Raw genomic sequence first — 227,985 nt, 5'->3', positions numbered from 1 at the left:
CTCGCCGTACTCATGATCGTCCTCTCGGCAGGCCAGGGCCCTGGAATTATTCGCCCCCCGATTCGGTCACTATAGAAGCCTGCGATCGCGCCGGTTCACACGGGCGCCGACTTACCGAGGATTGAGTCTTGACTGACCAGCTGCGACTGATGGCCGTGCACGCGCACCCCGACGACGAGTCGAGCAAGGGCGCGGCCACCATGGCGAAGTACGTGTCCGAGGGGGTGGACGTGCTGGTGGTGACCTGCACGGGCGGGGAGCGCGGCTCCATCCTCAATCCCAAGCTTCAGGGCGACAAGTACATCGAGGAGCACATCCACGAGGTACGCAAGAAGGAGATGGACGAGGCCCGGGAGATCCTGGGCGTCAAGCAGGAGTGGCTCGGCTTCGTCGACTCCGGCCTGCCCGAGGGCGACCCGCTGCCGCCGCTGCCCGAGGGCTGCTTCGCCCTGGAGGACGTCGACAAGGCGGCCGGCGAGCTGGTGAAGCAGATCCGCTCCTTCCGTCCCCAGGTGATCACCACCTATGACGAGAACGGCGGTTACCCGCACCCCGACCACATCATGACCCACAAGATCTCGATGGTGGCCTTCGAGGGCGCGGACGACACCGAGAAGTACCCCGAGGACGAGTTCGGGCCCGCGTACCGGCCGCAGAAGCTGTACTACAACCAGGGCTTCAACCGCCCCCGCACCGAGGCGCTGCACCGGGCGATGCTCGACCGCGGCCTGGAGTCCCCCTACGGGGAGTGGCTCAAGCGCTGGGACGAGTTCGGTCAGAAGGAGCGCACGCTCACCACGCACATCCCGTGCGCCGACTACTTCGAGATCCGTGACAAGGCGCTGATCGCACACGCCACGCAGATCGACCCCGACGGCGGGTGGTTCCGGGTGCCGATGGAGATCCAGAAGGAGGTCTGGCCGACCGAGGAGTACGAGCTCGCGAAGGCTCTCGTCGATACCTCCATCCCCGAGGACGACCTCTTTGCGGGCATCCGCGACAATGCCTGACATGAGCGCAAGCGTGAGCCTGGCAATGACGCACCTCGTCCCCCTCGCCAAGGAGGTCGACGAGAACAAGGTCACCCCCGGCGTCCTCGGCTTCATCGTCTTCGCGGCGATGGCACTGGCGGTGTGGGCCCTGATGAAGTCGATGAACAAGCACATGGGCAAGGTCGACTTCCAGGAGGCACCGGACGGCGAGGAGTCCCCCTCCTCGTCCCCCGCCTCCGGCACCACGGGGAAGGCCTCCCCGGCGAAGGGCTGAGCGGACCACCGAGGCAGGGGTGGGGCACGTCCCCGGGCATGCTCTCCGGCACACCCCACCCCGTGCCCGGCACACCCCACTCGGCGCCCGCCCGGGCACACCCCCCCGGCGCCGCCCGCGCCTGCGGCCTGCGCGCGGCTGCCGCCCGCGCGCCTACCCCTGGTCCACCGCCACCCCCATCACCTCCCGCTCGTGCCGGCCCGGTACCAGCCCCAGGCGCCAGGCCTGCCAGCCCGCCTCCGGCCGTACGCCCCGCTCCAGCAGCACGGCGTACGCCTCGATGCACTCGGAGAGCTTGGTGTCCCGCAGGGGGTGCGTGGAGCGGCTCAGCTGGGCCAGTTCCTCCTGGGCGACGGCCGTGCCGGCCTCCACCCCGCCCGGCGCGGCGTACGGCAGGAGGGTGCAGCGCAGGAAGCGGGCCCAGTCCTCGCCGCGGCGGTCGCCGTAGGAGGAGAACAGTCCCGCCGCCTCGTCGCACAGGGCCAGGGCCTGCTGGGGGCGGGCGTTGCCCGCCTCGACGATCGCCAGTTCCAGGCAGGTCCACGCCTCGCCGTGCGCGACACCGATGCGCTGGAAGTCGGCCCGGGCGTCGACGAGGAGCTGCCGGGCGAAACCGGAGTTGCGCAGCGAGCCGGTCTGGGCCGCCCGCTGGTCCCTCGTGACCCGGGCCGAGTGGTGGCGGGCGCAGGCCAGGCCGTAGACGTCGCGCATGCGGGAGAAGAGGGAGCGGGACCGTTCCAGTTCGCGGACGGACGTGTCCAGGTCACCGGTCTCCTCCAGGGCGAGACCCAGGTAGTACACGCTCCAGGCCTCGCCGCGGGCGTCCTCGTTGCCGCGGTGCCGGGCGGCCGCCGCGCGCAGCCCCTCCACCGCCGGGGACGGATCACCGGCGATCATGCGGGCGCGGGCCAGCTGGGTCAGGGCCCAGGCCTCGCCGCGGGCGTCGCGGGTACGGCCGTAGAGCTCGAGGGCGCGGCGCAGGTCGGTCTCCGCGGCGGGGACGTCGCCGCGGCGCAGGTTCAGCTGGCCGAGCTGGAAGTGGGCCCAGGCCTCGCCGTGCACGGAACCACCCTCGCGGTGCAGCACGAGGGACCGATTCAGCAGGTCCAGGGCCTCGCCGAGACGGGCCCGGTCCCGCTCCACCGCCGCCAGCGCGTGCATCGTCCAGGCGCGGTCCGTCGCCAGCTCGGGCGCGGACTGCAGATCCATCGCCTCCCGCAGTTTCGCCGCCGCCTCCGTGAGATGGCCCTGGTGGTGCAGGGTGATGCCCAGCGAACACAGGGCACGGGCCGCGCCCGCGTCGTGATGGGCCCGGAGGTAGAGGTCGACCACCGAGCTCAGCGTCGTGCGGGCCTTGTCCAGCTCGCCCAGCTGGCGGGCCGCGATGCCGGTACGCCACTGCACGGACCGCACCAGCAGGTCCTCACCGGCCGACTGGGCCAGCTCGCTGATCTCACCGAGGCGGTAGAGGTCACCGCGCAGCAGGCAGTAGTCGCACAGCGCACCCAGCAGACTCAGCACGGCCGTCTCGTGCACACCCTCCGCCTGGCGCAGGGTCGCGGTGATGAAACTCGACTCGTCGTCCAGCCAGCGCAGCGCCTCGTCCAGGGACGTGAAGCCGTGCGGGGTGAAACGGTCCGAGCGGGTCGACATGTTGCCGTCGACCAGCCGCAGCACCGAGTCGGCGAGCTCGGCGTAGCTGACGATCAGCCGTTCCTGGGCCGCCGTCAGCTCCGTCTGGTCCTCCTCGTCCAGCAGCCGGGCCTGGGCGAAGGCGCGGACCAGGTCGTGCAGGCGGTAGCGGTCGCCGCGGACCCGGTCGACCAGACCCGCGTCGGCGAGCGCCGCGAGATGCCGGGCCGCCTCCCCGCGGTCGGTGGCCAGGAGCGCGGCGGCCGCGGCCGCGCCCAGCGAGGCCCGCCCGGCCAGCGCGAGGCGCCGCAGCAGCCGGCGGGTGCCCTCGGGCTGGTCGGTGTAGCGCAGCCACAGCGCGCGCTCGACGGGCTCCACGGGGCCGTACGCCTCCAGGGCCGTCGCCAGTCCGCGAGGTGAGCGCGGGCCCAGCGCGGAGCCGGCGACGCGCAGGGCCAGGGGCAGGCCGCCGCACAGCTCCCGTATGCGGTCGGCGGATTCGGCGTCGTACGGCCCTGACGCGTCCTGTGCGGCCGCGCTCAGCAGTTCCTCCGCGCCCGCCGCCTCCAGGGGCCCCACCGGGAGCCGGTGCACCCACGCGGACAGCTCGGCGGGCAGTTCCAGCGGGACCCGGGAGGTGACCAGGACCAGACTGTCGGAGCGTTCCGGGACGAGCACGCGCACCTGTTCCGGGTCGGAGGCGTCGTCCAGGATCACCGTGACCGGCAGTCCTGCGAGATGCTGGTAGTAGAGGTCGGCGAGACGTTTGACCTGCTGGTCGGGTGAGGAGCGCTCACGGAAGAGGAGCTGTTCACGGGGGGCGCCGAGCCGGTTCAGCAGGTGCAGCAGGGCGTCCCGGGTGGGCAGCGGGGCCCCCTCCGCGCCGTCGCCGCGCAGATCGACGACGCACGCGCCGCGGAACTGGTCCCGCAGGTCGTGCGCGGCCCGCACCGCGAGGGTGCTGCGGCCGCTGCCGGGCGGGCCGTGCAGGACGACGACCGTGGGCCTGGTCCGCGTGCTCGCCCGGGCCGCCTGTACCCACTGCCGGATCTGCGCCAGCTCCGCCCGCCGTCCCGCGAACGGGCCGACGGGCGCCGGAAGTTGGCCGAACGACTGGTCCAGCACGGTCCGCCCGCGCGCCGCCGCGCTCTTGTCCGCGCCCTTCAACTGCGGGCCCGGCGCCTTCTTCGGCCGAGGCCCGGTCGTCGCGCTCAGCACCCGTTGCTCGTCGAGGAACGGGCGGATCCCCCGTACCTCCAGCGCCGTCAGCCACTGCAGCCGCAACTGCTCGGCGCCGCCGGGCTGTCCGGCCTCACCGGCGTGGTGATGCGCGGCCGGCAGATGCGATCCCGCCACCTTCACCACGGTGGCCGCGGCCCCGACCACGCCGACGGTGACGCCGGCCCCGAGGGCCGTGCCGGGGCCGGTGCCGAGCGCGAGATCGGCGACGGCGGTCGTCACGGCGGCAACACCCGCCACCAGCAACGGAGTCCGCCCCCCGGCCTCACGCGCATACCGCTGCGCGAAGCTGACCCGCCCGGCCTCCCGCGCGTCCAGGGCCCGAGCATAGGCCTCGTACTCCTCGGCGGCCGTCTGCGCCATCGCGTCCAGCGCCCCACGCGCCCGCGTCATCAGCACCTGCCGGTCGGTCCGCCCGCCGGACCGCCGCACCTCCTCCTCCACGGCCCGCGCCAACAACCGCTCGGCTTCCGCTCTATGGCTGTCCCGCATGTTCCGTCCCCCTCGAGCGGTCTCAGCTTTCGTCGGTCAAGTGTGCGGCGGGCGGCTCCGGGGCGCGAGGGGGCGTACGGGCACCGATCGGCCTGGAGCGGCACGGTGCTTCGCGGGGCGGGAATCCCCCTCGGGGGGGGGCCGGTCGGCCGCCGGGGCCCGGTGCGCGGGCCGCAAAGGGACGGCGGACCCGGCGCGCGGGTCACCGCGACGTCCGAGGTCGCCGTCCGGGCGACGTCTGCCTCGTGACGAGCGGGGTACTGCGGCAGGATGGACTCCATGGCGAACCGACTGGCCCATGAGACATCCCCCTACCTCCTCCAGCACGCCGACAACCCCGTCGACTGGTGGCCCTGGTCGGAAGAGGCCTTCGAGGAGGCGCGCCGCAGGGGCGTGCCGGTGCTGCTCAGCGTGGGGTACAGCAGCTGTCACTGGTGCCATGTCATGGCTCGGGAGTCCTTCGAGGACCGGGCCACCGCCGACGATCTCAACGCGCACTTCGTGAGCGTCAAGGTCGACCGCGAAGAACGTCCCGACGTGGACGCCGTGTACATGGAGGCCGTGCAGGCCGCCACCGGGCAGGGGGGCTGGCCCATGACCGTGTTCCTGACGCCCGACGCCGAGCCCTTCTACTTCGGTACGTACTTCCCGCCCGCCCCCCGCCATGGCATGCCCTCCTTCCGGCAGGTGCTGGAGGGGGTCCGGCAGGCCTGGGCCGACCGGCGGGAGGAGGTCGCCGAGGTCGCCGGGAAGATCGTGCGGGACCTGGCGGAGCGGGAGATCTCCTTCGGGGACGGCCGGGCGCCGGGGGAGCAGGAGTTGTCGCAGGCGCTGCTCGGGCTGACGCGGGAGTACGACCCGCAGCGGGGCGGGTTCGGCGGGGCGCCGAAGTTCCCGCCGTCGATGGTGGTCGAGTTCCTGCTGCGGCATCACGCGCGGACCGGGGCCGAGGGTGCCCTGCAGATGGCCCAGGACACCTGCGAGCGGATGGCGCGGGGCGGGATCTACGACCAGCTCGGCGGCGGCTTCGCCCGGTACTCCGTCGACCGGGACTGGACGGTGCCGCACTTCGAGAAGATGCTGTACGACAACGCCCTGTTGTGCCGGGTGTACGCCCATCTCTGGCGCGCCACCGGCTCCGAGCTCGCCCGGCGTGTCGCTCTGGAGACCGCCGACTTCATGGTGCGGGAACTGCGGACCGCTGAGGGCGGGTTCGCCTCCGCGCTCGACGCCGACAGCGACGACGGGACCGGGAAGCACGTCGAGGGCGCGTACTACGTGTGGACGCCCGAGCAGCTGACCGAGGCGCTGGGCGAGGAGGACGCCCGGCTCGCGGCCCACTACTTCGGGGTGACCGAGGAGGGCACCTTCGAGGAGGGCGCCTCCGTCCTCCAGCTGCCGCAGCAGGACAGCGTCTTCGACGCCGAGAAGATCGCCGGCATCAGGCGGCGGCTCCTCGACGCCCGCGCCCGGCGTCCCGCACCCGGCCGGGACGACAAGGTCGTCGCCGCCTGGAACGGGCTGGCCGTCGCCGCGCTCGCCGAGACCGGTGCCTATTTCGACCGCCCCGATCTGGTGGAGGCGGCCGTCGGCGCCGCCGATCTCCTCGTACGCCTGCATCTCGACGAGCAGGCCCGGCTCTCCCGCACCAGCAGGGACGGGCGGGCCGGGGCCAACGCCGGGGTGCTGGAGGACTACGCCGACGTGGCCGAGGGGTTCCTCGCGCTGGCCTCGGTCACGGGGGAGGGGGTGTGGCTGGAGTTCGCCGGTTTCCTGCTGGACCACGTTCTCGCGCGGTTCGCCGACCCGGGGTCCGGGGTGCTGTACGACACGGCCGCCGATGCCGAGCGGCTGATCCGCAGGCCGCAGGACCCGACCGACAACGCCGTTCCCTCCGGGTGGACGGCCGCCGCCGGCGCACTGCTCGGGTACGCCGCCCACACCGGCTCAGAGCCGCACCGCGCCGCCGCCGAGAAGGCCCTCGGTGTCGTCAAGGCTCTGGGGCCGCGGGTGCCCCGTTTCATCGGCTGGGGGCTCGCCGTCGCCGAGGCGCTGCTCGACGGGCCGCGTGAAGTCGCCGTCGTGGCGGCGGGGTTCGACGAGCCCGCCGCGAGGACCTTGCTGCGTACGGCGCTGCTCGGCACCGCGCCCGGAGCGGTCGTCGCCTTCGGCACCGCCGGGAGCGACGAGTTCCCGTTGCTCGCCGGCCGTCCGCTGAGCGGCGGGGAACCGACGGCATACGTCTGCCGTAACTTCACCTGCGACGCGCCGACGACCGATTCTGAACGGCTTCGGATCGCGCTGGGCGGCTGAAACGCACTTTCCGATCCGCGGCGGGAAGGATCTCAGGCGCCGCTGAGGATCATCGCGCCCAGCGTGAGCTGAGCACCCCACTGCACCAGCACGGCGCCGAGCCTCGCGTACGTCCAGCGGGCTCGGGGCCACACCAGTGCGGCCACACCGGCCAGCACGGACAGCCAGAACACGCCGTACAGGACGGTGCCGGGGACCGACGAGCACTGTTCGCCGTAGGTCAGGCAGCGGCTGCCGCGCTCGGTGGCCAGCACGGCCAGCCAGGCGAGGGCGACGGTCGGCAGGAGGGAGAGGAGTCCGGCCACGGCCCAGCCGGTGAGGTAGCGGTCCTTCTGCCGGGGTGTGAGGGTGACCTGCTGCGGCGCGGTGGTGTTCATGGCTCCATCCCACCGCGCGGCGGGGCTCCGGGTGATGCGCCGTCGTACTCAGTTTCCCTGCGCACGCATGCTCAGGGCGTCCTCGACGATGGCCTCCAGCTGTTCGTGGTGCGCGCCCTTCCAGTACGCGCGGCCGCAGGACTCGCACCGGGCGAAGACGTCGTACGAGCGGTGGGTGCCGTGCTCCAGCTGGTCGGCGACCTCGTCCTTGGTGGCCGCGTGCAGCAGGCCGTTGCAGGCGGTGCAGCGGCTCCAGGGGCGCAGGTCGGGGCGGAATCGGTCGAGGATGTCCCGGAGCTGGTCCTCGGGGCGGGTGCTGTAGACGAAGGCGCCGGCCCACAGTTCGCGGCGGCGCAGCAGGCCCCGGTCGCGGCTGAGCATGACCCGCTGCTCGGCGGCCGAACGGGCGGCCAGGGCCGGATCGCCGATGTCCGTCGACTCGTAGGCCGTGTCCACGCCGAGCAGGCGCAGCCGGCGGGCGAGGGTGCCGAGGTGGACGTCGAGGAGGAAGCGCAGGGGAGCGCCGGGGACCTGCTGGGGGCGGGCGACCGGGCGGACGGCCACCGACTCGCCGTTGGAGGGGATGTGGGAGACCGGGGCCTCGTGGCCGTCCACGAGGAGGGCGCCGACCTCCGTCAGCGGGACGCCGAGGGATTCGACGACATGGCCGAGGGTGGAGACGCCGTCGACGGCGAGGGGGTGGGTCCCGGTACGCCGGGCGTGCGGGACGAACACCGCCAGCTCGGGGGCGACTTCGACGAGGATCTCGGGTGCGTTCACCTGGTCAGGATGGCATGGCGGAGGGGGCCGGGCTCAGGGGTTTTTGCTGGGCAGTCCGTGCTCCAGGACGTCGAGCGTGCGATCGAGGAGGGTCGCGAAGTCGTCCCGGTGGCCGTGCTCGGCCCAGTAGATGGACGCCTGCATCAGTCCGCCCATGAGCGACATCGTGTACACCCGGACCTCCAGGCTCTCGGGGTCCAGACCGGTGCGCTCGCCGATCACCTCACCGAACATACGGCCGGTGACCGACATGCTCTCCATCATCCGCGAGCGCACCGCGGGGACCTGGACCATCACACGGGTGCGCAGCCGCGCCACCTCCGGGTCGTCCTCGATGCCCGGGCGGACCGCCTTCAGCATCACGTGGCGGACGCTGTCGGGCCACGGCTCGTCGGCCGGCCGGGCCCGTAGTTCCGCCACGAGGACCGGGTCCCACTCGTCGGTGAGGACGATGTCCTCCTTGGTCGGGAAGTACCGGAAGACGGTCGACGGCGACACTTCGGCGCGCTCGGCGATCTGGTCGATCGTCGTGGCGTCGTACCCCTGTTCCCCGATCAGCGCGTAGGTCGCGGTGCGGATCGCCTCGCGGGTCTTGATCTTCTTGCGCTCACGCAGACCCAGCTGGGGGCGGTCGGCGGGGGAGGCGGGGCGTGCGGCCGTCATGTGGTTCATTGTCGGGCATCCGCCGCGGCCGGGGCCATGTCGGAGCCGGTGCTCCGGGTGCGGCGCGCCGTCGGCGTTCCCGGCAGGAAGGCCGCCGCGAGCAGCGCCGGCGGCGGGGCGGCGACCGCGCGGACCAGCAGGACCAGGGTCATGCCGTGCACGTGGGCGGCGTTCGCGGAGGCGGCGAGTGCGCCGAGCCCGCCCGGTCGGCGATCAGACGGGGGGCGGCCACCGAGTCCCCGGCGGTGCCGGCGGCCCCGGCGGGCGGGCCGGTGACGTCGAGACGGTCGCGGAAGGTGCTCGCGCGCAGCCTGCCGAGCAGGGCGCGATGCCGATGGCGCCGCCGACCTGACGCAGGGGCATCAGCAGGCCGGAGCCGCTGCCCGCCCGGTCGGCGGGGAGGGTGATGAGCGCCCCGGTCATGGACGGGACGAGAGCGACTCCGGAGCCCAGGCCTGCCACGGCGAGCCACGGCGCGGTGAAGCCGGAGCCGGCCGTCGTCCGGGTGCCGGGCAGGGCGGCGAGGGAGACGATCACGAGGCCGGCGGCGACCGTGGCCCGCCCACCGAAGCGGAGGGAGGCGGTCGGGGCGAGCCGGGCGGCGCCCGACGGACCGAGCACCAGCGGCAGCAGCCGAACACCGGTGCCGAGGGTGTCGTCGCCGAGGACGGCCCGGAGGTGGGGCGGCAGCACGAACAGCAGGCCGGACAGCACGAACATCGCCGGCGTCGCGGCGCCCGCGTCGAACAGGAAACCGCGGTGGGCGACGGCCCGCCCCGGAAGTGTTCGTGACGGCAGCCGTGAAAGGAAGGTGACTGTCAAAATCCAGGGGCTGTCAATCGCCGGCCTTCCGAGGGCGCGAAAAAGGCCACGGCTGGAGAGCCGTGGCCGGGAGAAGGGGCGGAAGACCGACACTACGCGTGCTGGTACGCCACCAGCGAGATGCCGACGTAGTGGACGACGAACGCGGCGAGCGTGAGGAGGTGGAAGACCTCGTGGAAGCCGAACCAGCGCGGTGAGGGGTTCGGCCGCTTGATGCCGTAGATCACGCCGCCCGCGCTGTAGAGGATCCCGCCGACGATCACCAGGACCAGCACCGCGATGCCGCCGGTGCGCATGAAGTCCGGGAGGAAGAAGACGGCCGCCCAGCCCATCGCGATGTAGCAGGGGGTGTAGAGCCAGCGCGGGGCGCCGACCCAGAAGACCCGGAAGGCGATGCCCGCGAGCGCCGCGCCCCAGATGCCCCACAGCAGCCACCGGCCCTTGGAGTCCGGCAGGAGCAGCAGGGTCAGCGGGGTGTAGGTGCCCGCGATGATCAGGAAGATGTTGGCGTGGTCGAGGCGGCGCAGGATGCCGTCCATGCGCGCGTTCCAGTCGCCGCGGTGGTAGAGCGCGCTCACGCCGAACAGCAGGCAGGCGGTGAGTGCGTAGATGCCGCAGGCGATGCGGCCCCGGGGGGAGTCCGCGAGGGCGGTCAGCACCAGGCCGGCGATGAGCGCGGCCGGGAACATGCCGAGGTGCAGCCAGCCGCGGAGCTTGGGCTTGACGGGGTGGGGCAGGGAGAGCGCGACGGGGCCTCGGCCGGCGGCCGGCGTGTCCGTGGGCGCGTCGGGGACGGGCGTAGTCATGGCCTGCATGGTACCTACGGAACCGTAAGTTACGGATCAGTCCCGCTGCTTCCGGGGGTCGGCAGTGGCCATCGTCTCACGGCGGTGCACGGGTACCCGCTTCGGGTTCATCTCAAAAGATCTTCTGCTGAACACCAAGTGGACGCAAAGAAGCGCGGTTATGCGTGGCGATCCTCACTCTGCTCACCTGTGACGCCGTCTGGACAGATGGGCGCGGGCGTCGGATGATCAGATGAGTGCGGTCGGCACCGGATGAGCGCCAAGGGCGAACCCGTGATGCAGCATCCGGGCCGCAGCCCCCACGGGGCCTCCAACAAAAAACCCCTCATTTAGGAGCGATCGTGGCGCGCGACATCGCGGCTCCCACCGTCCCCACCAACCATCAGGAACTGATCTCGTGGGTCAACGAGATCGCCGAACTGACGCAGCCGGACAGTGTGGTCTGGTGTGACGGGTCCGAGGCCGAGTACGAGCGACTGTGCGGGGAGCTCGTCGAGAAGGGCACCTTCAAGCGCCTCGACCCGATCAAGCGCCCCAACTCCTACTACGCCGCTTCCGACCCGACCGATGTCGCCCGGGTCGAGGACCGGACCTTCATCTGCTCCGAGAAGGAGGAGGACGCCGGCCCCACCAACCACTGGAAGGCCCCCGCCGAGATGCGGGAGATCTTCGCCGGTGAGAAGGGCGTCTTCCGCGGCTCGATGCGCGGCCGCACCATGTACGTCGTCCCGTTCTGCATGGGCCCGCTCGGCTCGGACCTCTCCGCGATCGGCGTCGAGATCACCGACTCCGCCTACGTCGCGGTCTCCATGCGCACCATGACGCGCATGGGCCGGCCGGTCCTGGACGAGCTGGGCTCCGACGGGTTCTTCGTCAAGGCCGTCCACACCCTCGGCGCCCCCCTGGAGGAGGGCCAGGCCGACGTCCCGTGGCCGTGCAACTCCACCAAGTACATCTCGCACTTCCCCGAGAGCCGCGAGATCTGGTCCTACGGCTCCGGCTACGGCGGCAACGCCCTGCTCGGCAAGAAGTGCTACGCCCTGCGCATCGCCTCCGTCATGGCCCGCGACGAGGGCTGGCTGGCCGAGCACATGCTGATCCTCAAGCTCACCCCGCCGCAGGGCGAGTCCAAGTACGTCGCCGCCGCCTTCCCCTCCGCCTGCGGCAAGACCAACCTCGCGATGCTGGAACCCACCGTCTCCGGCTGGACGGTGGAGACGATCGGCGACGACATCGCCTGGATGCGCTTCGGCGAGGACGGCCGGCTCTACGCCATCAACCCCGAGGCCGGTTTCTTCGGCGTCGCGCCCGGCACCGGTGAGCACACCAACGCCAACGCGATGAAGACCCTGTGGGGCAACTCGGTCTTCACCAACGTCGCCCTCACCGACGACAACGACATCTGGTGGGAGGGCATGACGGAGGAGACCCCGGCCCACCTCACCGACTGGAAGGGCAACGACTGGACGCCGGCCTCCGGGACCCCGGCGGCCCACCCCAACGCCCGCTTCACCGTCCCGGCCTCGCAGTGCCCGATCATCGCGCCCGAGTGGGAGGACCCGAGGGGTGTGCCGATCTCGGCGATCCTCTTCGGCGGCCGGCGCGCCAGCGCGGTCCCGCTGGTGACGGAGTCCTTCGACTGGAACCACGGCGTGTTCCTCGGCGCCAACGTGGCCAGCGAGAAGACCGCCGCCGCCGAGGGCAAGGTCGGCGAGCTGCGCCGCGACCCCTTCGCCATGCTGCCGTTCTGCGGCTACAACATGGGCGACTACATGGGCCACTGGATCGACGTCGCCAAGGGCAAGGACCGGACGAAGCTGCCGAGGATCTACTACGTCAACTGGTTCCGCAAGAACGACGAGGGCAAGTTCGTCTGGCCCGGCTTCGGTGAGAACAGCCGCGTCCTGAAGTGGATCGTGGAGCGCCTGGACGGCAAGGCCGAGGGTGTCGAGACCCCGATCGGCATCCTGCCGACGAAGGAGGCCCTCGACACGGCCGGTCTGGAACTGGCCGACTCCGACCTGGAGTTCCTGCTCACGGTCGACAAGGAGGTCTGGCGCGAGGAGGCCGCCCTGGTCCCCGAGCACCTCAACACCTTCGGCGACCACACCCCGAAGGAGCTGTGGGACGAGTACCGCGCACTGGTGCAGCGCCTGGGCTGAGCCCGCCGGGTCCGAAGGACCCTCCCCGGACGCCGCGGCCGGCTGCCGACCCTGACCAGCGACATCGTCACGGCCGGCCGCGGTGACAGCACCAACCGCACCACAGACCGGCGAGGTTTCGCACAACGGCGTGCGGAATCATGGGCCTGTCGTCACGTCCTGTCCGCCCCGACAGGAGGTGACGACAGGCCTTCGCCCGTTCTCGGGCCGCCCCCGCGGAACACCCACATCCGCAGCAGTGTGAAGCGCAGGACCGTCGCCGCGCCGTTGGCCACGATCAGCGCCCCGATCTCCACGTGCGCCGAGTCCGACAGCGTCCGGTGCGCCAGCGCCAGGGCGCCGCTGCTGAGCGCGAGCCCGGCGGCGAAGGCCACCAGCCCCTGCAGCTGATGCCGGGCGGCCCCCTCCGTGCCGCGCACCCCGAAGGTGAACCGGCGGTTGGCGGCGGTGTTCGCCACCGCGGTGACCAGCAGGGCGACCAGGTTGGCGAGCTGCGCGTCGAGGAGCGGCCGGAGCGCCGCGAACAGACCCAGATGGGCGACGGTGGACAGCACGCCGATGACGGCGAAGACCGGCAGTTGCCGGGTGACCCCGGGGGAGCGGGGTGCGTGTGTCTGGGCGCGCTGAGCCATTCCAGCATTGTACGGTAAGTGAGCAAATATGACCGTAGGTGAGCAAATCGGGCACACTGTCGTGCCCGTCCGCTCCGGATGGGCTGGGATCACCGCATGATCGAGTCGTCGGTTGAGCTGTCGGTCGTGATTCCGATGTTCAACGAGGAAGAGGCCCTGCCCGCTCTGGCGGAGCGGCTGCGGCCGGTGCTGGACGGAACCGGGGAGACGTACGAGGTCGTCGCCGTGGACGACGGTTCCACCGACGGGACGGTCGGTCAACTCGAACACCTGCGGGCCGGCTGGCCACAGCTGCGGGTGGTGCGGCTGCGCCGCAACAGCGGGCACCAGGCCGCGCTGACCGCCGGGCTGCACCACGCCCGAGGTCACTACGCGGCGAGCCTCGACGCCGACCTCCAGGACCCGCCGGAGAAGATCCCCGAGATGCTCGCCCTGGCCCGCTCCCGGCACCTGGACGTCGTCTACGGCGTACGCGCCAACCGCTCCAGCGACACCGGCTTCAAACGCCGTACCGCCGCCGCCTACTACTGGCTGATGCGCCGTCTGGTCGGCAACCATGTCTCCGCCCAGGCCGGCGACTTCCGGCTGCTGTCGCGCAACGCCCTCGACGCCCTGAGGGCACTGCCCGACCAGCCGCAGGTGTACCGGCTCCTCATGCCGTGGTTCGGCTTCCCCAGCGGCGAGGTCGCCTACCGCCGCGACCCGCGCGTCGCCGGTCGCACCAAGTACCCCCTGCGCAAGATGGTCCTGCTGGCGGTCGACAGCGTGATCGGCTTCTCCGTCGCCCCGCTGCGGCTGGCGATCTGGCTCGGTGTGCTCGCCTTCTGCGTCTGCCTCGGCATGCTCACGTACACCCTGTCCGCGTACGCCGCGGGCGACACCACCCGCGGCTGGACCTCCCTGATCATCGCGGTGCTCTTCGTCGGCTCCGTCCAGCTCATCTGCCTGGGCGTGGTCGGTGAGTACATCGGCCGTATCTACACCGCGGCGCAGCGGCGTCCCACCTACTACGTCGCCGACGACACCGGCGCGTCCGCCCCGGCGAGCGCCCTCAGGTCCGGGCCGGCGCGGCCGCGGTCGGGCTGACCGCCGGCCGGCCGGCTTCGGCCGGCGCCTGCGGGCCCCGGGACAGCTCGCGGACGGTCGTCCGGAGCACGGCCACCAACGCCAGCAGCATCAGCGCGCTGTGCGCGGGCATCGACAGATACGGGGCCAGCTCCGCGGAGTTGCACTTCAGATAGCTGCCGAACGAGGCGAGCTGCACCAGCACCGGCACGTACCAGAGCCGCCGGGGCAGGACGAACGCGGCCACCACGCTGAGCACGTCCGCGACGTAGAAGTACCGCTCGTGCATCGAGGGCAGCAGGAACGGCACCACGATCGCGGAACAGGCGGCCAGCAGCACGACGTGGGTGTCCGTGAGCCCCGGAGCCCCGGGGGCGGCGTCCGGCGCGCCGGACCGGCCGCGGCGCAGGGACCACACCGCCAGTCCGGTCAGGAGGGACACGAGCACGCCCGCGGCCAGCACCCCCGCGGTGCGCACCGGGCCGGTGTCACCGGGCACCGACACGAACTCGTAGACGGACGGCGCCTGGAGGGACAGGAGCTGGTAGGTGTCCGTCTGCCGGGCGTAGACCGTCAGCAGCCGCCAGGGGTCGGCGCCGAGCAGCAGGGCCGGGACGTCGAGGGCGAGGTACGCGCCCGGGACCGCGAGCAGGCTCCGCCACGGCACCCGCCCCACCAGGACCAGGACGAGCAGGAAGGGGAAGAGGAAGACGGCCTGGAACTTGAACGCCAGGGCGATCCCGAAGAACGCGCACGCCCACCACGGCCGGCGGCCCAGCACATGATGGACGCCGCCGACCAGGAAGGCCGCGTAGACGGCGTCGCACTGGCCCCACCATCCGCTGTTGGTGACGACGGTGGGCAGGAACAGCACCACGGCCGCCGCGCCGAAGCCGGCCCGGGACGGGACGGGACGCAGCCGGGTCACGATCCGGAAGGTGTAGTACGCGAGCGCCAGGTCGAACAGGACCGAGAGCCACTTGATGCCGGCCAGCGCCGGCAGCGGCAGGTAGGTGAGCGCGGCCAGCAGGTACAGGTAGGGGACGTTGTAGTCCGAGAAGCCCGGGTCGGCGAGGGCGCGGAACCCGCCGTGGGCCGACAGATGCCGGTACCAGGGCTCGAGGAAGATGACGTAGTCGCCCGATGTGCCGGGCGTCAGGAAGATGCGGGCCGAGAGGGCCGCCGCCACCGTGGTGTACACGGTCAGCGCCCGCACCGTCGGATCGGTCGTCGTCATCCGGCACTCCCTGCGGGGCTCGGTTCGGGTGCGGGGCGCAGGGCGTCCCGGAAGGACTCCGGCACCTGGGAAAGGAGCGCGGGATCGGCCGCGACGGCACTGCGGAACTCGTCCGCCGCTTCCTCGTCGCGATGCTTGCGCGCCCAGAGGTCCCCGAGGTGCAGATGTGCCGTGGCCGCCCGCGGATCGGCTCCGACGGCGCGTTCCAGGAGTCCCATGGCGCGGTCGGGGTCGCTCGACTTCAGCAGCAGTGCCTCGTTGAAGAGGGCCGCCTGGAACGACGGATCGATCTTCAGGGTCTTCTCGTAGGCGGCGCGGGCGTCGGCGGTCCGGCCGTCCTCGTGCGCGATGACGCCCAGGTTGTACCAGGCGACCGCGTTGTCCGGGTCCAGCGCGAGGACCTTGCGGTAGAGACGCGAAGCCCCTTGGGGATCCGCGCTCTGCTGCAGCGTGAGTCCTGTCCGCAGCAGGGTGTCGGCCGTCGGGGGCCGTTTCACCGGGGGCCGTGCCGCCGGTTCCGGGAACGCCGCCGAACAGACGACCACCGACCACGCCATCACTCCGGTGGCGGCGGCAGCCGCACCGGAGAGCACCACCAACAATCGCCCGCGTTTCACGCCATGACGTTACGAGGCCGTTCTCACGCCGCGGACGAGCGGCGGGCGGGGAGGGGCGCGGTCCACCCGAATGCAGGCAGCAGGACCTGGTGCCCGGCGGACAGAAAGGTGGCGCCCGGTCCGCGCGTCGCTGCGGGTGCACGCGGACCGGGGCCGTAGAGGGACCCCGAAGGGGGTCAGCCGGCGGTGCTCAGCTCCTGCTGCTCCGCCAGCGCGGCGGCGTGCGCGTCCATGCGCTGCGCCGCCAGGATCGCCGCCGCCGTGTCCGCGCGGGACGCGGCGACGACCAGGGCCCGTCCCGCGAGGGAGTGCGCCCGCTGGTGCAGGGCGGCGACCCGGGACTCGTGGCCGGCGGAGGCCGCCGCCCGGGCCGGTGCCCGTCCTTCCCGCAGCCGGGCCACCTGCTGTGCGAGCCGTGCGGCCGCGGTGTCGAGGTCGTCGGACGGCGCCGGCCCGCGCAGCTCGTCGGTGACGGCGAGCAGGGCGGCGAGGTGACCGGCGAGCTGGATGTCCAGCTCCTCCTCGCGGCTGCGGTGGGGGAAGTCGGAGGTGCCGGCCATCGTGGTGTGGACGGACCCCTTGCGTGCGGAAGGGGTGCGGATCGGCTCGTACATGAGGATGGCCTCCTGTGCTCTGACAGGAAGCCATCCTAGCTTGGATTTCGTCTAAAGTTGAGCCGTTCACAGAACAGGACGACTGCTCCACGCACCGTGAGGGGCGGGGTCAGGGCTGGCCGTAGCCGTCCAGGAAGCGCGCGATCCGGCCCATGGCGTCCCGCAGATCCGTCGCCGTCGGCAGGGTGACCACCCGGAAGTGGTCCGGCTCCGGCCAGTTGAAGCCGGTGCCCTGGACGACCATGATCTTCTCCTGGCGCAGCAGGTCCAGGACCATCTGCCGGTCGTCCTTGATCTTGAAGACGGTCGGGTCGAGGCGCGGGAAGAGATACAGCGCCCCCTTCGGCCGGACGCAGGTCACCCCCGGGATCCGCGTCAGCAGCTCGTACGCCGTGTCCATCTGCTCCTTCAGCCGTCCGCCCGGCAGCACCAGGTCGTCGATGGACTGCCGCCCGCTGAGCGCGGCCACCACTCCGTGCTGGCCCGGCATGTTCGCGCACAGCCGCATGTTCGCCAGGATCGTCAGACCCTCGATGTAGGAGTCGGCGTGGGCGCGCGGCCCGGAGATCGACATCCAGCCGACCCGATAGCCGGCGACGCGGTAGGCCTTCGACATCCCGTTGAAGGTGAGCGTCAGCAGGTCCGGGGCCACAGCGGCGGTGGGGGTGTGCGTGGCACCGTCGTACAGGATCTTGTCGTAGATCTCGTCGGAGCAGACGAGCAGGTTGTGCCGCCGCGCGATGTCGGTCAGTCCGCGGACCATCGCCTCTTCGTACACCGCCCCCGTCGGGTTGTTGGGGTTGATGATGACGATCGCCTTGGTGCGGTCGGTGACCTTGCGCTCGACGTCCGCGAGGTCGGGCATCCAGTCCGACTGCTCGTCGCAGCGGTAGTGGACGGCCGTGCCGCCGGACAGGGACACGGCGGCCGTCCACAGCGGATAGTCGGGCGACGGTACGAGCACCTCGTCGCCGTCGTCCAGGAGCCCCTGCATCGCCATCACGATCAGCTCGGAGACGCCGTTGCCGATGAAGACGTGCTCGACGTCCGTCTCGATGCCGAGGGTCTGGTTGTGCATGACGACCGCGCGGCGCGCCGCGAGCAGGCCCTTGGCGTCGCCGTAGCCGTGCGCCGTGGAGACGTTGCGGAGGACGTCCTCCAGGATCTCCGGCGGGGCCTCGAAGCCGAAGGCGGCCGGGTTGCCGGTGTTCAGCTTGAGGATGCGGTGCCCTGCCGCTTCCAGGCGCATCGCCTCCTCGAGAACCGGGCCCCGGATCTCGTAACAGACGTTGGCGAGCTTGGTCGACTGGATCACCTGCATGTCTGGGAGCTTACGGCCCGGTAACGCTCCGCGGGGGGTGTTTTCCACCACGCGAGACGGGTGTTTTGGTCGGTTATCGCCGGTAGCTGTCCCCTGAGGGGCGCCCGTCCCTACAATGCGCGCCCATGTCCAGGCCAGGCGAGCACGAAAACGGGACGAACGGAGTGAATTCCATGAAGGGCGACGCGCCCGAGGTTCAGCCGGTCGTGTACCAGCCGTACGCCGAGACCGATGTGCCCTCCTATGAGCAGTACACCGACCCGGCGGCCGCGCACGGCTGGCAGAACGCGTACGACGAGACGCAGCAGCTGCCCCGGATCGGCCCCGACGGGGACGTCGGCCTGGCCGGCGGCCGCGCGGACCGCCGTCGTGCCGCCCGCCGTGGGGACGGCCGGCGCCGGGTGATGATCGCCGCGGGTGCGGTGGGGGCCGCTTCCCTGGCCGCCGTGATCGCCGGCTTCTCGCTCTCCGGGTCCGCGTCGAGCGGATCGGGCGGCGAGAAGGGCGGCACCCGGTCGGATCTGCCCAGCGTCACGGACCTGGTGTCCTCGGGCGGGTCGGCCGTGCCCGGAACGGCCGGCTCCTCCGGTTCGCCGACCGGCGCCGCGTCGCCCGGCGCGAGTGCCTCGGCGGACGCCTCCGCCGACCCGGAGGTGAGCGGCGAGCCCTCGACGGCCCCCTCCTCCGCCGCCGTCGCCCCCTCGGCCACCGCCACGTCCTCCACCTCGGACGACTCCGCCCCGGCCGACACCGCCCCGGGCAACTCCAACGGCAAGGGCCGCGGGCGGGGGCACTGACACCGCGGCAGGCGTCACCCTCGCCACGGGTCCCGGGCCCGCCGGTGAACGGCCGCCGCTGGAGGGTCCCACCTGGAGACGGACCGGATCGCGCCAACTCCCGGCCGGAATCAACTGCTTGCCCCTCCGTGCATCCGTACCAAGAATGCACATGACAAAAAAGTGGCGGCCGGAAGATCTCCGGTCGCCTCGTCGTCAGAGGGGACCCCCACATGAGAAAGCCTCTCGTTGCCGCCGTCTTCGCCCTGGCCGTCGTCGGGGCCGGTGCGGCACCCGCGGTCGCGGCGCCCGACACGAAGGACGCGGCCGCGCCCACGCTGCAGGCCGTCAACCTCGCCGGGACCGTGGCGCTCAGCAACTGTTCCGGATCGGTCATCCGCTTCCCGAACTCCCTGGACACCGACCCCGCACTGGTGCTCAGCAACGGCCACTGCCTGACCTCCGGCTTCCTGGACCCGGGCGAGGTCCTCACCAACCAGACCTCCACCCGGTCCTTCGGGCTGCTCAACTCCTCCGGCACCCGCGTCGCGACCCTGCGCGCCAGCAAGCTCGCCTACGCGACGATGACCGACACGGACGTGTCGATCTACCAGCTCACCAGCACGTACGCGACGATCAAGAACTCGTACGGGATCTCCGCGCTGACCGTGCAGGACACCCACCCGACCGCCGGTACCGCCATCACCGTGGCGTCCGGCTACTGGAAGAGGCTCTACAGCTGCAACATCGACGGGTTCGTGTACCGGCTGAAGGAGGGCGACTGGACCTGGAAGGACTCGGTCCGCTACACCTCCGCCTGCCAGACCATCGGCGGCACCTCCGGCTCGCCGGTGATCGACCAGTCCACCGGCAAGGTCGTCGCCGTCAACAACACCGGCAACGAGGACGGCGCAACCTGCACGGTGAACAACCCCTGCGAGGTCGACGCGAGCGGCAACGTCACCGTCCGCCAGGGCATCAACTACGCCCAGGAGATCTACCAGATCCCGGCCTGCTTCACGACCGGCAACCAGCTCAACCTGAGCGCGAGCGCGTGCACCCTGCCCAAGCCGTAGGGCGCAGGCCGTAGGGCGCGCGGGCGTTCCGTCACACGGGACTGCGACGGACCGCCCGGCCCGCCAGCACATCCGTCCGCCGGCCGTCCTCGATGACGAAACGGCCGTCGACGAGGACGTACGGGATGCCCGTGGGAAGCGTGCGGGGGGCGTCGTACGTCGCACCGGCCGCCACCGTCCGCGGATCGAACAGGACCAGGTCGGCGCGGTGACCCTCGCGGACCAGGCCCCGGTCGGGCAGGCGCAGCCGGGCCGCCGGACGGCCGGTCAGATGCGCCACGCACTCCTCCAGGGACAGGATCCCCAGCTCCCTCACGTACCGGCCGAGATAGTGCGGGAACGTGCCGTACGCCCGCGGGTGCGGCCTGGCGCCCTGCAGGACGCCGTCCGAGCCGCCCGTGTGGACGCGGTGGCGCATGATGGCCCGCACGTTCTCCTCGTGGCCCACGTGCTGCAGGATCGTCGGGCCGAGGGCGTCCTCGAGCAGCAGCCGGCGGGCCGTCGCCCAGGGTGCCTCGCCGCGCAGCGACGCCGACTGCCGGACCGTACGGCCGACGAAGTCCCCGAGGGCCGGGTTCGTCACGCCCGAGATCTCGACCGTGTCCCAGTCCACCGGCACCCCGTGGCAGCCGTCCGCGCCGGTCACCTCCAGGTCGTGGCGGATGCGTTCGGCGGTCCCGTCGTGCGCGAGGCGGCGCAGGACCTCCCGGGGGCCGCCCTCGCCCGCCCAGCTCGGCAGCAGGGCCGCGAGCGTGGTGCAGCCGGGCGTGTAGGGGTAGGTGTCGAGCGTGATGTCGGCGCCCGCGTCGAGCGCCTCGTCCAGGAGGGCGAGCAGTTCGGGCGCCCTGCCCTCGTTCACACCGAAGTTCATCGTGGCGTGGGCCAGGTGGAGGGGGCAGTCCGCCTTCCGGGCCAGCTCCACCATCTCGGCGTACGCCTCCAGCGCGCCCGCCCCGTAGGAGCGGTGGTGCGGGCAGTAGTAGCCGCCGTAGCGGGCCACCACCCGGCACAGCCCGGTCAGTTCGGCGTCCTCGGCGTACATGCCGGGCGTGTACGTCAGGCCCGACGACAGGCCGACCGCCCCCTGTTCCAGGCCCTCCGCCACCAACTGCCGCATCCGGGCCGTCTCCTGGGGCGTGGCCGGGCGGTCCTCCCAGCCCACGGCCAGGGCGCGGACCGTGCCCTGCGGGACGAGGTAGGCGGCGTTCACCGCGATGCCCCGGTCCAGGCGGTCCAGGTACTCGCCCACCGACCGCCAGTCGAAGTCGATGTCGTCGCCGGGGCCGTTCCAGCCGGCGACGGCCTGGCGGACCGCCGCCAGGGTGCGGTCGTCGACCGGGGCGTACGACAGTCCGTCCTGGCCCAGGACCTCGAGCGTCACTCCCTGCGCGGCCTTCGCGCTGTGGTCCGGGTCGCGCAGCAGGGCGAGGTCGCTGTGCGCGTGCATGTCGATGAAGCCGGGGGAGAGGACCAGCCCCTCCGCGTCCAGCTCCCGCACGGCCCGGGGGCGCTGGCAGCCCGCCGCGGCGGCCTCCTTGACGATCGACACGATCCGTCCGCCGTCGATCACCACGTCCGCGCGGTAGGAGTCCGCGCCGGTGCCGTCGACGACGTCCGCGTCCCTGATGACGAGGTCTTCCATGCCGGCCCTCCGCTCAGAAGAACGTACGGATGTACTCGACGACCGTGCCGTCCGCCTCCGCGACCGGGATCAGCGGCCACTTGTCGAAGGACGTGCACGGGTGGGACAGACCCAGGCCGACCCAGTCGCCCACCCGGACGTCCGCCCCGTCGGTGGTGCGCAGCCAGGCGTGCTGGTCGGACAGGGCGGTGACCGAGACGCCGGTGGCCGGGCGCTCCGTGCCGTCGCGGCGCACCACCTGGGCGAACGGCAGGTCCAGGTCGTGGGCGGCGTCCCGCTTGCCGGCGTTCACGAACGCCTGGGAGGGGGAGGGGCGCGAGACGACCTGGGTCCACAGACGGAAGGCCGGCTCCAGGGCGCCTTCCTCCGGCACCCGGTTGAACGGGGTCAGCCGGCGGTAGTGGCCGTCGTCGTGCGAGACGTACGCGCCCGAGCGCAGCAGCTTCAGGACGGGGGAGGACAGGCCGGGGATCTCGGCGAAGACCTCGGCGACCGCGTCGAACCAGGCGCTGCCGCCCGCGCTGACGACGATCTCCTCCACGCCGACGAAGCGCCCCGCCTTGTCGAAGTCGACGGCGAGCGCCACCAGCCGGCGCAGCCAGGCCCGCACCCGCTCCCGGTCCGCCCGCGGGACCTCGCCCTCGTACCCCGCGACCCCCACCAGCCGCAGGGTCGTGGTGGCGGCCACCGCGTCCGCGACGGCCGCGCACTCCGCCTCCGTGCGGACACCGGTACGGGCGCCCTCGCCGGCGGCCAGCTCGACGACCACGTCCAGCGGGCGGGCCGCCCCGGTCAGGGCCGCGTCCATCAGCTTGACCCCGCGCACGGAGTCGACGTAGCAGACGAGCCGGAAGTCCGGATCGGCCGACAACTGGCCGGAGAACCAGCGCAGGGCCGCCGCGTCCACGACCTCGTTCGCGAGGAACACCCGCCGGACGCCGTACGCCCGCGCCACCCGGACCTGGTGCGGGACGGCCAGGGTGATGCCCCAGGCGCCGTAGTCGATCTGCCGCTGGAAGAGCTGGGGCGCCATGGTCGTCTTGCCGTGCGGGGCGAACGCGAGGCCGTGGCGGGTCGCGTACGTCTCCATCAGGCGCAGGTTGTGCTCCAGGCGCTCGGCGGAGAGGGCCAGGACCGGGGTCGCGAAGCCGTCGGCGAAGAGGTTGCGGCGCTGGGCGGTCAGCTCGGCGACGGTGAGGCCGTCGGCGTCCGGCGGGAGGCCCTTGAAGCGGTGGTCGACGCGTTCCTCGGCGAGTCGGGCGAGCGCCTCGGTGCTCATGGAACCTCCCTGATCAGGATGGTTGCAGTATGTGCAACATCCATTGCGTATGTCGCTTGTCGCTGTCTAACATCTCGCCCGACGCGGGGTCAACGGACCCGCCTCCCCCTTCCCCGACACCGGGAGCCACGACGATCGTGACCGAGACCGGAGCCCGTCACGACCCCGACGGCGTGGACGTCGTCGCGCTCGGCGAGTCCATGGTCACCTTCCTTCCCTCCCGTCCCGGCCGCCTCGCCGACGTTCCCTCCTTCGACCGGGCCATCGGCGGGGCGGAGTCCAACGTGGCGTGCGTGCTGGCGGCGGCCGGGCACACGGTGCGCTGGGTCAGCCGGGTGGGCGCGGACGGGTTCGGCGACCACCTCGTCGAGACCATCGGCTCCTACGGGGTGGACGTGGCGTCCGTACGGCGGGACCCGGAGCGCCCGACCGGCGTCTACTTCCGCACCGCCGGCGACCGGGCCACCGCCGCCCACGAGGTGGCGTACTACCGCGCCGGCTCGGCGGCCTCCGCGATGGCCGTGGGGAACGTGGACCTGGCGGCGGTGCGGGCGGGGCGGGTGCTGCATCTGTCGGGCATCACGGCCGCCCTGTCCGGGGACTGCCTCGGGCTGCTGCGCGCACTCACGGCCCCCCGGCCCGGCCGCCCGCTCGTCTCCTTCGACGTCAACCACCGGCCCGGGCTGTGGACGGACGGCGACGGCCCGCGGGTCCTGCGGGACCTCGCGCGCGGCGCCGACCTCGTCTTCGTCGGCGCGGACGAGGCCGAGGAGGTGTGGGGCCTGAAGGGCGCCGGCGCCGTCCGCACCGCGTTCCCCGGCCCCGGGGTGCTCGTCGTCAAACAGGGGGAGCGCGGGGCGACCGTCTTCGGCAGGGGGAGGGCCCTCCACGTCCCCGCCCCGCACGTCGACGTCGTCGCCGCCGTCGGCGCGGGCGACGCCTTCGCCGCCGGGTTCCTCTCCGCCACCCTGCGCGGGCTGCCCGCCCGCGACCGGCTGCGGCACGGGCACCTCATGGCCGCCGCCGCCCTGACCGTCCCCGGAGACCTCGCCGTGCCCCCGTCCCGGGACCACGCCGACCGTCTGGCCGCGCTCGACGACCGGACGTGGGGGACACTTCGACTCGGCCCCGGCTGGACCCGAGCCGCAGCGGCCCCCGAGGAGGTACGCACCCCATGAGCCAGACCGTCGACCGCGCCCTGAGCATCCTGCCGCTGCTCGCCGAGGGCCCCGCCGACCTCGGACAGGTCGCCGGCCGCCTCGGCGTCCACAAGTCGACGGCCCTCAGGCTGCTGCGCACCCTCCACGAACACGGCCTCGTCTACCGCCAGTCCGACCAGCGCTACCGGCTCGGGGCCCGCCTCTTCGCCCTCGCCCAGGAGGCCATGGAGAACCTCGACGTCCGCGAGATCGCCCACCCCCACCTCGTACGGCTGAACGAAGAGTGCGGGCACACCGTGCACCTCGCCGTGTACGAGGAGGGCGAGGTCCTCTACATCGACAAGGTGGAGAGCCGTTACCCGGTGCGGATGTACTCGCGGATCGGCAGGCCGGTGGCCATCACGGTCGCCGCCGTCGCCAAGCTGCTCCTGGCCGACCTGCCCGAGGCCGAGCGGCGCGCGGTCGCCGAGAAGCTCGACTACCCCCCCTACACGGCCCGCTCCACCCCCGACGCCGCCGCTTTCCTGCGGGAGTTGGCGAAGGTGCGCGAGCAGGGCTGGGCCACCGACCTCGGCGGCCACGAGGAGTCCGTCAACTGCGTCGCCGCACCGATCCGCGGTGCCGACGGCCGGGTGGTCGCCGCGATGTCGGTCTCCGCGCCGAACGTCGTCGTCACCGCCGACGAACTCCTCGCCCTCCGCCCGCTGGTGCGCCGTACGGCGGACGCGATCAGCGGCGAGTACTCCGGCAGGACACCGATCAAGGAAGCGACCTGATGACCGAGAAGACCGCGCTCACCCCGAAGACCCACACCGCCCCGCCCGCGGCGTTCTCGCACGGGGTGAAGAAGGGGAACATCCTCCAGGTCGCCGGCCAGGTCGGCTTCCTCCCCGCCGAGGAGGGCAGGCCGCCCACGCTCGCCGGCCCCACCCTGCGCGAGCAGACCCTGCAGACCCTCGCCAACGTCGAGGCGATCCTCAAGGAGGGCGGCGCGAGCTGGGACGACGTGATGATGATCCGGGTCTGTCTGACGGACGTGGACCACTTCGCCGAGATGAACGCGATCTACGACGCGTACTTCGAGGAGCAGGCCCTCACCGCCCCGCCCGCCGCCCGTACGACGGTCTACGTCGGCCTCCCCGCCGGACTGCTCATCGAGATCGACGCGCTGGCCGTGCTCGGCTGACGCGCCGGCACCCCGTCGGCGAGCGGGACACCCCGGTTCGTGTAGGTCTCTGGTAACGAAGTAGGGGCTGGCTGTGTCCGGCACAGGATCTTCGACCATACTGCCCGCTGTGGAGCAGCGCATAGGTTCGAGCAGCCAGCCCCTGGAGGGCGCCGGATTCGACCCGGCATTCATCCCCGGGCTCACGTCGCCCGTGACCGCGGAGCCTGAGGAGACGAAGGCGGCCGCGGACGCCGACGGCGTCGACGACAGCGATGACAGCGACGACGTCCAGGACGCGGTCGTCGGGGCCGGGGCGGCGGAGACTCCCGCCGAGGAGGAGCCGGACGAGCCCTCCGACGGCCCCGTCTTCGAGGCCTCCGACCGCCGGGCGCGGATCATCGCCGACGCCAGGGGTGTCCGGCTCCGCCTCGACGAGGAGGAGTGCGAGTTCCGCTGGGACGAGATCGGCGCGATCGAGACGGAGGCGCCGCGCTTCGGCAAGCGGTTCACCGTCACGGTGCACACCCCTGACCGCCGCTGGTACCCGATAGAGGTCGAGGCGACGGCCAGGGCGCGCTTCAAGGAGTGGGAGTCGGCGCTGGACGAGGTCCTCGACGCCTACTTCGAAGAGGGCGACGAGGAGGCCGAGGCCGGCCAGGCGCGCGAGGCGTGACCTTCGGCGCCTTCGCCGCGGGGCGCACCTAACCGCAGTACTGGGCCGCCTTGCCGATGGACCGGTACATGCAGTCGGCGTTCTCCAGCAGTTGCAGCACCGCGTCCCGGTTCCGGGAGGTCTCCCGCTCGATCACCTCGTCGGGCGGGTAGAACCCACCCCCGGAACTGGACGCCGGATACATCTCGAAGGTGTACGAGAAGATCTTGTGCACGCCCCAGAGATAGTCGTCGATCGACCCGTCCGTGATGTACAGGTCGCTGGACTGCTCCGCGGTGTAGCCGTTGCTCGCGGCCATCTTCTGCCCGACCGCCTTGAACGCGGCGTTGTCGTCGGCCGTCATGCCGGTCGCCGTGTCGGAGTAGGTGTACCCGAACGGCCACAGCACCAGCTCGCTGTAGGTGTGGAAGTCGATCCCGGCGGTGATCTGCTGCTTGCCGCCCACCACCCGGCTGCGGACGAAGTCGGAGACCACCTTCACCTCGGGCGCCGACTCGGCCGCCGTACCCCGGTACGTCTCGGAGGACGTGGAGCCCGAGGAACCGCCGCAGCAGCCCCACTTGTAGTTCCAGTTCCGGTTGAGGTCCGTGCCGACGTACGAGGAACCGGAGTTGGGCTGCCGGTTCTTGCGCCACGAGCGGTAGGAACCGGTGGCGATGTCGTACTCGCCGCCGTCCGGGTTGAGGTCGGGGACGATCCAGATCTCGCGCCCGTCGACCATGCCGGTGACCCGGGGGTCGGAGCCGTAGCCCGCCCCCAGCTCGCGCAGCAGATACAGGGCCATCTCGACGGTGAGGTGCTCGCGGGCGTGCTGGTGGTGGGTGAACAGCACCTCCGGCTCGGCCTCGTCGGTGCCCACGTTGTCGCTGATCTTGACGGCGACGATGTCCCGGCCGCCGTAGGACTTGCCGATGACCCGCTTGCTCATGATGTTCGGGTGGGCGGCGATGCGCTGGTCGATCTCCGCCGTCATCTCGGCGTAGTTGTGGTACCTGGAGTCGGCCGACGGGAAGTCGAAGAGCCGCACCTCGCTCTCGGCGAGGCGATCGGGCGCGGAGCCCACGAGGGTGACCTCGTAGCCCTGGGCGCGCAGCTTCTTGATCTGGTCCGCCCGGCCGGAGACGACCACGGTCTCCTCGTCGGCCTCGTCGACGCTCACCCCGGCCTGGGCGATCGCGGTGCGGGTGAGGGGGGTGCTGTGGTCGACGTGGATCTCGTACTGGCGGATGTCGTCGGACGAGCGGGCCGCTTTCGGGGCGCTGTCGGCCGAGGCGTCGGTGGCCGTCGCCGAGAGGGGTGCCGCCGCGAGGGCCAGCAGGGCGGCGAGGGCGGCGGTCCGTCTGCCGCCGCGGGCGCTGGTGGTCGCCGGTGCCTGAGCCGCGGATGCGAAGTCGCATGACTCTCCTTTGTGGGGAGTGGTGTGGGGGGTCGTGCTGTGCGCTTGCTGTGTGCGGCAGTGCGAGTGCCGCTCATGGTCCGGCGTTGGCATGGTCAGGTCAAGAGAGCTTTTGGGAGTCACTGGCCTGAATCATGCGGAAAGCGGCGTCCGATCGGCGGCGCAGTGTACGGACGGGCGTGTCGCGGCACGCGATCCCCGGTGAAGTGCACCCGCGGGAGTGAGGGTGACGTGCGGACACGCGTGTCCGGGGGAAGCCTGGGGGTCCGCACGCACGCTCCCCCGGAGGACTGGCCGATGACGGGTGGACCAGCGCCGCGCCGGGACGGTCACCCGCCCCTGGGGACGACCGGCCTCGCCGCCCGGCTGGGCGAACCGGCCGGACTCCGCGAGCTCTCGGCCAGGAGGAGGCCGGTCACCCCGACGGGCCCCGGCAGTGGGGGCAGGACCCGCCCGGCCGCCCGGATCACGGCCCGGGCCGAACACGCCCTCCCCGGCGGCGTCCGCTCCGTCCGCCTCTCCGGTCCGCGCGACCCGGCATCCGAACGCCCGCACCCTCTCGTTGCGTCCGACCGACCCATGGGGGACCCATGACCGCTCAGCCCTCGCCCTCCCACCCGCACGCCGGCTCCCGCTCCCCCTCCCGCTCCCCGGGAACGTTCGACCACCGCATGACCGTCTTCAGCACCGACGAGGCCTTCGTCGCCGACGCCCTCGCCTTCCTCGCCGAGGGCCTCGCCGCCCCCGACGAGCCCCCGCCCACGGCGATCCTCGCGCCCGACAGGCTGGACCTGCTGCGTGACGCCCTCGGAGCGCAGGCCAGGCACGTCGCTCTCGTCCCGCACACCGACTGGTACACGGGCTCCGCCGCCAACGCCGTGGCCCGGGCCGCCGGTCACCTCGCCGGACACGCCGGGCCGGGAGGCCGTGCGCACCTCCTCATGGAACCGGTGTGGAACGGCCGGGCCGGCCGCTCCCCGCGCGAGAGCGCCGAGTGGATCCGCTACGAGGCCCTCGCCAACCTCCTCTTCGCCTCCGCGGCCACCACCGCGATGTGCGTCTACGACACCCGGACCGCGGGCTCCGTCCTCGTCGAGGCGGCCCGCCGCGCCCACCCCGGCACGGGTGTGTACGAGGACCCGCTGCGGATCGCCGCCGAGCTGGACGCCGTACCGCTGCCGCCGGTCCCGTCCGGCGCGCAGTGGCTGGCCGAACCCGCGCCGGAGGCCGTCCGCGCCTGGGCGGCCGGGTGCGGGCTGGGCGCCGCCGACGCGGAGGTGTTCGCCACGGCCGTCACGGAGGCGGCCACGCTCGGCCGGGTCACCGGCGTCCTGCTGTGGGGCGAGGCGCCCGGGTGCGTCTGCGAACTCTCCCTGGCGGAGCGCGTCGACGACCCCCTCGTCGGCTTCGTCCCGCCCGCGGCCGCCGAACCGGCACCCGGGCAGGGGCTCTGGTACGCCCGCCAGGTGTGCGCGTACGTCGACGTGCGGGACGCGTCCGGCGGGGGCACGGCCTTACGTCTGCAGTACGCGTGAGCCCGTCCGGGCGGCCGGCGCGGGCACGGCGGCACTCCGGACCCGGACCTTCCCGGCGGACCCCGCGCCGTCGGATCGGGTGGAGATCGCGCACGCCCTCTTGCCCACCCGGCCCCTTTGGGCTTTCTTGACCGTCATGGCGGACACCACGGGAAACCCCACGGACACCGAGGCACCATCCGGCATCGACAAGAACTCCCCCCGCACGAGCAGTTGGAAGCACATCGGCCCCGGCATCGTCGTGGCCGCGACCGGGGTGGGCGCCGGCGACCTGGTCGCGACCCTCATCGCCGGCAGCAACTTCGGCTACACCCTCCTCTGGGCGGCGATCGTCGGCTGCCTCGTCAAGATCTCCCTCGCCGAGGCGGCCGGCCGCTGGCACCTGTCCACCGGCCGCACCCTGTTCGACGGCTGGGCGAGCCTCGGCCGCTGGACGACGTACTTCTTCGCCGTCTACGCGGTTGTCTGGGGCTTCGTCTACGGCGCGGCCGCGATGTCGTCGAGCGCGCTGCCGCTGCAGGCGCTGTTCCCGGACGTGATGGACCTCGAGTGGTGGGGCATCGCGTGCGGGCTCGTCGGTCTGGTCTTCGTCTGGTTCAACAAGTACGCGGTCTTCGAGAAGGTCATGACGGTGCTGGTCGGCGTCATGTTCGTGGTGACGGTGTACCTGGCGGTCCGGGTGACCCCGAACCTCCCGGACGCGCTGGCCGGCCTGCTTCCCGTCCTGCCCGACGAGAAGGACTCCGTGCTCAACACCCTGGGCCTGATCGGCGGCGTCGGCGGCACCATCACCCTCGCCGCGTACGGCTACTGGGTCAACGCCAAGGGCTGGACCGACACGGGCTGGATGAAGGTGATGCGGCTCGACAACCGCGTCGCGTACGCCACGACCGGCATCTTCGTGGTCGCGATGCTCTTCGTCGGCGCGGAACTGCTGCACTCCGCGAACGTCGCGATCGCGACCGGCGACAAGGGGCTCGTCCAGCTGAGCGACATCCTGGCGGCCGAGTACGGCGGGGCGACGGCCAAGTTCTTCCTGATCGGCTTCTTCGCCACGTCCTTCACGTCGCTGATCGGCGTCTGGCACGGCGTCAGCCTGATGTTCGCCGACTTCGTGGCGCGCTACCGTACCCGCTCCGAGGCGCGGGGCGCGGAGGTCGCCTCCGGCGAGCGCGAGCGCTCCTGGCCGTTCCGGGCGTACCTGCTGTGGCTGACCTTCCCGCCGATCGTCCTGCTCTTCCAGGGCCAGCCCTTCCGCCTGGTCATCCTGTACGGCGTTCTGGGCGCGGCCTTCCTGCCGTTCCTGGCCGGCACGCTGCTGTGGCTGCTCAACTCGTCCCGCACGCCGAGTCAGTGGCGCAACGGGCTGCTGAGCAACGGCATGCTGGCGCTGGCCGGGCTGCTGTTCCTGGTGCTGTGCGTGAAGCAGATCTGGGACCAGCCGTGGTCGGAGTTCTTCTGAGCCGAGTTAGTTGACTTTCGCAAACTTGAGTTTGGCAAGCACCTCTCCTGGGCTACTGCTCCCCGAGGAGAGGTGCTGTCCCGTGGCCGTGACCGTGCTGGACGACAAGACCGCGCTCGTGCTCATCGACCTCCAGGCGGGCACGCTCGCCGCCCCCACCAAGCCGTACGCGGCCGCCGACGTGGTGGCCCGGTCCGCCGAGCTCGCCGAGGCCTTCCGCACCGCCGGCGCCCCCGTCGTCCTGGTCCGCATGGCCACCTCGCCCGACGGCGCGGACGCGGTGCCCGGCCGCAGCGAGGCGGCCCGGGCGGCGGGCGGACGCTCCCGCCCGTACGACCTGGGCCCGATCGCCGAACCGCTGACCGGACACGACGGGGACAGCCACGTGACCAAGCGGAACTGGGGCGCCTTCCTCGGCACCGACCTGGACGTCCAGCTGCGCCGGCGGGGCGTCACCCAGATCGTCCTCGGCGGGATCGCCACCGGCCTCGGCGTCGAGTCGACCGCCCGCGCCGCCCACGAGCACGGCTACCACGTCACGTTCGCGGTCGACGCGATGACCGACATCAACGAGGACGCCCACCGGCACAGCGTGTCGTACCTCTTCCCGCTGATCGGCGAGCCGGGCACCACGGAGGAGATCCTGGCGCTGCTCAAGGGGTAGCCCCGCTCAAGGGGTGGTCGTGTCGCTCAGCCACTCCGGGCTGAGGGCGATCTTCCGCAGCTGCGAGAGGGTCAGGGCGGGCGCCTCGCGGGTCGCGGCCTTGTTCTGGTCGCCGGTGTTGAAGGCGCTGACGACGACCCGCAGACCGTTCTCGCGCAGCGTGTCGGCGGTCCACCTCACGACCCCCGCACCGCCCTTCTCGCCGGGCTCCTGGCGCACCGCGACCCGTGTGCCGTCGGCGAGCGTCTCGGCGTCGGAGCCGTAGCTGCCCGCGACGTCGGACATGCCGGGCTGCACATTGATCTGGACGAGGCTCCGGCCCTTGCCGTCGTCGACGACGAAGTAGCCGTACTCGGTCTCCTGGCTGCCGCTGGAGACCACCGAGACCCCCTCGGGCAGCAGCAGCTTGAGCTTGCGCAGGATCGCCGTGCCGGACATCTCGCCCGGACGGGCCGGGGCACTCGTGGCGGGGGTGGGCGCCTTCTCCTCGGGCAGGGCGTCGATGATCTTCCGCCACTGCGCGGCCGAGGCCAGCGTCTTCAGCTGCCGCGGGCTCAGCGGCGGGTCGGTCCGGGTGACCGGCTCGCCCTTCTCCGCCGGGGAGTTCCACTCGATGACGCTGACGTGGTGTCCGTCCGGGGTGACCAGGTCGGCGCCCCACGCCTTGGTCTCGACGCGGTGGTCGGGATACTCGTAGCCCTGGTAGACCGTGATCGCGGAGCCGTCGGACAGACCCTCGGTCGTGCAGCTGTCGAAGCCCGACTGCGAGCTCTCCGGGCAGGGCATCACCTCGGCGGAGGGATCGATGTCCGTCCCGCTCGACGCGACCCGCTCCAGGCCCAGGGAGATGGACCCCTCGCCCTTGCCGTCGTCGAACACGCCCACCGCGAGCGGCGGCAGGTCCTCGTCCGTGCCGCGCGCCTGCGTCTTCGTGAACTTCCCCTGGGGGAGGAGCTTCTGGAGCGTGCGGACGACGTCGTCGCCGGAGTAGGTCTTCGCCGGCTCGGGGCTGGCGGTGCGGCTCGCGGCCACGGAGGTCGGCTGCGGGGCGGGCGCGCCGTCCCGCGGCACGAGCAGGGCCCCGCCCACGCCCACGAGGGCGAGGCCCGCCGCGCTCCCCACGATCGCGGTCCGGCGCTGCAACTGCAGCCGCCGGCCGCGCCGCGCACCGGCGGCGGCGAGCTCGGTGCGGGGGGAGTCGAAGGCGCCGCCCACCTGGTGCAGGGCGGCGGAGAGCCGGTCCTCGAAGGGATCCGTCTGCTGGTCTGCGGGCATGGGGAACCACCGTTTCCACGGGCTGGGAATGATGTCGGGGGAGTGGAGGGGAAAAGGAAGGGGTGGGTCGGGGTGACGCCGTTCAGGGACGGACGTACTCGCCGATGTCCTCGCCGAGCAGCTCCCGCAGCCGCCCCAGCGCTCTCGAGCACCGGGTCCGTACGGCCGCGGGGCTGGCGTTCATGGCCCCGGCCGTCTCCTCGATGGACCGGTCCTCCCAGTACCGCAGCACCACGACGGCCCGGTCCTTGGCGGGCAGCCGACCGAGGGCCTGGAGCAGGGTCAGCCGCAACGGGGTGTCGGTGCGGCTCCCGTCGGGCACGTCGGGGAACGACTCCACGGCCCGTTCACGGCTGCTGCGGCGCCGCTGGTGGGCGAGGAAGGTGCGGGTCAGGACGGTCTGCGCGTACCCCGCCGGGTTGTCCACCCGGGACATCCGGCCCCAGCGGACGTACAGCCTGCCGAGGGTCTCCTGCACCAGATCCTCGGCGAGGTGCGTGTCCCCCGCGGTGAGCAGACACGCGGAGCGGTACAGATGCCCGGTGCGTGCCGCCGCGAACTCGGCGTACTCGTCCGCGCGGACCTTCCTCATGCGAGTCCCCCTGTTCGGTTGCCGTGCCGTCCTCGCCGTCCTCACCTCATTGATGCGGTGGGGTGGGGGAAATGTTTCAGGGGGACCGGAAAGCAGGATCACAGGGGGTGCCGGGTAGGTTGCCCGGGTGACAGACCAGCCGCCGCCGCCCCCGGCCGTCCCGCCGGGCTTCGGCCCGCCGCCGCCCCCGTACGCGCCGGGACCGCCCCAACCTCCGCCGGGTCCCGCCCCGTACGCGCCGGGACCACCGCAACCCTCCCCGGGTCCGGCCCCGTACGCGCCGGGACCCCCGCAACCCTCCCCGGGGCAGCCCCCGTACGCGTCCGGCCCGCCCCAACCCGCCGCGTCCGGACCGGAGTTCCTCGCCGTCGACAAACACAACTCGGTCGTCGTCGACGTGTCCGGCGTCGCCTTCGAGATGTACGACATCACGGTGGAGTTCCCCTGGCCGGAGATCCTCAGCGTCCACTACAAGGCGAGCCCCAACGGCAAGGCGCTGATGGTCGCCGTGGTCCATCTCGACGGCAGGGTCTACGAATGCGTCGTGAACGCCAGGCCCCGGGACGTGCTGCAGGGGTGGTTCGCGCAACTGGCCTGGGTGCTGGGCTACTACCGGCCGATGGGATGACGACGCGGCCGGGCCCTCGGGGAAGGGGCCGGCTGCGACGGGGGGCGAAAAGACGGGTCAGCGGGCGGCGACCTCGAAGGCGGCCGCGCGGGGCACGAACGTCGTGCCGCCGTCCTTCGCCGTCGCCAGGGCGGAGACGTACCAGGTGCCCTCGGCCAGGTCGGCGGCCTCCGACTGCGTGACCCGCAGGGTGTAGGTGCAGCGGGACGTCCCGCCCGAGGTGCTCTCGCACGTGGCGCCGTCCACGTGCCGCATCTCCGCCTCGGTCGGGTCCAGCTCCGAACTCGCGGGCCAGGCGACGACCTTGAGGCTCTTCACGCCGGAGTCGTCGCTGACGTCCGCGGTGAAGGTGAGCGAGCCGGCGCCGGCGTCCGAGGGCGCGGCATAGCGCGCCGAGCCGTTCCGCACGGACGGTTCTGTGGCGTCGGAGGCCATCGCGAGACCGCCGGCGGCCACCCCGCCGAGGACGAGGGCGCCGGCGAGGGACGAGAGGAGAACGCGCTTGGACATGGGAGATCCCCCTGGGTCGGTGTGAGAGCGGAGGCGGTGGTCGGCCGCTTCCCCGATGTGATCGAGCCTAGGTCCGGGGCCCCGGCGAAGTCCTCGCGCTGCGGGACGAACGACGGCTCTGACCGCGGGTGGAGGATCTGCACCCCAGGTAAGAGAACGGGATCCGACTCCAGCGGGAGTCGGCCCGCTCACCCGCGGCCATAGCCTTGGCCGGTCATGAGGCGAACCGACGACCGGCTGCTCCCGGTCCTGCTGATCTGCTTCCAGGCCGCGGTGTGGCCCGGGGCCCCGCTGCTGCGGGGGTCCCTGCCGCCCGCGACCGCCCTGCTCGTGGCGGTTCTGGTCGCCGGCCCGGTGACGGCCGCGCTCGCGCTCCGCCGCACCCGTCCGGTCACCACCCTCGTCCTGGTCGCCGCGGCCTGCGCGCTCGGGGCCGGACCGCTGCCCACCGGGGCGATGGCGGTCCTCGGCACCGCGGGCGTCGCCCTGGCGCTGTACACCGTGGCGACCGAACGCGACACCTTCACCGCCCTGCTGTGCGTGGGGGCGCTCGCCCTCTGGCAGTCGCTGCAGGGCCTCAGCCTGCACGGACTCAGCGACCGCGACGGACTCGACCTCGTCCTCACCGCCCTGCTGTACGCCGCCGCGTGCGGTGCCGGTCTCCTGGTACGGCGGAGCCGGCACGCCCGCCGGGCGGCCGAACACCGCTTGCGCCGGGCCGAGGCCGAGCGCCACCGCCTCCCGGCCGTCGAACGACGGCGTATGGAAAGGGAGTTGCACGACGTCAGCGCCCACCACCTGACGGCTGTGGTGGTCACCGTGGGCGCGGCGCTCGGGCTGCGCGAGCGGCGCCCCGAACTGGCCGCCGAAGCACTGGAGTTCGCGGCCGAGACCGGTCGCGAGGTCACCCGTGCGCTCGGCTCGGTGCGGGCGCCTGCCCCCTCGCGGGAGGACCTGCCCTCGCCGCGGGAGCGGCTGCTCGACCTGGTCGCCGGATTCCGCCGCCTCGGCCCGCGCGTGGAGTGCGAGATCGACCCCCTGCCCGACGGCGTGGTCGCGGACGCGGCGTACGGCATCGTGCGCGAGGCGCTGACCAACGTGGCACGGCACGCCCCCGGCGCGGACACCACGGTGCGGCTGCGGTACGCGGACACCCGCACGGACGTGGTGGTCACCAGCGCGGCACCGCCGGCCGGGGCGCCGGCGCACGGCGCGGGCCTCGGCGGTGGCCGCGGCCAGGGTTTCCTGCGGTCCCGGGCACGGGAGGCGGGCGGCACCCTGACCAGCGGCCCCACGGCCGACGGCGGCTGGGAGGTGCGCGCGACCCTGCCGGGCAGGACCGCCGCCCCGGTGGAGCGCACCGTGCCCCGGGGCTACCGCCCGGCGCAGGTGGTCGCCGCCGTCGGCCTGGTCCTGCAGCCGCTGCTCCCGGCGCTGGTCATCCGGTCGCAGAGCACGCCGGCCGGGTCGCAGGTGTCCGCGGGCGTGCTCTTCGCACTGCTGGCGGCGGCCCAGGCGGTCGCGCTGCTGTGGCTGCGCCGGGCACCCCGCGCCGCCCTCGGCGCGCTGTTCGCGCCGGCCGCGCTCTGGCCGGTGGCGATGGCCGCGGGCGAGTACGCCGGTCCGGTCGTCCTGCCGCCCGCGCTGAGCATGCTCGCCACCTGCGCGGCGCTCGCCGCGCACACGTCCCGGCGTACGGCCGCCGGTGCCTCCCCGGCCGGGGAGGCACCGGCGGGGGCGCGGGCGATGGCCGCCGGCGCGATGGCGGGGCACGCCGGGACGGTGGCCGTCGGCGCGGTGGCGGTGGCGGTGCACGCGGGAGCGGCGACGGCCGCCGTCCTGGACCGGGGCACCGCGGTCCCCGGCTGGGCGGTCGCCGGGTGCGCCACGGCCGGGGCGGCCCTGGCGGCCGGCGCGGCCTGGTGGGGCGGGGTCCTGCGCGGGCGGCGCGAGGGGGCCGCCCGGGGCTCACGGGACGAACGGCTCGCCGCCTGGACCGAGGAGGCCGTCCGGGACGCGTGGGCCGAGCGCCGCCGGATCGCCGCCGGACTGGAGACCACCGTCCTGGCGCGGACCGCCGGCATGGTCGCTGAGGCGGAGGCGGGCCGGCTCGACGGGACCGCCGAACGCGCCCGCGAGGCGCTGGCCGCCATGCGGGCCCTGCTCGACGCGGTCCGGGAGAACGAGACGGGACCCGCCTTGCGCCCGCAGCCCACCCTCCAGGCCCTCGACCTGCTCGCCGCGCAGTGCCGGGCCACCGGCCGCGAGGTGGCGATACGGCTGACCGAGCGGGTGCCCGAGCGGCTGCCCACGGCGGTGGACCTGGCCGCCTACCATGCCGCCGAGACCGTGCTCGCGGCCGGCGGCGAGGAGCCCGCGGTGCTCGAACTCGACGCCGACGGCGATACGTTGACGCTGACCGCCACCGGGGTGCCGCCCGGCGCCCGTTGCGCCGTACGGGAACGGCTGGCGGCGCGGGTCGCGGCGCTCGGCGGCACCCTGACCACCGGTGCACCGGGCCCGGTCGGTCTCCGGCTGCCACTCGCACCGGGTCCGGAGCAGGGTGACGAGGAGAGGGAACGATGAGTCTCAAGGTGCTGGTCGTCGACGACCAGGGCATCGTACGGGCGGGATTCGCCGCCGTGATCGACGCCGAGGAGGACCTGACGGTCGTCGGCGAGGCCGGCGACGGCGCGGCGGCGGTGCGGCTGGCCGAGGAACTGTCCCCCGACGTGGTCGTCATGGACGTACGGATGCCCGTGCTGGACGGCATCGCCGCCACCCGCATCATCACGGGACGGGAGAACGCGCCCCGGGTGCTCGTCCTGACCACCTTCGACCTCGACGCGTACGTGTTCGACGCCCTGCGTGCCGGTGCCTCCGGCTTCCTCCTCAAGGACGTCCGTCCGGCCGAACTCCTCCAGGGCATCCGGGTGGTGGCGGCGGGCGAGAGCGTGCTGGCCCCGTCGGCGACGCGCCGTCTCATCGGCCACTACGCGGCCGGGACGCACGGCGGTACGCCGGCCGGGAACGCCTCCCGCGCACTGGACAGCCTGACCGGCAGCCAGCGCAACGTCCTCGTCCTGGTGGCGTCCGGTCTCAACAACGCCGAGATCGCCGAGCGGTTGGGCATCACGGTCGGCACCGTCAAGTCCCATGTGAACGCCCTGCTGCGCAAACTGGGTCTGCGCGACCGCGTCCAGGCCACGATCCTCGCGTACGACCTGGGCCTCGCCCGCCCGAACCGGCCCGGCACCCCCCTCTGACCCCCCGACCCAGGAGCCACCCCGTGACGGGTACCGCCCTTTCCCACCGCCTGCGCCACGCCCTCACCGACGTCTTCGCCCTCGTCTACCTCGCGCTCTGCGCGGTGCTGCTGACGTGGGCCCTCGTGGTCACGGCCATGGACGACTCGGGCGAGTCCATGGCGGCGGTGATCCCCTTCCTCGCCACGGCCCCCGCCAGCCTGGTCCTGCTCTTCCTCCCCGACCACCTCACGATGTCCCTGCTCGCCATCGCCTTCGGGGCCCTGGTCAACGCCACGGTCATCGGCTGGTGCGCGCGGGCGCTGCGAGGACGCCGCTGACGACCCGGGAAAGGAATTCCCACCGGAATCCGGCGGTGGACGGAGAACGCGAAACCCCTTCCGTCCCCCACCGGCCGGCCGATTTCCCGGCGGACTACTCGTAGAGGTAGTCCACCTTGGTGGGGCCGCCACCGTTCTGCTCGATGCCCCACATGTAGGTCTGGTTCGACTTGATGTCCAGGTTGAAGCCGTCGCACCCGGCGTCGCCGCCGTCGTCCGCCGACGCCAGCAGGTACCAGTCGTTGACCTGGTTGGCGAGCCAGATCCAGACCTTGCCCGTGACCCCGTGCCCGTTGGCGTACGTGTCACAGACCACGAACGAGTCCGGGTCGGCGTCGTCGTGCTTGATGTACCCGACTCTGTGCCCGTTCTGGTAGATGCTCAGCGAGGCGTCCGCGGCCTGGGCACTGGTGGACACACTGAAAATGAACGCACTCGCCACACCGACCGTGGCAACTCGGGAAAACCACTTCTTCAGCATCGACCCAGCTCCTCCACTCGATTCATTCCGGTGAAAGGAGCGTAGGCGGATTTGCCGGTAGTTCACCAATCAATCTTCCTGATGGAATTCGGGTTCGCCGCTTATGGGGGTGCGGGAACCGAATTCCGGGCCGACTGAAAGGCAATGGAATTCACGTTTCGCGAACCGGCGGTCCGGACGGGGTGTCCGGACCGCCGGAGGTTCACGGCAGGGTGTGGACGTGGGGGCCCACCGCGGTGGACCAGGTGTTGCCCGCCGCCGCGTCCCAGTTCGTGGACCAGGTCATCGCGCCGCGCAGGTCGGGATAGGTCCTGGAGGGCTTGAAGGAGCCGCAGGACGTGCCCCTGGTCAGGCAGTCCAGGGCGTTGTTGACCACCGTCGGGGACACGTATCCGCTGCCCGCGCCCCTGGTGGAGGCCGGCAGGCCCAGGCCCACCTGGGACGGGGCCAGACCGCCCTCCAGCTGGATGCACGCCAGTGCCGTCAGGAAGTCCACCGAGCCCTGGCTGTACACCTTGCCGTCGCAGCCCAGCATCGAACCGCTGTTGTAGTACTGCATGTTGACGACCGTGAGGATGTCCTTCACGTTCAGCGCGGTCCGGAAGTAGGAGTTGGACGTCGACTGCATGTCGATGGTCTGCGGGGCCATCGTCAGGATCAGGCCCGTGCCGGCCTTCGACGACAGCGACCGCAGCGCCTGGGTCATGTACGTCGCGTCGAGGCCGTTCTCCAGGTCGATGTCGACGCCGTCGAAGCCGTACGTCTGCATCAGCGAGTGGACCGAGTTCGCGAAGTTCGCCGCGGACGTCGCGTCGCTCACCGACACCGTGCCGTTCTGGCCGCCGACCGAGACGATCACCTTCTTCCCGGCCGCCTGCTTCGCCCTGATGTCGGCCTTGAACTGGTCGACCGTGTAGCCGCCCAGGCCGGCCGAGTCGAGGTTGAAGGTCACCGCGCCCGGTGTCGTCGTCGCGTCGGCGAAGGCCACCGCGATGATGTCGTACTGGGAGGGGACGTCCGAGATCCTCTGGACGGTCGCGCCGTTGTCGAAGTTCTGCCAGTAGCCCGTCACCGCGTGCCTGGGGAGGGTGCCGCCCGGGCCGCCGGTGGCGGAGGTCGTCCCCGTCACCGCCGTCGACTTCGGCGACTCGCCCGCCGCGTTCGTCGCCGTCACCTGGAAGCCGTACGCCGTGGACGCCGCGAGTCCGGTCACGGTCGCCGAGGTGCCGGTGACCGAACCGACCTTCGTGCCGCCCCGGTAGACGTTGTAGCCCGTCGCGTTCGACACCCCGGACCAGGCCAGGGACACCGATGACGAGGTCGTACCGGACACGGTCAGGCCGGCCGGTGCGGACGGGATCGTGGGGGCCGGGTCGCCGCCTCCGCCGCCGTCGGGGCCGTAGACGGAGACGTCGTCCGCGTAGTACGGCTGCTGGCCGTACCAGCCGTGCGTGTAGACCGTCACCGAGGTGGTGGACGAGCCGGTGGTGAAGGTGGTCTGCAGCTGTTTCCAGGAGGAGGAGTCCGGCGTCCAGGTCGACACGTCCGTCGTGCCGGTGCCCGTCACGCCCAGGTAGCTGTAGCCGCCCCGGACCCAGGCGCTCAGCGTGTACGTCGAGTTGGGCCTGACGGCCACCGACTGGGCGCACCTGGCGTTGTCCTGCCCGGCCGGGGTCGCCTTCAGCGCGGCCGTGCCGCCGTGCACGGGGGAGGAGACCGTCGTGCCGCTGCCCGCCGAGCAGGTCCAGTTCGTCAGAGCGGACTCGAAGCCGGCGTTCTTCGCGTTGTTGAGGTCCGCGGCGGACGCCTGAGCCGCGCCCGCCAGGGACAGGGCGAGGGCGGCGGTCACCGCTCCCGGCCAGAGCCGTGTCGATCTCGTCGCCGGCCGTGTCGGTCTCTTCGATCGTTTAAGTGGGGACATGACAACAAGTTGGTCCAGACCAATTGGCTTGTCAAGGGGTCCGCTTGTGGAGGCCCGGTGGAGGGACGCGGGTGCCCGGGGGTGCGTAACCTGCCCCGGTTTGCCGCGACTTGCGCGAAGAACAGTTCCTTACCAGCTGCGGAAAGCTGTTCTCCGGCCACAACGGCGTGGTTACAGTGCTGAGGTAGTCACGCAATGAAGTCACCCCGGTGCACCGGAGTAACGCCGGTGGGCCGGACCGCGGGAATCGGGGAGCTGCGCGTGCCAACTGCCATTGCCGTGACCGGCGCCGACCTGGCGCTGCCACCGCAGGACGAGCGGACCCTGCCCGCCGCCGTGCTCGCCGACCTCGACCGCATGCCGCTCGAACGCGCCCTGACCGTCTTACAGATGCTCGTCGAGCAGCACGGACATGTCGTCGTCGTGTACTCGCGGGCGACCCCGCCGGCCGTGGAGCAGAGGCTGCACACCATCCGCTCCCTGCTGGAGAGCGACCGCATCGCCCTCTTCCGGCCCGACCTGCCCCCGCTCGCGGTCGCCGTCCTCGCCCGCCAGCTGCGCCAGCTCGCCTCCTGCGACCTCGGGCCCGGCGTCCTCGCCTCGGCGGGCCGGCTGCTCACCCACTACATCCACGCCGGCGCGCTGCTCGGGTCCGTCGCCCGGCTCGACCGCGTTCCGGTCGTCGGCCTGACGTCGCATGCCAGGTCATGGGTTCCGGGTAGTCAGTTCGGCGTGCTCGCCCATCCGCAGGCGGAGTTGGTCAAGGCCGCTCCCGACGTCACCCTTCCCGGACCCGAGTTCGGGACCTGGATGCTCGTCGGCCGCGGCCAGCTCCAGTCCGAGTGGGTCACCGGCACCCTCGCCCCCGCCTGGCGGGTGCAGGGACTGCGGGAGACCGAGGCCCCCGCCGAGTCCGCCGGCTGGTGGGGGACCCCGAAGCTGATCGAGTTCTGCGCCTATCTGCCCGACCTGTCGGTCCTCTACCAGCTCGTCGCCTCGGTCCGGCAGGGCGTCTGCCACTGGTGCGGGATCGACGTCATCGGGGACCGCTGCGTGTTCTGCTCCGCCACCCCGCCGCCCGCCTCCGAGCTCACCGCCCGCCCCGTCCGCGCCCTCACGGCGGGCGGCTGAGGAAACGCCCGTTCCGTCCCCGCTCGACCCGACCCCCAACGAGGTTGCACGGTTCATGAACTCCCGTCAGCGCCGCGGCGTGATTCTCCTGCTCCTGTCGGTGTTGTGCGCCCTCGGTGCCTTCGCCGGCGTCCTCTCCGTCATCGACGACGTGAACTCCAAGGTCGGCCCCGAGGTCACCGCCTACGAGCTGCGGTCCGACGTGGCGCCGTACACGGCCCTCAGGGAGGGCCAGTTCAAGAAGATCGAGATGCCCGAGCGGTGGCTGTCGGAGAACGCCGTCACCGATCTCGCCGCGATCCGCGGCAAGATCGCCGTGACGACCCTGAAGAAGGGCTCGCTCCTGCAGAGCGACATGATCGTCGACCAGCCCGCCCTCCGCCCGGGGCAGCAGGAGGTCGCCATCATGATCGACTCGGCCACGGGTGTGGCGGGCAAGATCACCCCGGGCTCCTCCGTCAACGTCTACGCCACCTTCGAGGGCGCCCGGGACACCGACCCCGACCAGTCGAAGATCATCGTCACCAACGCGCGCGTCCTCGACGTCGGCGAGCTGACCCCCCTGGAACCCGACCAGAACAACCGCGACCGCTCCACCACCGAGGCGGTCCCCATCACCTTCGCGCTGTCCACGCTCGACGCCCAGCGCATCACCTACGCCGAGTCCTTCGCCAAGCGGGTCCGCCTCGCCCTCGTGGCCGCCGGCGGCGACGCCACGGTCCCCGACCAGGACCGTACGTACGAACTCGCCACGGACAAGTGAGAGGCCGCCGCCCATGCCCACGAGGATCCTCCCGGCCGTCGGCGACGCGGACGCGGTCCGCTCCCTCACCACCCTGCTCAGCCAGCTCCCGGACGCCGAACCGGTCACCCCGGTCGCCGACTCCACCCAGCTCGTCGACACCCTCGCCCGGCTCGCCGCTGAGTCGGTCGACGAACTCCCCGAGGTCGTCGTCGTCCACGAACGCATCGGCCCGGTACCGGCCCTGGAACTGGTCCGCGAGGTCGCCCTGCGCTTCCCGGCGGTCGGCGTCATCCTCGTCACCACGGACGCCGGCCCCGGACTCTTCCAGGCCGCCATGGACTCCGGCGCGCGCGGCCTGGTCACCCTGCCCCTGAGCTACGAGGAGCTGGCGAACCGCGTCCAGGCCGTCGCCCAGTGGTCCGTCGGCGTACGGCGTCATCTCGGCCACGGGGCGGACGTGTTCACCGGCGCGGGGGGCACGGTCGTCACCGTCAGCGGCGCCAAGGGAGGCGTCGGCACGACGCTCACCGCAGTCCAGCTCGCCCTCGCCGCCCAGGCGTCCGGCCGCCAGACCGCCCTCGTCGACCTCGACCTGCAGACCGGCGACGTCGCCTCCTACCTGGACGTCCAGTTCCGCCGCTCGGTGGTCGACCTCGCCGCCCTCACGGACATCTCGCCCCGCATCCTCGCCGAGGCCGTCTTCCGCCACGAGACCGGCGTGGCCCTCCTCCTCGCCCCCGGCGAGGGCGAACGCGGCGAGGAGGTCACCGACCGCGCCGTACGCCAGATCGTCAGCGCCCTGCGCTCGCGCTACGAGGTCGTCGTCGTCGACTGCGGCGCCCAGCTCAGCGGCGCGGGCGCGGCCGCCGTCGAGACGGCCGACCGGGCGCTGCTCGTCACCACCCCGGACGTGGTGGCCGTCCGGGGCGCCAAACGCACCGTCCGCATGTGGGACCGGCTCCAGGTCCGCAAGGCCGAGGAGACGACCGTCGTCGTCAACCGCCACACCCGGGGTACGGAGATCCAGCCGCCGCTCGTCCAGAAGATCACCGGCACGGCCGTCGCCGCCACCACGATCCCCGCCAACTTCAAGGAACTGCAGGCCGCGGTCGACGCCGGCCGCGTCCACGTCCTCGACGCCAAGGGGACCGTGCGGCAGGCACTGTGGGCGCTCGCGGGGGAGCTGGGGCTGGTGAAGGCGCCGGAGGGTGCCCTCGTCCGCCGGGGCGGGCGCGGGCGGGGCGGGGACCGGGGGGCGGTCGGGTTCCGGCGGCGGAAGGAGTGAGGCCGATGAGGAGCCCGGGGAAGGGCGACCGGGGGCAGGTCACGATCGAGTTCCTCGGCATGACACCGCTGATCATCGTGACCCTGGTCCTGGTGTGGCAGTTCGTACTGGTGGGATACACGTTCACGCTCGCGGGGAATGCTGCGGACGAGGCCGTGCGGGCCGGGACGGCGGCGCCGCGGGGGCAGCGCTCCGGGGTCTGCCGGCAGGCGGGCCTGGACAAGCTGGGGGACGCGTGGAGGGGGAACGCCGGCGTGAACTGCGGTGGCACCGGCTATGTGACGGCCGAGGTCTCCCTGCGCGTCCCCGTCCTGTTCCCGGGCACGATCGACTTCCCGTTCACGGTGCACGGGCGCGCGGGTGCCGTAGAGGAAGAGGACGGCGACTGAGATGCCGTACGGACGTCGTCCACGCCAGGTCCCGGACCGGGACCGCTACCGGAGCCGGGACCGCGGCCAGGTCGCCCTGGAGTACCTGGGCTTCCTGCCCCTCCTGCTGCTGGTCGCGCTGGCCGCAGTACAGCTCGGCCTGATCGCGTACGCCGCCCAGCAGGCGGGCACGGCGGCCCGGACCGGGGCCCGCAGCGCCTCCCTCGACGGCGACGTCCAGGGGGACTGCGCCCGGGCGGTCAGCAGCTGGCTGACCGTCAGCTGCCCGGCCGCCCGTCTGGGCGACGAGGTCCAGGTCACCGCCGAGGTCAGGATCCCGTCCGTCATCCCCGGCATCGGCGACTTCGGCACCGCCCGCAAGACGGCCACGATGCCGGTGGACCACACCGGGAACTGAGGGAAAGGCACCCGACATGAGTCTGCGGGCACGCATCACCTCCCCCGAGGAGCAGGGCGGCCGGGGCGAGGAAGGCCACCTGGTCTCCTCCTACCGCGCCAAGCTGCTGGAGGAGATCGACCTCGCCGAGATGAGCTCGCTGGCGGCCGCCGAGCGGCGGGCGCGCCTGGAGCGGGTGCTCGGGCACATCATCAGCCGCGAGGGCCCGGTGCTGTCGACGGCGGAACGGTCGCAGCTGATCCGGCGGGTGGTCGACGAGGCGCTCGGGCTGGGCATCCTGGAGCCGCTGCTGGAGGACGCCTCCATCACCGAGATCATGGTGAACGGCCCGGACGCGATCTTCGTCGAGCGGGCCGGCCGGGTCGAGCAGCTCCCCCTCCGCTTCGCCTCGAACGACCAGCTGATGCAGACCATCGAACGGATCGTCTCGACGGTCAACCGCCGGGTCGACGAGACCAATCCGATGGTGGACGCGCGGCTGCCGTCCGGCGAACGCGTCAACGTGATCATCCCGCCGCTGTCCCTGACCGGCCCCATCCTCACCATCCGCCGCTTCCCGCGGTCCTTCACCCTGCACGAGCTGATCGGCTTCGGCTCGCTCGACGAGCCCATGCTGTATCTGCTGGCGGGCCTGGTGCGGGCGAAGTTCAACGTGATCGTGTCCGGCGCCACCGGCACCGGGAAGACCACCTTGCTGAACGCCCTGTCCGGTCTCATCCCGGAGGGCGAACGCATCATCACCATCGAGGACTCGGCGGAACTCCAGCTCCAGCAGCCGCATGTGATCCGCCTGGAGTCCCGCCCGCCGAACGTCGAGGGCAACGGCCGGATCACCATCCGCGACCTGGTGCGCAACTCGCTGCGGATGCGCCCCGACCGGATCGTGGTCGGTGAGGTCCGCGGCGGCGAGTCGCTCGACATGCTCCAGGCGATGTCGACGGGCCACGACGGCTCCCTGGCCACCGTCCACGCCAACAGCGCGGAGGACGCGCTGATGCGGCTGCAGACCCTGGCGTCGATGTCCGACGTGGAGATCCCGTTCGTCGCGCTCCACGACCAGATCAACAGCGCGGTCGACGTGATCGTCCAGCTCACCCGCTTCGCCGACGGCGCCCGGCGCATCACCGAGATCGCGGTGCTCGACAGCCACGGCTCGGAAGCCTTCCGGCTGGCGACCGCCGCCCGCTTCCACGCCCAGCCGATGACCGCCGACGGCCGTGTACCCGGCGCCTTCGAGTACTACCCCCTCCCACGCCGTACCGCCGACCGCCTGTACATGGCGAGCCAGCCGATCCCGCAGGCGTTCGGGGTCGCCCGTGACGCACTCGAACTGACGACAAGGGAAGCCCGGTAGCAGCCATGGACCTCGACACCCTCATCGCCCTCACCACCGGTGTGACCCTGCTCGCCCTCGCCCTCGCCGTCGCGGGCGTGCACGTCTACGCCAGGGGCCGCGCCCAGCGCGCCGCCCTCGTGGAGCGCCTGTCGTACACCGGCCAGGTCCCCTCGGCCGGACGCCGGCGCCGGTTCCGCGACCTGGACCGGCGCCTGCGCCGCACCAAGGCGGGCCGCACGCTCGAACGGAGACTGGCGGCCACCGGTCTGGACGTCACCCCCGGCGAGTTCCTCGTCGCCATGCTGACCGCGGTGGCGGGGCTGTGGCTCATCGGGCAGGCCACCCTGGCCCCCTTCTTCGGTCCGCTGGCCGGACTGCTCGGTGCGTGGGCGGCCCTGCAGTTCCTCAACTGGCAGCGCCAGAAGCGCATCGAGAAGTTCATCAACCAACTCCCCGAGCTGGCACGCATCCTGGCCAACGCCACTCACGCGGGCCTCGCCCTGCGCACCGCGATCGGCATGGCGGCGGAGGAGCTGGAGGCTCCAGCGGGCGAGGAACTCGGCAAGGTGGCCAACCAGCTGGCGGTCGGTCACTCCATGGACGACGCCCTCGGCGAACTCGCCGACCGCCTACCCTCCCGTGAACTGGTCGTCCTCGTCACCACCCTGGTCCTCTCCAACCGCGCCGGCGGCCAGGTCGTCGGCGCGCTGCGCAACCTCACCGAGACCCTGGAGGAGCGGAAGGAGACCCGGCGCGAGGTACGGACTCAGCTGTCCCAGGTCAACATGACGTCCTACGCGGTGCCGGTCCTCGGCATCGGCGCCCTGTTCCTCATGGACAGCGTCAACGACGGCACGCTGGACCGGATGACGGGGTCGGCCGTCGGCCAGGCCTGCGTGATCATCGCCTTCGGCCTCTACGCCGTCGGCTTCGTCCTCATCCGCCGTATGTCCCGCATCGACGTCTGAGGAGGGGGACGTACACCGTGGAACTCCTGCTCGCCCTCCTCATGGGCCTCGGCGTCTGGGGCGTCTTCGCCGGGATCCGCATGTACCGGGCCGAGGTGAAGCTGCCCAGCGACCTGGTGCTCGCCCTGGAGGTCGGCTCGACCCGCACCAGCGCGGTCGGCTCGCTCGTCGACCGCATGGGCATGCGCTACGCCCCCGCCGTCCTGCGGCTGATGGGCCCCAAGCAGGTCGCCCGCTACCGCCGCCGGATCGACCTCGCGGGCAACCCGGGCGGCCTGACCCTCGACCGCTACGCCGCCCGCCGCGCGGTCTACGGCGCGATCGGCGGCGTCGGCGCCCTGGCCGCGCTCCTCCAGGGCAGCCTCTTCGTCGCCCTGCTCATGCTCGCCTTCGCGGCCTTCTGGTCCGAGGTCGGGATCTGGTCGGCGATCCGGGTCCGCAAGGACGCCATCGAACGCACCCTGCCCGACTTCCTCGACGTCCTGGCGGTCGTCGTCAGCGCCGGCCTCGGCTTCCGCCAGGCCCTCGACCGGGTGGCGTCCAAGTACGAGGGCCCCTGGGCGGACGAGATCCGCATCACGCTCCGCCAGATGGACCTGGGCGTGAGCCGCCGCGAGGCCTTCGAGGAACTGCGCCGCCGCAACGACTCCGAGCAGGTCGCGATGTTCGTCACCGCGCTCCAGCAGGGCGAGGAACTGGGCGCGCCCATCGTCGACACGCTCGTCGCCATCGCCAAGGACATGCGCCGCACCGACGCCCAGAACGCCCGCCGCAAGGCGGCCCGCGCGGTCCCCAAGGCCACGCTGATGATCACGACGTTCATGGTCCCGGCGACGATGCTGCTCCTCGGCGCGGGGATGCTGCTCGGCTCCGGCACGGACTTCAGCTCGATCACGGGGGAGTAGGCGGGCGCGATGAGGTTCACGAAGCGCAAGGGCGAGGCACCGCTCCCCCTCCAGGTGAACGCCCTCCAGGCGATGTGCCGCCAGGTCTTCGGCTTCCGCCTCGCCATGATCGCCGTAGCCGCCCCGGCCGCCCTCCTCAACGCCTCACCGGGCCTGGGCGTCCGTCTGGTCGGCGCGGCCGTGGTCGTCACGTTCATGGGCTCGTACGTCCTCTTCCGCGACTGGGAACGCTTCGGCCCCCTCCTCCTGCGCCACCCCGGCCTCCTGGCGGCGGACACCGTCTTCGGCACCCTCCTGCTGATCTCCGCCGGCCCCGACACCACCCTCGCCTACGTCAGCGTCTGCACCCCCCTCCTCGCCGGCATCGTCTACGGCTGGCGCGGCGCCGCCTGCTTCGCCTCGCTCCAGTCGCTGATCCTGCTGCTGGTGCACGCGACCGTCGCCCGGGGGACGGAGGCGGAACTCGCCGAGCGGCTGCTTCTGCCGGGCTTCTGCGTCATCACCGGCGCGGCCGGTTCGGCGCTGCGCGGCCTGATGCTCCGCTTCGGCGAGGCCACCCAGGCCCTGGCCGCCGTCCGGGCCCGGCTCGCCGCCGCCGAGGCGGTGGCCGCCGAACGCGCCCGCCTGGCCCGCGAGATGCACGACTCCGTGGCCAAGACGCTGCACGGAGTGGCCCTCGCGGCGGACGCCCTGGCCCGCTCGGCGGACCCCGATCCCGAGACGGTCAGACGGCACGCCGAACTCGTCGCCCGCTCGGCCCGCCGCGCCGCCGAGGAGTCCCGGGAACTCCTCACCGACCTGCGCAGCGAGCCGGACCTCGCCGAGGGCGTGGACGTCCTGCCCGAACTGAGGGCCCACGCCGGCGACTTCGCGCGGCGCACCGGACTGCCGGTCACCTACCGCCCCACCGGCGACCGTACGACGCTCCCCGTCCCGCCCGCGGTGGCCCGCCAGCTCCTCACCATCACCGCCGAGGCCATGGAGAACGCCCACCGCCACGCGGACCCCACGTCGGTGGAGGTGCGCGCCGGAGTCCAGGACGACCTCCTCACCCTCACCGTCCACGACGACGGCCGGGGCCTGCCCTCCGGCATCACCCTCGAACACCTGCGCAGCAGCGGCCACTTCGGCCTGGTCGGCATGGCGGAACGGGCCGCCTGCGTCGGCGCCCGCCTCCGCATCGCCAGCGGCGCCGACGGTCCGGGCACGGAGGTGCGCCTGGAGCTGCCGCTGGCGGCGCTGACCCCGCAGAGGAGGCCGTATGCCGCACCGACCCCCTGACGAGGCCGTACGTGTCGTGGTGGCCGACGACAACCCCGTGGTCCGCGCGGGCCTCACCGCGCTCCTGTCCGGCCGCGGGGACATCACCGTCGTGGCGGAGGCGGCCGACGGCGGCGAGGCCTACGAGGCGGCCGTCCGCCACCGCCCCGACGTCGTCCTCCTCGACGTCCGCATGCCCGGCGTGGACGGCCTCACGGCCCTCCCGCACCTGGTCCGCGTCACCTCGGTCCTCATGCTGACGTACAGTCACGACCCCTCGACCGTCCAGGAGGCGCTGCGCCGCGGGGCGAGCGGCTATCTGGTGCACGGCCGGTTCACGGTGGAGGAACTGACGGCGGCGGTCCGGGACGTCACCCGAGGCGGCGCCCGCGATGCGACTGCACACGTCGTCCAGGCCGCAACCTCCTTGTTTTCAGGGAATAAACCAAAAGAGCTTTCGCAACTGCAACCGCTTGTGGGACAGTCGTCAGGGTCGGGGTCAGGGTCAGTGGCAGGCCACAGGGCGGGGTTCGGGCTCAGCGCGAGGGAGGCGGAGATCATGGACCTCATCGCGTCGGGCCTGAACAACCAGCAGATCGCCGCCGCGTGCTTCATCAGCGAGAAGACCGTCAAGAACCACATCAACCGCATCTTCGCCAAGCTGCACAGCAGCAGCCGCGCCGAGGCGGCGGCGAAGTGGCTCGGAAATTGGGCCCTGGGACCCTCGTCCGGAGCGACCCCCACGTCATACGTTCCTCACGCCACTGCCTCAAACCGAGAGGAACGCCATGAGCGACCTGCTGCTGAGGACCGCCGTCGCGGCCAAGGTCCGGGTGACGGAGGCGATCCGGCGCCGCGCCGCCGGCGACCGTGGGCAGACCGCGGTCGAGTATCTGGGGATCATCGCGGTGGTGGTGGCGATCGTGGTGCTGATCGCGAACACGAATCTGGGGCAGACGATCGTGGACAAGCTCACCACCCAGATCGGCAAGGTGGCCCCCTGACCCGATCTCGGGGGCGCGGAGACGCAGGGCAGGCTTTCCCCATCTACATCACGGTGGTGGCGGGCCTGCTCTTTCTCGCGTTCGCGTACTTCGCGGTCGGCCAGGCCGCGGTGAACCGCAACGGCGCACAGACCGCAGCCGACGCGGCGGCGCTGGCGGCGGCTCAGGAGACGAGGGACCAGCTCGCGGGCAGATGGCTCGAGGTGGTGCGCGATCCCTCGAAGTGGCAGGACATCTTCGACGGCGAGGTGCCGGGGCTGACGTCCTCGTGCTGGCGCGCTTACGAGCTAGCCGCGCACAACGACGCCAGTGTGCAGCGGTGCGAGGAGCCGGATGTTCTTCGAACCAGTGTCACCGTGCAGGCGAACAAGACGGCGGGTGACTCCGTCATCCCCGCTACGAGCACCACACGTGCCCACGCCTCTGCCGTGGCGGTGATCGACTCGCTGTGCACGTTCGAGCCGCCGGCCGAGGACGCCGAGGACGACGTACTGCCGATGCTCACATGCGAGGACGGGGACGGGGACAGGGATTGGGACCTGGATCCGGAGGACCTGGCCGACCTGCCCGGCCCCGAGGACCTCTTCGACGTCCACCTGACCTCGGACGCCGGCTGACGAGCGAACGACGAGTGGAGAAGGAAACAGAGTGATGAGCATGCGGTTCACTGCGAAAGCCCGCAGGGGGACGGTCGTCCTGACCCTGGTGACCGGGCTGGCGCTCGGCGCGGCGGCGTGCGGGGGCGGGGGCAACGACGACAAGAAGCCGCAGAACTCGTCGTCGGCATCCGCGTCCGGTGGTGGATCGCAGCCCAACACGCAGGAGGGGCAGTCCGAGGAACCGATCGCCGAGCTGAAGGGGCCGAGCGGACTGCTCCTCCAGGTCACCTCAGCCGTACGCGACTCCGGCGGCTTCGTCACCGTGAACGGCGCTCTGAAGAACGACGGCGGGGAAGTGGCGACCATCCCGTCGGCGCTGAGCGGCAACGAAACCGAGATCATGAACAACGGCCGCTCCCTCGGCGGAGCCACCCTCGTCGACTCCAAGAGCAAGAAGCGCTACTACGTCCTCCGTGACACGGAAGGCCGCCCCCTGACCACGACGGGCTTCTCGACGCTCAAGGCGGGTGAAACCATCGACGTCTTCCTTCAGTTCCCCGCACCCCCCGCCGACTCCACCGAGGTCACCTTCCAGCTCCCGCTGTTCCCCAGCGCGGTCATCAAGATCTCAGGGTGAGGCCGGCCATGACCCCACGTCTCACTCTGGCGATGGCGACGGCCACAGCCACCCTCGTGATCATCGGCATGGCCCCCGCCGCCCGGGCCGACGACTCCACGCCGAGTGTCCCGCCGGGCACCGAACCCACGGCCACCGCCCCCGTCGAGGTGGACCCCAACGACCCGGACCTCAAACTCCCCGAAGGCGGCACCCTGGCGGAGCCCAAGGTGCTGGACATCAAGCAGGTCGTGGAGGACCAGTCGGGTGACGAGCGCCGTGAGGACACCAACGCGGACGTGACGTTCGCCCTCCAGGCGGAGGTGCTCTTCGGCAAGGACAGCGCGAAGCTCGGTGCGGACGCGAAGGCCCGTATCGCCGTGATCGCCGACGAGATCAAGAAACAGAACACCCAGCTGGTCCGGGTCTTCGGCTTCACGGACAACCTCGGTTCCTCCGCCCACGGCGACGTCCTGTCGAAGCAGCGCGCGGACGCCGTCCAGGCCGAACTCGCCGGCGACCTGAACGACCCGGGCATCACCTTCGAGGTGCGCGGCTACGGCGAGCAGTACCCCATCGCCGACAACTCGACGGAGGAGGGCCGCAAGAAGAACCGCCGGGTGGAGATCACCTTCCCGCGCACGGCGAGCTGAGAGGGGGGTGAGGGCGGTCGCCGGTGATCACCTCCACTCGGACCCCCCTCCGCACCCCCCACTCCCGCATCGCCCCGGCCGCCGCCTCCAGTACGTGGCGGGAGCGGAGTCGGGGCAGGCCCAGACGGCCCGGGGGCATGGTGTGCACGGCGATGACGGTGAGCCGCCGGTCGAGGTAGGCGACGTCGATCGGCATCCGCATGCCGAAGGTGTGCACGCCGCCGGCCGGCGACAGCAGCATCGCCCCGTCCACGTCGTCCCGCCCGAGCAGCCCCCTGGTGCGGGCCCGGTAGGAGGCGGCGATCTCCAGCGGTACGCGCAGGCCGCCGTCCCCCACCAAGAGTTCGCCCCGTCCGTCCCTCCAGCGCGCCATCCCGCTCTCCCCTCCGTCACGTCGCTACCCTCGGCACGGTAGCGAGCCGGGACACGAAGAGGTGGCCGTCGTATGCGGAAGATCGTATTGATGATGTCGGTGTCCCTGGACGGATTCATCGAGGGCCCGGACCGCGACATCTCCTGGCACCGGGTGGACGACGAACTGCACCAGCACTTCAACGACACCGTCGGACAGCTGGACGGACTGCTCCACGGCCGGGTCACCTACGACCTCATGGCCGAGTACTGGCCCACGGCCGACGCCGACCCCGAGACCCCCGCGGTGGCCGCCGAGTTCGCCCGCATCTGGCGGGACATCCCGAAGTACGTCTACTCCCGCACGCTGCGGCAGGCCGGCTGGAACACCACGGTCGTCCGGGAGGTCGTCCCCGAGGAGGTGCGGGCCCTCAAGGACCAGCCGGGCTCCGGCGGCCTCGGCCTCAGCGGCTCCGACCTCGCCGCCGCCTTCCTCCGCCACGACCTCGTCGACGAGATCCGGCTCTACGTCCATCCGGTGCTCGTCGGCCGCGGCAAACCCCTCTTCCCGCACTCCGACACGATCACCGCCCTCCATCTCGCCGGATCCCACGCCTTCGGCAACGGCGTCGTCCTGCTGCACTACGACGTGGCCCACGACTGAGGACCGGAGGGCGGACACATTCGGCGGCGCCCGTGCCGTCCCCTGCCACGATCACCCCATGAGGGGCGACGACAGGCGCCACCACCTGCGCGGTCTCGTTCCTCGCCGACTGGCCGGGAACCGCCGTTCGAGCCCACGGGCGGAAGCCTCCCGCCCCCTGGTTCTGCGGGGCATGGCGCCGACTCCGGAACGCAAAGAAGCCGGGAACCGTCCGCTCCGGACGCGCCGCGCCGCGACCGAGTCGTCCCCGAACAGCCCTGTCGCACAGTCGAAAAGGGCATTCCGGTTCACTCCGCCGCAGAACGCCCCAGGTTCTCCACGAGGTTTCCGCATCGTTATCGCGAACGGTTCGCATCCGGTCGCGACCTCACGTAAGTTCAAGCGCGGGTAATTCGCGTGAGCAAAGCTGCGCGGGCGGCACCGCGCAGTGGAGGGGGCTGGGCGGCGCCGTCCGCGTCAAGCGGGCGCCCCTGTCCGAGGTAGCCCGTCGGGGGGATGTGCGGACGAGCGCCCGATCGGCGCCCAGGCCCCCACGAAACCTCAACTTCCCTCGGTGAACGGGGTCATTCTCCTGGGATTCCGCCGCGTTCCGGCCATGAATCGCTTGTAAATCATGCCTTCGGGGGTCACCGGGGTGTCGCCGGGCGACTCCGGAGAGTAATTTTCCCGCGCCGATGCACACAGCATCACTCACGAAGGGTTATGGTGGAGACCCCCCCTCGGGCCGGTCCGTCTCCCCCCCACGGACCGGCCCGTTTTTTTGTGCCCCGTTCCGCCCGCCTCGCCGCACCCTCGCCACGCGCCCAGGCCCCGCAGGGGTAGGCTTCGGCCCGCGGGGACCGCCATTACGGAGGGGCTGACAATCACGTGAACCTGCGCGACAAGCTGCGCGGCCTTCTGGTCAGGCTGTACGCACGCCGGGTGGAAGGTCACCTGGACCACGCTCAGGTGCCCAAGCACATCGGCGTCATCATGGACGGCAACCGCCGCTGGGCGAAGGCCGCGGGCTCCACCACCGAGCACGGCCACCGCGCGGGCGCCGACAAGATCGAGGAGTTCCTCGGCTGGTGCAGCGAGACGGACGTCGAGGTCGTCACCCTCTGGCTGCTGTCGACGGACAACCTCGACCGCCCGCAGCAGGAACTCGTCCCGCTCCTCGGCATCATCGAGGACGTCGTCCGCACCCTCGCCGCCGACGGCCGCTGGCGCGTCCACCACGTGGGCACCCCCGACATCCTCCCCTCCCATGTGCAGACCGCGCTGAAGGAGGCCGAGGAGACCACCGCCGGCGTCGACGGGATACTGGTCAACGTCGCCATCGGCTACGGCGGGCGGCAGGAGATCGCCGACGCCGTGCGCTCGATGATCGTCGACGCCGCCGACAAGGGCACCTCGATGGAGCAGCTGGCGGACTCCGTCAGCGTCGACCTGATCGGCCGCCACCTCTACACCGGTGACCAGCCCGACCCCGACCTGGTGATCCGCACCAGCGGCGAACAGCGGCTGTCCGGATTCATGCTGTGGCAGACGGCCCACTCGGAGTACTACTTCTGCGAGGTCTTCTGGCCGGCCTTCCGCAAGGTCGACTTCCTGCGCGCCCTGCGCGACTACGCGGCGCGGCACCGCCGTTACGGCGGCTGACCCACGCCGGGCCCGAAAGGGCGGGCGAGTACCCCCCTTGGGGCGGAAGTAACAAGGAGTTCACCGGTGCGCCGTCATATGCCGTGGCATGGCGGCGCACGTTCAAGGGCATAAGCCAAGCAGGTCGACACCCGAACCACGGGTGTCGGATCCTCAGCGGACGGCACGGGGCCGTCCGCCCGGGAGGCCCTTTGCACCAGCCCGACCGTGCGGTCACTGCACGGAAGAAGCAGTGGAGGGCCGGTCCCCGGCCCGTGCATCGGGGCCGTCGACCGGTCTGGTTCTTCTCGCCCTCCCGGCCCTGCTTCCACTCCGTCGCTCCCCGACCTCATCCGAGGGGGTACGTCCTTCCGTGGTGACCAGCACAAAGCGCCGTATGCCTGACCGGCGCACCTATGTTCTCGACACCAGCGTCCTGCTGGCCGACCCGAACGCCCTGAGCCGCTTCGACGAGCACGAGGTCGTGCTCCCCATCGTCGTGGTGACGGAGCTGGAGGCCAAGCGGCACCATCCCGAACTCGGCTACTTCGCCCGGCAGGCCCTGCGCCTGCTCGACGACTACCGGGTGCGGTACGGACGCCTCGACGCCCCCATCCCGATCGGTGAACTGGGCGGCACCGTCCGTGTCGAGCTCAACCACTCGGACCCCAGCGTGCTGCCCACCGGCTACCGCCTGGGGGACAACGACTCCCGCATCCTCGCGGTCGCCCGCAATCTGCAGGCGGAGGGGTTCGACGTCACCGTCGTCTCGAAGGACCTGCCGCTGCGGATCAAGGCGTCGTCGGTCGGGCTCCTGGCGGAGGAGTACCGCGCCGAGCTTGCCATCACGGACTCCTCCGGCTGGACCGGAATGTCCGAACTGACGCTGCCCGGCGAACAGGTGGACGTCCTCTTCGAGGAAGGACACGTGTACGTCCCGGAGGCCGCCGACCTGCCCGTGCACACCGGCCTGACCATCCAGTCCGAGCGCGGCAAGGCGCTCGGCCGGGTCAGCCCGGAGGGCAACGTCCGGCTGGTGCGCGGCGACCGGGAGGCGTTCGGCATCAAGGGCCGCAGCGCCGAGCAGCGCATCGCGCTCGACCTGCTGCTCGACCCGGACGTCGGGATCGTGTCGATGGGCGGCCGGGCCGGCACCGGCAAGTCGGCGCTGGCGCTGTGCGCGGGTCTGGAGGCGGTCCTGGAGCGCCGTCAGCACCAGAAGGTGATGGTCTTCCGTCCGCTGTACGCGGTCGGCGGGCAGGAGCTCGGCTATCTGCCGGGCAGCGAGGCCGAGAAGATGAGCCCCTGGGCGCAGGCGGTCTTCGACACGCTGTCGGCCGTCACCTCCCGCGAGGTCATCGAGGAGGTCACCGCCCGCGGCATGCTGGAGGTGCTCCCCCTGACCCACATCCGCGGGCGGTCCCTCCACGACGCCTTCGTGATCGTCGACGAGGCCCAGTCCCTCGAACGGAACGTCCTGCTGACCGTTCTGTCCAGGATCGGCGCCAATTCGCGGGTGGTTCTCACTCATGACGTGGCCCAGCGCGACAACCTCAGGGTCGGGCGCTACGACGGTGTCGTCGCCGTCGTCGAGAAGCTGAAGGGGCACCCGCTCTTCGCCCATGTGACGCTGAACCGGTCCGAGAGGTCCCAGATCGCGGCGCTTGTGACCGAAATGCTGGAGGACGGGCAGATCTGACCCTGACCGTACAAGTTCATAAGCTTTGAGCGTCAGTTGGCGCCGTCCGGCAAAAGACCGAGAGCCTAGCCGGGCGGCGTCGGCGTGTGTGGGGATTCGCGAAATTCCCCGGGTTCCCAGGGGTGTGAGCTTTCACACGCAACTCGGAATTGCCTTGCGGCGTCGGGTTGCGGCAGAGTCTCGTTCCTGTCAGGCCCCGCATACGGCACACCTGTACCTTCAGTGGTACGGAAACGCGGTAGCACCACCTTCAACTCCATAGCGTCGCCGTATGCCGCCCGAGCACCACGCGGCGCTCCCCGTCGGGGAGTTGCCCACCGGGCCCGTGTCTCCCGTGACCCACCGTGGGGAGGCCAGCGTCAGGGGCACGATTGCGTCCGCCAGGGTCACCGAAGCGGGCGATGCTGGAAGGAAACCGTGTGAGCCGGATCTCGGTCCGGGGATTCGCAGTGGCCTCGGCCACGGCGGTCACCGCTGTCGGAAGCGTCGTCGGCGTTGCCTCGGGCAGCACCGCGCAGACGAACGACGCAGAAGCGACGGCGAGCGACGCGACGCTCCTCGCTGACATACCTGCCGGCCAGCAGGCCCAGGTGCAGACCGCCTCGCTGGCGCAGCAGGCCAACTTCCAGGCCATCGCCGCCGACGAGGGTGCCAAGAAGGAAGCCGAGGAAGCGGCCCGCAAGGCCGCCGCCGAGACCGCCGTCGCGAAGAAGGAGGCCGCCGAGAAGGCGGCCAAGGAGCGCGAAGAGGCCAAGACCAAGGCCAGCCGCAGCTCGTCCGACTTCCCGATCCAGAGCTCCTACACGATCGCGCAGATCCAGGCCATGGCCGCGCAGATGGTGCCCAGCGGTCAGTTCCAGTGCTTCAGCAACATCGTGGACCACGAGTCCAGCTGGAACTACCACGCGGTCAACGCCTCCTCCGGCGCCTACGGCCTGTTCCAGGCGCTGCCCGCGTCCAAGTACTCCTCCGCGGGTTCCGACTGGCAGACCAACCCGGCCACCCAGATCAAGTGGGGCCTGAACTACATGAACAGCCGGTACGGCAGTCCCTGTGACGCCTGGTCGTTCTGGCAGGCCAACCACTGGTACTGAGCACACACGGCCCCGATGCCGCCCTGCGGCGCCGGGGCCGTTCTCTGTTTCATCTGACGACCCAGCAGAAGGAATCAGTGTGAGCCGAACAGCGGTCCGGGGATTCGCCGTGGCCTCGGCCACCGCGGTCACCACTGTCGGGGCTGTCATGGGAGTGGCGCAGGCCGGCTCCGGACAGGCCGCCCACGACGCGGAGGCGGCGGCCGGCGACTCGACCCTCCTTTCCGACTTACCCGCGGGGCAGCAGGCCCAGGTGCAGACGGCCTCGCTGACCCGGCAGGCCGTCGGCCAGGCCATCGCAGCCGACGCCACCGCCAAGAGGACGGCGGAGGAAGCGGCCCGCAAACAGGCCGCCGAGGACGCGATCGCCAAGCAGAAGGCCGCCGAGGAGAAGGCCGCCGAGGCGAAGGCGAAGGCGGCCGAGGAAGCGAAGCGAGCCGAGGAGCGCGAGAAGGCGGAGACCAAGGCCAGCACGGCCTCGGGCACCGGCAGCTTCCCCCAGCAGGCCTCCTACACCGTCGCCGAGGTCCAGGCCATCGCACGCCAGATCGTGCCCGCCGGCCAGTTCCAGTGCTTCAGCAACATCGTGGACCACGAGTCCACGTGGAACTACCAGGCCGTCAATCCCTCGTCCGGCGCCTACGGTCTCGTCCAGGCCTACCCCGGTTCCAAGATGTCTTCCGCCGGTGCCGACTGGCGCACCAACCCGGCCACCCAGATCAAGTGGGGCCTGAACTACATGAACGAACGGTACGGCAGCCCCTGCGACGCCTGGGCCTACTGGCAGGCCAACGGGTCCTACTGAGCCGGCACCGCCGCTCAACCCCGCGCAGCCCCTCCCCGTCCTCAGGTGAGGGGCTTTCGCCCTGTACGGTCGTAAGCCGACGACTCCAGGGGGAGTGGTGGGGAGAGACGGGGGAAGAGGACGGATCATGTCGCGAGTGCCAGGATGGCTCGGCCGGCTCGGAGCCGGTCTGACCGAGATGGGTGAGCGGCTCGACGAGCGTCGCGCCGAGGCCGAACGGGGGAGCGACACCGACGAGCCGGAGCCGGGAGCGTCCGAGGCCGCCGTCACGCCCCCCGAGGAGCTGCCCCCTCCCGTCCCGCGCCCCGATCCGGTGGAGGCCGTGCCGTGGGGCGTCCGGGTCGCCGCCGAGGCGGGCTGGCGGCTGCTGGTGCTCGCGGGGACCGTCTGGGTGCTCATGAAGGTCATCAGCGCCGTCCAGCTGGTCGTCCTCGCCTTCGTGGTCGCGCTGCTGCTGACCGCCCTGCTCGAACCCACCGTCGCCCGCCTCAAGCGCCGGGGTGTTCCCCAGGGGTTCGCGACCGCGCTCACCGCGATCCTCGGGTTCGTCGTCATCGGCCTGATGGGCTGGTTCGTGACCTGGCAGGTCATGGAGAACATCGACAACCTCTCCGACCAGGTCCAGGACGGCATCGACGACCTGCGCCGCTGGCTGCTCAACAGCCCGTTCCACGTGACCGACAAGCAGATCAACGGCATCGCCGAGAACCTGCGTGACGCGATCGGGGCCAACACCGACTCCATCACCTCGGCGGGCCTGGAGGGCGTCACCGTCGTCGTCGAGGCGCTCACCGGCATCCTGCTGGCGTTCTTCTCGACCCTCTTCCTGCTCTACGACGGCAGGCGCATCTGGGAGTGGACGCTGAAGCTGGTTCCCGCGGTCGCCCGGCCCGGGGTGGCCGGCGCGGGTCCGCGGGCCTGGGCGACGCTCACCGCGTATGTGCGCGGCACCGTGGTGGTGGCGCTGATCGACGCCATCTTCATCGGCCTGGGCATCTACTTCCTCGACGTGCCGATGGCCGTCCCGCTCGCCGTGTTCATCTTCCTGTTCTCCTTCATCCCGCTGGTCGGCGCGGTGGCCTCCGGCGCGCTGGCGGTGGTGGTGGCGCTGGTGACGCAGGGCGTGTTCACCGCGGTGATGACCCTGGCGGTCGTGCTGGCGGTGCAGCAGATCGAGGGGCACATCCTGCAGCCGTTCATCCTCGGCCGCGCGGTACGCGTCCACCCGCTCGCCGTGGTGCTGGCCGTCGCCTCCGGCGGCATGGTCGCGGGCATCGGCGGGGCGGTGGTGGCCGTACCGCTGGTGGCGGTGACGAACACGGTGGTGGGCTATCTGCGGGCGTACTCGCAGGAACCGGCCCTGCGGACGTCACCGAAGCCGCGGGGGGCGACGGCGGTGGACGTGGCACCCGTCGGCCCGGCCGAGGAGAAGACGGCCCGTCCGGCGCTCGAGGACGAGACCTCTTGAAACGCGGAAGCGGGTGGGTCCGGAGCAGCGGCTCCCGGACCCACCCGCACCAGCTCGCCGACTAGTCGGCGAGCACCGCCTCGGCCTCCAGCGTCACGCCGACCGCCTGGATCACCGAGGCAATCTTGAACGCCTCCTGGATCACCTCGCGGTCGACGCCCGCCTTGCGCAGCACCTGCTCGTGGGAGTCGAGGCACAGCCCGCAGCCGTTGATGGCGGAGACGGCGAACGACCACAGCTCGAAGTCGACCTTGTCGACACCGGGGTTGCCGATGACGTTCATCCGCAGGCCCGCCCGCAGGTTGCCGTACTCGTGGTCCGACAGCAGATGGCGGGTGCGGTAGAAGACGTTGTTCATCGCCATCACCGCGGCGGCGGACTTCGCGGCCGTGTATGCCTCAGGCGAGAGGTTCGCCTTGGCCTCCGGCGCCAGCTCGCGCAGGACGAGGGGGGAGCGGGAGGCGATCGCGGTCGCCAGGACCGTGCCCCACAGCTGCTGCGCGGGCAGGTCGGAGTTGCCGATGACCGAGCCCAGGTTGAGCCTCAGGTCCTTGGCGTAGTCCGGTATGGCCGACTTGAGGGTGTCGAGGGGCATCTCGGCTCACTCCCCGGCCAGCAGCTTGACCGGGTCGAGGGTGTCCTCGCCCTTGGTCCAGTTGCAGGGGCACAGCTCGTCGGTCTGCAGGGCGTCCAGCACCCGCAGGACCTCCTTGGGGTTGCGGCCGACGGAGCCCGCGGTGACCATCGTGAACTGGATCTCGCGGTTCGGGTCGACGACGAACACGGCGCGCTGGGCGAAGCCGTCCTCGCCCTCGATGCCGAGGTCGCGCATCAGCTCGTGCTTGGAGTCGGCCATCATCGGGAACGGCAGGTCGGTCAGGTCCGGGTGGTCCTTGCGCCAGGCGTGGTGGACGAACTCGGAGTCGCCGGAGAAGCCGAGGATCTGCGCGTCACGGTCGGCGAACTCGTCGTTCAGCTTGCCGAACGCGGCGATCTCGGTCGGGCACACGAAGGTGAAATCCTTGGGCCACGCGAAGACCACGAGCCACTTGCCCTCGTAGGACTTGTGGTGGATCTGCTCGAACTCCTTGCCCTTCTCCAGCGAGACACAGGCGGTCAGTTCGAAGTCGGGGAACTTGTCACCAACAGTGAGCACACGCTCTCCTTGCAGCGAGGAAGTGTCCGGATCGCGGACGCTTGCCTTGGGTCGGACGGCGTCGATCGTGGCACAGGGTGCATTGATTAAAGAAATGGCTACACTCGATTGAGTTGATCGGAGGTGGCTATCAGTGACCGTGGGTAATGCAGGGGCCAAGAGGCGGCAGCCCAGCCTGGCCCAGCTGAGGGCGTTCGCGGCGGTCGCCGAGCATCTGCACTTCCGGGACGCGGCCGCCGCCATCGGCATGAGCCAGCCCGCCCTGTCCGGCGCCGTGTCGGCCCTGGAGGAGACACTCGGCGTCACCCTTCTGGAGCGTACGACCCGCAAGGTACTGCTCTCCCCGGCCGGTGAGCGCCTCGCCGTACGGGCCAAGGCGGTGCTGGAGGAGGTCGGCGCGCTGCTGGAGGAGGCCGAGGCGGTGCGGGCGCCCTTCACCGGCGTGCTGCGCCTCGGGGTCATCCCGACCGTCGCGCCGTATCTGCTGCCGGCGGTGCTGCGCCTGGTCCACGACCGGTATCCGCACCTCGACCTCCAGGTCCACGAGGAGCAGACCGCCACCCTCCTCGACGGCCTCACCACCGGCCGCCTCGACCTGCTGCTCCTCGCCGTGCCCCTGGGCGTGCCCGGCGTGCTCGAACTGCCGCTCTTCGACGAGGACTTCGTGCTCGTCACCCCCCTCGGTCACGAGCTCGGCGGCCGCACGGGCATCCCGCGCGAGGCCCTGAGGGAACTCCATCTGCTGCTGCTGGACGAGGGGCACTGCCTGCGCGACCAGGCCCTCGACATCTGCCGGGAGGCCGGGCGGGAGGACGCCCCGGTGAGCACCACCGCCGCGGGGCTGTCGACCCTCGTCCAGCTCGTCGCCGGAGGTCTCGGCTGCACCCTGCTGCCGCGCACCGCCGTCACCGTCGAGACCAGCCGCAGCACCCAGCTGCGCACCGGCTCCTTCGCCGAACCAGCCCCGACCCGCCGGATCGCCTTCGCCATGCGCGCGGGCGCGGCGCGGGGCGCGGAGTACGAGGAGCTGGCGGGCGCGCTGCGGGAGGCGCTCAGAGCGCTGCCGGTGCGGGTGTGGGACGGGGAGCCATGAGGTTTCCGATCGGTCAAATGAGCGCCGAACAAAAAGATTTGAATTCCGCGGGAGAACAACTTCCGTCAGGTCGGGGCAGGTAGCAAATCCCCGGCGGGACCCCGCGTCCGGACTGATAGACATTCCCCCCTCAGCGCTACGCGTCAGGCGTATGTGCGAAAGGGCAAGGGGAGTGATGTCGGGCTACGAGCTGCTGGCACGCGCTCTTGCCGCGTGCGTGCGCGAGGGGTTCACGGGCGAGCTGCGGGTGGCGGGCGCACCCGGCGGCACCTTCCATCTGAGCGGCGGACTGATCGCCGCGATCGAGTCGCCCGGCGCGCCCGGCGCGGAGGCGCTGCTGCTGCGCTCCGGGCGCGTCGGCGGCGAGGAGTGGGCCGCGCTGGTGCGCGAGTCCGGCGGCGCCCGCTGGCCGCACGCCGGGCTGATCGCACACGGCTACGCGGGGGCTGCCCAGCTCCGCGTGGTCTGCGCGATGGCCCTCCAGGACGCCGCGTTCGCGATCGTCGCGGGCAGCGTCGACGGCTGCGAACGCGGCCCGGCGACCGGGCCGCCGCCCGCCCCGGTCGCCATCGGCGAAGCACCCACCCGGCTGCTGCAGGAGGCCTCCCGCAAGCTCTCCGCGCTCCTGGCCATGCCCTGCCCGGTACGCCCGGAGCGGGAGCGCCCCGTGCCCGGTTCCCTCTCGGCCGCCGACCGCCTCGGCCCGCTCCAGCGCGAGCTGCTCACCCATGCCGACGGCCGGCGCACCGCCCGCGACCTCGCTTTCCGCACCGGGCGCGGGGTCTACACCGTCACCGTGGCGGTGGCCCGGATGCTGGGCGAGGGACTGCTGGAGTGCGCGGACGCGCCCGCGCCGATCCCGGTGCGGCTGCCGCCCGGCGGCCAGGGCGTCCACCCCCGGGAACCGGCCCCGCCCCCGCCGCCCTTCCCGGTCCGGGTCCCGCCGGCCGAGCCGCTCCCCGAGCCGGCCGCCCTCCCCCGCCGCCGCCCCGGCGCCAGCGGCATCAACGAGGCACTCGCGCCGGAGCGCCCGACCGGAAACGGCTGGAAGGAGTTCTTCCGCCTGCGGAATCCGACGGCGAAATAGCGGCCCCGCACAGAAACATCCGAAAGCCCCACGCCGAAACCCCCACAGAAATAAGACGGTCACATGCGATCAGAATCAGGGGAGTTGCACACATGGACCACCAAGCCCTCGCACAGGAGATGCGCGGCCTGCGCGAGCAGGTGACCGGTATCACCGACACCGCCGTCGCCGCGGCCGACGGGCTGCTCATCGCCGCCGACACGGCCGACTCGATCGACCCGGAGGGCCTCGCCGCCCTCGCCGCGGCCGGTCTGGGTCTCGCCCGCCGCACCTCCGAGGCGACCGCCCGCGGCGCCCTGCACCGCACGGTGACCTACGGCAGCCACGGCTGCGCCGCGTTCTACGCCGTCGGCGACACCGCGCTGATGGTCGTACTGGGAGACGAGGGGATGGACGTGGAGCGCCTGCACCGGGCGACTCAGCCGGCGCTGCGCCGCATCGACCTGATCCTCACCGAGAAAACCGCCGAAGGAGTCTGAAGGGATGGCGACGAAGCGTATGACCCCAGGTTTCTCCGACCAGGTGATGGGCCTGGTCAAGTCACTGCGTACGGATGCCCCCGACTGCGTCGCCTCCGGCGTCGTCGACATGTCCACGGGCATGCTGCTGTCGTACGAGACGGTCGACAACCACCCGCCGGAGGTCCTCGACCTGCTGGCGGGCGCGACGCTCGACCTGTTCCAGGGCCGCACGGTCGTGATGATCGAGGACGTCTTCAAGGAGCGGCGCGGGATCCAGAGCGACAACCACTTCTTCCAGGAGATCCTCGTCAACAGCGACAACCTCACCCACCTGTTCGTGAGGATGAACGAGCAGCAGGACGTCGTCGCGGTCGTCGTCTGCCGCAAGTCCGTCAACGTGGGCATGCTGTTCGCACAGGTGCGGAGGGTGGTGCGGGAGTACCGGCTGTGAACGCGCGGACGGTCCCTCCCCGGGCGGGGAGGGACCGTTTCCTCATTCCGTGCGCAGGCCCTCGGGCCGCATCAGCCGCAGCAGCGGCGGCAGGCTCAGCAGGGTCACCAGCAGCACGACCGCCGCGGCGCAGCCCGTCATCGCCAGCACGCTGCTCCAGTCGACGCCGACCGCCGCGTCCGCCATCTTCAGCAGGATCGCGCCCAGCGTGAGCCCCACCGCCATGGCCAGCAGCAGACCCAGCGCGATCGGGATCGCCGTCTGCCACAGCACCGACAGGCTCAGCGTGCGCCGCCGGGTACCGAAGGCCACCAGCGACGACAGCAGTTTCTTGCGTTCGCGCAACTGCTCCAGCTGCGACACCAGCAGGCTCGCCCCGATCAGCAGCAGCACACAGGCCGAGCCGACGAGCAGGCCGGTGCGGATGGAGGCGAACTTGGTGTCCTGCCGGGTGGGCGCCCAGTTCATCGGTTCGGCCAGCGGGTCCACGCGGGCCGCCGTGTTGCGGGCGTGGTCGTAGGCGTCGGGCACCGACTCGTCCAGCGCCAGGTACAGCTCACCGCTGAGCAGGCTCTCGATCTCCTTGGGCAGCGCGCTCGGCGTCATCAGGAAGCCGCCCCGCCGCTGACCGGTCATGTCGTCGATCGAGTGCGCCGGGATCACACCCTCGGGGACCGTCCAGACGGCCTCCACGCTCTTGCCGGAGGCGGAGTAGGGCCCCTCGGCGTACAGCTTCTTGCCGGGCTTGTTCAGCTTCGGCCCGTCGGCCGTGTACTCGCCGCCGTCGAGGACGAACAGGTCGCCGTCCTTGCACGAGGGCAGCTTCGCCACCTCGCGCAGCGCCGCGCAGTCGCCGACGGTCAGTTCGGTGGACAGCTCCGGCCCGTTCTCGCTCTTCCAGGAGGCGTCGCCCAGGTACTCCTCCCACAGGGCGGTGACCTTGCGGACGCCCCGGGTGTCGGCGAACTTCTGGGCGGTCGCGGCCACCGAGGCGCCGCTCGGGACGCTCACCTGCATCTGCGCCAGGTTCACATCCTGGCCGGTGGACTTGGTGTACTCGCTCTCCACCCCGGCGAACAGCATCTGCAGGGCGATCGCCCCGGCCACCGCCACCGCGATGCCGTTGACCATCCGGGCCGCCGTACCGCTGCTCAACTGAAGCCGCCGCACCGCGAGTTGCCAGGAGATGCCGCCCGGGCCCAGCCGGCCGACGACCTTCTCGACCAGCCACGGCAGCAGCGCGGTGACCCCGACCAGGAGCAGCAGGACGCCGCCGACCACCAGGTACTCGTTGAACTCGCCGTTGGCGTGGCCCTGTCCCATCATCGGGTAGAGCATCGCGAGGCCCGCCAGCGGCAGCAGCAGCCGCCACCACAGCCGGCGCCGGGACGGCTTGGCCGCGCGGACCACACCGAGCGGCTCGATGATCACACCGCGCAGGGCGAAGAGGGTGACCAGGACGGCGGCCGTGGGCACCGCCAGCGCGACCAGCGCGGCCAGCAGGGGGGAGGGGTTGAGGTAGCTGGGCCACACGCTCATGCCCATCACCTCCACGGAACCCGCCACCTCGCGGCCGATCAGGAAGAACACCGTGCCGAGGACCAGCCCGAGCAGCGCGCCCGCCAGTGCCTCGCCCGCCGCGATGCGCCGGGTCATCCGGCCGTCGGAGCCGATCAGCCGGAGGGCCGCGAGCCTGCGGTCGCGCCGCTCGCCGCCGAACCGCACGGCCGCGGCGATGAACACGGCGACCGGCATCAGCAGCACCACGATGACCACGAGGATCAGCAGGAGCAGTACCGGGTCGGTCTCCTCGGTCGTCGGGTTCGGGTCGCCGAATTTCGTCAGCCGGGCCACCCCGCCGCTGTCGACGTGCGCGGCCAGCCCCGCGGCGCCCGCGTAGTAGGCGAGCTCACGCGAGCCGATCAGCCCGTCCTCGCCGATCGTCCCGACGATCCGGTACGGCAGCCGCTCGCGCAGCAGCGCCGAACCGTCGGCGGCGAGCAGCTTCTTCAGCGCGGGCGACACCACCATCTCGCCCTTGGCCGGGTACGCGTCCACCCCGGGTGGCAGCGGGGCCCGCGGCCCCTCCGGCTCCACCAGCCGGCCGCGCACGTCCTGGTCGCGGAACGTGGTGTCGACATGGCCGACCACCACGGTGTCGTCGGCCTTCGCCGGGGACGCCTCGGTCCACGAGTAGTCCGTCCGGGCCTGTTCGCGCTCGTGCCGGACCGCGAGCGCGTTCGGCACCGCCGTCGTCAGCAGCAGCACCGCCACGCCCAGCCCGACGCCCACCGCCGTCAGGACGGCCCGGATCCACCCCTCCCGTCCGCCGCTGAAGGCGAACCGGAGCCCCAGCCCCAGGTCCCTGGACCGTCCCCACGCCCGGCTGTGCTCGCGGGCGGGCCCCCCTCCCGGGTTCATACGGCCCGCTCCATGTCCCGGGACTTCCCGTCCCGTACGACGATCTCGCGGTCGGAGTAGGCGGCCACCCGTGCCTCGTGCGTCACCAGCACCACTGCCGCGTTGGCCGACCGGGCCGCCTCGGTGAGCAGTTCCATCACACGCTCGCCGTTGAGCGAGTCCAGCGCGCCGGTCGGCTCGTCGGCGAAGACGACCCGCGGGCTGGTGACCAGGGAGCGCGCCACCGCCACCCGCTGGCCCTGGCCGCCGGAGACCTCCCCGGGCCGCTTCTTCGCGAGGTCTTCGACCTCCAGCCGCTCCATCCAGCCCAGCGCGGTGCGCTCGGCCTGCTTGCGCGAGGTGCCGTTCAGCCGCAGCGGCAGGGCCACGTTCTCCACACAGGTCAGCTCCGGCACCAGCTGGCCGAACTGGAACACGAACCCGAACTCCGAGCGCCGCAGCAGGCTGCGCCGTGCGTCGCTCATCGTCGCGAGCTCCTGGCCGTCGTACCGGATCGAGCCGGAGTCGGGCGTCACGATGCCGGCGAGGCAGTGCAGCAGGGTCGACTTGCCGGACCCGGACGGGCCCATCACGGCGACGACCTCGCCGGGGTGGATGGAGAACTCGGCGCCGTCCAGCGCCATGGTCGGGCCGTACGCCTTGCGCAGGTTCTCGGCGACGAGCAGGGATCCCCCGGGAGCGTTCATGCCGTCACCGTGGCCTTCAGTTTGTCGAGGCGCGCGGCGGTGAGCTCCAGCCAGCGCAGGTCGGCCTCGAGGTGGAACAGGGCGTGGTCGCAGATCAGCTGGTCGGCGAGGTCGCCGCCGCGCTTGCGGTCGGTCAGGATGCGCATGCTGCGCAGGTGCTCCGCCCGCTGGGTGTCGAGGATGTCGGCCGCGTCGCGCTCGGTGAGCAGGGCCAGGACGACCTTCGTGTACAGGGTCGACTGCAGATAGGGCTCGGGCTTCTCGGGCGTGGCGAGCCAGCGCTCCACGTCGGTGATCCCGGCGTCGGTGATCGCGTACCGCTTGCGCTCGGGGCCGCCGCCGGCCTCGATGCCGTCGACCTCGACGAGGCCGTGCTTCAGCAGACGCGACATCGTCGAGTAGACCTGGCCGTAGTGCAGCGGCCGGTCGTGACCGAACTTCTCGTCGAAGGCCCGCTTCAGGTCGTAACCGTGTCGGGGCCCGGACTCCAGGAGTCCCAGGAGGGTGTGACCGATGGACATGGGCAGGACTGTACACGCGGTGTATACCCGGGGTGTATACGCGGAGTGGGGAGCGTGTGGCAGCGCGTGGGGGTGCGCTGGTGAGGGCCGATTGTCACCGTTCTGCTACAGGCGCGGGTCCGTGCCCGGCGGCCGCCCCCGGCGCGGGATGGGCCCGGCGTCCCCCGGCAGCCGCCCCGCCTCCTTCAGCGCCTTCCGCAGCAGGAACTCGATCTGCGCGTTCGCCGACCGCAGCTCGTCGGAGGCCCAGCGGGCCAGCGCGTCGTGGACCAGCGGGTCGAGCCGCAGCAGCACCTGCTTGCGCTGCTGCGGCCGGCGCCGAGGGGCCGCCCCCTCTTCGGGGGAGGTCACTGGTAGAGCGTCCCCGTGTTGAGGACGGGCTGCGGCGCCCGGTCCCCGCACAGCACCACCATCAGGTTGGACACCATCGCCGCCTTCCGTTCCTCGTCCAGTTCCACGATGTCCTGCTCGGCGATCCGGCTGAGCGCGGCCTCGACCATCCCGACGGCCCCGTCCACGATCTCCCGCCGCGCCGCGACCACCGCGCCCGCCTGCTGCCGCTGCAGCATCGCCGAGGCGATCTCGGGAGCGTACGCGAGGTGCGTGAAGCGGGACTCGATGATCCGCACCCCGGCCGCCTCCACGCGCGCGTGCAGCTCGACCGCGAGCTTCTCGGTGATCTCCTCGGCGTTGCCGCGCAGCGAGAGGCCGTCCTCGTCGTGGGAGTCGTAGGGGTACTCGATGGCGATGTGCCGGACGGCCGCCTCGGTCTGGGTGGCGACGAACTCCAGGAAGTCGTCCACCTCGAAGGTGGCCTGCGCGGTGTCCTGCACCTTCCACACCACGACGGCGGCGAGCTCGATGGGGTTGCCGTAGGCGTCGTTGACCTTCAGGACGGCCGTCTCGTGGTTGCGGACCCGGGTGGAGATCTTCTCGCGGGAGGTGAAGGGGTTCACCCAGCGCAGCCCGTCCTCGCGGATCGTGCCCCGGTAGCGGCCGAAGAGCTGCACCACGCGCGCCTCGCCCGGCGCCACCGTGTTCAGCCCGCACATCGACAGGAACGCGGCGAGCCCTATGACGATGCCGCCGACGATCAGTGCGGCCTTGGCGCCGGTCGCGGTCACCGTCGTGGCCAGGGCGATCAGCCCGGCGCCGGCCAGCAGCCCGACCAGTCCGGAGAGCAGCGCGAGCCCGCCGCCCACGCTGTGGGCCGGGAACTCCCGGACGCGCGGCGCGGGCATCTCGGGAACGTCGGCGGTGGGGCCGGCTGCGGTGTGGGCAGTGGGCATGGGTGGATCCCCCGTTTCGTACAGGTATGAACCGTCTTTGCGCGGTCCACGGCTAGCTCTGGTCTAGCTAAGTGATATCACTTTACCCCCGGCTGGCAACCCTGAACCCCTATCGTTCGTCGGATCTGGTGGAGTGGTATGCCGGTCCCGCCGGTCAGGGTGCTGATTCTCACCCCCTCCGAAGACCGGATCGAGAGCCCTTCGTCACAGCGGGCGGTGTTAGTTTTCTGAGCTGACCTGCCTCCGGGCACTGGTGTGACTGCCGAGTAGGAAGCGGAGCGAGCGGACTCATGGGACGAGCGGACGAGAGACGAGCGCGACAGCGTGGTGGCCGCCGCGCTGCGCCCAGGAACCGTTCGTCGCGGACGGAGGCACCCCCGTCGCGGCGCGAGCCGGCGCCGGACTCCTCCGCGCCGGCCGCCACCGCCACCACGACCGCCGACAGCCGCGAGGACGCGGCGCCCGGAGGGCGCGCGGCGGCACGCAGAGCGGCCGCCGGCAAGAAGGGCGGCCGGGGCGGCAAGGGCGGCAAGGGCGGCAAGAAGGAGAAGAGCCTCATACGCCGGATCTTCACCTGGAAGAAGATCCTCGGCGCGTTCCTCATCATGACCACGGCTGTCATCGGCGCCCTGGTCTGGCTGTACATCAGCACGCCGATACCCGCGGGCAACCCCGACGCCAAGCTCCAGAGCAATGTCTACGAGTACGAGGACGGCTCGATCGCCACCCGCGACGGGGACGTCAACCGTGAGAACGTCGACCTCTCCAGGGTCCCCAAGGCCGTCCGGTACACCTTCGTCGCCGCCGAGAACAAGACCTTCTACACGGACGCGGGCGTCGACCTCAAGGGCACCACCCGAGGCATCCTCAACACCCTCATGGGCAAGGGCGCGCAGGGCGGTTCGACGATCACGCAGCAATACGTCAAGAACTACTACCTGAGCCAGGAACAGACCGTCACGCGCAAGCTGAAGGAACTGGTCATCTCCCTGAAGCTGGACCGGGAGAAGGACAAGAACTACATCCTGGCCGGCTACATCAACACCAGCTACTACGGGCGTGGTGCCTACGGCATCCAGGCCGCCGCCCAGGCCTACTACCGCGTCGACGCCGACAAGCTCACCGTCGAGCAGGGCGCCTACCTCGCCGCCCTGCTCCAGGCCCCCAGCCAGTACGACTGGGCCGTCGCCACCGACACCGGCAAGCGCCTGGTCAAGGCCCGCTGGAACTACGTCCTCGACAACATGGTCGAGCAGGACTGGCTCGACAAGAGCGAGCGCGAGGAGATGACGTTCCCGGAGCCCAAGGCGCCGAAGGCCGCACCGGGCCAGGAGGGCCAGACCGGCTACCTGGTGTACGCGGCCAACGTCGAACTGGCCAGGCAACTCGTCGCCACGGGAATCGCCGACGACTTCGAGTCCGCCGCCGCCCTGGTCAAGAAGGGCGGCTGGAACATCCAGCTCAACATCGACAAGGGCAAGCAGAAGGCGCTGGAGAAGGCGGTCAAGGAGCAGCTGACCAGCAAGCTCGACGCGAAGAAGCGCCCCGTCGACGGCGACGTCCAGGCAGGTGCGGTCTCGGTGGACCCGAAGACGGGCGCCGTGGTGGCGATGTACGGCGGCAAGGGCTACACCGACCACTACGTCAACAACGCCACCCGCACCGACTACCAGCCCGCCTCCACCTTCAAGCCGGTGATCCTCGCCGCGGCCTTCGACGAGAACGCCAAGACGCAGGACGGCGACGAGATCACCGCCAACACCGTCTACGACGGCACCAGCAAGCGGCCGGTCGTCGGCAGCGACATCGGCTTCGCGCCGGAGAACGAGGACGACCAGGACTACGGCGACGTCACCGTCCAGACGGCGCTGAACAAGTCCATCAACTCCGTCTTCGCGCAGATGGGTGTCGACGTCGGGATGGACAAGGTGCTCAAGGTCGCCGACGACCTCGGCATGGACACCGCGGACCTCAAGGCGGTGCCGGCCCAGACCCTCGGCACCATGGGCGCGAGCCCCCTGCAGATGGCCGGCGTCTACGCCACCCTCGACAACCACGGCAAGAAGGTCACTCCGGCGCTCATCAAGTCGGCGACGAACAGCGCCTACCCGACGTTCAAGCACACCGACCCCATCGGCGAGCAGGTGATCGACCGGGAGGCCGCCGACTCGGTCACCTCGGTGCTCACCGGCGTGGTCGACGACGGTACGGCCAAGAAGTCCGTACGGGACAACCCGCTGCGCAAGGGCCAGAAGGTGGCCGGCAAGACGGGTACCTCCGACAACAACAAGTCGGCCTGGTTCACCGGCTACACCCCCGACCTGGTGACCTCGGTCGGCCTGTTCGGCGAGGACGCCAAGAGCGGCGCCCAGGTCACCCTGACCGGCGCGACGACGGGCCTGACCACGGTCGCGGGCCGGATCAACGGTGGTGGCTTCCCGGCGCAGATCTGGGCGGCGTACACCTTCGGCGTCTCCACCAAGGTCACCAAGTTCGACCTGGAGACCGACCAGGGCGCGGCGGTCCAGACGGCGTCCCCGTCCCCGACGGCCGCTCCGTCGCCGAGCGAGACCCCGTCCGAGACGCCGACGACGCCGAGCACCCCGACGAACACGCCGACGACGAGCGAGCCGACGACCAGCGAGCCGACGACCAGCGAGCCGACGACGAACGAGCCGACGGGCGGCACGACGACGCCACCGAGCACACAGGACCCGACAACGGACCCGCCCAACCCGACGGATCCGCTGGCCGGTCAGTAGAGCGACGGAGAAAGGGCGCCCGGTGAGCACCGGGCGCCCTTCCTCACTTCCCGCGGCGCGGGGAACCGCGCGAGCGACCCCCGCAGCCCCGCAGCCGCCCTACGACCGGTTCAGCTCGAACCACACGACTTTCCCGGTACTGAGCCGAGTGGCCCCCCACCGCCGGGCCAGCCGGTTGACCAGATACAGCCCGCGCCCACCCTCGTCGGTGGCCCGGGCCTGCCGCAGCCGGGGCAGCTGCGGCACGTCGTCCCCGACCTCGCACCGCAGCACATCGGTCCGCAGCAGCCGCAGAGTCACCGGCCGGGAGGCATACCGCACCGCGTTGGTGACGACTTCGCTCACCAGCAGCTCGACGGAGTCGGTCAGGTCCTCCATCCCCCACCGGGACAGCGCCCGCCGGGCCAGCCGCCGGGCACGGCCCGGTGCCGCGTCCTCCGGCTCCAGGAACCAGTACGCCACATCGCTCGGCGCGATCCCGTCGAAGCGGGCGGCGAGCAGCGCGATGTCGTCGTCCCGGTCGCCCGGCCCGAGCATGTCGAGCACCTCGTCGCACAGCGCCTCCAGCGGCGGCGGGTGGTCGGGCCCCGTGAGCTGAGCGGTCGCGGCCAGCTTCTCCCGCAACTGCTCTATCCCGGTCGCCACGTCCCGCAGCCGGGACTCCACCAGTCCGTCGGTGTACAACAGCAGCGTCGCCCCGGCAGGCGCGTCCAGCTCCACCGCCTCGAAGTCGACCCCGCCCACACCGATCGGCGCCCCGGGCGGCACCCTGAGCACCTCGGCCCGGCCGCCCAGATGCAGCAGGACCGGCGGGGGATGGCCGGCGTTGGCGATGGTGATGCGGTGCGAGACGGGGTCGTAGACGGCGTAGAGGCACGTCGCCATGCGGTCGGAGCCCAGCCGCTGGGCCTGCTCGTCGAGGTGGTGCAGCACCTCCTGCGGAGGCAGGTCGAGCCCGGCGAGCGTCTGGGCGGTCGTCCGCAGCTGCCCCATGATCGCGGCCGAGGTCATCGAGTGCCCCATGACGTCGCCCACGACCAGCGCCACCCGGCTGCCGGGCAGCGGGATCGCGTCGTACCAGTCGCCGCCCACCCGCGCGGTCTCCGCGGCCGGCAGATAGCGGGACGCCAGCCGCACGCCGGTGGGGCGCGGCAGGTGCTCCGGCAGCATGGTCCGCTGCAACTCGTCGGCGATGTACGCCTCCCGGTCGTACAGCACCGCCTTGTCGATGCCGAGCGCGCTGTGCGTGGCGAGCTGGGCCGCCACCAGCAGGTCGTCGTTCTCGAACGGGAGGCGTTCCGGACGGCGCAGGAAGACCGCCGCGCCGATCACCCGGCGGCGGCCCCGCAGCGGTGCCAGGACGGCCCGCTGGCCGTCCGGGACGACCAAGGAGCTCTCCTCGCCCAGGAGTTCGGGCAGCGCGGCACGGGCGGCCGGACTGTCGGCGAACACCGGGCGCACCCCGCGCAGCACCTCCGCGAGCGCCCCGCCGGGCCGCACCTCGCACAGCTCCGCGATCGCGGAGGACAACTCCGCGGTCAGCTCTCCCGGTTCCGGCGGCGGCAGGGCCAGCGCGGCGAAGCCGGTCTCGGTGTCGCGCTCCTCCGGAATGCGGTCGGTGCGCCGCAGCCGCAGCATGACGCGGTCGGCCACCGGCCGCTCGTCACCGACCGGCAGCGGGTCGCGCAGATAGACGAGGATCGCGTCGGAGAAGGTCGGCACGGTGGCCCGGCACAGCCCCATCACGATCTCGTCGAGGTCCAGGCCGCGGGCGATCCGCCGGGTCGCGGCACCCACGAAACGCAGCCGGTCCCCGTCCCGCCGCATCGGTGTCGGCCGCCCCGGCGTCACCCCCTGCCCCGTACGACGCTCGGAGCGCACGTCACCTCCCGGCTGGGGCGGGATGGACTCGGGCGCCGGACGCGGCCGGTGGCTGTCGGGTTCGGCGCCGGCCGCCGGCTGGGAGTGCTCGGCCTGGGGACCGGCGTGATCCTTTCCCTTGGCACTCTGGTTTCCCTTGCTGCCCTTCCCGCTGGTGGCATGCGACGCGGTGGTGCCGGGGCCGTCCTCCGTGCGGCCCTGGCCGGCGGCGGGAGGTAAGACGCCCGAGCCGTCCGGCGCCGGGGTACGCAGGAGCGCCCCGCGGGGGTCCGTGGGGTCGGCGCCCTGGGGGCGTTCGTAGCTGGTGGGCTGCTCCGTCACGCGTGTCGAATCCGTCCGTCCGGGGCTGCGTGCCGCGCACGCAGTTGGTCCCGCAGAAAACCCGATACCCGGAATGCGTGTCCCCGGAACGGAATTCCCGCGTGGTCAGAGGCTGTTCCTGTGTCACCGGAGGACCGGGCGCGGCCCTGGCGGCCGACGCCGAAAGTCCCTTCGGCCCCGCCGGTGTTGCCCTCGTACCCCTCGCTCACGTCCTGCCGCCCCTCGGTGACGTTCGGTCAGACCCGGTGTCGGCCCCGGGAGTTGCTGTTGAGTGGTGTTGCGGAGGACGATCCTACGTTTCCTGCCCCGGGGCGCATCAAGGGTCTCATGTGGACAGGTGCGCCGGGATGCGGTGCCAGTCCTCCGGAAGCAACGGTACGGCCCACGAGGCGTCCGGGCGCCAGTGCTGCCAGCCCTCGTTGAACGGAGCGTCCCAGGAGCGGATCAGCTCCACCGCCCCGTGGCCCGCCTCCCGCACCAGCTCGGCGACGGACGCGTCCATCAGACCGTCCTGCTGGGCCTGCGCGAACTCGTCCTCGTCACGCCAGCCCCAACTGCGGTCGGGGTAGACGCAGATGTCCAGAAAGTGGTCCTCGGAGTCCACTCCGCCGTCCCAACGGGCCAGCGGCTCCTCCAGGTTGACGTACCAGTTCTTGAACTGCCAGCCCGGCTCCCAGAACAGCCACACCGACCAGGGCTCACCGGGGCGGGCCAGCTTCAGCACACCGGTGCCGAACCAGCGGTCGAGCTGGACGGTCCGGGGCTTGGTGTAGCGCGTCCCGAGCGGTTCCTGGTGCAGCGGGGTGCCGTCCGCCAGCACCGGCTTGACGACCTGGGTGCCGGGCGCCAGCCAGACCGCCAGCATGTCCTCGTCGTCACGGACGACGGTGACCGGACGGGCGATGTGGAAGCCCGCGCTGCCGTTCTCCCGGTAGCGCCACAGGATCTGGTCCCCGGGCGCCCAGAACGCCGCCGCACCGCCTCTTCCCATGCGCCTCACCGCTCCCCTGTCCGCCATGCACAGATATTAGGTGCCATGGGCATACGACGCTGCGGTACGCGTCACGGTTCTGCGCGTGGGAGTGAAAGGTTACGGGTGTGTCATCCGCAGGACATCCAGCGCCTCGTCGAGTTGTTCGAGTGTCAGGTCGCCGCGCTCCACGTACCCGCTCTCCAGCACCACCTGGCGGATCGTCCTCCGCTCCGCCAGCGCCTTCTTGGCGACCTTGGCGGCCTCCTCGTAGCCGATGTACTTGTTGAGCGGGGTGACCACGGACGGGGAGGACTCGGCGTACTCGCGGGCGCGCTCGCGGTGCGCGACGATCCCGTCGACGGTCCGGTCGGCGAGCAGCCGCGACACATTGGCGAGCAGCCGGACGGATTCGAGCACGTTCTTGGCGATGACCGGCAGCATGACGTTGAGCTCGAAGTTGCCGGCGGCTCCGGCGGTGGCGACGGTGGCGTCGTTCCCCACGACCTGGGCCGCGACCATCAGCACCGCCTCCGGGATCACCGGGTTCACCTTGCCGGGCATGATCGAGGACCCCGGCTGGAGGTCGGGCAGCGAGATCTCCGCGAGACCGGTGCGCGGCCCGGAGGCCATCCACCGCAGATCATTGGCGATCTTCGTCAGGGACACCGCGATCGTCCTGAGCTGCCCGCTCGTCTCGACGATCCCGTCCCGGGCGCCCTGCGCCTCGAAGTGGTCGCGCGCCTCGGTCAGCGGCAGTCCGGTGACCCGGGCGACCTCCTCGATGACGGCGGCGGAGAAGCCGGGCGGGGTGTTGATCCCGGTCCCGACGGCGGTGCCGCCGAGGGGCAGCTCGGCGAGCCGGGGCAGGGAGGCGTGCAGCCGCTCCACACCGTGGCGCACCTGGGCGGCGTACCCGCCGAACTCCTGTCCCAGGGTGACGGGGGTGGCGTCCATCAGATGGGTCCGCCCGGACTTCACGACATCGGCGAACTCCTCCGCCTTCCGGCCGAGGGAGTCGGCGAGGTGCTCCAGCGCCGGGACGAGATCACGGGTCACGGCGGCGGTGGCCGCGATGTGGATGGACGAGGGGAACACGTCGTTGGACGACTGCGAGGCGTTGACGTGGTCGTTGGGATGGACGTCCCGGCCCAGCCGCTCGCCGGCCAGCGTGGCGATGACCTCGTTGGCGTTCATGTTGGAGGAGGTGCCGGAGCCGGTCTGGAACACGTCGACGGGGAAGTGCTCGTCCCAGTCCCCGCGGGCGACCTCTTCCGCCGCCTCCCGGATCGCACCGGCGATCTCCTTGTCGAGCACCCCCAGTTCCGCGTTGACCTTGGCGGCCGCGCCCTTGATCCGCGCCAGCGCCTCGATGTGCGCCCGCTCGATCCGCTGGCCGGAGACGGGGAAGTTCTCGACGGCCCGCTGTGTCTGCGCCCGCCACTTGGCCTCCGCCGGCACCCGCACCTCGCCCATGGAGTCGTGCTCGATACGGTAGCCGCCCTTGTCCTGCTCGTCGGTCATCGACGATCACCTCCACTGAGGGACAGCATCGCGGACGCGCCCGCTGTTCCCGTGGACGCGACCCGCCGCGCCGCCGTCCCGGCCGGGGACCGCGGCGAACGCCGGGCGGTGTCCGGGTCCTTGAAGAGGCGTCCGACCGCTTTGCCGGAGGGCACCGACCACGGCCCGCCCGACGCCGGACGAGGGCCGACGGGCGTCCGCCGGCAGGGATCCAGGGTGTGAGGGCTCCCCGGCGGGGGCCGAAGGGGCGGTGCGGCGCCCCGGAGGGCGGGACGGGCCGGGACGAGCAGGGGCGGCGGGGACGAGATCCGCCCCCGCCGCCCCGGGTGGCCCTATGCCAGCCCCGGTCCCCGGACCGGGATGGACGTGAACGTCGGCTGGGAAAGCTCCTGAGGGTGGAAGAAGTCGTTGCCCTTGTCGTCGACGACGATGAACGCCGGGAAGTCCTCGACCTCGATCTTCCAGACGGCCTCCATGCCGAGCTCCTCGTACTCGACGACCTCGACCTTCTTGATGCAGTCCTGCGCGAGGCGGGCGGCCGGGCCGCCGATGGAGCCGAGGTAGAAGCCGCCGTGGCTGCCGCACGCGTCCGTGACCTGCTGCGAGCGGTTGCCCTTGGCGAGCATCACCTTGGAACCGCCCGCCGCCTGGAACTGCTCGACGTAGGAGTCCATCCGGCCGGCCGTCGTCGGGCCGAAGGAGCCGGACGCGTAGCCCTCGGGGGTCTTCGCCGGGCCCGCGTAGTACACCGGGTGGTCCTTCAGGTACTGCGGCATCTCCTCGCCCGCGTCCAGGCGCTCCTTGATCTTGGCGTGCGCGATGTCACGGGCGACGACGAGCGGGCCGGAGAGCGACAGACGGGTCTTCACCGGGTACTTGGTCAGCTCGGCGAGGATGTCGTCCATCGGCTGGTTGAGGTCGATCCTGACGACGTCCGACGCCTCGTCGAGGTGCTCGTCCGTCGTGTCCGGCAGGAAGCGCGCCGGGTCCGTCTCCAGCTGCTCCAGGAAGACGCCCTCCGCCGTGATCTTCGCGACGGCCTGGCGGTCGGCGGAGCAGGAGACGGCGATGGCGACCGGGCAGGAGGCGCCGTGCCGGGGGAGGCGCACCACGCGCACGTCGTGGCAGAAGTACTTGCCGCCGAACTGCGCCCCGATGCCGATCTTCTGGGTCAGCTCGAAGACCTTCTCCTCCAGCTCCTTGTCCCGGAAGCCGTGCCCGAGCGGCGAGCCCTCGGCCGGGATCTCGTCCAGGTAGTGGGCGGAGGCGTACTTCGCGGTCTTCAGCGCGTACTCGGCGGACGTGCCGCCGACGACGATCGCCAGGTGGTACGGCGGGCAGGCGGCCGTACCCAGCGAACGGATCTTCTCCTCCAGGAACTTCATCATGGAGGCCTCGTTCAGGACGGCCTTCGTCTCCTGGTAGAGGAACGACTTGTTGGCCGAGCCGCCGCCCTTCGCCATGAACAGGAACTTGTACGCGCCGCCGTCGGCGGCGTACAGCTCGATCTGCGCCGGGAGGTTGGAGCCGGTGTTCTTCTCCTCCCACATGGTGAGCGGAGCCATCTGCGAGTACCGCAGGTTGAGCTTGGTGTAGGCGTCGTAGATGCCCCGCGACAGGGCCTCCTCGTCGCCGCCCTCGGTGAGCACGTTCTGCCCGCGCTTGCCCATCACGATCGCCGTACCGGTGTCCTGGCACATGGGCAGCACACCGGCCGCCGCGATGTTGGCGTTCTTCAGCAGGTCCAGCGCGACGAACTTGTCGTTGCTCGAGGCCTCGGGGTCGTCGATGATGCGGCGCAGCTGCGCGAGGTGGGCCGGGCGCAGGTAGTGCTGGATGTCGTGGACGGCCTCCTCGGCCAGCTTGCGCAGCGCCTCCGGCTCCACCTTGAGGAACGTCCGCCCGTCGGCCTCGAAGGTGGAGACACCCTCGGAGGTCACCAGCCGGTAGGGGGTGGTGTCCTCTCCCATGGGGAGCAGATCGGTGTACGCGAACTCAGGCATCGCAGCCCATTCCTCACTCTGCAGACGGCGACCCGCCGACGCCGGCGGGCCTCACCAGCGTAGAACCTGGCCGCGACGGCGAGCTTGTGAGGTAAGGCTCAGTTGGAGCCGCGGCGGATCCCCCGGACGGGGGCTATCGCGATCTATCGTGTGTGGGTACGCTGCTGCCGTGGACCTTCAGAAGCAGACCGCTGCCGCCCCCACACCGACCGCCGAACTGCGCGCCTCGGACGCCGACCGCGACCGCATCGCCGACATCCTGCGCGAGGCCCTCGCGGAGGGCAGGCTCACGGCCGACGAGCATGCCGAGCGCGTGGAGGGCGTGCTGGCCGCCAAGACGGTGGGTGAGCTGGAGGTCTTCATACGGGACCTGCCCGCCGCCCACGGCCGCCGCCCCGCTCCCGGCCCCGCCCCGCACCACCCCGCCGCCGGTGCGATCCCCGCCGACCCCGACGACAGCGTTGTCGCGGTGTTCAGCAGCGCCAGCCGCCGGGGCCGCTGGCGCGCGGGCCGCCGTGTCCACGCGTACGCGGTCTTCGGCAGCGTCGAGATCGACCTGAGCGAGGCGCTCTTCGAGTACCAGCAGGTCATGATCAAGGCATGGGCGGTCTTCGGCAGCGTCGAGATCCGCGTCCCGGAGAACGTGTCGCTGCGCGGCACCGGCGGCGGCGTCCTCGGCAACTTCGAGGTGGACGCGCTCGACTCGCCCGAGCCGGACGCCCCGGTGGTCTACGTCGACGGCTGGGCCGTCCTGGGCAGCATCGAGGGCAGGCCCAAGCGGGGCAAGCTCGTCGCGGACATCCTCGACCGTGTGCAGCGCAAGGTCGACAGGGGTTTGCGCAAACACCTGGACCGTTGACGGTCGTGAATCCCACCGGGCACCGGGCGGCCCTCCGACCCCACGCGACCGCGCAGGACTCCCCGGAAACCAGCGGTTCGGAACGGAGTGCATAGGCGCGCGCACAGCGGGTAGGGCTTGCTGCATCGTCTCTCGCTCGCGAAGCCGTCGTCAGGAGTAGACCCGTGCTGCAAACGCCGCATTCGTCCCTGCAGGTCGCCGCCGTTCCGGCTCAGCGGGTGCCAGCGCGCGACAGGGACCAAGACGCTCCCTGGCACACCGAGGCGGTGTGCCGGCGCGACGAGGCAGGCCTGTTCTTCGCACCGTCGAAGGAGCCCACCGCCGCCCGCCTGTCCCGCGAGGAGGCCGCGAAGCGGGTCTGCGCCCGCTGTCCCGTGATGGTGGAGTGCCGCGAGCACGCCCTGCTGCAGCCGGAGCCCTACGGCGTCTGGGGCGGCCTCACCGCCGCCGAACGCCGGGTCGTCCTGGCCCGGCGCCGCCGCCGCGACATGGAACTGAAGAAGGCGGCCAGGTCGGCGGGGCGCATAGCGCAGGCAGGCTGACGGCCACATGCAAAAAGGGGCGCCCCCCTCCGCACCGGGGGGCGCCCACTTTTCGGCATACGGCCGGCTGAGCGGTCTCAGGACGCGGGGCCGTGTGGACCCGTGGCCCCGCCGCGACCGGTCACGGCGCGACCCGTACGCGCGTACAGGCCCGCGTGTGGCGGCCCGCGCGTCCCGGCCCGCGTCCCCGGGCCCTACTTCGCCCGGTCGAAGTCGATCGCGCTGTACGCCCGCAGCTTGCTCAGCCGGTGCTCGGAGTCGATCCGCCGCACCGTCCCCGACCGCGACCGCATCACGATCGAGTCGGTCGTCGCGGTCTCCGACCGGTACCGCACCCCGCGCAGCAGCTCACCGTCGGTGATCCCGGTCGCGACGAAGAACACGTTCTCGCCCTTGACCAGGTCCTCGGTGGTCAGCACCCGGTCGAGATCGTGCCCCGCGTCGATCGCCCGCTGCCGCTCCTCGTCGTCCTTGGGCCACAGCTTGCCCTGGATGGTGCCGCCCAGGCACTTCACGGCACAGGCCGAGATGATCCCCTCGGGGGTGCCGCCGATGCCGAGCAGCAGGTCGATGCCGGTGCCCTCGCGCAGGGCCAGGATGGAGCCGGCCACATCGCCGTCCGAGATCAGCTTGATGCGCGCGCCGGTGTCCCGGATCTCCTTGATCATGCCCTCGTGCCGCGGCCGGTCGAGGATGACGACGGTGACGTCCTCGGGGGTGGCGCGCTTGGCCTTGGCGACCCGGCGGATGTTGACCTCGATGGGCGCGTTGATGTCGACGAACTCGGCGGCCTCGGGGCCGGTGACCAGCTTGTCCATGTAGAACACGGCGGAGGGGTCGAACATCGCGCCCCGCTCGGTGGCCGCGAGGACGGCGATCGCGTTCGGCATGCCCTTGGCCGTCAGCGTGGTGCCGTCGATCGGGTCGACGGCGATGTCGACCTCGGGCCCGGTCCCGTCGCCGACGCGCTCGCCGTTGAAGAGCATCGGCGCCTCGTCCTTCTCGCCCTCGCCGATGACGACCACGCCGTTCATCGAGACGGTCGAGACGAGGGTCCGCATCGCGCGCACCGCGGCACCGTCGGCGCCGTTCTTGTCACCGCGTCCCACCCAGCGGCCCGCGGCCATCGCGGCGGCTTCGGTCACGCGGACCAGTTCCAGGGCGAGGTTGCGGTCGGGGGCCTCGGAGGGGACATCGAGCTCGGACGGCAGGTGATGATGCTCGGTCATCGGAGCGCACCTTTCTGATACGACGACGGCCGGATGAGGGTTCGATCCTCGACTCTATCGTCAGTCCGACAAAATGAGCAGGGGACCCCACGGATGAGCGCACCGGGCACCTGCGACGATGGGGGGCGTGGCAGGTTCGAACGGCAAGCAGAAGACGGCCCGGGACATGATTCTCTCCCTGGGCCTCATCGTGGTCGCGGCGTGGGTCATCTACCTCTTCGTCCCGCACGACGATCACGCTCCCGACATCAAGCGGGTCGACTACCGCGTCGAGCTGCTCACGGCACGCCGCGCGGCGTCGTACCCGGTGGCCGCTCCCGAGGGTCTGTCCGACAGGTGGAAGGCGACCTCGGTGCGCTTCCAGGGCGCCGACTTCGATTCCTGGCATCTCGGTTTCCACGCTCCCGACGGGGAGTACGTCGCCGTCGAGCAGTCCACTCAGAAGCGCTCGCGGTTCATCGACGAGGCCAGCCAGGGCGCGCAGGCCACCAAGGTGACAGAAAAGATCGACGGCCGCACCTGGACCCGCTACACCGGTGGCCGCTACGACGCGCTCGTCCTGCAGGACACCGACGGTTCCACGACGGTCGTCGCGGGCACGGCGTCCTTCGACCGCCTGAGCGAGATGGCCGGGGCGCTCAAGATGGCGTGAGCCGCCGTCGTACGGCACGCAGGAGGCCCCCGGCCGGAACGCCGGGGGCCTCCTGCGTGTCACGCGGCCGGTCAGACGGTGGTGACGACCTGGTCGTACGCGAGGCGCGGGGAGCGCGGGTAGGACGCGTCCGGGCCCGGCCGGCCGATGTTGATCACCATCAGCGGGGTGTGGTCGTCGTCGAGGAACTCCTTGCGGACACCCTCGAAGTCCAGGCCGGTCATCGGGCCCGCGGCCAGGCCGGCCGCGCGGATGCCGATGATGAAGTAGGCGGCCTGCAGGGCGGCGTTCATCCCGGCGGCGTTCTCGCGGGCCGCGCGCTCGGCGAAGAACAGGTCCTTGGCCTGCGGGAAGGCCGGGAACAGGGTCGGCAGCTCCTCGTGGAACTCGTTGTCCGCGGAGAGGATCGCGACGAGCGGGGCGGTGGCCGTCTTGGCCTGGTTGCCCTCGGCCATGTGCTGGACCAGCCGCTCACGGGCCTCGGGCGAGCGGACCAGGGTGATGCGCAGCGGGGTCTGGTTGAACGCGGTCGGGCCGAACTTGACCAGGTCGTAGATCGCCTGGACCTGCTCGTCGGTCACCGGCTCGTCGGTGAAGGTGTTCGCGGTGTGGGCCTCGCGGAACAGCAGGTCCTGGGCGGCGGGGTCAAGAACGAGAGACATGGATGAACTTCCTCGGGTGCGCGTCCGGATCCGGGACGCCGGGCCGGCTGACACGCACGAAGGTACGGCAAGAGAAGTTCAAGGTTCAACAAAACTGGGGGTGTGGTGACCGTCCTCACAGTCACCACGGGCCACCCCTACGTGTCGCTCGCCCCCGCGCCCTCCTCCTCGGCCAGCGCCGCGTCCAGCCGCGCCCGCGCGCCCTCGAGCCAGCGCCGGCACACCTTGGCCAGCTCCTCCCCGCGCTCCCACAGCGCCAGGGACTCCTCCAGCGTCGTCCCCCCCGCCTCCAGCCGCCGTACGACCTCGATCAGCTCGTCGCGCGCCTGCTCGTACCCGAGGGCTTCCTCAGCCTTGCTCGTCATGCACCCCGTCCTGGTTGTCGACTCGAACAGTGAACTCACCCTGGGCGACCCGCGCCCGCAGCGCCTCGTCCGCCGTCACCTCGCCCGGATCCCGCACCACGTGCCCGTCGGCCTTCTGCAGCACCGCGTACCCCCGCCTCAGCGTCGCGGCCGGCGAGAGCGCCACCACGCGCGCGTGCGTGTGCGTCAGCTCGGAGTCCGCGCGGTCGAGCAGATGCCCGAGACACCGCCGGGAACGGTCGGTGAGCGAGGAGACGAGATCGGCCCGCTCGTCGATCATCCGGTGCGGGTCCTGTATCGCGGGCCGCGCCAGCGCGTGGGCGAGCCCGCGCTCCTCGCGCTCCACGAACGCCTCCGCACACCGCCGCGCCCGCCCGCGCAGCATCCGCACCCGCTCCAGCTCCTCACCGACGTCCGGCACCACCTTCTTGGCGGCGTCGGTGGGAGTGGAGGCACGCAGGTCGGCCACATGATCCAGCAGCGGATTGTCGGGCTCGTGCCCGATCGCCGAGACGACCGGGGTACGGCAGGCGGCGACCGCCCGCACCAGCTGCTCGTCGGAGAACGGCAGCAGATCCTCCACACTGCCACCGCCGCGCGCGACGATGATCACGTCGACCTCGCGGAGTTCGTCCAGCTCCTTCACGGCCTGGACGACCTGCGACACCGCGTGCACCCCCTGCACCGCGACATTGCGCACCTCGAAACGGACCGCGGGCCACCGGTGCCGGGCGTTCTCCAGCACGTCCCGCTCGGCGGCCGACGCCCGCCCGCACACGAGCCCGACGAGCTGCGGCAGAAAAGGCAACGCCTTCTTCCGCTCGGCCGCGAACAGCCCCTCCGCCGCCAGCGACTTCTTCAGCTGCTCCAGCCGGGCCAGCAGCTCGCCGACCCCCACGGGCCGTATCTCGACGGCCCGCAGCGACAACTGCCCCCGCGGCGCGTACCACTCCGGCTTCGCGTGGACGACGACCCGCGCGCCCTCCCCGACGACGTCCGCGACGGCGTCGAACACCTGCCGGTAACAGGTCACGCTCACCGAGATGTCGTACGACGGATCGCGCAGCGTCAGAAACACGACACCCGCACCCGGGCGCCGCGACAGCTGGGTGATCTGCCCCTCGACCCACACCGCGCCGAGCCGGTCGATCCACCCCCCGATGAGCCGCGACACCTCACCGACGGGCAGCGGGGCGTCCGCGGACGTGTTCACAGCCATGCGCCCGAGGGTATAGGCCCGGACTGACAACGCGGGGTCGGCGAATTCGGCCCGTCCGGCGTCTGAGGACGAGGCAAGTCCAGGGCCGGAGCGGGGGGCCGGGGGCGGCAGCCGCCGGGCACGCCGACGGCGGCCGGACCCGGCCTTACGATGGGACACATGACTGCTTCGCCTGCCCGCCGCCGTGTCCTGCTCGCCGCTCCCCGGGGCTACTGCGCGGGCGTGGACCGCGCCGTGATCGCCGTCGAGAAGGCCCTGGAGCAGTACGGCGCCCCGGTCTACGTCCGGCACGAGATCGTCCACAACAAGTACGTCGTGCAGACCCTGGAGAAGAAGGGCGCCATCTTCGTCGAGCGGACGGAGGAGGTACCGCCGGGCAACATCGTGATGTTCTCGGCGCACGGCGTCGCACCGGTCGTCCACGAGGAGGCCGCGCGCGGACAGCTCGCCACCATCGACGCGACCTGCCCCCTGGTCACCAAGGTCCACAAGGAAGCGGTCCGTTTCGCGGGCGAGGACTACGACATCCTCCTGATCGGGCACGAGGGCCACGAGGAGGTCATCGGCACCTCCGGCGAGGCCCCCGACCACATCCAGCTCGTCGACGGCCCGGGTGACGTCGCCAAGGTGGAGGTGCGCGACCCCTCCAAGGTCGTCTGGCTGTCGCAGACCACCCTCTCCGTCGACGAGACGATGGAGACGGTCGACGCGCTGAAGGAGAAGTTCCCGCAGCTGATCTCCCCGCCCAGCGACGACATCTGCTACGCCACCCAGAACCGTCAGCTCGCCGTGAAGCAGATGGGCGCCGAGGCGGAGCTGGTGATCGTCGTCGGCTCCCGCAACTCCTCCAACTCCAAGCGGCTCGTCGAGGTCGCCAAGATCGCCGGCTCCCGCGCCGCGTACCTGGTGGACTTCGCGAACGAGATCGACGAGGCCTGGCTGGAGGGCGTGAGCACGGTCGGCGTGACCTCCGGCGCCTCCGTCCCCGAGGTCCTCGTCGAGGAGGTCCTCGCCTGGCTCGCCGAGCGCGGCTTCGAGGACGTCGAGCTGGTCAAGGCCGCCGACGAGCACATCACCTTCTCGCTGCCCAAGGAACTCCGCAGGGACCTGCGCGAGGAGGCGGCGGCCCTGGTGGAGGCGCGCGGCGGCAGCGGTGCCGCGGGCTCCGCGAGCGCCTGAGCGCCCCGGGCGGCTCCGGCCTGCGGGCCGCCTCGGGTGAGTGACCGTCAGTCCGCCGTCGTAACGTGGAGCCATGCAGATCTTCGGCGTGGACATCGGCGGATCCGGGATCAAGGGCGCCCCTGTGGACCTGGACAAGGGCGACCTGGCTCAGGAGCGCCTGAAAGTGCTCACCCCGCAGCCGGCGACGCCGGACGCGGTGGCCGACGGCGTCAAGGAGGTCGTCGAGCACTTCGGGTGGACGGGCCCGGTCGGCCTCACCTTCCCCGGTGTGGTGACCGGCGGGTCCACCATCCGTACGGCGGCCAACGTCGACAAGGGCTGGATCGACACGGACGCGCGCGCGTTGTTCAGCGAGCGGCTGGGCGGGCTGCCGGTGACGGTGGTCAACGACGCGGACGCGGCGGGCGTCGCCGAGGCGGCCTTCGGCGCCGGGCGCGACCGCAAGGGCACGGTCATCCTGCTGACCTTCGGTACGGGCATCGGCAGCGCCGTCTTCGTCGACGGCGCCCTCGTCCCCAACACCGAGCTCGGCCACCTGGAGCTGAACGGGCACGACGCCGAGAAGCGCGCCTCCAGCAAGGCCAAGGAGGACCACGAGCTGACCTGGGAGCACTGGGCACGCCGCGTCCAGAAGTACCTCGCGCACGTGGAGATGCTGTTCTCACCCGAGCTGTTCATCATCGGCGGCGGCGTCAGCCGTAAGTCCGAGAAGTTCCTGCCCTACATCGAGGGCATCAAGGCGGAGATCGTCCCGGCGCAGCTGCAGAACAACGCGGGCATCGTGGGGGCGGCGATGCGAGCGGCGGAGAAGAGCCCGGGCAGCTAGGGCGTCCGGGACAGGGGCGCCTGCCGCGCGACGCCCGGAGCGCTCCCCCCTGCCGTGGAGGGGTGGGAGCCACCCAGGTGCCCCACTGGTCGCACCGCCCGCCCGAAAGCCCGAGTACGCCCGGTACCAGGCAGGGCTTCCGGGCGGCAGGCCGGGAGCACGCTCCCCGACGCTGGGCCCCGCTCGCGCGGAAGGGGCCCCACGACGCCACGCGGCCGCCCCGCGGGCGACGACGCAACATCCGCAGCAGGCCCTGGAGGGCCTCGCCGCCCTCGCCGCGGCCGGTCCCGGTCTCGCCCGCCGCACCTTTGAGGCGACGGCCCGCGCCGCCCCGCACCGGGCGGTCTCAGGACGCCCCCTGAAGTCGCGGGCGCCGGCTCGCGGCCCGGCGGCGGGCGGCCCGCCGTACGGCGCGCGCGAAGACGGTCGCGGTCGCGGCGAGCGTCCCGCCGTAGAGCCAGCCGGCCTGGGTGGCCAGTGCCGTGACCAGGCCCATCAGCCGCGCTCCCACCCCGCCCTCGTCCCCGGTCACGGGCAGCAGCCCGAGGGCGAAGGCGATCGGCACGACCACGGGCGCCGACAGCAGATCGCCCCGGCGCACCCACAGGGCGGTCAGCACGCACACCGGCAGGAACAGCACGCTGTAGACGATCAGCGAGCTCCCGAACAGCAGTTCGTCCACACTCCCGAGCGCGCACATCAGCACCCCGCTGAACAACCCGCTCCCGAGCCCCGTCAGCCGGGGGTTCGGCATCCTCCGGAGAGCCCGCACCAGGGCGACGGGGGACAGGCGCCCGCCGGGGGAGGGGCGCCCCGCCTCACGGGAGCGCGCACCGCCGGCCACCGACCGCGCGGATCCCGAGGGCCGGCGATCGCCCGGGACCCGGGGCGTCCCCGAGCCCCGGGCCGGCCCGGAAGCCCGCTGAGCCGCCGAGCCCCGGGCCGCCCCCGACATCCTGGGCGAGCCGGAGGGCCGGGGCGGCACCGACGGCCGGCCGGGACCGGTTCCGGTACGGCCGGAATCGGAGCCGAGCGCGCCCTGCGCGGGACGAGCGGTGCCGGCGGGACGGGTGGGACGAGCGGGGCGCGCCGGACCCGCGCCGACACGCGGCTCCTTGCGCACCCGCCCCCGTTCCTGGGGTGGCAGGGGCGGCGGTGAAGGCGGGTCCCGGTGGGTCGTGTTCCGTGGGGGGCGCGTCCTGTGTTGCTCCACTGGACCAACTTAGGTCGGTTTATGTGCCGAATCGGGTGTCGGACACGCCGAGGGGCGAGCCTCGGCCAAGCGTTCTACAGGCCCGCCGGGCCGGCGCCCGGCACGCCGTAAACTGGTGGATCGGCCGGCCCTCCGGCCCCCAGGCCCCCTCACCGCGGGAACCGGCCCCCTGGCCCTCTGACTACGGGAAGTCGCAACGTGTCGCTCACGATCGGAATCGTCGGTCTGCCGAATGTCGGCAAGTCGACCCTGTTCAACGCCCTGACCAAGAACGACGTGCTGGCGGCCAACTACCCGTTCGCCACGATCGAGCCGAACGTCGGCGTGGTCGGCGTCCCCGACGCCCGCCTCACCAAGCTGGCCGACATCTTCGGCTCCCAGCGGATCCTCCCGGCGACCGTCGACTTCGTCGACATCGCGGGCATCGTGCGCGGGGCCTCCGAGGGCGAGGGCCTCGGCAACAAGTTCCTGGCGAACATCCGTGAGTCCGACGCGATCTGCCAGGTCATCCGCGCCTTCAAGGACGAGAACGTCGTCCACGTCGACGGCAAGGTCTCGCCCAAGGACGACATCGAGACGATCAACACCGAGCTGATCCTGGCGGACCTCCAGACGATCGAGAAGGTCCTCCCCCGGCTCCAGAAGGAGTCGCGGATCAAGAAGGACGTCGCGTCGAAGGTCAAGGCCGTCGAGGAGGCCAAGGAGATCCTGGAGAGGGGCGACACCCTCTTCTCGCAGGGCATCGTCCAGGGCAGCGAGCGCGCCGAGCTCCTCCACGACCTGCACCTCCTCACCACCAAGCCCTTCCTCTACGTCTTCAATGTCGACGAGGACGAGCTGACCGACGACTCCTTCAAGGACGAGCAGCGCGCCCTGGTCGCCCCCGCCGAGGCGATCTTCCTCAACGCCAAGCTGGAGGCGGACCTCGCCGAGCTCGACGAGGAGGACGCGATGGAGCTCCTGGAGTCGGTCGGCGCCGAGGAGCCCGGCCTCGCCACCCTGGCCCGCGTCGGCTTCAACACCCTCGGCCTGCAGACCTATCTCACGGCCGGCCCCAAGGAATCCCGCGCCTGGACCATCAAGAAGGGCGCCACCGCCCCCGAGGCCGCCGGCGTCATCCACACCGACTTCCAGAAGGGCTTCATCAAGGCGGAGGTCATCTCCTTCGCCGACCTGGTGGAGACCGGCTCGGTCGCCGAGGCCCGCGCCAAGGGCAAGGCCCGCATGGAGGGCAAGGACTACGTCATGCAGGACGGCGACGTCGTGGAGTTCCGCTTCAACGTGTGAGCGCAGCAGGGGGCCGGACTCCTAAGAAGTCCGGCCCTTCGTCAATTCCGTGCCGGAGGCGAGCCGGGCCGTGTCCGACGGCGACGGGGTCATGGCCGGCCGGTCGTGAACTCCCACTGCTCCTCGAATCCCCACCGGCGCAGGCGCTGGCGGGCCGCGGGCGGGGGCGGGGTGGCGGGGGTGAACAGGAGGCCGGCGATGTCGCCGCTGTGGGCCACCTGGACGCCGAGCGCCGCGCAGTCGTGGGCGACGGCGAGGAGGCGGTCGAGGGCCGGGACGGGCAGGTGGCGCTGGTTCAGCAGCGCGCTCCGGGTGGCCACCGTGCCCAGCAGGGCCGCGTCCCCGGTGCGTACGGCCCGCCGGAGCAGCCCGCGCAGGTGGTCGAAGCGGGCGATCTCCGTGTCGTCGTAGCGGGGCGGCGGGAGGGAGAGGGTGTCCACGCCCCGGCCGTCGCCGTCCGGGCGGGTGCCGAAGCCGAGCACCCGCAGGGGAGGCAGCCGCCGGCCGAAGTCCTCCAGCACCCGCCCCTCGCGCTGCGCGAACAGCACCGTCGTCTCCTCGAACATCAGGGCGTCGGCGGCGGTCTCCGCGCGGACCGCGAGGCGGGCGGCCTCCCGTGCCGTCAGGGGGGCGTCGTACGCGTCCCGTACCGCGCGGACGGCTGCCAGGACGTCGCTGGTGGAGGAGCCGAAGCCCCGGCCGAGCGGTACCTCCCCCGACAGCTCCAGACGGCCGCCCGCCGGCAGGTCTCCCAGCGCCAGTTCGGCCGCGCGGCGGGCCTTGGTCTTCCAGGGCGGCGAGACCGTCACCGCGCCGCCCGGGGCCGGCGTGAAGGCCGCGCGGGTGGTGTACGACGGGCAGGGGAGGGTGACCAGGGCGCGGACGGGCGTGTCGCGGGCGGGGTCGGTGAACGCGCCCTGCAGGAGCTCCCCGTGGTGGGCGGGGGCGGTGCCCCGGCCGACACGCGCGCCCGTGCGCACCGACGTGGAGGCGACGGATGTGGATGCGACGGTCACGGCCCTCCCTCTCGTTGCCGCCGACATCGTGCCAGCCCGGCCGTTGTCGGTGCCGGGTGGGAGCATGGAGCGCGGCGGGTGGGACGCGCGCCGGCACACCGGGGGAGGGGACCATGGGGCGCACCGAGGACGCGGAAGGCATCGGCGGCAGCCGTGTCCCACCGCCGTACGATCCCGCCCCCGTCGTCGGCCGCCGGGCGCGCGAGCTGTACGAGGCCGGGGCGCGGCTGTACGACACCGCCCGCACCCTGCGCGCCGACCACACCCGCGCCCTGGAGGCGGTGCGTGCCGCCCACGCGCCGCTGCGCGACGCCCTCGTCGCCGAGGAGCTCCGCTCCCTCCCGCCGGCCCGGCTGAAGGACGTCACCGAGGGCCGGCTGAGGCTCGCGGCGCTGGAGGCCGCCGGATTCGACTCGGTGGGCGCCGTGCACGAGGCGAGCCGGCACACGCTCCAGCAGATACCCGGCGTCGGCCGGCAGACCGCCGACCAGGCCCTCGCCGCCGCCCGGCAGCTCGCCCGGGCGCTCGAGGAGACCGTCTCCGTACGGATCGACGTCGACGCCCCCGAGCCCCGCACCACCGCCCTGGTCACGGCGCTGCACCGGCTCGTCGAGGCCGGCCCCGATCTGCCCCGGGCCGTCGCCGCCGCCGAGCGCCACGAGACCCGGCTCGCCGAGCTGCTGCCCGCTCTGCGCCCGGCGACGAGCCGCCTCAGGCTGGCGGTGGCGGGCAGGCACCGCCGGGAGGCGGCCCGGGCGGCCGCACGGGAGCTGCGGGAGCTGACGGCCGAGGCGGCGGGGACCGACGTGGCGCTGCGGCTGGCGCAGGCCACCGCGGACCTGCTCCGTGAACCGGCGTCCGAGCTGGAGCCGTGGGTCGACTTCGAGGTGCGTTCCGCCGAGTACTACAGCCTGCTCGCGGAGATCTGCGCGCTCCCCGCGGACGTGGCGGCGGCCGAGGGGTTCGTACCGTTGGAGGTCGCCGAGCGGGTGCGCGCGCAGCCGCTGGACGACACCCACCGCCGGGTCTCCCTGCGCGGCTACCAGGCCTTCGGCGCGCGGTTCGCGCTCGCCCAGCGCCGGGTGGTGATCGGTGACGAGATGGGCCTGGGCAAGACCGTCCAGGCCATCGCGGTGCTCGCCCATCTCGCGGCGGAGGGACAGGCTCACTTCCTGGTGGTCTGCCCGGCCGGCGTCCTCATCAACTGGACGCGGGAGATCCGCGCCCGCAGCGCCCTCAGGGCGATTCCGGTCCACGGTCCGGACCGGCGGGACGCCCACGCGGAGTGGCGTGAGCGCGGCGGCGTCGCCGTCACGACGTTCGACGTGCTGCACACCCTGCCGGCACCGGAGGCGGCCACGGCCCCGGGCCTGCTGGTCGTCGACGAGGCGCACTACGTCAAGAACCCCGCCACCCGCCGCGCCCGCTCGGTCGCCGCGTGGGCCGGGGCGTGCGACCGCGTCCTGTTCCTCACCGGTACGCCGATGGAGAACCGCGTCGAGGAGTTCCGCACCCTCGTCCGTCATCTCCGTCCCGAACTGCTCCCGGAGATACGCGACAGCGACGCGGCCGCCGGACCGCACGTCTTCCGCAAGGCGGTCGCGCCCGCCTATCTGCGCCGCAACCAGGAGGACGTCCTCGCCGAGCTTCCCGCGCTGATCCAGGTCGACGAATGGGAGGAGTTCAGCGCCGCCGACCAGGAGGCCTACCGGGCGGCCGTCGCCGAGGGGAACTTCATGGCGATGCGCCGGGCCGCCTACGCCGACCCGGAGAAGTCCGCGAAGCTCCAGCGGCTGCGCGAGATGGTCGGGGAGGCGGCGGCCAACGGCCTGAAGGTGGTCGTGTTCTCGTACTTCCGGAGTGTCCTGGAGACCGTCCGGCAGGCGCTCGGGGACGGTGTGTCCGGCTCGATATCGGGGTCCGTGCCCGCCGCGCGCCGCCAGCGTCTCGTCGACGACTTCACCGCCGCCGACGGGCACGCGGTGCTGCTCTGCCAGATCGAGGCCGGCGGTGTCGGGCTCAACCTTCAGGCCGCCTCCGTGGTCGTCCTGTGCGAGCCGCAGGTCAAGCCGACGCTGGAGCACCAGGCCGTGGCCCGCGCGCACCGCATGGGCCAGGTCCGTCCGGTCCAGGTGCACCGCCTCCTGGCCACCGACAGCGTGGACGACCGCCTGCTGCGGATCCTGGCGAACAAGAACCGCCTGTTCGACGCCTACGCCCGGCGCAGCGACACCGCCGAGGCGACCCCGGACGCGGTCGACGTCTCCGACACCGGCCTGGCCCGCCGCATCGTGGAGGAGGAGCAGCGCAGGCTGACGGTGGGGGAGCGGCCGGGGGCGGCGGACGAGGCGGCCGGGGCCGCCGGGGCCGGGGTGGATCAGGAGACCACCGGCGGCGGTGTGGATCAGGAGATCACCGGCGGCGGTGTGTCCTCCGTCGTCAGGCCGTAGTCCCCCTCGGAGGCGAGCGGTGGCGGAAAACCGCCGTCCGGAGGCCCGCGTGCGCGGCTCTCGGGGCTCCCGTCGGCCGCCGTGCGGCAAGCGCGTTCACCGCCCGAATCGTCGTATTGGTGATCGCCGTTCCGCGTCCGCGTGCTGCCCGCTTACGATGCGCGCAGCCGAACAGTCGCACGCCTGTTCCGCGCCACCGTCGGACCTCGCTGCCACACCGCCCGCACCCCTGCCTGACCCGTCTGAACCAGGAGCACGGTACTCGTGTCCATACCCCCGCCCCCAGGGCCCCAGCAGCCCCAGGACCCGTACCAGCCTCCGCAGCCGCAGGGCGCGTATCCGCCCCCGTCGTACCCGCAACCCCAGCCCCAGGGGCCGTACCCCCAGGCCCCCTACGGCGCCGCGCCCTACCAGGTCTGGGGCCAGGGCTACACCCCCTTCGCCCGGCCCGCGCCCGTCAACGGCGTGGCCATCGCCGCCCTCGTCCTGGGCCTGCTGTGCTTCCTGCCGGCCGTGGGTCTGGTCCTCGGGATCATCGCGCTGGTGCAGATCAAGAAGCGGGGTGAGCGCGGAAAGGGGCTGGCCATCGCGGGGGCGGTCGTGTCGTCCCTGGGGCTCGCCCTGTGGGTGGTGTCGCTGTCCACGAACGCCGCCTCCGACATCTGGGAGGGCGTCAAGGAGGGTGCGAGGGGCAGCAGTTACTCGCTCGTCAAGGGCGACTGCTTCGACGTGCCGGGCGCGGGCTTCGACCAGGACGTCTACGACGTCGACAAGGTGCCCTGCTCCGGCGCGCACGAGGGCGAGGTGTTCGGCACCGTCCCGCTGTCCGGCGAGGACTACCCCGGCGACGGCTACGTCACCGACAGGGCCGAGGACGAGTGCTGGACGCTGCAGGACGGGTACGCCATGGACCCCTGGGCGCTGACCGACGAGGTCGAGGTCTTCTACCTCACGCCCACCGCCGACAGCTGGGCGTGGGGCGACCGGATGATCACCTGCGTCTTCGCGCACACCGACGAGTCCGGCACCCTGACCGGTTCGCTGCGCGCCGACGCGTCGACGCTCGACGCCGACCAGGTGGCCTTCCTCGAGGCGATGGACGCCGTCGACGAGGTCCTCTACGAGGAGCCGGAGGACTACGCCGAGGAGGACCTGGACGCCAACAAGGACTGGGCGGCGGACGTCCGGGACGTGCTCGGCGAGCAGGCCGAGGCGCTGCGCGGCCACCCCTGGTCCGGTGACGCGGAGAAGTCCGTCGTGGCGCTGGCGAAGGACATGGAGGCCGCCCGCGCGGACTGGGCGAAGGCGGCGACCGCGGGCGACGTCGACACGTTCTACCTGCACTACGACAGCGGCTACGAGTACGTCGACGGCGACACCACCGTCGCCGCCCGTGAGGCGCTGGATCTGGCCACCACCCCGCCCTCGTACGACGAGGACGACTACGACACCGGGAGTGACAGCGGCAGCGGGAGCGAAGATGTGTGATCACTCCCATAGCGGGGAGAAAGTCCCTGCGTAAAGCCCTGCCGGGCCACATGTCATCACATCGAGTGATTCTCTGGCCTTCGCTTGCATGGTCGAACCCACGGTTGCCACGCTGTTGCTGTCTGTACAACCTGATGGGAGCGGCCAGTGACATTCGGTGAGCAGCCGGCGTACCTGCGTGTCGCGGGTGATCTCCGCAAGAAGATCGTCGACGGCTCCCTGCCCCCGCACACCCGTCTCCCCTCCCAGGCCAGAATCCGCGAGGAGTACGGGGTCTCCGACACCGTCGCCCTGGAGGCCCGCAAGGTGCTGATGGCCGAGGGGCTGGTCGAGGGCCGCTCCGGTTCGGGCACGTATGTGCGGGAGCGGCCGGTGCCGCGCCGCATCGCCCGCTCCGGTTACCGGCCCGCGAGCGGGGCCACACCGTTCCGGCAGGAGCAGGCCGAGGCGCACGCACGCGGGACCTGGGAGTCCAGCAGTGAGCAGACCGAGGCGAGCGGCGCCGTCGCCGAACGGCTGGGGATCAAGGCCGGCGACCGCGTGATGTGCACCAAGTACGTCTTCCGGGAGGCAGGCGAGGCGATGATGCTCTCCACCTCCTGGGAGCCCCTCGCCGTCACCGGCCGTACGCCCGTGATGCTGCCGGAGGAGGGCCCGCTCGGCGGCATGGGCGTCGTCGAGCGCATGCGGGCCATCGACGTCATCGTGGACAACGTGGCGGAGGAGGTCGGCGCCCGCCCGGGCCTCGCCGAGGAACTCCTCGCCCTGGGCGGCGTCCCCGGGCATGTCGTCCTGGTCGTCCAGCGCACGTACTACGCCTCGGGCCGCCCCGTCGAGACGGCCGACGTGGTCATCCCGGCCGACCGCTACCGGGTGGCGTACCACCTGCCCGTCAGATAGCCGCACCATGCCCGCCCGGCGCCCTGCCCGCCGAATGGTTGCCGGCCTCGCGGCCCTGCGGCGGTTCTTCCGGTAGCGCATCGCGGCGGGCGGCGCACACCCCTCCGGCAGTTGCCCCCGGAAAACGCCCGCCGGGAGCCCGTTCCGCCGCCGTCAAAAACCGGCCGTTTCCGGCCGTTCTCGCAGGTCGCCCCATATATGCCCGACACCCCGCCGACCGGACGCGTCAGAGCGCGCGCACGGCGCGTTCGGCCCCGTGCGCCCCCTGCGTGCTGGCTGGTTGCGTACCTCTTTGTGCAAAGCCGTATTCGCTGTGTAAAGGTTAGGCGTACGCTCGGGCATATGCGGATTGCGGTTTCCTTGGAGAGCGGGGCGCGGGGCGGGCCGCGACGGGCAGGCGGAGGGGTGCGATGAACGAGGGCACCATCTCTTTGCCCTGGCTCGTCATACGGCAGGACGACAACGGCAATCGCTACCGCGTGGGCCGGTACGCCACCCGCGCCGAGGCCCAGAAGATCGCGGACAGCCTCGACAGCCGTGGCCACAAGCAGCTCTACTGGGTCGAGCGCATCGGCCAGGGCCGGCCCCAGAGCGGAGACGGCACCCGGAACTGACGTGCGCCGGCGTCCCGTAGGCTCCGCCGCATGACCGAACGGATTCGTGGTGGTCGGAGCCGCCCTCCTCGACGGCGGCCGCCTGCTCGCCGCGCGCCGCAGCGCACCCCCCGACCTGGCCGGCCGCTGGGAGCTGCCCGGTGGCAAGGTCGAACCCGGCGAGCGCCCCGAGGCGGCCCTCGTCCGTGAACTGCGCGAGGAACTCGGCGTCGCGGCCGAGGCCGTTGAGCGCGTCCCGGGGGAGTGGCCCCTGAGGGCGCCGTACGTCCTGCAGGTGTGGACCGCCCGGCTGCGCCCCGGTTCCGCCGCCCCCTCACCCCTGGAGGACCACGACGAGCTGCGCTGGCTCGCCCCCGGTGAGATCTGGGACGTGAACTGGCTCGACCAGGACGTCCCCGCCGTACGTGAAACGCTCGCCCGGCTCGGCACAGGAGCGCGCTGACACGGCCCGGGGCGTAGCGCACGGAGCGGGAAGGCGCCTGCGGCCGTAGCGCACGGAGCGGGAAGGCACTGCGGCTGTACCGCATGGAGCCGGAAGGCACTGCGGCCGTACCGCACGGATGCGGAAGGCCCCTGCCGCCGTACCGCACGGAGCCGGAAGCCTCTGCGCACCGCGGCGCCGCGGTGCGGCCGCCCGGGCCCGGGGGCGCGGTACTGCCCACCGGATATCGGGTATGGGCCCATTAACCCCACGAAACCGGACATGGGTGGACTCGCTGTCCTGGGAAGTGATCGGTGTGATCGACACCGAAGGCGACCGCGCCGAGTGGACGTTCCCGGCAGATCCCGGCGCGGTGCGCACCGCCCGCCGTGTCGTCCGGAGCCAGCTGAGCAACTGGGACCTCGACAGCCTGGGAGACATCGCCGCCCTGCTGGTCAGCGAGCTGGTGACCAACGCGCTGCGGCACGCCACCGGCCCCATCGGTGTCCGGCTGGTACGTCCGGCCGGCCTGGAGGACGTCCTCCTGGTCGAGGTCTCCGACCCGCTGCCGGTGCCGCCCCGTGAGCGGGCCGCCCGGCTCGAGGACGAGAGCGGCCGCGGGCTGCAGCTCGTGGCCTCCTCCTCCCGTCGCTGGGGCACCCGGCCCGGGGAGGGCGGGAAGACGGTCTGGTTCGAACTCGCCGTGCCGGGTTGATCCGTGTACAGCGGGCGTCGCCGTGTCACCCGTCCGGTTCCGGTCGCCGACCGGTCTCGGTTGAGGTGGTTCGACCCCGTGCCCGCTGGTTAGAAGACTGGAAGTGTTGTCGCGGAACGGTCCAAAAAACGCCTGGACCGTGCTGTGATCGTGAACACCGTGTCATGCGGCGCCGTAGTGCTGGATACTGCGGGCAGCCGCCGCCGGTGACCGGTGCCGGGCGCGGTGAGCTGGAGGGGACGGTTCGCGTGAGCGAGATACCAGCGAAGGCCACGGAGTCCGAGGACCCGTCGGACGGCGCGAGGGCCAGGGCCACAGGTGCACTCGCGTCGCACACTGCCGATGCCTCGGATCCCGTGCACGACGGTCTCGCGGAGGGCGAGGCGACTCCCGGGGACGCCATATGGCAGAGCAGCCCGCCCGGATCCATCTACGACTACATCAAGGTCGCCTCCTTCTCGATCGGTCCCGACGGGCTCGTCGACCAGTGGAGCCTGCGCGCCGAACAGATCTTCGGCATCCCCGCAGACCGGGCGGTCGGCATGGATCCCATCGCGGCGTTCATCGACCCGGACCTGCGCGAGCGCGGCCAGCGCAAGATGGCCGAGATCCTCGACGGGCGGGAGTGGACCGGCGTGGTCCCCTTCCGGACGCCGGACCCGGTGCCCGGCGGCGGGCGCGGCGAGAGGGGCCTCGCCGAGGTGTACGTCATGCCGACGCGCAGCCTCGACGGCGAGAAGGCCGCCGTGTGCATCGTCGTCGACGTCCGCACCCTGCGCAGCATCGAGACCGACCTCGCCGCCTCGCAGGCAATTTTCGGCCAATCCCCGTTCGGCTTCCTGCTGATCGACCCCGACCTGCGGATCCGCCGCGCCAACCAGCGGTTCTCCTCCATCTTCGGCGGCACCCCCGACGACCACCGCGGCAAGGGCGTCCACGACTATCTGCCCCGGCCCGAGGCCGACCGGGTCAGCGCCACCCTGCGCCGGGTCCTGGAGACCGGCGACTCCATCACGGACATGCACGTCACCGGCTTCGTGCCGGGCTCCGACGAACGCCGTCACTGGTCGATCAACCTCTACCGTGTGCACAGCGGGACCGGCCGCCCCATCGGCGTCGCCTGGCTCGGCACCGACATCACCGCCCGCCGCGCCGCCGCCCGCGAGGCCGCCGCCGCACGGCGCAATCTCGCCCTTCTGAACGAGGCGGGCGCCCGCATAGGGAACTCCCTCGACCTGGAGACCACCGCGCGCGAACTCCTCGACGTCGTGGTGCCCGGCTTCTGCGACCTGGCCACCGTCGACCTCTACCAGGGCCTCCTGGCCGGCGACGAGACCCCGCCCGGACTCGCCGACGGCAGCGCCGAACTGCGCCGGGTCGCCTTCTCGTCCGCCGTCTCCGACACCCCCTACGCGGTCGACGGCGCGCCCGTCCCCGTCGGAGCAGTCCACCACTTCGCGTTCAACTCGCCCTGTGCGGACGTCCTGCGCACCGCGCGGCCGCAGGCCATCCCCGGCGAGGAGGGCGGCCTCGTGCAGTCCACGCTCGCCATCCCGATGGTCGCCCACGACACCGTCGTAGGCCTCGCGCAGTTCTCGCGGACCAAGGGCAGCGAGCCGTTCGGGGACCGGGACCGGGACCTCGCCGTGGAACTGGCGGCGCGCGCCGCCGTCTGCATCGACAACGCGCGGCTCTACCGGCGGGAGCACGAGCGGGCGTTGATACTGCAACGGTCACTGCTGCCGCCCGGCGACCCGGTCGCCTCCGGCCTGGACATCGCCTGCCGCTACCTGCCCGGCAACGCCTCCACGGGCCGCCCCAGCGAGGTCGGCGGCGACTGGTTCGACGTCATCGAACTGCCCGGCCACCGCACCGCGTTGGTGGTCGGGGACGTGATGGGACGAGGGCTGCGCGCCGCGGTGGCGATGGGCGAACTCCGCACGGCGGTCCGCACCCTGGCCCTCCTCGACCTCGAACCGGCCGAAGTCCTCTCCGCGCTGGACGAGATCGCGCGCGGACTCGGCACCCCCGGCGGCGTCCAGCAGGCCACCCGCGCCGCCCGCCGCCCCCGCGAGGCCGACCTGTCCGAGGTCTATCTCGCGACCTGCGTGTACGCCGTCTACGACTCGGTGACGCGCCGCTGCACCTTCGCCAACGCCGGCCATCTGCCTCCCGTCCTGGTCGAACCCGGTGAGCCGGCACTGATGCTGGACGTGCCGCCCGGCATGCCGCTCGGCGTCGGCGGGGAGCCCTTCGAGGAGGTGGAGGTCGACCTCCCCGAGGGCGCGCTGCTCGCCCTCTACACGGACGGCCTGGTCGAGTCCCGCGACCATCCCCTGGACGAGGGTCTGCAGGCCTTCGTCGGGGCGCTGACGGACCCCTCCAGCCCCCTGGAGGACGTCTGCGACCATGTCCTCAACACCCTCGACACGCACCACGGCGAGGACGACCTCGCGTTGCTGATGGCACGTGTACAGGGCCTGCCCGCCGAGTCCGTCGGCGACTGGACGCTGCCGCGCGAGCCGCGCAGCGTGGGCCGGGCCCGGGAGTACGCGCGCGGCCAGCTCCAGTCCTGGGACCTCGAAGCCCTCGTCGACACCGCGGAACTGCTGGTCAGCGAGCTGGTGACGAACGCACTGCGGTACGGCGAGGGCGAGATCAGGCTCCGTCTGCTGCTCGACCGCACCCTGGTCTGCGAGGTCTGGGACGCCGGCCTGGTCCAGCCCCGCCGCCGCCGCGCCCGCGACACGGACGAGGGCGGCCGGGGCCTGCAACTGGTCGGCCTCCTGAGCGCCGCCTGGGGCTCCCGCCGGACCCCGCGCGGCAAGACGGTCTGGTTCGAACTCCCCCTACCGGACGGCGAAACAGGCCTCACGGATCCGGCGGAGGCGCTGCTGAGCCTGTTCTAGCGGGCCTGACGCCCGAGTGCCTTCACCATCCCATCGCGGCTTCGCCCGACCGGGCCTCAGGTGGGGAACTCGCCCAACCAGTTGCGTCCCAGGAGGGTTGCGGGCAGGTACTCGGATTCGACCTCGATGGGGACGCCCGCGTCGTGGGCGAAGCACGCCATGGCGAGCGGGGCGAGGGCGACGAGACCGGAGGCCTGGAGAGAGCGGCTCTCCTCGGTCCAGTACTCCTTGTGCCACTGGAGGGCGTTGGTGAGTGCCCGGTTGAAGCCCGCGTTGTCCTTGCGGACGAAGCGGTGGAACATCTCCATCGGCGGGTAGAACAACTTGCCCGCGGTCTCGGGGTCGGTCGCGGCCGCGGGGTCGGTGCCGTCGACCGCGGCGACCAGTTTCGGGCCGAGGTCGGGGCCGCCGCGCCAGTAGGTCTGGAGGGTGTCGATCCAGGCGTAGTGGTAGGAGTCGAAGCGCTCGCCGTTCTCCCTCAGCAGGTCCAGGGGGACGTCGCACAGGGCGGTGATCCGGTCCCGTTCCCGGCACACCACCGCCAGGTAGAAGGCCGAGAGCCAGGAAGCCGGGGTCACGTACCACTGCGGGCCGGTGGCCTGCAGGGTGCGGTCCTTGTGCGCGATACGGCACTGCACATGGTCCTCGGCCGTGGTCGCGGCGGCGAACACGGCGGAGCCGACCTGCATCGCGGTCACCCAGGCGTCCCACGTCGGGTAGATCGACCCGCGCGGGTCGAGGAGGCAGCGCGACTGGGCCAGAATGAGGGTGGTGCTCTGGGCGTCGCCCAGATCAGTGGAGTCCGCCTCCAGCCCTTCGATCAGTTCCTCTGCGTTCTCCTGGAGCACGGCGAGGCCTTCTTCCGCGTTCCCCGTGGGCAGGGGAGGGCGGGTGATGTTCGCGACCAACGCGTCACTCCTTAGAAGAGCTTGAAATGCTTGAGCTCGGCCCCAGCATACTTACCAGCGTTCTCGGTGGCCTGGACGAGGACGTACTTGAGGGTCTTGTTCTTGAGGGCTTTCCCGATCTCCTGGGCGTACTTGGCGTCGTTCGGCGAGAAGGCGGCGCGCTCCTTCATGTCTGCCAGGATCGTCCGGACGTACTCGACGGTTCCCTGCTTCACCATCGTGCCGCTGTCCCGTGCACCGTTGCCCTGACGCCACTCCAGCCGCGCGTTCGGCCCCTTGGCCTCCACAATGACGAGATTGCCGTCCTTGTCACGCCAGAGCTGGTCGAACCTCTTGGACCCGTTGGGCGTCTCGGGAAGGTCGGTGATCTCCTTGGCGCCCGCGAACTCCGGCTGCTGGAGCATATGCCGACGTGCGGCCTCCTCTCCGAGGGCCTCGCCGAGCTTGCTGTTGTTGGAGACGCCTTCACCGACCGTGTTGTCGAAGTGTTCCCGTGCATCTGCGAGGGCCTTCGCCGCCTCGTCGGTCTGGAGATCGTCGAAGGCCTTCTGGGCAGCGGTCAGCTCCATGCCCGCCACACGCTTGGCGGATACGTCGTCGAGGTGCGCCAGGTTCTCCGGTGGGACCGTGTCCCGGCCTCTCTCGAGCGGGTTGAGGTCGAACCTCTCCGGGCTCGCGTACGGCAGGTCGTCGGCGGCCATCCAGCCGCCGCCCGGCTTCTCGACAAGCTTCGGGAGCAGTTGCCCGTCCACCAGTTCATCGGCGCTGTTGCGCTTGCCGGGTCCCCACTTGTCATAGTGCTCCGCGCGCCAGGCCGGGTCCTCGTTGGCCAGCCGGACGTGCTCGCGGGTGATGGCCGCCCGCTCCGCCGGCGTCCTCTCGTCGGCCGGCTTGTCGCGGGCCGCCTCGTACTCCTCGCGGTGCCGTGCCGCGTCGTCGGCGCCGGAGGCCGCGTCGTCCGCGCCCCGGGCCGCGTCGTCCGCGCCGGAGGCCGCGTCGTCGCCGAGGTCGCCCAGGTCGTCCAGGCCGCTGCCGGGAGGGGTTTCCGGGCCGTGGCCGGGGAGGTCGTGGCCGCCGCTGCCCGGGAGGTCGTGGCCGGTGTGCCCCGGGGTGCCGGTGTCGGTGGCGTGGCCGCCCGGCACGTGATCGCCCGTCGACGTGCCCGGCACCGCGTTGTCCCCGGTGCCGGCCGGGGCGTGGGTGTCCACGCTGTTCGTCGGCAGGTTGTCGCCGGCGTGGCCGCCGGGGAGGTGGTCCGCGGTGCCGCCGGGGAGGTTGTCGCCCAGCTGGGTGCCCGGCAGGTGGTCGCCGGCGTGGATCGTGGGAAGGTCGCCGCCCGCGTGGACGACCGGTGTAGTGGTCGCGTCGTCGCCCGCGCGGCCGACGTCGCCGAGGCCGTCGTCGAGGCTGTTGCCCAGGTTGATGTGCTGTCCCGCGTTGCCGGCGGTGTGGGCGCCCGCGCCGGCCAGCGCCGGCTCCCTCACCGGGGAGTCCACCCGGGGGACGTCCGAGCCGGAGCCGGGGGGACGGGTGCCGGGCTGGTCGACGATGTCGCCGGGGCCGTCCTCGGCCTGCTTGAGGACGGTTCCGTTCTCGTCGAGGAGGTTGCCCTGCGGGTCGTAGTAACGCGCCGGTGCGCCCTCGTCCGTGGGCAGCTTGACCGAGCCCTCCGGGATCGCCGGGGTGTTGTCGGGCAGCTTGACAGTGCCGTCGGGGAGTTTCGTCGCGCCCTCCGGGATCGCCGCACCCTCCGGCAGGTGCACCGTGCCGTCGGGCAGCTTGACCGAGCCCTCCGGGAGTTCGATCACCGTCTCCGGGAGCTTGGGGATGTCGATGTTCCCCACGCCCTTCAGCGCCTTCGTGATGTCACCGATCTTCGACAATCCTGCGCCGGCACCCTTGGCGATGTACGTCATCGGGTCGATGACCTTGCCCGCCTTGCCCGCCACCGACAGGACCTTGGCGACCGCGCCCGCCTTGCCCGCACCGGCCGCCGCACCACCCGCACCACCGGTGAAGACCGTCGTCAGGACGTTGAAGGTCACCGCACCCGCCGCGCGGCCGGGGTTCTTGCCCCACTCGTCCCACGCCACCAGCGCCTTGCCCGTCTCCTTCATCGCCGTGCGCGAATCACGCAGCCAGGAGGGAAGCTTGTCGTCGGGCAGCAGCCAGAACGCCGTACCGATCCCCGGCATCGACGTGATCACCAGACCCGTCGCCAGCTGCGCCAGGCCCTTCCACGCCTGGCCCATCGCGTCCCAGCCGCCGAAGCCCACCAGCGTGCCCAGACCCTTGATCGTGCCCCAGACCCCGTCCACGATCAGGCCGTCCCACACGAACGACTTCACCCAGTGGCCGACCTCGTACCAGTGGTGCCGCTCCTCCACCGGGTCACCCCAGGGAAGCTTCGCGTTCTTGAGGTCCTCGGCGTTGAAGCCGTACTGGTCGCTGCGCTCCGAGCCGTCGCCCGCGACCATCTGGGTCCCGCCCCAGATCGCGGTGATCTTGTTGTGACAGGTCCGCTCCGCCGCCCAGAACGCCGCCACCGTCGCGGTGATGTCGTCCCGCAGCTGGTTGTGCTCGTCGACCTTGTCCTCGTCGTACTCCCACTCGTCGTCGTCCTTGACCGACGCCACGAACGTCGACGCCTTCGTCTTCAGCTCCAGCAGCTTCGACACCAGCGGACGGATCTCCGTCGCGTACGAGGACAGCGCCGTCGACACCGTCTCCAGATCCGTCGCGAAATCGTCCGCACGGTCCTTCACCGGCTTCGTCGTCGCGAACAGCTGCTCCGCCTCCGGCGCGTGATAGAACGCCGACAACCCCTGGAACTGGGAGTGCACATCACTGCCCGTGGACCGGACGTTGCCCGCGTCCTTCTTCAACGCGGCATGGTCCAGCTCCAGTTGGAACAGATTGCCGGTGAACTGAGGAATCTCCTCCGGCTTGATCACGCCCAGCACACCCCCGTGTGTCCGTCTCTCGCCCCGCCGAAATTACTCACGACAAGATCGGATCATCATACAAAAGGGTACTGACGGTGCCTCGGAATCGTCACCGATCCGCCACAACTGGAGTCGATTTCAGCGCACTTGGCCTCAGCGGCCGCCGAATCCCAGCGGGGGCAACCCGCCGTCGGCCGCGTCACCCGGGAGGATTCCGCCGAGGACCGCACCGGCCGTCCCGGTCGCGTCGGAGCCGCCCGCCACCCCTTCCGGCGCGCCGGCCACCGGGTTTCCGCGCAGGCGTACGTCCTGCTCGGCCAGTTCCCGTGCCTCCAGCGCCAGTTCGTCGGCGCGTCCGGCGTCGGCCCGCGTCCCGGACACGAGAAGCCGCCGCGCCTCCGCGAGCCGGGTGCGGGCCGTGGCGCCCACCGCGCCCCGGTGCGTCGTGACGAAGTCGTCGGCGGCGGCGGTCGCGGCACGGGCGACGGACAGGGTGGCGGCCGGCAGCACTCCGGACCGCCCCGACGTCAGCGGTGCGGTCGCCCGTACGATCCGGCGCAGGACGTCCAGCGGGTCGTACGGCTGCCTCGACGTCAACTCCAGCCGTACGGAGGCCAGGACGGTGTCGGCGTGGAGCAGCCGGGGGTGCGGCTCGTCCGCCTCGGGCGGGTGCCGCCGTACTGTCGCGAGTTCCGCCTCCGCGCCGGTGAGCGCCGCCGGCACGGTCGCCTCGGCGTCCCGCAGCTCGGCCGCCGAGCGGTCGACACCCTCGATGAACACCGCCGCCTGGGCGACGGCGGCCTCGGCGGCGCGCAGATATTGGGCCGCGTTCTCCGATTGACCGGAATCGCCCGCCTGGCGGGCCAGGTTGAGCCGGGCGGTGGCGAACAGCAGCCGGTCCTTGGCCTGTTCGACGTTGCCGGTGAGGAAGGCGGTCGCGGTGGGCGCGTATCGCCGCGCCAGCTCGGCGAGGAGGGTCTGGGCCGCGCCGGTACGGCCGGTCAGCTCCCGGAAGCGCGCCTCCGCGTACGGCAGGGCCGCCTCCAGGTCGCGCAGGTCCGCGAAGTCACCGGCCACGGCGTCCAGTCGCCGCCCGGCCTCCTCGCACCGCCCGACGATCCCCGCGAGCGCGTGCCGCCGGGCCGCTTCCTCCACCGGTATGCCCTCGTCGTACCGCTGCCGCATCCGGAAGGCGGCGGCCAGTTCGCCCTCGGCGTTCCGCAGCGCATCCTCGAACGGGGCGACCGCCTCCGCGCCCAGGAGTCCTCCCGCGAAGCCGAGTTCGGCGCGGGCCGTGCGGAGCCGGTCGTCGGCGCGGACCAGGGCCGCGCCGGCCTCCGCGTCCGCTCCGGCCAGGGGCGGCGCCGCACTCACGGGCGGCGGACCGCTCACCCCTCCGGGAGTCGTCCGCTCGCGGGCGCGCCGCACCCGGCGTACGTACCCGTACCCCGCGACCGCGCCCACCGCGCCGCCCACCACGAGCGGCAGCACCAGATCCGCCGTGGACGTCCCGTCCTCCTCCGCTGCGGCGGCGCTCGCGGCGGGCACCGGCGTCTTGATCGCAACCGGCGCGTCCCTCACGGACGTCATCGCAGGCAACACCAGCCACACCACCCCGGCCGCACCGCCCACCAGGGCATGCGTCACCCGCACGGATATGTGCGCCTTGGCACGCCGTGGCCGGCCCCGATGCATGGATGACGTCACATTTCGGAGCGTATGGCCGTGAATGCGGCCACGCGAGCGGGATACGCCCGAGACGGGGGTGCCGGGGCGGGTGACCACTGAAGGGGGAACGGGGATGGCGCACGACAGGACCACGGACGCGGACGACACGGACGTGAATGGGGACAGGGACGCGGCCGCGGACGCGCAAGGGGACGCGGGCGGGAAAGCGGAGCCCGACCCGGGCGCCCGGCAAGACGCCGAGCCGCAAGCCGACCCGCAAGCCGACCCGCACGTCCCGCAGACCCCCCGGCCGCCAGGGTCACGCCCCCGGCCCCGGCTCCGCCGTCTGCGCCGCCACGCGCTCGCCGCCGTCCTGCTGCTCCTCACGCCGGTCCTCGCCTCCCAGATCGCCCTCGGCGTCAACTACCTGGGCGACCCGGCCGACGGCACCCGCACCCGGAACAAGGACGCCATCTGGCTGGGCCACGCCTGGGTCGACGGACGGAAGGACGACGCCGACGTCAAGGCCCTCGCCGGCCGGCTGCGGGACACCGGGATGCGCGATCTGTACGTCCACGCCGGTCCGCTCGAACACGACGGCACGCTGCCCGCGACGGCCTACGCCAGGGCGGCCTGGTTCATCACAGCCGTCCACCGGGAGGCGCCCGGCGTACGGGTCCAGGCCTGGCTGGGGGACAGGCTCGCCAGTGAGAGCCCGAACGGCATGCGGCTGGAGCGGGCGGCGACCCGTGCCGCCGTCGTGCGGTCCACCCGCGAGATCCTCGCCGTCGGCTTCGAGGGCGCCCACTTCGACCTGGAGCCCCTCCACTCCGGCGACCGGAACTACCTCGCCCTGCTCGACACCCTGCACGAGGTCACCCGCGCGCGCGGCGCCCAACTCTCCGTCGCCGCCCACCAGATCGATCCCGTCCCCGGCTTCCACTCCTTCTGGGGGACGACCACCGGGCACCCCAAGTGGTGGTCGCAGCGGTTCTTCGGCCAGGTGGCCCGCCGCGTCGACCAGATCGCCGTGATGTCGTACGACACCATGCAGCCGCTGGAGAGCACCTACGGCGGCTACGTCGCCCAGCAGACCTCCCTCGCGCTGGAGGTCACCCCGTCCTCCACGGACCTGCTGATGGGACTGCCCTTCTACCGGGAGAACCGTTTCGGCCACTGGGCGCACGCCGAGACGGTGGCCGCCGCCGTCCGGGGCGTCCGCCTGGGCCTGTCCCGCACCGACGCCGACCGCGAGAACTTCGGCGTCGCGGCGTACGTGGACTTCACGGCGACGCAGACCGACTGGGCGTCGTACGAAAAGGGGTGGGTGCGCTGAGGGCGTCGGCGCGACACTGCGTCCCATGGCCCGACAGCACCTCACCACCGCCGACCTCGCGCCCCTCGCCCGCGCCGCCGCGGGCGGCCACCGTACGCTCGCCGGTGTCACCCGGCTGACCGGCGGCAGCAAGAAGGGCGTCTACCGGCTCACGTACGACGACGACACGACGGCGATCGCCTACGTCTGGTCGCCGGAGGAGGACTACTGGGACCGCACAGCCGCCCCCGACCCCCGCCGCCCCCTGTCGCCCGCCACCGGCCTCGGCCTCTTCGCCGCCGCCCACGACCGCCTGGTCGCGGCCGGTGTCCGCACGCCCCGCCTGCTGTTCGCCGATCCCGCGGGCCGCCACCTCCCGGCGGACGCGGCCGTCGTCGAGGACGTGCGGGGCGCGAGTCTGGAGGAGGCCCTGGAGCGGGACCCGGACGCGGCCGCCGGGACCCTCGGCCGGCTCGCCGGTGAGCTGAGCGCCCTGCACGCCTGCGTGGGGCCCCGGCTCGGGAAGGTCGCCGTCGTCGACGCCGGCGGGAGCTCGCTCGGCACCACAGCCGCCGGCATCGTCCTCGAGGGCGCCCTGCGTGATGTCGAGGAGGCCGCCCGACGGGACGACCGTGTCGCCGTCGTGCGCGAGGAGCTCGCCGGGCGCCTGCGCGCGCTCGCCGCCGCCGTCGCGCCCCGCGACCGGCACACCCTCGTCCACGGCGAACTGGGGCCCGACCACGTCCTGGTGACCCCGGACGGCGAACCGGTCCTCATCGACATCGAGGGCCTGATGTACTTCGACGCCGAGCACGAACACGTCTTCCTCGCCCTGCGCTTCGGCGAGTGGTACGACCGGCTCCGCGCGCCCGGCCTGGACGAGGACCGCCTCCGCCTCTACCGCCTCGCCCTGCATCTGTCCCTCGTCGCGGGACCCTTGCGCCTGCTGGACGGCGACTTCCCAAATCCTGGTCCGATGCGGGACATCGCCGAGTCAAATCTCTTGCGGGTGCTGGAGATCGCGGGACCATGAGCACATGCACCGGATTCTGGTGGCCGTCGCCGTGGTGTGTGTGACGGTGATGGGGGCGGCCGGCATCGCGGCGCTGTGGACGGGCTGGACGCCGAGGTCCGGCCGGGGCCTCGTGCTGCGGCCGAAGATGTGGGGGACCGGAGTCCTGCTGAGCGCCTTCGGCCTGACCGGCTTCATGTTCCTCCGCCCGCTGGGCGCCATGCCGCCCCCCTTCCCCTGCCTTCCGCTCGCCGGCATGGCACTGAACCTCGTGGGCCTCGCCCTCCAGAGCCTGGCCCGGCGCCCGGGGCGCGCCGCCCACCCGCCCTCGGCTACGAGGACCGTCTCCTGATCTTCGACCCCAGCCACACCAGCGGGTCGTACTTGCGGTCGACCGCCCGCTCCTTCAGCGGGATCAGCGCGTTGTCGGTGATCCTGATGCCCTCGGGGCACACCTCCGTGCAGCACTTGGTGATGTTGCAGTAGCCGAGGCCGTGCTCGTCCTGGGCCGTGCGCTTGCGGTCCAGGCCATGGTCCTCGGCCGCGTCCAGCGGATGCATGTCCAGCTCGGCCACCCGCATCAGGAAGCGCGGACCGGCGAACGCCGTCTTGTTCTCCTCGTGGTCGCGCACCACATGGCAGGTGTCCTGGCACAGGAAGCACTCGATGCACTTGCGGAACTCCTGCGGCCGGTCCACGTCCTCCTGGAACATCCGGTACTCGCCCGGACCGAGGCCCTCGGGCGGCACGAACGCCGGCACCTCGCGCGCCTTCTCGTAGTTGAAGCCGACGTCCGTCACCAGGTCCCGTACGACCGGGAAGGCGCGCAACGGAGTGACGGTGATCGTCTCGGCCCGGTCGAACACCGACATCCGCGTCATGCACATCAGCCGGGGACGCCCGTTGATCTCCGCCGAGCACGAACCGCACTTGCCCGCCTTGCAGTTCCAGCGGACGGCCAGATCGGGCGCCTGGGTGGCCTGGAGGCGGTGGACGATGTCGAGGACGACCTCGCCGTCGTTCACCTCGACCTCGAAGTCCTCCAGGCCGCCGCCCCCCGCGTCACCCCGCCACACCTTGAAGCGGGCCTCGTAGCTGCTCACTCGTACAGCTCCTCTTCGGTGAGGTACTTGACCAGCTCCTCCTTCTCGAAGAGGGCGAGCAGGTCCGGGCGGACGGGGTCGGTGGTCTCCCGTACGAGGTGGATCTGGCCGCGCTCCGGGTCGGTGGCGGCGAGACCGCCGGTGGGGTCGGCGAGCCGGCACAGCAGGTTCACGTTGCGCCACGCGCGGTCCATCGTCGGGTGGTCCTCGCGGGTGTGGCCGCCGCGGGACTCGGTGCGCTCCAGCGCGGCCCGCGCCACGCACTCGCTGACCAGCAGCATGTTCCGCAGGTCCAGCGCGAGATGCCAGCCGGGGTTGAACTGCCGGTGGCCCTCCACCCCGGCCCGCCGGGCCCGCACCCTGAGCTGCGCCAGTTTGCGCAGGGCCTGCTCCATCTCGCCCTCGCGGCGGATGATGCCGACCAGGTCGTTCATGGTCTGCTGGAGCTCCTGGTGGAGGGTGTACGGGTTCTCGGCGGGGCCGGCCGGCTCCTCGCCCCGGGTCTCCGCCTCGGCCGAGAAGGGGCGCAGGGCCTCCGCCGCCGCCGAGTCGATCTGGACGTCGTCCACGGGCGGGCGCTCGTACGCCAGGCCGGCCGCGTACTCGGCCGCGTGCAGCCCGGCGCGGCGGCCGAAGACCAGCAGGTCGGACAGCGAGTTCCCGCCGAGGCGGTTCGAGCCGTGCATGCCGCCGGCCACCTCACCGGCCGCGAACAGGCCCGGCACCCCGCGCGCCGCGGCCGTGTCGGAGTCGACCGCGATGCCGCCCATCACGTAGTGGCAGGTCGGCCCCACCTCCATCGCCTCCGCCGTGATGTCGACGTCGGCGAGCTCCTTGAACTGGTGGTACATGGACGGCAGCCGCCGCTTGATGACCTCGGCGGGCATCCGCGTCGACACGTCCAGGAAGACCCCGCCGTGCGGGGAGCCCCGGCCGGCCTTCACCTCGGCGTTGATCGCGCGGGCCACCTCGTCGCGCGGGAGCAGTTCCGGGGGCCGCCGGTTGTGGTCCGGGTCCTCGTACCAGCGGTCGCCCTCCTCCTCCGACTCGGCGTACTTCTCCTTGAAGACGTCGGGGACGTAGTCGAACATGAACCGCTTGCCGTCGGAGTTGCGCAGCACCCCGCCGTCCCCGCGGACGGACTCGGTGACGAGGATGCCCTTCACCGACGGCGGCCAGACCATGCCCGTCGGGTGGAACTGCACGAACTCCATGTTGAGCAGGGGCGCGCCCGCCAGCAGCGCCAGCGCGTGGCCGTCGCCCGTGTACTCCCACGAGTTCGAGGTGACCTTGAAGGACTTGCCGATGCCCCCGGTCGCGATCACCACGGCGGGGGCTTCCAGGACGAAGAAGCGGCCGGTCTCGCGTTCGTAGGCGAAGACACCAGACACCCGTGAACCGTCCTTCAGCACGCGGGTGACCGTGCACTCCTGGAAGACCTTCAGCCGGGACTCGTAGTCACCGGTCTCGCGGTGGTCCTCCTGCTGAAGTGCGACGATCTTCTGCTGGAGGGTGCGGATCAGCTCCAGGCCGGTGCGGTCGCCCACGTGCGCCAGCCGCGGGTACTCGTGGCCGCCGAAGTTGCGCTGGGAGATCCGTCCGTCCTTCGTACGGTCGAACAGCGCGCCCCAGGTCTCCAGCTCCCACACCCGGTCCGGGGCCTCCTGGGCGTGCAGTTCGGCCATCCGCCACTGGTTGAGGAACTTGCCGCCGCGCATGGTGTCGCGGAAGTGGACCTGCCAGTTGTCGTGCTCGTTGGCGTTGGCCATCGCCGCCGCGATGCCGCCCTCGGCCATCACCGTGTGCGCCTTGCCGAACAGCGACTTGCAGATCACGGCCGTACGGGCGCCGCGCTCACGGGCCTCGATGGCGGCGCGAAGGCCCGCGCCGCCCGCGCCCACGACCACGACGTCCCACTCCTGCCGGTCGACCACGGACATCAGAAGGCCCCACTCCTCTAGAAAAACCTCGGATCGTCGAAGACACCGGACGCGACCAGGTACACGTAGAAGTCGGCGAGCGCCACGCTCACCAGCGACGCCCAGGCGAGCAGCATGTGCCGGGCGTTGAGCTTCCCGACGAACCGCCACGCCCGGTAGCGCACGGGGTGTCTGGAGAAGTGCTTCAGCTTGCCGCCGACGATGTGCCGGCAGGAGTGGCAGGAGATCGTGTACGCCCAGATCAGCACGATGTTGGCCAGGAAGACCAGGGTGCCCAGGCCCATGTGGCCCCAGGCGTAGTGCTCGTCGCGGAAGGCGAGCACGGTGTCGTAGGTCAGGATCCCGGCGACGACGATCGCGGCGTAGAAGAAGTAGCGGTGGATGTTCTGCAGGATCAGCGGGAAGCGGGTCTCACCCGTGTAGGTCCGGTGCGGTTCGGCCACCGCGCAGGCCGGGGGCGAGGCCCAGAAGCCCCGGTAGTAGGCCTTGCGGTAGTAGTAGCAGGTCAGGCGGAAGCCGAGCGGGAAGATCAGGATGATGATCGCGGGGGAGATGCCCCACCAGCCTCCGAAGATCTCCGCGTTGGGGCCGGCGTGCATGGGCCGGCAGTTCTCCGCCAGGCAGGGCGAGTAGAACGGCGAGACGTAGGGGGCCGCGTAGTAGTCGGTGTTCGCGAAGGCCCGCCAGGTCGAGTAGACGATGAACGCCAGCAGACCGGCGGCGGTGGCGGCGGGGGCCAGCCACCAGCGGTCGGTCCGCAGATGGGGGGCGGCGATCGCGGCACGGCCCGCGCCGCGTACGCCGCCCGGGGGATGGGGGTCGGTCGATGGGGGTTCCGTACCAGTGGCCAATGCAGGACTCCGGTCGGTATGGGGTCTTGGGGTGGTCAGGGGGCGTGTCGGTCCCGGGCGCCGAGTCCTTCGTCGTCCGTGTCGATCCACAGGGAGTCGTCGTACGGCGTGTCGGGGATGGTGACCAGCTCGGGCTTGCGCGGTGCGGCGGGGTGGGAGGCCGCCTCGCGCAGCAGCGCGACGCTCTCCCTCAGATGGTCGGCGTCGGTGCGGACGCGGCGCATCTCCAGACCGCCGCTGCCGAGCTGGTGCTCCAGGCGGCCGACGGACCGTGAGAGGTCGTCGAGGCAGCGCTGGACCGCAGTCAGGTCGTCGTGCACGGACATGACGTGACCTCGCTTCCGTGGGCGGCTGTGCCCTGGACGGCAACGTTCATGCGCCTGCGAGTGTTGCGCGTCACACCGGTCGATGTGAAGGCGTGTGCAGCGATTGGCGGATGCGTTGCTCTCTCCGAGTGGGGTTGAGCGCTGCGGCCGCCGTGTCGCCCTCGGCAGGCGAACCCTTTCCTCTTCAGTGGGCTGTAGATCTGATCAAAGTCCAAAATACCCCCAAATGTGATCAGAGGTGCCAAAGATGTCGATGCCCTACGACGGCGTCGGGCTGCGCTCGGTCATGCGCTCGGTCGCCTTCCTCGCCGCGGGTGCGCTCACGGTGACCCTGCTGAGCGGCTGCGGCTCCTCGGACGAGGCCGGCAAGCCGCTGGCCCACCAGGACATCGCCCCGGCCGCCCGCGCCCTGGTCGCCGACGGGGGCACGCTGCACTGGGCCGTGGACGCCGTGCCGGAGACCTTCAACACCTTCCAGTCGGACGCCGACGCCACGACGACGCGCGTCTCCCAGGCCGTGCTGCCCTCGATGTACCGGCTCGACGTCAACGGGCGCGCCCGGCGCAATCCCGACTACCTGGAGTCCGCGAGGGTCGTCGACACCGAACCCCGACAGGTCGTGCTGTACAAGCTGAACCAGCAGGCCGTGTGGAGCGACGGCCGGGAGATCGGCGCCGCCGACTTCGCCGCCCAGTGGCGTGCCCTGTCCGGCAAGGACAGCGCCTACTGGACCGCGCGCAACGCGGGCTACGACCGGATCGAGAAGATCGAGCGCGGCGACAACGACCTGGAGGTCCGGGTCACCTTCAGCCGGCCGTACGCCGACTGGCAGTCGCTGTTCTCGCCGCTGTACCCGAAAGAGGTCATGGGGACGCCCACCTCGTTCAACGACGGGGCGCGGCGCACGCTGAAGGTGACCGCGGGCCCGTTCCTGGTGAAGAAGGCCGACCGCAAGAACGGGCAGGTACGGCTCACCCGCAACCCGCGCTGGTGGGGCGAGCCGGCGAAGCTCTCCGAGATCGTGCTGACGGCCGTGCCCCGCGAGGACCGGGCCGCCGCCCTGGCCGCCGGGAAGATCGAACTGGCCGAGATCGACCCCGCCGACGCGCAGCGCATCGACGGCGCCGCGAAGGGATCGGCGGCCGGACCGCTGTCCGGACCCGGCGCCGGGCGCACCGCCGCGAAGGCCCTGCGCTCCTGGGCCCTCGCGCACGGCTCCGACGAGGAGGCGGCGGAGCACGAGACCCACGCCCGCAAGAAACTGAGCAAGGCGATCGCCACGTGGGAGAAGCAGCAGAAGGAGCTGCGGGACTACGAGGTACGGCGCTCCCTGGAACCGGCGTACACCCAGCTGGCGCTCAACGGCGCGGACGGACCGCTGGCCGACGAGCGGGTACGGCGGGCCGTGGCCCGGGCGCTGGACCGCGGGGAACTGGCCGAGCTGGTGCTGAAGCCGCTGGGCCTGCCCGCGGTGCCGGTCGGCAGCCATCTCGCCCTGTCCGGCCAGGAGGCGTACGCCGACAACAGCGGCGCGCTCGGCGGCCAGGACACGGCCGAGGCACAGGCGCTGCTCGCGGACGCCGGATGGGTGGCCGGGGGGCCGGTCAAGGAGGAGAAGAAGGGCGAGAAGGCGGCCGGCCCTAAGGGGAAGACGTCCAAGGGTGAGGGGGAGAAGTCGGAAGGGGGTTCCGACGGGGCGTACGTCGTGGGGGAGGACGACAAGGCGGGGCGGGAGCCGGACGAGAAGAAGGGCGAGGAGTCTGCGCGGCAGCTCGCGCAGGAGGGCAGGCAGTACCAGCACCGCCGTCAGGGCGGCGCCCCCGGCGCCTACGCCCCGAAGGGCACCCGGGCTCCCGCCGGTGCCGCGGCCGGGGCGCTGGCCAAGGACGGCAAGGCGCTGTCGCTGCGGTTCGTGCTGCCGTCCGGGCCGGGCTCGGAGCCGCTGCGCACGGTCGCGGCGCGGATCACGAGGATGCTGGAGAAGGTCGGCATCCGCACGGAGACCGTCAAGGTCTCGGACGAGAGCTACTTCAAGGACCACATCGCCTCCGGCCAGTACGACCTCGCCCTGTACTCCTGGCCCGCGACCGCGTTCCCCGCCACCGACGCCCGGCCGATCTACGCCAAGCCGGTACCGGCCGCCGACGGCTCGCTCAGCGTCGAGCAGAACTACACCCGCGTCGGCACCGACCAGGTCGACCAGCTCTTCGACCGGGCGATCACCACCCTGGACGCGGAAGAGGAACGCTCCCTGATCCGCAAGGCCGACTCCCGCATCTGGGCGGCGGCCGCCTCGATCCCCCTCTACCAGCGCCCCCAGCTCACGGCCGCCAGAAAGAACGTCGCCAACGCCGGCTCCTTCGGCTTCCAGACCCCCGTCTACGAGGACATGGGCTTCCTGAAGAAGGGCGCCCAGGCACCCCCGAGACCGTCGGCGTCGTAACCCCGGCACTCCGACCGAGGCCGCCGCCCCGCACCGACGCGGCGCGGCGGCCTCCCCTTGGATGACCCAGTCGGCCGTGGCGGCGTTTCGAAGGCGGCGGTACCGTGCCGACGATTCCCGTGCTCGACCGTCTCGCAGGGGCTCTGGGGCTCGAGCCGAGGGTCGAACTGGCGCCGGGGGCGAAGAGCGCCTGACCTGGTTCGGAAGCCTCGCGGAGGCCGTCGCCCGGCCGGCCCCGGACGCCCCGCGGAGGCCGTCCCCCGGCGAGCCCCGTACCATGGGGTGAGGCCGTGGCGTGTCAAGCCCGGCAGGGCCCGCGTAACACAGACGTACGCAGCAGGGCCGGTCCTCACACTCCGGGAGAACGCCGCTTTATGGCCACGCGCCACGACATTCGCAACGTAGCCATCGTCGCTCACGTCGACCACGGCAAGACGACCATCGTCGACGGCATGCTGAAGCAGGCCGGTGCCTTCGCCGCCCACCAGCTCGAAGGCGTCGACGATCGCATGATGGACTCGAACGACCTGGAGCGTGAGAAGGGCATCACGATCCTCGCCAAGAACACGGCGGTGAAGTACCACCCCAAGGACGGGGGGGACGTCATCACCATCAACATCATCGACACCCCCGGCCACGCCGACTTCGGCGGAGAGGTCGAGCGCGGTCTGTCGATGGTGGACGGTGTGGTGCTGCTGGTCGACGCCTCCGAGGGGCCGCTGCCGCAGACCCGCTTCGTGCTGCGCAAGGCGCTGCAGGCCCGTCTGCCGATCATCCTGTGCATCAACAAGACGGACCGGCCCGACGCCCGGATCGACGAGGTCGTCAACGAGACGTACGACCTCTTCCTCGACCTGGACGCCGACGAGGAGCAGATCGAGTTCCCGATCGTCTACGCCTGCGGCCGTGACGGCATCGCCTCGCTGACCAAGCCGGCCGATGGCACCGTGCCGGAGGACTCCACCAGCCTGGAGCCGTTCTTCTCCACGATCCTGCAGCACATCCCGGCCCCGACCTACGACGAGGACGCCCCGCTCCAGGCCCACGTCACCAACCTGGACGCCGACAACTTCCTCGGCCGTATCGCGCTGCTGCGCGTCCACCAGGGCGAGCTGAAGAAGGGTCAGACCGTCGCCTGGATGAAGCGCGACGGCTCGGTCGCCAACGTGCGCATCAGCGAGCTGATGATGACCGAGGCCCTCACCCGCAAGCCCGCCGAGAAGGCCGGCCCGGGTGACATCTGCGCCGTCGCCGGTATCCCGGACATCATGATCGGTGAGACCCTCGCCGACCCCGAGAACCCGGTCCCGCTGCCCCTGATCACGGTCGACGAGCCCGCGATCTCCATGGTCATCGGCACCAACACCTCCCCGCTGGTCGGGCGCGGCGGCACCGGCAAGGGCGCCGACGCCAAGGCGGCCGTCAAGGACCGCAAGGTCACCGCCCGCCAGGTCAAGGACCGCCTCGACCGCGAGCTGATCGGCAACGTCAGCCTCCGCGTCCTGGACACCGAGCGCCCGGACGCCTGGGAGGTGCAGGGCCGTGGTGAGCTGGCGCTGGCCATCCTGGTCGAGCAGATGCGCCGCGAGGGTTTCGAGCTGACCATCGGCAAGCCCCAGGTCGTCACCAAGGACGTCGACGGCAAGGTCTACGAGCCCGTCGAGCGCATGACCATCGACGTGCCCGAGGAGCACATGGGCGCCGTCACGCAGCTCATGGGCGTCCGCAAGGGCCGGATGGACAACATGTCCAACCACGGCTCCGGCTGGGTGCGCATGGAGTTCGTCGTGCCGTCCCGCGGTCTCATCGGCTTCCGGACCGAGTTCCTGACCCAGACCCGCGGCACCGGCATCGGCCACTCCATCCACGAGGGCCACGAGCCCTGGTTCGGCACCCTCCAGACCCGTAACAACGGCTCCCTGGTCGCCGACCGCGCCGGTGCCGTCACCGCCTTCGCGATGACGAACCTGCAGGAGCGCGGTGTGCTGTTCGTCGAGCCCGGCACCGAGGTGTACGAGGGCATGATCGTCGGCGAGAACTCCCGCGCCGACGACATGGACGTCAACATCACCAAGGAGAAGAAGCTCACCAACATGCGGTCCTCGACCGCCGACGTGGCCGAGTCGATCGTGCCGCCGCGCAAGCTCTCCCTGGAGCAGTCGCTGGAGTTCTGCCGCGACGACGAGTGCGTCGAGGTGACCCCGGAGGCGGTGCGCATCCGCAAGGTGAACCTGGACGCCCGTGAGCGCGCCCGCGCCGCGAGCCGCGCCAAGCACGGCTGAGGGGTCCCGGCAAAGCAGTAGAGCCGTACAGGGAACGACCGAGGAGCCGGTACCCGCGCCGCGGGTACCGGCTCCTCGCGCTGAGGGCGTGGTGAACACAGTTCTTACTCGGCCTGGACATAGGGATAACCCTTTGATCTCCCCCGGGGGCGCCCGGTAGGGGCCGATCGGTACTAGCCTCCTGTTGGTGCGTTTTACGTACAGCCGGGACGAGTGTCGACGAACGGACGTGTGGGCGGGGCCCGCTCGGCCGGCCGCGTCGGACGGCGGCGGGCATGCCGACTCGACCCCGCACAGCGGCGGCGGTAGCCGCAACTGGTTTTTCTTCTTCCGGTGTCCGGAATGCGGACAGTCATCGTCGATAGATGTGTAACAAGTCCGTTTCGCAGGGATCTTCCCTCTATCCCTTTGTCCGGATTTTGGAAGAAGTAGCCGCAAGGTGTGATCGAACCGAGACCTTGGCAGTGTGGTTCGACCTTCGCTCATGGCAGATAGTTAGGCGCGTAGAGCTCGGATGGACGGGTCAGGCGCCGACAGGCGGCGCAGGCTCGCGAGCGCTGGGGGCACCGACCATTTTCAGGCGCCGGCAACGGTGTTGTGTCGTGTGCTGCCCATGCGCTGAACCTATGGATTCTTGAGGAGGAACCCATGCGCGGTGCGAGGAGTGCCAAGTGGGTCGCGATAGCCGCGGTGGTGGCACTGGGAGCGACCGCCTGTGGTGGTGGCGACGACGACAGCAAGGGTGACAGCAAGGCCGCGGTCGACCCGAACGGCACGTTCACGGTCGAGTCCGGTGAGCCGCAGAACCCCCTGCAGCCCGCCAACACGATGGAGTCCTACGGCAGCATCGTGATCAACTCGCTGTTCACGGGTCTGGTCGACTACGACGACAGCGGCAAGATCGTCTACATGAACGCCGAGTCGATCGACACCAAGGACAGCAAGACCTACACGGTCAAGCTGAAGGCCGGGTGGAAGTTCCACGACGGCACCCCGGTCACCGCCGAGTCCTACGTCAAGGCCTGGAACTGGGCCGCCAACCCGGACAACAAGCAGACCAACAGCTTCTGGTTCTCCGACATCAAGGGCTACGACAAGGTCGCCCCGGAGAAGGGCAAGCCCACGGCCACCGAGCTCTCCGGCCTGAAGGTCGTCGACGACAACACCTTCACCATCGAGCTGACCGCGGCGATTCCGTACTACGAGTACAAGCTCGGCTACCAGGCCTTCTCCCCGCTTCCCGAGTCCTTCTTCAAGGACCCGAAGGCCGGCGGCGAGAAGCCGGTCGGCAACGGTCCCTACCAGTTCGTCAGCTGGGACCACAAGAAGGCCATCACGGTCAAGAAGTTCGCCGGCTACAAGGGCTCGAACGCGGCGAAGAACGGCGGCGTGGTCTTCAAGAACTACTCCACCCCGGAGACCGCGTACGAGGACCTGAAGTCCGGCAACCTCGACGTCATCACCCAGATCGCCCCGAAGGACCTGCCGGTCTACAAGCAGGACCTCGGCGACCGCGCGATCGACCAGGCGTACTCCGCCATCCAGTCGATCACCCCGGCCTTCTACACCAAGCAGTGGAAGGACATCGACCCGAAGGTCCTGCAGGGCCTGTCGATGGCGATCGACCGCGACACCATCACCAAGACCGTGCTCCAGGGCACCCGTGAGCCGGCCACCGGCTGGGTCGCCAAGGGCGTTCTCGGCTACCAGCCGGACGTCGCGGGTGACGTCACCAAGTACGACCCGACCAAGGCCAAGCAGCTCATCAAGGAGGGTGGCGGCGTTCCCGGCAACGCGATCACCATCCAGTACAACACCGACGGCGGTCACAAGGAGTGGGTGGAGGCGGTCTGCAACTCCATCACCAACGCCACCGGTGTGAAGTGCGCCACCGACCCGAAGGCCGACTTCCAGGCCGACCTCGACGCGCGTGACGCGCAGGAGGTCAAGTCCATGTACCGCTCGGGCTGGGTGCTGGACTACCCGGTGAACGCCAACTTCCTCCGTGACCTGTACGGCTCCAAGTCGTCCGGCAACCAGAGCGGCTTCTCCAACAAGACGATCGACGAGGAGATCGCCGCCGCCGACAGCGCCACCTCGCTGGACGAGTCGGTGAAGAAGTACCAGGAGGTCGAGAAGCAGCTCGTCAACTACATGCCGAGCATTCCGCTCTGGTACTACAAGGTCAACGCGGGCTACTCGGAGAAGGTCTCGGGCGTCAAGTTCGCCCAGGACGGCGACCCGATCCTGACCGGCGTCCAGGTCAAGAAGTAACCGCAGACAGCTCGTCGCCCGGGGCGCTCGCCGCGCCCCGGGCGACGGAAGCGGCCGGGGGGCCCTTTCCGCATGCATCGCCGGACGGTGCGCGAGGAAAGGGCCCGCCTGCTGCCGCTGTGACTTACATGGAGGCACGATGGGGCGCTATGTCGCACGACGACTGCTCCAGATGATCCCGGTCTTCTTCGGGACCACCCTGCTTATCTTCCTCATGGTCTACGCCCTGCCCGGTGACCCCGTCCGCGGGCTGTTCGGCGACAAGGGCGGCAGCCCACAGGTGATCGCCGCGCTGAGGCACGAATACGGCCTGGACCAGAACATCTTCATGCAGTACTTCAACTACATGAAGGGCATTCTGCTGCACGCCGACTTCGGCACGCAGATCGCCAGTGGCCGGCCCGTGACCGACGTCCTCGGCGACGCCTTCCCGGTCACCCTGCGACTGGGCGGCTTCGCCTTCGTCATCGAGATCATCCTCGGCATCAGCCTCGGCGTCTTCGCCGGCCTGCGCGCCGGACGAGCCGCCGACACCTCGGTTCTGCTGGTCACCCTGCTGCTGATCTCGGTCCCGGTGTTCGTCCTCGGCTTCATCCTCAAGTGGATCTTCGCCGACGAACTCCAGTGGCTGGAACCGAACGTCAACGACCCGACGAACTACGGCCAGTTGCTGATGCCGGCGATTGTGCTGGCCACGGCGTCACTTGCCTATGTGTCCCGGCTGACCCGTACGTCGATCGCGGAGAACATGCGCGCCGACTACGTCCGCACGGCCATCGCCAAGGGCCTGCCCCGCCGCCGGGTGGTCGGTGTCCACCTCATGCGCAACTCGCTGATCCCGGTCGTCACGTATCTGGGCACCGACATCGGCGCCCTGCTCGGCGGTGCCGTCGTCACCGAGGGCATCTTCAACATCCAGGGCATCGGCGGCACGATCTACCAGTCGATCGTCCGCCGGGAAGGCACCACCCTCGTGGGCCTGGTGACCATCCTCGTCCTCGTGTATCTCGTCGCCAGCCTCCTTGTCGACCTGCTCTACGCGGTCCTTGACCCGAGGATTCGCTATGCCTGACATGACCAAGTCCGCCACCGCCACCGCCGCCCCGGACGCGGTGGCCACCGCCGCCCCGGCCGGAGTTCCGGTCAAGGCCGAGAAGGTCCGCAGCCTGTGGGGCGACGCCTGGCAGGACCTGCGCCGCAACAAGATCTTCATCGTCTCGGCGGTGCTGATCCTGCTGCTGCTGACGATCACCTTCTTCCCCGGCTGGTTCACCAGCGCCAACCCGGCCTACGGCGACCTGGCCCACCACTACCTGCAGAAGCCGCAGCTCGGGAAGGTCTTCTCGCCCGAGTGGCTGGGCTACGACGCCCAGGGCCGCAGCGTCTACGCACGGCTCATCTACGGCGCCCGGGCCTCCATAGCCGTCGGCTTCGGCACCACGATCGTGGTGACCGTCGTGGGCGGTCTGGTCGGCATGATCGCCGGCTACTTCGGCGGGATCGTCGACTCCATCCTGTCCCGGCTCGTGGACGTGTTCTTCGGCATCCCGTTCCTGCTGGGCACCATGGTCGTCCTCAACTCCTTCCCGGAGCGCACGGCCTGGGTCGTCGTCGGTGCCCTGGGCTTCTTCGGCTGGACCCAGCTGGCGCGCGTGATGCGCGGCGCGGTGATCACCACCAAGCAGTCCGACTACGTCCAGGCGGCCAAGGCGCTCGGTGCGAGCACCACCCGCATCCTGTTCCGGCACATCCTGCCGAACACGCTGGCCCCGGTCATCGTCGTCGCGACCATCTCGCTCGGCGTCTACATCGGATCCGAGGCCACGCTGTCCTTCCTGGGCCTCGGCCTGAACGGCGTCTCGTGGGGCAACGACATCTCCGACGGCGGCAACTCGATCCGGGTGGCGCAGTGGATCATGCTGTACCCCTCGATCATGCTCACCATCACGGTGCTGGCGTTCATCATGCTCGGTGAAGCGGTCCGCAACGCCCTTGACCCGAAGACGCGCTGAGGGAGGCGTACGTGACCATCATCGAAGAAACCGCTCCGGTGCCGGCGCCCCGCGAGGGCGACGACGCCCCCCTGCTCGAAGTGCGTGACCTGCACGTCGAGTTCCACACCCGGGAGGGTGTGGTCCAGGCCGTCAACGGCGTCAACTACAGCGTGAAGGCCGGCGAGACGCTCGCCGTGCTCGGCGAGTCGGGCTCCGGCAAGTCGGTGACCGCGCAGGCGGTCATGGGCATCCTCGACATGCCGCCGGCGAAGATCCCGCACGGCCAGATCCTCTTCCGCGGCCAGGACATGCTCAAGATGTCCGCCGAGGAGCGCCGGCGCATCCGCGGACAGCGGATCGCCATGATCTTCCAGGACGCGCTCAGCTCGCTCAACCCCGTTCTGTCGGTGGGCTACCAGCTCGGCGAGATGTTCCGGGTGCACCAGGGTCTCTCCAAGAAGGAGGCCAAGACCAAGGCGGTCGAGCTGATGGACCGGGTGAAGATCCCGGCCGCCTCGGCCCGCGTCGACGACTACCCCCACCAGTTCTCGGGCGGTATGCGCCAGCGCATCATGATCGCCATGGCACTGGCCCTGGAGCCCGACCTGATCATCGCCGACGAGCCCACCACGGCTCTCGACGTGACGGTCCAGGCCCAGGTCATGGATCTGCTCGCGGACCTGCAGCGCGAGTTCAACATGGGTCTGATCCTCATCACCCACGACCTCGGTGTCGTCGCCGACGTCGCGGACAAGATCGCGGTGATGTACGCGGGCCGGATCGTGGAGCGTGCCCCGGTGCACGAGCTCTACAAGCGCCCGGCGCACCCCTACACCCGGGGTCTGCTGGACTCGATCCCGCGCCTGGACCAGAAGGGCCAGGAGCTGTTCGCGATCAAGGGTCTGCCGCCCAACCTGCTGCGCATCCCCTCCGGTTGCGCCTTCAACCCGCGCTGCACCAAGGCGCAGGACATCTGCCGTACGGACATTCCGGCCCTGCAGCCGGTGACCGAGCAGGACGGCACCGAGCTGGTCGGCCGCGCCTCGGCGTGCCATTTCTGGAAGGAGACGATCGATGGCTGAGCTCAGCAAGACCGACGAGCCGCAGGAAGCCACGCCGAACGTCTCCGAGGTGGAGACCGCGGACGTCCACTCCGAGACGGAGGCGGTCGCCGCGATCGAGGCACCGGTGGACCGCGGTGAACCGATCCTGCAGGTGCGCAACCTGGTCAAGCACTTCCCGCTCACCCAGGGCATCCTGTTCAAGAAGCAGATCGGCGCGGTCAAGGCCGTCGACGGCGTCTCCTTCGACCTGTACCAGGGCGAGACGCTCGGCATCGTGGGCGAGTCCGGCTGCGGCAAGTCCACGGTCGCCAAGCTCCTGATGAACCTGGAGCGGGCCACCGCGGGCGAGATCTTCTACAAGGGCCAGGACATCACCAAGCTGTCCGGCCGCGCCCTGAAGGCCGTCCGCCGCAACATCCAGATGGTGTTCCAGGACCCGTACACCTCGCTGAACCCCCGTATGACGGTGGGTGACATCATCGGGGAGCCGTTCGACATCCACCCGGAGGTGGCCCCCAAGGGCGACCGGCGCCGCAAGGTGCAGGAGCTCCTGGACGTCGTGGGTCTCAACCCGGAGTACATCAACCGCTACCCGCACCAGTTCTCGGGCGGTCAGCGCCAGCGCATCGGCATCGCGCGCGGTCTGGCCCTCAACCCCGAGGTCATCATCTGCGACGAGCCGGTCTCCGCGCTGGACGTGTCCGTCCAGGCCCAGGTCATCAACCTGATGGAGCGACTGCAGGACGAGTTCAACCTCTCCTACATCTTCATCGCGCACGACCTGTCCATCGTGCGGCACATCTCGGACCGGGTCGGTGTGATGTACCTCGGCCGGATCGCCGAGATCGGCACCGACGAGCAGATCTACGACCACCCGACGCACCCCTACACCCAGGCGCTGCTGTCGGCGGTCCCGGTGCCGGACCCGGAGGCCCGTGAGGGCCGCGAGCGCATCATCCTCACCGGTGACGTGCCCTCGCCGGCCAACCCGCCGTCGGGCTGCCGGTTCCGTACCCGGTGCTGGAAGGCGCAGGACAAGTGCTCGACCGAGGTGCCCCTGCTCGCCGTGCCCGAGCGCTTCCGCGGCGGGGACACGCCGGCGTCCCACGAGTCGGCGTGCCACTTCGCCGAGGAGAAGGACGTCGTGCACGCGGCCTGACCCGCTGATCGGCCGAACGCCGGTGCCCGGCACCTCGAAGAGAGGTGCCGGGCACCGGCGCTTGCCAGGAGGAACGATGCTGCACCACATCGAGCTGTGGGTCCCCGACCTGCCCCGGGCGGTCCGGTCCTGGGGCTGGCTGCTCGGCCGGCTCGGCTACGAGCCGTACCAGGAGTGGGAGCACGGCCGCAGCTGGCGGCAGGGCACGACGTACGTCGTCGTGGAGGAGTCACCGGCGATGCGGGAGGGTGCCGGGCACGACCGGACGCTCCCGGGGCTCAACCACCTGGCGTTCCACGCCGGGAGCCGGCCGGAGGTCGACGCGCTGGCGGCCGAGGGGCCGGCCCACGGCTGGACGCCGCTCTTCGCGGAGCGCTACCCGCACGCGGGCGGCCCGGGCCACTACGCGGCCTACCTGGAGAACACGGACGGCTTCGAGGTCGAGCTGGTGGCCGGCCCCTGATCCCGGGCTACTTCCACTCCAGGCCCCACACGTTGGCGTCCTTCTTGACCGGGGCGACGAACCACTTCGCCCACTTCTTCGTCTCGTGGTACTTGCAGTGGCCGTCGTAGTAGTACGTGTACTTCGTGGCCTTGAACTTCTTGGACTCGTGGAACATCGTCATGCGGACCTTGGTCTTGCCCGCCTTGTTCCTCGCCGGAATCGAGTAGCTCCAGCTGTTCGACTTCGACCAGGTCTTGCCGACGGTCACGCTGAACGACGTGCTCGCCTTGGCGAAGATGACCCCGGCCTCGGCCTCGACACCCGCGGTGCCGCTGGCGCTCACCGTGGCCGTCTTGGTGTGGTTGTAGGTGAGGGTGCCGCCGAGGTTGTCGTACATCCACTCGCTGTGCAGGTTGGTCGGCTTGCTCACGGTGGACTTGTTGGTGATGTGATAGCCCGTTCCGGGGCTCGGGGCACACGCGGCGGAGGCCGGAGCGGCCACGCCGGTCACGACGCCGCCGGCGACGACGACGGTGGAGACAACGGCACTTGCGATTCTCAGCACGAGCACTTCCCCCTTCAGGAAACTCTGCGCTCACCGGAGCGCGGAGCCAGGATTGGCCGCTCACCGACAAGGCCGCAAACGAGTTGCCGCATACCGCGACGCGCCCATGCACCGGAACGCATTGACAGCCCGGAGCGCCATCGGGCAAAGCGTGCGGACGGAAAGCCGACACAGGAGCGGGGGCGCTGAATTGGCCTTCTCTGTACGGAAAGTCGCTATCGCATCGCCTGTATGAAGTGATCAGCGTCTCACCGTGGGGCCCCATGTTCTTTGCGGTATGAAAGGCGCCCTCAAGAGTTCGCCAAGCCCGGAACCGCATGACGGTGGCTCAAGTCCTGATCGTTGGTCCACTACAAACGGGGAGTGACGAAATGTTGGTTGCAGCGGATCACAGAGGCGCCGGCGTCGGGACGCCCTTCGGGGCCGCCGTGCGGGCCAGGCGGCTGGAGCTGGGGCTCACCCAGGAACGCCTCGCCACCCAGGCGGGCATGACCCAGGGCGCGCTGTCGCGCATGGAGCGCGGCCGGGGGGTTCCGACCCTGCCGCTGCTGGAGCGCCTGGCGGCGGCCCTCGCGTCGAACCTGCTGATCTCCATGTCGCCGCACGGCGGCGTCCACGTGGTCTTCAAGGCGCTTCCGCGCTGATACCCGGCCCCGAACGGCCCAGCCGGGCCGTTCGGGGTCATCCTCCTGGCGCCCTCTTGAACCCGTACGGGTGGGGTGAAAGTGCACGGAAACCACCATGTGCCGATATTGACTGGTAAAGGATCAAGGCACCCCTGGGTCCGGCGCAGTCAAGAGGAGGCACTCCATGCGTGGAGCCACGCACGCCAAGTGGGCCGTATGCGCGGCGGCGGCCGTGCTCGCGGCGGCGGCCTGCGGGGGCGGGGGGAGCGGCGGCGAGGGCGGCGCGGTGCTCAGCTCGTCCTGGGGAGACCCCCAGAACCCGCTGGAGCCGGCCAACACCAACGAGGTGCAGGGCGGCAAGGTCCTCGACATGGTCTTCCGCGGACTGAAGCGGTACGACCCCGACACCGCCCAGGCGCAGAACATGCTGGCGCAGAGCATCGAGACGCCGGACTCGCGGAACTTCACGATCACCCTCAAGGACGGCTGGACGTTCAGCAACGGCGAGAAGGTGACGGCGAGCTCGTTCGTCGACGCCTGGAACTACGGCGCGAGCCTGAGGAACAGGCAGAAGGCGGCGGAGTTCTTCAAGTACATCGACGGCTATGCCGAGGTGCACCCCGAGCAGGGCACCCAGACCGCCGAGACCCTCTCCGGGCTGAAGGTCGTCGACGACCGGACGTTCACCGTGCGGCTCAGCCAGAAGTTCTCCTCCTTCCCGGACACCCTCGGCTACGCCGTCTTCTCGCCCCTGCCCCGGGCCTTCTTCGACGACCACGAGGCCTGGCTGAAGAAGCCGGTCGGCAACGGGCCCTACTCGATCGCGTCGTACACCAGGGGCTCGCAGATGAACCTCGTCAGGTGGGACGGCTACCCGGGCGCCGACAAGGCGCACAACGACGGCGTCACCCTGAAGGTCTACACCGACCCGAACACCGCCTACACCGACCTCCTGGCCGGCAACCTCGACCTCACCGACGACGTGCCCGCCGCCCAGCTCAAGAACGCCCCGAGCGACCTCGGCGGCCGCTACCTCAACCAGCCCGCCGGCATCATCCAGACGATCGCCTTCCCCTACTACGACAAGGCGTGGGGCAAGGCCGGCATGGACAAGGTCCGCAAGGGACTGTCCATGGCCATCGACCGCGACCGGATCACCGAGACGATCTACCAGCGGACGCGGGTCCCGGCGACGGACTGGACGTCACCGGTCCTCGGCGGGAAGGGCGGCGACAAGAAGGGCCTGTGCGGCGAGTGGTGCACCTATGACCCCGCCCGGGCCAAGGAGCTGATCCAGGAGGGCGGAGGCCTGCCCGGCGGACAGGTGAGGATCACGTACAACGCGGACGCCGGCTCGCACAAGCAGTGGGTCGACGCCGTCTGCAACTCCATCAACAACGTCCTGGGCGACGACGACGCCTGCGTGGGCAGCCCGATCGGCACCTTCGCCGACTACCGCGACAAGACCACCCGGCAGAAGCTGAGCGGCCCCTTCCGCGCCGGCTGGCAGATGGACTACCCGCTCATCCAGAACTTCCTGCAGCCGCTCTACTACACCAACGCCCCCTCCAACGACGGCAAGTGGTCCAACGAGCAGTTCGACAGGCTCGTCGACCAGGCCAACGCCGAGACCGACCCCGCCAAGGCCGTCGAGCTGTTCCAGAAGGCCGAGGAGGTCGTCCGGGACGACATGGCGGCCATCCCGCTGTGGTACCAGAACGGCACCGGCGGCTACGGGGAACGCCTCTCCGACGTCCGGCTCAACCCGTTCTCCGTCCCGGTCTACACCGACATCAAGGTCGGCTGACCCGCCGTGGGGCGGTACGTCCTGCGGCGTCTGCTGCAGATGATCCCGGTGTTCATCGGGGCGACGCTGTTGATCTTCCTGATGGTGAACGTGCTGGGCGATCCCGTCGCGGGCCTGTGCGGCGAACGGACCTGCGACCGGGCGACGTCCGCCCAGCTGAAGAAGGAGTTCGGCCTCGACCGGCCCGTCTGGCAGCAGTACCTGACCTACATGGGGAACGTCTTCACCGGGGACTTCGGTACGGCGTTCAACGGCCAGCCGGTCACCGAGCTGATGGCGACGGCGTTTCCGGTCACCGTGCGGCTGACGATCGTCGCGATCCTCTTCGAGGTCGTCATCGGCATCACCCTGGGCGTGATCACCGGCCTGCGCCGGGGCCGGCCCGTCGACACCGGCGTCCTGCTCGGCACCCTCGTCGTGATCTCCGTGCCCACCTTCGTCACCGGTCTGCTGCTGCAGTTGCTGCTCGGCGTCGAGTGGGGCTGGATCCGGCCCTCCGTCTCCGCGGCCGCGGGCTTCGGGGAACTCCTCGTGCCCGGCCTGGTGCTGGCCTCGGTCTCGCTGGCCTACGTCACCCGTCTGACCCGTACCTCCATCGCCGAGAACAGGCGCTCCGACTACGTCCGCACGGCCGTCGCCAAGGGGCTGCCGCACCGCCGGGTGGTCACCCGGCACCTGCTGCGCAACTCCCTCATCCCCGTGGTCACCTTCATCGGCGCGGACATCGGCTTCCTGATGGGCGGCGCGATCGTCACCGAGCGCATCTTCAACATCCACGGCGTCGGCTACCAGCTCTACCAGGGGATCCTCCGTCAGAACACGCAGACCGTGGTCGGCTTCGTCACCGTCCTCGTCCTGGTCTTCCTGGTGACCAACCTCCTCGTCGACCTCCTGTACGCCGTACTCGACCCGAGGATCCGCTATGCCTGAACTGGAGCCCGAGGGCGACATCGCCGCGACCGGAGCGGGCGCCGCGGCGGACTTCGCCGCGAGCGAGGCACTGCCGCTGGAGGCGGCACCCGCCGGGGTGCGGGGCGTCACCGCGGGGGCCACGGGCAGGCCCCGCTCCCTGTGGTCCGACGCCTGGCGCGACCTGCGCCGCAACCCGGTCTTCCTCGCCTCCGGCCTGATCATCCTCTTCCTGGTGTTCGTCTCCCTGTGGCCCTCGGCCATCACCTGGGAGAGTCCCCTCACCTGCGATCTCGCCCTGGCCCAGGAGGGCCCCCGGCCCGGGCATCCCTTCGGCTTCGACGGCCAGGGCTGCGACGTCTACACCCGCACGGTGTACGGCGCCCGTACGTCCGTCACGGTCGGCGTCCTCGCCACCCTCGGGGTGGCCGTCCTCGGCAGCGTCCTCGGCGGCCTCGCCGGCTTCTTCGGCGGCGCCGGCGACGCCGTCCTGTCCCGGATCACCGACGTGTTCTTCGCCATCCCGGTGGTCCTGGGCGGTCTGGTCCTGCTGTCCGTGGTCACCGGCGACACCGTCTGGCCGGTCATCGGGTTCATGGTGCTGCTGGGCTGGCCCCAGATCTCCCGCATCGCCCGCGGCGCGGTCATCACCGCCCGCCAGCACGACTACGTCCAGGCCGCCCGCGCCCTCGGCGCCTCCCACTCCCGCATCCTGCTGCGCCACATCGCCCCGAACGCGGTCGCCCCGGTGATCGTGGTCGCGACCATCGCGCTCGGCACGTACATCGCGCTGGAGGCGACCCTGTCCTACCTGGGCGTGGGCCTGAAGCCGCCCACCGTCTCCTGGGGCATCGACATCTCCGCCGCCTCCCCCTACGTCCGCAACGCCCCGCACGCCCTGCTCTGGCCCTCCGGCGCCCTCGCCCTGACGGTCCTGGCGTTCATCATGCTCGGCGACGCGATCCGCGACGCCCTCGACCCGAAGCTGAGGTGACGGACGGATGCTGCTGGAAGTGCGTGATCTGCGGGTGGAGTTCCGGACCCGGGACGGGATCGCCAAGGCCGTCAACGGGGTCGGCTACGCGGTCGACGCGGGCGAGACGCTCGCGGTGCTCGGTGAGTCCGGGTCCGGCAAGTCCGTCACCGCGCAGGCGGTCATGGGCATTCTCGACACACCGCCCGGGAGGATCACCGGCGGCGAGGTCCTCTTCCAGGGCAGGGACCTGCTGAAGCTGAAGGAGGACGAGCGCAGGAAGGTCCGTGGCGCCGAGATGGCGATGATCTTCCAGGACGCGCTGTCCTCGCTGAACCCGGTGCTCTCCGTGGGCGACCAGCTCGGCGAGATGTTCGTCGTCCACCGGGGCATGTCCAGGAAGGACGCGCGGACCAGGGCCGTGGAGCTGATGGACCGCGTCCGCATCCCGGCGGCCCGGGAGCGGGCCGGGGACTACCCGCACCAGTTCTCCGGCGGTATGCGCCAGCGCATCATGATCGCGATGGCGCTCGCCCTCGAACCGGCGCTGATCATCGCCGACGAACCGACCACGGCTCTCGACGTGACGGTCCAGGCCCAGGTCATGGACCTGCTCGCGGAACTCCGGCGGGAGTACCGCATGGGGCTCGTCCTGATCACCCACGACCTCGGCGTGGTCGCCGACGTGGCCGACCGGATCGCCGTCATGTACGCGGGCCGGATCGTCGAGTCGGCGCCCGTCCACGACCTGTACAAGGCCCCGGCACACCCGTACACGCGCGGGCTGCTCGACTCCGTCCCGCGCCTGGACCAGAAGGGCGGGGAGCTCTACGCCATCAAGGGCCTGCCGCCCAGCCTCATGGACGTCCCGCCCGGGTGCCCGTTCCACCCGCGCTGCCCGGCCGCCCGGGACGTGTGCCGGACGGAGGTGCCGCCGCTGTACGAGGTGGACGAGGACCGCGGGAGCGCCTGCCACTTCTGGAGGGAGTGCCTGCATGGCTAGGACCGCGTCGGCCGAGCCCCTCCTCGAGGTGAGCGGACTGCACAAGCACTACCCGCTCACGCGGGGCGTCCTGTTCCGCAAGCAGGTCGGCTCGGTGAGGGCCGTCGACGGCGTCGACTTCACGCTCGGGAGGGGTGAAACCCTGGGCATCGTGGGCGAGTCCGGCTGCGGCAAGTCCACCGTCGCACGCATGCTGGTCAGCCTGGAGCGGCCGACGCACGGGCGGATCCGCTACAAGGGCGAGGACATCACCCGGCTGTCCGGCAGGGCGCTGAAGGCCGTCCGCCGCAACATCCAGATGGTGTTCCAGGACCCGTACACCTCCCTCAACCCCCGTATGACCGTGGGTGACATCGTCGGGGAGCCGTACGAGATCCATCCCGAGGCGGCCCCGAAGGGCGACCGGCGCCGCAGGGTCCGTGAGCTGCTGGACGTGGTCGGCCTCAACCCGGAGCACATCAACCGCTACCCGCACCAGTTCTCCGGCGGTCAGCGCCAGCGGATCGGCATCGCCCGCGGCCTCGCCCTGCGCCCCGAGGTGATCGTCGCCGACGAGCCGGTGTCCGCCCTGGACGTCTCGGTCCAGGCCCAGGTCGTCAACCTCCTGGACCGGCTCCAGGCCGAGTTCGAGCTGTCGTACCTCTTCATCGCGCACGACCTGTCGGTCGTGCGGCACATCTCGGACCGGGTCGGGGTGATGTACCTCGGCCGGATCGTGGAGACCGGGCGGGACACGGAGATCTACGACCACCCCACCCACCCCTACACCCAGGCCCTGCTGTCCGCCGTCCCCGTGCCGGACCCGAGGGGGCGGGAGCGGCGGGAGCGGATCATCCTGTCCGGTGACGTCCCGTCCCCCGCGGACATCCCCTCCGGCTGCCGCTTCCGCACCCGTTGCTGGAAGGCCCGGGAGCGGTGCGCGCGGGAGGTTCCGGTGCTCGCCGTGCCGGCCGGGCTCCCGCAGCCGGACGGACCCGCCGCGCACCCCTCCGCCTGCCACTTCGCGGGGGGCGATCATGGCAACGTGGGTGCATAGCCGCACATTTGTACAGCAACCGCGTTAACACGCAGGCAACTTGGCTGACCCGATTCCGATATACGGACGCGTCACTCTGAACAGCGTACGGCCGTGCGGGTGCCGTAAACGGGCCGGGGCGCGCCATGTCGCCCCGGCCCGTTGCCCTGCGCTACCGCAATCCCAGCGAACGCTTCAGGAAGTCCACCTGAAGCAGCAGCAGGTTCTCCGCGACCTGCTCCTGCGGGGTCATGTGGGTGACGCCCGAGAGCGGCAGCACCTCGTGCGGGCGGCCGGCCGCGAGCAGCGCCGAGGACAGCCGCAGGGCGTGCGCGACGACCACGTTGTCGTCGGCCAGGCCGTGCACGATCATCAGCGGCCGGTGCGGCTCGGCGGGCGCCGACAGCCCGGCGTCGGTGACGAGCGAACTCTTCGCGTACGCCTCGGGGTTCGCCGCCGGGTCGCCCAGGTAGCGCTCGGTGTAATGGGTGTCGTACAGCCGCCAGTCGGTCACCGGGGCGCCCGCGATGCCCGCGTGGAAGACGTCCGGGCGGCGCAGTACGGCGAGGCCCGCCAGCCAGCCGCCGTAGGACCAGCCGCGGATCGCCACCCGGGTCAGGTCCAGCGGGTGTGTCCTGGCCAGGTCCTGGAGCGCCTCGATCTGGTCGTCGAGGCTGACCGTGAAGTCCTGGTGGACCGCCTTCTCCCAGCCGGGGGAGCGGCCCGGGGTGCCCCGCCCGTCGGCGACGACCACCGCGAAGCCCTGGTCGGCGAACCACTGCGAGGTGAGGTGCGCGTTGTGCGCGGCGAGGACCCGGGGGCCGTGCGGGCCGCCGTAGGGGTCGAGCAGGACGGGCAGCAGGGGTGCCGAGGGGCGCGAGGTGTCACCGGGGTAGTCCGTAGGCATAAGCACGGCGCACGGGATACGTCGTGCGCCCCCCTCGGTGAGTGTCACGCGGGGGGACAGACCGGGATCTTCCGCATGCGACCGGACCGTCGCTGTCTGCTTTCCGTCCCGCAGGACCCGCACCAGGCTCCCCGGCCGGTCCAGCGCCGCCGACACCAGCACGGTCACGCCCCCGGCGCGTACCGCCGTGTGGACGCCGGGCTCCTGGGAGACGCGCTCGACGCCGAGTTCGTTGACGCGGTAGACATGCACCTCGCCGATTTCCGGGCACTCCGCCTCCTCGCCGGCCGACGCGGAGACCAGTACGTCGTCGGCCGTGACGTCCAGCACCGCCCGTACGTGCAACTGGGCTCCGGTCAGCGGCCGTTCGCCGACCGCGAGGACCCGGGCGCCGCCCTCGTCGGCGATCCGGACCAGTCGCCCCGACGGGCTCCAGCACGGCACTCCAGGGAAAAGATCCAGCCAAATCGGATCTTCGTCGGCGTGCACCATCCGGGTCGTCCCGGAGTCGGTGTCCACGGCCAGGAACAGCTGGCTGCGCTGGTCGCGCGCCTGTACGAGAAGCAGCGGGCCACCTGCCCCTGACCAGTGCACTCGCGCCAGATACGGATAGCGTGCCCGGTCCCAGACGACCTCCGTGCGCACCCCGTCGAGGCCGAAGACGAACAGCCGCACATCCGCGTTGGCCGTCCCGGCCGCCGGATACGGCACGTGTTGTGGGTCACGTTTCGGCTGTGCCGGATCGGAGATCCACCACCGCTCCACGGGTGTGTCGTCAACCCGCGCGACGAGCAGCCGGTCCGACTCCGGCGCCCACCAGAACCCCCGCGAACGCCCCATCTCCTCGGCCGCGATGAACTCGGCCAATCCATAGGAAACCGTGCCGGAATCCGGCTCCGCCACCGTCCGGTCGCCCTCGCCCTCGGCACCCACGACCCGCAGTGCACCCCCCGCGACATACGCGACGAGCCGCCCGTCGGGGGACGGACGGGGATCGACCACCGGCCCCGCGACCGGCAGTTCCCGTGCCGTCCCGGCCCGCAGCTCGGCCGTGAAAAGCCGCCCTGACAAGGCGAAAGACGCCAGCTCGACGGCCTCGTCGGTGGCATAGCCGACGATTCCGGCGCCGCCCTCGCGACTGCGCTCACGGCGCGCCCGCTCCTCGGGCGAGAGGTCCTCCGCGGCCCCTCCCAGGAGGGCGCGCGGGTCGGCGGCCACGCGCTCCGCGCCGCTCACCGGATCGAGGACCCACAGGGCGCCTGCGCGGTCCGTGCCGGAACCGGAGCGCAGGAACGCGACCCGGGAGCCGTCGGGGGCCACCGTGAACGAGCGCGGCGCGCCCAGCGTGAAGCGCTGGGTGCGGGCGTGCCGGCGGGGGAAGGAGTCGGACTCGGTCGTCATCCCCCGACCATATTGGCCATGCGCCCCCTTGTGCGGCTGTGCGCCGAGAGATGCGCACGCACTCATAGTTATGATCACTAGCGCACTGTGGGTATGAACCTGCTGGCAGTTGTATGGATTTACAAGTTCCCTCGTTCTGTTCTGCCCCCACGTTCCCGGGTTCTTGGAGGTGAGCCGCCGTGGCACTCTCGATTTCGGCGGTGGTGCTGCTGGCGATCATCGTCTTCTTGTTGATCAAGAAGTCAGGGCTGAAGGGCGGCCATGCCGTCGTCTGCATCCTGCTCGGCTTCTACCTCGCCTCCTCGACGATGGCGGGGACGATCAACGACCTGACGACGAGCGTGGCGAGCATGATCGGCAGCATCAAGTTCTGACGGCAGCCGTCACGGGAGCTCCGGTGGGCGGTCGACCGGAGCTCGCCCCTCGCTGCCGTGATCCGCGCAGGGCGATTCGGCGGCGTCCTGGCCGAGGAGTCCCTCACCCGTACCGGCACGCGCGCCGAGGGCCCCTCACCGTGCGACCGCCCTCGGGGAGCGGGGCCTCGACATCCCCGACGGGGTCCGCGAGCGCGTCACCGGCTGCGCCGATCCGGACCTCCTCCGCACATGGCTCACCCGTGCGCTCACCGTCCACTCCGCCGAAGAGATGTTCACCGAGCCGCAAGACGCCGTCTGAGTCCCGGGAGGTGTCGCCCCGCGGACCGTTCGCCGTCGCCCACGTGCTGGACGACGAGGGATGACGGTTCGGGCAGGCAGGTGACCGGGGGCGATCGTCGCCTCGTAGGGTGGGTGTATGACGGAACTGCCCGCCCGGCGTCTGCTGCTGGTGCACGCGCACCCGGACGACGAGTCGATCAACAACGGCGCGACCATGGCCCGGTACGCGGCCGAGGGTGCCCGGGTGACGCTGGTCACCTGCACCCTCGGGGAGCGGGGCGAGGTCATCCCGCCGCACCTGCGGCACCTCGGCGGTGCCGCCCTGGGCGAGCACCGCCTGCGCGAGCTCAAAGACGCCATGGCCGCACTGGGCGTCGGCGACGTCCGGCTGCTCGGCGGCGCGGGCCGGTACGGCGACTCCGGGATGATGGGCCTGCCCGACAACGACGACCCGGGCTGCTTCTGGCAGGCGGACGTCGACGAGGCCGCCGCCGCGCTGGCCGAGGTGCTGCTGGAGGTGCGCCCCCACGTGGTCGTCGCCTACGACGACAACGGCGGCTACGGCCACCCCGACCACATCCAGGCCCACCGCGTCGCCCTGCGCGCCGTGGAGCTCGCGGCCGGCGCCGGGTGGACGGTCCCCAAGGTCTATTACAACCGCGTCCCGCGCTCCGTGGCCGAGGCCGCCTTCGCCCGGCTCCGGGAGGAGCTGCCCGGGCTGCCCTTCGCCAGGAGCGCCGCCGTCACCGACGTACCCGGCGTCGTGGACGACGAGCGGATCACCACCGCGATCGACGGCACCGCGTACGCGTCCGCGAAGGCCGCCGCGATGCGCGCGCACGCCACCCAGATCGAGGTCGCCCCGGGCGAGCGGTACTTCGCGCTCTCCAACGAGCTGGCGCAGCCCCTGTTCACCACCGAGTACTACGAGCTCGTGCGCGGGGAATCGCCCTCCGGGCGGGAGACCGACCTGTTCGCCGGCGTCGGGGAGGTGGCGTGATGTCCGGGCACGGCTCCCTGCTCGCCCAGCCCCTCCAGCGGCCCTCCGCCGGGCGGATCGCCGTCCACGCCGGACTGCTGCTCCTCGGCGCGCTCACCGGACTGGCCGGTGCGCTCGTGCAGGCCGGCTGGTTCCCTGGCGGACTGCTGCTCGCGCTCGCCGGCGCGGCCGGGCTCTTCCTGGGCGGCGCACGGGCCACCCGCAGCCGCGGTGGCGCGGTCGCGCCCGCCGCCGGCTGGATGATCGCCGTCATCGTGTGCACCGCGGGCCGTCCCGAGGGCGACTACCTCTTCGGCGCGGGCGGCGGCTCCTATCTCTTCCTGCTCGGCGGCATGGCACTTGCTGTGATCTGCGCCACCCTTGCGTTCGGGCGGCAACCGGTCGGGCCGGACGTCCGACTTGGCAAGTGACGTACCACTTCGCCAGGGCGCGGGCGTGCGAGTCCCGTGTGGGTTTCAGCGGCGGTCGTGGGATACGCGCCAGAAGTGGCCAGTATGGTGGTGCGCGCCGCCGAGCCGCCCGTGAGGTCGTGGCGGGCGGCGGAGCCAACCTGGAGAACCTGCCTTGAGTCGTGAAACTGACACTCCGTCCTCCGGGCCCAACGGGCGCGGCGGGGCCGCGTACCCCTCGGGTACGCCGCCGTACGGAACCCCCGTGGTGTCCGACGGCGGTGCGGACGCGGGCCGTTCGGCCGCCCAGCCGGAGGAACGCAAGACCGAGACCACGCTGACGACCCGGATCCGGATCAACATCCCCGGTTCGCGGCCCATTCCGCCGGTCGTCGTGCGCAAGCCCGTAGCGGACTCCGAGGGCGACGACACCGCTGCCGACGCGCAGCCCGCGTCGCCCGCCGGCTCTCCGGGCACCACGGGCTCCTCCGGGTCGGACACGGGCACCTTCGAGGCGCCCGCCGAACCCGCGCCCGCCGCCGACGAGAAGACGAGCGACTGGTTCGCGCCGCGCAAGTCCGGCGCGCCCAAGGGCGGTCAGGGCGGCGGCTCCGCCAACGGGGCCGGGACCCCGGGCGGTTCGGCCGCGGGCACGGGCGGCTCCGGTGCGGGTGCCTCCGGTGCGGGGGCCTCCGGCGGCGTCACCGGTGCTCCGGGTGCCGGAACCGGTGGCGGGGGCGGCGCGCGTCCCGGTGCCGGAGCCGGCGGCGGACGGGCCGGTGGCGGACGGCCCGGCGGTGTGGTCGGTTCCATGAGCGCCCCGACGGGCACCCGTCCCGGCGGCACCAACGGCGCGGGTCTCCCCGGCGCCACCGGCGGTCCGGTGGCTCCCGGGCACGGCGGCGGCACCGGTTCCTTCGACGTGACCGAGGCGCTGGCCGCGGGCCCGCTCGGCACCTCCAGGCCCGTACAGACACCGGGCCAGGGCGGCGGCGGTACCGAGGCGCGCCGCGACGAGCTGCCGTACTTCTCGGACAACGGCGGCGACCAGAACGGCTTCCCCGGGACGGACGGCCAGGGCGGCGCCCCGGCGGGCCCCGGCAGCCGGCACGACTTCACCGCCCCCTCCGGCCCGGGCGGCCGGCACGACTTCAACGGCCCGGACGTCCCCGCCGGCCCGCACGGCCGAGGCGGCCCGCAGGGTCCCGCGGGCCCGACCACCGGCCCGGTCACCGGCGACGGCCCGATGGTGCCCCCGATGACGCAGAACGCGGCCGGCCCGGCGGTCGGCGCGCCCGGCATCCAGGGTGCGCCCGGCGGCCCCGGCGGCTACGGCCGTCCCGGTGGCCCGGCGGGTCCCGCCGGCCCGCCGCATGGTGCCGCTCCCGGCAGTGGCCCCGGCCCGGGGACGGGCCGGCTGCCGGGCGGCGGCCTGAGCGACGACACCGCGATCCTCACCCCGCAGAAGCCCGCGCCCGAGCCGGGCGCCGGCGGCTACGGCCGTCCCGCCGACAACGTCTCCGGGCACACCGTCACCAGCGGCATCCCGGTCGTGCCCGCCGACGGCCAGGGCGGCCCCGGCGCGTCCTTCGCGCCCGGCGGCTCCCAGAGCGGCGGCGGGCCGGGGACGCAGACCCCGCCCAAGGCGTCCGCCCCGGCCGCGCGGAACGCGTCCGCGGACTCCAAGAAGAAAAAGAAGAAGGGCCGCAGCAAGCTGGTCCTGCTCGGCGGCGTGCTGGTCCTCGGCGGCGTCGGCGTCTACGGCGCCGGCCTGCTGATGAACCACTCCGACGTGCCCAAGGGCACCACCGTGCTCGGCGTCGAGATCGGCGGCGGCACCCGCGACGAGGCCGTCAAGAAGCTCGACGACGCCTTCGACGAGCGGGCCGCGCAGACGCTGAAGCTGTCCGTCGACGGCGACACCGTCTCCCTCAAGCCGGACCAGGCGGGCCTGCAGTTCGACATCCAGGCCACGGTCGACGACGCCGCGAAGAGCGACTACAACCCGGTCTCCGTGATCGGCTCGCTGTTCGGGCAGCACCGCGAGGTCGAGCCCGAGATGCCGGTCGACGAGGAGAAGCTCCAGGCCGCCCTGGAGAGCGCGGCGGGCGGCGCCGGATCGGCCACCGACGGCACGATCAAGTTCCAGTCGGGCAAGGCCGTCGCCGTCTACGGCAAGGCGGGCCAGGGCATCGACGCGGCGAAGGCCGAGGACGCCGTCGTCACGGCGTACCGCACCCAGGTGGAGACGGGTTCGACCCCCGCGGTCAAGGTCCCGACCACGACCCGGCAGCCGACGATCACCGACGCCGAGGTCGACCGGATGATGAAGGACTTCGCCGAACCGGCGATGTCCGGCAACGTCAAGATCGAGGTCAAGGGCACCACCAAGTTCATCGAGTTCAGCCCGAAGAACTCCCTGTGGAAGTTCCTCGGCGTCCAGGCCGTCGACGGCAAGCTGGTGGAGCACTACGACCCGGCGGCCCTCAAGGAGCTGTACGGCGGCACCTTCGACGGCGTCCTGATCACCCGCGGCACCGGCCAGAAGACGGCCGTCACCGTGCAGGACGTCATCAGTGCCCTGCGCCCGGCCCTGAAGAGCACCACGGACCGCACCGCGGTCATCGAGACCGACCCGTCCTGACGCGACGGCGGTGCCGCATGACATCTGTCATGCGGCACCGAGGACTCCCGACACTGCCGCCGGGCAGGCCCCGGGAGCGACGATCGCTGTCATGACGACGAAGACAGCACCCGTGGTCGGCTTCGACCAAGTGAGCAAGAGCTACGGCGACGTACGCGCCGTGGACGGGCTGACCCTGGAGCTGCACCCCGGGGAGACCGTGGCGCTGCTCGGGCCCAACGGCGCCGGCAAGTCGACCACCCTGGACCTGCTGCTCGGCCTCAAGCAGGCCGACGACGGCACGGTCCGCGTCTTCGGCACCAGCCCCCGCGAGGCGATCGTCGCCGGGCGGGTGGGCGCCATGCTGCAGAGCGGCGGACTGATGGACGAGGTCACCGTCGCCGAGCTGGTCGGGCTCGCCTGCGCCCTGCACCCGAAGCCCCACCGGGCCTTTGACGTGCTGGCCCGCGCGGGCATCGCGCAGCTGGCCGGCCGCAAGGTCGACAAGCTGTCCGGGGGCCAGGCCCAGCGCGTCCGCTTCGCGCTCGCCACGGCCGGAGACAGCGACCTGATCGTCCTGGACGAGCCCACCACCGGCATGGACGTCACCACCCGCAAGGGCTTCTGGGCCACCATGCGCGAGCAGGCCGACCAGGGCCGCACGGTCCTGTTCGCCACCCACTACCTGGAGGAGGCCGACGCCGTCGCCGACCGGGTCCTGGTCCTGCACCGGGGCCGGCTGCTGGCCGACGGGACGGCGGCCGAGATCAAGGCGAAGGCGGGGGTGCGGAGGATCTCCTTCGACCTGGCGCAGGAGCGGATCGACGAGACCGCGCTGCGCGCGCTGCCCTACCTGACCACCATCGACATATCCGGCCGGACGGTCCGCATCCAGTCCTCCGACGCCGACGCCACCGTCCACGCGCTGTACGGCCTCGGGGCCTACCCACGCAACCTCGAAGTCGCCGGGCTCGGTCTGGAGCAGGCCTTCGTCGCCCTCACCGCCGCCGAGGAGGCGAGGACCAGGTGAACAGCCTGATCAAGCTGGAACTGACCCGCGCCCTGCGCAACCGCAAGTTCCTGTTCTTCTCGGTGATCTACCCGTCGGTCCTGTTCCTGCTGATCGCGGGCAGCGCCGACGCCACCGAGAGGATCGACGGCACGGGCCTGACCCTGCCGACCTACATGATGGTCTCGATGGCCTCCTTCGGCGCCCTCACGGCCGTCCTGATGGGCAACAGCGAGCGCATCGCCAAGGAGCGCGAGAGCGGCTGGGTACGGCAGCTGCGGCTGACCACACTGCCGGGCCGGGGGTACGTCCTCGCCAAGACCGCGAGCGCCGCGGTGGTCGGCCTGCCGTCCGTCGTCGTCGTGTTCGCCGTCGCCGCGGCCGTGAAGGGCGTACGGCTGGACCCCTGGCAGTGGCTGGCGCTGACCGGCACGATATGGGCGGGCAGCCTGGTCTTCGCCGCGCTGGGCGTCGCGATCGGGTACCTCGCGAGCGGCGACGCGGTCCGCCCCGTCACGATGATCGTCTACTTCGGGCTGTCGATCCTGGGCGGCCTGTGGATGCCGACGACGACCTTCCCGCAGTGGCTGCAGGACGTGGCCGGGTGGGTGCCGACCCACGCGTACGCTGCCGTGGGGCAGGCCATCGAGCAGAGCCGGGCCCCGCACGGGAGGGACATCGCCATCCTGGTCGTCTTCTTCGCCCTGTTCACGGGCGGCGCGGCCTGGCTGTACCGGAAGGACACCCTGAAGGCGTGAGCGCGACGACGGACGACCCGCTGCCCCGGGAGGCCCGGCAGGGACCGGCGCTCCTGCTCGGCCGGCCGGCCCGCGACCGGCGTGACCTGCTGCGGCGCAAGGTGCTGTGGATCGGCGTCTGGCTGGTCTTCCTCAGCTCCCCGGTCCACGACCTGGTCACCGGCGGCCACACCGCCGGCGGCACGGCCGGCGGCTGGCTGGGCCTGGCCGTGTTCGTCGCCGTCTATCTCTCCCTCCTCTTCCGGAACATGGGGGCCACGCCCTACCCGCCCAGGCTCATCGCCACCCTGATCGCCGCCATGACCTTCCTCGCCACGCTGCTGTGCCTCGCGCTCGGCTCCGCCTGGCTGGGCCTGTTCTGCTACGTCTCCGTGGCCTGTGGGGTGGCCCTCCCGTTGCGCTCGGCGTACTGGGCCATCCCGGCCACCGCCGCGTCGATGATGATCGTCGGCCTGCGCGTCGGCGAGGAGGAGGCGGCCGATCTGCTCGTGCTGGTCCTGCTCATCGGCTTCGCGATGACGGGCGTGATCCAACTGGTGCGTACGACCGTGGAGTTGCGCAAGGCCCGCGCCACGGTCGCCCAACTGGCGGCGAACGAGGAACGGTTGCGGCTGGCGAGGGACCTGCACGACCTGCTGGGCCACTCGCTCTCGCTGATCACCCTGAAGAGCGAGCTGGCCGGCCGGATGCTCCCCGCGCATCCCGAGAAGGCGGCCCAGCAGGTCGCCGACATCGAACAGGTCAGCCGCCAGGCGCTGGTCGACGTCCGCGAGGCCGTCACCGGCTACCGGCGCCCCCGCCTCGCCGCCGAACTCGCCGGGGCCCAGGTCGCGTTGACGGCCGCAGGCATCACCGCCCAGGTGCCCGCCGAACCGGACCTCGACGGCGTGCCCGAGGACAGCGAGTCCGCCCTCGCCTGGGCCCTGCGCGAGGCGATCACCAACGTCGTACGCCACAGCGGGGCCGCCCGCTGCACGGTCGACGTGATCAGGCGCCAGACCCTCGACGGAGCCGTCCTGGAACTCTCCGTCGAGGACGACGGATCGGGCGGTCCGGGAAAGGGCCCCGGCAACGGCCTCACCGGTCTGACCGAGCGTCTGGAGAAGGCGGGCGGCACCCTGGAGGCGGGCCGGGCCGGACGCGGCTTCCGCCTGGTCGCCCGCGTCCCGGCGGCCCCGGCCCCGGACGTAGGATCCCGCCATGAGTGACGGCACGATCAAGGTCCTCCTCGCCGAGGACCAGTCGATGGTCCGCGAGGCGCTGGCGGCCCTCCTCGGTCTGGAGGACGACATCGAGGTGGTCGCCCAGGTGGCCCGCGGCGACGAGGTCCTCGCCGCCGCCCGCGCCCACGACGTCGACGTGGCCCTCCTCGACATCGAGATGCCCGGCATGACGGGCATCGAGGCCGCGGCCCGGCTGCACAAGGAACTCCCGCGGCTGAAAGTGGTCGTCCTCACCACCTTCGGCCGCCCCGGCTATCTGCGCGGCGCCATGGAGGCGGGTGCCGACGCGTTCCTGGTCAAGGACGCCCCGGCGGCCCAACTGGCACAGGCGGTGCGCAAGGTGCTGGCGGGGGAGCGGGTCATCGACCCGACCCTGGCGGCGGCGGCCCTGGCGGAGGGGGCCAACCCGCTGACGGACCGCGAGCGGGAGATCCTGCGGACGGCGGCCGACGGCTCCACCAACGCCGAGCTTGCGGCGGAGCTGCACCTGTCCCAGGGGACGGTCCGCAACTACCTCTCGACGGCGATCCAGAAACTGGCGGCGCGGAACAGGGCGGAGGCGGTACGGATCGCACGGGAGAAGGGCTGGCTGTAGGCGACCGCGTCACCCTGCGGCCGACGTCAGTTCAGCATCGCCCGCGCGGCCTGGGCCTCCCGCCGCACCCGCTCGGCGGTCCCCTCGTCCACCACTTCCACCAGGTCCGCGTACTCCTCCAACTCGGCCGCACCCCCGACGAAGTCACCCCGCCGGACGAGCAACGCGCCCTTCTCGTAGCGCAACCGGGCCGGATGCGAAGGGATCAGCAGCGACAACTCCACCCCCCACAACCCCACGTCCGACCGCTCCGGCCTGGCCGCCGCCCACGACCGGATGTTGTTGAGGATCCGCACGACCACCTCCAACGGCTCGGCAGGGGCCAGCATCGACGGCTCAAGCCGCGCCCCCGTCGCCCCGGCCACCAGCAGCTCGGCGTCGCCCCCCGTCAGCACCCGGCCCCCTTCGAACGGGTCGACCAGCACCTGTCGTCCGATGTCCCCGGGCGGCCCGAACCCGACCACGAAGTGCCCCGGCAGAGCGACCCCGTAGACCGGTGCCCCGGCCCGCCGCGCGACCTCCACCCACACCACCGACAGCAGGATCGGCAGCCCCCGCCGCCGCGCCAGCACCTGATGCAGCAGGGAGGACTCCAGCCGCTGGTAGTCCGGCGCGCTGCCGTGGAACCCGTACCGGCCGCCCAGCAGCTCCCGCAGCGCCTCCGCCCACGCCCCCGCGCCGCCCGGCCGGAACGGCACCTCCCCGGCCAGCCGGTCGAGCTCCGCCTGCGCGGCGTCCAGCCCGGCCTCGTCCAGTTCCGGGTCCATCGCCGCGCCCACCAGCAGGCACAGCATGGCCAGGTCGGGCCGCTCGGCCCGCGCCTCCGCGGAGAACAGCCGCCGCACCTCAGCGGGGTCGTAGGCGCTCACGAAGGCTCCCGGTAGTGGTGGTAGGCGTGGTGCGCCGAGAACCCCATCCGGGCGTACAGCGCCCGCGCCCCCGCGTTGTCCTCCTCCACCTGCAGCCAGGCGGCCGAGGCGCCCTCGTCCAGCGCCCGGCGGGCCAGCGCGGCCATCACGGCCGTGGCGAGACCCTTGCGCCGATGTGCCGGATCGACCTCCACGGCGGCGAACCCGGCCCACCGCCCGTCCACGACACACCGCCCGATGGCGGCGGGCACACCGCCGGACGGGTCGGGCACGGAGGCGAACCACACCGACGGTCCGCTCCCCAGCACCTTCAGGGCCACCTCGCTCACCCCCTTGCGCTGGTACCGCGCCAGCCACGCCTCGTCGGCCTCCCGGGCCGACGTCACTCCTTCAGCGTCCGCCCGGTCGGCCAGCGGCGCCAGCGCCCCGGTCCACAGCTCCGCGGTCACCTCGCGCACCCATCCGCGCCGCTCCAGTTCGACGCAGAGCCGCTCCTGGGCGCCCTCGGCGCCGGTCGCCGTCTGCACGTAGGCGGGCAGGCCGCGCTCTCCGTACCAGCGTCGTACGGCGCTCAGGGCCTCGTCGAGCGGTACGCCCGGGTCACCGAGCGGCAGCACGGAGTTGGCGCGCCGGGTGTATCCGGCGGCGGCCCGCAGCTCCCACCCGCCGAGCCGCTCGCTCTCCACGGGCCGCCAGGCCCGCGCGGCGACCGGGGCCAGCTCCTCGTAGGTGGCGGCGGGCCCCCGGCGGCGCGCCCGGGCGGCCGGGACGACCTTCCCGGCGACGAGTGAGGACGCGTCGATCCGGACGCTCTCCCCGCTCCTGCGTGTGATCACCAGCACACCGTCGTCCCATGATGTGAGAACACCCACCGTGTCGGTGAATTTCCCCTCCGTGACACCAGTGTCGCTCAAGCGCCGTACAGAGACGCGTTTGCCCACGTCAGCAGTGGTGATACGGACCTCGAGGCGTCCGTAGGCCGAGAATTCCACAGGTCGGTTCACCCCTCCTGTTCGGATCATGCCCAAGAACGGAGATACTAGGGGCGGGCATCGACGACGCCGCGCTCCCGCGCGCCAGGCGGCGGAGCCTGAGGAGGCCCGCCAGCGCCCTATCGAGGAGGAACGACAGCGTGACCTACGTCATCGCGCAGCCTTGTGTCGACGTGAAGGACAAGGCGTGCATCGAGGAGTGCCCGGTCGACTGCATCTACGAGGGCTCCCGGTCCTTGTACATCCACCCGGACGAATGCGTCGACTGTGGTGCCTGTGAGCCGGTCTGCCCGGTTGAGGCGATCTTCTACGAGGACGACGTGCCGGAGGAGTGGAAGGACTACTACAAGGCGAACGTCGAGTTCTTCGACGAGCTCGGCTCGCCCGGTGGTGCGAGCAAGCTGGGACTGATCGAGCGGGACCACCCGTTCGTCGCCGCGCTGCCGCCGCAGGCCGAGTAACCGCATCAGCGGCCCGCACCATCGTGCCGCCTCGGTCCCGTACGGCCTGATCACCCTGACGGCCATACGGGACCGAGGCGTTGCCGTACGTACGAGAAAGTGAGCCAGCACCCGTGTCCGCAGTCTCCGACCGCCTGCCCACGTTTCCCTGGGACAAGCTGGAGCCGTACAAGAAGAAGGCCGCCTCGCATCCGGACGGCATCGTCGACCTCTCCGTCGGCACCCCGGTCGACCCGGTCCCCGAACTGATCCAGAAGGCCCTGATCGGCGCGGCGGACTCCCCGGGCTACCCCACGGTCTGGGGCACCCCGGCGCTGCGCGACGCGATCACCGGCTGGCTGGAGCGCCGTCTGGGCGCCCGCGAGGTCACCCACCGCCACGTCCTGCCGATCGTCGGCTCCAAGGAGCTCGTGGCCTGGCTGCCGACCCAGCTGGGCCTCGGCCCCGGCGACCGGGTGGCGTACCCGCGCCTCGCCTACCCCACGTACGAGGTCGGCGCCCGCCTCGCCCGCGCCGAGTACGAGGTCTACGACGACCCGACGGAGCTGAGCCCGGAGGGCCTGAAGCTCCTCTGGCTGAACTCGCCGTCCAACCCGACCGGCAAGGTCCTGTCGAAGGCGGAGCTGACGCGGATCGTCGCCTGGGCCCGTGAGCACGGCGTCCTGGTCTTCTCCGACGAGTGCTACCTCGAGCTGGGCTGGGAGGCCGACCCCGTCTCGGTCCTGCACCCGGACGTGAACGGCGGCTCGTACGAGGGCGTCGTCGCGGTCCACTCCCTGTCCAAGCGCTCGAACCTGGCGGGCTACCGCGCCGCCTTCGTGGCCGGCGACCCGGCGGTTCTCGCCCCGCTGCTGGAGATCCGCAAGCACGGCGGCATGATGACCTCGGCCCCGACCCAGGCGGCGGTCGTGGCCGCCCTCGGCGACGACACCCACGTCCACGAGCAGCGCGAGCGCTACGCGGCCCGCCGCACCCTCCTGCGCGAGGCGTTGGTGCACCACGGCTTCCGCATCGAGCACAGCGAGGCCAGCCTGTACCTCTGGGCCACCCGGGGCGAATCCTGCTGGGACACCGTGGCCCGCCTCGCCGACCTCGGCATCCTCGTGGCCCCGGGCGACTTCTACGGCACGGCGGGCGACCGGTTCGTACGGGTGGCCCTGACGGCGACGGACGAGCGGGTCGCCGCGGCGGTGAAGAGGCTCGCGGCCGGTTAGGACCGGCTGCGGGAGCGGCGCCTGCCGCACCAGGCTCTCGCCGCCACGCGCGAGAGCGCCGGGGTCCGGGAAGCGTCCTGGACCCCGGCGCTCCTGTGCGCCCGAGGCGTCAGCCGATCGGCAGACCCTTCAGGGTGCCGCCGCCGCCCGGCAGGCCGCCCTTGCCGAGCCCGCCCTTGGTGAGCCCGTCGGTCGGCAGGCCGCCCTTGGTGGCCGACTTGGCGGTGTCCCCGAGGACGTCCCCGGCGGTTCCGGCGGCCTGACCGGCCGCCTTCTGCACCGCGGGCGCCGCCTTCTTCACGGCCTTGCCGCCGGCCTTGCCCGCGACCGGCACCGTCTGCTTGACCGCCTTGCCGCCGGCGTCACCGGCGAGCCCGGTGGCGCTCTGCGTCGCGCCGTCGACGGTGGTGCCGACGTTCGCCCCGTCCAGGGCGGTCAGCCCGCCGAGGTCCGGGGTGGCGGGCAGGGCGGAGGGGGCAGCGCTCGCGGAGCCGGCCGCACCGACCCCGGCGGCCGCTCCCGCAGCGACGAGCAGCGCGGCACGGGCGATCCTGCGGGTCAGGGGGAGGGACATGATGCTCCTTCGACGGGAGAGAACAGAGAACGCAGTGACTACCGCTCGAAGCCCGCGAAGGTTGCGGACGCCCGCCGTAAAGAGTTGGCAATGCGTCGCATTATCGGCTGGGGAGGAAATCGGGCAAATCCCGTCCGGTGTGACAGTCCGCCGAACCGCCGGAGCCCTTTGTTCCCAAGGGCTTCGCCGGACATGAGGGTGACGGCGCGAAAACCTGAGCACCCGGCCGGCGGAACACCCCCGGGCATCACCCGGCCAGGTGATGGCCCGTACTACTGCCCGGTCACGATCCGTACGCTGCCCGTGCCCCCGCCCGACCCCGACGCCCCGGCGGCCTCCGTGCTGCCCGCGTCCGTCGCCCGCCACCGGCTGTCGGTGTTCCCGGCCGTCCACTCCCGGCCCGCGTACGACACCCGCTCGATGTGCAGCGCCGAGGCGTTGGCCACCGCCCAGTGCGCCAGCTGCCAGCCCCGTTCCTGGACGCCGCGCCCGGCGGCGGTCGTCTTCCGGGACACCGGCAGCGTCACGGTCCGCCCGTCGGTCTGCGCGGCGGGAACGTCACTGTCCGCCGCGGCGGCCGTCTCCCCGCCCTCGCCGGCCTCCGCGTCCGCCTCCCGCAGCGCGTCCCGCCCGAAGTCGCGGGCGAGCGCCGCCCGCACCGCGGAGGGGCCGGTGACCGTCCCGGTACCCACGCGTCCGTCGCAGGTCAGCGTGGCCGCCGAGGTCCCGGTGAGCGCGGCGGCCAGCAGCACGGCGTCCGTCTCGTGCTTGGCGTACGCCTCTGGGTAGCCGCTGCGCTGCACACGCTGCGCGGCGACGGTGAGGGGGAGCTCGGTGTAGTCCGGCACCTTGGCGAGGTGCTCGTAGAAGATGCTCGCCGCGTACGCCGGGTCCGTGACCTGCTTCGCGGTGCCCCAGCCCTGCGAGGGCCGCTGCTGGAACAGGCCGAGCGAGTCCCGGTCGCCGTGGGAGAGGTTGCGCAGCCCCGACTCCTGGATCGCGGTCGCCAGCGCGATGGCCACGGCACGCTCGGGCATCTCCCGGTCGGTGCCGACGGCCGCGATCGTCGCCGCGTTCACCGCCTGTTCCGGCGTGAACTCGTACGTCGCCCCGTCCGCCGCGCCGGAAACGACTCTGCAGCCGGGATCGTCGGCGCCACCGGTGACGTACTGGACCACGACGTAGCCCGCGACGGCGGACAGGACCACGCAGGCCGCCCCGAAACGGAGCAGGCGGCGGCCGCGACGCTGGGAAGAGGGAGACGGCTCTGGCACGCGTACAAGGTACTGGAGAGTACGGAAACGGAGGAGAGAGGTGCGTGCGGCTGTGAAAAGCGCGACGGACTTCTGGCGCGTTAGGGTCGACCGCATGGCCGACACCCCTCTTGATCTCACGCTGGACGCCGCCGCCCTCACCGCGCAGCTCGTCGACTTCCCCTCCGAGAGCGGCACCGAGAAGCCCCTCGCGGACGCGATCGAGGCCGCCCTGCGCGCGCTCCCGCATCTCACGGTGGACCGCCACGGCAACAACGTGATCGCCCGCACGCACCTGGGCCGCCCCGAGCGGGTCGTCCTCGCCGGCCACATCGACACCGTCCCGATCGCCGGCAACGTCCCCTCGCGCCTGGACGAGGACGGCGTCCTGTGGGGGTGCGGCACCTGCGACATGAAGGCCGGGGTGGCGGTGCAACTGCGCATCGCGGCGACGGTCCCGGCCCCCAACCGCGACCTGACCTTCGTCTTCTACGACAACGAGGAGGTCGCCGCCGACCTCAACGGCCTCAAGCACGTCGCCGAGGCCCACCCGGACTGGCTCGCGGGCGACTTCGCGGTCCTGCTGGAACCGTCCGACGGCCAGGTCGAGGGCGGCTGCCAGGGCACCCTGCGGGTGCTGCTGAGGACGAAGGGCGAGCGGGCGCACTCGGCGCGCGGCTGGATGGGCTCGAACGCGATCCACGCGGCGGCCCCCGTGCTGGCCCGCCTGGCCGGGTACACGCCGCGCCGGCCGGTCATCGACGGCCTGGAGTACCGCGAGGGCCTGAACGCGGTGGGCATCAGCGGCGGGGTGGCGGGCAACGTGATCCCCGACGAGTGCGTGGTCACGGTCAACTTCCGGTACGCGCCGGACCGCACCGAGGACGAGGCGATCGCGCACGTCAGGGAGGTCTTCGCGGACTGCGGGGTCGCCGAGTTCGTGGTGGACGACCACAGCCCGGGAGCCCTGCCCGGCCTCTCCCACCCGGCCGCCGCCGCCTTCATCGAGGCCGTGGGCGGCACCCCGCAGCCCAAGTACGGCTGGACGGACGTGAGTCGCTTCTCGTCGCTGGGCATCCCCGCGGTCAACTACGGGCCCGGCAACCCGCACTTGGCGCACCGGCGGGACGAACGGGTCGAGACGGCAAAGGTTCTGGCGGGGGAGGAGCGCCTGCGGGCCTGGCTGACGGCATGAGAAGGCCGCCGGGGGCGGCGGCGCTGCGGGGCGGACACGCCGACGTCCCCCGCGCGTAACCCGCGTAGATCTACGCTGAGGTACGAACACCGCAAGCGGAGGGAGCTCACATGGCTACAGGCAACCCCGAGGGCAAGAAGCAGCCGCCGGAGGAACAGCGCCTGGGACCGGTCCTCCGGCGACGGGATCAGGTACAGACGAGCACCACGGACCAGCGGCTGCTGGACGAGCGCGCCCCCTCCGACTGGGTCCACACCGACCCCTGGCGGGTCCTGCGCATCCAGTCCGAGTTCATCGAGGGCTTCGGCACCCTCGCCGAACTCCCCCCGGCCATCAGCGTGTTCGGCTCCGCCCGCACACCGGTCGACTCACCCGAGTACGAGGCGGGCGTCCGCCTGGGGCGAGGTCTTGTCGACGCCGGCTGGGCGGTGATCACCGGCGGCGGCCCCGGCGCCATGGAGGCGGCGAACAAGGGCGCCAGCGAGGCGGGCGGCACCTCGGTCGGCCTCGGCATCGAGCTCCCCTTCGAGCAGGGGCTCAACCCCTACGTCGACATCGGTCTCAACTTCCGGTACTTCTTCGTCCGCAAGATGATGTTCGTGAAGTACGCGCAGGGCTTCGTGGTCCTGCCCGGCGGCCTCGGCACCCTGGACGAACTCTTCGAGGCGCTCACCCTCGTCCAGACCCAGAAGGTCACCCGCTTCCCCATCGTCCTCTTCGGCACGGAGTACTGGGGCGGTCTGATCGACTGGCTCAAGAACACCCTCGTGGCCCAGGGCAAGGCAGCCGAGAAGGACCTCCTGCTCTTCCACGTCACGGACGACGTGGACGAAGCGGTGGCCCTGGTCTCCAAGGAGGCCGCCCGCTGACCCACCCGTCCGGCGGCTCCGCCTTCGCCCACCCGCCACCCGTCTCACAGGGGTGGAGGGGCGGAGCCCCCGGCGGTGGGCAGGAGAAGGGCGGCGGGGGCGAGGGCGTGGGTCAGGCCAGGCCGCGGCGGGCCACCGCCGGGGGGCGGTGGCCGGCGATCGACGCCACCATGTCCAGGACCTGCCGCGTCTCCGCCACCTCGTGCACCCGGTACACCTGCGCCCCCAGCCACGCCGACACCGCGGTCGTCGCCAGCGTGCCCAGCACCCGCTCCTTCACCGGCCGGTCCAGCGTCTCCCCGACGAAGTCCTTGTTGGACAACGACACCAGCACCGGCCAGCCCGTCTCCACCATCTCCGGCAGCCGCCGCGTCGCCTCCAGACTGTGCCGCGTGTTCTTGGCGAAGTCGTGCCCGGGATCGATCAGGATCGACTCCCTCGGCACCCCCAGCTCCGCAGCTCGCTCCGCCAGCCCCACGGTCACCCGCAGGATGTCGGCCATGACGTCGTCGTACGTCACCCGATGCGGCCGCGTCCGAGGCTTTGAGCCCCCCGCGTGCGTGCACACCAGCCCCACCCCGTACCGCGCGGCCACCTCCGCGAGCCCGGGGTCCACGCCGCCCCACGCGTCGTTCAGCAGATCCGCCCCCGCCTCGCAGACCGCCTCCCCGACCTCCGCCCGCCAGGTGTCCACGCTGATGATCACGTCCGGGAACCGCCGCCGCACCTCGGCCACGAACCCGACCGTACGCCGCGCCTCCTCCTCGGCGGTGACCTCCTCGCCCGGCCCGGCCTTCACCCCGCCGATGTCGACGATGGCGGCGCCCTCCGACACCGCCTGCTCCACGCGCGCGAGCGCCGGCTCGTCGCGGAACGTCGCACCCTGGTCGTAGAAGGAGTCCGGGGTCCGGTTCACGATCGCCATGATCACCGGCTCGTGGGCCCCGAATTCACGCCTGCCCAGCCTGAGCATCGCCTGTGACCTCTCCTGGTACGTCCTGCACATCCGCCGCCTGTGACCCTAACCGCCGGACCCGCATGGCACGATCGGACCCGGACACATTCGAGATCGAGCACACCGAGCGTGGAGACCCACCGATGGTTATGTTCCTGTTCCTGGTCATCGCGCTCGCCGTCGTGGTCGCCGCGGTGACACTCGCCGTGGTGGGCGGCGGCGAGGGCACCGGCCCGCTGCCCGAGGCGGCACCGCAGCGGCTGCACGACCCGCTGCCCCCGGACCGCCCGGTCGACCGCTCCGACATCGACCACCTCCGCTTCCCGCTCGCCGCGCGCGGCTACCGCATGGCGGACGTCGACGACGCCCTGAACCGCCTCGCGGCCGAACTCGCCGAGCGCGACGCCCGGATCGCCGACCTGGAGTCCGCCCTGGCCGGCGCCCGGACCGCGCCCCGGCCCCACGTCTCCTTCGAGAAGCCCGACCCGGAGGACCAGCGGTGAGTGACGGCACCTCCCTCGCCGGTCCGGACGGCGCGCTGCGCTGCCCGTGGGCGCTGTCCACCCCGGACTACGTGACCTACCACGACGAGGAGTGGGGTCGCCCGGTCCACGGCGACGACGCGCTCTTCGAGCGCCTCAGCCTGGAGGCCTTCCAGTCCGGCCTGTCCTGGATCACGATCCTGCGCCGCCGCCCGGGCTTCCGCACCGCCTTCGCCGGCTTCAAGATCGCGTCGGTCGCCGTCTTCACCGACGAGGACCGTGAGCGCCTCCTCGCCGACGCGGGCATCATCCGCAACCGCGCCAAGATCGACGCCACCCTCGCCAACGCGCGCGTGCTGGCCGAGTGGGCCCCGGGCGCACTGGACGAGCTCATCTGGTCCCACGCCCCGGACCCGTCCAGCCGCCCGGTGCCCAAGACCCTGGCCGACGTCCCGGCCGTGACGGACGAGTCGACGGCCCTGTCCAAGGCCCTGAAAAAGCGGGGACTGCGGTTCGTGGGCCCCACGACGGCGTACGCGCTGATGCAGGCGTGCGGGCTGGTGGACGACCACCTGGCCACCTGCGTGAGCAGAAGCGCGCCCTAGGAGCGCGGGGCCGTGTCGACGGGGGGCGGGGCCGTATCGACCGGAAGGCGGGGTTTCGTCGACGGGCGGCTCCGCCGCGCGGGCGCGGCCGGCCCCCGCACCCGCACGCGAACTCAGCGGCCCAGGTACTTCGGCTTCTCCTTGTTGACGAAGGCCTGCACCGCGATGGTGTGGTCCTCCGACGCACCCGCCCGGGTCTGCAGCTCGTCCTCCTTCTCCAGCGTCTCGGCCAGCGAGTGCGAGAGCCCGAAGGCCACGGCCTCCTTGATCGCCGCGTACGCCACGGTCGGCCCCTCGGCCAGCGCCCGTGCCACCTTCTCGGCCTCACCGCGCAGCTCCGCCGAGGGCACGACCCGGTTGGCGATCCCCAGCTCGTACGCCTCCTGAGCCGTGATGCTGCGCGGGAAGAGCAGCAGGTCGGCGGCCCGCCCGGGGCCGATCACCCGGGGCAGGGTCCAGGAGATGCCCGAGTCGGCGGTCAGCGCGACACCGGCGAACGACGTGTTGAAGGACGCCGTGTCGGCCACGACGCGGTAGTCGGCGGCCAGCGCGAAGCCGAAGCCGGCTCCCGCGGCGACCCCGTTCACGGCGGCGACCACCGGCTTCGGGGCCTCCGTCAGCGCCCGCACGATCGGGTTGTAGTGCTCCTTGACCGTGCTCATGACCTGCCCCGAGCCCTCCGCCAGCAGCCCGATGTGCTCCTTGAGGTCCTGGCCGACGCAGAAGGCCCGGTCCCCGGCGGCGGTCAGCAGCACCGCCCGTACGCCGGTGTCCTCGGCCGCCGCGCGTGCCGCGTCCCGCAGGGCGACCTTGGTCGCGACGTTCAGCGCGTTCATCGCCTCCGGGCGGTTCAGAGTGATCGTCGCGAGCCCGTCGCTCACCTCGTAGAGCACGGTGTCGGCCATGGCGTATCCCCTCCGTGTGGCGGCTCCCCGGCGTACTACTGGTCGGTACGCCGGTGTACGAAGGACAGCATGGCGGAGATCATCGTCCGAGGACCGGACGCGGCGTGTGACCTGCGTCAAAGAATTCGACCCGGTTTACGGACCGCGTCTGTCTGTGCGGCGGCGCAGTATCGCAGCCACATCGCCGAATTGAGTGGTTTTGCTCGCGCGCGTTGCCCAAGCGATGCCTACTGATGTTGGTCATCGGGTCCTGAGATGCGGGATAATGGCTTGGAAGCAATGTGTTCGATGCCGGTGTCGCGTGTCCCACGCTGGACCGCGCGTGCCCTGCCAGGGCCGTCGGCTTTCACGTGAGCTGGTTTCAGGAAGGGGAACGAGCATGGCGGCCATGAAGCCGCGGACGGGCGATGGCCCGCTCGAGGTGACCAAGGAGGGGCGGGGCATCGTCATGCGCGTTCCGCTCGAAGGCGGCGGTCGGCTCGTCGTCGAGTTGACCCCTGACGAGGCCGACGCGCTCGGCGACGCTCTCAAGAAGGTCGTCGGCTGACGCGCAAGCGACCATACCCTTTCGGTCGCCCCGGCATCCCTCAGGGTGCCGGGGCGACTGTGTGCCCTCCGGCTCCCTCCTGGTACTGCTCCCCCACGGCATCGCCCAGCGGCTCGGCCCTGCGGCGCCGGCCCGCGACTGGGCCCTACGGCGAAGCGAGGCGGTGCCGCCCGAACGGCCCAGCGGTCACCTTTTGACCGCGCACAGCAGCCCGTCCCCCACCGGCAGCAGGGACGGCACCAGCTCCTGGCTCTCGCGCACCGCCCGCAGCAGCTCCCGGATCCGTATGACCTCCGTGGGCTGCGGGCCGGAGTCGACCGTGCGGCCGTTGGCGAAGACGCCCTCGAAGACGACCAGGCCGCCCGGGCGCAGCAGACGCAACGATTCAGCGAGATAGTCCAGGAACTCCAGCCGGTCGCCGTCGCAGAAGACGAGGTCGTAGCCCGCGTCGGCGAGGCGGGGCAGGACATCGAGCGCGCGGCCGGGGATGAAACGGGCCCGGTTGCTGGCGAAGCCGCAGGCGCGAAAGGCCTGCCGGGCGAACTGCTGGTGTTCGGGCTCCGGATCCACGGTGGTCAGGACACCGTCGGGGCGCATCCCGTGCAGCAGGTGGATCCCGGAGACACCGGTGCCGGTACCGATCTCCGCGACCGCCTTCGCGTCGACGGTGGCGGCCAGCAAACGCAGCGCGGCGCCCGTGCTGGGCGACACCGAGCGCAGCCCTGCCTCACGGGCCCGGTCGCGGGCCCAGCGCAGCGCGTCGTCCTCGGCGGCATAGGCGTCGGCGAACGCCCAGCTTGCCTGCCGGTTGCCGGTAATGACCCTCTCCTGTCCCCGTGGTTGCCTGGGCGTGACTGTATCCGTTGCCGCCGGGAACCCGCAGATGGGACCGGTCGTTTGTAGGGGTGGGAACGACGACCGGGGGACACAGTTGGATCACGACGAGGGGCGAGAGTCCGAGCAAGTGCTGACGCAGCCGTATGAGCCGTGTCAGCCCAGATCAAATTCTCGTAAAACCGCTTATCCGGAGCTAACGGGCGAGGTGGCTATGGTAGGGGCTCCACTGGACACCACCAGAGCCGACAGGGGAGGTGCGGCTGCCCCCGTGGATCGGGGAGGAGTGCTGCGGCGCTTCCTCGGATCGGCGGCCAGGCCGAAATCCGTGAACGACACCGCTGCTGACCACAGTCCCGCCACTGGCTTCGCCGCCGGACAGGCCCAGACCGCGACCTTCTCCACCGACGCGGACGGGCAGGCGTGGACTCCGCCCACCTGGGAGGAGATCGTCAGCATGCACAGCGGCCGGGTCTACCGGCTCGCCTACCGTCTCACCGGCAACCAGCACGACGCGGAAGACCTCACCCAGGAGGTCTTCGTCCGTGTCTTCCGCTCCCTGTCGACCTACACGCCCGGCACCTTCGAGGGCTGGCTGCACCGCATCACCACCAACCTGTTCCTGGACATGGTCCGCCGCAAGCAGCGCATCCGCTTCGACGCGCTCGGCGAGGACGCGGCCGAGCGGCTGGCCAGCAAGGAGCCCAGCCCGCAGCAGGTCTTCAACGACGCCCACTTCGACGCGGACGTCCAGCAGGCCCTCGACACCCTCGCGCCCGAGTTCCGCGCCGCGGTCGTCCTGTGCGACATCGAAGGACTGTCGTACGAGGAGATCGCCGCCACCCTGGGCGTCAAGCTGGGCACGGTCCGCTCGCGCATCCACCGCGGCCGTTCGCAGCTGCGCAAGGCCCTTGCGCACCGCTCGCCCAAGGCGCGGGCCGAGCGCCGCTCCTTCGCGGCGCGGGTGCCCGCTCTGGGAGGAGGGGGCGCGACCGCGTGAGTGGGACTCGACGCAATCCCGGCGAGGGGCTCCTCGCAGAGCAGCATCTGGGAGACCGGCTCTCCGCCCTCGTGGACGGCGAGCTCGGTCATGACACGCGCGAGCGCGTGCTGGCCCATGTGGCGACCTGTCCGAAGTGCAAGGCCGAGGTCGACGCCCAGCGCCGGCTGAAGAACGTCTTCGCGGAAGTCGCACCGCCCGCCCCCTCCGAGAGCTTCCTGGCCCGTCTCCAGGGGCTCCCCGGAGGAGGTGACCCGGACGGCGGCGGCACGCCGCTGGGCGGGGGAGGGTTCGGTGACGGAGTCTTCGGAGTGAGAAGGGACCAGCCCTTCTCGTTCGGCTACGTGCCCGGGCGCGACCACGGCTCCGTCCTTCCGCCCGCCCACGAGAGCGGCTTCCACGTCCACCCCGTCGGCCGTGGCGGCGACCGCCACGACACCGAGCGCTCGCGGAGTCTGCGGTTCGCCTTCGTCGCCGCCGGCGCGGTGTCGCTGGCCGCGATCGCCCTGGGCGGGATGAACGCCGGTGTGCCGATCGACACCGCCGCGGACGCCCGCGGCCAGTCCGGCGGGAGCAATGTGACACCGGCCCGCACCCCGGGCTCCGCCACGCCGCCCGAGAGCCAGCGCCGCCGGGCCACCGGACCGCTGCTCGCCCAGGGCGGCCAGCTCCTCGGCACCCCGGCGGCGCCGACCGAGGTGTCCGCCCCGCTGCTGCCCGGAATGCCCTCCCCGGACTCCGGCCGCACCGAGCCGGCGGTCCTGCATCGGCTCACCGCCCCCATGGTGGCCGGCGCGGCGGCCATGTCCCCTCTGATACGCCCGCTCGGTACGAACCCTCCGGTCGCCCTGACCGCCTGGACCACCGCTCCCGAGGTCTCCGGCGCAGGCCTGCTCGCCGCGCCCGTCCCCGACGCCACGTCCGCCCCCACCACCTCCCCCGCCGCGCAGAACCCCCGCTGACGCGGTCCCTGCGCCGGTCCGGCGTGAACCTGGTTGAATCCAGGAGGCGGGGTCCGCCCGGCCGTTACGGGGTCCGACTGTGGGGAGAGCATGGACGAGGGGAAGCCCACGAAGGCGAAGTGGTGGAGCCGGCCCCGGCCGGGGGCACCCGAGGGGCCGGGAGAGCCGGACGCACCGGCGGAGGGCGACTTCGAACTGGCCCGGCCCGCGGAGGCCTCCGACGGCGCAGCGGCATCGGCGGGGGCACCGGAGCGCTCCGGCGGTGAGGCCGACGGCGTGAACCCCGGCCTCGCCGAGGGCGCGGATCCCGACGACCGGGACCTGGGCAGCGGCGACGGCGACAGTGACGGTGACTATGAACTGAGCCTCCCCGTGAGCGCGGCCGTCCCCGGCCCCGACGCGGCGGACACCCTCGGGGCGGCGGCCCCGGCCGGCACACCGGTCCCCTCGGACCCGTCCTTCCCTCGGACACAGACTCCGCCCGAGGTGGCCCCCGCGCCGGACGCCCCGGAGATCCGCGCGGAGTCCGCGCCCGAGGTCCCGCCCCCGGTCGCCGCCGACGAACCTCCCAAGCCGCTGCACGACCCTGACCCCTACAGCACCCCGCCGTACGGCCAGCCGGGCCCCTGGGCACCCGCGCCGCCCGTCCAGCACCCGGCGGCGACCGCCGCACAGGGGGCCGCGGCCCAGGCCGCACCCCCGCCCGTCACCCCGGCTCCTGCGACGCCTCCGGCCACCCCGCCCCCGCTTCCGACGCCGGGCGCCCCGTCCCTTGCGGCGCCCCCAAGCACCCCGGCCGCGCCTCCGTCCGCCGGCGCCCCGATCCCTGGCGCCCCGGTCCCGCTTCCGGGTTCAGGTGCCCCGATCCCAGGCACCGCGGCCCCGCTTCCGGGTTCAGGCGCCCCGGCGCCTGCGACGGCTCCAGGCACCCCGGCCCCGCTTCCGGCCGTCGGCGCCCCGGCCGTCGGCACCCCGGTCCCCGGCGCCCCGGTCCCCTCGGTGCCCCCCGGTGCGGCATTCGCGGCGCCGCCCGTCGGCACCCCCACGCCGCCCCTCGCCTCCGCCCACACCCCGACCCCACCTCTCACCTCCCCCGGCACCCCCACACCACCCGTCACCCCCATCGCCACCCCCGTGCCCGACCCCACCGCACCCCCCGCACCCCCCACCGACCCCTGGCACCGCTACGACCCCTGGGCCCCCGTTCCCGCCGGGCCGCTGCACCAGACCGGTGCCGCCGCGCCCGGTGAGGCCGAGCGGCGGCGCACGGTGCGGAGGCGGCTGGCCGGGGGAGCCTTGGCGCTCGCGCTGGTCTCCGGGGTGCTCGGCGGGATCGTGGGGGCCCATCTGGAGCGCGGTGGCGGGCTGGGCGGGGTGAAGCTGCCGCAGGCGTCCGCGGAGCCGGCCGGCCGGGCCGCGGACAGTGTCGCCGGGATCGCGGCCCGGGCCCTGCCGAGTGTGGTCACGCTGCATGTCAGCGGCAGCGAGGAGTCGGGTACGGGCACCGGGTTCGTGCTCGACACCCGGGGCCACATCCTCACCAACAACCACGTCGTCGAGCCGGCCGGAAGCGGCGGCGAGATAACCGTCGTCTTCAACGGGGGCGAGACCGCCGAGGCGAAGGTCGTCGGCCGGGACAGCGGCTACGACCTCGCCGTCGTCAAGGTCAGCGGAGTCGGCGGGCTTCAGCCGCTGCCCCTCGGCAACTCCGACAACGTGCAGGTCGGCGACCCGGTCGTGGCCATCGGCGCCCCCTTCGACCTGGAGGGCACCGTCACCTCCGGCATCATCAGCGCCAAGGAGCGGCCCATCACGGCCGGCGGCGGGAGCGGCGACGGCAGCGACGTGTCGTACGTCGACGCGTTGCAGACCGACGCGGCCATCAATCCAGGCAACTCCGGAGGGCCGCTGCTCGACTCCCGGGGCCGGGTGATCGGCATCAACTCCGCCATCAGGTCGGCGGCGGACGGCTCCGCCCAGGACGGCGGTGAGGCGGGCTCGATCGGCCTCGGCTTCGCCATCCCCGTGAACCAGGGCAAGCGCGTCGCCGAGGAGCTGATCAACACCGGCCGGGCGACCCACCCGGTCATCGGCGTCACCCTCGACCTGGACTACACCGGCGACGGCGCCCGGGTCAGCACCAAGGGCGGTGGCGGAGGCTCCCCGGTCACCCCGGGCGGGCCCGGCGACCTGGCGGGCATCGAGGCCGGGGACGTCATCACCGAGGTCGACGGCACCCGTATCCACTCCGGGGACGAACTGATCGTCAAGACCCGCGCGCACCGCCCCGGCGACCGCCTGGAGCTGACCGTCGAACGCGACGGCGAGGAACGCACGCTCTCCCTGGTCCTGGGCTCCGCCGACGGCGACTGAGCGGACGCCGGGTCCGGAACCCCACAGTGTTTGACAGCAACCTCACAGATCGGACCTGGAAACGCCCTCCGACAAGGCAAACAACGCGGAAAACCGGCCGCGGACACCCACTCGGACCCGGCGGCACGGTACCGGTCGGACACGTGCGACAGGTACCGTGGACCCGGCCCGGACCACGGAAGACCTGACCTGACCACCGAGGGCCGAGGACCGCGGACATCGCAAGGAGCTTCAGGTGTTCAATGACATAGGACCGCTCGAGGTGGTGACGATCATCGTCCTCGCCGTGCTCGTCTTCGGTCCGGACAAGCTCCCGAAGGTCATCCAGGACGTGATGCGCACCGTCCGGAAGATCCGTGAGTTCTCGGAGAGCGCCAAGCATGACATCCGCGCCGAACTGGGCCCGGAGTTCAAGGACTTCGAGTTCGAGGACCTCAATCCCAAGACGTTCATCCGCAAGCAGCTGGACAACGAGGAACTGGGGCTGACGGAGATCCGCAACGGCTTCGACCTGAAGAAGGAGATGGCCGAGGTCACCGACGCCGTCCACAGCCGTGAGACGGGCTCCTCCTCCGGCTCCGCCGGCGACGGGCGCATCGACATGACGAAGAAGCCCGAGGAACCGGGCAAGGACGACCGCCCGCCCTTCGACGCGGACGCCACCTGAGCGACTCCCCGACGGCCGCGGTCGACGTGCCCGGGTGACCGAGCCCCCTGGCGGGCCGTTCCGTGCCCCTTCCGGGCGCCCCCTGAGCCGCCCCGCGCGACCCGTGCGCAGGGCGGCTTCACCGTCCCTCGGGGCGGGGTGGCTATGCTGCCTGGTTGTTGTGCGGAGCGGACGAGTACGCCCGAAGGGGGGCGGGCCGGCCACTCCGTCGAGAGCGAGGAGGCGTCCGGGCACATGGAGACGACGAGTCGGGCAGTCGAACAGGCGCCGGCCGCGGAGGGCGGACCACAGGTCCCCTCCGCCCGGCTGCGTACGGTCGACGGCTACCTTGAGGCGCCCTTCCCCTGGTACGGCCTCGACGAGGCCTTCACCGGGCCGCGCTGGCTGATGCAGGTGGGCACGGCGGCCGACGGGGCCGTCGAGCACGGTTCCATCGGACACGGTGACGAACCCTCCGTACGGCACGAGACGGCGGGCGAGGACCGCGGGAAGTTCGCGGTGGTCGTCACCGTCGCCGCCAACCCGGTACGGCGCAGCCCGGACGGCACCGGTCTGCTGGAGGCCACCTCGGTGTCCTCGGCGGCCTGGCTGGCCGGGGTGGGGCTGCTGTCCTTCACCTGGCCGGGCCAGATGGACCACAGCCTGCGCGACGACTGGCTGGACCAGCAGACCGAGACGGCGTGGGTGCTCGCGGACGACCTCGCGGGGCCGGACTGGTCGACCCTCTCCCTGCCCGTCGACGGCGCGCCGACCCCCTTCCACTACCGCGAGTCCGAGTTCGGCTGGGTCCTGGCCGGCTCGACCGGGGCAGGGGTGCATCTGGGGGCGTACGGAAGGGGCATGAGCGCGTACGGGCTCGGCTTCTCCGTCGTCAAGGACATCGCGGAGTACGCCGGGTAGCACGAAGGGTGCCCTCCGCACGGAGGGCACCCCAAGGGCTGTGGCGCTCGCTAGAACTTGTTCTTCGGGGTGATCCCCAGCGACAGTCCCGAAAGACCCCGCTGCCGTCCCCCCAGCTTGCCCGCGATCGCCCGCAGCGCCGAGCCCGCCGGGGACTCCGGGTCGGTCAGGACGACCGGCTTGCCCTCGTCGCCGCCCTCGCGCAGCCGGACGTCGATCGGGATGCTGCCGAGGACGGGGACGGACGCACCCGTGGTGCGCGTCAGGCCGTCGGCCACCAGCTGGCCGCCGCCCGTGCCGAAGACGTCGACCATCTCGCCGCAGTGCGGGCAGGGCAGGCCGGCCATGTTCTCGACCACGCCCACGATCTTCTGGTGGGTCTGGACCGCGATCGCGCCCGCCCGCTCGGCCACCTCGGCCGCCGCCTGCTGCGGGGTCGTCACGACCAGGATCTCCGCGTTCGGGACCAGCTGGGCCACCGAGATCGCGATGTCGCCCGTGCCGGGCGGGAGGTCCAGCAGCAGGACGTCCAGGTCGCCCCAGTACACGTCCGCGAGGAACTGCTGCAGCGCCCGGTGCAGCATCGGGCCGCGCCAGACGACCGGGGCGTTGCCCGGGGTGAACATGCCGATGGAGATGACCTTCACGCCGTTCGCCGACGGCGGCATGATCATGTTCTCGACCTGGGTGGGACGGCCGTCGGCGCCCAGCATGCGGGGCACGGAGTGGCCGTAGATGTCGGCGTCGACCACGCCCACCTTGAGACCGTCGGCCGCCATCGCCGCCGCCAGGTTCACCGTCACCGACGACTTGCCGACGCCGCCCTTGCCGGACGCCACCGCGTAGACCCGGGTGAGGCTGCCGGGCTTGGCGAACGGGACCTCGCGCTCGGTCTGGCCGCCCCGGAGGGCGTTCGCCAGCTCCTTGCGCTGCTCGTCGCTCATGACGTCGAGCGTGACGTCGACGCGCGTGACTCCCTCGACGCGCGAGACCGCGTCGGTCACGCGCTGCGTGATCGTCTCGCGCATCGGGCAGCCGGAGACCGTCAGGTACACGGTGACCGCGACCGCCCCGTCCGCACCGATCTCGACCGACTTGACCATCCCGAGTTCGGTGATGGGGCGGTTGATCTCGGGGTCGTTCACCGTCGCCAGTGCCTCGCGCACCGCGTCTTCGCTAGCCATAAGGACGATGGTACGGCGCCCACCGGGGCCCCCGGCCAGCCCCTCAGCGGTCGTCTGCGTCACGTCCCGGTGACCGGTCTGCCGGGAATACGACGTGACCGCCGTGACCGCCGCCGTGGCCCTTGTGCCCGTCGTGGCGTTCCTCCAGCTCCTTGAGCATGTCCTGCAGCTCGGAGCGGATCCAGTCACGGGTGGCGACCTCGCCCAGGTTCATGCGCAGGGCGGCGATCTCCCGGGTGAGGTACTCGGTGTCCGCGATCGACCGCTCGTTCTGCTTGCGGTCCTGTTCGAGGTTGACGCGGTCGCGGTCGTCCTGCCGGTTCTGCGCGAGGAGGATCAGCGGCGCGGCGTAGGAGGCCTGCAGGGACAGCATCAGGGTCAGGAAGATGAACGGGTAGTTGTCGAAGCGCAGGTCGTGCGGGGCGAAGACGTTCCACAGCACCCACGCGATGATGACGACCGTCATCCAGACGATGAACCGTCCGGTGCCCAGGAAGCGCGCGATGCGCTCCGAGAGCCGTCCGAAGGCCTCCGGGTCCCATTCCGGCAGCAGCCGCCGCCGGGGCGGGCGCGGCTGGTCGAGCCGGGCGCGGGGGCGCGTGGTGGCGGTCGCGCCGACGGGCGTGCGCTCGCGGGTGCTCTCGCGCTCAGGAGCCATGGGCGGCCACCCCCTCGCCCGTCTCCTCGTCGTTCAGGTGGAACTCCGTCTCCCGCCAGTCCTCCGGCAGCATGTGGTCCAGGACGTCGTCCACGGTCACCGCGCCGAGCAGCGACCCGGCCTCGTCCACGACGGGCGCCGCGACCATGTCGTACGTCGCGAAGAACCCGGCGACGACCGGCAGCGCCGCGTCCGGGGCCAGGGCCTGAAGGTCGTCGTCGAGGACGGCGCTGACGAGGGTGTACGGCGGTTCGCGCAGCAGCCGCTGGAAGTGGACGGTGCCCAGGTACTTGCCGGTGGGCGTCTCGTCGGGCGGCCGGCAGACGTAGACCTGGGCGGCGAGCGCGGGGGAGAGATCGGGGTTGCGGACACGTGCCAGGGCGTCGGCGACGGTGGCGTCCGGGCGCAGGACGATCGGCTCGGTGGTCATCAGACCACCGGCCGTGTGCTCCTCGTAGGACATCAGGCGCCGCATGTCGGCCGCGTCGTCGGGCTGCATCAGGCTCAGCAGCCGTTCCTTGTCCTCCTCGGGCAGTTCGGCGAGCAGGTCGGCCGCGTCGTCGGGGTCCATCGCCTCCAGGACGTCCGCCGCGCGCTCCTCCTTCAGCTTGCCCAGGATCTCGATCTGGTCGTCCTCCGGGAGTTCTTCCAGGACGTCGGCGAGACGGTCGTCGTCGAGGGCTGCGGCGACCTCGGCGCGCCGCTTGGGGGAGAGATGGTGCAGCACGTTGGCGAGGTCGGCGGGGCGCAGCTGCTCGAAGGTGGCCAGCAGGCTCTCGGCGCCCTGCCCCTGCTCCTCCAGCGAGAACCCGGTCACCGCCGACCACTCGACGGTCAGCGTCTCGCCCTTGGCCCGCCGGAACGCGCCGCCCTTCTTGCCCTTGCGGACGAAGACCCGGGTGATCTCCCAGTCCCGGCGGGCCGGCAGCTGCTGCACGGACACGTCGAGCACGGTGACCTCCTCGCCGGTCTCGACGAGCGTGACGCGCCGGTCGAGGAGTTCCCCGAAGACCAGCCGCTCGGTGGGCCGTTGCTCGAAGCGGCGGACGTTGAGCACACCGGTGGTGATGACCTGGCCGGACTCGATACCGGTGACCCGGGTCATGGGCAGGAAGATGCGGCGCCGGGTGGACAGTTCGACGACCAGGCCGAGCAGCCGCGGGGGACGGCGTCCGACGCGGAGCATGACGACCAGGTCGCGCACGCGGCCCACCTGGTCGCCGTTCGGGTCGAAGACCGGGACACCGGCGAGGTGCGAGACGAAGATCCGGGGGACACCGGCTGCCATGACTGTGGATCCCTGCTTCCTTCTTGGCTTCCTGTTGCGTCCTGCGGTGCTGCTGGTTTCCTTTTCCGAATTGCCCGCTCCTGCGGGCTTCAGGCTAGCCCGTCCCGATCGGATACGCCCTGGTGAGCGCTGCGGACGCACCCGTTCCGACAGCACCCCGAGACCCCGGTACGCTGCCGTACGCCGCTCAGCACACCCCCGCAGAAAGGCAGCCGTCTCTGTGACTGCGATTCCCCAGGGCCGTACCCGCAGGGCCGCACTGGTGAGCGCGATGTGCGCACTGGTCGTCGGCCTCGGAGCGGGCTGCAGTGAGGATCCGGACGCGGGGACCAACGGGGTGGGCAAGCTGCCCGCCGCCCAGATCCAGGCGAAGACGAAGACCGCCGCCGGTTCCGTGGACGCGGTGCGGCTGTCGGGGACCGTCGTCACCAGCGGCCGTACGTACAAGCTCGACATGCGCCTGAAGGACGAGGGCGGCACCGGGTCGGTCACCTCGCAGGGGGCCAGCTTCCATCTGCTGCGGGTCGGCGAGCAGCTGTTCCTGAAGGCCGACGCGGCGTTCTGGAAGCACGAGGACGGCACGTCCGACGGCAAGGGCGACGACACGGACACCGCGGCCGCGGACAAGCTCGACGGCAAGTACGTGAAGGTGCCGGCCGGGGACCCCTCGTACAAGAAGTTCAGCGTCTTCACGGACAAGGACCTCCTCCTCGACGGTCTGCTGACCCTGCACGGCTCGGTGAAGACGGACGGACACCACGAGCAGGGCGGCGTGCGCACGATCCGGATCACCGGCGACGGCGGCGACGGCGGCACACTGGACGTCTCCCTGGAGGGCAAGCCGTATCCACTGCGCCTGGTGCGCGCAGGCGGCGCGGGAACGCTGAGCTTCTCCTCCTGGGGCGAGGACTTCGCCCTGGAGGAGCCGGCACAGGGCGAAACGGTCGACTACGGCAAACAGCTCCCGACGTCCTGAGGGCGCGCCTCGCACCCGGTGAGCGGCGCGGGGTGCCGCCGCGACAGCCCCTAGCCCCGTCGTCGGCGCCGCAGCAGCAGCTTCGGCAGCCCCGCGGGGACCGGCTCACGCGTCGTGGCGGGCGACGGCAGGGGCCGAGCCGCCAGATCGCCGTCGGGCAGCGGCAGAGTCGCCCCCGTCGGCTCCAGCCGCAGCACTCTGCACTCCCGCGCCCACCGCTGCGGCATGGCCTCGCCGTCCGGTGCGTTGAGCCGCTTGCCCTTCAGCTCGGCGACGGCCGCCTCCCAGGCCTCGGTGCCGGGCGCGAGCTGGACGACCGCCGCCGTCCAGGAGACCAGCCGGCCGCCCTTGTCCTTGCTGCGTACGGTGACCTCGGCCGAGCCGCCGTCGAGGAGCCCCGGCAGCGGCTGCTCACCCGGCCCGTCGCCGACCAGGCAGGCCGCGCCCTCGTGCCAGGCGTGCCACAGCGCACGCGCGGCCGGCTGGCCGGCGCCCTTGACCCAGATGAGGCCGGACTTCTTGGTGGCCTCCTCGACGAGGGCCTGGTCGAGCAGCTCGCTTGTCATGGCGCCCAGCCTAGTCAGCCCCGGTGCGGGGGTGGTCACAGCCAGCCGTTGCGCTTCAGGGTGCGGTGGATGCCGACACACAGGCCGACCATGACCGACATGACGACCGGGTAGCCGAACTTCCAGTGCAGCTCGGGCATGTAGTCGAAGTTCATGCCGTACACCCCGCAGACCATCGTCGGGACGGCGATGATGGCGGCCCAGGACGTGATCTTGCGCATGTCCTCGTTCTGTGCGACGGAGGCCTGCGCGAGGTTGGCCTGGAGGATCGAGTTGAGCAGTTCGTCGAAGCCGATGACCTGCTCCTGGACCCGCGCGAGGTGGTCGGCGACGTCCCGGAAGTACTTCTGGATGTCGGGGTCGATCAGCCGCATCGGCCGCTCGCTCAGCAGCTGCATCGGCCGCAGCAGTGGGGAGGCGGCCCGCTTGAACTCCAGCACCTCACGCTTGAGCTGGTAGATCCGGCCGGCGTCGGTGCCGCGCGGGGTGCCCTTGCGGCCCGGCGAGAACACCTCGGTCTCGACCTCGTCGATGTCGTCCTGCACGGCGTCCGCGACCGCGATGTAGCCGTCGACGACGTGGTCGGCGATGGCGTGCAGCACCGCGGAGGGGCCCTTGGCGAGCAGCTCCGGGTCGTCCTGGAGGCGGTGGCGCAGCGCGCGCAGCGAGCCCTGGCCGCCGTGCCGGACGGTGATGAAGAAGTCCTTGCCGGTGAAGCACATGACCTCACCGGTCTCCACGACCTCGCTGTTGGCGGTCAGCCGGTCGTGCTCGATGTAGTGGATCGTCTTGAAGACGGTGAAGAGGGAGTCGTCGTAGCGCTCCAGCTTCGGGCGCTGGTGGGCCTGCACCGCGTCCTCCACGGCGAGCGGGTGCAGTCCGAACTCGCTTGCGATACCGGCGAATTCGGCCTCGGTCGGCTCGTGCAGCCCGATCCACACGAAGCCTCCGTCGCGCCGCACCTGGCGCATGGCCTCCTGCGGGGACGGCGCGTGCGTGGACGGGACACGGGAGCCGTCGCGGTAGACGGCGCAGTCGACGACGGCCGACGGCGTCGCGGGGTCGCGCGTGGTGTCGTACGCGCCGGTGTCCACCCGGACACCGCCCTTGCGGACGCCGCCCTTGAGCAGGGAGGGACGGGCGGGGCGGACCACGGCGCGCAGGTCGCGGATCATCGACATGGCAGGCTCCTTCGCATCGGGCGGCGAAAGGCCGCTGCGACGGGTGGAACTACCCGGAATGAGGACGTCCTGCTTCGGATGTTTGGCACGTCCACAAAGCGGGGAGCACCGCATCGTCGCGGTGGCGGGTTTCGCTGCTGGTTCAGATCAGACAGATCAGGGAGAACGAAACGAAGTGCTCTTCCGCGCGAAGACGCGAGCGTGAGAGGCGGCGGTCAGCCGAAACCAAGAGCAGCTGCATCAGTGGCCGGAAGAGCGAGTGGTACTGCACGGGTGACTTCGATCCATGACAGCCCCACCTCCTCCAGCCGGTCCCTCGTAAGGGAGTCCCAAGGGCGTCGGGGCAAGATCGCGACTCCCCCAGCGCCTGTGCGGCCTGGGCGGTACCCCCATCTGCGTGGTACCCCGAACGACCGGGCAAGAGTATCAGCCGACTGAAGTGTCAAGGCGCTGCTTTGCCCGCTGCTGACGAGTTCTATGCTCGCCACATGGCTGATGTTCTTCCTCTCGTCGAGGCCCGGTTGCGTACGGCGCTGGGCGAGCCGGACGCCCGCGCGGCGGTCACGTTCCTGGGCGCGGACCGCATCGAGGTGCTCCGCTTCCACGAGGGCGACATCGTCCGCTACGCCACGCTCGGCATGTCCGCGCAGCCGATGACGGACCCCACCGCGGTGCTCGCCGACCCGGTCAAGGGCCCGCGCGCCGAGCTGGTCCTCTCCGTGCGGGGCGGGCTCGCCGAGACCGGCAAGGTGCTCCGGCCGCTCGCCGTGCTCGCCGCGTCCCCGCAGGTCGAGGGGGTGGTCGTGGCCCCCGGCGCCTCCCTCGACGTGGGCGGGCCGCTCTGGCCGGGCGCCCCGTTCACCTCGGTCCTGGTCGCCGAGCCGGGCGGGCTGGTGGAGGACCTGGAGCTCGACGAGCCGCTCGACCCGGTCCGCTTCCTGCCGCTGCTGCCGATGACCCCGAACGAGGCCGCCTGGAAGCGCGTCCATGGCGCCCAGGCGCTCCAGGAGCGCTGGCTGACGAACGGGACGGACCTGCGTGATCCCGCCCGCAGGTCCGTCCCGCTCGACTGACGCCTCGTGAGGAACGTCACGAACCCGTGGCCGGGAAGCGTCAGTTGGCGAAGACGGTGACCGAGTCCTCGGTCGCGTGCCGCGGCGTCAGCCGTTCGGCCTCGTGGACAAGTGCCTTGCGCCGTACGGCGACCACGGCCGCGCCGGCGACCGCGGTGACCGCCGCGACCACGAACGGGACGTGGATGTCGGTCCATTCCTCGATCTTCGGCGCGAAGTAGGGCGCGGCCGCGGCGGCGAACCAGCGGACGAAGTTGTAGCCCGCGCTCGCCACCGGCCGCGGGGCGTCCGACACGCCCAGCGCCAACTCGGTGTAGACGGTGTTGTTCACGCCGATGAACGCGCCGGACAGGATCGTGCAGACGATCGCCGTGGTGTGGTCGCCGTAGCCGAGGACCAGCACGTCGGCCGCGAGCAGCGCCAGGGAGCCGCCGAGCACCTTCAGCGAGCCGAACCGCTCCTGCAGCCGCGGTGCCACGACGACCGAGAAGACGGCGAGCAGCACACCCCACGCGAAGAACACCGCCCCCGACTTGTAGGGGGTCATGTTCAGGACGAACGGGGTGAAGGCCAGCACGGTGAAGAACGTGTAGTTGTAGAAGAACGCCGAGGCCGCCGCGGAGGCGAGGCCGCCGTGGCCGAGCGCCCTGACCGGGTCGAGCAGGGAGATCTTCCGGGCCGGCTTCGGCTGCTCCCTCAGGAACACCGTGACGCACAGGAATCCGACGGCCATCAGGAACGCCGTGCCGAAGAAGGGGTAGCGCCAGCCGGCGTCGCCGAGCAGCGCGCCGAGCACGGGGCCGCAGGCCATGCCGAGGCCGAGAGCGGACTCGTACAGGAGGATGGCGGCGGCGCTGCCGCCCGCCGCCGCGCCGACGATGACGGCGAGGGCCGTCGAGACGAAGAGGGCGTTGCCGAGGCCCCAGCCGGCGCGGAAGCCGACGAGTTCGGCGACCGAGCCGGAGGTGCCGGCGAGGCCCGCGAAGACGACCACGAGGGCGAGGCCGAGCAGCAGGGTCTTCCGGCCGCCGATCCGGCTGGAGACGAAGCCGGTCACCGGCATCGCGAACGCGGTGATCAGGAAGTACGAGGTGAAGAGCAGGGAGACCTGGCTGGGTGTGGCGTCGAGGCCCCGGGCGATGGACGGCAGGATCGGGTCGACCAGGCCGATGCCCATGAAGGCGACCGCGGAGGCGCCGGCCGTCGCCCACACCGCCCCCGGCTGTCGCAGGAGGCCGCCGGCTCCGGCGTCGAATGCGTCCATGTTCCTCTCGCTCCCGCTAGATGGTTGGTATATGCACACGATAAGTTAGTCTAGCTAATTAATGCAAGCTGCATCTAGTTCGGTGTGGTGAGGGTGCGGAGGCGGTTCGGCGTGAACTGGTTCCGTCCGGACGGGTGATCGTCCTTGACGTGGGCCTGCTCGGGTAGGACCGTGGGGCCCTATGAGGGGCGAACCCAGTTGCCCGAAGTGTGGTGGCCGGGTCAGGGCTCCCGGACTCTTCTCCGACTCCTGGCAGTGCGATGTGCATGGGACGGTGCATCCGCTGCAGCCCGTGATCCCGCCCAGCGTCGAGGCCCTCAGTGTCGTGGTGCACCGCACGCAGGTGCCGGTGTGGATGCCGTGGCCCCTGCCGGTGGGCTGGCTGTTCACGGGGGTGACGTACGCCGGTGACGACCGCAGCGGCGGCCGCGCCACCGCGGTCGCGTGCTCCGGGCCCGGACCGCTGGGCGGGATGGGTGAACTGATCCTGGTCGCGGAGGAGCTCGGCGTCGGCCTCGGGGCGCGGTACGCGGGCATCGACGGACCGGACCCGGGGCCGTACATGAGCGTCGAGAAACCCGCGCAGGCCAAGGTGCTGGCCGCGGGCCGTCCCGCCCCGCTCTGGCATGTCTCCGCCACTCCGGACGACCGTGCGGTCTTCGCGGGCGAGGCGAGGGGACTGTGGCTGTGGGCGGTGGTGTGGCCCGAGCAGTCCGGCCTCCTGCTCTACGACGAACTGGTGCTGACGGATCTGCGGGACGCGGGCGCCGAGGTGGAGCTGGTGCCGTGCGGCGCCCTGTCCCCGCGTCTGCTCAAGCCGTAGGGGCCGGCTCCGCTCGCGCCGCAGGGGCCGGCGCACCCGGAGCCGTGCGCTCCCTGTAGGGGGCGCACCCCGGCTACGGGTGTGACACGGGGTGGGTGAACGGACGCTATGCTGAAGCGTCCCTTCCGTACCGTCCCGCCTTGGAGTCCGCGTCGTGCGCATCGATCTGCACTGCCACTCCACGGCCTCCGACGGCACGGACACCCCGGCCGAGCTGGTGCGCAACGCCGCCGCCGCCGGACTGGACGTCGTCGCGCTGACCGATCACGACACCACTCGCGGGTACGCCGAGGCCGTCGCCGCGCTGCCGCGGGGGCTCACCCTCGTCACCGGCGCCGAGCTGTCCTGTCGTCTCGACGGCGTCTCCCTGCACATGCTGGCCTACCTCTTCGACCCCGAGGAGCCCGCCCTGCTCGCCGAGCGCGAGCTGGTGCGCGACGACCGGGTGCCCCGGGCGCGGGGCATGGTCGCCAAGCTCCAGGGGCTGGGCGTGCCCGTCACCTGGGAGCAGGTCGCCCGGATCGCGGGTGACGGCTCCGTGGGGCGGCCGCATGTCGCGACCGCGCTCGTCGAGCTCGGTGTCGTGCCGACCGTGAGCGACGCCTTCACGCGGGACTGGCTGGCCGACGGCGGCCGGGCCTACGTCGAGAAGCACGAGACCGACCCGTTCGAGGCGATCCGGCTGGTCAAGGGCGCGGGCGGGGTCGCCGTCTTCGCGCACCCGGCCGCAGGCAAGCGCGGCCGTACGGTCCCCGAGGCCGCGATCGCCGAGATGGCGGCGGCCGGCCTCGACGGCATCGAGGTCGACCACATGGACCACGACGAGGACACGCGCGCACGGCTGCGCGGGCTCGCGAAGGAGCTCGGTCTCCTGGTCACCGGCTCCTCGGACTACCACGGCAGCCGCAAGACGTGTGTGCTCGGCGAGTACACGACCGACCCCGAGGTGTACGGGGAGATCACCCGGCGCGCCACGGGGGCGTTCCCGGTGCCGGGGACCGGCGGGGCCTGAGGGTTCACTCAGCCCCTGAGCGGCGCTTCTCCGTCCCGGAGGGCCGCCTCCGCCCGGGAGGGCTCACTCCCGACGCCCGTTTTCACCCTCTTTCCGCAAGGCCTCTGTACTGATGTTCGACGTTGCCGTCTTCGGCTCTCTCTTCCTCACCCTTTTCGTCATCATGGATCCCCCCGGGATCACCCCGATCTTCCTCGCCCTGACCGCCGGGCGCCCCGGCAAGGTGCAGAAGCGGATGGCCTTCCAGGCGGTCTGTGTGGCGGGCGGGGTCATCGCCGTCTTCGGGCTCCTGGGTCACCAGATCCTCGACTACCTGCATGTCTCCGTGCCCGCGCTGATGATCGCGGGCGGGCTGCTGCTCCTGCTGATCGCGCTCGACCTGCTCACCGGCAAGACCGACGAGCCCCAGCAGACCAAGGACGTCAACGTGGCGCTCGTGCCCCTGGGGATGCCGCTGCTGGCCGGCCCCGGGGCGATCGTGTCCGTCATCCTCGCCGTGCAGAAGGCCGACAGTGTCGCCACCCAGGTGTCGGTGTGGACGGCGATCCTCGCCATCCATGTCGTGCTGTGGCTGGTGATGCGTTACTCGCTGCTGATCATCCGGGTCATCAAGGACGGCGGCGTGGTCCTCGTGACGCGGCTGGCGGGCATGATGCTCTCCGCGATCGCCGTGCAGCAGATCATCAACGGGGTCACCCAGGTGATCCGGGGGAGCTGAGCGCTGCCGTGGGGCGCGGAGCGCCCGATGGTGCGGCGCCTCCACGGCGCAGAGCGGCACAGAGCCCCGTACGGCGTCCTGCCGTACGGGGCTCTGAAGCTTCTGTAAGGGACCCGAGGGTTACAAGGCCGTGGAGTCGGCCGGACGGATCCACAGCCGCTGCCCGATGGCGGCGGCATCCTGAACGATCCGGTTGACGGAGGCGGCGTCCACGACGGTGCTGTCCACGGGCGTGCCGTCGACGTCGTCGAGTCGCATGATTTCGAAGCGCACGGGCTTCTCCCTTCGTCTGGTCATCCTCCTGGAGGATTGCTTGCTACACGAGTAGTCAACGTGCCGCGTGTTACAAACATTCCCTACGCTAAAGAAATTTTTCGAACGACTAATTACTAACCGGTAAGAGACTCTGTGGAGACTGAACGGGATCGGTTGTGTTCACAGCGTGACCGCCGGGACAATGGGGGTGATGAACGACGACCTCGCGGCCCTCGCCGCCCGCATCGACCGCACGAACGAGCTGCTGACCCGCATGCTCGCCGAGGTGGCCAAGACGCCCTCGACCCATGCGATCTTCGTCGACGCGGGGTATCTCTACGCGGCCGCGGGCCGGCTCATCGCCGGGACGGAGGACCGCAGGGCCTTCGACCTCGACGCCGAGGGCCTGATCGAGGCGCTCATCGACCGCGCCCGCACGATCTTCGCGGACAGCAGGCTGCTGCGCGTCTACTGGTATGACGGCGCCCGGCGCCGCATCCACACCGGCGAGCAGCAGTCCATCGCCGAACTCCCCGACGTCAAGGTCCGGTTGGGCAACCTCAATGCCAACAACCAGCAGAAGGGCGTCGACTCGCTGATCCGGACCGACCTGGAGTCACTGGCCAGGCACCGGGCGATCAGCGACGCGGCGCTGCTCGGCGGTGACGAGGACCTGGTCTCGGCCGTGGAGGCCGCCCAGGGGTACGGCGCCCGCGTCCATCTCTGGGGCATCGAGGCGCCGGAGGGCCGCAACCAGGCCGAGCCGCTGCTCTGGGAGGTCGACAGCCAGCGCACCCTCGACCTCGACTTCTTCAAGCCGTACGTCGCCCGGCGCACCGCCGCGGCCTACGACACGAGCGGCGCGAGCCGGCCCGCCCGCGAGGACGTCCGCTTCGTCGGCGCGCAGATCGCGGCGAAGTGGCTGGCGGCGCGCGGCCGGGAGGCCCTGGTCGAACTGCTGCCCGGCCACCCCTACCTGCCCGGCTCCGTGGACCAGGACCTCCTGGTGGAGGCCGAGGGCATCCTGCAGTACTCCCTGCGCGGCCAGGCCGACCTCAGACGCGCGCTGCGGGACGGCTTCTGGGAGCACGTGCAGACGCAGTACTAGTGCGACCGGCACTAGCGACGCGGGTGCCGGTCCCAGAAGTCCGCGAGAGCGTGGGCCGTCGGTCCGGGCTGCTCCAGGTTCGGTGAGTGTTCCGCGCCGGTGATGACGGTCCGGGCGGCACGCAGCCGTACGGCCATCTCGTCCAGCAGGGGCACCGGCCAGGTGTCGTCGCGCGCGCCCGACAGGACGTGCAGGGGCAGCGGGACGGCGGCGAGCTCGTCGACGCGGTTCGGCTCCGCGCACAACTGGCGGCCCGTGGCGAGGAGTTGGGCGGGCCTGTGGTTCATCCAGCGCAGCCGCAGCTGCTCCGGTGCGCCGAAGCCGCGCGCCGGACCGCCGACCTCCTCCGGCGGACCCATCGCCAGGATCGCCTCCCACACCTGCGGCATCGTCATCACGGCGAGCGCGTCGTGCAGCAGCTTCACACGCTGCTTCTGCGACTCCGAGATCTCGGCCGGGCCCGAGGCGACCAGCGTGAACGAGAGGAAGGGGGAGTGGTCGAGCAGGACGGCGGCGCGGGCGATCTGGCCGCCCAGGGAGTGTCCGACGAGGTGCAGCGGCGTGCCGAGCGCGGCCGCCTGCGCCAGCACGTCCCGTGCCAGCTCCTCCCGGGCGTAGGGCGATTCGTCGTCGGCCGGCCCGTCCGACTCGTTCTGTCCGCGTCCGTCCACGGCGACGGTGCGGTAGCCGCGCGCCGCGAGGGTGCCGTGCAGCAGGTGGAAGTCCTCCTTGCTGCCGGTGAACCCGGGCAGCAGCAGCGCGACACCGCGCTGCTGCGCTCCGGCCGCCGGGGGCGAGTCGACGACGGCGAAGTCACCGCGCGCGGTCCGCAGCGCGTAGGCGCGGGCGCCGGGGGGCGGCGGAAAGGGGGTCGAGGTGCTGGGCGGCCTGGTCACGTGCCGAGGCTACCCGGCGGGGCCCGGCCGGGATCTCCCGGGCGTGAACGCAGTCCCTCGTGACGGGACCTCACGCGGGAGCGTGGACGAACGCCGACGGCCCGGCCCCTCCGCGCTGGAGGAACCGGGCCGTCGGGCCGTGCTGCGGGCTGTCAGCCGTCCGCCGGCTCCGCGGCGGCCGTCGCCTTGCGGGTGCGGCGCACCCTCGGCTTCGCCTCGGCCGCGTCGGAGGCCTCGGCCGCCGGGGCCGCGACCGCGGTCTTGCGGGTGCGGCGCGGCTTGGTCTCCGCCTCCTGCGTCGCCTGGGCCGGGATCTCGACGGTGGCCGTCGCCGTGGCCGCGGTCTTGCGGGTGCGGCGGGGCTTGGCCTCGGTGGCTTCGGCGGTGTCGACGGCGGCCTCGGCCGGAGCGGTGGCCGTCGTCTTGCGCGTGCGCCGCGGCTTGGCCACGGCGGCCTCGGCCTCGGCAGTGGCTTCGGCCGGAGCGGCGGCCGCGGTCTTGCGGGTGCGGCGCGGCTTGGCCTCCGTGCCCTCCGCGGAGTCGACCGCGCCTTCCGCCGTCGCCGCCGCCTTGCGGGTGCGGCGCGGCTTGGCCACGGCCTCCTGGGCCGCTTCCGGGGCCTCTACGGCCTCGGCAGCCGCGGCGGCCGTCTTGCGCGTCCGGCGGGGCTTGGCCTCGGCGGTCTCGGCGGTGTCGACCGCGGCGTCCGCCGCCGTGGCCGTGGCCGCGGTCTTGCGGGTGCGGCGGGGCTTGGCCTCGGTGGCTTCGGCGGTGTCGACGGCGGCCTCGGCCGGAGCGGTGGCCGTCGTCTTGCGCGTGCGGCGCGGCTTGGCCTCCGTGCCCTCCGCCGTGGCGACGGCGTTCTCGGCGACGGCCGGAGCCGCCGCCTTGCGGGTGCGGCGCGGCTTGGTCTCCGGCTCCTGCGTGGCCTGGGCCGGGATCTCGGCCGTGGCGGCCGTCTCCGGGGCCTGGGCGGCCTTGCGGGTGGTCCGGCGACGAGGCGTGGCCTCGGTGGCCTCGGCGGTGTCGACCGCGGCGTCCGCCGCCGTGGCCGTGGCCGCGGTCTTGCGGGTGCGGCGGGGCTTGGCCTCGGTGGCTTCGGCCGTGTCCAGGGCGGCCTCGGCCGGAGCGGCGGCGACCTTGCGGGTGCGGCGCGGCTTGGTCTCGGCGGCCTCCTGGGCCGGAACCGTCTCCGCCGTCCGCACCGCGTCGACCGCGGCCTCGGCGGCCGGAGCCGTCGCCTCGCGGGTGCGGCGGCGGGGCCTGGCCTCGGCGGCCTCGGCCGTGTCCGCAGCCGTCTCGGCGGCGGGGGTCGCGGCCGGCGTCTGCTCCGCCTCGGGGGCGGCGGCCGGTGCGGCCTCCGCGGACCGGCGCGTGCGGCGGCGGCGCGGCTTGGCCGCGGCCTCGGCGGTCACCGGGGCCTCAGCGGCCCGGGAGGCGTCCAGGGACGGGCCCTCCGCGGTCGCCACGGCCGCTTCCGCGGCCTCCGGGGCGCCGGACGCCACGGACTCGACGGCCGTCACGGCAACCGGCTCGGCGGCGGCACCGCCGCGCGTACGGCGACGGCGGCGCGGGGTGCGGGACCCGGCGGCCTCCTCGGCCGACGGCGTCTGCTCCGCCGTCGAGACCTCCGGCGTCCCGTCGAGGTCGGCACCGCCGCGCGTACGACGGCGGCGGCGCGGCGTGCGGGCCGGACGCTCGCGCTCGGAACGGTCGGCGGAACGGGACTCGCCGCGGCGGTCGCGCTCGCCCCGGCCACCGCGACCGCCGCGCGCACCGCGGCCGCCCGGCTCGCCCAGGTCCTCCAGCTCCTCCGCGTCGAGCCCCGCGCGCGTGCGCTCGGAACGCGGCAGGACACCCTTGGTGCCCGCGGGGATGTTCATCTCCTCGTAGAAGTGCGGGGAGGTGGAGTACGTCTCCGGCGGATCGTTGAACGACAGCTCCAGCGCCTTGTTGATCAGCTGCCAGCGCGGGATGTCGTCCCAGTCGACGAGCGTGACCGCGATGCCCTTCGCGCCCGCGCGGCCGGTCCGGCCGACGCGGTGCAGGTACGTCTTCTCGTCTTCGGGGGACTGGTAGTTGATGACGTGGGTGACGCCCTCGACGTCGATGCCGCGCGCGGCGACATCGGTGCAGACGAGCACGTCCACCTTGCCGTTGCGGAAGGCGCGCAGCGCCTGCTCGCGCGCCCCCTGGCCGAGGTCGCCGTGGACCGCGCCGGAGGCGAAGCCGCGCTGCTGGAGCTGGTCGGCGAGGTCGGCCGCGGTGCGCTTGGTGCGGCAGAAGATCATGGCGAGGCCACGGCCCTCGGCCTGCAGGATGCGCGAGACCATCTCGGGCTTGTCCATGTTGTGCGCGCGGTACACGTGCTGCGAGATGTTCGCGACGGTCACGCCCTCGTCGTCCGGCGCGGTCGCTCGGATGTGCGTGGGCTGCGACATGTAGCGGCGGGCGAGTCCGATGACCGCGCCCGGCATGGTCGCCGAGAACAGCATGGTCTGGCGGCGCGCCGGAAGCATGTTGATGATCTTCTCGACGTCGGGCAGGAAGCCCAGGTCGAGCATCTCGTCGGCCTCGTCGAGGACGAGCGACTTGATGTGCTGCAGGTTGAGCTTCTTCTGGCCCGCGAGGTCGAGGAGCCGGCCCGGGGTGCCGACGACCACGTCGACGCCCTTCTTCAGGGCCTCGACCTGGGGCTCGTAGGCCCGGCCGCCGTAGATCGCGAGGACGCGCACGTTGCGCACCTTGCCCGCGGTCAGCAGGTCGTTGGTGACCTGGGTGCACAGCTCGCGCGTGGGGACGACGACGAGCGCCTGCGGGGCCTCGGTGAGGTCCTCGGGCTTCGCCCGGCCGGCCTCGACGTCGGCGGGGACGGTCACGCGCTCGAGGAGCGGGAGCCCGAAGCCGAGCGTCTTGCCGGTGCCGGTCTTGGCCTGGCCGATGACGTCCGTGCCCGACAGGGCCACGGGGAGCGTCATCTCCTGGATGGGGAAGGGAGCGGTGATGCCGACGGCCTCCAGGGCCTCGGCGGTCTCGGGAAGGATTCCGAGCTCTCGGAACGTCGTAGTCAGGGTGCTGCCTCTTCTGTGTGCGCGGTGCGAGGCGAGCGCGGGGGTCTTTGACGGACCGTGCCGGGGACGTCGGCTGCCTTACGGGCAAACCGCTTGCGGCAAGCCGTATGGCACGGGACCTCTGCCGACGCTCTAGCGCTCGAACCGCTGAGGGGTTCCCTCCGGATGCCGTACGCAATGTGCCGTACGCACCATGAGGGCTGTCGGGTCGGAGCCGATCGGGCCACCGACCGGGCATCCTCATTCGTGCGGCCCGTCGAATACTCGGCAGGCGCATTACCACCATACCCCGGAATCGTGCACACGCGATGGCCGATTCGGTCACGTTGTGGTTGTCACACCGTCGGACGCGGTCGGCCGCGTCGTCGTGGTCACACTGATTGACCAGGGACTTCCACCCTGCGGCGAGCGGGCTATTGTGCGCTGCATGACCACCTCTGACAAGCCTGACAACGCGTCCGACGAGCCTGCCGAATCCCCCGCGTCCACCGCGCCCGCCGAGTCCGCCGCCACCGGCATCGCCGCCCAGGACTGGGCGCGGGCCTCCGCCGATCCGCAGTACCGGGCCGCGGTCGTGGACCTGCTCGGCGCCCTGGCGTACGGCGAGCTGGCCGCGTTCGAGCGGCTCGCGGAGGACGCCAAGCTGGCGCCCACGCTGGAGGACAAGGCGGAGCTGGCGAAGATGGCGTCGGCCGAGTTCCACCACTTCGAGCGGCTGCGCGACCGGCTCACCGAGATCGGCGAGGGGCCGACCTCCGCGATGGAGCCGTTCGTCGCCGCCCTCGACGGCTTCCACAAGCAGACGGCGCCCTCGGACTGGCTGGAGGGCCTGGTCAAGGCCTACGTCGGCGACTCGATCGCCAGTGACTTCTACCGCGAGGTCGCGGTCCGCCTGGACACGGACACCCGCGCCCTGGTGCTCGCCGTGCTCGACGACACCGGCCACGCCGGCTTCGCCGTGGACCGGGTCCGTGCGGCGATCGACGCCGACCCGCGCGTGGGCGGACGGCTCGCGCTGTGGGCGCGGCGGCTGATGGGTGAGGCCCTGTCCCAGTCCCAGCGGGTGGTCGCCGACCGGGACGCGCTGTCGACGATGCTCGTGGGCGGTGTCGCGGACGGCTTCGACCTCGCCGAGGTCGGTCGGATGTTCTCCCGCATCACCGAGGCCCACACCAAGCGGATGGCGGCCCTGGGGCTGGCGGCCTAGAACCGCACGCGTCCTCGCCGCGAGCGGCCGGACAGGTTCTCGGCGCCGGGCTTCCTACGCCGGGGCCGAGCGCCGGCGGAGTCTCGCGGCGGGGCGCAGCAGCAGGGAGAGCGAGGCGGCGGAGACGACCGCCGCGCCGATCAGGCTCAGCAGGGGGATGCCGGGGCCCAGCGCGCTGTGGGTGACGAAGTCACCGAACAGGGCTCCGGCGACGCCCGTCGCGAAGACGAGGGTGCGGACCGGCAGGCGGTGGGACAGGCGCTGCAGCGCCGCCCAGGCGAGCGCGAGACCGAGCACAGCGGAGCCGAGCGCTTCCAAGATCATGTAGGTCCCTCCCGTACGGCGGGCTGTGCACCGAGGTCGTAGCCCGTCATACCCGTGACCTGCGGAATGCAATCCTCCTGAGGGGACCGCCCGTGCTCCGTCCGGGAACACGTGCGCGCGGCGCACGGAGAAGGGGCCCGGCGGTCATGACGACCGCCGGGCCCCTTCCGTCGTTGCGTGTGCCTTACAGCGCGCCGAAGCCCACCTTGCGCGGGGCGGGCTCGCCCAGCTCGACGTAGGCCAGGCGGTCGGCCGGAACCAGGACCTTGCGGCCGTGCTGGTCCACGAGGCTGAGCAGCTGCGACTTGCCGGCCAGGGCATCGGCCACCACGCGCTCGACCTCCTCGGGCGTCTGACCGCTCTCCAGAACGATCTCGCGGGGCGCGTGCTGCACGCCGATCTTGACCTCCACGGCTATGTCCCTCCGACGGTCATGGGGTGCGCGGGCGTCCGCGCCGTACGCTGCACACATTAGCCCGGTGAGGGGATGTGCACGGCCCGGCCGTCCACGCCACGAGCGAACACCGGGCGGGAACAAACGAGCGGTGGCGCCGTGGTCAGTGCTGATCGGTGCCGTGCAGCGGGAAACCGGCGATGCCCCGCCAGGCCAGCGAGGCCAGCAGCTGCACGGCCTGGTCGCGCGGGACGCTGCGGTCGCTGTGCAGCCAGGAGCGGGCCACCACCTGCGCCAGACCGCCCAGACCCGAGGCCAGCAGCATCGACTCCGCGCGCGAGAGGCCCGTGTCCTCGGCGATGACGTCGCAGATCGCCTCGGCGCACTCGTTGGTGACCTTGTCGACGCGCTCGCGCACCGCGGGCTCGTTCGTCAGGTCCGACTCGAAGACCAGACGGAAGGCCCCGCCGTCGTCCTCGACGTACGCGAAGTAGGCGTCCATCGTCGCGCGGACGCGCTGCTTGTTGTCCGTCGTCGACGCCAGCGCGCTCCGTACGGCCTGGATCAGCGACTCGCAGTGCTGGTCCAGCAGCGCGAGATAGAGGTCGAGCTTGCCCGGGAAGTGCTGGTAGAGCACCGGCTTGCTGACACCGGCCCGCTCGGCGATGTCGTCCATGGCCGCGGCGTGGTAGCCCTGCGCCACGAAGACTTCCTGGGCGGCGCCCAGCAGCTGGTTCCGTCGGGCACGGCGCGGCAGGCGCGTGCCTCGCGGGCGTGCCGCCTCTGTCTGCTCGATGGCTGTCACGCCGCCTCCCAAAGTCGTCCTCATGCGGTGTGCGCCGCGCCGCCATCGTACTTTTGGGTAACCGTGTGGCGCGCGGTGCGAGCGCAGAATTTCACGGACCGGACGATCACAAAAGCGGTACAGATGGTTTCGAAGCGGGGTAGTCCGGGCAAAATGCGGCCCCGCTCCTGTTCAGCGCACCCTCCCGAGGTCAGCGATAGTCGTCCTCGTCCAGGGAGACGACGCGCGCCTGTTCGACGAGATCCGCCTCGTTCGCCCGGGCGGGGTCCACGCCCTCCAGCGGGTCGTCGCGCTCCGGGGTGACATCCGCGTACTGCTCGGCGGCGTCGTTCTCCGGCGCCTCTACGTCGATCTCCCCGAAGTCGTCGTCCTCTTCGGCGAACGTCTCGGGGTCGGTGGGGTCAACGGCCATGACGGGCTCCCTTCCTACGAACGCCCCCGGAACACACGGGGGCCACAAGCGGGTGCCCTCGATACGAGCCTAGGAGACACCCGTTTCGGACGCTATGCGATGTGCCCACGAATCGCGCCGGTATCGGCACCCGCCCCGCCCCTCTCCTGTGACGCCGAACACACATGGCCGCACGTGATCGTCTCGTAACATTGCCCGCATGTCTTCGACCGAGCTGCCGTCCGTGCCGCCCACCAGTGTGCTGCCGAAGGTGGCCGCCGTCAGGGTCGCGGAGGGTGAGCGGCTGCGGTCGGTCGGTCTGCCGGGCGTCACCCTGACGATCCGGTCCAGGCCGCCCGCGCGCGAGGGGCTCGAACCCGCTCTGTTCGTGCACGGCCTCGGCGGTTCCTCGCAGAACTGGTCCGCCCTGATGGCACTGCTCGACGGGACCCTGGCGAGCGAGGCGCTCGACCTCCCCGGCTTCGGCGACTCCCCGCCGCCGGACGACGGCGACTACTCCGTCACGGCACACGCGCGTGCCGTGATCCGCTACCTCGACGCGACGGACCGCGGCCCGGTCCACCTCTTCGGCAACTCCCTGGGCGGCGCGGTGTCCACGCGCGTCGCCGCCGTGCGCCCCGACCTCGTGCGCACCCTGACCCTGGTCTCGCCCGCGCTGCCGGAGCTGCGGGTGCAGCGCAGCGCGGTCCCCACGGGGCTGGTCGGGCTGCCCGGCGTGGCCGCGCTCTTCAGCCGGCTCACCCGGGAGTGGACGGCCGAGCAGCGCGTCAGAGGCGTCCTCGGCCTGTGCTACGGCGATCCCGGCCGCGTCAGTCCCGAGGCGTTCCGGTACGCGGTGCAGGAACTGGAGCGGCGGCTGCAGCTGCCGTACTTCTGGGACGCGATGACGCGCTCCACGCGCGGGCTGCTCAACGCCTACACCCTGGGCGGCCAGCACGGGCTGTGGCGCCAGGCCGAGCGCGTCCTCGCGCCCACCCTCCTGGTCTACGGCGGCCGCGACCAGCTCGTCGGCTTCCGCATGGCCCGGCGCGCCGCCCGGGCCTTCCGCGACTCCCGCCTGCTCACGCTGCCGGACGCCGGGCACGTGGCGATGATGGAGTACCCGGACACGGTGGCCAGAGCGGTCCGGGAGCTGCTCGCAGAGACCGCCGACGTGACCCCGAAGGGCTGAGGCGGACGTGGGACGCCACAGCCGGCGTGGACCGGCGCCCAAGAGCGCGCCCAAGCGTTCCTCCGGTACCTCCGGCACCTCCTCGGGTGCCTCCTCCGACACTTCGGGTGTTTCCTCCGCCTCCTCGGGTGCCTCCTCGCCTCACCCCGACGGCGCGCGCGGAACATCCCGCCTCCCCGACGGGACGCCCCCGTACGGCTTCCCCAGGCTCCCCGGCGGGACTTCCGGCCCGGGGGACTCCCGGCACCCCGACGGGACGCCCGCCCACGGCTTCCCGCGGGTCCGCGGCGGCCACCCCGAGCAGCGGGAGGCCGGAGGCGGCTGGGGCGAAGTGAGAGGCCGTCAGACCGGTCCCGGGCAGCCGGTGATACCGCGTCAGCGGCCCATGCCCCCGCAGGAGCCGCGGCAGAGCCCGCGACAGGGCCCGCGTCAGGAGTACCTCGACGCCTTCGGACCGGACGAGGACGCGGACGTCTTCACGCGCGCGGGGCGGCCGTTCTCGCCCACGCGCGCGTCCGGCCCGTTCGCGGCCACGGCCGGGAGCCGCTCCTCCGTGACCGGCCCCGGAGCGGCCGGGCGCACGGACGCGGCCGGCGTCGACGTCGACGGCGACGACGGCGCGCCGCCCACCGGCGTGCCCGTGGACCTCAAGGGCGCCAGGGGGCGGACCTTCACCGGTATCGCCGCCGCCGCGGTCACGACCGTGCTGGCCGTCGTGGTGGCCGGTCAGGTGACCGACGCGCGCGACGACGACCGTCCCCGGTCGCAGTCGGCCGCCGGGCAGGCCGGCGGCGCCCTGGAGCCCGCCGCGCCGGGCCCGTCCGTCTCCCCGTCCCAGGCCGCCGTGACGCTGACGTACGCGCAGAAGATGGGCGCCAAGTACCAGCTCGGCGCCAAGCTCGAGGGCTCCGGGAAGTTCGACGCGATCCCCGGCATCGACAAGGCGCCCGGCAAGGGGCAGAAGTACACCTACCGGGTGGACGTGGAACAGGGGCTCGGGCTCGACGGCGCGCTCTTCGCCGAAGCCGTGCAGAAGACGCTGAACGACGACCGCAGCTGGGCGCACGGCGGGGCGCGCACCTTCGAGCGGATCCACTCGGGCGAGCCGGACTTCGTCATCACGCTCGCCAGTCCCGGCACCACCGCCACCTGGTGCGCCAAGTCGGGCCTGGACACCACCGTCGACAACGTCTCCTGCGACTCCGCCGCCACCGAACGCGTCATGATCAACGCGTACCGATGGGCGCAGGGATCCAAGACCTACGGCGACGAGATCTACGCGTACCGGCAGATGCTGATCAACCACGAGGTCGGCCACCGGCTCGGCCACCACCACGTGAACTGCGAGAAGGACGGCGCGCTCGCGCCCGTCATGCAGCAGCAGACGAAATTCCTCGACCACGACGGGATCCACTGTCTGCCCAACCCCTGGCCCTATCCCAAGAGTTGACGAAACGGCTCACCGCCGCTCCGACACGACCCACGACGTGAGGCCCTGGCCCGGCTTCTTGCTCGCCCGCCGGGGTGCCGACCGGCCCTCGGCGGCCTCGCCCCCGCCCTCGACGGCCGGCGGATCGTCAAAGGCGGCGCGAAGCGGCGCGAACGCGGACTCGCCCTGGTCTTCGTCGCCCACGACCTCGCCGTCGTGCGCCGGGCCGGCGACCGGGCCGCGGCCCGTCGGCGGGCGGAGCGACGGGAGCCGGCCCTGCACCTGAGGAGAGCGGCGTAACGTTTCGCGGTCAAATGAACTCTTAGCGCGGTCGAACGCGGCCCGCACGGGAAAGTTACGACCGTTCACCCCTTTTGGTGGTGCGATGGACAACCGTCCGTCGCGCCACCGCCTTGTCCGCATACGTTCTTCCCGCTGCGAGCCGCCGGGTCAACGGCGGCTCCCCAAACGGGAGATCGGGGGTGCGTGCGTGCGCATCGGACTGCTGACAGAGGGTGGCTATCCGTATGTGGGCGGAGACACCGGACTCTGGTGCGACCGGCTCGTGCGCGGGCTCGGGCAGCACGAGTTCGACCTCTACGCGCTCAGCGGCGCACCCCATCAGGACGCGTCGGGCTGCGTCGCGCTTCCGCCGCAGGTCAGACGGGTGCGGACGGCGCCGCTGTGGACGGCCGAGGACGACGGGGCCGGGTACGGGCGGCGTGCGCGCCGGCGCTTCACCGAGTGCTACGGCGAGCTGGTGACCGCCGTCTGCGAGGGCTCCTCCGCTCAGGCGGACCGTTTCGCCAACGCGCTCTACGGTCTCGCCGACCTCGCCCGCGACGAGGGCGGGCTGGTGGGAGCGCTCCGCTCCGAGGGCGCCGCGCGCGCTCTCGAGCACGCCTGCCGCGCGCCCGGCGCACTGCGTGCGGCGCGCGAGGCGCGCGTACCCGAACTGCTGGCCGTGGCCGGCCACCTGGAACGCGCGCTGCGCCCCCTCTCGCTCGGCTGGTACGAGGACGACGCCGGCGACGGGGACACGCTCGGCGCCGTGGACCTGTGCCACGCCGCCTCCGGCGGGGTGGCCGCCCTGCCCGGGCTGCTCGCGCGGCACTTCTTCGACGTACCGCTGCTGGTCACGGAGTACGGGGTGCGGCTGCGCACGCACTATCTGCACTCCGGGACGCCCGAGGCGTCCTCCGCGGAGAACGCCCCCGCCGTACGCGCCCTGCTCGCCGCCTTCCACGGCCTCCTCGCCGCCGAGGTCTACCGGCAGGCCGCCCGTGTCACGCCCGGCAACGCACACGCCCGCCGCTGGCAGGAGCGCTGCGGCGCCGACCGCGCCAAGGTGCGCACGGTCTACCCGGGCATGGACGCCGCGCGCTTCGCGGATGTGGGCGACGCCCCGGACACCGCCGACCCGCACACGCTGGTCTGGGTCGGCCGGGTGGAACCGGCGAAGGACCTGGTGTCCCTGCTGCACGCCTTCGCCCAGGTCCGCAGGGAGGAGCCCAGAGCCCGCCTGCGGATCATCGGCGCGCCCGCCGGCCCCGAGGGGCAGGCGTACCTCGGGCACTGCGGGATGCTGGCCGCGCAGCTCTTCCCCGACGAGGCGGAGGGGCCGCACTCCGTCGGCGACAACCCGGTGTCCTTCGAGGAGATCGGCGGCCCGGAGGTGCCCGGCCTCGCCGAGGCGTACACCGCGGGCGCCGTCGTCGTCCTGTCCAGCGTCGTCGAGGGGTTCCCGGTCGGGCTGGTCGAGGCGATGTTCTGCGGCCGGGCGACCGTGTCCACGGACGTCGGCGCCGTGGTCGAGGTCATCGGCGGCACCGGACTCGTCGTCCCGCCGCGCAATCCGCGGGCGCTCGCGGAGGCGTGCGGTGCGTTGCTGCGCGACCCCGAGCGCCGTGCGCGCCTGGGCGCGGCAGCCCGCGCCCGCGCGCTGGAACTGTTCACGGTCGAGCAGAACGTCCAGGCATTTCACGGCATTTACCTGGAGATCGTCTCCCAGTGCCCGGCCCGCGCAGCCGCCCTCGACGACGCGGGCGACCCCCGGCCCTTCGCCCTCCCCGCCGAGGCCAGGCTGCCAGGACGCTGGACGGACCTGGGCGCACGATCCACCACCCCGCGCGGACCGGGCTGGACGGCCGGACCGCCCGTGCGCGGGACGGCGGCCCGGGGCACCTCGCCCGTCGCCCCCGCTCCCCTCCCCGGAGGCGCGCGATGAGCGGCCTCGGAGAACTGGACCGGCCGGGGGCCCCGGAGAGCGGAGAGGGCTGGGACGAGCGGTCGCAGGAGTGGGCCGTGGGGGAGCGCGCCGGGGGCGTGGCCGCCGGGGCGCGCCCGTCGTCCGCGCCCCGGCGGGGCACCGGAGACCCCGTGAAGGCGCTGATGCACCGGCACCGCGAGCTGTGCGAACGGGCCGTGGACCCGCTGGAGATCGCGGCGGGCCTCGAGGCCCACGGCGTCACCGACCGCACCGCCGTCCGCTTCCGCCACCGGGACGTCTTCTCCCTGGCCGAGGAGATGTACGCCCGAATCCCCCGCGGCGACGACACAGCCCCGCGCCCCGCGCCCGCCACCCTCCCGCGCCCCCGTCCGGACCGGGTCCTGCTCACCCTGCTTCCGGGCGCCCTGTGCGCCGCGGCGGTGACCGGCCTGCGGCTCACCCAGGGGCGGACCCGCCTCCTCGTCGCCGCCGTCGGCGTCCTCGCGGTGGCCCTCGCCCTGCGCGCGGTCCTCCGCCGAGGCCCGCTCGGCCCTCGCGGCGGCCCCCGGCCCGGCCGGGCCCGGACCCGTGCCTGGACCTGCTGGCTCGTCGCCTACGCCGCCCTCGGCGACGGCCTCCTGGAGGCCGCCGTCGCAGGAGGCCCGGACGGGCTGCCCACCGGGGCACCGGACGGCCCCTTACCCTTCACCGCCGCGCCGCTGCTCACCCTCACCCTGGCCTGCGTCCCCGCCGCCTGGTGCGCGCACCTCCTCGCCACCCGTGCCCGTCGCCGGCTCGACGCCAGCCGCGGCCTGGAGGAGTTCACCGCATCCGTACAGCCGCTGCTGCTCGGCTTGGTCGCCCTCTTCCTGTGCGCGCTCGGCACCCTGTCCGCCCTCTGCGCCCTGGTCCTCGACGAACCGGCCGTCCCCGCCCCCACCCTCACCCTGGGCGCGCTCCTCTTCCTCGCCCGCCTCCTCACGGTGCACGGATTCACCCATGCCCCGGCGGTCGTCCTCGGCGCCGCCGGTACCGCCGAGGCGCTCGCCGTGGCCACGGTCTTCGCGGGACGTCTCCCCGGGTGCGCGTTCCTGTCCGCCCCCGTCGAGACCCTCGTCACGACCTGGGGCCCGGCGAGCGTCCCGGCCCTGCTCTGCGGAGCCGCCGCTCTGGCCCTCCTCGTCCACTCCACCCGCACCCTGACCCGAGCCTCGGCCCACGCACGAACGGCCCAGCCGTGCTGACCCGCCCGGCCTCCGGCGAGCCGACAAGGCCGGCCTCACCGCCCGGGGCTGCCCGCCCCCCGACCACGGGCCCGCACCCGGCGCGACACCCCCGCGCCTCCGCCCCACCCTCCGACCCGGGCTCCCCGAGGCACGACGCCGCCCGAGGAACCCCGACGCCGCGGACGAGGCAAAGCCCCCTGCCTGGGGCGGACCGAGCGAGGCGCGAGGCGACTTCCACGGGGTCGGCCCGGTGCGGCCGATGCGTGGGCGCTGTCGCGGGGCCGACCTGGCTTGGGTGGTGCGTGGGCGCTGCCGCGGGTTGGGCCAGGTGTGGCTGGTGTGTAGGGGCTGCCGCGGGGCTGACCTGGCTTGGGTGGTGCGTGGGCGCTGCTGCGGGGTGGGCCAGGTGTGGCTGGTGTGTAGGGGCTGCCGCGGGGCTGACCTGGCTTGGGTGGTGCGTGGGCGCTGCTGCGGGTTCCGCCAGGTGCGGCCGGTGCCCAGGTCCTTGCGCGGGGGCGCCCCGGTCCTATTGGTGCGTGGCCGCTTTCGAGTCGTCGGCGAAGGCAGGGCCATGCGCGGGAGCTGAACGCCCAGCCGACGCCCGACGGCCGCTGCGCGGCGCCCGGGGCGCCGCGAGGCCGGCTTGGCCTGGCCTGCGCGAAGGCGCCTCCGTGCGGCAGGTCCGGCCCGGCCGACGCGCAGGCGCTCTCGCCAGGTCGGCCCGGTGTGGCCGGGGCGCTGGCGCTTCCGCGAGGTCGGCCCGGTCTTGCCGGCGCGTAGCCGCTCTCGTGCGGTCGGCGATGGCTGGGCGGCGCGAGGGAGTTTCCGCGCGGCCCGCCCGGCTTGCCTTGCGCGGAGGTGCCTCCACGCGGCCCGCCCGGCTTGGCTTGCGCGGCGGTGCCTCCACGCGGCCGGTCCGGCCTGGGCGGCGTGAATGTGCCGGCGTCTCCGCGTGGCCGGTCCGGCCTGGGCGGCGTGGAGCTGTCGGTGGCTCCGCGTGGTCGGCCTGGCCTGGGCCATGTGGATGTCCTGGCGTCTCCGTGTCGCCGGTCCGGCCTGGGCGGCGTGGAGGTGCTGGTGGCTCCGCGTGGTCGGCCTGGCCTGGCCCGCGTGAACGGGCCTCCTGGCGACGGGAGCGGGCCGGCGGCGCGGATGCGCCTCCGCGGGCAGCGGACGCCTTCGCCGGCAGCGGCCGGCCTCCACCACCCCCCGACCACCGCGCGCAGCGCAACCCCCACCGTGCGCGGACCGCACGACGCACGCGCTCCTCCACCCAACCGCAGGCAACAGCACCACCCTCGAAGGAGAGACCAGATGACCACCTCCCGATCCGGAGCGACCGGAGCCACCGGGGCACCCGCGGTCGCAGGAGCCCCCGCGGTCACAGGAGCAGCCGCAGCACACGGGACGACCGGAACCCGTGCCGCCCTGACAGCCGAAGCACACACCAAGGGGGCCGCACGATGAGGGTCCTGCTGATCGGAGCCAACGGCTACCTCGGCCGCTTCGTCGCCGACCGTCTGCTCGCCGACCCGGCCGTCCAGCTCACCGCGCTCGGCCGCGGCGACGACGCCGATGTCCGCTTCGACCTCGCGTCCGGCAGCCCCGGCGCACTCACCCGGTTCCTCGACGCGGTCCACCCCCAGGTCGTCGTCAACTGCGCGGGCGCCACCCGCGGCGGCGCCCGCGAACTGACCCGGCACAACACCGTCGCCGTCGCCACCGTCTGCGAGGCCCTGCGCCGCAGCGGCTGCGGTGCCCGTCTGGTGCAGATCGGCTGCGGCGCCGAGTACGGCCCGAGCCAGCCCGGCTCCTCCACCGCCGAGGACGCCGTCCCCCGCCCCGGGGGCCCGTACGGCGTCAGCAAACTCGCCGCCACCGAACTGGTCCTCGGCTCCGGCCTGGACGCGGTCGTGCTCCGGGTCTTCTCCCCGGCCGGTCCGGGCACCCCGGCGGGATCCCCGCTGGGGCGCCTCGCCGAGGCCATGCGCCGCGCCATGCAGTCCGGCGACGGCGAGCTCAAACTCGGCGGTCTCGGCGTCCAGCGCGACTTCGTCGACGTCCGTGACGTCGCCCGCGCCGTGCACGCCGCGTCCCTCTCCGCCGCGCAGGGCGTCATCAACATCGGCTCGGGCCGCGCCGTCCGGCTGCGCGACGCCGCCGCGATCCTCGCGCGCGTGGCCGGATACGGCGGCGCCCTCCACGAACTCGACGGCCCGCCCGGCCCCCACCTGCGCCCGTCCATCGGACACCCGCGCCCCGACTCCGATCACGCGGCCCCGGTCGCGTACCCGTACCCGGACGGCTGCGGCAGCTGGCAGCAGGCCGACGTGCGCACCGCCCGCGACCGGCTCGGCTGGCGGCCCCGGATCAATCTGGAGGAATCCCTCGCCGACATCTGGATGGAGGCCGCGTGTCGTATCTGACGGGCACTCCGGCGGGCACCGCGAGCGCCGGAAGCACCGACCTGCGCACCGGCCTCGGCGTGCCCGGCATCGCCCACCCCCTCCTCGCGCCGGCCGAGTGGGGCGACCTCGCCCGCACCGGCTCCCTCCTGCACTGGGTCGTCCTCGACGTCGCCGACGGCCCGGGCGTCCGCCCCGACCCGCACTGCCTCCAGGAGGCCGGCCGGCTGCGCAACGCGGGGGTCCGCGTCCTCGGCCGCCTCGACACCGCCCACGGGGCGCGCGCCCTCGCCGAGCTCGTCTCCGACGCGCAGCGGTTCCTCGACTGGTACCAGGTCGACGGCTTCCTCCTGGACCGCTGCCCGAGCGGGCGCGCCGGACTCCCGGAGGTCCGCCGTGCGGTCGCCACGCTCCGCACCCTGCGTGACTCGCCCCACATCGTCCTCGGGCACGGCATCCATCCGCACCACGGTTACGCCGAGCACGCGGACCAGCTGATCACCTTTTCCGGGCCCTGGACGGACTACCGCTGGTCGCAGGTGGCCGAGTGGACCGCCGACCATCCGCCCGAGCGGTTCTGCCACTTGGTGCACGGTGTGCCCCGAGGCCACCTCGACGAGGCGCTGCGCATCGCCCGCTGGCAGGGCGCGGCGACCATCTGGTTCACCGACCGGGGCGACCGCGGCGGCCTGGACGACCCCTGGGAGACCATGCCCGGCTACTGGGACGAAATCGTCTCGCGGATCGGAACAGGTGTCTCGGAATGAAGAAGCCCATGGCACTGTTACACGGAGAACAACTGTAGTGATCGACCGACCAACGGAGTCCCCGTGTCGTTGCCACCCCTGGTCGAGCCAGCCTCTGAGCTCACCGTAGACGAGGTTCGCCGGTACTCCCGCCACCTGATCATCCCCGATGTGGGGATGGACGGGCAGAAGCGGCTGAAGAACGCCAAGGTGCTCTGTGTGGGCGCCGGCGGGCTGGGCTCGCCGGCGCTGATGTACCTGGCCGCGGCGGGCGTCGGCACGCTCGGCATCGTGGAGTTCGACGAGGTCGACGAGTCGAACCTGCAGCGCCAGATCATCCACAGCCAGGCCGACATCGGCCGCTCCAAGGCCGAGTCCGCGCGTGACTCCGTCAAGGGCATCAACCCGTACGTGAACGTGATCCTTCACGAGGAACGGCTCGAAGCCGAGAACGTGATGGACATCTTCAGCCAGTACGACCTGATCGTCGACGGCACGGACAACTTCGCGACCCGGTACCTGGTCAACGACGCGTGCGTGCTGCTGAACAAGCCGTACGTGTGGGGCTCGATCTACCGCTTCGACGGCCAGGCCTCCGTGTTCTGGTCCGAGCACGGCCCCTGCTACCGCTGCCTCTACCCGGAGCCCCCGCCGCCGGGCATGGTCCCCTCCTGCGCCGAAGGCGGCGTCCTGGGCGTGCTGTGCGCGTCCATCGGCTCCATCCAGGTCACCGAGGCGATCAAGGTCCTCACCGGCACCGGTGAGCCCCTGGTCGGCCGTCTGATGATCTACGACGCCCTGGAGATGCAGTACCGCCAGGTCAAGGTCCGCAAGGACCCCGACTGCGCGGTCTGCGGCGAGAACCCGACCGTCACCGAGCTCATCGACTACGAGGCCTTCTGCGGCGTCGTCTCCGAGGAGGCCCAGCAGGCGGCCGCCGGCTCGACGATCACTCCCAAGCAGCTCAAGGAGTGGATCGACGACGGCGAGAACATCGAGATCATCGACGTCCGCGAGCCGAACGAGTACGAGATCGTCTCCATCCCGGGCGCCAGGCTGATCCCGAAGAACGAGTTCCTCCTGGGCACCGCTCTGGAGGGCCTGCCGCAGGACAAGAAGATCGTCTTGCACTGCAAGACGGGTGTCCGCAGTGCGGAAGTCCTCGCCGTGCTGAAGTCCGCGGGCTTCTCGGACGCCGTGCACGTCGGCGGCGGCGTCATCGGCTGGGTCAACCAGATCGAGCCGAGCAAGCCGGTCTACTGACCCGACCTGCCTCTTTGATCGGCGGGGTCCGCGGGCGCCACAAGCGCCCACGGGCCCCGCCGTCATGAGCAGACCTTGCCGTCCTTCGGCACCGTCCCCTTGAGCAGGTACGCGTCCACCGCCGAGTCGACGCAGTCGCTCCCACTGCCGTAGGCACCGTGTCCCTCGCCCTTCCAGGTGAGCAGCACACCGACACCCTTGCCGAGTTCGTCCGCCATCTTCCGGGCCCCCTCGTACGGCGTCGCCGGGTCCCCGGTGTTGCCGACCAGCAGGATCGGCGCCGCACCCACGGCGCTCACCTCCGGGGTGTCGTACTGCCCGGCCACCGGCCAGTCGTGGCACCAGCCGGCCGTGTCCCAGCCCAGGAAGTCGCCGAAGACGGGCGAGATCCTCTCGAACCGCGGCAGCCGCTCCCTCGTCTCCTCGGCGGTCGGCCGCTGCTTGTCGTCCAAGCACGATATGACGCGTTGCGCGTGGGTCGTCGTGCCGTAGCTCCCCGAGGGGTCCCGGTCGTTGTAGGCGTCGGCCAGCGCCAGCAGCTCGGAGCCGTCACCGGCCTCCGCCGACTCCAGGGCGCTGGTGAGGGCCGGCCAGCTCTGCTCGCTGTACAGCGGCAGGACGATGCCGGTGACGGCCAGCGTCTGGTTCAGCTTCCGTCCGCCGGAGGTCGGCAGCGGTCGGCTGTCGAGCCGGTCCAGGAAGTCCGCGATCTTCGCGCTGCCCCGCTCCGGGTCCTGGCCCGTCGACTTCAGGTAGTTGTCGAGGGCCCGCTGAAAACCCCTCGCCTGGTTCTCTGCGTGGCCCACCGCGTCGGCGGTCGGGTCGACCACCGCGTCGAGGATCAGCCGCCCCACGTTCCTGGGGAACAGGTGGGCGTAGACGCCGCCCAGTTCGGTGCCGTAGGAGATGCCGAAGTAGTGCAGTTTCGTGTCGCCGAGGACCTGGCGCATCAGGTCCATGTCGCGCGCGGTGTCGGTGGTCGAGACGTGCGCCAGCAGCGTGCCCGCCGCCTTCCGGCAGCCCTCGCCGAAGTCGGTGGCGTCCTGGAGGTACGCCTGCTCCTCGGCCCGGGTGTCCGGTGTGACGTCGACGGACTCGGCGGCCTGGATGTCCCTGTCGCTGCGACAGCGGATGCCCTCGCTGCCGCCCACCCCGCGCGGGTCCCAGCTGACCAGGTCGTAGCGCTCGCGCAGTGCGGAGAACGTGGCGGCGTACGGCGGGAGCGTCGACACGCCCGAGCCGCCGGGGCCGCCGAAGTTGAACAGCAGCGAGCCGACGCGCTGGGCGCCGCTGCCTCGGGACCTGGTGCGGATCAGCGCGAGACCGATGGTGTCGCCGTCCGGCTTCGACCAGTCCAGCGGCACCTTCATGGTGGCGCACTGCCACGCGCTGCCCGGGGCGTCGGAGTCCGCGTCGGCCTCGCAGCGCCCCCAGTCCAGCTTCTGTCCGGTGAGCGAGGCGGGCGGGGCGGGCGCGGTGGCCGTGCCCGAGGAACGGGCCGAGGGCCGGGGGGCGGCGGCTGCCCTCCCCTTGCCGTCGCTGCCCCTGCCCGACGGGCCGCCGCTGCAGCCCGCCGCAAGCAGCGCGGCGGCGGCGCCCAGTGCTGTCCACCGTAGGAACCGCGTCATGTGCACTTCCCCCCTCGCCGGCCGTCCGTGCCGGGTGGCGGAACGGCTGTCAGGCCATGGTAGGCGGACTGCCGCCGGCCCGTCGGAGCCTGTGGATAACTGTGTGACCTGCGGGTTTTCCGGGATTCAGGGGTGGCGGGTCAGGTGCACACGGTTCCGGCGGCAGGCACCTTGCCGTCCAGCAGGTAGCCGTCCACGGCCGCCTGCACGCACTTGTTCTTGCTGCCGTAGGCGCCGTGCCCCTGACCTCGGTAGGTCAGCTCCACGCCGACGCCCTCGCCCAGCGCGTCCACCATCCTGCGCGCCCCCTCGTACGGGGTCGCCGGGTCGCCGGTGTTGCCCACGACGAGGATGGGCGCCGAGCCGGGCGCGCCGACGTCCGGGTGGTCTGCGGCGCCCGGCACGGCCCAGTCGGTGCAGCTGATCATGGACCAGGCGATGAAGTCCCCGAACAGGGGCGAGGCCGCGCGGAACTCCGGCAGCCTCGCCTCCACGTGGTCGGCGGAGTACCGGGGTCTGTCGTCGGAGCAGTTGACGGCGGCGTTGGCGGCGGCGATGTTGCTGTACTCGCCGTTGGAGCTGCGGCCGTTCAGGGAGTCGGACAGCAGCATCAGGATCCTGCCGTCCCCGTCGTAGGCCTGTTCCAGGCCCTCTGTGAGGTACTCCCAGAACTCCTTCGAGTACAGCGCCTGCGCGATGCCGTTGGTGGCGGCGCTCTGGGTGAGGGATCGCGGGAAGACGCCCGGGATCGGCTTGCTGTCGAGTCTCCTCAGCAGCGCCGCGATCCGGTCCTTCACGTCCTGCGCGCTGTCGCCGACGGGACACTCCTCGGCCTTGGAGGTGCAGTCCTCGGCGAAGTTGTCGAGCGCGAGCTGGAAGCCCCTGGCCTGTCCGAGGGCTCCCTGCTCGGGTGTCTGCGTGGGGTCGACGACCGCGTCGAAGACGGCGCGCCCCACGTGCCGCGGGAACAGGTGGGCGTAGACGCCGCCCAGTTCGGTGCCGTAGGAGATGCCGAAGTAGTGCAGTTTCGTGTCGCCGAGGACCTGGCGCATCAGATCCATGTCGCGGGCCGCGTCGGTGGTGCGCACATGCGGCAGCATCCTCCCGGAGTGCTCCTCGCAGGACGCGTTGAACTCCTCGGTGTTGTCCAGGAGGGTGCTGCGCTCGGCTGCGTCGTCGGGCGTCATGTCCTGCTGGAAGTACGCGTCGAGCTGCTGGTCGTTCTCGCAGGTCACACCGGCGCTGCGGCCGACCCCGCGCGGGTCGAAGCTCACCACGTCGTACCGGGCGCGCAGGGTCGCGTAGTCCTCGCCGAAGGCGGGCAGCGCGCTGACGCCCGACCCGCCTGGTCCGCCGAAGTTGAAGACGAGCGAGCCGATCCGCCGGCTCGCGTCGCCGTCGGCCTCGGCGCGGATCAGCGCGATCTTGATGGTGTCGCCCTTCGGCTCGGCCCAGTCCCGGGGCACCTTCAGGGTGGCGCACTGCCACCGGTCGCCGCCCGGCAGCGGGGACGGGGCGTTGCCGCCGCCCTCGGACCGGGACGGGGCCGGGCAGTCCTTCCAGCTGAGCTTCTGCTCCGTCAGGTCCTCGTCCCCGGTTTCGTCGGCACAGCCGGCCAGGACAGGGGCCAGCAGAAGGGCGGTCGCGGTCAGGGCGGCGGCGCGCAGCCGGGCGGGGTTCGGCATGGTCCCATCGTGGGGGCGTGCCCGCCCGGGCGCGCGGGGCGCGGGCCGTACGAGGTACCGCCTCCGCACCCTTCCAGAGGGCCCCGCTGCGGGCCGGAGGTCTAGAGGGCGCCCTTGCGGGTCAGCTGGTTGAAGGCCAGCCAGCCGGGCAGCACCGGAAGCCACAGCGTGAGCAGGCGGAAGAGCAGCACCGCGGGAGCGGCCACTTCCTTCGGCAGGCCGACCGCGATCAGACCGACCGTCAGGGTCGCCTCGACGGCGCCGACACCGCCCGGGGTGGGGGCGGCGGAGCCGAGCGCGTTGCCGGCGAGGAAGACGACGGCGACGCTGGCGATGCTGATCGAGGTCGAGTCCGTGCCGAACGCGCGGATCGACGCGTCCAGGCACATCACGAAGCAGAAGGTCAGCAGCAGCATGCCGCCGATGCCGGTGACCAGCTTCTGCGGCCGCTGCAGTACGTCCAGCATGCGCGGCACGACGCCCGCGAACAGTGACCGCACGCGCGTGGAGACGAACTTCCTCAGGAACGGCACCGACGTCACGACCAGCACGAGCACCGCCACGGTGAGCAGGCCCGCGATGACCGTGCGGGACGGCGACAACGACGGGGTCTTCTCGGTGCCGGTCAGATAGCCGAAGGACAGCAGCATCAGAATGTGGCAGCCGAGCCCGAACAGCTGCGACGCGCCGACGCTCGCCACCGCGAGCCCGGGACGCACGCCCGAACGCTGCAGGAAGCGCGTGTTGAGCGCGACCCCGCCGACTGCGGCAGGGGCCACGATCTTCACGAAGGACCCGGCGACCTGCGCGGCCACGGTCCGCAGGAACGGCACCCGCTCCGGCACGAACCCCAGCAGGCTCATCGCCGCGGCGACATAGCTGAGCGCGGAGAACAGCACGGCCGCGGCGACCCAGCCCCACTCCGCGTTGGCGATGAGCGGGCCGAACTCGATGTGGGTGAGCTGCGTCAGCAGGAAGTAGGCGCCGATCGCACCGGCGATGAAGCTGATCAGGGTGCGCGGCCGTACCCGCTCCAGCCGGGCGGGCTCGACCGGGGCCTGGGGCCTGATCCGCAGCACCTCGTGCCGGATCTGCGTCAGCAAGTCCTCCTCGCGCGCCTCCTCCACGGCCTCGTCGATGGCCCGCTTCTCGGCCCGCGCCTGCGCGCGTACGGCCTTCTTCTCGGCCTTCCCGGAAACCGGCTCCGCCTCCTGCCCGGCCTCCAGGCGGGCCTCCTTGGCCTGCCGGGACGCCTCGAGGACCGCCTCGCGCTCGCGCTGGGCCCGCTCCCGGGCCAGTCTGCGCAGCGTCGCGCGCGTGGAGCGGCTGAGCGCGATGGGCTGCAGCATCGGCAGACAGTCCGCCACCGCGTCCGGGCCGAGCACGCTCACGGCCGAGGCAACCGCGCGCTCGCCGCCCACTCTCAGACCCAGGGTCACGAGCAGCTGGGAGATGTCCATGCGCAGCAGCAGATCGCCGGCCGCGATCTCGCCCACACGAAGATCGGTGAGGATCACCGTGCCGGAACGATCCACCAAGATCGCGTCGCCCACCAGCCTGCGGTGCGCGATGCGGCGGGACTGCAGCGCGCGCACCTGGTCCCAGGTGTCCCGCAGCAGCCCGTCCGTGATCTCCTCGTCCGCCAGTGAGTCGAGTGTGTGCCCGCCGGTGTGCTCGTAGACGAGCATCACGGCGTCGGGTCCGAGCTCGGAGGTGGCGATCAGCTTGGGCGCGTTGGCACCCGCCGCGATCGCCGCGTAGGCGAGCAGCGCCTCCTGCTCGAGTGCCTGGCGCAGCGACTGAAGGCTGCTGCGGGTGGCGAAGCCGCGCAGGGTCAGATTGCGCCACGCGCGATAGAAGAAGCCCTGTGCCTGCTGCTCCCGGTCGACCACGGTGACGTCCAGCGGCGGGCCGTCCTCCAGGGTGACGAAGTAGCGCCGGCCGCGGTCGCCGGTCTCCGACGTGTCCGGCGCCTCCTCGCGGGCCGCGCTCACCGGGTGGAAGCCGACGTGGCGCAGGCCCGCCATCAGCGTCCGTCCCGTGGGGCGCACGTTCGGCGAGCCGACCGCGTACAGCGTGCCGTACGCCACGGTCCAGCCGATCAGCACCGTCAGAATGATCGAGAACGGCGTGGTGTACCCGGTGACCAGCATCGAGAACGCGTCGAGGAGCAGCACGATCCACAGCACCGCGCGCCAGCGCGGCCGACGCGACATGCCGACGGCCGTCATGTACGCGATCACGGGCGCGAGATAGCCGTGCACCGGGTCGGTGAGGGCGTGGATGTCACCGGGGGAGGGCTGGGTGAGGGCCTCCTGGATCGAGTCCGGGGCGGCCTTGGCGACCCACAGGTCGGTGGCGAGTGTCACACCGTGCGCGAGGACGGCGGCGAGCACACCGTCGGCGATCCGCAGCCCGTCGCGCTTGATCAGCCGCTCGATCGCGAAGGCGACCGGCACCAGCAGGATCGCGATGCTGGACGCCAGCCCCGCGATCTTGATGAGCAGATCGGGCGCCTGTCCCGTGCCCTTGTTGATGTCCTGTTCGAGGCCCGACGTCGTCCCGTGTGCGAAGGCGGCGATGCCCAGCAGCACGATGACCGCGAGCACGCCCACCAGCAGCCGCATGAGGTCGGACGGGCGGTGCACGCGCGCGGGGAGCAGCGGTTCGTCGCCCTCGACCTCGTCGATGTGCACCTCCTCCCGCGCCTCGTCGCGCGCCTCGTCCGGGGTCCCGCCCCGGCCGTCGGGACTGTCCGGGCCGTCCGGGCGCGACGCAGCGTCAGAGGTGCCCTCCGCGTCCTCGGGATGCACACCCTGCTGCTTCATCGTCTCTTCTTGATCTCGTATCACCGGTCACCGCCCGCACGATGGTGGCATGCTCCACCGACACACGGGGGCATCAGGGTGCAAATGCGGGGCGCACAGTCTGCCCGAAGCACCACCCGGGAGCGAGGGTCACGCACGGTCACCGGACGGTCGCGCTGTCGGTGAGGTGGGGCAGGATGGGGCGGATGAGCGAGCAGAGCATCCCGGACGACGCCCACCCGGACGACGAGGCCCGCCGGGAGCACCCGGACGCGCTGCCGGAGTACGCCGAGCGGGTCCTCGAGGTCGCGGAGCTGATCCCGCCCGGGCGGGTCATGACGTACGGGGACGTCGCCGAGTGGCTCGAGGAGGGCGGCCCCCGCCAGGTCGGCCGGGTGATGGCCCTCTACGGCGGCGCCGTGCCGTGGTGGCGTGTGGTGCGCGCCGACGGGGCGCTGCTGCCGGGGCACGAGCTGCGGGCGCTCGGTCACTACCGCGCCGAGGGCACGCCCCTGAAGGAGGCGAGCAGGGCCGCCGAGGGCCACCTGCCCCGCCTCGACATGAGGCGGGCGCGCTGGGACGGCGGCGAACGCGCGGAAGGTCACACCTGACAGCTTCCGCCATCCGACGTGCCGGAGGGGACCCTGTGGCCCGTACGGGGGAAAACCGGTGAACCGGGCACGTCGGTGCCATGGCGTACGTTCGAGGGGCGCAGGGCGGAGAAGGCGGCCCTCGATCACCCAGCACACCCACCAGGACCGGCGAACCACGTGAGCTCCTCTTCCTCCACCAGGCGCCTGTCGCACCCCCAGGGGCGACAGGGGAACCGTGGCGCTTACCGACTGGTACGTACCCCGCCGGCCCGGATGGATCCCCCTCGTCTGGACGCCGCACAGCGTTCCGTGGTTGACCACGCCGGCGGGCCGCTGCTCGTGCTCGCCGGCCCCGGCACCGGCAAGACCACCACGCTCGTGGAATCCGTCGCGGCCTGGATCGCCCGCGGCGGCGACCCCGCGCGCGTGCTGGTGCTGACCTTCAGCCGCAAGGCTGCCGTGGAGCTGCGCGACCGGATGGCCCTGCGCATGGGCGCCGCCCGAGCTCCCCAGGCGACCACCTTCCACTCGTACTGCTACGCCCTGGTCCGCGCCCACCAGGACAGCGATCTGTTCATGGAACCGCTGCGGCTGCTGTCCGGCCCCGAGCAGGACGTGGCCGTCCGCGAGCTGCTCGCCGGCCAGCTCGACCTGCAGCGGCTCGGCCTGGCGCACGTGCGCTGGCCCGACGAGCTGCGTGCCTGCCTCACCACGCGCGGCTTCGCCGACGAGGTCCGCGCGGTGCTCGCCCGCAGCCGGGAACTCGGCCTCGGCCCCGAGGCCCTGGACGCCTTCGCCGCCCGCATCGGCCGCCCCGACTGGCGTGCCGCGGCCGCCTTCCTCGCCGAGTACCTGGACGTCCTCGACCTGCACGGCGTGATCGACTACGCCGAACTCGTCCACCGCGCGGTCCTGCTCGCCCACCGTCGCCAGACCGCCGAGCGGCTCGCCGCGCAGTACGACGCCGTGTACGTCGACGAGTACCAGGACACCGACCCGGCGCAGGTACGGCTGCTGCACGCCCTCGCCGGCGGCGGCCGCACCCTCGTCGCCTTCGGCGACCCCGACCAGTCGATCTACACCTTCCGGGGCGCCGACGTGAACGGCATCCTGGACTTCCCGCAGGCCTTCCCGCGCCTCGACGGCAGCCCGGCCCCCGTCGAGGTCCTGCGCACCTCACGCCGCTCCGGCGCCGCTCTGCTCGCCGCCACCCGGCTGCTGACCCAGCGCATGCCCCTGACCCGCCTCCCGGCGGAGAAGGTCCGCGCCCACCGCGAACTCGCCCCCGCGCGCGAGGGCGGCCACGTCGAGGTCTACACGTACCCGACACCCGGCACCGAGCTGGACAACGTCGCCGACATCCTGCGCCGGGCCCACCTGGAGGACGGTGTGCCCTGGGGCGAGATGGCCGTCCTGGTCCGCGCCGGCTCCCGCACGATCCCCACGGTCCGCCGCGCCCTCACGGCCGCCGGCGTCCCCCTCGACATCGACGGCGACGACCTGCCCCTGCGCCACGAACCCGCGGTGGCCCCTCTGCTGACGGCCCTGCGCGCGGTGGCGACGGCGGAGGCGGCGGGGCAGCCCGAGGGACCCCGTACCGAGGACACCGCGGCCGAGGCACCGGGTCGGCCGGAGGAGCCCGAGCACGAGGAGAGCCCGGCGGAGGCGGTAGGGCAGCCCGATGGTGAGGGGACGCCGGCCGAAGCGGGGCAGTCCGGCGGTCAGGGTGCCCCGGCCGAGACGGCGGGGCCCGGCGGGGAGGGGACCCCGGTCGAGGCGACGGGGCCCGACGACGGGGGGACCCGGAACGACGGGCCGGGCCCCTGCTGGCTCGACACCGAAACCGCGCTCTCCCTCCTCGCCTCCCCGCTCGGCGGCATGGACGCCGCCGACCTGCGCCGTCTGGGCCGCGCCCTGCGGGAGGAGGAGCGCGCCGCGGGCAACCCGCTGCCGCCGCCCTCGGACGAACTGCTCGCGCGCGCCCTGGCCGAACCCGAGCGGCTGGTCACCCACGACCCGGTGTACGCGCGCGGCGCCCAGCGCCTCGGCGCGCTGCTCGCCACGGCCCGGGAGCGCCTCGCCCGCGGCGGTACGGCCGAGGAGGCCCTGTGGGACCTCTGGGAGGGCACCCCCTGGCCCACGCGGCTGGAGCGGGCCGCCCGGCGCGGCGGCGCGGCCGGCCGCAACGCCGACCGCGACCTGGACGCCGTCTGCGCGCTGTTCGCCACCGCCGCGCGCGCGGAGGAGCGTACCGGCGGCCGCGGCGCCCTGAACTTCCTGGCCGAGATCGAGGCCGAGGACATAGCGGCCGACACCCTCACCCGCCGCGCCGTACGCCCCGACGCCGTGCGCCTGATGACCGCCCACCGCGCCAAGGGTTTGGAATGGAGCCTGGTCGTCGTCGCCGGCGTCCAGGAAGGCCTGTGGCCGGACCTGCGCCGTCGCGGCTCCCTCCTGGAGGCCGACCGCATCGGCCGCGACGGACTCGCCGAACCGCTCACCCCGGGCGCGCTGCTCGCCGAGGAGCGCCGCCTGTTCTACGTGGCCGCCACGCGCGCGCGGGACCGCCTCGTCGTCACGGCCGTGAAGGCGCCCGCCGACGACGGCGACCAGCCTTCCCGCTTCCTCACCGAACTCGGCGCCGAACCCAAGGACGTCACCGGCCGCCCGCGCCGCCCCCTGTCGGTCGCCGCGCTCGTCGCCGAACTGCGCGCCACCACGGTCGACCCGCGCGCCTCCGCCCCCCTCCGTGAGGCCGCCGCCCGCCGCCTGGCGCGCCTTGCCGCGCTCGCCGACGAGGAGGGCCGGCCGCTGGTGCCGTCCGCGCACCCCTACCGCTGGTGGGGCATGTTCGAGCCGACCGAGAGCAAGATGCCGCTGCGCGACCGCGACCAGCCCGTCGTGCTCTCCGGCAGCGCCCTCGACCAGCTCGCCAACACCTGCGCCCTGCAGTGGTTCCTGGGCCGTGAGGTGAAGGCCGACGCGCCCGCCACCGTCGCCCAGGGCTTCGGCAACGTCGTGCACGTCCTCGCCGACGAGGTCGCCTCCGGGCACACCCCGGCCGACCTCGACGTCCTCATGGAGCGCCTCGACTCCGTGTGGAACGCGCTCGCCTTCGACGCGCCCTGGAAGTCGGAGCAGGAGAAGGAGCACGCACGCGTGGCGCTCGAACGCTTCCTCCGGTGGCACGTGATGGACCGCACGGGGCGCACGCCCGTCACCAGCGAGCACGACTTCGACGTCACCCTCGAGGCGGGCGACTACGAGGTGCGCATCCGCGGCCAGATGGACCGCGTCGAGGCGGACGGCGAGGGCCGCGCCTACGTCGTCGACTTCAAGACCGGCAAGCAGGCGCCGACCGCGCGCGAGGTCGAGCGCCACCCCCAGCTCGCCGTCTACCAGCTCGCCGTCCGCGAGGGCGCCGTCGACGAGGCCTTCGGCGGCGTACGCCCCGAACCGGGCGGCGCCGAACTCGTCCAGCTGCGCCAGGGGGCCGCCAAGCGGGACGGCGGCGAGACGCTGCCCAAGGTGCAGGCCCAGCAGCCGCTGGAGGGGGAGTGGGTCGGCGAACTGCTCGCCACGGCGGCCGGCAAGGTCCTGGACGAGCGGTTCACCCCCACCGCCGGCCAGCACTGCACGCACTGCGCGTTCCGGGCGTCGTGCAGCGCCCGGCCCGAGGGACGCCACGTGGTGGAGTGAACGCCCGGCACCGTACGGCGGACGGGTGTGACGGACCGCACCATATCCGCTGACCTGCGCTTCCTTTCCGCACGGCGGGCGATTTGTCATCGACTGTCAGTGCCCGCCGCTAGCCTCTCCCCATGCCCGCCCGCATCACCGATCCCGAGCAGCTCAAGGAGCTCCTCGGGATCCCCTTCACCCCGGAGCAGACGGCCTGCATCACGGCGCCGCCCGCCCCGCAGGTGATCGTGGCCGGAGCAGGGTCGGGCAAGACGACCGTGATGGCCGCGCGCGTCGTCTGGCTGGTCGGCACCGGCCAGGTCGCCCCGGAGCAGGTCCTCGGCCTGACCTTCACCAACAAGGCCGCCGGCGAGCTCGCCGAACGCGTCCGCAAGGCACTCGTCAGGGCGGGCGTGACCGACCCCGACGTCATCGACCCGGACAATCCGCCGGGCGAGCCGGTGATCTCCACGTACCACGCCTTCGCGGGCCGCCTGCTGACCGACCACGGCCTGCGCATCGGCCTGGAGCCGACGTCCCGCCTGCTCGCCGACGCCACCCGCTACCAGCTCGCCGCGCGCGTCCTGCGCGAGGCCCCCGGCCCCTACCCGTCGCTCACCCGCTCCTTCGCCGACCTGGTCAGCGACCTTCTGGCACTCGACGCCGAGCTCGCCGAACACCTCGTACGCCCCGAGGACCTGCGCGTCTGGGACACCGGACTGCTGCGCACCCTGGAGGGTGCCAAGCTGACCAACGCCGACCTGCGCAAGGTGCCCGAGACGGCCGCCGCCCGCCGCCAACTGGCCGACCTGGTGCTGCGTTACCGCGCGGCCAAGCGCGAACGCGACCTGCTGGACTTCGGCGACCAGATCGCCCTGGCCGCGCGGCTGGCGCAGGTCCCCGAGGTGGGCCGGATCCTGCGCGACGAGTTCCGCGTGGTCCTCCTGGACGAGTACCAGGACACCTCCGTCGCCCAGCGCATCCTCCTGGCCGGCCTGTTCGGCGGCGGCACCGGCCACCCCGTGACCGCCGTCGGCGATCCCTGCCAGGCCATCTACGGCTGGCGCGGCGCCTCCGTCGCCAACCTCGACGACTTCCCCGAGCACTTCGCCCACACCGACGGCCGGCCGGCGACCCGCCAGGCGCTCAGCGAGAACCGCCGCAGCGGCGGCCGTCTCCTCGACCTCGCCAACGGCCTCGCCGAACCCCTGCGCGCCATGCACGCGGGCGTGGAGGCCCTCCGCCCGGCCCCCGGCGCCGAACGCGACGGACTGGTCCGCTGTGCGCTCCTGACGACCCACGCCGAGGAGATCGACTGGATCGCCGACTCCGTCGCCCACCTCGTCCGCACCGGCAAGGCGCCCGGCGAGATCGCCGTCCTGTGCCGCACGGCCACCGACTTCGCGGAGATCCAGGGCGCCCTGGTCGCCCGCGACGTGCCCGTCGAGGTCGTCGGGCTCTCAGGACTGCTGCACCTGCCCGAGGTCGCCGACCTCGTCGCCGTCTGCGAGGTCCTCCAGGACCCCGGGGCCAACGCCTCCCTGGTCCGGCTGCTCACCGGCCCACGCTGGCGCATCGGCCCCCGCGACCTCGCCCTCCTCGGCCGGCGCGCGCGGCTGCTCGTCGCCCACGCGCGCGGGGACGACGGTGACGACCCGGACCGGCGTCTCGCCGAGGCCGTCGAGGGAGTCGATCCGTCCGAGGTCATATCGCTCGCGGACGCCCTCGACACCTTCCTGGAGACCCCCCTGGACCGGGCGGACGACGACGGGCTGCCCTTCTCGCCGGACGCGCGCGTGCGCTTCGCGCGGCTCGCCGCCGAACTGCGCGACCTGCGCCGCTCCCTGTCCGACCCGCTGATGGACGTCCTGCACCGGGTCCTCGCCGTCACCGGCCTCGAGGTCGAACTGTCCGCGTCCCCGCACGCCCTGGCCGCCCGCCGCCGTGAGACCCTGTCGAACTTCCTCGACATCGCCGCCTCCTTCGCCGCCGGCGAGAACGAGGCCGGCCTGCTCGCCTTCCTCGGCTTCCTGCGCACCGCCGCCCAGTACGAGAAGGGCCTCGACAACGCCCTGCCCGGCGGCGAGAACACCGTCAAGGTGCTCACCGCCCACAAGTCCAAGGGCCTGGAATGGGACGTCGTCGCCGTCCCCGGACTGGTCACCGGCACCTTCCCCAGCGGCCAGGGCCGCGAGAAGTGGACCGCCCAGGCCAAGGTGCTGCCGCACGAGTTGCGCGGCGACGCCGACACCCTGCCCGACATCGACTCCTGGGACTCCCGGGGCATGAAGGCCTTCCACGAGGCCATGAAGGACCACCAGCACACCGAGGAACTGCGCCTCGGCTACGTCACCTTCACCCGCCCCCGCTCCCTGCTCCTCGGCTCCGGCCACTGGTGGGGCCCCACCCAGAAGAAGCCCCGCGGCCCCTCCGACTTCCTGCGGGCCCTCCACGACCACTGCGTGGCCGGCCACGGCGAGATCGAGGCCTGGGCGGACGAACCGGAGGAGGACGAGGAGAACCCCACCCTGCACCGGGCGACCGCCGACCAGGTCTGGCCGCTTCCCCTGGACGACGCCGCACTCGCCCGCCGCCGTGCCGCCGCCGAGACCGTCCTCGCCCACCTCGACGACCTCGCCCGCCCCGGGGAAGGCCACCCCGCCGCCACGCACGACCCGGACACCTACGACGACCCCGACTGGCCCCCGCCCCCCGACGAGGACGAGCCGCCCTACGACGAGGCCGACCCGTTCGACGACGACCTCGCTGCCGCATTCGACGACGACCCGGACGCCGGATTCGGCGACGGCCCCGACGCCGGATTCGCCGACGCACCCGGCACCGGCCTCGGCGAGGAGGGCCCCGACGACCGGGACGAGCGGGACACCGCCCGCCCGGCCGTACCCCACCAGGCCACGGCCCCCGAGCTCCGCGCCGTACGCCCCCGGCGGCCTTCCCTCACCCCCGAGGAGGCCCGCACCGTCGCCTCCTGGGACCGCGACCTCGACGCGCTCGCCGGCGAGCTCCTGCGCAGCCGCCGGAGCGTCACGGACGTCCCCCTCCCGGCGACACTGACCGCCTCGCAGCTGCTGCGCCTGGCCGCCGACCCCGACGGTCTCGCGCAGGAACTCGCACGCCCCATGCCCCGCCCTCCGCAACCGGCCGCGCGCCGCGGCACCCGGTTCCACGCATGGGTGGAGGCCCGCTTCGAGGAATTGACTCTTCCGCTGCTGGAACCGGACGACCTCCCCGGCACCGACGCGGAGATCGCCGACGAGCACGACCTCGACGCCCTCAAGGAGGCCTTCGAGCGCACCGAGTACGCCCGGCGCACCCCCTACCGCGTCGAGGCCCCCTTCCAGCTCGCCCTCGCCGGCCGCGTCGTACGGGGCCGTATCGACGCCGTCTACAAGGAGGGCGACGGCCCCACGGCCACGTACGAGATCGTCGACTGGAAGACCAACCGCGCCCGCACCGCCGACCCGCTCCAGCTCGCCCTCTACCGGGTCGCCTGGGCCGAGCAGCAGGGGGTGCCCGTGGAATCCGTCACAGCGGCGTTCCTCTATGTGCGCACCGGTGACGTCGTACGACCCGACGGACTGCCCGATCGTGCCGAGCTGGAGCGCCTGTTGACGGGAGAACAGGCCGCCGCGGACGACCGTGCGGGACGTCCCGCACAGGCAAACCGTGCACAACCGCCCGGCGAGGATGTCGGCGCGGGCCGATAGGCTCGTGACCATGAGCCATCCCGTTGACAGTGCCGTCAGCGCCGTCCGCACGTACATCGAGCGGCATCGCGCCGCCTTCCTCGACGACCTCGCCGAGTGGCTGCGGATCCCGTCGGTGTCGGCGCAGCCCGACCACGCCCCCGACGTACGGCGCAGCGCGGACTGGCTCGCCGCGAAGCTGGAGGAGACCGGCTTCCCCACCGCCGAGGTCTGGCAGACACCGGGCGCACCCGCCGTCTACGCCGAGTGGCCCTCCGGTGATCCCGAGGCACCCACCGTCCTGGTCTACGGCCACCACGACGTGCAGCCCGCCGCCCTCGAGGACGGCTGGGACAGCGACCCCTTCGAGCCCGTCGTCCGCGGAAACCGCCTCCACGCGCGCGGGGCGGCCGACGACAAGGGCCAGGTGTTCTTCCACGCCCTCGGCGTCCGCGCCCACCTCGCCGCCACCGGCCGCACTGCCCCGGCGGTCAACCTCAAGCTGCTCATCGAGGGCGAGGAGGAGTCCGGCTCCCCGAACTTCCGTGCCCTCGTCGAGGAGCACGCCGAGCGGCTCGCCGCCGACGCCGTGATCGTCTCCGACACCGGTATGTGGTCCGCGGACACCCCCACCGTCTGCACGGGCATGCGGGGCCTCGCCGAGTGCGAGATCCGGCTCCTCGGCCCCGACCAGGACATCCACTCGGGCTCGTTCGGCGGCGCGGTGCCCAACCCGGCCACCGCGGCCGCGCGGCTCGTCGCCGCCCTGCACGACGAGCACGGGCGCGTGGCCGTCCCCGGCTTCTACGACGGCGTCGTCGAGCTCACCGAACGCGAGCGCGAACTCTTCGCCGAGTTGCCCTTCGACGAGGAGCAGTGGCTGCGCACCGCCAAGTCGCACGCCACCCACGGCGAGGCCGGGCACACCACCCTGGAGCGCATCTGGGCCCGCCCGACCGCCGAGGTCAACGGCATCGGCGGCGGCTACCAGGGCCCCGGCAGCAAGACGATCATCCCGTCCTCGGCCTTCGTGAAGCTGTCCTTCCGGCTGGTCGCCGGACAGGAACCCGAGCTCGTCGAGAAGGCCGTCGGCGCCTGGGCCGCCGAGCAGATCCCCGCCGGCATCCGGTTCGAGATCGCGTTCAGCTCGGCCACGCGCCCGTGCCTGACCCCGCTGGACCACCCCGCCCTCGAGTCCGTGGTCCGTGCCATGGGCCGCGCCTTCGAGGGGCCCGTCCGCTTCACCCGCGAAGGGGGCTCGGGACCGGCCGCCGACCTTCAGGACGTCCTCGGTGCCCCGGTGCTCTTCCTGGGCATCTCCGTCCCCTCGGACGGCTGGCACGCGCCGAACGAGAAGGTCGAGCTGGACCTCCTCCTCAAGGGTGTGGAGACCACCGCGTATCTCTGGGGCGACCTGGCGGAGAACTGGCGCCATGCGCCTTGACGCCCCCGCTCGGCCCGGAGCGGGTTTGCGCGCGGCGCACACTGGAAAGGCCGCACCGCGACACCGCACCGGACCCGGTCGCCCCCTGCCGCACGTCCCGCTGAACCGCCCGCCGAATCAACCGTTCCACCGGGGGAGTTGGAAGCACCCGTGACCACCTGGACCGACCAGAACGCCGACCGGCCCATCTCGCTCACCGCACCGAGCGGCATCGACCGCGCCGCCCACCACCGGCTCGACGAGGCCTGGCTCGCCGCGGCGTGGAGCCACCCCACGACGCGTTGCTTCGTCGTCTCCGGCGGCCAGGTCCTCATCGACGAGACGGCCGACGGCCGGACCGAGCTCGTCATGACGCCCTCCTTCGAGGCCCCTCTCACCGAGGCGCACCGCTACTTCCTCGGCACCGACGAGGACGGCGTCAGCTACTTCGCCCTCCAGAAGGACGCCCTGCCCGGCCGCATCGACCAGTCCGCGCGCCCGGCCGGACTGCGCGAGGCCGGACTGCTGCTGTCACCCCGGGACGTCGGCCTGATGGTGCACGCCGTCGGCCTGGAGAACTGGCAGCGCACCCACCGCTTCTGCTCCCGCTGCGGCGAGCGCACGGTCATCGCGGCGGCCGGTCACATCCGGCGCTGCCCCGCCTGCGGCGCCGAGCACTACCCCCGCACCGACCCCGCGGTGATCATGGCCGTGACGGACGAGGACGACCGCATCCTCCTGGGCCGCCAGGTGCACTGGCCCGAGGGCCGCTTCTCGACCCTCGCCGGCTTCGTCGAGCCCGGCGAGTCCATCGAGCAGGCCGTGCGCCGCGAGGTGTTCGAGGAGGCCGGCATCACCGTCGGCCAGGTCGACTACATCGCCAGCCAGCCCTGGCCGTTCCCCTCCAGCCTCATGCTGGGCTTCGTCGCCCGCGCCACCTCCACCGACATCGACGTCGACGGGGACGAGATCCACGAGGCCCGCTGGTTCTCCCGCGACGAACTGGGCGCCGCCTTCGAGTCCGGCGAGGTCCTGCCGCCGTACGGCATCTCGATCGCGGCCCGCCTGATCGAGCTCTGGTACGGCAAGCCGCTGCCCACGCGCAGCTTCATCTGACGCAGCATGTGACAAAGGACATGGAAAGGGCGGCCTCCCGAGCTCCGGAGGCCGCCCTTTCCGTACGGGGTCACGCGCTGATCTTCTGCTTCACCTGCGCCAGCGACGGGTTCGTCAGCGTCGAACCGTCAGCGAACAGCACGGTCGGCACCGTCTGGTTTCCGCCATTCGCCTTCTCCACGAACGCCGCGGACTCCGGGTCCTGCTCGATGTTGATCTCGGTGTACGCGATGCCCTCGCGGTCCAGCTGCTTCTTCAGCCGCTGGCAGTAACCGCACCACGTGGTGCTGTACATCGTCACAGTGCCCAGCATGTCTCTCGTGCTCCTTCGGCGGGTGGGGAACGGGTGGTCGCAGGAGGAGAACGTACGTGAAAGGCACACCATTCCCGTGCCGCGAGGACGGCAGGGGGTGACCCTCGCCGCATTGGTACGACTATCGGGGGCCGCCTGTGGACAACCGGCTCACCCGTCTCCGCCGACCTGGCAGCATGGCCGTGTGACAGCAGCAACGCACTCCCCCCTCTTCCCGCAGGCCCCCCGGTCGGCCGACGCGGTGCTCGAAGGGCTCGACCCCGAGCAGCGCGAGGTCGCCACCTCCCTGCACGGTCCGGTGTGCGTGCTGGCGGGAGCCGGCACGGGCAAGACCCGGGCGATCACCCACCGCATCGCCTACGGGGTGCGCGCCGGCATCCTGCAGCCCTCCAGCGTGCTCGCCGTCACCTTCACCAACCGCGCCGCCGGGGAGATGCGCGGCCGGCTGCGGCAGCTCGGCGCCCAGGGCGTCCAGGCCCGCACCTTCCACTCCGCCGCCCTCCGTCAGCTGCAGTACTTCTGGCCGAAAGCCATCGGTGGCGCCCTGCCCCGGCTCGTCGACCGCAAGATCCAGCTCGTCGCGGACGCGGCCGCCGCCTGCCGCATCCGCCTGGACCGCGGGGAGCTGCGGGACGCCACAGCGGAGATCGAGTGGTCCAAGGTCACCCAGACCGTCCCCGCCGACTACGCCCTCGCCGCCGCCAAGGCCGGCCGCGAAGCACCCCGTGACCCCGCCGAGATCGCCCAGATCTACTCCGCCTACGAGGACCTCAAGCGTGACCGCGGGGTCATCGACTTCGAGGACGTCCTCCTGCTCACCGTCGCCGTCCTCCAGGACCGGCACGACATCGCCGAGCAGGTCCGCGCCCAGTACCACCACTTCGTGGTCGACGAGTACCAGGACGTCAGCCCCCTCCAGCAGCGCCTGCTGGAGCTGTGGCTCGGCGAGCGCGACAACCTGTGCGTGGTCGGCGACGCCAGCCAGACGATCTACTCCTTCACCGGTGCCACCCCCGACCACCTCCTCGACTTCCGCACCCGCCACCCCGGCGCCACCGTCGTCAAGCTGGTCCGCGACTACCGCTCCACCCCTCAGGTCGTCCACCTCGCCAACGGTCTGCTCTCCCAGGCCCGCGGCCGCGCCGCCGACCACCGCCTGGAGCTGGTGTCGCAGCGCGCCCCGGGACCGGAACCCGTCTACGCCGAGTACACCGACGAGCCCGCCGAGGCCGAGGGCGCCGCCCGCCGTATCCGGGACCTCCTCGCCGCGGGGGTCCCGGCCGCCGAGATCGCCGTCCTGTTCCGCACCAACGCCCAGTCGGAAACCTACGAACAGGCCCTCGCCGACGCGGGCATCCCCTACCAGCTGCGCGGCGCCGAGCGCTTCTTCGACCGGCCCGAGGTGCGCAAGGCCGGAGTCGCCCTGCGCGGCGCGGCCCGCTTCGGCGGCAACGACACGCTCCTGGAGGACGCCGTCGACCTGCCCTCGCAGGTGCGTGCCGTCCTCTCCGGCGAAGGGTGGAGTCCACAGCCGCCGGCCGGCTCCGGAGCCGTCAGGGAGCGCTGGGAGTCGCTGGCCGCGCTGGTCAGCCTCGCCCAGGACTTCGAGGCCGCCCGGCCCGGCGCCACCCTCGCCGACCTGGTCGCCGAACTCGACGAACGCGCCAACGCCCAGCACGCCCCGACCGTCCAGGGCGTCACCCTCGCCTCCCTGCACTCGGCCAAGGGCCTGGAGTGGGACGTCGTCTTCCTGGTCGGCGTCGCCGAGGGCATGATGCCGATCACCTACGCCAGGACCGACGAGCAGATCGAGGAGGAGCGCCGCCTCCTCTACGTCGGGGTCACCCGCGCCCGCGAACGCCTCCATGTCTCCTGGGCGCTCGCCCGCTCACCCGGCGGACGCCCCAGCCGCCGCCCCAGCCGCTTCCTCGACGGACTGCGCCCCGGCTCCGGCACGGGAGCCGCCCGGGGCGGGGGAGCCTCCGGAGGCATCGAGCGCGGCTTCGGCGGGGCCGCCGCGGGCACCCCGGGGGTGGTGCGCCGCACCCAGCGCACCCCGGCCCGCTGCCGGGTCTGCGGTCGCACGCTCACCGACGCCGGCGAGCTGAAGCTGATGCGCTGCGAGGGCTGCCCCTCCGACATGGACGAGGGCGTCTACGAGCGGCTGAGGGAGTGGCGCGCGGCCCAGGCACGGCGCAACGGACAGCCCGCGTTCTGCGTCTTCACCGACAAGACGCTGATGGCGATCGCCGAGGCCGTCCCCGACGAGCCGGGCGCACTCGCGCGGATCCCCGGGGTCGGCGCGCGCAAGCTCAACCGCTACGGCGCCGACGTCCTGGCCATCTGCGCAGGCCAGCCGCTCACGGACGAGGACGAGGGGGAGGGCGGGGGGACGGATGCGAACTCGTCGAAAAAATAGTTTGCGCATGCCCCAGCAATCCCCATAGGTTCTTAGACACGGAAACGGCGGCCTTCTCCAAGGCCCTGGTTCCGTGCTCTACTTACATATCCGTTGGACTGGGCTCACCCCCGGTCCCCCGAGACGCCGAGAGGAGGCGATTCCAGTGATCATCATCAACAGCAGCTCCATCAGCACCGCCAAACTGACCGATCGCTCGATCGTCTCCGCGTGCATGCTCGGCGCCTCGACCCTGGGCACCGGTCTGTCCGGCATTCGTGCCGGCCGGCTGGCGTCCTCCTCCGGTGCCCCCGCGGGCCTTCCCGTCCGCGAGCGCGATGAGCGACCGACCAAGGCACTGGAAGCAGTAGCGGCACAGGCGCAGGCCTATGCCTTTACGGCGGCCGGTGCCGGATTCCGGAAGCAGACGACGCAGCACCACCTGATGTGGGCCTTCCGTGGGCCAGAACCCTGGAGTGATCCAGCCTGATCTCGATCAGGCCGGCGCCTTCAGGGCCGCGGAACCCCATCCGGGATCCGCGGCCCTTCTGTTTGTCCCCGTACCGGGGACGGGCGGGCGAAGGGGCCTCGGGACAAGAAACGCCGACACCCGGTCCAACAGGACCGGACCGACAGACGAGGAAGACGAACCGTGCAACTCGAAGCGCACGCCCCGTCCGTACCGCCTTCCGAAACGATCCCCCCGCCCGGCCTCACGGAGGACTCCGCCTTGACCCCGCTCACCGCGCTCACCGCGCTCGACGACGCCATCGAGAACCTCGGCGTACCCGTCCCCTGCCGCTCCTACGACCCGGAGGTCTTCTTCGCCGAGTCGCCCGCGGACGTCGAGTACGCCAAGTCCCTGTGCCGCACCTGCCCGCTGATGGAGGCCTGCCTCGCCGGCGCCAAGGAGCGGCGTGAGCCCTGGGGTGTCTGGGGTGGCGAACTGTTCGTCCAGGGCGTCGTCGTCGCCCGGAAGCGGCCGCGTGGCCGCCCGCGCAAGAACCCGGTCACAGCATGAACACCGCCGGAACGATCGACCGCCCCCTCACGCAAGACCCCACGAAGCAGGCCCCGATGAAGCCGTTCACCAGCGAGCCCGAAGGTTCCGCGACCGAAGACGTCACCACCACCGGCGCGATCGACTCGCGTCAGAACAGGACCCGAGAGATGCAACTCATTCCAGAAGCCCTGGCCCGTGCGCATATGCACGAGCGACTGCAGGAGGCCGAGCGGGACCGTCAGGCCGTGCGCCTGGTGGCGGCCCGCCGGATGCAGCGCAGGGCCGAGCGCGCGTCGATGCGTGCTCGCCGGGCGCTCGCCATGGCCGTGATGCAGTAACCCACACCCACCGGAAGCGGTGGCCTCCCGGCGAGGGAGGCGGAAACTGTCCCCGCGGGGGCCGGTCCGTCCGAACGGACCGGCCCCCGCGGTGCGTTGTGCCCGCGGCTCCCGGCTGTCAGGCCTCGGCCACCGACTCTCCCGCGTCGAACTCGTCCAGCTCCTCGGCGAGGACGAATCCCGGCAGCCACTCCTCCAGTTCGTCCCGCAGCCGCACCGTCGCGCCGAGCTGACACAGCACACCGATCGTGCTCAGGGTCACCCGGTGTATGAGCAGATAGGCCGGCGGCAGGTTGAGCTGCTTGCCCAGTTGGTGGGCGGGGGAGCGGGGGTCGGCGATCCGGGCCGCCTGGCTGCGCATCCAGCCGCGGGTGAAGGTGAACTCCTCCGCCTTGGCCGGTTCGATGATCGGCAGCAGGTAGTCCAGAACCGCGTCGGGGTCCAGTTCGATGGACTCCTTGACGAAGCCTTCCGTGCAGAGCAGTTCGTAGACGGCGTCGGCCTCGCCGTCCAGGGTCATGCGCAGGGATTCGCCGATCGATTCCGGCAGGCCGCCGGAGAGCCGGTCGACCGTGCCGAAGTCCAGCACGCCCAGCCGCCAGTCGTCCTCGCCGTCCGGTCCGCCGGGCAGCAGACGGAAGTTACCGGGGTGCGGGTCGGCGTGCAGCAGGCCGGTGCGGGCAGGGCCGGAGAACAGGAAGCGGGCCAGCAACTGACCGGCGCGGTCACGCTGCTCCTGGGTGCCCTCGGAGATCACCTCGGACAGGGGGACGCCGTCGATCCACTCGGTGATCAGGATCTGCTCGCACTGGTGCACCACCGCCGGGACCACCACGTCCGGGTCATCGGCGAATTCCTCCGCGTGGGCCTGCTGGGCCTGTGCCTCCAGGGCGTAGTCCAGTTCCTCGGAGACCCGGTCCCGGAGCTCGGAGATCAGCGGCTTGACGTCCATGCCGGGAATCAGGGGGCCCAACAGGCGTGCGAAGCGGCTGAGTTGGTTCAGGTCGGAGAGCAGGGCCTCACCCGCCCCCGGATACTGCACCTTGACCGCGACCGGCCGGCCGTCGTGCCACACCCCGCGGTGCACCTGGCCGATGGAGGCGGCCGCGGCGGGCTTGTCGTCGAACTCGACGAACAGGTCGGGCCAGTCCTCGCCGAGCCGCTCCGCGAGCACCGTGTGCACCGTGCGGGTCGGCATCGGCGGCGCCGCGTCCTGGAGCTTCGTCAGCGCCGCACGGTAGGGGCCGGCGACCTCCTCGGGCAGGGCGGACTCGAAGACGGACAGGGCCTGTCCGAACTTCATGGCGCCGCCCTTCAGCTCGCCGAGGACCTTGAACAGCTGCTCGGCGGTCCGCTGTTGCAGCTCACGGCCGACGATCTCCGCGGACTCACCGACGATTCGCTTGCCAAGGCCCCAGGTCGCCCGCCCGGCGAAGCCGAGCGGCAGCGCGGCGAGCTTGGCGGTCCGGGTGACCGCCTTCCGGGGAAGATCAGACATGCGCCCTCCAAGTCCCAGCCTGCCGCGCCGCCACTGTCGTACGGCGTAAGTCCTTCGAATGCCGTTGCTCTGCCATTGTCGCGTGCGATCCCCCGTCCTCGGGTGTGTGTTCCGCCCTACCTTTCTCCTCACCCTTCCTCGCGGCACCGCAAGGACACGCGGAATGGGGCCACACCGGCCGGGCGTGCCACTGCAGAGTGGGCAAGGACACCTCCCAGCGAGCTCCCGCGCTGGAGGGGACCCGGCCGTCCAGGAAGGTGAGCGCATGGGCGGCCGCCAGGCCGGCGACCGCCGTGGCCAGGGTCAGGTCGCAGGCCCGCACCGGGCGGCGGCTGCCGGACTGCCACTGCGCGACCAGCCGCGGCCAGGTCTCGTCCCGGTCGGCGCGCGCCTGTTGAAGACAGCCCGCGCAGCCCGTCTCACCGGGCAGGACGAGCGGCCCGACGACACCCGTCGCCTCCACCACCCCGGCGTAGAGGTGCGGAGTGCCCGAGGCCAGCAGGGGTTCGGCCGCCCCCGGGGCCGGCGCGTGCACGGACACGTCGTCCCGTGGCGCGACGACCACCAGGGCGAAGCCGGGGGTCCCCTCCTCGGCCGGTGACCGCGAGCCTCTGCGCCGCGGGCGCTCCGGGGCTGCCCTGCGCACGGCCCGGCGTGCGGCCTCCTCCCGGCGCTCGCCGACCGACTCGGCGGCCAGCCCGCCCGGTGCGACGTCCCCCGGCTCCACCAGGCCGCCGTCGCGTACGTCCACCTCGCCGATCCCCGCGCCCGACAGCAGCGCGGCCAGCACCGCCCCGACCCGGCCCGCGCCGCGCACCCGCACCCGCAGCCGCCGCCGGGCCGCGAGGTGACCGAGCGCCTCGCCCGGTGCCGAGGTGGTCAGCGACAGCGAGGCGAGGTCGGGCCGGAGCCGGTCCAGGACCGCCGTCCTCTCCCGCAGGTCCGCCGCGTCCGGCCCGCCCCCGCGTGCGTCGTCGAGCAGTCCCGCCCGCGCCAGCCGCTCCACGAGCTGGTCCACATGACCGTCCGGCAGGTCCATGCGGCGCCCCTCCTCACGCAGCAGCTCGAGCCCGCGGGTGCCGTCCAGCAGATCGAGGAAACTCCCCGTCGCCGTGTCCACCGGACCGAGTGTCAGCGCGTGCGCCGGAGTCATCCCGAACTGCACGGTGTTGAGGTCCCGCCAGCCGCGCCGCAGCGCGGGCTTCACCCTCGGATGCATCAAAAACCCCCGTATGCCCGGAAACTCCCCGTACGTCGGCGGAGCGGGGGCGTGGGGGCGTCCTCGCTCCGCCGACGAGTGCCAGCATGCCCGGCGCCGCCGAGCCGTGCCGGAAGTTGTCCACAGGCGCAGGCATTCGTCGTACAAATCCGTCGTATGAGGCAAACCAGGGGTGCGGGACCGGAACCCGACCGCCTCGGGGTCGGGACTTCCGCCGTGTGCAGCGGGTAACGTCGGGGCGTGCCCGCCGACCCCCTGCACCGCGCCGGAACGCCACAGCGCAGCACGACGAGCCAGCCGCCGAGCGGCTCGGGGGCGAGCCCGATCGAGGTCCGCAGGAGTGCCCGTCGACGCCGGACGGTCTCCGCGTACCGTGAGGGCGATCGCACCATCGTGCTCATCCCCGCCCGGATGTCCGAGGCCGAGGAACAACGCTGGGTGAGCGTCATGCTCGACAAACTGGCCGCGCAGGAGAGCAGGCGGGTGCCCGGCGACACCGAACTGGCGGAGCGCGCCGAGCGGCTGTCGGCCCAGTACTTCGGCGGCCGGGCCCGGCCCGCCTCGGTGCGCTGGGTGACCAACCAGAACACCCGTTGGGGCTCCTGCACCCCGGCCGAGCGCAGCATCCGTCTGTCGCACCGCCTGCAGGGCATGCCCGAGTACGTCATCGACTACGTCCTCGCCCACGAGCTCGCCCATCTGCTCGTGCCGGGCCACGGCCCCGACTTCTGGCGGCTGCTGGAGGCCTACCCGCGCACGGAGCGGGCCCGGGGCTATCTCGAGGGAGTGGTGGCCGCGCAACGGCTGCCGCACCTGACCGGCGCACGCGAGGAGTGACGCGGGGGGCGCGGAGCGTGCGCGCGCCCGGTATCAGGTGCCGCGGGTTGTGTACCGGGTCTGTACCGACATCGTGCGTTGTCGGAGTTTGCCGTTAGCCTGACGCGACGCACTCGCAATCGGGATGGGGGACGGTCGTTACGCATGCCCAGGGAATTCCAGCGCGGCCACAAGGCCAGGATCAGTGACCTCACCGCGGGCACCGATCTGTACGTAGGCGTGCAGATCTCCGCCCCCGGCCTGACCTTCGACATCAGCTGCTTCGGCCTCGACGCCGACGAGCGGCTCTCGGACGACCGGTACTTCGTCTTCTTCAACCAGCCGAAGTCCCCCGAGGAGTCCATCCAGCTCCTGGGCACCCAGGCGGGCGACACGGAGTCCTTCCGCATCACGCTGGACCGGATTCCGCCGCAGATCCGCAAGCTGTCCTTCACCGCGACCATCGACGGTGCCGGGCAGATGTCGCAGATCAACCCCGGCTACATCCGCATCGTCGCGGGCGGCGAGGAAGTGGCCCGGTACGCGTTCAACGGCTCGGAGTTCACCACCGAGCGGGCCGTGATGCTGGGCGACTTCTATCTGAAGGACGTCTGGCGCTTCGCGGCCGTCGGACAGGGCTTCGACGGCGGCCTGGAGGCGCTGCTGAAGAACTTCGGCGGCGAGGTCGCGGAGGAGGAGGCGCCCGCCGCTCCCCAGCAGCCGCAGCCCCAGACCGGCGCCACCCCCGGCTTCGCGCCGCCCGCGTTCGGCGCCCCGTCCGCACCCGCTCCCGCCCCGGCGCCCGTGCCCGCCCCGCAGCAGCCCCAGCCCGCTCCGCAGGGCTTCGTGCCGCCGCCCGCCCCGACCCCGCCGGCGCCCTCGGTGCACGCCGCGCCGACGATCGTCGCGCCCATGCCCACGCCGCCCGGCGGCATCCAGGCCCCGCCGCTTCCGGCGCCGCCCGGACCTCCCGGTGGCCCCCAGCCGCCGTACGGCCAGCCGCCGCAGCAGCAGTCGTACGGCCAGGGCGTCACCCCGACCGCGCCGATGCCGCCCGGCTACGGACAGCCCCAGGCGCCCCAGGCCCCGATGCCGCCCGGCTACGGCCAGCAGCCCCCGTTCGGACAGGTGCCCGGCCAGCAGGCGTACGGGGTGCCGCAGGGCGCGCCCCAGGGCGGTGCCGGAGTGACCGCCGCGCTCCAGCAGTTCAAGGAGACCCCCACCGGTCAGCGCTGGACGCAGCAGAACAAGAAGCTGATCCGCGTCGACCTCGGCATCGGCGGCCAGCCCGTGCTCGCCCGCCAGGGCAGCATGGTGCTCTACCAGGGCAAGGTCGACTTCAGCTACAAGGGCGCCGGGTTCGCCGGCCGGATCGTGGGCAACGCGACCGGCCAGGAGATGCAGCTGATGCGCTGTACCGGCCAGGGCCAGGTGTTCCTCGCCGACAACTCCACGATGGTGCACCCCATCGAACTCCAGGGCGACGGCATCTGCGTCTCCGCCGAGAACGTCCTCGCCTTCGACGAGAGCCTGCAGTACGAGGTCCGGCGCATCGAGGGGCACGGCATCCCCGGCGGCGCCCTGTTCACCATGCAGTTCACGGGCACCGGCACGATCGTCGTGAAGACGCACGGCACGCCCGTCGTCCTGCCGGTCACCCCCACCACGTTCGCCGACTGCAACGCCGTGGTCGCCTGGTCGTCCGCCGCCCAGGTGGTCGTCTCCAGCCAGGTGCGGATGCGCCGCAACGCCTACCCCGGCGACACCGGGGAGAGCGTCAACCTCCAGTTCCGGGGCGCGCCCGGCAACTTCATCGTCGTCCAGCCGTACGAGGTCTGAGGGAGCCCGTCATGAACCAGCCGCTCGCGGGCTATGCCCCCGCACCCGTCACCGCCCGCATGGAGAACCACGGCAACCACATGCTGAAGGTCGCCATGCAGACCGGGAACGACCTTCTCGCGCGCGTGGGCTCGATGGTCGCCTACGAGGGCTTCGTCCAGTACGAGCCCAACCCGCCGGCCGTGCGCCAGATCGCACGCGACTGGATGACCGGGGAGGGCGCGCCCCTGATGAAGTGCTCCGGCGACGGACTGCTCTACCTCGCCGACTACGGCGCGAACGTCGTCGTGATCAACCTCAACGGCGACGGCATCTCGGTCAACGCCACCAACCTGCTGGCCTTCGACGCGCACCTCACCTGGGGCGTCGAGCGGGTCAAGGGCCTGGCGAAGTTCGCCGGGCAGGGCTTGTGGAACACCAAGATCTCCGGACAGGGCTGGGTCGCGCTCACCTCCCGCGGCAAGCCGATCGTGGTCGACTGCGGCGGCGGCGAGGACGAGACCTACGTCGACCCCGACGCGCTCGTCGCCTGGTCGCCGAACCTCAAGGTGAAGGGCAAGCGCAGCTTCAAGGCGCAGTCGCTCATCGGCCGCGGCAGCGGCGAGGCCTACCAGATGGCCTTCTCGGGCCAGGGCATCGTCGTCGTCCAGCCCAGTGAGGACAGCACCGACCGCCTCCGGATCCGGGGCTGAGGGGGAGCCAGAAACGCCATGCAGAGCTCACTTTTCGCGCACAACGACTCGCAGACCCAGGAACGCTGGAGCCTGCAGAACAAGCAGATGCTCCGCGTCGTCCTGGAGGGCCACGACGACATCCTCGCCCGCAAGGGCACGATGGTCGCCTACCAGGGCCTCGTCGAGTTCGACGCCGAGTACCAGAGCAACCAGCAGGGACGCGCGCGTGCGCGCACGGGCGAAGGCCTGGACCTGATGCGCTGTCACGGGCAGGGCACGGTCTACCTCGCCAACCTCGCCCAGTACATCCACCTCGTGGACGTCGAGCAGGACGGCCTCACCGTCGACAGCAGCTACGTCCTCGCCATGGACTCCTCGCTGCACCACGAGGTCATCGCCGTCGACAGCCTCTACGGCATCTCCGGCTCCGGGAAGTACCAGCTCAACATCACCGGGCGCGGCCGGGTCGCCCTGATGACCTCGGGCGCGCCGCTGATGATGCAGGTCACGCCCGACAAGTACGTCAACTGCGACGCGGACGCCATCGTGGCCTGGTCCACCGGGCTGCGTGTGCAGATGCAGGCCCAGACGCACTCCTCCGGGGTGTGGCGCCGGCGCGGCAACACCGGCGAGGGCTGGGAGCTCAGCTTCATGGGCACCGGGTTCGCGCTGGTGCAGCCCAGCGAGCTGCTGCCGCCGCAGAACGCCCAGGTCGGGTCCGGCCTCGCCGCGCAGTACGGCATGGGCCAGCACGGGGCACGGGGACAGAACCAGGGCAACGTCTGGAGCTGACCCTTCCCGCGGGGTCCAGAAGACAGACGTAAGGGGCGGTCACCCTGGTGACCGCCCCTTACGCACGCACCGGCCTCACAGCCGCGCGCGGGTCGCCTCCAGCAGCCGTACGACCGACTGGTCCGCCACGGCCGCCACCTCGTCGTAGCCGAACCAGCGCAGGTCCAGGGACTCGTCGCTGATCGCCTCCACGGCCCCCGCCGGAGCGAGCGCCGCGTACTGGACGTCGAGGTGCCATGCGCACGGGGTCAGGTGCCGGTCCAGGCGCACGGGGCCGCCGGGCAGCAGGCTCAGCCCCGCGATGCCGGACTCCTCCGTCCCCTCGCGCAGGGCGGCCGCGGCCAGCGTCTCGTCGGCCGGCTCGCAGTGGCCGCCCATCTGCAGCCACTTCCGGATCTTCTTGTGCAGCGTGAGCAGCACACGCCCGCGTGAGGGGTCGATCACCAGGGCGCTCGCCGTGATGTGCCCGTCCCCGCAGGCCTTCCACAGGCCGTCGGGGTGGGACGCGAGATGGTCCAGGTAGACCTGGCGCAGGTCGGCCTGCTCCTCGTAGCCCTTGAGTACGAGGACCGCGTCGTCGTAGAGACTCACTCGGCGTCGTCGCCCCCGTCGTCGTCCTGGGTGCCGTCCTTCTTCAGGTTCGGCTTCTCGGCCGAGCCGCCACCGCTCCCCGCCTCGCCGAGCATCTTCTCCAGCTCGGAGAAGTCCAGCTGCTCGCGGTGCACGAAACCGTCCGGGTCGTCCAGGTCGGAGGCCGTCGGCAGCATGTCGGGGTGCGCCCAGAGGGCGTCACGGCCGTCGACACCGCGCGCGTCCGTCAGCGACGCCCACAGGCGGGAGGCGTCCCGCAGACGCCGCGGGCGGAGCTCCAGACCGATCAGCGTGGCGAACGTCTGCTCCGCCGGGCCGCCCGTGGCACGGCGGCGACGCAGGGCCTCACGCAGCGCGTCGGCCGACGACAGCCGCGGCTTGGCGGCCGCGTGGACCACCGCGTCCACCCAGCCCTCGACGAGCGCCAGAGCCGTCTCCAGGCGGGCCAGGGCGGCCTTCTGCTCCGGCGTGTCCTCCGGCTGGAACATGCCCTGCTGCAGCGCGTCCTGCAACTGCTCGGGGTTCTGCGGGTCGAACTGGCCGACCACGTCCTCCAGCTTGGCCGTGTCGACCTTGATCCCGCGGGCATAGCCGTCGACCGCCCCGAACAGGTGCGAGCGCAGCCACGGCACGTGCGCGAACAGACGCTGGTGAGCGGCCTCGCGCAGGGCCAGGTACAGCCGGACCTCGTCCTGGGGGATGCCCAGGTCCTTGCCGAACGAGCCGATGTTCAGCGGCAGCAGCGCCGCCTTGCCGACCGGGCCGAGCGGCAGGCCGATGTCGGTCGAGCCGACCACCTCGCCCGCCAGGACACCGACGGCCTGCCCGATCTGCGAGCCGAACATCGCGCCGCCCATCGAACGCATCATGCCGATCAGCGGGCCGGCCATGGCCTGCATCTCCTCCGGCAGGACGTCGCCCATGGCCGCGCCGACGCGCTCGGCGACCGGGTCGACGAGCTCCTTCCACGCGGGCAGGGTCGCCTCGACCCACTCCGCGCGCGACCACGCCACGGCCGAGCCCGCGCCGGACGGCAGGGACGTCACGTCGTCCAGCCACAGATCGGCCAGACGGACGGACTCCTGGACCGCGGTGCGCTCGGCCGGGCCGACGCTGGCGTCCTTCACGCCGTCCGACGTGCCCTGGGAGACGGTCTGGCGGGCGATCTGCTTGGCCATGTCCCAGTTCACCGGGCCGCCCTCGTACGAGAGCATCTGGCCCAGCTGCTGGAAGGCGGCGCCCAGGTCGGTGGGGTTCAGCGAACCGAACATGGCCGCGAGCGGATTGTCGGCACCTGGACCGCCCGGACCACCGAAGCCGCCGGCTCCGGGAAACCCGAAACCGAACGGGTTGGCCGGTCCCTGACCACCACCGCTCTGCTGGTCCTTCTTCTTGCCCTCGTCGCCGTCCTCCGGCTCCTCCGGCGGAAGGCCGAATCCGAATGGGGTGTCACTCACGGGGTTCCTCGGCTGGTAAGGCCACCGGTTCTCACCCGGCGGCGCGGCTGCCCTGCAACACCACCCAGCGTAGACACCCCGGGGCTCGATCGGGCCTCGGTGCTTCGCCGACTCTTGGCCTGCGGCAGGATGGATGCCACCTGGTACGTACGCGTCACTCGCGCCCGTATGCCAAGACAACCGCTGGAGACACCTGGTGAGTTCCCCAGATCCGCAGGTTCGCGCAGCGCGAAACCACTCAACCCCGGGCGGTTCGCGCGGGCCCGTCGTCGCCGTGACCGGCGCCGCCACCGGGGTCGGCGCGCTGCTCACCGAGCGGCTCGCCGCATCGGACGAGGTCAAGCAGGTCGTCGCCATCGACGAGCGACGGGGCGAGTGCGACGCGGCGCAGTGGCACATCCTCGACGTCCGTGACCCGGCGATCGCCGACAAGCTGCGCGGGGCGGACGTCGTGGTCCACCTCGCGCTCGATCTCGACCTGGGGAGTGACGCCGCCGCCCGGACGGCCTACAACGTGCGCGGGACGCAGACCGTGCTGACGGCCTCCGCGGCGGCCGGGGTGCGCCGTGTCGTGCTGTGCACCTCCTCGATGGTCTACGGGGCGCTGCCGGACAACGAGCTGCCGCTCTCGGAGGACGCGGAGCTGCGGGCCACGGCGGAGGCGACCGGCGTCGGGGACCTGCTGGAGATCGAACGGCTGGCGCGCCGGGCGCCCCGCGCGCACCCGGGGCTGAACGTCACCGTGGTGCGGCCGGCGGTGCTGGTGGGGGGTACGGACACGGCGCTGACCCGGTACTTCGAGTCGCCCCGGCTGCTGGTGGTGGCCGGGTCGCGGCCGGCCTGGCAGTTCTGCCACGTCGAGGATCTGTGCAGTGCGCTGGAGTACGCCGTTCTCGAGAAGGTCGACGGGGAGCTGGCGGTCGGGTGCGACGGGTGGCTGGAGCAGGAGGAGGTGGAGGAGCTCAGCGGGATCCGGCGGATGGAACTGCCGTCGGCGGTGGCGTTGGGGGCGGCGGCGCGGCTGCACCGGATCGGGCTGACGCCGTCTCCGGCGGGGGACCTGGCGTACACGATGTACCCGTGGGTGGTGAGCGGGTCGCGGCTGCATGACGCGGGGTGGCGGGCGCGGTGGACCAATGAGGAGGTGCTCGCGGAGTTGCTGGAGGAGGTCGCCGGGCGGCACACGGTCGCCGGGCGGCGGCTGGGGCGGAAGGACGCGACTGCGGCGGGGGCCGCGGGGGCGACGGTGGCTCTGCTGGGTGCGGCGGCTGTGGTGCGGAGGGCTCGGAAGGCGCGGCGGCGGGTGTGAGGGCGGGGTGGGCGCCGGGAGGTCTTCGCCCCCGCCGCCCTTACCCTTCCCACCCCCAGGGGCTCCGCCCCTTCGCCCCCGCCGAGGGCTCCGCCCCCAGGCCCCCCACGGGGCTGCGCCCCTGTACCCCCACGGGGCTGCGCCCCTGTACCCCCACGGGGCTGCGCCCCTGTACCCCCACGGGGCTGCGCCCCTGTACCCCCACGGGGCTGCGCCCCTTGGACTCCCGCGCCCCTGCACCGCCACGGGGCTCCAACCCTTGGACCGCCGGCGGGGTGAGTCTTCTGGACCTGGCGGGCTGAGCCCTTGCACCCCCAGGGGTTCCGTCCCTGTACCCCGGCGGGCTCCGCCCCCCTGTACCCCCACGGGCTGCGCCCCTCCCCCCCCGCGGGGCTGCACCCCCGCCCCCCCGGCGGGCCGGCCCCCCGGAACCCGAGGGGGCCGCGTCCCCGCCCCCGGGAGGGGTTCCGGCCCCAGACCCCGCTTCCTCCCCGGACGGGCAGTCCTCGGTTGCGGATGGGCTGGGTTCCCGCTGTTCGGGGGCGTGGGGCACGATGGGGGTATGGCATCGACCTTCGATCATCCCGGTGAGCGGGCAGCTCAGGATCCCGTCAAGCTGATCGCCGTCAGGGACACCGCGCTCTCCCTGGACGAGGTCTTCCGGGCCGTCGGGGACGACGCGGCCGGGGGGACGGCGTTGTTCGTGGGCACCGTGCGGAATCATGACGGGGGTGCCGATGTCGACACGCTCGGGTACTCCTGTCATCCCAGTGCCGAGGCGGAGATGCGGCGGATCGCGGAGAAGGTCGTCGCCGAGTTCCCGGTGCGGGCGCTCGCGGCGGTGCACCGCGTCGGGGACCTCGTCGTCGGTGATCTCGCCGTGGTCGTCGCCGTCTCGTGCCCGCATCGTGGGGAGGCCTTCGAGGCCTGCCGGAAGCTGATCGACGATCTCAAGCACGAGGTGCCCATCTGGAAGCACCAGAAGTTCTCCGACGGGACCGAGGAGTGGGTCGGGGCCTGCTGAGGCCGGACGGCCGACACTCCCGGACCTCCGGTTGCGTAACCCCACCCCTGCCGTGAGCGTTGTCAGTGCGGATGGTTAATCTGCTGATCAGTCAGTTGCGGTATGGGGTTGGGAGGTCGGCATGGCTGCGCTCGCCTGGTTGCTGATTCCGCTTGTGGCTGCGATCGGTGCCGGCCTGTGGGGGAGCTGGGCCAACCGCACCCGCAGGACGCGCGGCGACGGGCCCGAACTCGACGGGTACGCCCGTTTCCGGGCCGCGATGGAGAGGTCCGCCGTCCTGGAGAAGCCGGCCGGCGCCGCGAAGACGGTCGTCAGGGAGAGGTCCCACTCCAGTACCTGACCCGGGTGGTGGCCCTGACGGTGCGCTGACAGAACCGTCCCGTACTGTCGAGGCATGCCACGCCGCACCGCGACGATGCTCGCCTCCACCCTCATGCTGATCGCGCTCCTCTGCGCTGGAGTGCTCATCAACGTGCCGTACGCCGAGATGTCCCCGGGACCGACGGTGAACACGCTCGGCGAGCACGACGGCGAGCCGGTGCTGCAGATCTCCGGGCGCAAGACGTATGCGACCAGTGGTCATCTGAACATGACCACCGTGCGCGTCACGAGCGCCGAATACCGGATGAACCTCGTCGAGGCCGTGTACGGGTGGCTGGCCCACGACAACAAGGTGGTGCCGCACGACACGCTCTACCCGGACGGCAAGACCGAGGAGGAGTCCACCCAGGAGAACGCCGAGGAGTTCAGCCAGTCCCAGGAGAGCGCCAAGGTCGCGGCCCTGAAGGAGCTGAACATCCCGGTGCAGTCCTGGGTGATCGTCTCCACGGTGGTCAAGGGGTCCCCGGCGGAGGGCAAGCTGCACGCCGGGGACGTGATCAAGGCCGTGGACGGGACCGCCGTGAAGGCGCCGGGTGACGTCGCGAAGCTGGTGACCGCGCACAAGCCGGAGCAGGACGTCGTCTTCACGATCGTCCCGGCCAAGGAGCAGGCCGCCGCCGAGAAGGCGAACAGGACGGCGACTGGCACGCAGGACGTGACCATCACGACCGCCACCTCCACCGACAGCGGTGAGAAGCGGGCGATCGTGGGGATCTCCGCCGGGACCGACCACACCTTCCCGTTCAGCATCGACATCAAGCTCGCCGACGTGGGCGGGCCCAGCGCCGGTCTGATGTTCGCCCTCGGGATCTACGACAAGCTGACGCCCGGCAGCCTCACCGGCGGCAGCTTCGTCGCCGGCACCGGGACCATCGACGACGACGGCAAGGTCGGGCCGATCGGCGGCATCGAGATGAAGACCGTCGGCGCCAGGAGCCAGGGGGCGCGGTACTTCCTCACACCGGCCGACAACTGCGCGGCCGCCGCCAAGGACACCCCCTCGGGGCTCAGGCTCGTCAAGGTCGACACCATCGACGACGCCCTCGACGCCCTCAAGGACATCCGCAGCGGCGACACCGCCGATCTGCCGAAGTGCACGTGACGCCGGCCGCTACTCCTCGAACGTCGCCGACAGCGCCTCCGCCAGGCCGGGGACCAGGTTCCCGCCGGTGAGCACCTCCGTCGGGGCGTCCTTCTCGCGCAGGCGCAGGGCCGACTCGCGGGTGCCGTCCCGCAGGACCGCGACCGTCATGCGGACCTCCTGCCGGTCCGGGTGCTCGGCCACCCACTGCGTCAGCTTCCCCCCGCTCAGGCCCTGGGGGACCTGGGCCTCGGCGGACGGGGGCAGCATCAGCCGCTCCACGGTCAGGGCGCAGCCGACCACCGCGTCGGGCCAGGCGATGGTGGCCAGGAACTCGTCGAGCGGCTTGTCCGTTGGCACTTCGTCCTGCTCGATCGGGGTGAGGCCGGTGGTCTCGGGCTCGTCCTCCAGGCCGAGCTGGGCGGCGAGCGAGGGTTCCTGAGCCCGCAGCCGTGCGGTGTCTACGAGGGCGAAGAGGCGGGCGGGCTGGTCCCAGCCGAGGCCGGAGGCGTACTCGTCGATCTCGAGTACGGCCCGGGTGAGCGGGTTCGCTGCCATGGGAGTGTTGGACATGGTCACAATCCTCTCTCGTTCTCGGGCGGAATCGGGAACCGAGTAAACGGTGAGTAAGTTGCATAGGTGTGGGCCCACGATCACGGGGGGCCACTGGGGGCCGGCGAACACGCGGGCCTGAGGGATCGACAGCGAACTTCGAGGTGCGCACCTTGGCTTTCCAGATGCCGGACCGCGGCGGAGGCCCGACAGGGCCGCGGATGAGAGTGGGCCGCCCGTCCCGGCGTGTCCGGACCCTGCTCATGACGCTGGGCGTCCTGGCCGTCCTCGGCATGGCGTTCACCATGTTCGCCGGGTTCTGGACGGACTGGCTCTGGTACCGGTCGGTGAACTACTCGTCGGTGTTCACCACCACGCTCTGGACCAAGATCGGGCTGTTCTTCGTCTTCGGCCTGCTGATGTCCCTCGCGGTCGGTCTCAACATCTGGCTCGCCCACCGGCTGCGGCCGCCGCTGAGCGCGATGTCGGTGGAGCAGCAGAGCCTCGACCGCTACCGCATGGGCATCGCGCCCTACAAGACGTGGCTGCTGCTCGGCATCACCTCCCTGGTGGGGCTGATCGCCGGAGCCTCCGCGGCGGGCCAGTGGCGGACCTGGCTGATGTGGGTCAACGGCGTGTCCTTCGGACAGAAGGACCCGCAGTTCCACCTCGACGTGTCGTTCTTCGCCTTCGACCTGCCCTGGTACCGGTTCCTGCTCGGCTTCGGCTTCGCCGCCACGATCCTCTCCCTGATCGCCGCCGCGCTCACCCACTACCTGTACGGCGGGCTGCGCGTCACCAGCCCCGGCGCGCGCGCCACGGCCGCGGCGACCGGGCACCTGTCGGTGCTGCTGGGCGTCTTCGTCGCGCTGAAGGCCGTCGCCTACTGGCTCGACCGGTACGGTCTCGCCGTGAAGTCCAGCGACTTCAAGGCGACGGACAACTGGACGGGCCTGAGGTACGTCGACGCCAACGCCTACCTGCCGGCCAAGACGATCCTGTTCTGCATCGCCGTCATCTGCGCCCTGCTGTTCTTCGCCACCCTGTGGCGGCGGACCTGGCAGCTGCCCGTGATCGGCTTCGGCCTGATGGTGCTCTCCGCGATCCTCATCGGCGGGCTGTACCCGGCGATCGTCCAGAAGTTCCAGGTCCAGCCGAACGAGCAGGCCAAGGAAGCCCCGTACGTCGCGAAGAACCTCAAGGCGACGCGTGAGGCGTACGGCATCGACGGCACGCAGGTCACCGAGTACTCGGGGACGAGCACCACCAAGGACAAGACGCAGCTGCGCGACGACGTCGACGCGACCGCGAGCATCCGCGTGCTGGACCCGAACATCGTCTCGCCGACGTACCAGCAGCTCCAGCAGATGCGGAAGTACTACGCCTTCCCGACCAACCTGGACGTGGACCGCTACACCGTGGACGGCACCGACCAGGACACGGTCATCGGTCTGCGCGAGCTGAACCTCGCGGGCGTCGACAAGCAGAACTGGATCAACAACCACTTCCGCTACACCCACGGCTACGGCGTGGTCGCCGCCAAGGGCACCACCGCCGACGCCGAGGGCCGCCCGGTCTTCACCGAGTCCAACCTGCCCTCCGAGGGCGACCTCGGGACGTATCAGCAGCGGATCTACTACGGCGAGAAGACGACCACGTACTCGATCGTCGGCGGTCCCCAGAAGGAGATCGACTACTCCGACGACAACGGCGAGAAGACCACCAGTTACACGGGCAAGAGCGGGGTCAACCTCTCCAGCCCGGTCAACCGGGCCGCGTACGCGGTGGCGTTCGGCGAGCCGCAGATCCTGTACTCCGGCGCCATCGGCGACGGCTCGCGGATCCTGTACAACCGCACGCCCAAGGAGCGCGTCGAGGCGGTCGCCCCGTGGCTGACCATCGACGGCGACGCGTACCCGGCCGTGGTCGACGGCAAGATCCAGTGGATCGTCGACGCGTACACCACGACGAACGGCTACCCGTACGCCTCCCGTACGACCCTCGGCGACACCACGGCCGACTCGCTGACCGCGACCAACGACAACCGCGCGGTGGTCGCGCAGCAGAACCAGGTCAACTACATCCGCAACTCGGTGAAGGCGACCGTCGACGCGTACACCGGCGACGTCAAGCTCTACCAGTGGGACACCGAGGACCCGGTCCTGAAGACCTGGATGAAGGCCTTCCCCGGCACGGTGGAGCCCAAGACCGCCATCTCGGACGCGCTGATGGCCCATCTCCGGTACCCGCAGGACCTGTTCAAGGTCCAGCGCGAGCTGCTCACCCGCTACCACGTGAAGGACGCCACGACGTTCCTCAGCGGCAGCGAGGTGTGGCAGGTGCCGGACGACCCGAGCAACAAGTCGGGTGACGCGGTGCCGCCGTACTACCTGAGCATGAAGATGCCCGACCAGAAGGCGCAGGCGTTCTCGCTGACGACGACGTTCACGCCCAACGGCCGCGACAACCTCAGCGCGTTCATGGCGGTGGACTCCGAGGCGGGTGCACCCGGTTACGGCAAGATCAGAATCCTGAAACTGCCGACGAGCACGACCGTCGACGGACCGAAACAGGTCCAGAGCCAGTTCAACTCCGAACAGGACATCGCCGAGTCGATCAGACTCCTCAAGGGCGGTGACTCGGACATCGAGTACGGCAACCTGCTGACGGTGCCGCTCGACGGAGGACTGCTTTACGTGGAGCCGGTCTATGTGCGCGGTGGCGGACTCAAGTACCCGCTGCTGAAGAAGGTGTTGGTGACCTACGGCGGCAACACCGCTTTCGAGGACACCCTGGACGAGGCCCTCAACAAGGTTTTCGGCGCGGAGAGCACGACCCCGCCGGAGGACGAGGGCGGCGACACCACCACACCGCCGTCGTCCACCGACCCGACGGTCCAGGAAGCGCTGGACGACGCGCAGAAGGCGTTCACCGCCGGCCAGGAAGCCCTGAAGAAGGGCGACTGGGAGGCGTACGGCAAGGCGCAGAAGGACCTCGAGGCCGCCCTGAAGCGGGCCGAGGAGGCGCAGGACGAGGCGGACAAGAGCGGCAGCACGGCGAGCAGCAGCCCGAGTCCGACCAGCTCGCCGACCTCCGGCGGCAGTCCGAGTCCGAGCAGCAGTCCCAGCGGCTGATCAGGCCCGCCCCGCGTCGTGATACGGTTGTGGAACACGACGCGGGGTGGAGCAGCTCGGTAGCTCGCTGGGCTCATAACCCAGAGGTCGCAGGTTCAAATCCTGTCCCCGCTACTGCAGACGAAGGCCCGGATCCGGTACACGGATCCGGGCCTTCGTCGTGTGCGAACGCATGTCCCGGCGAGACGCATCGACGTGCCGCTGTGGGGAGTTGGGCGAACTGTGTTTGACTTGTCTCTCTGTGGGCATGTCGACAAAACGCTGAAGTGACCTCACGGGCTGCGGTATACACAGGTGTACCCAGGTTGCAGGTGGTGCGACGATGGACGTTATGGGGGACAAGGCAACTCTGTTCGAGACAGGGCGGTTTGTGCAGCCTTCCGGTGAGGAAGCGACCCCGGACCAGGGCCGGGACAAGACGGCGGAAGCCGTCGAGACGGTAGAGACGGAAGAGACAGAGACAGTAGAAACGGCCGAGACGGGGGAGACGGCCGAGACGGGGGAGGCCGTCGAGGAGATGCGGCTGCGGCTCGCAGCGGAGGCCGGCGACGACGAGGCGACCAGCGTCCTCGGGGCCATGCTGCTGCGCCGCGGTGACCTCGACGGCGCCGAGCCGTATCTGCGTGCCGCCACCGCGGCCGGTGACCGGGCCGCGGCCAACAACCTGGGCGTCCTTCTCCATCAGCGCGGATACGCCGACGAGGCGGCCGGATGGTGGCGGATCGCCGCCGTGGCCGGTTCGGCCGCGGCCGCGCACGCGCTGGGGCGCCACTGCCGTGAGTGCGGGGACGAGCCCGCCGCGGAGTACTGGCTGCGCCAGTCCGCCGAGCAGGGCCACGCCCTCGGTGCGTACGCCCTCGCCGACCTGCTGGAACACCGCGGGGACCCCGCGGCCGAGCGATGGATGCGGGCCGCGGCCGAGCGGGGGCACCGGGAGGCGGCGTACCGGCTGGCGCGGGCACTGGACCGCAGGGACGCGCAGGACTCCGAGGGTGACAACGGTGTCTCCACGTCGGCGGAGGCCGAGCAGTGGTACCGGCAGGCCGCCGCGCGCGGGCACCGGCGGGCGTCGCTGCACCTGGGCGCGATCCTGGAGCGGCGGGGTGACCTCAAGGAGGCCGGGCGCTGGTATCTGACGTCCGCCAAGGACGGCGAGGCACGGGCCGCCTGCGCGCTCGGCTTCCTGCTGCGCGACGCGGGCGACACCGAGAACGCCGCGATCTGGTGGCTGCGCGCCGCCCAGGACGGCGACGGCAACGCGGCCAACGCGCTGGGCGCGCTGCACGCCGAGCGCGGCCAGACCCAGACCGCCGAGCGCTGGTACCGGGCCGCGATGGACGCCGGTGACGACAACGGCGCCTACAACCTCGGGCTGCTCTGCGCCGAGCAGGGCCGGACCGCGCAGGCCGAGCAGTGGTACCGGCGCGCGGCGTACGCCGGGCACCGGGAGGCCGCCAACGCGCTGGCCGTCCTGCTGCTCCAGGTCGGGGACACGGCCGGGGCGGAACCCTGGTTCTCCAAGGCGGCGGAGGCGGGCAGCGTCGACGCGGCGTTCAACCTGGGGATTCTGTTCGCCGGGCGGGGCGAGGAGAAGATCGCGCTGCGCTGGTACGAGCGGGCGGCCGCCGCCGGACACACCGAGGCGGCGCTGCAGGTCGGCATCGCGCGGCTGCGGGACGGGGACGAGCCGGAGGCCGAACGGCATCTGCGGTGCGCCGCGGGCGGGGGGAGCGCGGAGGCCGCGTACCGGCTGGCCGCGGTGCTGGACGCGCGGCGGCCGCCGCAGCCGGCGCACGAGCTAGGGGAGATCGTGCACGAGAAGACCGAGTGCGAGGAGTGGTACGAGCGGGCGGCCCAGCAGGGGCACCGGCGGGCGCAGGTGCGGGTCGGGATGCTGGCCGCGGCGCGCGGGGACGTGGTCGAGGCGGCGCGGTGGTACCGGGAGGCCGCCGAGGCCGGGTCGCGCAACGGCGCCTTCAATCTGGGGCTGCTGCTGGCGCGGGAGGGGAGCGAGCCGGAGGCGGTGGTGTGGTGGACTCGCGCCGCCGATGACGGGCATGGGCGGGCGGCGTTGCGGCTGGCCCTGGTCTACGCGCGTCGGGGGGAGCTGGCGGAGGGGCAGCGGTGGGCCGACCGGGCGGTGTCCCTCGGCCCGGGGGAGGTGGCCGAGCGGGCTGCGCGGTTGCGGGACGCGTTGCGGCAGGAGCTGACGGCGTGAGGGTGCCTGCCGGTGCGGGTGCGGGTGCCGGTGCCGGTGGCAGCACCGGTGCTGGTGCTGGGCGGGGGTGGGGCGCGCGGCCCGGCGCTGACGGGGTGCCGCTGCGCCCACCCGTGCCGCCCCAGCGGCACGACGGCCCGCAGTTGCGAGGGGGTGGGTGGGGCATGACTGCCCACCGTTGCGCGGGGGTGGGTGGGGTGCCTGGAGTTGCGCCGCAGCGGCATGACTGCCTGTGGTCGCGACAACTGATTTGCCTCTGACCTCATCCTTCACGTAACGTTGCATTCAACGACGCGGGGTGGAGCAGCTCGGTAGCTCGCTGGGCTCATAACCCAGAGGTCGCAGGTTCAAATCCTGTCCCCGCTACTGAAGGCCGAGGGCCGGAATCCGAAAGGGTTCCGGCCCTCGGTGCTGTGCCGGGTCAGGACCGGTGGCCCACCGCTTCCTCGTACAGGCTCCGGTCCACCGTCCGTGACTCCGGGAGCGGGTCCCCCTTCGTCACACCCTGTGCCGCGTACGCGCTCTGCAGCCGGTCCGTCGTGCCCGCGCGGATCTCCCAGTCCATGCGCAGGGAAGGCGTGGACTCCAGGATCCGCCGGTCGGTCTTCAGGAGCTTCGCGAGGTAGGTGACGAAGCTCGCGTCCTTCTTGTATTCGGCCGCGAAGTACGTGTTCACCGTGCGGATGTGGGCCCTCAGCAGCGCCACCCCCGCGTCCGTGTCCTCGGTGAGCAGGCTCGGGCCGTACAGGAAGCCGCCCAGGGGCTCGCCCTGCGGCTGGCCGCCGAGGAAGGCGTAGGACGCGTTGCCGTCGACCCTGCGCCAGACCGGGTCGAGCAGCCACGCGGAGTCGACGCCGCCGTTCTGGAGGGCGGTGAGCACGTCCGCCGAGCCCAGTTGCCGGTACTGGATGCGGGACAGATCACCGCCGTGGCCGCGCAGCGCCTTCTCCATCGGGTACGCGATCACCGAGCCCTTGCCGATCATCGTGCCCAGCCGCCGCCCGGCCATGGAGACGTCCGCCGCGCTCTCGCCGTCCTTCAGCCGCACCCACAATCCGCTCTTCGAGGCAGGGTCGGGGGAGAAGTTCCCCGCGACCCAGCGGAGGTCGAAGCCGCCCCGGACACCGTTCGTCACGGCCGCCTCCGGAGCCGCCCACAGGGCGTCGATCTCGCCCTTGGCCAGCAGGGGCAGGGCGTCGGGAGTGGGAAGCACCCTGAGCTCGACGTCCAGGCCCTCCCGCGCGAACTCCCCCTTGTCCAGGGCGACCTCCAGCGGCGCCACGTACTCCGCGCTCAGGGTGCCCGTGGCGATCGTCAGTTTCCGCCGCTTCGCCAGGGGCGCGGGCGCAGGGGTGCCGGGACGGCAGCGGGCCGGGGCCCGGGTGGGGGAGAGGTCCGACGGGTCCGTCCAGGAGGTGTCGCCGCAGCCCGCCACCGCGCGGATCGTCCGGGTGTGCGCCGCCTTCGGCGCCGGCTCGCCCGTCTCCGGCGACGAGCACGCCGCGGACGCCAGCAGGGCCCCGACGACGACCGCGACACCGCGAAGGGTTCTGGGGAAGGCGCTCCTCATGACTGCCCCCGTCCCCGGTCCCGCGGCGCCCACGGAGTGAGCAGGCGGCCCACCAGCCGTACGACCTCGGAGAAGAGCACGCCCAGGACGGCCACGCAGGCGATGCCGACGAACATCACGTCGTTCTGGAAGAGCGCCCGCGAGTCGAAGATCAGATGGCCCAGGCCGTTCGTCGCGGCGATCTGCTCCGAGGCGACGATCACCAGGACCGCCACGCCCGCCGCGATCCGCGCTCCCACCAGGACCGAGGGGAGCGAGGCCGGCAGCAGGACGTGCCGGAACATCTGCCAGGGGGAGGCGCCGAAGACGCGTCCCGCGTCGCGGTGGCCGGAGGGTACGGCCATCACCGCCGCCATGGTCGAGATCCACACGAAGAAGAAGACGGTGACCGCCACCAGGGCCACCTGCGGGCCCTCGCCCAGGCCGAACATGTTCAGGAAGACCGGCAGCAGGGCCAGCTTGGGGACCACGTACAGGGCGTCCAGGAGAGGTTCCAGGGCGGCCCTGACCAGCGACAGCGATCCCATCAGCAGGCCCAGTGCGTAGCCCGCCGCCGTACCGGTCGCGTAGCCCGCAAGGACGCGTTTCAGGGTGGCCCACACG

The 227,985-nt window shown here is 71.9% G+C and carries 202 protein-coding genes, 2 tRNA genes and 3 pseudogenes (2 of these 207 running past the window's edge); 128 read left to right on the top strand and 79 right to left on the bottom strand.

Annotated elements, in window-relative coordinates:
* Nucleotides 1-14, bottom strand: partial view of a DUF4307 domain-containing protein gene (locus ACFY30_RS02100; protein ID WP_390843263.1) — the 5' portion only. 388 nt of this gene lie to the left of the window's left edge; 14 of the gene's 402 nt are visible here — the first part of the coding sequence; its start codon is at nt 12-14; its stop codon lies off the left edge, out of view.
* A 135-nt stretch (nt 15-149) separates the two neighbouring features.
* Between ACFY30_RS02100 and mca the strand changes: the two genes are divergently transcribed.
* Together mca and ACFY30_RS02090 are read left to right on the top strand one after the other, a co-directional pair.
* A complete protein-coding gene (mca, locus tag ACFY30_RS02095) occupies nt 150-1,010 on the top strand; it encodes a mycothiol conjugate amidase Mca (protein ID WP_390843675.1) in 861 nt (286 codons plus the stop codon).
* Entirely contained in the window at nt 1,003-1,266 is a 264-nt protein-coding gene (locus ACFY30_RS02090) for a hypothetical protein (protein ID WP_390658388.1), read from the top strand. Before mca ends, ACFY30_RS02090 begins: the two co-directional genes overlap by 8 nt.
* Before the next feature lie 153 nt (nt 1,267-1,419).
* On the opposite strand, the gene ACFY30_RS02085 is transcribed toward ACFY30_RS02090, so the two are convergent.
* Entirely contained in the window at nt 1,420-4,629 is a 3,210-nt protein-coding gene (locus tag ACFY30_RS02085; protein ID WP_390843262.1) for a tetratricopeptide repeat protein, read from the bottom strand.
* A gap of 279 nt (nt 4,630-4,908) precedes the next feature.
* On the opposite strand from ACFY30_RS02085, the gene ACFY30_RS02080 reads away from it, so the two are divergent.
* Nucleotides 4,909-6,942: a thioredoxin domain-containing protein gene (locus ACFY30_RS02080; protein ID WP_390843261.1), complete on the top strand. Its 2,034-nt coding sequence runs from the start codon at nt 4,909-4,911 to the stop codon at nt 6,940-6,942.
* 32 nt (nt 6,943-6,974) lie between these two features.
* On the opposite strand, the gene ACFY30_RS02075 is transcribed toward ACFY30_RS02080, so the two are convergent.
* The 5 genes and pseudogenes from ACFY30_RS02075 to ACFY30_RS02055 all read right to left on the bottom strand — a co-directional run bounded on the left by ACFY30_RS02075 (nt 6,975) and on the right by ACFY30_RS02055 (nt 10,390).
* Nucleotides 6,975-7,319 (bottom strand): hypothetical protein, encoded by a 345-nt coding sequence (locus ACFY30_RS02075; RefSeq protein ID WP_390843260.1) that lies wholly within the window; start codon nt 7,317-7,319, stop codon nt 6,975-6,977.
* A 48-nt stretch (nt 7,320-7,367) separates the two neighbouring features.
* Complete coding sequence (locus ACFY30_RS02070; RefSeq protein ID WP_390843259.1) at nt 7,368-8,099, bottom strand: Mut7-C RNAse domain-containing protein; 732 nt, start codon at nt 8,097-8,099, stop codon at nt 7,368-7,370.
* 33 nt (nt 8,100-8,132) lie between these two features.
* Nucleotides 8,133-8,771, bottom strand: coding sequence for a TetR/AcrR family transcriptional regulator (locus ACFY30_RS02065; protein WP_390843258.1), 639 nt, complete (start codon nt 8,769-8,771; stop codon nt 8,133-8,135).
* Nucleotides 8,768-9,530: pseudogene (locus tag ACFY30_RS02060) on the bottom strand (MFS transporter); the annotation flags it as partial. The gene ACFY30_RS02065 and the pseudogene ACFY30_RS02060, both read right to left, overlap by 4 nt.
* 146 nt (nt 9,531-9,676) lie before the next feature.
* Nucleotides 9,677-10,390: a hemolysin III family protein gene (locus ACFY30_RS02055; RefSeq protein WP_390843257.1), complete on the bottom strand. Its 714-nt coding sequence runs from the start codon at nt 10,388-10,390 to the stop codon at nt 9,677-9,679.
* 341 nt (nt 10,391-10,731) lie between these two features.
* On the opposite strand from ACFY30_RS02055, the gene ACFY30_RS02050 reads away from it, so the two are divergent.
* Entirely contained in the window at nt 10,732-12,552 is a 1,821-nt protein-coding gene (locus ACFY30_RS02050; RefSeq protein WP_390843256.1) for a phosphoenolpyruvate carboxykinase (GTP), read from the top strand.
* Nucleotides 12,553-12,704: 152 nt separating this feature from the next.
* Here the strand turns inward: ACFY30_RS02050 and ACFY30_RS02045 are convergent, their stop codons facing one another.
* Entirely contained in the window at nt 12,705-13,184 is a 480-nt protein-coding gene (locus ACFY30_RS02045; protein ID WP_390843255.1) for a GtrA family protein, read from the bottom strand.
* Between the two features lie 96 nt (nt 13,185-13,280).
* On the opposite strand from ACFY30_RS02045, the gene ACFY30_RS02040 reads away from it, so the two are divergent.
* Complete coding sequence (locus ACFY30_RS02040) at nt 13,281-14,270, top strand: glycosyltransferase family 2 protein (protein WP_390843254.1); 990 nt, start codon at nt 13,281-13,283, stop codon at nt 14,268-14,270.
* Here the strand turns inward: ACFY30_RS02040 and ACFY30_RS02035 are convergent.
* From ACFY30_RS02035 to ACFY30_RS02020, 4 genes are all read right to left on the bottom strand, one after another.
* On the bottom strand, nt 14,236-15,486 hold the full coding sequence (locus ACFY30_RS02035; protein ID WP_390843253.1) for a glycosyltransferase 87 family protein: 1,251 nt from the start codon (nt 15,484-15,486) through the stop codon (nt 14,236-14,238). The genes ACFY30_RS02040 and ACFY30_RS02035 overlap by 35 nt on opposite strands.
* The gene (locus ACFY30_RS02030; RefSeq protein WP_390843252.1) at nt 15,483-16,103 is read right to left on the bottom strand and encodes a tetratricopeptide repeat protein; all 621 of its coding nucleotides are present in this window, start codon (nt 16,101-16,103) and stop codon (nt 15,483-15,485) included. Before ACFY30_RS02030 ends, ACFY30_RS02035 begins: the two co-directional genes overlap by 4 nt.
* A 176-nt stretch (nt 16,104-16,279) precedes the next feature.
* A complete protein-coding gene (locus ACFY30_RS02025; RefSeq protein WP_390843251.1) occupies nt 16,280-16,717 on the bottom strand; it encodes a hypothetical protein in 438 nt (145 codons plus the stop codon).
* A gap of 109 nt (nt 16,718-16,826) precedes the next feature.
* The gene (locus ACFY30_RS02020; RefSeq protein WP_390843250.1) at nt 16,827-18,038 is read right to left on the bottom strand and encodes a pyridoxal phosphate-dependent aminotransferase; all 1,212 of its coding nucleotides are present in this window, start codon (nt 18,036-18,038) and stop codon (nt 16,827-16,829) included.
* Nucleotides 18,039-18,211: 173 nt separating this feature from the next.
* On the opposite strand from ACFY30_RS02020, the gene ACFY30_RS02015 reads away from it, so the two are divergent.
* Both ACFY30_RS02015 and ACFY30_RS02010 read left to right on the top strand, forming a co-directional pair.
* Nucleotides 18,212-18,835: a hypothetical protein gene (locus ACFY30_RS02015; RefSeq protein WP_390843249.1), complete on the top strand. Its 624-nt coding sequence runs from the start codon at nt 18,212-18,214 to the stop codon at nt 18,833-18,835.
* Between the two features lie 212 nt (nt 18,836-19,047).
* Entirely contained in the window at nt 19,048-19,890 is an 843-nt protein-coding gene (locus ACFY30_RS02010) for a serine protease (RefSeq protein WP_390843248.1), read from the top strand.
* A 31-nt stretch (nt 19,891-19,921) separates the two neighbouring features.
* On the opposite strand, the gene ACFY30_RS02005 is transcribed toward ACFY30_RS02010, so the two are convergent.
* On the bottom strand, nt 19,922-21,532 hold the full coding sequence (locus ACFY30_RS02005; RefSeq protein WP_390843247.1) for an amidohydrolase family protein: 1,611 nt from the start codon (nt 21,530-21,532) through the stop codon (nt 19,922-19,924).
* A 13-nt stretch (nt 21,533-21,545) separates the two neighbouring features.
* A complete protein-coding gene (locus tag ACFY30_RS02000) occupies nt 21,546-22,811 on the bottom strand; it encodes an amino acid deaminase (RefSeq protein WP_390843246.1) in 1,266 nt (421 codons plus the stop codon).
* 134 nt (nt 22,812-22,945) lie between these two features.
* On the opposite strand from ACFY30_RS02000, the gene ACFY30_RS01995 reads away from it, so the two are divergent.
* The 4 genes from ACFY30_RS01995 to ACFY30_RS01980 all read left to right on the top strand — a co-directional run bounded on the left by ACFY30_RS01995 (nt 22,946) and on the right by ACFY30_RS01980 (nt 25,812).
* Nucleotides 22,946-23,989, top strand: coding sequence for a sugar kinase (locus ACFY30_RS01995; RefSeq protein WP_390843674.1), 1,044 nt, complete (start codon nt 22,946-22,948; stop codon nt 23,987-23,989).
* Nucleotides 23,986-24,747 (top strand): IclR family transcriptional regulator, encoded by a 762-nt coding sequence (locus ACFY30_RS01990; RefSeq protein ID WP_390843245.1) that lies wholly within the window; start codon nt 23,986-23,988, stop codon nt 24,745-24,747. Before ACFY30_RS01995 ends, ACFY30_RS01990 begins: the two co-directional genes overlap by 4 nt.
* On the top strand, nt 24,747-25,157 hold the full coding sequence (locus ACFY30_RS01985) for a RidA family protein (protein WP_390843244.1): 411 nt from the start codon (nt 24,747-24,749) through the stop codon (nt 25,155-25,157). The genes ACFY30_RS01990 and ACFY30_RS01985 overlap by 1 nt, the downstream gene beginning before the upstream one ends.
* A gap of 109 nt (nt 25,158-25,266) precedes the next feature.
* Nucleotides 25,267-25,812, top strand: a complete 546-nt coding sequence (locus ACFY30_RS01980) for a hypothetical protein (RefSeq protein ID WP_390843243.1) — start codon at nt 25,267-25,269, stop codon at nt 25,810-25,812.
* A gap of 28 nt (nt 25,813-25,840) precedes the next feature.
* Here the strand turns inward: ACFY30_RS01980 and ACFY30_RS01975 are convergent.
* Nucleotides 25,841-27,209, bottom strand: a pseudogene (locus ACFY30_RS01975) (M14 family metallopeptidase).
* Between the two features lie 589 nt (nt 27,210-27,798).
* Here ACFY30_RS01975 and ACFY30_RS01970 point away from each other — a divergent pair.
* From ACFY30_RS01970 to ACFY30_RS01960, 3 genes are all read left to right on the top strand, one after another.
* Nucleotides 27,799-28,743 carry an MEDS domain-containing protein gene (locus ACFY30_RS01970; protein WP_390843242.1) on the top strand — a complete coding sequence of 315 codons (945 nt, stop codon included), beginning with the start codon at nt 27,799-27,801 and terminating at the stop codon, nt 28,741-28,743.
* A gap of 136 nt (nt 28,744-28,879) precedes the next feature.
* Nucleotides 28,880-30,205 (top strand): Nramp family divalent metal transporter, encoded by a 1,326-nt coding sequence (locus tag ACFY30_RS01965; RefSeq protein WP_390843241.1) that lies wholly within the window; start codon nt 28,880-28,882, stop codon nt 30,203-30,205.
* A gap of 82 nt (nt 30,206-30,287) precedes the next feature.
* Entirely contained in the window at nt 30,288-30,869 is a 582-nt protein-coding gene (locus ACFY30_RS01960) for an isochorismatase family protein (protein WP_390843240.1), read from the top strand.
* 6 nt (nt 30,870-30,875) lie between these two features.
* Here ACFY30_RS01960 and ACFY30_RS01955 read toward each other — a convergent pair whose 3' ends face one another.
* Nucleotides 30,876-32,144 (bottom strand): hypothetical protein, encoded by a 1,269-nt coding sequence (locus tag ACFY30_RS01955; RefSeq protein WP_390843239.1) that lies wholly within the window; start codon nt 32,142-32,144, stop codon nt 30,876-30,878.
* A gap of 82 nt (nt 32,145-32,226) precedes the next feature.
* Nucleotides 32,227-32,736, bottom strand: a complete 510-nt coding sequence (locus tag ACFY30_RS01950) for a SigE family RNA polymerase sigma factor (RefSeq protein ID WP_390843238.1) — start codon at nt 32,734-32,736, stop codon at nt 32,227-32,229.
* 127 nt (nt 32,737-32,863) lie between these two features.
* Between ACFY30_RS01950 and ACFY30_RS01945 the strand changes: the two genes are divergently transcribed.
* Nucleotides 32,864-33,364 (top strand): hypothetical protein, encoded by a 501-nt coding sequence (locus ACFY30_RS01945; protein ID WP_390843237.1) that lies wholly within the window; start codon nt 32,864-32,866, stop codon nt 33,362-33,364.
* Between the two features lie 57 nt (nt 33,365-33,421).
* On the opposite strand, the gene ACFY30_RS01940 is transcribed toward ACFY30_RS01945, so the two are convergent.
* Complete coding sequence (locus ACFY30_RS01940) at nt 33,422-33,874, bottom strand: DUF5707 domain-containing protein (protein WP_390843236.1); 453 nt, start codon at nt 33,872-33,874, stop codon at nt 33,422-33,424.
* Nucleotides 33,875-34,090: 216 nt separating this feature from the next.
* Between ACFY30_RS01940 and ACFY30_RS01935 the strand changes: the two genes are divergently transcribed.
* Genes ACFY30_RS01935 through ACFY30_RS01925 form a run of 3 tightly spaced genes read left to right on the top strand, consistent with a single transcriptional unit; the run spans nt 34,091 to nt 37,460 of the window.
* The gene (locus tag ACFY30_RS01935) at nt 34,091-36,460 is read left to right on the top strand and encodes a histidine kinase (protein ID WP_390843235.1); all 2,370 of its coding nucleotides are present in this window, start codon (nt 34,091-34,093) and stop codon (nt 36,458-36,460) included.
* Entirely contained in the window at nt 36,457-37,140 is a 684-nt protein-coding gene (locus tag ACFY30_RS01930; RefSeq protein WP_390843234.1) for a response regulator, read from the top strand. The genes ACFY30_RS01935 and ACFY30_RS01930 overlap by 4 nt, the downstream gene beginning before the upstream one ends.
* 23 nt (nt 37,141-37,163) lie before the next feature.
* Nucleotides 37,164-37,460 (top strand): SCO4225 family membrane protein, encoded by a 297-nt coding sequence (locus ACFY30_RS01925; RefSeq protein WP_390843233.1) that lies wholly within the window; start codon nt 37,164-37,166, stop codon nt 37,458-37,460.
* Between the two features lie 94 nt (nt 37,461-37,554).
* Here the strand turns inward: ACFY30_RS01925 and ACFY30_RS01920 are convergent, their stop codons facing one another.
* Together ACFY30_RS01920 and ACFY30_RS01915 are read right to left on the bottom strand one after the other, a co-directional pair.
* The gene (locus ACFY30_RS01920) at nt 37,555-37,878 is read right to left on the bottom strand and encodes a hypothetical protein (RefSeq protein WP_390843232.1); all 324 of its coding nucleotides are present in this window, start codon (nt 37,876-37,878) and stop codon (nt 37,555-37,557) included.
* Nucleotides 37,879-38,143: 265 nt separating this feature from the next.
* Nucleotides 38,144-39,862, bottom strand: coding sequence for a chitinase (locus tag ACFY30_RS01915; protein WP_390843231.1), 1,719 nt, complete (start codon nt 39,860-39,862; stop codon nt 38,144-38,146).
* A gap of 261 nt (nt 39,863-40,123) precedes the next feature.
* Between ACFY30_RS01915 and ACFY30_RS01910 the strand changes: the two genes are divergently transcribed.
* The 14 genes and pseudogenes from ACFY30_RS01910 (at nt 40,124) to ACFY30_RS01845 (ending at nt 51,150) form a co-directional block, all read left to right on the top strand.
* Nucleotides 40,124-40,993: a hypothetical protein gene (locus ACFY30_RS01910; RefSeq protein WP_390843230.1), complete on the top strand. Its 870-nt coding sequence runs from the start codon at nt 40,124-40,126 to the stop codon at nt 40,991-40,993.
* A 55-nt stretch (nt 40,994-41,048) separates the two neighbouring features.
* Nucleotides 41,049-41,756, top strand: a complete 708-nt coding sequence (gene cpaB, locus ACFY30_RS01905) for a Flp pilus assembly protein CpaB (RefSeq protein WP_390843229.1) — start codon at nt 41,049-41,051, stop codon at nt 41,754-41,756.
* Between the two features lie 13 nt (nt 41,757-41,769).
* On the top strand, nt 41,770-43,023 hold the full coding sequence (locus ACFY30_RS01900) for a CpaE family protein (protein WP_390843228.1): 1,254 nt from the start codon (nt 41,770-41,772) through the stop codon (nt 43,021-43,023).
* A 5-nt stretch (nt 43,024-43,028) separates the two neighbouring features.
* Nucleotides 43,029-43,412 carry a TadE family protein gene (locus tag ACFY30_RS01895; protein WP_390843227.1) on the top strand — a complete coding sequence of 128 codons (384 nt, stop codon included), beginning with the start codon at nt 43,029-43,031 and terminating at the stop codon, nt 43,410-43,412.
* A 1-nt stretch (nt 43,413) separates the two neighbouring features.
* Entirely contained in the window at nt 43,414-43,809 is a 396-nt protein-coding gene (locus ACFY30_RS01890; protein ID WP_390843226.1) for a TadE/TadG family type IV pilus assembly protein, read from the top strand.
* A 16-nt stretch (nt 43,810-43,825) separates the two neighbouring features.
* Complete coding sequence (locus ACFY30_RS01885) at nt 43,826-45,163, top strand: CpaF family protein (protein ID WP_390843225.1); 1,338 nt, start codon at nt 43,826-43,828, stop codon at nt 45,161-45,163.
* A gap of 5 nt (nt 45,164-45,168) precedes the next feature.
* Nucleotides 45,169-46,113 (top strand): type II secretion system F family protein, encoded by a 945-nt coding sequence (locus ACFY30_RS01880; RefSeq protein ID WP_390843224.1) that lies wholly within the window; start codon nt 45,169-45,171, stop codon nt 46,111-46,113.
* Between the two features lie 17 nt (nt 46,114-46,130).
* A complete protein-coding gene (locus tag ACFY30_RS01875; protein WP_390843223.1) occupies nt 46,131-47,018 on the top strand; it encodes a DUF5936 domain-containing protein in 888 nt (295 codons plus the stop codon).
* Between the two features lie 9 nt (nt 47,019-47,027).
* On the top strand, nt 47,028-48,299 hold the full coding sequence (locus ACFY30_RS01870) for a sensor histidine kinase (protein ID WP_390843222.1): 1,272 nt from the start codon (nt 47,028-47,030) through the stop codon (nt 48,297-48,299).
* Nucleotides 48,280-48,984, top strand: a pseudogene (locus ACFY30_RS01865) (response regulator); the annotation flags it as partial. The gene ACFY30_RS01870 and the pseudogene ACFY30_RS01865, both read left to right, overlap by 20 nt.
* An 82-nt stretch (nt 48,985-49,066) precedes the next feature.
* Nucleotides 49,067-49,282: a Flp family type IVb pilin gene (locus ACFY30_RS01860; protein WP_390843673.1), complete on the top strand. Its 216-nt coding sequence runs from the start codon at nt 49,067-49,069 to the stop codon at nt 49,280-49,282.
* On the top strand, nt 49,279-49,899 hold the full coding sequence (locus tag ACFY30_RS01855; RefSeq protein ID WP_390843672.1) for a pilus assembly protein TadG-related protein: 621 nt from the start codon (nt 49,279-49,281) through the stop codon (nt 49,897-49,899). The genes ACFY30_RS01860 and ACFY30_RS01855 overlap by 4 nt, the downstream gene beginning before the upstream one ends.
* Nucleotides 49,900-49,933: 34 nt before the next feature.
* On the top strand, nt 49,934-50,518 hold the full coding sequence (locus tag ACFY30_RS01850; RefSeq protein ID WP_390843221.1) for a hypothetical protein: 585 nt from the start codon (nt 49,934-49,936) through the stop codon (nt 50,516-50,518).
* Between the two features lie 8 nt (nt 50,519-50,526).
* The gene (locus tag ACFY30_RS01845; RefSeq protein WP_390843220.1) at nt 50,527-51,150 is read left to right on the top strand and encodes an OmpA family protein; all 624 of its coding nucleotides are present in this window, start codon (nt 50,527-50,529) and stop codon (nt 51,148-51,150) included.
* On the opposite strand, the gene ACFY30_RS01840 is transcribed toward ACFY30_RS01845, so the two are convergent.
* A complete protein-coding gene (locus tag ACFY30_RS01840; RefSeq protein ID WP_390843219.1) occupies nt 51,125-51,523 on the bottom strand; it encodes a DUF192 domain-containing protein in 399 nt (132 codons plus the stop codon). The two genes, ACFY30_RS01845 and ACFY30_RS01840, sit on opposite strands and share 26 nt — an antisense overlap.
* Before the next feature lie 72 nt (nt 51,524-51,595).
* Between ACFY30_RS01840 and ACFY30_RS01835 the strand changes: the two genes are divergently transcribed.
* The 6 genes from ACFY30_RS01835 (at nt 51,596) to ACFY30_RS01810 (ending at nt 58,851) form a co-directional block, all read left to right on the top strand.
* Nucleotides 51,596-52,165 (top strand): dihydrofolate reductase family protein, encoded by a 570-nt coding sequence (locus ACFY30_RS01835; protein ID WP_390843218.1) that lies wholly within the window; start codon nt 51,596-51,598, stop codon nt 52,163-52,165.
* An 867-nt stretch (nt 52,166-53,032) separates the two neighbouring features.
* Nucleotides 53,033-53,806: an isoprenyl transferase gene (locus ACFY30_RS01830; RefSeq protein ID WP_390843217.1), complete on the top strand. Its 774-nt coding sequence runs from the start codon at nt 53,033-53,035 to the stop codon at nt 53,804-53,806.
* A gap of 352 nt (nt 53,807-54,158) precedes the next feature.
* A complete protein-coding gene (locus tag ACFY30_RS01825) occupies nt 54,159-55,484 on the top strand; it encodes a PhoH family protein (protein WP_390843216.1) in 1,326 nt (441 codons plus the stop codon).
* Between the two features lie 419 nt (nt 55,485-55,903).
* Nucleotides 55,904-56,578 (top strand): transglycosylase SLT domain-containing protein, encoded by a 675-nt coding sequence (locus ACFY30_RS01820; protein WP_390843215.1) that lies wholly within the window; start codon nt 55,904-55,906, stop codon nt 56,576-56,578.
* Between the two features lie 79 nt (nt 56,579-56,657).
* Complete coding sequence (locus tag ACFY30_RS01815; protein WP_390843213.1) at nt 56,658-57,383, top strand: transglycosylase SLT domain-containing protein; 726 nt, start codon at nt 56,658-56,660, stop codon at nt 57,381-57,383.
* Between the two features lie 127 nt (nt 57,384-57,510).
* Complete coding sequence (locus tag ACFY30_RS01810) at nt 57,511-58,851, top strand: AI-2E family transporter (protein WP_390843212.1); 1,341 nt, start codon at nt 57,511-57,513, stop codon at nt 58,849-58,851.
* 61 nt (nt 58,852-58,912) lie between these two features.
* Here ACFY30_RS01810 and ACFY30_RS01805 read toward each other — a convergent pair whose 3' ends face one another.
* Complete coding sequence (locus ACFY30_RS01805; RefSeq protein ID WP_390658446.1) at nt 58,913-59,446, bottom strand: alkyl hydroperoxide reductase; 534 nt, start codon at nt 59,444-59,446, stop codon at nt 58,913-58,915.
* A 6-nt stretch (nt 59,447-59,452) separates the two neighbouring features.
* On the bottom strand, nt 59,453-60,007 hold the full coding sequence (locus ACFY30_RS01800) for a peroxiredoxin (protein ID WP_189934001.1): 555 nt from the start codon (nt 60,005-60,007) through the stop codon (nt 59,453-59,455).
* Nucleotides 60,008-60,140: 133 nt separating this feature from the next.
* On the opposite strand from ACFY30_RS01800, the gene ACFY30_RS01795 reads away from it, so the two are divergent.
* The 4 genes from ACFY30_RS01795 (at nt 60,141) to ACFY30_RS01780 (ending at nt 63,099) form a co-directional block, all read left to right on the top strand.
* Nucleotides 60,141-61,100 (top strand): LysR substrate-binding domain-containing protein, encoded by a 960-nt coding sequence (locus ACFY30_RS01795; protein WP_390843211.1) that lies wholly within the window; start codon nt 60,141-60,143, stop codon nt 61,098-61,100.
* 175 nt (nt 61,101-61,275) lie between these two features.
* Entirely contained in the window at nt 61,276-62,187 is a 912-nt protein-coding gene (locus ACFY30_RS01790) for a MarR family transcriptional regulator (RefSeq protein ID WP_390843210.1), read from the top strand.
* Between the two features lie 92 nt (nt 62,188-62,279).
* Entirely contained in the window at nt 62,280-62,666 is a 387-nt protein-coding gene (locus ACFY30_RS01785) for a roadblock/LC7 domain-containing protein (RefSeq protein WP_390843209.1), read from the top strand.
* Between the two features lie 4 nt (nt 62,667-62,670).
* Nucleotides 62,671-63,099, top strand: a complete 429-nt coding sequence (locus ACFY30_RS01780; RefSeq protein WP_390658449.1) for a hypothetical protein — start codon at nt 62,671-62,673, stop codon at nt 63,097-63,099.
* Nucleotides 63,100-63,141: 42 nt separating this feature from the next.
* Here the strand turns inward: ACFY30_RS01780 and ACFY30_RS01775 are convergent, their stop codons facing one another.
* The 5 genes from ACFY30_RS01775 to ACFY30_RS01755 form a co-directional block, all read right to left on the bottom strand.
* Nucleotides 63,142-65,520 carry an ABC transporter permease gene (locus ACFY30_RS01775; protein WP_390843208.1) on the bottom strand — a complete coding sequence of 793 codons (2,379 nt, stop codon included), beginning with the start codon at nt 65,518-65,520 and terminating at the stop codon, nt 63,142-63,144.
* The gene (locus ACFY30_RS01770; protein ID WP_390843207.1) at nt 65,517-66,206 is read right to left on the bottom strand and encodes an ABC transporter ATP-binding protein; all 690 of its coding nucleotides are present in this window, start codon (nt 66,204-66,206) and stop codon (nt 65,517-65,519) included. Before ACFY30_RS01770 ends, ACFY30_RS01775 begins: the two co-directional genes overlap by 4 nt.
* Nucleotides 66,203-66,727 (bottom strand): PadR family transcriptional regulator, encoded by a 525-nt coding sequence (locus ACFY30_RS01765; protein ID WP_390658452.1) that lies wholly within the window; start codon nt 66,725-66,727, stop codon nt 66,203-66,205. Before ACFY30_RS01765 ends, ACFY30_RS01770 begins: the two co-directional genes overlap by 4 nt.
* A gap of 105 nt (nt 66,728-66,832) precedes the next feature.
* Nucleotides 66,833-67,078 (bottom strand): hypothetical protein, encoded by a 246-nt coding sequence (locus ACFY30_RS01760; RefSeq protein WP_390843206.1) that lies wholly within the window; start codon nt 67,076-67,078, stop codon nt 66,833-66,835.
* Nucleotides 67,075-68,016 (bottom strand): SPFH domain-containing protein, encoded by a 942-nt coding sequence (locus ACFY30_RS01755; protein WP_390843205.1) that lies wholly within the window; start codon nt 68,014-68,016, stop codon nt 67,075-67,077. The genes ACFY30_RS01760 and ACFY30_RS01755 overlap by 4 nt, the downstream gene beginning before the upstream one ends.
* Before the next feature lie 290 nt (nt 68,017-68,306).
* On the opposite strand from ACFY30_RS01755, the gene ACFY30_RS01750 reads away from it, so the two are divergent.
* Entirely contained in the window at nt 68,307-70,778 is a 2,472-nt protein-coding gene (locus ACFY30_RS01750; protein WP_390843204.1) for a transglycosylase domain-containing protein, read from the top strand.
* Nucleotides 70,779-70,877: 99 nt separating this feature from the next.
* On the opposite strand, the gene ACFY30_RS01745 is transcribed toward ACFY30_RS01750, so the two are convergent.
* From ACFY30_RS01745 to ACFY30_RS01730, 4 genes are all read right to left on the bottom strand, one after another.
* Nucleotides 70,878-72,980, bottom strand: coding sequence for a SpoIIE family protein phosphatase (locus ACFY30_RS01745; RefSeq protein WP_390843203.1), 2,103 nt, complete (start codon nt 72,978-72,980; stop codon nt 70,878-70,880).
* Between the two features lie 325 nt (nt 72,981-73,305).
* Entirely contained in the window at nt 73,306-73,971 is a 666-nt protein-coding gene (locus tag ACFY30_RS01740; RefSeq protein ID WP_390843202.1) for a DUF402 domain-containing protein, read from the bottom strand.
* A 99-nt stretch (nt 73,972-74,070) separates the two neighbouring features.
* Nucleotides 74,071-75,474 (bottom strand): class II fumarate hydratase, encoded by a 1,404-nt coding sequence (locus ACFY30_RS01735; protein ID WP_390843201.1) that lies wholly within the window; start codon nt 75,472-75,474, stop codon nt 74,071-74,073.
* Nucleotides 75,475-75,806: 332 nt separating this feature from the next.
* Nucleotides 75,807-77,477: a fumarate hydratase gene (locus ACFY30_RS01730; RefSeq protein ID WP_390843200.1), complete on the bottom strand. Its 1,671-nt coding sequence runs from the start codon at nt 77,475-77,477 to the stop codon at nt 75,807-75,809.
* Between the two features lie 169 nt (nt 77,478-77,646).
* Between ACFY30_RS01730 and ACFY30_RS01725 the strand changes: the two genes are divergently transcribed.
* Together ACFY30_RS01725 and ACFY30_RS01720 are read left to right on the top strand one after the other, a co-directional pair.
* Nucleotides 77,647-78,336 (top strand): DUF1707 domain-containing protein, encoded by a 690-nt coding sequence (locus ACFY30_RS01725; RefSeq protein WP_390843199.1) that lies wholly within the window; start codon nt 77,647-77,649, stop codon nt 78,334-78,336.
* A gap of 164 nt (nt 78,337-78,500) precedes the next feature.
* The gene (locus ACFY30_RS01720) at nt 78,501-78,878 is read left to right on the top strand and encodes a WhiB family transcriptional regulator (RefSeq protein ID WP_390658461.1); all 378 of its coding nucleotides are present in this window, start codon (nt 78,501-78,503) and stop codon (nt 78,876-78,878) included.
* A 194-nt stretch (nt 78,879-79,072) separates the two neighbouring features.
* On the opposite strand, the gene glpX is transcribed toward ACFY30_RS01720, so the two are convergent.
* Nucleotides 79,073-80,107, bottom strand: a complete 1,035-nt coding sequence (gene glpX, locus ACFY30_RS01715) for a class II fructose-bisphosphatase (RefSeq protein ID WP_390658462.1) — start codon at nt 80,105-80,107, stop codon at nt 79,073-79,075.
* A gap of 127 nt (nt 80,108-80,234) precedes the next feature.
* Here glpX and ACFY30_RS01710 point away from each other — a divergent pair, with 127 nt between their 5' ends.
* A complete protein-coding gene (locus ACFY30_RS01710; protein ID WP_390843198.1) occupies nt 80,235-80,759 on the top strand; it encodes a DUF4245 domain-containing protein in 525 nt (174 codons plus the stop codon).
* A 71-nt stretch (nt 80,760-80,830) separates the two neighbouring features.
* Here ACFY30_RS01710 and ACFY30_RS01705 read toward each other — a convergent pair whose 3' ends face one another.
* From ACFY30_RS01705 to xseA, 3 genes are all read right to left on the bottom strand, one after another.
* The gene (locus ACFY30_RS01705) at nt 80,831-81,421 is read right to left on the bottom strand and encodes a malonic semialdehyde reductase (RefSeq protein ID WP_390843197.1); all 591 of its coding nucleotides are present in this window, start codon (nt 81,419-81,421) and stop codon (nt 80,831-80,833) included.
* Between the two features lie 137 nt (nt 81,422-81,558).
* A complete protein-coding gene (locus ACFY30_RS01700; RefSeq protein WP_390843196.1) occupies nt 81,559-81,786 on the bottom strand; it encodes an exodeoxyribonuclease VII small subunit in 228 nt (75 codons plus the stop codon).
* Nucleotides 81,770-83,005 (bottom strand): exodeoxyribonuclease VII large subunit, encoded by a 1,236-nt coding sequence (gene xseA / locus ACFY30_RS01695; RefSeq protein ID WP_390843195.1) that lies wholly within the window; start codon nt 83,003-83,005, stop codon nt 81,770-81,772. The genes ACFY30_RS01700 and xseA overlap by 17 nt, the downstream gene beginning before the upstream one ends.
* A gap of 150 nt (nt 83,006-83,155) precedes the next feature.
* Here xseA and ACFY30_RS01690 point away from each other — a divergent pair, with 150 nt between their 5' ends.
* Nucleotides 83,156-84,184 (top strand): 4-hydroxy-3-methylbut-2-enyl diphosphate reductase, encoded by a 1,029-nt coding sequence (locus ACFY30_RS01690; RefSeq protein WP_390843194.1) that lies wholly within the window; start codon nt 83,156-83,158, stop codon nt 84,182-84,184.
* 73 nt (nt 84,185-84,257) lie between these two features.
* Nucleotides 84,258-85,013: a polyphosphate--glucose phosphotransferase gene (gene ppgK / locus ACFY30_RS01685; RefSeq protein WP_390843193.1), complete on the top strand. Its 756-nt coding sequence runs from the start codon at nt 84,258-84,260 to the stop codon at nt 85,011-85,013.
* Between the two features lie 346 nt (nt 85,014-85,359).
* On the opposite strand, the gene ACFY30_RS01680 is transcribed toward ppgK, so the two are convergent.
* Nucleotides 85,360-85,767 carry a DUF6542 domain-containing protein gene (locus tag ACFY30_RS01680; protein WP_390843192.1) on the bottom strand — a complete coding sequence of 136 codons (408 nt, stop codon included), beginning with the start codon at nt 85,765-85,767 and terminating at the stop codon, nt 85,360-85,362.
* Between the two features lie 657 nt (nt 85,768-86,424).
* On the opposite strand from ACFY30_RS01680, the gene ychF reads away from it, so the two are divergent.
* The gene (gene ychF / locus ACFY30_RS01675; protein ID WP_390843191.1) at nt 86,425-87,513 is read left to right on the top strand and encodes a redox-regulated ATPase YchF; all 1,089 of its coding nucleotides are present in this window, start codon (nt 86,425-86,427) and stop codon (nt 87,511-87,513) included.
* A gap of 89 nt (nt 87,514-87,602) precedes the next feature.
* On the opposite strand, the gene ACFY30_RS01670 is transcribed toward ychF, so the two are convergent.
* Entirely contained in the window at nt 87,603-88,529 is a 927-nt protein-coding gene (locus ACFY30_RS01670; RefSeq protein WP_390843190.1) for a kinase, read from the bottom strand.
* A 113-nt stretch (nt 88,530-88,642) separates the two neighbouring features.
* On the opposite strand from ACFY30_RS01670, the gene ACFY30_RS01665 reads away from it, so the two are divergent.
* The 7 genes from ACFY30_RS01665 to ACFY30_RS01635 all read left to right on the top strand — a co-directional run bounded on the left by ACFY30_RS01665 (nt 88,643) and on the right by ACFY30_RS01635 (nt 98,026).
* Nucleotides 88,643-90,979 carry a DEAD/DEAH box helicase gene (locus ACFY30_RS01665; RefSeq protein WP_390843189.1) on the top strand — a complete coding sequence of 779 codons (2,337 nt, stop codon included), beginning with the start codon at nt 88,643-88,645 and terminating at the stop codon, nt 90,977-90,979.
* A gap of 264 nt (nt 90,980-91,243) precedes the next feature.
* A complete protein-coding gene (locus ACFY30_RS01660) occupies nt 91,244-92,467 on the top strand; it encodes a DUF4190 domain-containing protein (protein WP_390843188.1) in 1,224 nt (407 codons plus the stop codon).
* A 147-nt stretch (nt 92,468-92,614) separates the two neighbouring features.
* Nucleotides 92,615-93,367: a GntR family transcriptional regulator gene (locus ACFY30_RS01655; RefSeq protein WP_390843187.1), complete on the top strand. Its 753-nt coding sequence runs from the start codon at nt 92,615-92,617 to the stop codon at nt 93,365-93,367.
* Nucleotides 93,368-93,777: 410 nt separating this feature from the next.
* Complete coding sequence (locus ACFY30_RS01650; protein WP_390658475.1) at nt 93,778-93,981, top strand: SPOR domain-containing protein; 204 nt, start codon at nt 93,778-93,780, stop codon at nt 93,979-93,981.
* A 46-nt stretch (nt 93,982-94,027) separates the two neighbouring features.
* Complete coding sequence (locus ACFY30_RS01645; protein ID WP_390843186.1) at nt 94,028-94,423, top strand: (deoxy)nucleoside triphosphate pyrophosphohydrolase; 396 nt, start codon at nt 94,028-94,030, stop codon at nt 94,421-94,423.
* A 265-nt stretch (nt 94,424-94,688) separates the two neighbouring features.
* Nucleotides 94,689-95,117 carry an ATP-binding protein gene (locus tag ACFY30_RS01640; RefSeq protein ID WP_390843185.1) on the top strand — a complete coding sequence of 143 codons (429 nt, stop codon included), beginning with the start codon at nt 94,689-94,691 and terminating at the stop codon, nt 95,115-95,117.
* 248 nt (nt 95,118-95,365) lie between these two features.
* A complete protein-coding gene (locus ACFY30_RS01635) occupies nt 95,366-98,026 on the top strand; it encodes a SpoIIE family protein phosphatase (protein ID WP_390843184.1) in 2,661 nt (886 codons plus the stop codon).
* A 56-nt stretch (nt 98,027-98,082) separates the two neighbouring features.
* Here the strand turns inward: ACFY30_RS01635 and ACFY30_RS01630 are convergent, their stop codons facing one another.
* From ACFY30_RS01630 to ACFY30_RS01620, 3 genes are all read right to left on the bottom strand, one after another.
* Nucleotides 98,083-98,934: an immunity 49 family protein gene (locus ACFY30_RS01630; RefSeq protein WP_390658481.1), complete on the bottom strand. Its 852-nt coding sequence runs from the start codon at nt 98,932-98,934 to the stop codon at nt 98,083-98,085.
* 11 nt (nt 98,935-98,945) lie between these two features.
* Nucleotides 98,946-101,888: a hypothetical protein gene (locus ACFY30_RS01625; protein WP_390843183.1), complete on the bottom strand. Its 2,943-nt coding sequence runs from the start codon at nt 101,886-101,888 to the stop codon at nt 98,946-98,948.
* A gap of 144 nt (nt 101,889-102,032) precedes the next feature.
* Nucleotides 102,033-103,586 carry a hypothetical protein gene (locus ACFY30_RS01620; protein ID WP_390843182.1) on the bottom strand — a complete coding sequence of 518 codons (1,554 nt, stop codon included), beginning with the start codon at nt 103,584-103,586 and terminating at the stop codon, nt 102,033-102,035.
* A 94-nt stretch (nt 103,587-103,680) separates the two neighbouring features.
* On the opposite strand from ACFY30_RS01620, the gene ACFY30_RS01615 reads away from it, so the two are divergent.
* Genes ACFY30_RS01615 through ACFY30_RS01605 form a run of 3 tightly spaced genes read left to right on the top strand, consistent with a single transcriptional unit; the run spans nt 103,681 to nt 106,226 of the window.
* On the top strand, nt 103,681-104,883 hold the full coding sequence (locus tag ACFY30_RS01615) for a hypothetical protein (RefSeq protein WP_390843181.1): 1,203 nt from the start codon (nt 103,681-103,683) through the stop codon (nt 104,881-104,883).
* A gap of 25 nt (nt 104,884-104,908) precedes the next feature.
* The gene (locus ACFY30_RS01610) at nt 104,909-105,895 is read left to right on the top strand and encodes a phosphotransferase family protein (RefSeq protein WP_390843180.1); all 987 of its coding nucleotides are present in this window, start codon (nt 104,909-104,911) and stop codon (nt 105,893-105,895) included.
* A gap of 4 nt (nt 105,896-105,899) precedes the next feature.
* The gene (locus ACFY30_RS01605) at nt 105,900-106,226 is read left to right on the top strand and encodes a hypothetical protein (protein WP_390843179.1); all 327 of its coding nucleotides are present in this window, start codon (nt 105,900-105,902) and stop codon (nt 106,224-106,226) included.
* Here the strand turns inward: ACFY30_RS01605 and ACFY30_RS01600 are convergent.
* From ACFY30_RS01600 to ACFY30_RS01585, 4 genes are read right to left on the bottom strand one after another with little or no spacing between them, the layout of a single operon-like run.
* Nucleotides 106,207-106,977 carry a succinate dehydrogenase/fumarate reductase iron-sulfur subunit gene (locus ACFY30_RS01600; RefSeq protein ID WP_390843178.1) on the bottom strand — a complete coding sequence of 257 codons (771 nt, stop codon included), beginning with the start codon at nt 106,975-106,977 and terminating at the stop codon, nt 106,207-106,209. The two genes, ACFY30_RS01605 and ACFY30_RS01600, sit on opposite strands and share 20 nt — an antisense overlap.
* Nucleotides 106,974-108,917: a fumarate reductase/succinate dehydrogenase flavoprotein subunit gene (locus tag ACFY30_RS01595; RefSeq protein ID WP_390843177.1), complete on the bottom strand. Its 1,944-nt coding sequence runs from the start codon at nt 108,915-108,917 to the stop codon at nt 106,974-106,976. Before ACFY30_RS01595 ends, ACFY30_RS01600 begins: the two co-directional genes overlap by 4 nt.
* A gap of 17 nt (nt 108,918-108,934) precedes the next feature.
* Nucleotides 108,935-109,768 (bottom strand): hypothetical protein, encoded by an 834-nt coding sequence (locus tag ACFY30_RS01590; RefSeq protein WP_390843176.1) that lies wholly within the window; start codon nt 109,766-109,768, stop codon nt 108,935-108,937.
* A 35-nt stretch (nt 109,769-109,803) separates the two neighbouring features.
* A complete protein-coding gene (locus ACFY30_RS01585; protein WP_390662618.1) occupies nt 109,804-110,094 on the bottom strand; it encodes a hypothetical protein in 291 nt (96 codons plus the stop codon).
* Between the two features lie 253 nt (nt 110,095-110,347).
* Here ACFY30_RS01585 and ACFY30_RS01580 point away from each other — a divergent pair, with 253 nt between their 5' ends.
* The 8 genes from ACFY30_RS01580 to ACFY30_RS01545 all read left to right on the top strand — a co-directional run bounded on the left by ACFY30_RS01580 (nt 110,348) and on the right by ACFY30_RS01545 (nt 121,773).
* A complete protein-coding gene (locus ACFY30_RS01580; RefSeq protein ID WP_390843671.1) occupies nt 110,348-112,537 on the top strand; it encodes an ABC transporter family substrate-binding protein in 2,190 nt (729 codons plus the stop codon).
* 374 nt (nt 112,538-112,911) lie between these two features.
* On the top strand, nt 112,912-114,819 hold the full coding sequence (gene typA, locus ACFY30_RS01575; RefSeq protein WP_390662615.1) for a translational GTPase TypA: 1,908 nt from the start codon (nt 112,912-112,914) through the stop codon (nt 114,817-114,819).
* A 648-nt stretch (nt 114,820-115,467) separates the two neighbouring features.
* Complete coding sequence (locus ACFY30_RS01570) at nt 115,468-117,093, top strand: ABC transporter substrate-binding protein (RefSeq protein WP_390843175.1); 1,626 nt, start codon at nt 115,468-115,470, stop codon at nt 117,091-117,093.
* A gap of 139 nt (nt 117,094-117,232) precedes the next feature.
* Nucleotides 117,233-118,165 carry an ABC transporter permease gene (locus ACFY30_RS01565; protein ID WP_390843174.1) on the top strand — a complete coding sequence of 311 codons (933 nt, stop codon included), beginning with the start codon at nt 117,233-117,235 and terminating at the stop codon, nt 118,163-118,165.
* Entirely contained in the window at nt 118,158-119,105 is a 948-nt protein-coding gene (locus ACFY30_RS01560) for an ABC transporter permease (RefSeq protein ID WP_390843173.1), read from the top strand. The genes ACFY30_RS01565 and ACFY30_RS01560 overlap by 8 nt, the downstream gene beginning before the upstream one ends.
* Before the next feature lie 11 nt (nt 119,106-119,116).
* Complete coding sequence (locus tag ACFY30_RS01555) at nt 119,117-120,169, top strand: ABC transporter ATP-binding protein (RefSeq protein ID WP_390843172.1); 1,053 nt, start codon at nt 119,117-119,119, stop codon at nt 120,167-120,169.
* Nucleotides 120,162-121,310 (top strand): ABC transporter ATP-binding protein, encoded by a 1,149-nt coding sequence (locus ACFY30_RS01550; RefSeq protein ID WP_390843171.1) that lies wholly within the window; start codon nt 120,162-120,164, stop codon nt 121,308-121,310. Before ACFY30_RS01555 ends, ACFY30_RS01550 begins: the two co-directional genes overlap by 8 nt.
* A 76-nt stretch (nt 121,311-121,386) precedes the next feature.
* Nucleotides 121,387-121,773, top strand: a complete 387-nt coding sequence (locus tag ACFY30_RS01545) for a VOC family protein (protein WP_390843170.1) — start codon at nt 121,387-121,389, stop codon at nt 121,771-121,773.
* A 7-nt stretch (nt 121,774-121,780) separates the two neighbouring features.
* Here the strand turns inward: ACFY30_RS01545 and ACFY30_RS01540 are convergent, their stop codons facing one another.
* Nucleotides 121,781-122,320: a hypothetical protein gene (locus tag ACFY30_RS01540; RefSeq protein WP_390843169.1), complete on the bottom strand. Its 540-nt coding sequence runs from the start codon at nt 122,318-122,320 to the stop codon at nt 121,781-121,783.
* Between the two features lie 371 nt (nt 122,321-122,691).
* On the opposite strand from ACFY30_RS01540, the gene ACFY30_RS01535 reads away from it, so the two are divergent.
* The 6 genes from ACFY30_RS01535 to ACFY30_RS01510 all read left to right on the top strand — a co-directional run bounded on the left by ACFY30_RS01535 (nt 122,692) and on the right by ACFY30_RS01510 (nt 128,674).
* On the top strand, nt 122,692-122,964 hold the full coding sequence (locus tag ACFY30_RS01535) for a helix-turn-helix domain-containing protein (RefSeq protein ID WP_390662607.1): 273 nt from the start codon (nt 122,692-122,694) through the stop codon (nt 122,962-122,964).
* 166 nt (nt 122,965-123,130) lie between these two features.
* Nucleotides 123,131-124,753 (top strand): ABC transporter substrate-binding protein, encoded by a 1,623-nt coding sequence (locus ACFY30_RS01530; protein WP_390843168.1) that lies wholly within the window; start codon nt 123,131-123,133, stop codon nt 124,751-124,753.
* 6 nt (nt 124,754-124,759) lie between these two features.
* Nucleotides 124,760-125,683, top strand: coding sequence for an ABC transporter permease (locus tag ACFY30_RS01525; protein WP_390843167.1), 924 nt, complete (start codon nt 124,760-124,762; stop codon nt 125,681-125,683).
* Nucleotides 125,676-126,656 carry an ABC transporter permease gene (locus ACFY30_RS01520; RefSeq protein ID WP_390843166.1) on the top strand — a complete coding sequence of 327 codons (981 nt, stop codon included), beginning with the start codon at nt 125,676-125,678 and terminating at the stop codon, nt 126,654-126,656. Before ACFY30_RS01525 ends, ACFY30_RS01520 begins: the two co-directional genes overlap by 8 nt.
* A 7-nt stretch (nt 126,657-126,663) precedes the next feature.
* Entirely contained in the window at nt 126,664-127,638 is a 975-nt protein-coding gene (locus tag ACFY30_RS01515; protein ID WP_390843165.1) for an ABC transporter ATP-binding protein, read from the top strand.
* A complete protein-coding gene (locus tag ACFY30_RS01510) occupies nt 127,631-128,674 on the top strand; it encodes an ABC transporter ATP-binding protein (protein ID WP_390843164.1) in 1,044 nt (347 codons plus the stop codon). Before ACFY30_RS01515 ends, ACFY30_RS01510 begins: the two co-directional genes overlap by 8 nt.
* A 151-nt stretch (nt 128,675-128,825) precedes the next feature.
* Here ACFY30_RS01510 and ACFY30_RS01505 read toward each other — a convergent pair whose 3' ends face one another.
* Entirely contained in the window at nt 128,826-130,961 is a 2,136-nt protein-coding gene (locus tag ACFY30_RS01505; protein ID WP_390843163.1) for a prolyl oligopeptidase family serine peptidase, read from the bottom strand.
* A 179-nt stretch (nt 130,962-131,140) separates the two neighbouring features.
* On the opposite strand from ACFY30_RS01505, the gene ACFY30_RS01500 reads away from it, so the two are divergent.
* The 8 genes from ACFY30_RS01500 (at nt 131,141) to ACFY30_RS01465 (ending at nt 139,214) form a co-directional block, all read left to right on the top strand.
* Entirely contained in the window at nt 131,141-131,335 is a 195-nt protein-coding gene (locus ACFY30_RS01500) for a hypothetical protein (protein WP_030783885.1), read from the top strand.
* 418 nt (nt 131,336-131,753) lie between these two features.
* On the top strand, nt 131,754-132,617 hold the full coding sequence (gene mshB, locus ACFY30_RS01495; RefSeq protein WP_390843162.1) for an N-acetyl-1-D-myo-inositol-2-amino-2-deoxy-alpha-D-glucopyranoside deacetylase: 864 nt from the start codon (nt 131,754-131,756) through the stop codon (nt 132,615-132,617).
* Complete coding sequence (locus tag ACFY30_RS01490; protein WP_390843161.1) at nt 132,617-133,027, top strand: DUF6113 family protein; 411 nt, start codon at nt 132,617-132,619, stop codon at nt 133,025-133,027. Before mshB ends, ACFY30_RS01490 begins: the two co-directional genes overlap by 1 nt.
* 154 nt (nt 133,028-133,181) lie before the next feature.
* Nucleotides 133,182-135,650 (top strand): hypothetical protein, encoded by a 2,469-nt coding sequence (locus tag ACFY30_RS01485; RefSeq protein WP_390843160.1) that lies wholly within the window; start codon nt 133,182-133,184, stop codon nt 135,648-135,650.
* Between the two features lie 91 nt (nt 135,651-135,741).
* Nucleotides 135,742-136,659, top strand: a complete 918-nt coding sequence (locus ACFY30_RS01480; protein WP_390843159.1) for an ABC transporter ATP-binding protein — start codon at nt 135,742-135,744, stop codon at nt 136,657-136,659.
* A complete protein-coding gene (locus ACFY30_RS01475) occupies nt 136,656-137,396 on the top strand; it encodes an ABC transporter permease (RefSeq protein ID WP_390843158.1) in 741 nt (246 codons plus the stop codon). Before ACFY30_RS01480 ends, ACFY30_RS01475 begins: the two co-directional genes overlap by 4 nt.
* Nucleotides 137,393-138,604, top strand: coding sequence for a sensor histidine kinase (locus ACFY30_RS01470; protein ID WP_390843157.1), 1,212 nt, complete (start codon nt 137,393-137,395; stop codon nt 138,602-138,604). Before ACFY30_RS01475 ends, ACFY30_RS01470 begins: the two co-directional genes overlap by 4 nt.
* The gene (locus ACFY30_RS01465; protein ID WP_390843156.1) at nt 138,597-139,214 is read left to right on the top strand and encodes a response regulator transcription factor; all 618 of its coding nucleotides are present in this window, start codon (nt 138,597-138,599) and stop codon (nt 139,212-139,214) included. The genes ACFY30_RS01470 and ACFY30_RS01465 overlap by 8 nt, the downstream gene beginning before the upstream one ends.
* Nucleotides 139,215-139,240: 26 nt before the next feature.
* Here the strand turns inward: ACFY30_RS01465 and ACFY30_RS01460 are convergent, their stop codons facing one another.
* Nucleotides 139,241-140,083: a tetratricopeptide repeat protein gene (locus tag ACFY30_RS01460; RefSeq protein ID WP_390843155.1), complete on the bottom strand. Its 843-nt coding sequence runs from the start codon at nt 140,081-140,083 to the stop codon at nt 139,241-139,243.
* Complete coding sequence (locus tag ACFY30_RS01455) at nt 140,080-141,075, bottom strand: GNAT family N-acetyltransferase (RefSeq protein ID WP_390843670.1); 996 nt, start codon at nt 141,073-141,075, stop codon at nt 140,080-140,082. Before ACFY30_RS01455 ends, ACFY30_RS01460 begins: the two co-directional genes overlap by 4 nt.
* A 140-nt stretch (nt 141,076-141,215) precedes the next feature.
* Between ACFY30_RS01455 and fdxA the strand changes: the two genes are divergently transcribed.
* Nucleotides 141,216-141,536 (top strand): ferredoxin, encoded by a 321-nt coding sequence (fdxA, locus tag ACFY30_RS01450; RefSeq protein ID WP_003998156.1) that lies wholly within the window; start codon nt 141,216-141,218, stop codon nt 141,534-141,536.
* Between the two features lie 113 nt (nt 141,537-141,649).
* The gene (locus ACFY30_RS01445; RefSeq protein WP_390843154.1) at nt 141,650-142,750 is read left to right on the top strand and encodes a bifunctional succinyldiaminopimelate transaminase/glutamate-prephenate aminotransferase; all 1,101 of its coding nucleotides are present in this window, start codon (nt 141,650-141,652) and stop codon (nt 142,748-142,750) included.
* A gap of 109 nt (nt 142,751-142,859) precedes the next feature.
* Here ACFY30_RS01445 and ACFY30_RS01440 read toward each other — a convergent pair whose 3' ends face one another.
* Entirely contained in the window at nt 142,860-143,324 is a 465-nt protein-coding gene (locus ACFY30_RS01440; protein ID WP_390843153.1) for an ATP-binding protein, read from the bottom strand.
* 272 nt (nt 143,325-143,596) lie between these two features.
* A complete protein-coding gene (locus tag ACFY30_RS01435; protein ID WP_390843152.1) occupies nt 143,597-144,598 on the bottom strand; it encodes a heavy metal transporter in 1,002 nt (333 codons plus the stop codon).
* Between the two features lie 94 nt (nt 144,599-144,692).
* Here ACFY30_RS01435 and dapE point away from each other — a divergent pair, with 94 nt between their 5' ends.
* Entirely contained in the window at nt 144,693-145,772 is a 1,080-nt protein-coding gene (gene dapE, locus ACFY30_RS01430) for a succinyl-diaminopimelate desuccinylase (RefSeq protein ID WP_390843151.1), read from the top strand.
* A gap of 110 nt (nt 145,773-145,882) precedes the next feature.
* Entirely contained in the window at nt 145,883-146,641 is a 759-nt protein-coding gene (locus ACFY30_RS01425) for a TIGR00730 family Rossman fold protein (RefSeq protein WP_390843150.1), read from the top strand.
* A 112-nt stretch (nt 146,642-146,753) separates the two neighbouring features.
* On the opposite strand, the gene folP is transcribed toward ACFY30_RS01425, so the two are convergent.
* A complete protein-coding gene (gene folP / locus ACFY30_RS01420; protein WP_390843149.1) occupies nt 146,754-147,614 on the bottom strand; it encodes a dihydropteroate synthase in 861 nt (286 codons plus the stop codon).
* Nucleotides 147,615-147,739: 125 nt separating this feature from the next.
* Between folP and ACFY30_RS01415 the strand changes: the two genes are divergently transcribed.
* Together ACFY30_RS01415 and ACFY30_RS01410 are read left to right on the top strand one after the other, a co-directional pair.
* Complete coding sequence (locus ACFY30_RS01415) at nt 147,740-148,099, top strand: DivIVA domain-containing protein (RefSeq protein WP_390843148.1); 360 nt, start codon at nt 147,740-147,742, stop codon at nt 148,097-148,099.
* On the top strand, nt 148,096-148,683 hold the full coding sequence (locus ACFY30_RS01410; RefSeq protein ID WP_390843147.1) for a DNA-3-methyladenine glycosylase I: 588 nt from the start codon (nt 148,096-148,098) through the stop codon (nt 148,681-148,683). The genes ACFY30_RS01415 and ACFY30_RS01410 overlap by 4 nt, the downstream gene beginning before the upstream one ends.
* A gap of 113 nt (nt 148,684-148,796) precedes the next feature.
* Here ACFY30_RS01410 and ACFY30_RS01405 read toward each other — a convergent pair whose 3' ends face one another.
* A complete protein-coding gene (locus ACFY30_RS01405; protein ID WP_390843146.1) occupies nt 148,797-149,588 on the bottom strand; it encodes an enoyl-CoA hydratase/isomerase family protein in 792 nt (263 codons plus the stop codon).
* Nucleotides 149,589-149,967: 379 nt separating this feature from the next.
* On the opposite strand from ACFY30_RS01405, the gene ACFY30_RS01400 reads away from it, so the two are divergent.
* The gene (locus ACFY30_RS01400; RefSeq protein ID WP_003966491.1) at nt 149,968-150,135 is read left to right on the top strand and encodes a DUF3117 domain-containing protein; all 168 of its coding nucleotides are present in this window, start codon (nt 149,968-149,970) and stop codon (nt 150,133-150,135) included.
* 186 nt (nt 150,136-150,321) lie between these two features.
* Here the strand turns inward: ACFY30_RS01400 and ACFY30_RS01395 are convergent, their stop codons facing one another.
* A complete protein-coding gene (locus ACFY30_RS01395) occupies nt 150,322-151,020 on the bottom strand; it encodes an O-methyltransferase (protein ID WP_390822814.1) in 699 nt (232 codons plus the stop codon).
* 163 nt (nt 151,021-151,183) lie between these two features.
* On the opposite strand from ACFY30_RS01395, the gene sigE reads away from it, so the two are divergent.
* The 5 genes from sigE (at nt 151,184) to ACFY30_RS01370 (ending at nt 156,871) form a co-directional block, all read left to right on the top strand.
* Nucleotides 151,184-151,969, top strand: a complete 786-nt coding sequence (sigE, locus tag ACFY30_RS01390; protein ID WP_390843145.1) for an RNA polymerase sigma factor SigE — start codon at nt 151,184-151,186, stop codon at nt 151,967-151,969.
* On the top strand, nt 151,966-152,931 hold the full coding sequence (locus ACFY30_RS01385; protein WP_390843144.1) for a zf-HC2 domain-containing protein: 966 nt from the start codon (nt 151,966-151,968) through the stop codon (nt 152,929-152,931). The genes sigE and ACFY30_RS01385 overlap by 4 nt, the downstream gene beginning before the upstream one ends.
* Before the next feature lie 90 nt (nt 152,932-153,021).
* Nucleotides 153,022-155,304, top strand: a complete 2,283-nt coding sequence (locus ACFY30_RS01380; protein ID WP_390843143.1) for a trypsin-like peptidase domain-containing protein — start codon at nt 153,022-153,024, stop codon at nt 155,302-155,304.
* Nucleotides 155,305-155,539: 235 nt separating this feature from the next.
* Nucleotides 155,540-155,971 carry a sec-independent translocase gene (locus ACFY30_RS01375; RefSeq protein ID WP_390843142.1) on the top strand — a complete coding sequence of 144 codons (432 nt, stop codon included), beginning with the start codon at nt 155,540-155,542 and terminating at the stop codon, nt 155,969-155,971.
* Between the two features lie 234 nt (nt 155,972-156,205).
* Nucleotides 156,206-156,871: a hypothetical protein gene (locus tag ACFY30_RS01370; protein ID WP_390843141.1), complete on the top strand. Its 666-nt coding sequence runs from the start codon at nt 156,206-156,208 to the stop codon at nt 156,869-156,871.
* 50 nt (nt 156,872-156,921) lie between these two features.
* Here ACFY30_RS01370 and ACFY30_RS01365 read toward each other — a convergent pair whose 3' ends face one another.
* From ACFY30_RS01365 to ACFY30_RS01355, 3 genes are read right to left on the bottom strand one after another with little or no spacing between them, the layout of a single operon-like run.
* Nucleotides 156,922-158,055: an Mrp/NBP35 family ATP-binding protein gene (locus ACFY30_RS01365; RefSeq protein WP_390661190.1), complete on the bottom strand. Its 1,134-nt coding sequence runs from the start codon at nt 158,053-158,055 to the stop codon at nt 156,922-156,924.
* A gap of 43 nt (nt 158,056-158,098) precedes the next feature.
* Nucleotides 158,099-158,713 (bottom strand): DUF1003 domain-containing protein, encoded by a 615-nt coding sequence (locus ACFY30_RS01360; protein WP_390843140.1) that lies wholly within the window; start codon nt 158,711-158,713, stop codon nt 158,099-158,101.
* Complete coding sequence (locus ACFY30_RS01355; RefSeq protein ID WP_390843139.1) at nt 158,703-160,001, bottom strand: magnesium transporter MgtE N-terminal domain-containing protein; 1,299 nt, start codon at nt 159,999-160,001, stop codon at nt 158,703-158,705. Before ACFY30_RS01355 ends, ACFY30_RS01360 begins: the two co-directional genes overlap by 11 nt.
* 220 nt (nt 160,002-160,221) lie before the next feature.
* On the opposite strand from ACFY30_RS01355, the gene ACFY30_RS01350 reads away from it, so the two are divergent.
* Nucleotides 160,222-160,977: a hypothetical protein gene (locus ACFY30_RS01350; protein WP_390843138.1), complete on the top strand. Its 756-nt coding sequence runs from the start codon at nt 160,222-160,224 to the stop codon at nt 160,975-160,977.
* Nucleotides 160,978-161,027: 50 nt separating this feature from the next.
* Here ACFY30_RS01350 and ACFY30_RS01345 read toward each other — a convergent pair whose 3' ends face one another.
* Nucleotides 161,028-161,543 (bottom strand): hypothetical protein, encoded by a 516-nt coding sequence (locus tag ACFY30_RS01345; protein WP_390843137.1) that lies wholly within the window; start codon nt 161,541-161,543, stop codon nt 161,028-161,030.
* Between the two features lie 35 nt (nt 161,544-161,578).
* Nucleotides 161,579-162,724, bottom strand: a complete 1,146-nt coding sequence (locus ACFY30_RS01340) for a magnesium and cobalt transport protein CorA (RefSeq protein ID WP_390843136.1) — start codon at nt 162,722-162,724, stop codon at nt 161,579-161,581.
* 488 nt (nt 162,725-163,212) lie between these two features.
* On the opposite strand from ACFY30_RS01340, the gene ACFY30_RS01335 reads away from it, so the two are divergent.
* Nucleotides 163,213-163,797, top strand: coding sequence for a suppressor of fused domain protein (locus ACFY30_RS01335; RefSeq protein WP_390843135.1), 585 nt, complete (start codon nt 163,213-163,215; stop codon nt 163,795-163,797).
* A gap of 40 nt (nt 163,798-163,837) precedes the next feature.
* Here ACFY30_RS01335 and ACFY30_RS01330 read toward each other — a convergent pair whose 3' ends face one another.
* Nucleotides 163,838-165,061, bottom strand: a complete 1,224-nt coding sequence (locus ACFY30_RS01330) for an MFS transporter (RefSeq protein WP_390843134.1) — start codon at nt 165,059-165,061, stop codon at nt 163,838-163,840.
* Between the two features lie 181 nt (nt 165,062-165,242).
* Between ACFY30_RS01330 and ACFY30_RS01325 the strand changes: the two genes are divergently transcribed.
* The 3 genes from ACFY30_RS01325 (at nt 165,243) to ACFY30_RS01315 (ending at nt 167,614) form a co-directional block, all read left to right on the top strand.
* Nucleotides 165,243-165,884 (top strand): DUF6758 family protein, encoded by a 642-nt coding sequence (locus tag ACFY30_RS01325; RefSeq protein WP_390822534.1) that lies wholly within the window; start codon nt 165,243-165,245, stop codon nt 165,882-165,884.
* Nucleotides 165,885-166,038: 154 nt separating this feature from the next.
* On the top strand, nt 166,039-166,896 hold the full coding sequence (locus ACFY30_RS01320) for a PHP domain-containing protein (protein WP_390843133.1): 858 nt from the start codon (nt 166,039-166,041) through the stop codon (nt 166,894-166,896).
* 112 nt (nt 166,897-167,008) lie between these two features.
* Nucleotides 167,009-167,614 (top strand): MarC family protein, encoded by a 606-nt coding sequence (locus tag ACFY30_RS01315; RefSeq protein WP_390661180.1) that lies wholly within the window; start codon nt 167,009-167,011, stop codon nt 167,612-167,614.
* Between the two features lie 120 nt (nt 167,615-167,734).
* Here ACFY30_RS01315 and ACFY30_RS01310 read toward each other — a convergent pair whose 3' ends face one another.
* The gene (locus tag ACFY30_RS01310; RefSeq protein ID WP_390843132.1) at nt 167,735-167,887 is read right to left on the bottom strand and encodes a hypothetical protein; all 153 of its coding nucleotides are present in this window, start codon (nt 167,885-167,887) and stop codon (nt 167,735-167,737) included.
* Between the two features lie 193 nt (nt 167,888-168,080).
* Between ACFY30_RS01310 and ACFY30_RS01305 the strand changes: the two genes are divergently transcribed.
* Nucleotides 168,081-168,977: an NYN domain-containing protein gene (locus ACFY30_RS01305; protein ID WP_390843131.1), complete on the top strand. Its 897-nt coding sequence runs from the start codon at nt 168,081-168,083 to the stop codon at nt 168,975-168,977.
* A gap of 11 nt (nt 168,978-168,988) precedes the next feature.
* Here the strand turns inward: ACFY30_RS01305 and ACFY30_RS01300 are convergent, their stop codons facing one another.
* Both ACFY30_RS01300 and ACFY30_RS01295 read right to left on the bottom strand, forming a co-directional pair.
* Nucleotides 168,989-169,873: an alpha/beta fold hydrolase gene (locus ACFY30_RS01300; RefSeq protein WP_390843130.1), complete on the bottom strand. Its 885-nt coding sequence runs from the start codon at nt 169,871-169,873 to the stop codon at nt 168,989-168,991.
* A gap of 152 nt (nt 169,874-170,025) precedes the next feature.
* On the bottom strand, nt 170,026-172,851 hold the full coding sequence (locus ACFY30_RS01295; RefSeq protein WP_390843129.1) for a DEAD/DEAH box helicase: 2,826 nt from the start codon (nt 172,849-172,851) through the stop codon (nt 170,026-170,028).
* Nucleotides 172,852-173,371: 520 nt separating this feature from the next.
* Here ACFY30_RS01295 and ACFY30_RS01290 point away from each other — a divergent pair.
* Complete coding sequence (locus ACFY30_RS01290; RefSeq protein WP_390843128.1) at nt 173,372-174,151, top strand: ferritin-like fold-containing protein; 780 nt, start codon at nt 173,372-173,374, stop codon at nt 174,149-174,151.
* A gap of 54 nt (nt 174,152-174,205) precedes the next feature.
* On the opposite strand, the gene ACFY30_RS01285 is transcribed toward ACFY30_RS01290, so the two are convergent.
* The 4 genes from ACFY30_RS01285 to ACFY30_RS01270 all read right to left on the bottom strand — a co-directional run bounded on the left by ACFY30_RS01285 (nt 174,206) and on the right by ACFY30_RS01270 (nt 176,086).
* Nucleotides 174,206-174,475: a hypothetical protein gene (locus ACFY30_RS01285; RefSeq protein ID WP_390661174.1), complete on the bottom strand. Its 270-nt coding sequence runs from the start codon at nt 174,473-174,475 to the stop codon at nt 174,206-174,208.
* A gap of 184 nt (nt 174,476-174,659) precedes the next feature.
* Nucleotides 174,660-174,887, bottom strand: a complete 228-nt coding sequence (locus tag ACFY30_RS01280; RefSeq protein ID WP_067248221.1) for a DUF3107 domain-containing protein — start codon at nt 174,885-174,887, stop codon at nt 174,660-174,662.
* 145 nt (nt 174,888-175,032) lie between these two features.
* Nucleotides 175,033-175,674, bottom strand: coding sequence for a TetR/AcrR family transcriptional regulator (locus ACFY30_RS01275; protein WP_385061927.1), 642 nt, complete (start codon nt 175,672-175,674; stop codon nt 175,033-175,035).
* Nucleotides 175,675-175,864: 190 nt separating this feature from the next.
* Nucleotides 175,865-176,086 (bottom strand): hypothetical protein, encoded by a 222-nt coding sequence (locus ACFY30_RS01270; RefSeq protein WP_390661173.1) that lies wholly within the window; start codon nt 176,084-176,086, stop codon nt 175,865-175,867.
* A gap of 199 nt (nt 176,087-176,285) precedes the next feature.
* Between ACFY30_RS01270 and ACFY30_RS01265 the strand changes: the two genes are divergently transcribed.
* Complete coding sequence (locus tag ACFY30_RS01265; RefSeq protein WP_390843127.1) at nt 176,286-177,257, top strand: alpha/beta fold hydrolase; 972 nt, start codon at nt 176,286-176,288, stop codon at nt 177,255-177,257.
* Between the two features lie 385 nt (nt 177,258-177,642).
* Nucleotides 177,643-178,707 carry a DUF3152 domain-containing protein gene (locus tag ACFY30_RS01260; RefSeq protein WP_390843126.1) on the top strand — a complete coding sequence of 355 codons (1,065 nt, stop codon included), beginning with the start codon at nt 177,643-177,645 and terminating at the stop codon, nt 178,705-178,707.
* Nucleotides 178,708-178,716: 9 nt separating this feature from the next.
* Here the strand turns inward: ACFY30_RS01260 and ACFY30_RS01255 are convergent, their stop codons facing one another.
* On the bottom strand, nt 178,717-178,890 hold the full coding sequence (locus tag ACFY30_RS01255; RefSeq protein WP_390843125.1) for a hypothetical protein: 174 nt from the start codon (nt 178,888-178,890) through the stop codon (nt 178,717-178,719).
* A gap of 286 nt (nt 178,891-179,176) precedes the next feature.
* On the opposite strand from ACFY30_RS01255, the gene ACFY30_RS01250 reads away from it, so the two are divergent.
* The 5 genes from ACFY30_RS01250 (at nt 179,177) to moeZ (ending at nt 186,535) form a co-directional block, all read left to right on the top strand.
* Nucleotides 179,177-180,913 carry a DUF3492 domain-containing protein gene (locus tag ACFY30_RS01250; protein ID WP_390843124.1) on the top strand — a complete coding sequence of 579 codons (1,737 nt, stop codon included), beginning with the start codon at nt 179,177-179,179 and terminating at the stop codon, nt 180,911-180,913.
* Complete coding sequence (locus tag ACFY30_RS01245) at nt 180,910-182,139, top strand: hypothetical protein (protein WP_390843123.1); 1,230 nt, start codon at nt 180,910-180,912, stop codon at nt 182,137-182,139. Before ACFY30_RS01250 ends, ACFY30_RS01245 begins: the two co-directional genes overlap by 4 nt.
* 1,445 nt (nt 182,140-183,584) lie before the next feature.
* Nucleotides 183,585-184,547, top strand: coding sequence for an NAD-dependent epimerase/dehydratase family protein (locus ACFY30_RS01240; RefSeq protein ID WP_390661168.1), 963 nt, complete (start codon nt 183,585-183,587; stop codon nt 184,545-184,547).
* Nucleotides 184,535-185,293, top strand: a complete 759-nt coding sequence (locus tag ACFY30_RS01235) for a spherulation-specific family 4 protein (RefSeq protein WP_390843122.1) — start codon at nt 184,535-184,537, stop codon at nt 185,291-185,293. Before ACFY30_RS01240 ends, ACFY30_RS01235 begins: the two co-directional genes overlap by 13 nt.
* A gap of 63 nt (nt 185,294-185,356) precedes the next feature.
* Nucleotides 185,357-186,535, top strand: a complete 1,179-nt coding sequence (moeZ, locus tag ACFY30_RS01230) for an adenylyltransferase/sulfurtransferase MoeZ (RefSeq protein ID WP_390661166.1) — start codon at nt 185,357-185,359, stop codon at nt 186,533-186,535.
* A 62-nt stretch (nt 186,536-186,597) separates the two neighbouring features.
* Here the strand turns inward: moeZ and ACFY30_RS01225 are convergent, their stop codons facing one another.
* The 3 genes from ACFY30_RS01225 to ACFY30_RS01215 all read right to left on the bottom strand — a co-directional run bounded on the left by ACFY30_RS01225 (nt 186,598) and on the right by ACFY30_RS01215 (nt 192,676).
* Complete coding sequence (locus tag ACFY30_RS01225) at nt 186,598-188,163, bottom strand: alpha/beta hydrolase (RefSeq protein WP_390843121.1); 1,566 nt, start codon at nt 188,161-188,163, stop codon at nt 186,598-186,600.
* Nucleotides 188,164-188,303: 140 nt separating this feature from the next.
* The gene (locus tag ACFY30_RS01220; protein WP_390843120.1) at nt 188,304-189,848 is read right to left on the bottom strand and encodes an alpha/beta hydrolase; all 1,545 of its coding nucleotides are present in this window, start codon (nt 189,846-189,848) and stop codon (nt 188,304-188,306) included.
* A 101-nt stretch (nt 189,849-189,949) separates the two neighbouring features.
* A complete protein-coding gene (locus ACFY30_RS01215; protein WP_390843119.1) occupies nt 189,950-192,676 on the bottom strand; it encodes a lysylphosphatidylglycerol synthase domain-containing protein in 2,727 nt (908 codons plus the stop codon).
* Between the two features lie 185 nt (nt 192,677-192,861).
* On the opposite strand from ACFY30_RS01215, the gene ACFY30_RS01210 reads away from it, so the two are divergent.
* The 5 genes from ACFY30_RS01210 (at nt 192,862) to nudC (ending at nt 203,175) form a co-directional block, all read left to right on the top strand.
* Nucleotides 192,862-193,266: an MGMT family protein gene (locus tag ACFY30_RS01210; protein ID WP_390843118.1), complete on the top strand. Its 405-nt coding sequence runs from the start codon at nt 192,862-192,864 to the stop codon at nt 193,264-193,266.
* A gap of 159 nt (nt 193,267-193,425) precedes the next feature.
* The gene (locus ACFY30_RS01205; protein ID WP_390843117.1) at nt 193,426-196,947 is read left to right on the top strand and encodes an ATP-dependent helicase; all 3,522 of its coding nucleotides are present in this window, start codon (nt 193,426-193,428) and stop codon (nt 196,945-196,947) included.
* A gap of 122 nt (nt 196,948-197,069) precedes the next feature.
* Nucleotides 197,070-200,657 (top strand): UvrD-helicase domain-containing protein, encoded by a 3,588-nt coding sequence (locus ACFY30_RS01200; RefSeq protein ID WP_390843116.1) that lies wholly within the window; start codon nt 197,070-197,072, stop codon nt 200,655-200,657.
* Between the two features lie 10 nt (nt 200,658-200,667).
* On the top strand, nt 200,668-202,080 hold the full coding sequence (locus ACFY30_RS01195) for a dipeptidase (RefSeq protein WP_390843115.1): 1,413 nt from the start codon (nt 200,668-200,670) through the stop codon (nt 202,078-202,080).
* A 150-nt stretch (nt 202,081-202,230) separates the two neighbouring features.
* Nucleotides 202,231-203,175, top strand: coding sequence for an NAD(+) diphosphatase (nudC, locus tag ACFY30_RS01190; protein ID WP_390843114.1), 945 nt, complete (start codon nt 202,231-202,233; stop codon nt 203,173-203,175).
* Between the two features lie 70 nt (nt 203,176-203,245).
* Here the strand turns inward: nudC and ACFY30_RS01185 are convergent, their stop codons facing one another.
* Nucleotides 203,246-203,488: a mycoredoxin gene (locus ACFY30_RS01185; RefSeq protein WP_390843113.1), complete on the bottom strand. Its 243-nt coding sequence runs from the start codon at nt 203,486-203,488 to the stop codon at nt 203,246-203,248.
* A gap of 184 nt (nt 203,489-203,672) precedes the next feature.
* Here ACFY30_RS01185 and ACFY30_RS01180 point away from each other — a divergent pair, with 184 nt between their 5' ends.
* The 4 genes from ACFY30_RS01180 to ACFY30_RS01165 all read left to right on the top strand — a co-directional run bounded on the left by ACFY30_RS01180 (nt 203,673) and on the right by ACFY30_RS01165 (nt 207,227).
* On the top strand, nt 203,673-205,907 hold the full coding sequence (locus ACFY30_RS01180) for an ATP-dependent DNA helicase UvrD2 (RefSeq protein WP_390843112.1): 2,235 nt from the start codon (nt 203,673-203,675) through the stop codon (nt 205,905-205,907).
* Nucleotides 205,908-206,052: 145 nt separating this feature from the next.
* The gene (locus ACFY30_RS01175; RefSeq protein ID WP_390843111.1) at nt 206,053-206,376 is read left to right on the top strand and encodes a hypothetical protein; all 324 of its coding nucleotides are present in this window, start codon (nt 206,053-206,055) and stop codon (nt 206,374-206,376) included.
* Nucleotides 206,377-206,538: 162 nt separating this feature from the next.
* Nucleotides 206,539-206,907, top strand: coding sequence for a WhiB family transcriptional regulator (locus ACFY30_RS01170; RefSeq protein ID WP_030784068.1), 369 nt, complete (start codon nt 206,539-206,541; stop codon nt 206,905-206,907).
* Nucleotides 206,904-207,227, top strand: coding sequence for a hypothetical protein (locus ACFY30_RS01165; RefSeq protein ID WP_390661155.1), 324 nt, complete (start codon nt 206,904-206,906; stop codon nt 207,225-207,227). The genes ACFY30_RS01170 and ACFY30_RS01165 overlap by 4 nt, the downstream gene beginning before the upstream one ends.
* Nucleotides 207,228-207,345: 118 nt before the next feature.
* On the opposite strand, the gene ACFY30_RS01160 is transcribed toward ACFY30_RS01165, so the two are convergent.
* Together ACFY30_RS01160 and ACFY30_RS01155 are read right to left on the bottom strand one after the other, a co-directional pair.
* Nucleotides 207,346-208,725: an ABC1 kinase family protein gene (locus tag ACFY30_RS01160; protein WP_390843110.1), complete on the bottom strand. Its 1,380-nt coding sequence runs from the start codon at nt 208,723-208,725 to the stop codon at nt 207,346-207,348.
* Nucleotides 208,718-209,944 carry a TOMM precursor leader peptide-binding protein gene (locus tag ACFY30_RS01155; RefSeq protein ID WP_390843109.1) on the bottom strand — a complete coding sequence of 409 codons (1,227 nt, stop codon included), beginning with the start codon at nt 209,942-209,944 and terminating at the stop codon, nt 208,718-208,720. The genes ACFY30_RS01160 and ACFY30_RS01155 overlap by 8 nt, the downstream gene beginning before the upstream one ends.
* Nucleotides 209,945-210,184: 240 nt before the next feature.
* On the opposite strand from ACFY30_RS01155, the gene ACFY30_RS01150 reads away from it, so the two are divergent.
* The 4 genes from ACFY30_RS01150 to ACFY30_RS01135 all read left to right on the top strand — a co-directional run bounded on the left by ACFY30_RS01150 (nt 210,185) and on the right by ACFY30_RS01135 (nt 214,065).
* The gene (locus tag ACFY30_RS01150) at nt 210,185-210,781 is read left to right on the top strand and encodes a M48 family metallopeptidase (RefSeq protein ID WP_390843108.1); all 597 of its coding nucleotides are present in this window, start codon (nt 210,185-210,187) and stop codon (nt 210,779-210,781) included.
* Between the two features lie 144 nt (nt 210,782-210,925).
* Nucleotides 210,926-212,599, top strand: a complete 1,674-nt coding sequence (locus ACFY30_RS01145) for a TerD family protein (protein WP_390843107.1) — start codon at nt 210,926-210,928, stop codon at nt 212,597-212,599.
* An 11-nt stretch (nt 212,600-212,610) separates the two neighbouring features.
* Nucleotides 212,611-213,291, top strand: a complete 681-nt coding sequence (locus ACFY30_RS01140) for an AIM24 family protein (RefSeq protein ID WP_390661150.1) — start codon at nt 212,611-212,613, stop codon at nt 213,289-213,291.
* Between the two features lie 18 nt (nt 213,292-213,309).
* Complete coding sequence (locus ACFY30_RS01135) at nt 213,310-214,065, top strand: AIM24 family protein (protein WP_390843106.1); 756 nt, start codon at nt 213,310-213,312, stop codon at nt 214,063-214,065.
* 75 nt (nt 214,066-214,140) lie between these two features.
* Here ACFY30_RS01135 and ACFY30_RS01130 read toward each other — a convergent pair whose 3' ends face one another.
* Together ACFY30_RS01130 and ACFY30_RS01125 are read right to left on the bottom strand one after the other, a co-directional pair.
* Entirely contained in the window at nt 214,141-214,656 is a 516-nt protein-coding gene (locus ACFY30_RS01130) for an NUDIX hydrolase (protein ID WP_390843105.1), read from the bottom strand.
* On the bottom strand, nt 214,653-216,113 hold the full coding sequence (locus ACFY30_RS01125) for a zinc-dependent metalloprotease (RefSeq protein ID WP_390843104.1): 1,461 nt from the start codon (nt 216,111-216,113) through the stop codon (nt 214,653-214,655). Before ACFY30_RS01125 ends, ACFY30_RS01130 begins: the two co-directional genes overlap by 4 nt.
* Before the next feature lie 196 nt (nt 216,114-216,309).
* Between ACFY30_RS01125 and ACFY30_RS01120 the strand changes: the two genes are divergently transcribed.
* The 4 genes from ACFY30_RS01120 to ACFY30_RS01105 all read left to right on the top strand — a co-directional run bounded on the left by ACFY30_RS01120 (nt 216,310) and on the right by ACFY30_RS01105 (nt 219,929).
* Nucleotides 216,310-217,422: an SDR family oxidoreductase gene (locus ACFY30_RS01120; RefSeq protein WP_390843103.1), complete on the top strand. Its 1,113-nt coding sequence runs from the start codon at nt 216,310-216,312 to the stop codon at nt 217,420-217,422.
* A gap of 562 nt (nt 217,423-217,984) precedes the next feature.
* Nucleotides 217,985-218,446 carry a molybdenum cofactor biosynthesis protein MoaE gene (locus ACFY30_RS01115; RefSeq protein WP_390661145.1) on the top strand — a complete coding sequence of 154 codons (462 nt, stop codon included), beginning with the start codon at nt 217,985-217,987 and terminating at the stop codon, nt 218,444-218,446.
* 121 nt (nt 218,447-218,567) lie between these two features.
* Nucleotides 218,568-218,786 carry a hypothetical protein gene (locus tag ACFY30_RS01110; RefSeq protein ID WP_390843696.1) on the top strand — a complete coding sequence of 73 codons (219 nt, stop codon included), beginning with the start codon at nt 218,568-218,570 and terminating at the stop codon, nt 218,784-218,786.
* A gap of 54 nt (nt 218,787-218,840) precedes the next feature.
* Complete coding sequence (locus ACFY30_RS01105) at nt 218,841-219,929, top strand: PDZ domain-containing protein (protein ID WP_390843102.1); 1,089 nt, start codon at nt 218,841-218,843, stop codon at nt 219,927-219,929.
* Between the two features lie 9 nt (nt 219,930-219,938).
* Here ACFY30_RS01105 and ACFY30_RS01100 read toward each other — a convergent pair whose 3' ends face one another.
* Entirely contained in the window at nt 219,939-220,481 is a 543-nt protein-coding gene (locus ACFY30_RS01100) for a PPA1309 family protein (RefSeq protein WP_390843101.1), read from the bottom strand.
* 164 nt (nt 220,482-220,645) lie between these two features.
* Here ACFY30_RS01100 and ACFY30_RS01095 point away from each other — a divergent pair, with 164 nt between their 5' ends.
* The 4 genes from ACFY30_RS01095 (at nt 220,646) to ACFY30_RS01080 (ending at nt 226,178) form a co-directional block, all read left to right on the top strand.
* Nucleotides 220,646-223,594, top strand: a complete 2,949-nt coding sequence (locus tag ACFY30_RS01095; RefSeq protein ID WP_390843669.1) for a UPF0182 family protein — start codon at nt 220,646-220,648, stop codon at nt 223,592-223,594.
* Between the two features lie 40 nt (nt 223,595-223,634).
* Nucleotides 223,635-223,708 (top strand) — tRNA-Met (locus ACFY30_RS01090).
* 208 nt (nt 223,709-223,916) lie between these two features.
* Nucleotides 223,917-225,812, top strand: coding sequence for a tetratricopeptide repeat protein (locus ACFY30_RS01085; RefSeq protein ID WP_390843100.1), 1,896 nt, complete (start codon nt 223,917-223,919; stop codon nt 225,810-225,812).
* A gap of 292 nt (nt 225,813-226,104) precedes the next feature.
* Nucleotides 226,105-226,178 (top strand) — tRNA-Met (locus ACFY30_RS01080).
* A gap of 55 nt (nt 226,179-226,233) precedes the next feature.
* Here ACFY30_RS01080 and ACFY30_RS01075 read toward each other — a convergent pair.
* Together ACFY30_RS01075 and ACFY30_RS01070 are read right to left on the bottom strand one after the other, a co-directional pair.
* Complete coding sequence (locus ACFY30_RS01075) at nt 226,234-227,382, bottom strand: ABC transporter substrate-binding protein (protein WP_390843099.1); 1,149 nt, start codon at nt 227,380-227,382, stop codon at nt 226,234-226,236.
* A protein-coding gene (locus ACFY30_RS01070; protein ID WP_390843098.1) for an ABC transporter permease crosses the window boundary here: on the bottom strand, nt 227,379-227,985 show its 3' portion. Its footprint extends 254 nt past the window's final position; the window shows 607 of its 861 coding nt (coding positions 255-861); the start codon falls outside the window, past its right edge — the gene reads right to left on this strand; the stop codon is at nt 227,379-227,381. The genes ACFY30_RS01075 and ACFY30_RS01070 overlap by 4 nt, the downstream gene beginning before the upstream one ends.

The organism is Streptomyces sp. NPDC000345, assembly GCF_042898825.1.
GTDB lineage: Bacteria > Actinomycetota > Actinomycetes > Streptomycetales > Streptomycetaceae > Streptomyces.
The sequence above is the reverse complement of the archived record's forward strand: the minus strand, read 5'-3'. Positions and strand labels throughout refer to the sequence as shown.

Excerpts from the sequence above, each read along its gene's own strand:
- ACFY30_RS01325 (WP_390822534.1), top strand. The coding sequence starts at position 165,243 with ATGAGGGGCGAACCCAGTTGCCCGAAGTGTGGTGGCCGGGTCAGGGCT.
- glpX (WP_390658462.1), bottom strand. The coding sequence starts at position 80,107 with ATGACCGAGCATCATCACCTGCCGTCCGAGCTCGATGTCCCCTCCGAG.
- ACFY30_RS01405 (WP_390843146.1), bottom strand. The coding sequence starts at position 149,588 with ATGGCCGACACCGTGCTCTACGAGGTGAGCGACGGGCTCGCGACGATC.
- ACFY30_RS01110 (WP_390843696.1), top strand. The coding sequence starts at position 218,568 with ATGGCTGCGCTCGCCTGGTTGCTGATTCCGCTTGTGGCTGCGATCGGT.
- ACFY30_RS01840 (WP_390843219.1), bottom strand. The coding sequence starts at position 51,523 with ATGGCGCGCTGGAGGGACGGACGGGGCGAACTCTTGGTGGGGGACGGC.
- ACFY30_RS01890 (WP_390843226.1), top strand. The coding sequence starts at position 43,414 with ATGCCGTACGGACGTCGTCCACGCCAGGTCCCGGACCGGGACCGCTAC.
- ACFY30_RS01425 (WP_390843150.1), top strand. The coding sequence starts at position 145,883 with ATGGCTACAGGCAACCCCGAGGGCAAGAAGCAGCCGCCGGAGGAACAG.
- ACFY30_RS01360 (WP_390843140.1), bottom strand. The coding sequence starts at position 158,713 with ATGGCTCCTGAGCGCGAGAGCACCCGCGAGCGCACGCCCGTCGGCGCG.
- ACFY30_RS01075 (WP_390843099.1), bottom strand. The coding sequence starts at position 227,382 with ATGAGGAGCGCCTTCCCCAGAACCCTTCGCGGTGTCGCGGTCGTCGTC.
- ACFY30_RS01380 (WP_390843143.1), top strand. The coding sequence starts at position 153,022 with ATGGACGAGGGGAAGCCCACGAAGGCGAAGTGGTGGAGCCGGCCCCGG.
- ACFY30_RS02020 (WP_390843250.1), bottom strand. The coding sequence starts at position 18,038 with ATGCAGGTGATCCAGTCGACCAAGCTCGCCAACGTCTGTTACGAGATC.
- ACFY30_RS01215 (WP_390843119.1), bottom strand. The coding sequence starts at position 192,676 with ATGAAGCAGCAGGGTGTGCATCCCGAGGACGCGGAGGGCACCTCTGAC.
- ACFY30_RS02085 (WP_390843262.1), bottom strand. The coding sequence starts at position 4,629 with ATGCGGGACAGCCATAGAGCGGAAGCCGAGCGGTTGTTGGCGCGGGCC.
- ACFY30_RS01900 (WP_390843228.1), top strand. The coding sequence starts at position 41,770 with ATGCCCACGAGGATCCTCCCGGCCGTCGGCGACGCGGACGCGGTCCGC.
- ACFY30_RS01565 (WP_390843174.1), top strand. The coding sequence starts at position 117,233 with ATGGGGCGCTATGTCGCACGACGACTGCTCCAGATGATCCCGGTCTTC.
- ACFY30_RS01160 (WP_390843110.1), bottom strand. The coding sequence starts at position 208,725 with ATGTCTGATCTTCCCCGGAAGGCGGTCACCCGGACCGCCAAGCTCGCC.
- folP (WP_390843149.1), bottom strand. The coding sequence starts at position 147,614 with ATGCTCAGGCTGGGCAGGCGTGAATTCGGGGCCCACGAGCCGGTGATC.
- ACFY30_RS01220 (WP_390843120.1), bottom strand. The coding sequence starts at position 189,848 with ATGCCGAACCCCGCCCGGCTGCGCGCCGCCGCCCTGACCGCGACCGCC.
- ACFY30_RS01165 (WP_390661155.1), top strand. The coding sequence starts at position 206,904 with ATGAACACCGCCGGAACGATCGACCGCCCCCTCACGCAAGACCCCACG.
- ACFY30_RS01270 (WP_390661173.1), bottom strand. The coding sequence starts at position 176,086 with ATGGCCGTTGACCCCACCGACCCCGAGACGTTCGCCGAAGAGGACGAC.
- ACFY30_RS01510 (WP_390843164.1), top strand. The coding sequence starts at position 127,631 with ATGGCTAGGACCGCGTCGGCCGAGCCCCTCCTCGAGGTGAGCGGACTG.
- ACFY30_RS01315 (WP_390661180.1), top strand. The coding sequence starts at position 167,009 with ATGTTCGACGTTGCCGTCTTCGGCTCTCTCTTCCTCACCCTTTTCGTC.
- ACFY30_RS01225 (WP_390843121.1), bottom strand. The coding sequence starts at position 188,163 with ATGACGCGGTTCCTACGGTGGACAGCACTGGGCGCCGCCGCCGCGCTG.
- dapE (WP_390843151.1), top strand. The coding sequence starts at position 144,693 with ATGGCCGACACCCCTCTTGATCTCACGCTGGACGCCGCCGCCCTCACC.
- cpaB (WP_390843229.1), top strand. The coding sequence starts at position 41,049 with ATGAACTCCCGTCAGCGCCGCGGCGTGATTCTCCTGCTCCTGTCGGTG.
- ACFY30_RS01580 (WP_390843671.1), top strand. The coding sequence starts at position 110,348 with ATGCCCTACGACGGCGTCGGGCTGCGCTCGGTCATGCGCTCGGTCGCC.
- ACFY30_RS01145 (WP_390843107.1), top strand. The coding sequence starts at position 210,926 with ATGCCCAGGGAATTCCAGCGCGGCCACAAGGCCAGGATCAGTGACCTC.
- ACFY30_RS01950 (WP_390843238.1), bottom strand. The coding sequence starts at position 32,736 with ATGAGGAAGGTCCGCGCGGACGAGTACGCCGAGTTCGCGGCGGCACGC.
- ACFY30_RS01560 (WP_390843173.1), top strand. The coding sequence starts at position 118,158 with ATGCCTGACATGACCAAGTCCGCCACCGCCACCGCCGCCCCGGACGCG.
- xseA (WP_390843195.1), bottom strand. The coding sequence starts at position 83,005 with ATGGCTGTGAACACGTCCGCGGACGCCCCGCTGCCCGTCGGTGAGGTG.
- ACFY30_RS01465 (WP_390843156.1), top strand. The coding sequence starts at position 138,597 with ATGAGTGACGGCACGATCAAGGTCCTCCTCGCCGAGGACCAGTCGATG.
- ACFY30_RS01835 (WP_390843218.1), top strand. The coding sequence starts at position 51,596 with ATGCGGAAGATCGTATTGATGATGTCGGTGTCCCTGGACGGATTCATC.
- ACFY30_RS01295 (WP_390843129.1), bottom strand. The coding sequence starts at position 172,851 with ATGACGCTCCCCGTGGCCCTGTCGGGCACGGACGTCATCGGCCAGGCC.
- ACFY30_RS01140 (WP_390661150.1), top strand. The coding sequence starts at position 212,611 with ATGAACCAGCCGCTCGCGGGCTATGCCCCCGCACCCGTCACCGCCCGC.
- ACFY30_RS01770 (WP_390843207.1), bottom strand. The coding sequence starts at position 66,206 with ATGAACGCTCCCGGGGGATCCCTGCTCGTCGCCGAGAACCTGCGCAAG.
- ACFY30_RS01400 (WP_003966491.1), top strand. The coding sequence starts at position 149,968 with ATGGCGGCCATGAAGCCGCGGACGGGCGATGGCCCGCTCGAGGTGACC.
- ACFY30_RS01680 (WP_390843192.1), bottom strand. The coding sequence starts at position 85,767 with ATGCCGAACCCCCGGCTGACGGGGCTCGGGAGCGGGTTGTTCAGCGGG.
- ACFY30_RS01245 (WP_390843123.1), top strand. The coding sequence starts at position 180,910 with ATGAGCGGCCTCGGAGAACTGGACCGGCCGGGGGCCCCGGAGAGCGGA.
- ACFY30_RS01750 (WP_390843204.1), top strand. The coding sequence starts at position 68,307 with ATGGGACGAGCGGACGAGAGACGAGCGCGACAGCGTGGTGGCCGCCGC.
- ACFY30_RS02065 (WP_390843258.1), bottom strand. The coding sequence starts at position 8,771 with ATGAACCACATGACGGCCGCACGCCCCGCCTCCCCCGCCGACCGCCCC.
- ACFY30_RS02040 (WP_390843254.1), top strand. The coding sequence starts at position 13,281 with ATGATCGAGTCGTCGGTTGAGCTGTCGGTCGTGATTCCGATGTTCAAC.
- ACFY30_RS01665 (WP_390843189.1), top strand. The coding sequence starts at position 88,643 with ATGGGGCGCACCGAGGACGCGGAAGGCATCGGCGGCAGCCGTGTCCCA.
- ACFY30_RS01765 (WP_390658452.1), bottom strand. The coding sequence starts at position 66,727 with ATGTCCATCGGTCACACCCTCCTGGGACTCCTGGAGTCCGGGCCCCGA.
- ACFY30_RS01605 (WP_390843179.1), top strand. The coding sequence starts at position 105,900 with ATGCACCGGATTCTGGTGGCCGTCGCCGTGGTGTGTGTGACGGTGATG.
- ACFY30_RS01845 (WP_390843220.1), top strand. The coding sequence starts at position 50,527 with ATGACCCCACGTCTCACTCTGGCGATGGCGACGGCCACAGCCACCCTC.
- ACFY30_RS02045 (WP_390843255.1), bottom strand. The coding sequence starts at position 13,184 with ATGGCTCAGCGCGCCCAGACACACGCACCCCGCTCCCCCGGGGTCACC.
- ACFY30_RS01155 (WP_390843109.1), bottom strand. The coding sequence starts at position 209,944 with ATGCATCCGAGGGTGAAGCCCGCGCTGCGGCGCGGCTGGCGGGACCTC.
- ACFY30_RS01785 (WP_390843209.1), top strand. The coding sequence starts at position 62,280 with ATGGACCACCAAGCCCTCGCACAGGAGATGCGCGGCCTGCGCGAGCAG.
- ACFY30_RS01955 (WP_390843239.1), bottom strand. The coding sequence starts at position 32,144 with ATGCCCGCAGACCAGCAGACGGATCCCTTCGAGGACCGGCTCTCCGCC.
- ACFY30_RS01265 (WP_390843127.1), top strand. The coding sequence starts at position 176,286 with ATGTCTTCGACCGAGCTGCCGTCCGTGCCGCCCACCAGTGTGCTGCCG.
- ACFY30_RS01095 (WP_390843669.1), top strand. The coding sequence starts at position 220,646 with ATGCCGGACCGCGGCGGAGGCCCGACAGGGCCGCGGATGAGAGTGGGC.
- ACFY30_RS01105 (WP_390843102.1), top strand. The coding sequence starts at position 218,841 with ATGCCACGCCGCACCGCGACGATGCTCGCCTCCACCCTCATGCTGATC.
- ACFY30_RS01535 (WP_390662607.1), top strand. The coding sequence starts at position 122,692 with ATGTTGGTTGCAGCGGATCACAGAGGCGCCGGCGTCGGGACGCCCTTC.
- ACFY30_RS02025 (WP_390843251.1), bottom strand. The coding sequence starts at position 16,717 with ATGTACGAGCCGATCCGCACCCCTTCCGCACGCAAGGGGTCCGTCCAC.
- ACFY30_RS01740 (WP_390843202.1), bottom strand. The coding sequence starts at position 73,971 with ATGGGAAGAGGCGGTGCGGCGGCGTTCTGGGCGCCCGGGGACCAGATC.
- ACFY30_RS01895 (WP_390843227.1), top strand. The coding sequence starts at position 43,029 with ATGAGGAGCCCGGGGAAGGGCGACCGGGGGCAGGTCACGATCGAGTTC.
- ACFY30_RS02055 (WP_390843257.1), bottom strand. The coding sequence starts at position 10,390 with ATGACTACGCCCGTCCCCGACGCGCCCACGGACACGCCGGCCGCCGGC.
- ACFY30_RS02080 (WP_390843261.1), top strand. The coding sequence starts at position 4,909 with ATGGCGAACCGACTGGCCCATGAGACATCCCCCTACCTCCTCCAGCAC.
- ACFY30_RS01700 (WP_390843196.1), bottom strand. The coding sequence starts at position 81,786 with ATGACGAGCAAGGCTGAGGAAGCCCTCGGGTACGAGCAGGCGCGCGAC.
- ACFY30_RS01970 (WP_390843242.1), top strand. The coding sequence starts at position 27,799 with ATGACCGCTCAGCCCTCGCCCTCCCACCCGCACGCCGGCTCCCGCTCC.
- ppgK (WP_390843193.1), top strand. The coding sequence starts at position 84,258 with ATGCAGATCTTCGGCGTGGACATCGGCGGATCCGGGATCAAGGGCGCC.
- ACFY30_RS01880 (WP_390843224.1), top strand. The coding sequence starts at position 45,169 with ATGGACCTCGACACCCTCATCGCCCTCACCACCGGTGTGACCCTGCTC.
- ACFY30_RS01260 (WP_390843126.1), top strand. The coding sequence starts at position 177,643 with ATGCCCCCGCAGGAGCCGCGGCAGAGCCCGCGACAGGGCCCGCGTCAG.
- ACFY30_RS02000 (WP_390843246.1), bottom strand. The coding sequence starts at position 22,811 with ATGAGCACCGAGGCGCTCGCCCGACTCGCCGAGGAACGCGTCGACCAC.
- ACFY30_RS01610 (WP_390843180.1), top strand. The coding sequence starts at position 104,909 with ATGGCCCGACAGCACCTCACCACCGCCGACCTCGCGCCCCTCGCCCGC.
- ACFY30_RS01545 (WP_390843170.1), top strand. The coding sequence starts at position 121,387 with ATGCTGCACCACATCGAGCTGTGGGTCCCCGACCTGCCCCGGGCGGTC.
- ACFY30_RS01115 (WP_390661145.1), top strand. The coding sequence starts at position 217,985 with ATGGCATCGACCTTCGATCATCCCGGTGAGCGGGCAGCTCAGGATCCC.
- ACFY30_RS02090 (WP_390658388.1), top strand. The coding sequence starts at position 1,003 with ATGCCTGACATGAGCGCAAGCGTGAGCCTGGCAATGACGCACCTCGTC.
- ACFY30_RS01935 (WP_390843235.1), top strand. The coding sequence starts at position 34,091 with ATGAGGCGAACCGACGACCGGCTGCTCCCGGTCCTGCTGATCTGCTTC.
- ACFY30_RS01965 (WP_390843241.1), top strand. The coding sequence starts at position 28,880 with ATGGCGGACACCACGGGAAACCCCACGGACACCGAGGCACCATCCGGC.
- ACFY30_RS01780 (WP_390658449.1), top strand. The coding sequence starts at position 62,671 with ATGGCGACGAAGCGTATGACCCCAGGTTTCTCCGACCAGGTGATGGGC.
- ACFY30_RS01775 (WP_390843208.1), bottom strand. The coding sequence starts at position 65,520 with ATGAACCCGGGAGGGGGGCCCGCCCGCGAGCACAGCCGGGCGTGGGGA.
- ACFY30_RS01370 (WP_390843141.1), top strand. The coding sequence starts at position 156,206 with ATGGAGACGACGAGTCGGGCAGTCGAACAGGCGCCGGCCGCGGAGGGC.
- ACFY30_RS01705 (WP_390843197.1), bottom strand. The coding sequence starts at position 81,421 with ATGTCTCTCGTTCTTGACCCCGCCGCCCAGGACCTGCTGTTCCGCGAG.
- ACFY30_RS01355 (WP_390843139.1), bottom strand. The coding sequence starts at position 160,001 with ATGGCAGCCGGTGTCCCCCGGATCTTCGTCTCGCACCTCGCCGGTGTC.
- ACFY30_RS01345 (WP_390843137.1), bottom strand. The coding sequence starts at position 161,543 with ATGACAAGCGAGCTGCTCGACCAGGCCCTCGTCGAGGAGGCCACCAAG.
- ACFY30_RS01595 (WP_390843177.1), bottom strand. The coding sequence starts at position 108,917 with ATGTCCGTGGTCGACCGGCAGGAGTGGGACGTCGTGGTCGTGGGCGCG.
- ACFY30_RS02010 (WP_390843248.1), top strand. The coding sequence starts at position 19,048 with ATGAGAAAGCCTCTCGTTGCCGCCGTCTTCGCCCTGGCCGTCGTCGGG.
- typA (WP_390662615.1), top strand. The coding sequence starts at position 112,912 with ATGGCCACGCGCCACGACATTCGCAACGTAGCCATCGTCGCTCACGTC.
- ACFY30_RS01135 (WP_390843106.1), top strand. The coding sequence starts at position 213,310 with ATGCAGAGCTCACTTTTCGCGCACAACGACTCGCAGACCCAGGAACGC.
- ACFY30_RS01490 (WP_390843161.1), top strand. The coding sequence starts at position 132,617 with ATGTCCGGGCACGGCTCCCTGCTCGCCCAGCCCCTCCAGCGGCCCTCC.
- ACFY30_RS01195 (WP_390843115.1), top strand. The coding sequence starts at position 200,668 with ATGAGCCATCCCGTTGACAGTGCCGTCAGCGCCGTCCGCACGTACATC.
- ACFY30_RS02015 (WP_390843249.1), top strand. The coding sequence starts at position 18,212 with ATGAAGGGCGACGCGCCCGAGGTTCAGCCGGTCGTGTACCAGCCGTAC.
- ACFY30_RS01940 (WP_390843236.1), bottom strand. The coding sequence starts at position 33,874 with ATGTCCAAGCGCGTTCTCCTCTCGTCCCTCGCCGGCGCCCTCGTCCTC.
- ACFY30_RS01615 (WP_390843181.1), top strand. The coding sequence starts at position 103,681 with ATGGCGCACGACAGGACCACGGACGCGGACGACACGGACGTGAATGGG.
- ACFY30_RS01520 (WP_390843166.1), top strand. The coding sequence starts at position 125,676 with ATGCCTGAACTGGAGCCCGAGGGCGACATCGCCGCGACCGGAGCGGGC.
- ACFY30_RS02075 (WP_390843260.1), bottom strand. The coding sequence starts at position 7,319 with ATGAACACCACCGCGCCGCAGCAGGTCACCCTCACACCCCGGCAGAAG.
- ACFY30_RS01870 (WP_390843222.1), top strand. The coding sequence starts at position 47,028 with ATGAGGTTCACGAAGCGCAAGGGCGAGGCACCGCTCCCCCTCCAGGTG.
- ACFY30_RS01305 (WP_390843131.1), top strand. The coding sequence starts at position 168,081 with ATGAACGACGACCTCGCGGCCCTCGCCGCCCGCATCGACCGCACGAAC.
- mca (WP_390843675.1), top strand. The coding sequence starts at position 150 with ATGGCCGTGCACGCGCACCCCGACGACGAGTCGAGCAAGGGCGCGGCC.
- ACFY30_RS01365 (WP_390661190.1), bottom strand. The coding sequence starts at position 158,055 with ATGGCTAGCGAAGACGCGGTGCGCGAGGCACTGGCGACGGTGAACGAC.
- ACFY30_RS02005 (WP_390843247.1), bottom strand. The coding sequence starts at position 21,532 with ATGGAAGACCTCGTCATCAGGGACGCGGACGTCGTCGACGGCACCGGC.
- ACFY30_RS01650 (WP_390658475.1), top strand. The coding sequence starts at position 93,778 with ATGAACGAGGGCACCATCTCTTTGCCCTGGCTCGTCATACGGCAGGAC.
- ACFY30_RS01440 (WP_390843153.1), bottom strand. The coding sequence starts at position 143,324 with ATGTCCCTCCCCCTGACCCGCAGGATCGCCCGTGCCGCGCTGCTCGTC.
- ACFY30_RS01340 (WP_390843136.1), bottom strand. The coding sequence starts at position 162,724 with ATGTCGATGATCCGCGACCTGCGCGCCGTGGTCCGCCCCGCCCGTCCC.
- ACFY30_RS01810 (WP_390843212.1), top strand. The coding sequence starts at position 57,511 with ATGTCGCGAGTGCCAGGATGGCTCGGCCGGCTCGGAGCCGGTCTGACC.
- mshB (WP_390843162.1), top strand. The coding sequence starts at position 131,754 with ATGACGGAACTGCCCGCCCGGCGTCTGCTGCTGGTGCACGCGCACCCG.
- ACFY30_RS01100 (WP_390843101.1), bottom strand. The coding sequence starts at position 220,481 with ATGTCCAACACTCCCATGGCAGCGAACCCGCTCACCCGGGCCGTACTC.
- ACFY30_RS01735 (WP_390843201.1), bottom strand. The coding sequence starts at position 75,474 with ATGACCGACGAGCAGGACAAGGGCGGCTACCGTATCGAGCACGACTCC.
- ACFY30_RS01185 (WP_390843113.1), bottom strand. The coding sequence starts at position 203,488 with ATGCTGGGCACTGTGACGATGTACAGCACCACGTGGTGCGGTTACTGC.
- ACFY30_RS01585 (WP_390662618.1), bottom strand. The coding sequence starts at position 110,094 with ATGTCCGTGCACGACGACCTGACTGCGGTCCAGCGCTGCCTCGACGAC.
- ACFY30_RS01085 (WP_390843100.1), top strand. The coding sequence starts at position 223,917 with ATGGACGTTATGGGGGACAAGGCAACTCTGTTCGAGACAGGGCGGTTT.
- ACFY30_RS01885 (WP_390843225.1), top strand. The coding sequence starts at position 43,826 with ATGAGTCTGCGGGCACGCATCACCTCCCCCGAGGAGCAGGGCGGCCGG.
- ACFY30_RS01860 (WP_390843673.1), top strand. The coding sequence starts at position 49,067 with ATGAGCGACCTGCTGCTGAGGACCGCCGTCGCGGCCAAGGTCCGGGTG.
- ACFY30_RS02035 (WP_390843253.1), bottom strand. The coding sequence starts at position 15,486 with ATGACGACGACCGATCCGACGGTGCGGGCGCTGACCGTGTACACCACG.
- ACFY30_RS01335 (WP_390843135.1), top strand. The coding sequence starts at position 163,213 with ATGGCTGATGTTCTTCCTCTCGTCGAGGCCCGGTTGCGTACGGCGCTG.
- ACFY30_RS01915 (WP_390843231.1), bottom strand. The coding sequence starts at position 39,862 with ATGTCCCCACTTAAACGATCGAAGAGACCGACACGGCCGGCGACGAGA.
- ACFY30_RS01285 (WP_390661174.1), bottom strand. The coding sequence starts at position 174,475 with ATGATCTTGGAAGCGCTCGGCTCCGCTGTGCTCGGTCTCGCGCTCGCC.
- ACFY30_RS01210 (WP_390843118.1), top strand. The coding sequence starts at position 192,862 with ATGAGCGAGCAGAGCATCCCGGACGACGCCCACCCGGACGACGAGGCC.
- ACFY30_RS01805 (WP_390658446.1), bottom strand. The coding sequence starts at position 59,446 with ATGCCCCTCGACACCCTCAAGTCGGCCATACCGGACTACGCCAAGGAC.
- ACFY30_RS01850 (WP_390843221.1), top strand. The coding sequence starts at position 49,934 with ATGAGCATGCGGTTCACTGCGAAAGCCCGCAGGGGGACGGTCGTCCTG.
- ACFY30_RS01240 (WP_390661168.1), top strand. The coding sequence starts at position 183,585 with ATGAGGGTCCTGCTGATCGGAGCCAACGGCTACCTCGGCCGCTTCGTC.
- ACFY30_RS01755 (WP_390843205.1), bottom strand. The coding sequence starts at position 68,016 with ATGCCCACTGCCCACACCGCAGCCGGCCCCACCGCCGACGTTCCCGAG.
- ACFY30_RS01550 (WP_390843171.1), top strand. The coding sequence starts at position 120,162 with ATGGCTGAGCTCAGCAAGACCGACGAGCCGCAGGAAGCCACGCCGAAC.
- ACFY30_RS01200 (WP_390843116.1), top strand. The coding sequence starts at position 197,070 with ATGCCCGCCCGCATCACCGATCCCGAGCAGCTCAAGGAGCTCCTCGGG.
- ACFY30_RS01930 (WP_390843234.1), top strand. The coding sequence starts at position 36,457 with ATGAGTCTCAAGGTGCTGGTCGTCGACGACCAGGGCATCGTACGGGCG.
- ACFY30_RS01480 (WP_390843159.1), top strand. The coding sequence starts at position 135,742 with ATGACGACGAAGACAGCACCCGTGGTCGGCTTCGACCAAGTGAGCAAG.
- sigE (WP_390843145.1), top strand. The coding sequence starts at position 151,184 with ATGGTAGGGGCTCCACTGGACACCACCAGAGCCGACAGGGGAGGTGCG.
- ACFY30_RS01505 (WP_390843163.1), bottom strand. The coding sequence starts at position 130,961 with ATGACGACCGAGTCCGACTCCTTCCCCCGCCGGCACGCCCGCACCCAG.
- ACFY30_RS01330 (WP_390843134.1), bottom strand. The coding sequence starts at position 165,061 with ATGGACGCATTCGACGCCGGAGCCGGCGGCCTCCTGCGACAGCCGGGG.
- ACFY30_RS01515 (WP_390843165.1), top strand. The coding sequence starts at position 126,664 with ATGCTGCTGGAAGTGCGTGATCTGCGGGTGGAGTTCCGGACCCGGGAC.
- ACFY30_RS01990 (WP_390843245.1), top strand. The coding sequence starts at position 23,986 with ATGAGCCAGACCGTCGACCGCGCCCTGAGCATCCTGCCGCTGCTCGCC.
- ACFY30_RS01790 (WP_390843210.1), top strand. The coding sequence starts at position 61,276 with ATGTCGGGCTACGAGCTGCTGGCACGCGCTCTTGCCGCGTGCGTGCGC.
- ACFY30_RS01730 (WP_390843200.1), bottom strand. The coding sequence starts at position 77,477 with ATGCCTGAGTTCGCGTACACCGATCTGCTCCCCATGGGAGAGGACACC.
- ACFY30_RS01690 (WP_390843194.1), top strand. The coding sequence starts at position 83,156 with ATGGGACACATGACTGCTTCGCCTGCCCGCCGCCGTGTCCTGCTCGCC.
- ACFY30_RS01415 (WP_390843148.1), top strand. The coding sequence starts at position 147,740 with ATGGTTATGTTCCTGTTCCTGGTCATCGCGCTCGCCGTCGTGGTCGCC.
- ACFY30_RS01530 (WP_390843168.1), top strand. The coding sequence starts at position 123,131 with ATGCGTGGAGCCACGCACGCCAAGTGGGCCGTATGCGCGGCGGCGGCC.
- ACFY30_RS01570 (WP_390843175.1), top strand. The coding sequence starts at position 115,468 with ATGCGCGGTGCGAGGAGTGCCAAGTGGGTCGCGATAGCCGCGGTGGTG.
- ACFY30_RS01985 (WP_390843244.1), top strand. The coding sequence starts at position 24,747 with ATGACCGAGAAGACCGCGCTCACCCCGAAGACCCACACCGCCCCGCCC.
- ACFY30_RS01290 (WP_390843128.1), top strand. The coding sequence starts at position 173,372 with ATGACCACCTCTGACAAGCCTGACAACGCGTCCGACGAGCCTGCCGAA.